This window comes from Bradyrhizobium sp. WBAH42 (genome assembly GCF_024585265.1).
In the GTDB taxonomy this organism is placed as follows: domain Bacteria; phylum Pseudomonadota; class Alphaproteobacteria; order Rhizobiales; family Xanthobacteraceae; genus Bradyrhizobium.
This window is the reverse complement of sequence record NZ_CP036533.1, coordinates 3,390,704-3,619,677: the sequence shown is the minus strand read 5'-3', so window position 1 is coordinate 3,619,677 and position 228,974 is coordinate 3,390,704. Positions and strand designations below refer to the sequence as shown.

Sequence of the window (228,974 nt, the reverse complement as noted above, 5' to 3'; positions counted from 1 at the left end):
TTCGGGCATGTACGGCATGTACGCGCTGCAGGAGAGCGTGCGCCAGATGCGCGGGATCGCGCCGGCGCAGGTGCCGAACGCGAAGATTTCGGTGTGCCACGGCGTCGGCGGCATGTTCGCGGCGAGTGGCACGATCGTGTTCACGAACGAGAGGTAATGGCTGCTCGCCTCTCCCTCTCCCCGTTCTTACGGGGAGAGGGTTGGGGTGAGGGGCTGCATCCACATACACCAGACTCGCGGAGAGTCCCCCTCACCCGAATTCGAGCTTTGCTCGAATTCGACCTCTCCCCGCAAGCGGGGCGAGGTAAGAAAACAGGAGAACCCACATGAGCAAATCACTGCAAGACAAGGTCATCATCGTCACCGGCGCAGGGCGCGGCATCGGGCGCGAGATTGCGCTCTTGTGCGCGGCCGAGGGCGCCAAGGTCGTCGTCAACGATCCCGGCGGAGCTGCCGACGGCGCGGGCGCGAACGCGGCGCCCGCCGAGGAGGTGGTCGAGGAGATCAAGAAGCGCGGCGGCACGGCGGTCGCCAATTTCGAAAGCGTCGCGGAAGCTATTCCCGCCAGCAAGATCGTGAAGACCGCGACCGATCATTTCGGCCGGCTCGACGGCGTCGTCAACAATGCCGGCATCCTGCGCGACATGATCTTCCACAAGATGAGCGTGGAAGCCTTCGAGGCCGTCATCAAGGTGCATCTGATGGGCTCGTTCTACGTCAGCCACGCCGCGGCGCGCATCTTCCGCGAGCAGGAGTCGGGCTCGTTCGTGCACTTCACCTCGACCTCGGGCCTGATCGGCAATTTCGGCCAAGCCAACTACGCGGCGGCCAAGCTCGGCATCGTCGGGCTGTCGAAGTCGATCGCGCTCGACATGGGCCGCTTCAACGTCCGCTCCAATTGCGTCTCGCCGTTCGCCTGGACGCGCATGATCGGCACCATCCCGACCGAGACCGACGCCGAGAAGGCGCGCGTCGAGAAAATCAAGCAGATGGGCCCGGAGAAGATCGCCCCCCTCTGCGGCTATCTGCTCGGCGATTCCGCCAAGGACGTCACCGGCCAGATCTTCGGCGTGCGCATGAACGAGATCTTCCTGTTCAGCCAGAACCGCCCGATCCGCTCGGTGCAGCGGAGCGAAGGCTGGACGCCGCAGTCGATTGCGGAACACGGCATGCCGGCGCTGAAGGGCTCGTTCTACAAGCTCGACCGCTCCGCCGACATCTTCACCTGGGATCCGGTGTAACCGATCCCTGCCTTTGCTGCATTGCGATCTCCGGTTGTCCAGCCGGAGATCGCCCGCTTTACGCCCGATTGCGGGCGGATGGTTTGCTCCCAATAAAAAAAATCGGGAGGCAACCATGACAAAACCACTGACCATTCCCGCAAATAGCAGCGAGCCCTCTCTCGCGCGCCGCACGCTGTTGAAGGGCGCTGCCGCCGCAGTCGCGGCGACGGGCGTCACCATGAACGGAGCCTTGAACGGAGCCTTGGCGGCTTCCGTCGCGCCCCTCGGCCAGACCGGCGCACCGACGAGATCGACGGCGCCGCTGCCGCTCGGACCATTGCCGGGCAGCCGCTACCCCGACTCTCATCTGGAATCGGCCAAGAAGGGACCGCCGACTTTCGGTCCTTCCGGCTTTCCGGCCTTCGCCGGCACCATGGCGGTCGAGCGTGTCGCAACCGGCTTCCGCTGGGCCGAGGGGCCCGTCTATTTCGCAGCCGGGCGATACGTGCTGTTCAGCGACATTCCGAACAACCGCATCATGCGTTTCTGCGAGGACGACGGTCACCTCAGCGTCTATCGCCAGCCGTCGATGAACTCGAACGGCAACACGATCGATCGCGAGGGACGCCTGATCACCTGCGAGCATAGCGGCAGGCGTGTGACGCGGACCGAGCTCGACGGCTCGATCACGATCATTGCCGACAAGTACAACGGCAAGCGGCTGAACTCCCCGAACGATGCGGTCGTAACCGCCGATGGCGCGATCTGGTTCACCGATCCCGCTTACGGCATCGGCGGTTTCTATGAGGGGATCAAGGCCGACCCCGAGCAGGACAAGAAGAACGTCTACCGCGTCGATCCGAAGTCCGGAGAGGTCAAGGTCGTGGTCGACGATTTTGTCGAGCCCAACGGGCTTGCCATCTCACCCGACGAGAAGAAGCTCTACGTCTGCGACACCGGGTTCACCGACGGGCCGGACAATCCTTCGCATATCCGCGTGTTCGACCTCGACGTCGCGGCAGGCAAGGTCTCCAACAGCAAGGTCTTTGCAGACATGCCGAAGCCCGGCATCACCGACGGCGTTCGCTGTGACACCGAGGGGCGGGTCTGGTGCTCGGTCGGTTGGGGCGATCCGAACGAAGACGGCGTGCGCTGCTATACGTCCTCGGGCGAATTGCTCGGCAAGATCCACATTCCCGAGACCGTGGCAAACCTGTGCTTCGGCGGCCAGCAGCGCAACAGACTCTATATTTGCGGCTCGACATCGCTTTATGCCGTCTACACCAGCGTGCAGGGCGCGATGAAGCCGTGAGTTGGTGACGTCGAGGTTCCGGGTTCGCCCTTCGGGCGCCCCGGAACGACGTTGCAGCTACCCCGTATTCCGCAACCCCGCCGAGATCCCGTTGATCGTCAGCTGGATCCCGCGCAGCACCTGCTCGTCCGGGTTCTGCGCGCGATGCTCTTTCAAGAGTTCGACCTGCACGTGGTTGAGCGGATCGAGATAAGGAAAGCGGTGGCGCACGGAGCGCTCCAGCAGCGGGTTGCCCTGCAGCAGCCGGTCCTGGCCCATGATGTCCAAGAGTGTCTCGATGCAGGAATGCCATTCGCGGCGGATGCGGCCGAAGATTTTTTCGCGCAAGGCCTCGTCGGGCACGAGCTCGGCATAGCGCGAGGCGATCGCGATCGAGCTCTTGGCGAGCACCATGTCCATGTTCGACAGCAGCATGCGGAAGAACGGCCATTCCTTGTAGAGTTCTTTCAGGAACGGCATGCCCTTATCGGGATGCTCCGCGATCCACTGCTCGACCGCGCTGCCGAAGCCGTACCAGCCGGGCAGCATCAGGCGGCATTGCGCCCAGGAGAACACCCATGGAATGGCGCGGAGGTCCTCGATCGCGCGGGTCTTCTTGCGCGAGGCCGGACGGCTGCCGATGTTGAGCGTGGCGATCTCGTTGATGACGGTGGACGACCAGAAGTAATCGACGAAGCCTTCGGTTTCGTAGACGAGGCCGCGATAGGCCTTGAAGGCGAGGTTCGACAATTCGTCCATCGCCGTCAGATATTCGCGGCGCGGTGCGCTCTGGCGCGGATGCAGGAGGCTCGCCTCCAGCGTCGCCGCGGCGAGAATCTCTAGATTGTTGCGGCCGACCTCGGCGTTGGAATATTTCGACGAGATGATCTCGCCCTGCTCGGTGATGCGGATCTGGCCATTCACGGCGCCGCCGGGCTGGGCGACGATGGCGTCATAGCTCGGCCCGCCGCCGCGTCCGACAGAGCCGCCGCGGCCGTGGAACAGGCGCAAGCGCACGTGATGGCGCTCGAAGACTTCGACGAGGCCGATCTCGGCCTTGTAGAGCTCCCAGCCCGAGGTGACGAAGCCGCCGTCCTTGTTCGAGTCGGAATAGCCGAGCATGACCTCCTGTACGCTGCCGCGGCTGTCGACGAGGCGACGGTAATCGTGCAGCGACAGCATGCGATCCATGATGCTGCTCGAGGCCTGCAGATCCTCGATGGTCTCGAACAGCGGCACGATGTTGATGGCGCTGCGGCCGGAGGGATGGACGAGGCCGACCTCCTTCAAGAGCACGGCGACCTCGAGCATGTCGGACATGCCCTTGCACATCGAGATGATGCATTGGGGAATGGCGTCCGAGCCGAACTTCGCATGCGCTTCCGCGGCGGCATGGAACACGTTGAGCTCGCCCATGGTCTCGTCGCTGTATTTGACGAAAGGAGAGACCAGCGCGCGCGTCGAGCGCAGCTCGTTGGTCAGCAGCGAGATGCGGGCCTCCTCGCCGAGCGCGAGATAGGACATGCCGGGGTTGGCGGCGTCGATCAGCTCGGCGATGGTGCGCTCGTGCACCGCCGAATTCTGGCGGATGTCGAGCCGGGCGAGGTGAAAGCCGAAGCAGTCCACCGCGCGGCGGAGCAGCCGCAGCCGGCCGCGGGCGATGACGCGGGCATTGTTGGAGATCAGCGAGCGATGCAGCACGTCGAGATCGGCCTGCAGCTCCCTGACGCTCTCGTAAGGCGCCGCCTTGCCGACCGGCCGGCGCGTGATCTCGACTTCGAGCTTTTCAGCCGTCGCGGTGAGCCGGGCATAGATGCCTGAGACCGCGAGGCGATAGGGCTCCCCGCTCCGATGCGGCGAGGTGTCCGGCGAGCGCTCCGCCAAATTGCGCAGCTCCTCCGAGACGTCGGCGAGATGGGCTGCGATCGACAGCTCGGCGCCGAGCACGTGCAGCTCGTTCAGATAGAACTGCATCACCCGGCTCGACTGCAGCCGCAGCGTGCCGCGCATCACGTCGGCGGTGACGAAGGGGTTGCCGTCGCGATCGCCGCCGATCCAGCTGCCCATCCGCAGGAACGAGGCAAGCTCGCTCGCGGCCGCCTCGCCGCCCTCCTCAAGCCGGTCCTCCAGCGCGTTGACGAGCCGCGGCACCTCGCGCAGGAAGGTGTAGTCGTAGAACGACAGGCCGTTGGCGACCTCGTCCAACACGGTGAGCTTGGTCCGGCGCAAGAGATTGGTCTGCCACAGCGTCAGCACCTCGCGGCGCAGCTGCTCGTCGCCGGCATCGGCCTCCTCCGCGGTCATGGCGACACGCTCGCGGCGGTCGAGCAGGGCTGCGATCTCCATCTCGCGGTCCATGGTGCTCTTGCGGCGGACCTCGGTCGGGTGCGCGGTCAGCACCGGGCTGACCAGCGCGGTCTTGAAGAAGCTGCGGAGCTGGTCGGGACCAATGCCCGCCGCCTTGGCGTGCGCCAGTGTCTCCGCCAGCACGCCGGAGCCGCCATTCTTGGCCGCGCTGCGCGCGCGCATCTGGCGGATGTTGTTCTGGTCCTCGGCGATGTTGGCAAGGTGGGAGAAATAGCTGAAGGCGCGGACGATCCGCACCGTCTCGGAGGTCGACATGCTGTCGAGGATCTGCTCGAGCTCGCGGCGGGCGAGCCGGTCCTCGTCGCGGTGGAACCGGATCGAGGTCTGGCGGATGCGCTCGACCAGGTCGAACAATTCGGCGCCCTCCTGATCGCGCACGGTGTCACCGAGAATGCGCCCGAGCAGGCGGATGTCGTCCCGCAGCCGGGCATCGGCCTCCATCGCCTGAACATCCTCAGGGCGGTTGGGGCGAAGCTCAGTGGCGTCGGATGTTACGGTCTGGAGGGACATGGCTCGCTCCCCTGCTCGCGCCCTTGGCGGCCCGGTCCGGCGGAGTGTGCGATATTTTTCTGCCGCAGTGCAAGATGAAGTTGGTGGCGGCGCGGCAGGGCGAAGATTTCTTGTCCCGCTGCAACGCCCCTTAGCGTTGCAGCGCGTCCGGGACCGAGGAGCGACAGAGCACATGTGCCGCGACATGGGCCCCGGCTCTGCAGCGCATCGCTGAACCGGACGATGCTTCGCATCGCCGGGGGAGCGCTGCGCTGCGTCCGGGGCACGAGAATGGCCGGCCTTGTCAACAAACATGCCTTCGCGGTCTCGCAGTGCTCGGGACATCCCGGCGAAGCGAAACCGATCATGTTTCATCATCCGAGAGCAGATGTTGGGTTTCGCTGGCGCTCTACCCATCCTACCGCGTTCGCCCTATGCCGGCACGATCACCTTGCCGATCGGCCAGAGCGCGATGCCGGCGAGCTTGAGATGCGCCCAGGCGAAGGGGATGCCGATGATGGTGACGGCGAGAACGAGCGCGGTCACGAGGTGGCCGAGCGCCAGCCACCAGCCGGCGAGCACGAACCAGACGATGTTGCCGATCACCCCGAGCGGGCCGGTGCCGATGTCCTCGACACCGGTCACGTCGTAGCGGCTGACCGCTTTCGAGCCGAACGGCAGCAGCGTGTAGACGGCGATGTTGAACGCCGCCCGCGCCCAGGGCAGGCCGATGATGGTGATCGCCATGACGATCGCCGCAATCAACCAGCCGAACGCCATCCAGGCGCCGCCGATGAGGATCCAGAGGATGTTGAGGAGAATGGATACGGGCGCCATGGGATGATCCGGAGGTGGATGATCCCAGCTATATAGGCTCGGAATCTGTCCCTGCTAAGACGCTTCAAGGCCCGCAAAGCGTAGCCGGATGAGCGTGGTCCCGTAGGGTGGGCAAAGGCGCCCTTGCGCCGTGCCCACGATCTTGTCTCCGCAAGCGAATTTGGTGGGCACGCTTCCGCTTTGCCCACCCTACGATATCGTCAGATTTTCCGGCCCGCCTGCTCCCAATAGGGATCGCGCAGGCGGCGCTTGAAGATCTTTCCAGAGTCTTCGCGCGGCAGGCCGCTGCGGATCTCGATGTGCTTGGGCACCTTGTAATCGGCCAGATGCGCCTTCAGCGCGGCGCGGACATCGGAGGCAGCGAGCGTGATCCCGGGTTGCGGCTCCACCACCGCCATCAGCGCTTCGCCGAACTCGGCATCGGGGATGCCGAACACGGCGCAATCATGCACGCCTGATACGGCGTGCAGCACGGATTCGATCTCGGCCGGATAGATGTTGACGCCGCCCGAGATCACCATGTCGCGCTTGCGGTCGCAGATGAAGACGTAGCCGTCTTCGTCGATATAGCCGACGTCGCCGGAGGTGATGAAGCCGTCGCGGTCGATCTCGGCGCGCTTCTCCGGCTTGTTGTGATAGGTGAAGTCGGCCATCTCGGCCATGCGGGAATAGATCTCGCCGATTTCGCCGACGCCGAGCACGCGGCCGTCCTCGCCGATGAAGCGCAGCTCGGCGCCGGGCGAGATCTTGCCGACGGTGCCGGGCTTCTTCAGCGCATCCTCGGAGGTCGCGAAGGTCACGGCGCTGGATTCGGTAGAGCCGTAGAATTCGTAGATCACCGGCCCCCACCAATCGATCATGGCGCGCTTGACGTCGGCCGGGCACGGCGCGGCGGCATGGATGACGTGGCGCAGCGAGGAGATGTCGTACCTCCTGCGCACCTCCTCGGGCTGCTTCATCAGGCGGATGAACATGGTCGGCACCATGAAGATGGTGTCGATCTCAAAGCGCTCGATCGCCTGCAGAAATTCCTCCGCCTCGAAGCGTGGCATCAGTACCAGCACCCCGCCGAGCTTGCCGGCGCGGATGCCGAACGAGTTCGGCGCGGAATGATAGAGCGGGCCCGGCAGCAGCGCGCGGGCGCCGGGCTTGAGCCCATAGATCATCTCGCGCATGCGCTCACCCGCGGCCTGCTGCTCCGGCGTCGGCGCGTTGCGGCGGACGCCCTTGGGATGGCCCGTCGTGCCCGAGGTATAGATCATGTTCATGGGCTGCGGCACGATCGGACCGTCATAGGGCTCATGTTGCGTGAGCCAGGCTTCGAAATCGGTCGCAAAACTCGGCGTCGTCAGATGATCCGGATCGATCCTGTAGTTGGAGCGGATTTCGGGCGGCGTCGGCACGCTGAGCACGGTGACGCCACGCGGGATCGCATCGCGCAAACCATGCAGCATGTCGGCATGAGCGATCAGGACGGCTGTGCCGGAATCTTCGAGGATGTAGGTGATCTCCTCCGGCTTGAAGTGCCAGTTGATCGGCACGCCATAGGCGCCCAGCCGCATCGCGGCGTAGGCAGCTTCCAGGAAGGCGATGTCGTTGCGCATCAGCATGCAGACGCAATCGCCCTGGCGGACGCCGATTTTGGCGAGGCCGGCGGCGATGCGGCCCGTGCGGTCAGCGACCTCGGCGTGAGAACGGCGGCGGTCGCCGGAGACGATGCCGAGGAAGTGAGACGTTTCGTTCATTTGTTGAGTTCCGATCTTTCGTCGGGTTGAAGGGCATCGACACAACCACCGTCGTCATTCCGGGGCGCGCCTCTTGGCGCGAGCCCGGAATCCATACTCCCTATCGTGGTTATGGATTCCGGGCTCGATGCTTCGCATCGCCCCGGAATGACAAGAGGCTAATCCACAAAATTCGGCGCGCGCTTCTCCAGGTTGGCGCGGACCGCCTCGGTCTGGTTGGGGCTGCCGATCAGCTTCTGCTGCTCGACGGATTCGGCGAGCAGTGCCGGGCCCGGATCGACCGAGAGATTGTTCAGCATCCGCTTGGCCGCGCGGATCGCATCGGGGCTTTTCCCTGCGATCTCGCGCGCGACGTCCAGCGCCACAGCACGCGGATCGTCGCAGATGCGCGTGGCAAGGCCGTAGGCCAGCGCCTCCTGCGCGGAGAAGATGCGGCCCGTGTAGGTGAGATCGCGCAGGATGTCGTCGCGCACCAGCGAGGCCAGGATCGGCGTGCCCGCCATGTCGGGCACCAGGCCCCATTTGATCTCCATGATCGACATTCGCGCATCCGCGCTGAGAAAGCGCATGTCGGCGCCGAGCGAGAGCTGGAAACCGCCGCCGAAAGCGACGCCGTGCACGGCCGCGATCACGGGCATCGGAAGCTGACGCCAGCCCCACACCGCCTGTTGCGCGAGGTTGGCCTTGCCATAGGTGCGCACCGTGAGATCGCGATTTTCGCCACCCGGAATTCCGTTGCCGCCCTTCTCCTTCATGGCGGCAAAACGCCCCATGTCCAGCCCGGCGCAGAAGGCGCGGCCTTCACCTGAGAGCACGACGGCGCGCACGCCTTTTTCCTTCGAAAGCCGGTCGGTTGCGGCGACGAGGGCCTCGAACATGGGCTGATCCAGCGCGTTCATCTTGTCCGCGCGCACCAGGCGCACATCGGCGACGCCTTCCGAGATCGAGATCGAGACGCGATCTTCCATGGATCAATTCTCCCCTGTTCTTGTTCGGTGCCGCTTTACAGGACGACGGCGGCCGGATTTAGTCAATCGACCAATTAACTGACAATCCCTACGGGGGAAACAGCCATGTTCAAGGAAAATCTTCTGGCCGGCCGGCGCATCCTCGTGACCGGCGGCGGCACCGGCCTCGGCAAATCGATGGCGGAGCGATTCCTCCAGCTCGGCGCCGAGGTGCACATTTGCGGCCGGCGCAAGATCGTCTGCGACGAGACCGCGACCGAGCTGATGGATCGCTACGGCGGCCGCGTCACCAGCCACGGCGTCGACATCCGAAACGCGCTTGCGGTCGAGGAGATGATCGAGACCATCTTCCGCGATGGTCCCCTCACCGATCTCATCAACAATGCGGCCGGCAATTTCATCTCGCGCACCGAGGAGCTCTCGCCGCGCGGCTTCGATGCGGTCGCCAACATCGTCATGCACGGCACGTTCTACGTGACGCATGCGGTCGGCAAGCGCTGGATCGCCTTGAAGCAGCCCGGCAACGTCGTCTCGATCACCACGACCTGGGTGCGCAACGGCTCGCCTTACGTGGTGCCGTCGGCAATGAGCAAGTCGGCGATCCACGCCATGACGATGTCGCTTGCCACCGAATGGGGACGACACGGCATCCGCCTCAACACCATCGCCCCGGGCGAGATCCCGACCGAGGGGATGAGCAAGCGCATCAAGCCGGGCGACGAGGCCGGCGCGCGCACCAAGGCGATGAACCCAATGGGCCGCGTCGGCACCATGGAGGAACTGCAGAACGTTGCCGTGTTCCTGATCTCCGGCGGCTGCGACTGGATCAACGGCGAGACCATCGCCATGGACGGCGCCCAGGCGCTCGCGATGGGCGGCAACTTCTACCAGCTCCGTGACTGGAGCGACGACGACTGGAAAACGGCGCGCGAGAGCATCATGGCGCAGAACGAGAAGGACCGCGCGAAGCGGGGGTGATGTTCTCTCGTGCCCCGGACGCGGCGCAGCGCGCCGCCTTCGGCGTGGTGCGCTGCAGAGCCGGGGCCCATGTCGCAGCATGCTGGGTCCCGGCTCAGCAGCGCATCACTTCGTGCTGCGCAGCGTCCGGGACACGAGACGGCGGCATTCTCCTGCCATCTTGTCTTCATCCGCCGATGACGCCACACTCCCGCGCATAAAAACAAGAGCTACGGGAGAAACATGTCCACACAGCCATTGGCGAACCTCGCCGACATGGTGCGCGAGCGTGCGAAGAGCCGCGGCAGCGCCATCGCCTACGAGTTCGAAGGCCGCACCACCAGCTTTGCCGCGTTCGACATCAAGACCAACAAGGTCGCCAACGCGCTCCTCGCAATGGGCGTGACGAAGGGCGACCGCATCGCCTATCTCGGCAAGAACAGCGACATCTATTTCGAGCTCCTGATGGGTGCGATGAAGGCCGGCGTCGTGATGGCACCGGTGAACTGGCGGCTCGCCGGCCCTGAGGTCGCCTTCATCGTGTCGGATTGCAAGGCGCCGGTTTTGTTCGTCGGGCCCGAATTCATCACACAGGTGCGCCAGATCAGGGACCAGATACCGGGCGTGCGCACCATCATCACCGCCGAGGGCGGCGTGCCGGAATGGCCAGATTTCACGGCGTGGCGCGATGCGCAGCGCGGCGACGATCCCAAGGTGCCGATCGACACCAAGGACATCGCGATCCAGCTCTACACCTCGGGCACCACGGGCAAGCCGAAGGGCGCAATGCTGAGCCACGCGAACTTCCTCAACCTGGTGCAGACCGGCAACGCCGAGGACAAGCCGGAATGGAACCGGTGGTCGACCGACGACGTCTCGCTGGTGGCGATGCCGATCTTCCACATCGGCGGCTCCGGATGGGGCGTGATGGGTCTCTACCACGGCGCCCGCGGCGTGATCGCGCGCGAGTTCGATCCGACCAAGGTTTTGGATTTCTTCGAGCAGTCGGGCATCACAAAGCTGTTCATGGTACCGGCGGCGATGCAGTTCGTGGTGCGGCAGCCGCGCGCCAGGACGGTCGACTTCTCGCGACTGAAATACATGCTGTACGGCGCCTCGCCGATTCCCGCAGCACTGCTGAAGGAATGTATCGAGGTCTTCAAATGCGGCTTCGTGCAGATGTACGGCATGACCGAGACGACGGGCACCATCGTCGCGCTGCCGCCGGAGGACCACGTCGAGGGGCTGGAGCGGATGCGCTCGGCCGGCAAGGCGCTGCCGGGGGTCGAAATCGCAATTCTCGACGCCGACGGCAAGCCGCTGCCGCCGCGCCAGGTCGGCGAGATCGCGACGCGCTCGGGCTCCAACATGGCGGGCTATTGGAATCTGCCGGAAGCCACCGCCGCGACGCTGCGCGGCGACGGCTGGCTGCGCACCGGCGATGCCGGCTACATGGACGAGGACGGCTATCTCTACATCCACGACCGCATCAAGGACATGATCATCTCGGGCGGCGAGAACATCTATCCGGCCGAGGTCGAGAGCGCGCTATGCGACCATCCCGACGTCGCGGAAGCCGCCGTGATCGGCGTGCCCGACGAGAAATGGGGCGAGGCCGTGAAGGCGATCGTGGTGATGAAGCCCGGCAAGCAGGCGACCGCCACCGACATCATCAACTTCACCCGGACGCGCATCGCCGGCTACAAGACGCCGAAGAGCGTCGAGTTCCTGCCGGCGCTGCCGCGGAATCCGAGTGGCAAGATCCTGCGGCGGCAGCTGCGCGAGCCGTATTGGGCGGGGAAGGATCGACGGGTGAACTAATCCGTGATGCCGTAGGGTGGGTTAGCCGCAGGCGTAACCCACCTTTTTGCTGACCACGCGGATGGCGCCGGTGGGTTACGCCCTGCGATCACGCTTCGCGCAATCGCAGCGCTAACCCACCCTACGAGATCCGTGCAAGCCTCAACGCTTCCCCGGCCCCATATAGCCGAACAGGAACCCCGCCACTTTCCGCATCTGGATCTCCTCGCTGCCTTCGGTGATCCGATAACGGCGGTGATGGCGATAGATGTGCTCGAATGGCTTGTGGCGTGAATAGCCCATGCCGCCATGGACCTGCATGGCGCGGTCGGCGGATTCGCAGCAGAGACGGTTTGCCCAATAGTTGCACATCGAGACGCGGTCGGAGAGTGTGCGCTCGATCTGCTCCTCGTTGAGCTGGTCCATTTCCCAGGCGGTCTTGCGGATCAAGAGGCGTAGCATCTCGGCCTGCGTGGCGAGCTCGACCAGCGGGAACTGGATCGCCTGGTTCTCGGCGAGCGCCTTGCCGAAGGGCTTACGCTCACGCGCGTATTTCACGCTCTCGTTGATGCAGTAGACTGCCGCGCCGAGCGAGCTCGCGGCCTGGCGGATGCGGTTCTGGTGCACGAAGCATTGCGCCAGCGACAGGCCGCGGCCGACCTCGCCGAACTGGGCATCCTCCGGCACGAAGACGTCGGTGAAGCTGACGCGGGGATGGTCGGTCGGCATGTTGAAGGTCCACATGTACTCCTCGACCTTGACGCCGGGACTTTTGGCCGGCACCAGAAAGCAAGTGATGCCGCGGGCGTCGCCGTCATTGCCACTGGTGCGCGCGAACAGCGCGCAGTGCGTGGCGACATGCATGCCCGTGGTCCACATCTTCTCGCCGTTGATGATCCAGCCCTTGACGTTGTCGCGCGTCGCGGGCACCGCGCGCGTCTCCATGTGGGTTGCGTCCGAGCCGTGATGCGGCTCGGTCAGGCCGAAGGTGATGCGGTACTTGCCCCTGATCGAGCCGTCGATCATCGCCTTCTGGTCGTCGCGGCCGTAGCGGTCGAGCATGGTGACGACGGGAAAGTTGCCGACGATGGAGTGCTCGTTCTGCAGGTCGTTGTGCAGGCCGAGACCCTTTGCGGCGAAGTGCTCGCGGATCACGGCCATCCACAGGTTGGAGCCGTCCTTGCCGCCATATTGCTTCGGCACCGGAAAGCGCAAATGCCCGGCGGCATCCGCAAGATCCTTGGCCTTGCGCAGCAGCGCCTCCCATTCGTGGCGCGGCAGACCGCCATTCTCGAAATCGGTGCGCGCCCATTCGCGGCGATGGTCGAAGAAGCGGATGTTGTCATCGGCCGCTTCCAGCGGCTTGATTTCGCGTTCGATGAAACGGTCGAGCTCTCCGAGATAGGCGACGAGATCGGCAGGCAGTGAGAAATCCACAGGTTCTCTCCCGGATTGATTTTATCGTTTTGCGTTAAGGCGCTAGGCGCATTCGTGCTTGGCACGATTAAGGTGAGAAGAGCGCGTGCAAGTCAAGCAAGCCGAGACGTGACGGCGACGCAAGGCGCGCCAGCGCAATTCGATGGTGCTCAGGCGCACCCGCACGGTAGTATGGCGCCGATATTCCTTCGAAAGAAAATCCGGGAGCGCGCGATGGAGTTGAAATTCTCAAAGGTGGAACGCAAGGGGCCGATCACGATCGTGACGCTGTCGCGGCCCGAGGTCTACAACGCGCTGCACACTGACGCGCATTTCGAATTGCAGAAAGTGTTCGATGATTTCTCCGGAGATCCCGAGCAGTGGATCGCGGTCGTCACCGGCGCCGGCGACAAGGCATTCTGCGCCGGCAACGATTTGAAGTGGCAGGCGGCGGGAGGAAAGCGCGGCTGGGACAAGGGCGGCTTTGCCGGCCTCACCTCACGCTTCGACTGCGACAAGCCGATCATCGCCGCCGTGAACGGCGTCGCCATGGGCGGCGGCTTCGAGATCGCGCTGGCCTGCGACCTCATCATCGCCGCGGAGAACGCAACCTTCGCCCTGCCCGAGCCGCGCGTTGGACTAGCCGCACTCGCCGGCGGCCTGCACCGCTTGCCGCGCCAGATCGGGCTGAAGCGCGCCATGGGCATGATCCTCACCGCGCGCCATGTCAGCGCCAAGGAAGGTCTCGAGCTCGGCATCGTCAACGAGGTGGTGCCGCAGGGCGAGGCGCTGACGGCTGCGCTGCGCTGGGCGGAGACGATCGCCAAGAATTCGCCGATGTCGATCCGGGCCTCGAAGCAGGCGATCCAGAAGGGGCTCGGCGTGTCGCTGGAGCAGGCCATCGCGGAGCAGCGCGATTACCCGGCGGTGCAGGCGATGGTCGCCTCGCAGGATTACATCGAGGGCCCGAAGGCGTTTTCGGAGAAGCGGCCGCCGAAATGGGTGGGGAAGTAGGGTCCGGGTGTCATTCCGGCGCGCGCCCACATCAACATCATCGCTGTCATGCCCCGCGAAGGCGGGGCATCCAGTACGCCGCAGCCTATCGATTAACCACAACCGTCTCGGAGTACTGGATCGCCCGCCTTCGCGGGCGATGACACCGAATTTGGAGCAAGACCTCCTTACCCGCCCCGTCCCAACTCCCGCTTGTACGAAGCGTAATTCGGCTGATCCACCGCGAGCTTGTCCATCGTGGTCGCCCAGAGATGATTGGCGAGACCCGGCGTTGCCAGATCAACCTCGCCGCTCGCGATGCGCTCGGCGAGCGCGCGGTTGAGCTCCATGACCGAGCCGTCGATGCCGAGCAGTGCGCGCAGGCGCGCAACCTCCTTCGCATCGCTCCCCGCCTCCTGCGTCAGCTGCCGCGTGACGAGATCGAGGATGTTGATGGCGACGCGCAGCTTGAAGGCCTGGTGGCCGGAGATCAGCGGCGTGATGTCGTTGCGGAGGAAATCGGCGACCGACTTGGTCAGCTCGATCGGGGTCGGCTCGTCCTGCATGTGTCAGCTCCCGCGCGGCGCCAGGAGGCGCAACAGATCGATCTCGGTCTCGCTGGCGCGGCGGCCGATCATGGCGCGCTCCATGGAATGGTCGGGCCCCTCGCGAAAACGCTGCATCATGCCGCCGCACATGATGCCCCAGCGCAGCGTGCCCATCACTTCCCAGAATTTGACTCGCTCTGGATCGACTTTTCGGCCTGCCGCCTCGTAGCCGGCGAACAGCTCCTCGCGTGTGCCAAAACCGCCGACGGGCTTGTCGATCTCGCCGAAGCGCCAGGAGTTGACGCAGACCCAGCCGAGATCCTCCATGGGGTCGCCGAGATGGGCGAGCTCCCAGTCGAGCACGGCGCGGACACCATCGGCGCCGATGATGAGATTGCCGTTGCGGAAATCGCCGTGCACCAGCGTGGTCTCGGCCGCGGGACCGGGATCGTGGTCGCGCAGCCAGCGCAGCGCCAGCTCGAACACAGGCTTGGGCCAGTTCAGGCTGCGATAGTCGCGCTCGAACTCGGCGATCTCCTGGGTCGCGCCCCTGCTGCGCAGCTGAGGCAATTTGTCGTGCGGCAGCCGATGGAGACCTGCGAGAATTCCGCCGATCTGCCGCGCCAGAATGGGGCGCGCCGCCGCGTACTCCTCATCGCGAAGAATCTTGCGCGCGATCGTCTCGCCCTCGACCCGCTGCACGATAAAGCCGGTGCCGAGATCGTCTTCCGGCGTGAGCACATGCATCACGCGCGGCGACGGCACGCCGGCTTCATAAGCAAGCTGCATCAGCTGCGCTTCAGCCGCGAGGCCCGCAGCGCGCGTCGGCGCCGCGCCATAGCCTTTTGGCGAGCGGCGCAGGATGGCGCCGATCGGCCCGTTGGGATGCCTGATGTCGAAGCGCCAAGTTTCCTGGCTGGCGCCGCCGGACAGTTTTGCCGCAGAGGTGACGCCGGTCGCCCCTTCGCACCAGCGCTGGACGCTGCGTGAAAGCGCCGCCTCGATCATTTGCCCTTGAACTGCGCGGGCCGCTTCTCGAGGAACGCACCGACGCCCTCGCGGAAATCCTCGGTGTCGCCGGCGCGGAGCTGGCACCGGAATTCCAGATTGAGCTGATCTTCGAAGGAGTTTTCCGGGCTGTCCCAATAGAGCTTGCGGATCAGGGACAGTGCGACGGTCGGGCCGCTGGCGAGATCGCGCGCCAGCTTCATCGCCTCCTCCATCAGCACGCCGTCATCGTAGACGCGGTTGACGAGGCCCCATTCCAGCGCCTTCTCGGCCGGCAGCCGCTCGCCCATCAGCGACAATTCGATCGAGCGCGCGCGCCCGACGAGCCGCGGCAAGAGCCAGGTCGAGCCGCAATCCGGCACGAGCCCGATGCGGCGGAAGGCCTGCAGGAAATAGGACGAGCGCGCGCACAAAATCATGTCGCCGAGCAGCGCGAAGCTCATGCCGGCGCCGGCGGCGGGACCGTTGACTGCGGTGATGATGGGACAATGCAGATTGCGGATGCGGCGCAGGAAGGGATGAAAGCCGGTCTCCAGCGTCAGGCCGGCCTTGGTCTTCTTCGACTGGTTGTTGCGGCCCTGCAGATTGGCGCCGGTGCAGAACGCGCGCCCCGCGCCGGTCAGCACCACGCAGCGCACCTCGCCTTTCTTCTCCTCGATCGTATCGAGCGCTTCGGCAAGGCCCCCCAGCATGTCCACGGAGACCGCGTTCATCACCTCCTGATGGTCGAGCTTGAGGATCGCGACCGAGCCATCGAAGTCGAGCGTGACGTGTTTGAACTGCATGGTTTCCTCGTCAGTTGCGGCCCGCGTCAGTTTCGCAGGCCGGAATTTGGTTTTGCCGGGGCGCATATTTGATTTTTGGCGCGGTCTTGTCCATGGTGATCGGAGCATAGCAAGCAATCTTGTGCGCAGCGGCTGATGGGCCGCAGACAAAAAACAGGAAACGCGCCATGAACCTCTTCGACCTCTCCGGCCGCGTGGCCGTGATCACCGGTGGCAATGGCGGCATCGGCCTCGGCATCGCGCAGGCGCTCGCGGGCCAGGGCTGCAACGTCTCGATCTGGGGCCGCAATGCTGACAAGAACAAGGCCGCTGCCGCGAGCATGGCGGGCCTCTCCGGCAAGGTCGACAGCCGCGTCTGCGACGTCAGCGACCCCGCCTCGGTCGCTTCAGCGATGAAAGCCACGCTCGACACCTTCGGCCGGGTCGATGGCTGCTTCGCCAATGCCGGCATCGGCGGCGGCGGCCGGCGCGCCTTCATCGAGCGCACCGAGGAGGAATGGCGCACGATGTTCGCGACCAATCTCGACGGCGTGTTCCACGCCTTCCAGGCCGCGGCGAAGCACATGACGGATCGCGCCAATGCCGGCGATCCCTTCGGCCGGTTGGTTGCGACCTCGAGCCTCGCCTCGATCTTCGGCACCGCGCGCAACGAGCATTATGCCGCGACCAAGGCCGCCATCAACGCGCTGGTGCGCGCCCTCGGCGTCGAACTGGCGCGTTACGGCGTCACCGCCAATGCGATCCTGCCCGGCTGGATCAAGAGCGACATGACCGCAGGACTCATGGCCAACGACAAGTTCGTCGCCAACGTGATGCCGCGGATTCCGATGCGGCGGTTCGGCGAGGCGTCAGATTTCGGTGGCATCGCGGTGTATCTGATGAGCAAGGCGTCGTCGTATCACACCGCGGATACGTTCGTGATCGACGGCGGCTATACCGCGTTTTGAGATTTCGTAGGGTGGGCAAAGGCGCTCTTGCGCCGCGCCCACCGTAAGCATTTTTCGAATGTCGTGGTGGGCACGCTGCGCTTTGCCCACCCTACGGCTCCTCGTTTTGTCAGCGCAGAAGGGAATGGGCAAATGTTCTCGCACGTGATGATCGGCACCAACGATCTCGACAAAGCCAAGACGTTCTACGACAAGCTGCTCGGCACGCTCGAGGTGCGGCCGGCCAGGGTCGACGGCCATCGCATCTTCTACATCACCAAGACCGGCGTGTTCTCGGTGTCGAAGCCGATCAACGGCGAACCGGCGACATGCGCGAATGGCGGCACGATCGGCTTTGCCGCCAATTCGCCGGAACAGGTCGATGCGTGGCACGCGGCGGGCGTCGCGGCCGGCGGCAAGCCGATCGAGGATCCGCCGGGCATCCGCGAGGGCTCCGGGGTTAAGCTCTATCTCGCTTATCTGCGCGACCTCGACGGCAACAAGATCTGCGCGATGCATCGGGTGCCGAATTGACGTAGACCCGCCCACAGCTGTCATTCCCCGCGAAAGCGGGGAATCCAGTACGCCGCGGCCTCTCGATAAACGACCGACGTCTCGGAATACTGGATCGCCCGATCAAGTCGGGCGATGACAGCGGAGAGTGAGGCGCGAGCCTGCCGCCTTCCACACCCCATTCAAACAACATTTCAAACGTCCTCGCGATATTCCATCGCATGGCATGGCCTCGCGCGTGAAAATGCGCGCTCGCACTTTGCCGGCGCTGCGACTATTCTTGCGCTCAACACAATTCTAGCGATCCCGGGAGGACCAATGACAAAACACACCTACATTCCCCGCACCACCAACTACACGCTCAATCCCGGCGACGAGCTCAACGATCTGCGGATGTCGGACCAGGTCCGGCCGCTCTACGATCACGTCAAGAAGTTCATCCGCGACACCGTCGAGCCGATGTCGATCGAGTTCGCCAAGGCGGGCGAAAGCAAGGAAGATCGCTGGAGTTTTACGCCGAAGCAGCTCGAAGTGCTGGAGAAGGCCAAGAACAAGGCCAAGCAGGAAGGCCTCTGGAACTTCTTCCTGCCCGATGACGAGACCGGCCAGGGCCTGAAGAATCTCGACTACGCCTACATCGCCGCCGAGCTCGGCAAGAGCCCGCTGGCCTCCGAGACCATGAACTGCTCGGCGCCCGACACCGGCAACATGGAGGTGCTGGAGCGCGTCGGCACCAAGGAGCAGAAGGAGACGTGGCTGAAGCCGCTGCTCAACGGCGAGATCCGCTCCGCCTATGTCATGACCGAGCCGAACGTCGCCTCCTCCGACGCCAAGAACATCTCGACCACCGCAAAGCTCGTCGGCGACGAATGGGTGATCAACGGCGAGAAGTATTACATCTCCGGCCTCGGCGATCCCCGCTGCAAGATCCTCATCGTGATGGTGAAGACCAATCCGGACGCGGCGCCGAGCAAGCAGCAGTCGCAGATCCTGGTGCCGCGCGACACGCCCGGCGTCGAGGTCCTCGGTCCCATGTACGTGTTCGGCCAGGATCACGCCCCTCGCGGCCACATGCATATGCGCTTCAACAATGTGCGGGTGCCGAAGGAGAACATCCTGCTCGGCGAAGGCCGCGGCTTCGAGATCTCGCAGCTCCGGCTCGGACCGGGGCGCATCCATCACTGCATGCGCACCATCGGCAAGGCCGAGAAGGCGCTCGACCTGATGGTGCAGCGTGGCCTCACCCGCGAGGCCTTCGGCAAGAAGATCGCCCATCTCGGCGGCAACATGCAGATCATCGCGCAGGCGCGCTGCGAGATCGAGGCGATGCGGCTGATGGTGCTGAAGGCCGCCAAGGCGATGGACGTGCTCGGCAATAAGGAGGCCCGCGTCTGGGTCTCCATGGTCAAGGCCATGGTGCCCGAGCGCGCCTGCAGGATCATCGATCAGGCCATCCAGATGCACGGCGCCACCGGCATCTCGCACTGGACCCCGCTCGCCGAAATGTATCAGGACGTGCGGCACCTGCGCTTCGCCGACGGTCCGGACGAGGTGCACTGGATGGTGGTGGGCCGCCACGAGCTGAGCATGGCGTGACTTCCGGTAGGGTGGGCAAAGGCGCGCTCTTCGCGCGCCGTGCCCACCAATGCGGCCTACGAGAGAGGTGGTGGGCACGCTTACGCTTTGCCCACCCTACGAGACCTCTACAAGACTTCGATCGAATTCGACCTCTCCCCGCAAGCGGGGAGAGGTGAAGCGCCTACGTCGCGGGCACGAGCTTGTCCTGCGTCTTGGTCTCGAAATCGGACGCGTCGTGGCGCTCGTGGAGCTGGCTGGCGGGATCGCCGGAGACGCGGTTGACCATGCGGCCGCGCTTGACGGCCGGACGCTTGGCGATCTGGTCGGTCCAGCGCTGCACGTTCTTGTAGTCCTGCACCGACAAGAATTCGCCGGCGCCATAGACCAGGCCCTTGGCGAGCGCGCCGTACCAGGGCCACACCGCGATGTCGGCGATCGTGTAGTCCTTGCCCGCGAGATATTCGTTGTCGGCGAGACGCCGGTCGAGCACATCGAGCTGGCGCTTGGTCTCCATCGCGAAACGGTCGATGGCGTATTCGATCTTGGTCGGGGCATAGGCGTAGAAATGGCCGAAGCCGCCGCCGAGATAGGGCGCGCTGCCCATTTGCCAGAACAGCCAGGACATCGCCTCGGTGCGGGTCTTGATGTCCTTCGGCAGGAAGGCGCCGAACTTCTCGGCGAGGTAGAACAGGATCGAGCCTGATTCGAACACCCGGATCGGCTCCGGGCCGGAGCGATCCATGAGCGCCGGGATCTTGGAATTCGGATTGATGTCGACGAAGCCGCTGCCGAACTGGTCACCGTTGCCGATCCTGATCAGCCAGGCGTCGTATTCGGCGCCCTTGTGGCCGAGCGCCAGGAGCTCCTCCAGCATCACGGTGACCTTCACCCCGTTCGGCGTCGCCAGCGAGTAGAGCTGAAGCGGATGCTTGCCGACCGGCAGCTCCTTGTCGTGAGTGGGGCCGGCAATGGGTCGGTTGATGTTGGCGAACTGACCGCCGTTCTCCTTGTTCCAGGTCCAGACTTTAGGCGGCACGTAGGGGGCGTCGGTCATGCGGGGGCTCCGGCAAAAAGATGCGCCTGCATTAATTAGCCCGCAAACGGCCGATGACAAGGGCGCCGAAATGCATTGCCGGACGGGACAACTCTGCGTTTTGTCATGGCAGCCCCTCCCCGCCGTCATTCCGGGGCCGGATTCTCGCTTGCCGAGCCCCGGAATGACGACGCCACTCAGGACGCCGCGGCCTGCGGCCCGGGGATAGAGCGCGACGTCTACACACAAGATGCCTCGTCGAATCCGGCATGTCATCGATCGGCTCGCGTCACTTTGCTTTGCCAGCGAAAGCAACGAGAATGCGAAGCCTGCCGCCGGGAGAGAGCCATGAAATCGCCGATCTGCGACATGCTGGGGATCGATTTCCCGCTGCTCGCCTTCAGCCATTGCCGCGACGTCGTTGCCGCCGTCAGCCGCGCCGGCGGGTTTGGTGTGTTGGGCGCGACGGTGCATACGCCGGATACGCTCGAGCGTGAGCTGAAGTGGATCGACGATCACGTCGACGGCAAGCCCTACGGCATCGACGTGCTGATCCCGGAAAACATCTCGACCGCGGGCGAGAAGGACGTCACCTGGAAGAGCCTGGAAGCGCGGGTGCCGCAGGAGCACCGCAACTACACGCGCGATCTGCTGAAGAAGTACGACATCGAGCTGACCAGCAGCGAGGTCGCGGACAACCAGCCGCAGCCGTTCGACGGCAAGACCGCGCTTCAGCTGCTCGAGGTCTCCTTCGATCATCCGATCCGCCTGATCGCCAACGCGCTGGGCGTGCCGCCGAAGGCGATGATCGAGATGGGCAAGAAGCATGGCGTGCCGGTCGCAGCGCTCGTCGGCGCCAAGGAGCACGCGCTGCGCCAGGTCGCGGCCGGGGTCGACATCCTCGTGGTGCAGGGCACCGAGGCTGGCGGCCATTGCGGCGAGGTCTCGACCATGGTGCTGGTGCCGGAGGTGATCAAGGCGATCAAGCCCATTCGCGACGTGCCGGTGCTGGCGGCCGGCGGCATCATGACGGGACGGCAGATGGCGGCCTGCATGGCGATGGGCGCGGCCGGCGCCTGGACCGGCTCGGTGTGGCTTGCGACCGTGGAGGCCGAGACCACGGAGATCTTTCGCGAGAAGATGATCGCGGCCTCCTCGCGCGATGCGGTGCGCTCGAAGGGCCGCACCGGCAAGCCGGCGCGGCAGCTCCGCTCGGTCTGGACCGATGCCTGGGACCGCGCGCCGGACAGCCCGGGCGCGCTGCCGATGCCGCTGCAAAGCATCATCAGCCGCGACGCCTTCCATTCGATCGACCGCGCCGCCGCAAGCGGCAACGCGAGGGCGCGCGATCTCGTCAGCTATTTCGTCGGCCAGGGCGTCGGCCTGATCGACAGCGTGAAATCAGCTGGTGCCGTGGTACAGGAGTTCAAGCAAGATTTCGCCGAAGCCGTCGAGCACATGAATGCGCTGGTGACGGAGTAGTCCACTCGTCATTGCGAGCGCAGCGAAGCAATCCAGACTGCCTCCGCGGACCGATTTCTGGATTGCTTCGTCGCTTCGCTCCTCGCAATGACGAAGCAACTAACGTCGTGAATCGAGATTATGACTGACAAGAACTCTATCCCCGAAGACCGCATCCCCGTCATCGTCGGCATCGGCGAGATCGTCGATCGCCCCAAGGAGATCACGGAAGGCCTCGAGCCGCTCGACCTGCTCGAACAGGCGCTGCGGCGCGCGGAGGCGGACACCGGTGCAAAACTGCTCGGCGAGGTGCAATCGCTCGACGTCGTCAATTTCCTGAGCTGGCGCTATCGCGATCCGGAGCAGCTCTTGGCGCAGCGCCTCGGCATCTCGCCGGCGCATTGCTATTACGGTCCGGTCGGCGGCGAGAGCCCGATCCGCTACATCCACGAGGCGGCCAAGCGCATCGCGCGCGGCGAGTGCAGCGTTGCGGCGGTGTGCGGCGCGGAGGCGCAATCGACCGCGACCAAGGCGGAGCGCGCCGGCATCAAGCTGCCGTGGACGCCGTTCGCCCATGACGTCGAGGAGCCCAAGCGCGGCGCGGCCTTCCAGAAGCCCTTGGCAGTGAAGCTCGGCGTGTTTCGGCCCGTCACGGTGTATCCATTCTACGAAGCGGCCTCCTCGACGCATTGGGGCCAGACGCCGCGCGAGGCGATGGCGGAATCAGGCACGCTGTGGTCGCGCTATTCGGAAGCCGCCGTGCAAAACCCCAATGCCTGGCTGAAGCGGCGTTACGCGCCTGAGGAGATCACGACACCGACCGCGGACAACCGCCTGATCGCCTGGCCCTACAACAAGCTGATGGTGGCCAACCCCAGCGTCAACATGGGCGGCGCGCTGCTGCTCACCAGCCTCGCCAAGGCTCGGGCGGCCGGGGTCGCCGAGGACAAACTGGTCTACCCGCTCGGCGGTGCTTCGGCGGAAGAGCCGCGCGACTATCTGCTGCGCGACCAGTTTTACGAGAGCCACCCGCAGAACGCCGTGCTCACGAGCGTGATGGACCTCGCGGGCGACGGCAACAGGTTCGACGCGATCGAGCTCTACAGCTGCTTCCCCTGCGTGCCCAAGATGGCGCGGCGGACGCTGGGCTTGGGACCCGACGTGCAGCCGACCGTGACCGGCGGCCTCACGTTCTTCGGCGCGCCGCTCAACACCTACATGACGCATGCGGCCTGCGCGATGGTGCGGCGTGTGCGCGACGACGCCAGGCTCGGCCTGCTCTACGGCCAGGGCGGCTTCGTCACCAAGCACCACGCGCTGGTGGTGTCGAAGACGCCGCCGCGCGAGGCGCTGGCGCAGGAGACGAGCGTGCAAGACGAGGCCGACCGCAACAAGCGCGCGGTGCCGGAGTTCGTTAACGAGGCTTCGGGCAAGGGCAAGGTCGAGAGCTTCACCGTGCTCTACGGCCGCGGCGGCGACGTCGAGCACGGCGTGGTGATGCTGCGGACAGAGGACGATCGCCGCACGCTGGCGCGGATTCCGGCCAGCGATGGCGCGACGCTGGCGCATCTGCTCGACATGGACCGCACCCCGGTCGGCTCGCTCGGCGAGATCGCTATGGCAGAAGATGGCGTGCCGGAGTGGCGGGCGGCGTGATCTCGTAGGGTGGGCAAAGCGAAGCGTGCCCACGACCTTCGTGTGACCCGGAAAGAATGGTGGGCACGGCGCAAGAGCGCCTTTGCCCACCCTACGAGATCCGCCTGTTTTTCCGACGCGGTCGAGACTCAGGCAGCGCGGACGCTCGTCAGGAACCTGCCGACCTCGGTCTTCAGCCGGCTCGAATCGTTCGACAGCATCTGCGCCGCGGACAGCACCTGCGATGAGGCCGTGCCGGTCTCGGTCGCGCCGCGCTGCACGTCGGTGATGTTGGACGACACCTGCTGGGTTCCCTGCGCCGCCTGCTGCACGTTGCGCGCAATCTCCTGCGTCGCGGCGCCCTGCTCTTCCACCGCAGCGGCGATGGCGGACGAGATCTCCGATAGGCGCTCGATCGTCGAGGAGATCTCCTTGATCGCACCGACCGAATCATTGGTCGCCGCCTGGATGCCGGAAATCTGCTGGCCGATCTCGCCGGTCGCCTTCGCGGTCTGCTCGGCGAGCGCCTTAACCTCGGAGGCGACGACGGCAAAGCCGCGGCCGGCTTCGCCCGCGCGCGCCGCCTCGATGGTGGCGTTCAGCGCCAGCAGGTTGGTTTGGCCCGCGATGGTATTGATCAGCTCGACGACGTCGCCGATGCGCGCGGCGGCTTTGGACAATTCGCTGACGCGCTCGGTGGTGGCACGGGCCTGACCGACGGCATCGCCCGCCATCCGCGCCGATTCCTGCACCTGGCGGCTGATCTCGCCGACCGACGAGGCCATCTCCTCCGTGGCTGAGGCCACCGATTGCACGTTTGTCGAGGCTTCCTCCGAAGCGCCGGCCACCGTGGTCGCCAGCCGCTGCGAGCGGTCGGCGGTCGCGGTCAGGGTCGAGGCGGAGGCCTCTAACTGGCTCGAGGCCGACGACACGGTCTGCACAATCTCGCCGATCATCGTTTCGAATTCGCGGGTGATGTTGTCGACGCGGCGGCCGCGCTCGATCTTGGCTTCGGCATCGGCTGCGGCGGCCTCGTCGGCCGCCTTCTTGGCGATCAACGCCTCCTTGAAGATCTGGAGCACGTCGGCCATGGCGCCGATTTCGGTCTTCTCGCCGCGATGCGGGACCTCGGCGGAGAGGTCGCCCTTGCCCAGCGCCTGCATCGGCAGGGTGATCGAGCTGATGCCGCTGGAGACGTCGCGGACGAGATAGAAGCCGACGCCGACGCCGGTTACGACGGCAGCGCCGAGAATGATCGAAGCCAGCATGAACGCATGATAGTAGCTCTCGGCGGCGTCGCTGGCGGCCTGATTGCCGCCCTTGGTGTTGAGATCAATGTCCTTCTGCAGGACCTCGTCGGACATCAGGCCGATCTTGTTGACAGTCTTGGTATTGAGCTCATGGGACGCATGCGGAACTTTGCCCGCCTCCATGCGCGACAGTTCCATGACGTCCTCGGCGCCCTTCTGGTACTCAGCCCACAACTTCGACCATTCGCCATAGAGCGCCCGCTCTTCCGGCGAGGTGATCATCGGCTCGTAGTTCTTTCGAGCCTTGGCCAGCATCTCCGTGACGGTCGCCGCAGTCTGCTCTGCCGCCAGCTTGTCATCCAGCGTCTCGGACAGCATGTGCTCGCGGACCACGTTGCGGTAGGTGATGACGGCGGCCCGGATCTCGCCCAGCACCCGCACGCTCGGCATCCAGCTCGTCGTGATGTCGACCGTGTTGGCGTTCATCGACCGCATCTTCATGACGGCGAGCAGGCCCATGCCGGCCATCGCGACCAGCAGGAACGCCACGACACTGATGATCTTGGCGCGGATGGAAATGGTGGCGAGCATAATAGGAGTCTCTTTGTGCTGGCGGCGGTGCCGCGCCCGGAAGTTCTACGAATCAACCAAAGGGAGCAGCACCGACATCCGACAGCAGAGCACCCGTGCAGGTGTCAGCGACGACTCCGTGCGAGTTACGGAGCCCGAAACAAGTGAACAGGCGGCTAAGAACGCCCTGCGCTCAGCGCATGAGCCCAAGCGCATCCGTGAAGAACTCCGCGCCGCCGAAATTTCCGGACTTCAGGGCTAGCAACATGTCGCCAGCTTCCGAGCCGACCGCGCGCAGCACCGGAACTCCCGCAGCGATTTCCACTCCTACGAGAAATCCGGGAATCCTCAACCGATCGACCACGGCGCCGGATGTCTCGCCACCGGCGACGACCAGGCGCCGGACGCCGGCCTGAACCAAGCCCTCGGCGATATCGGCCATGGCCTGCTCGATGGCGTGGCCGGCGGCATCCCGGCCGTGGCGTGCCTGTACGGCGGCAACGGCTTCCGGCGTCGCGCTCGAAGCGATCAGCACCGGACCTTCCGCAAGCCGCGGCCTTGCCCAGTCCAGCGCGCGCTGCGCTTCGCCGGCGCCCGCGACGATCTGCTCGGGATCGAGATGGAGCACCGGCATGATGCGCTCGGCGACGGCAATCTGCTGAAGCGTCGCCTGCGAGCAGCTGCCGGCAAGGCATGCGGCCGGTCCGCCGACCGCAGCGCCGGTTTCGCTGCTCGGCGGCGCCGACTTCACCTTGCCCGTCGACACCAGCGCGCGCGCAAGCCCGAGGCCCATGCCGGACGCGCCGACCGATAGAAGGTGTTCGGCGGCGACGAGACCGATGGTCTCGAGGTCGCGGTCGAACACGGCGTCGATGATCGCGGCACCGATGCCCTTGGCGGCGAGTTCGGCCAAACGTGCCCGCACCGCCTCCGCGCCGCGCGTGACGGTGGCGAGATCGACGAGGCCGATCTGCGTCCTGCTCTGGCGCGCCAGCACGCGCACCAGGTTGGAATCATGCATGGGGTTGAGGGGATGGTCCTTGAGCGGGCTCTCGTTGAGCGGCACGGCGCCGACGAACAAATTGCCCTGATAGACGGTGCGCCCGGTCTCCGGAAAAGCCGGCGTCACCAGCACGGCTCCCTCGCCGCAATCGGCACGCAGCGCGTCCATGACGAGGCCGATATTGCCGGCATCGGTGGAATCGAAGGTCGAGCAGATCTTGAACAGCACGTGGCCCGCGCCGCGGCCGCGCAGCCATTTGTCCGCCGCGCGCGAGCGCGACACGGCAAGGCCGGCCTCGATCGAACGGCTCTTCAAGGACACCACGACGGCATCGACCTCGGGCAGCGCCAGATCGTCGGCAGGTATGCCGATGGTCTGGACGGTGCGCAGGCCCGCGCGCGTCAGCGTGTTGGCGAGGTCGGAGGCGCCGGTGTAATCGTCGGCGATGCAGCCCAATGCAAGTGTCACGGCTTCACTCCCGCATAGGGCTTGAACCAGGCGAGGCCATCGGTGGTCTTACCGCGTGGATTGTATTCGCAGCCGACGAAGCCGGCATAGCCGAGCCGGTCGAGCTCATCGAACAGGAACGGATAGTTCAGCTCCTCGCCGTCCGGCTCGTTGCGCGAGGGAATGCTGGCGATCTGGATGTGGCCGATGATCGGCATCATCTCGCGCAAGCGCATGGTGACGTCGCCATGGATGATCTGGCAGTGATAGATGTCGAACTGGAGTTTCAGGTTCGCAAGCCTCAGCTCCTGGATCAGATCCCGCGCGAAGCCGAAATCGTTGAGGAAGTAGCCGGGCACGTTGCGCGCATTGATCGGTTCGATAACGACGTCGATGCCGTGCGGCGCGAAGAATTCCGCAGCCCAGGCCACCGATTTGTAGAAGGCCTCGATCGCGGCGCGCTCGCTGCGGTTGGCGATGCCGGCCATCAGGTGCAAGCGCTTGACACCGGTCGCCTTGGCATAAGGCAGTGCCGTCTCCAGGCTCGCCTTGAGATCGGAGAAGCGTGATGGCAGCGCGGCAAAGCCCTTCTCGCCGGCGTTCCAGTCGCCCGGCGGCATGTTGAACAGCGCCTGGGTCAGGCCGTTGCGCTTGAGCCGCTCGCCGACGGCCTCGGCGGGATGCTCGTAGGGAAACAGGAACTCGACCGCGGTGAAGCCCGCTTGCGCAGCGGCGTCGAAGCGGTCGAGGAACGGCACCTCGGTGAACATCATCGAGAGATTGGCGGCGAAACGGGGCATTGGAGGTCCTCTTACTTGTCGCCGGGCAGCTTGACGCCGGTGACCTGCGCATACATCCGCGCCACCGATGCGTCATCGTCCCGGCCCATGCCGGCGGCCGACGTCATCAGGAACATCTGGAGCGCGGCGGCGGAGACCGGCACCGGGAATCGGGCGCTGCGCGCCATGTCCTGGATGATGCCGAGATCCTTGACGAAGATCTCCACCGCGCTGCGCGGCGTGTAGTCGCCGTCGAGCACGTGCGGCATGCGGTTCTCGAACATCCAGGAATTGCCGGCCGAGGCCGTGATCACCTCGTAGACCTTGCGGATGTCGAGGCCCTGCTTGGCCGCGAACGCAATCGCTTCGCTGGCGGCGGCGATGTGAACGCCGGCGAGCAGCTGATTGATCATCTTGAACGCAGCGCCCTGCCCGGCGGCATCGCCGAGCTCGTAGAGCTTGGCAGCCATGGCATCGAGCGCCGGCCGCGCTTTGGCAAAGGCGGCCGGGCTGCCGGAGGCAAGAATCGTCAATTCGCCTTGCGCGGCGCGCTGTGCTCCGCCGGAGATCGGCGCATCCAGATAATGCCGGCCGGTCGCCTCCAGCTGCTTAGCCAGGCGCCGCGCCACATCCGGGTCCATGGTCGCCGAGGAGACGAAGACGCTGTCCTTTGGCATGGTCTCGGCGGTGCCATCCTTGCCGAACAGGATCGCCTCGGTCTGCGCGGCATTGACGACGACGCTGACGACGATATCGGCGTCCTTGGCCGCTTCGGCCGGCGTCTTGGCTCCCGCGCCGCCGTCCTTCACGAAGCGCGCGACGGCATCCGCCGAGACGTCGCAGCCGGTCACGGCGTGGCCGGCGCGCTTGAGCGAGGTCGCCATGCCAAATCCCATCGAACCGAGCCCGACGACGGCGATACGCTGACTTTGTGACGTGGAGGCGGACATATGCAACTGACCCTTGCGAACGTTTCCCGGATGGCCGCCCTTTTGCGGCAGCTTGGCAACCGAATAACACGGCTTGGCCGCGCTGCCAAAGCGTGAGACAAGCAGGCATGACGGCCATGAGAACCGAAACGAGCAACGAAACAAGGCTGCGCGAGGAGATTTGCCGCTTCGGACGATCCCTGTTCGAGCGCGGGCTGACGCCAGGCTCCTCCGGCAATATCAGCGTCAAGCTGGACGACGGAGGCTGGCTGGTGACGCCGACCAACGCCTCGCTCGGTTTCCTCGATCCCGCAAAACTGTCACGGCTGGATAGCGGGAGCCGGCTGGTCTCGGGCGATGCGCCGACCAAGGAAGTTCCGCTGCACACGGCCCTCTACGATACGCGCGGAAGCGCGCGGGCCATCGTGCATCTGCACTCCACGCATTCGGTCGCGCTCTCGATGCTCCCCGAGATCGACCCGCGCGCCGCGCTGCCGCCGATGACCGCCTATTACCTGATGAAATGCGGCGCCACCGCACTCGTGCCCTATTACCGCCCCGGCGATCCCGCGGTCGCGGATGCGATCAAGGGGCTGGCGGGGAAATATTCATCCGTGCTGCTCGCCAATCACGGTCCGGTCGTTGCCGGCGACACGCTGGAAGCCGCCGTGTTCGCCACGGAGGAGCTGGAGGAGACGGCGAAGCTGTACCTGCTGCTGCGCGGGATGAACCCGCGGTATCTGTCGCCGGAGCAGGTGAAGGATCTGGTGAAGGTGTTCGGGGTGACGCTGCCGGAGCATGGGCACGACGATTGAGCCTCGCTCCAACCTCGTCACTGCGAGCGCAGCGAAGCAATCCAGAATCCCTCCGCGGAAAGACTCTGGATTGCTTCGCTACGCTCGCAATGACGTAGGATGTGGCGACGGAGAAGCCCGCATGAGCGGAGCGATATGTGGGACCAGCGGCCCCGGATATCGCTTTGCTCATCGGCTACGACACCGTCTGACACTGCCGGAATTGATTTGCATAACCGGGATCGCGAGCACATGATCCCCCTGTAATTGACTGAAGGAGTTGTTTCATCGATCGCCAGGAGAATTGTCATGGATTTCAAAGTATCCTGCACCCTCCTCTCTGCCGCCTGCTTTATTGCCCTGCCACTTTCCGCAAGCGCGCAGACGTCTACGCGCGGCGTCCCCGATCTCAAGGTCGAGGCCAACTGCAAGGCAACTCAGGAGATCGACAAGTCGCTGACCGAACCGCAGTCCTACGAGGCCTGCATGAGCGACGAGCAAACCGCACAGCAACAGCTCGGGCCCATCTGGCCGACAACGCCGGAGACAATTCGCACCCAATGCACCACCGAGGCCTCCGCCGGTGGCATCGAAAGCTATGTCGACCTGCTCTCCTGCATTCAGATGTATGGCTTCGGGCAACCCTCGGCACCCGCGTCAACGCTGCGCGGCGCAAGCAAGAATCGGAACAAGAAGCAATCGGGATAGGGATCGTAGCGCGCGGCTACAATCCGAGATACGCCTTCCTCACGTCGGGATTGCCCTTGATCTCCGCGGACCGGCCCTGCATCAGCACGCGGCCGGTCTGCAGGATGTAGGCGCGGTCGGCGATCTCCAGGCACTCGGCCATGCGCTGCTCGACGATCAGCACCGTCATTCCGGCGTCGCGGATGCGCTTCACCGCCTGGAAGATCTCGTCCACCAGTTTCGGCATGATTCCTTGCGAGGGCTCGTCCAGCATCAACAGCCGCGGTCGCGTCATCAGGGCGCGGCTGATGGCGAGCATCTGCTGCTCGCCGCCAGAGAGCGTCTCGGCGCGCTGCTCCAAACGCTCCTGAAGGCGCGGGAACAGGTTGAAAACGAGATCGAGCGGCGCCTCGCGGTCCGCCTCGCCGCGGTAGAGATAGCTGCCGAGGCGAAGATTGTCGCGGACCGACAGGCGCGGGAACAGGCGGCGGTTTTCCGGCACATAGGCGATGCCGGTGGCCGTGATGTGATGCTGCGCCATGCCGTCGAGGCGTTTGCCGTCGAACGTCACGGTGCCCGAACGCGGGCGTTCGGCACCGGCGATGGATTTGAGCAACGTCGACTTGCCCGCGCCGTTGGCGCCGGCGACGCAGACGATCTCGCCCTTCTCCACCTCGATCGAGACCGCGGAGATCGCGACCAGGCCCTGATAGGCGGTGGTGACTTCACGCACCGACAGCATGACGATCTCCCAGATATGCCTTGATCACCTTGGGATCGCGCACGACGTCGGCGGGCTTGCCCTCGACCAGCACCTTGCCGAGGTCGAGCACAATGGCGCGGTCGACCAGCGGCATCACGATCTCCATGACGTGCTCGACCATCAGCACGGTGATACCGGCATCGCGCACCTTGCGCACCAGGGCAACGCCGGTCTGCGCCTCGGTCGGCGTGAGGCCAGTGAGGCACTCGTCGAGCAGCAGCAGCTTCGGTTCGGTCGCAAGCGCCCGTGCGACTTCGAGGCGGCGCTTTTCGGCCGGCACCAGGTCGCTCGCGAGCACGTCGGCGCGCGCGGCGAGCCCGGTGAATTCCAGCACCTCATGCGCCTTACGGCGCGCCTCGCGCATCACGGTGTTGCGCACGAGAGCGCCGACGATGACGTTGTCGATGACCGTCATCGTCTCGAAGCTTTTGACCACCTGGAAGGTGCGCCCGATCCCGCGCTGGCAGCGCGCGGCCGCCGGCAGAGTCGTGACGTCCTCGCCGTCGAAGATGATCGAGCCCTGGGTTGGCGGCAACACGCCGGCGATCAGATTGAACAGCGTCGACTTGCCGGCGCCGTTCGGGCCGATCAGGCCGACGATCTCGCCGCGGCCGACCGAGATCGAGACGTCGCTGTTGGCGATCAGACCGCCGAAGCGCTGCCAGACGCCGCGGGTTTCGAGTAGCGCGGTCATCGCGTGGCCTCCTTGCGCCGGCGCGAGAACAGGCCGACCAGCCCTTCCGGCCGCGCGAGCGCGATCAGGATGATCAGCGCGCCGTAGACGATGAGGTCGACGCCGCGGCCGGAGCCGCCGATATAGGAGCGCGTCAACTCGGTGATCGGGATCAGGATGACGGCGCCAAGCAGCGGCCCCCACAGCGTGCCGATGCCGCCAAGCACTGCCGGCAGCGCCATCAAGAGCGAGAACTGGAAGCCCATGACGCTTCCGGGATCGATGTAGGAAACGAACTGCGCATAGAAGCTGCCGCCGACCGCGACCAGGAAGGCGGAGACCGCCGCCGCGCCCATCTTCGAATTGAACACGACGACGCCGAGGCTCTCGGCCGCCTGCGGGTTGTCCTTCACTGCGCGCCACCAATAGCCCCATTTGGAATCTTCCAGCCACCAGGTGACGAACCAGGCAACGCAGGCGAGCACCAGCGCGAAGTAGAAGTATGGCAGTTTCGAGCGCGTGAACTGGAATTTCAGCCAGCTGTCGCCGCGCACGGGAATGTCGATGCCGAGGGCCGCACCGGCCCAGTCCCAGTTCTGGATCAGCAGCAATCCGATCTCGGCGATCACGATGGTGGCGATCGCAAAGTAGTGGCCGCCGAGGCGGAAGCAAGGATAGCCCAGCGCCATCGCGATTGCGGCGGAGATCAACCCGCCGGCGATCATGCCGAACCAGGGCAGCACGCCGAACTTGGTGAACAGCAGCGCGGTGGTGTAGGCACCGAGCCCGAAATACAGCGCGTGTCCGAGCGATATCTGCCCGCAATAGCCGGACAGGATGTTCCAGCTCTGCGATAACGCCGCGTACATCAGCGTCAGCACCATGATGTTCTGGACGTAGACGTCCTTGACGAACAGCGGCACGATCGCGGCGACGGCCGCAAGTCCGGCGGCGGTAATGAGGTCGCGGCGGCGCCGCGCGACGAATTGCTTGTCCATCACATCGACCCGAACAGGCCACGCGGCCGAATGAACACGACGAGCAGATAGACCGCGTAAATGCCGACCGACTTCAGCGATGGCGGCAGGATCAACGCGGTGGTGGCTTCGACCAGGCCGACGACGATGCCGCCGGCGAAGGCGCCGAACACGCTGCCAAAGCCGCCGAGCGCGACTGTGACATAGGCGATCAGCGCAAAGGACGCGCCGACGTCGGGATAGATGTAGAAGAAGGTTGCCATGATGGCGCCGGCAAGCCCGACCAGCGCACCGCCGAGGCCCCAGCCGAGCGCGAACACGCGGTTCTTGTCGATACCGACGAGGGCCACCGCGCCGGGATCTTCACGGGTCGCTTCCAGCGCGCGGCCGAAATCGGTGCGGTTGATGAACAGATAGAGCCCGCCGAACGCGGCGATCGCGACCAGCGCGCCGAACAGCTGCGGCTGCGGCAGGTAGATCCCGGCGACCGATACCGTCTTGCCGCCGAGCCATGAGTTGGGAACGCTGCGGTAGTCGGCAGTGAAGAACAGCTGCGCGAGGCCCCGCATCACGATGGCGAGGCCGAAGGTGGCGAAGATCTGCACCATGCCGACATTGGCCTTGGCACGCATCGCAAACCGCACGATCAGGAGATAGACCGCCGCCCCCAGGACAAACAGGGCGGCGGCGGCCAGCGGCGCCGACAGCAGTGGATCGATCGCGAAGAACGTGAACAGGAAGAATGTCACGTACATCGCCAGCATCAGGAATTCGCCATGGGCGAAGTTGACGACGTCCATCAGGCCAAAGATCAACGCCAGGCCGACGGCGATCAGTCCGTAAAGCAGCCCCATCAGCAGGCCGCTCGCAAGACTCTGGATAATCGTTTCTGCTGTCACGTCGCTTCGTCCCCCGCCCGCAACCTGATCGCTTACTTCATCGGCCAGACTGCATCGGCCACCGCCGCCTGCGACGGGAAGATGGTGACGAACTTGCCGCCGACATATTGCAGCAGGACCGGATCGGCATCGTTGTTCTGGCCCGATTCGTCGAACTTGACGCGCTTCCAGGGCATGATGGTCTGCTCGCCCGGCATCTCGGTCGCGGCCAGCGCGTCACGGATCTTCTCGCCCTCGGTGGATTTGGCGCGGTTGATGGCGTCAGCCATGATGATCATGGCCATGAACTGGCGCGACGTATTGTCGTTGAGATCCTTGCCCGACTTCGCCTTGAACAGATCGTTGATCTTGCCGACCATCGGCCGCTTGGCGGCGAGATCGAGCGAGAAGCTGCCGCGGGTGATCGCACCCTCGAGCTTGTCGCCGACTGCGTCGTACAGCGCCTTCTCGGAGAAGCCGGCGGCCTGCGCCACGATGGCGTTCGGCTTGTAGCCGAGTTCGGCCATGGTCTTGACCAAGAGGATGCCGTCGGTGGTGTAGCTGGAAGGCATCAGCACGTCGGCATTGGCGGCCTTGAGCTGCTGCACCTCGGCCGACAGCGACGGCGAGTTGGCGCGGTACTTGATGTCGGCGACGATCTTGTAGCCGCGCTCGGTCGCGAGCTTGGTCTGCGCGTTGGCGGAGTCGGTGCCGAAGATGGTATCTTCGTGGAACAGCGCCAGCGTGTTGGCCTTGGCGCCCTTCTTCTTCATCGCATCGAGGAAGTCGAACATCCCGGCCGAGAACATCTCGTCATGCGGCGAGGCGCGGAAATAATACTTCAGACCGCGGCGATGCAGGCTCGGCGAGGAGTTGTCCGCCGAGATGAACGGGGTCTGGTAGCGTTCGCAGATCTGGCTGATCGTGACCGCGACTGCGCTCTGATAGGAACCGAGGATGGCGCAGACCTTTTCCTGCGTGATCAGCCGCTCGGCTTCGGCGCGCCCCTTCTGCGGATCGCCCTGGGTGTCGGCATAGACAATACGGATCTTGGCACCGCCGAGACCGGGCAAACCTGCGCCCTTTGCCAGCGGAAGATCGAAATCCTGGTCGTTATTGATGATGTCGATCGCGGTCTCGAAAGCACGCTGCGCATCGACACCCACCTGCGCGCCGGAGCCCGACAGGGGATAGGTTGCGCCAATCACCACTTCAGACGTTTGCGGGCGCGCAGCTAATGGCAGCAGCGCAGCGGCGGCGGTGGCTCCGAGCAGTACATCGCGGCGAGTCATCGTCATTGGCTAAAGTCCCCTGTTATCCGAATTTTTGCGCGTATCGAATGAAGCGATTGGCAAAGAGCGTAAAGCCCGAAGAAACAGCAAACGCTGCCTACTAAATCACGGCCATGGTCTTGTTCTTCAGATCCGTCACCAGCATCAGGCCGGGCGAATGCGTGATCGCGAACGGCAGCTTCGCGGCGTTGATAACCGATTGCGGCGTCACGCCGCAGGCCCAGAATACCGGAATCTCGTCTTCGGCAACAGGTACGGGATCGCCGTAGTCGGGCTTGGCAATATCCTTGATGCCGATCAGATGCGGATGGCCGAGATGCACGGGCGCACCGTGCACGGCGGGATAGCGCGAGGTGATCTGCACCGCGCGGATCGCATCGGCCGGCTTGAACGGGCGCATCGACACCACCATGGGGCCGGCGAACGGACCGGCCTCGCCGCAGGCGATGTTGGTGCGGTACATCGGCACGCGCACGTTCTTCTCGATGTGGCGGATCGGCATGCCCTCCTCGAGCAGCGCCTCCTCGAATGAGAACGAGCAGCCGAGCACGAAGGTAACGAGGTCGTCGCGCCAGTAGCTCTTCACGTCGGTCGGCTCGTCCACGACCTCGCCGTCGCGCCAGACACGGTAGCGTGGCACGTCGGTGCGGATGTCGAGGTCGGTGCCGAGCGAGGGGATGTAAGGACTGCCGACGTCGGACATGCCGATGATCGGGCACGGCTTGGGATTGAGCTGGCAGAAGCGGTGAAAGGCGCCGGCATATTCCGCCGGCAGGATCGCCAGATTGCCCTGGACACATCCGGGGGCGACGCCGGCGGTGGAGGCAACCAGCCCCTCGCGGTAGGCGAGCCGGGCCTTGCGGCTCGGGAGGGTGTCGGGTGTTTCAGTTTGCTGCGCTGCCACCAAAACAGTCATGTGATCGACCTGCCTATAAACTCGACAAAGACAAACCAACACCAAGCGTGCTATAAAGTCTAATCGTCGTTTCTAATCAATCTCGATAAATATGATTTATCGATCGGGAAAATCCTTCCAATGCTGGACTTCAGGTCGATCGAGACGTTCCTGTGGGTTGTGAAGCTCGGCAGCTTCCGCGGCGCCGCGCAACGGCTCAACACCACCCAGCCGGCGATCTCCCAGCGCATCGCCCAGCTCGAGCGCGAGATGGGCGTGAAGCTGCTGAACCGCGATCATCGCGTGGCGTCACCGACACCGAGCGGCCGGCAGATGATGGTCTACGCGGAGAAGCTGATCGGCCTGCGCGCTGCGATGATGGCGGAGATCGGCGACCGCTCGGCGATGCGCGGCGTGATGCGGCTCGGCGTCGCCGAAACCATCGTGCACACCTGGCTGCCGCGGCTGGTCAAGAGCGTGAACGAAATCTATCCGAACCTGTCGCTGGAGATCGAGGTCGACATCACGCCGAATCTCACCGCGCGCCTGCTCGCGCAGGAGATCGAGCTCGCTTTCGTCGTCGGACCGCTGTCCGCCTCCGGCGTGCACAACCGCGTGCTCGCCGATTATCCGATCGGCTTTCTCGCAAGTCCTTCGCTCGGGCTCGGCAAGGGCCCGCTGACGCCGGCGGAGCTCGCGCGGTTTCCGATCATCACCTTCCCGCGCAAGACCAAGCCTTACGAGGTCGTGCGGGAGGTGTTCGACCGGCCCGAGCTGCCGCCGATCCGCCTGCACGCGTCCGCCTCGCTGGCGACCGTCATCCACATGGCGGTCGAGGGACTCGGCATCGCCGTGATTCCCGACGCCATCGTCGAGAACGAGCTCGCCGACGGGCGCCTGCAGCTGCTCGACACCGACCTCGCCATCGCACCGCTGACGTTCACCGCGAGCTGGCTCGCCTCTCCCGACGTCGTCGCCGTGGAGCGCGTCGCCGAGCTTGCACGGCAAATTGCGCAGAGCAGCCTCGCGGTTGACGCGCCCGCACAGGCGCGTCATTGAAAAAGGCGCCGGACAAAAAGAGAGAACGACCGCATGAGCCGAGCCGCCACCAACCTGCAAATCGATTCCGCCCGCCTGTGGGGCTCCATCCACGAGACCGCGCAATTCGGCGCGACGGCCAAAGGCGGCGTGCGGCGGCTGACCTTGAGCAGCGAAGACAAGCAGGTGCGCGATTGGTTCCGCAAGGCCTGCGAGGACGCCGGACTGGACGTCCACGTCGATGCGCTCGGATCACAGTTCGGCCTGCGCAAGGGCCGCGACATGTCGAAGCTGCCCGTCGGCATCGGCTCGCACCTCGACACCCAGCCGACCGGCGGCAAGTATGACGGCATCCTGGGAACGCTCGGCGCGCTGGAGGTGATCCGCACGCTGAACGATGCCGGCATCGAGACCGAGGCGCCGATCTGCGTCGTCAACTGGACCAACGAGGAAGGCTCGCGCTTCGCACCTGCGATGATGGCCTCCGCCGCCTATGTCGGCGACTTCACAACCGACGACATTTTGTCGCGCAAGGATATCGATGGCACCACCGTCGGCCAGGCGCTCGACAGCATCGGCTATCGCGGCGACAAGCCGGTCGGCTTTCAGAAGCTCGGCTGCTTCGTCGAGCTGCACATCGAGCAGGGTCCAATTCTGGAGGCGGAAGGCAAGACCATCGGCGTGGTCGATTCCGGCCAGGGCGTGCTCTGGTACGACGGCAAGATCTCCGGCTTCGAGAGCCATGCGGGCTCGACGCCGATGCCGCTGCGGCGCGATGCGCTGGCGACCTTGTCCGAAATCGTGCTGGCGATGGAGTCCATTGCGAAGAAGCACGGACCGAACGCGGTCGGCACCATCGGCGAGGCCGTGATCGCCAATCCCTCGCGCAACGTCATTCCCGGGGAGATCGCCTTCACCATGGATTGCCGCAGTGCCGACGGCGCCATCATGGATGCGCTCGATCGCGATCTGCGTGCGGCAATCGCCGAGATCGGCGCGCGCCGCAAGGTCGAGGTCAAGATCGATCTCGTCTGGCGCAAGCCGCCGACGCATTTCGATCCGAAGCTGATTGCTGCCGTCGAGAATGCCGCGACGACGCTCGGCTATTCCTCGCGCCGCATCACCTCCGGCGCCGGCCACGACGCCTGCAACCTCAACACGGTCATGCCGGCCGCGATGGTGTTCGTGCCCTGCAAGGACGGCATCAGCCACAACGAGCTGGAGGATGCGACGCAAGGCGACTGCGCCGCGGGCACCAACGTCCTCATGCATACCGTGCTGGCGATCGCCGGCGTCGCGTCCTGACCGGAGAGAATTATGCGCGGAGTTTTCGTCGACGCCAATGAATCGCTGGCCGTGATCATGGAACGGCTGGAGAAGCCCGGCGATCCCAAAGTGCGGATCAACAGGAACCCCGACATCACACCCGAGCAATATCCGGAAGTTCTCGACGGCGCCGAGATCGCGATCGTCGACCACACCGCACTGCCGACCGAGGTCGCGAAGAAATGTACCGGGCTGCAGCACGTCGTGTTCCTCGGCACCGGCGCGCGCAGCTACATGAATCCGGAAGAGCTCGCCGAGCTCGGCATCTCCGTGCATCTGATCAAGGGCTACGGCGACACGGCGGTTGCGGAATCCGCGATCGCGCTGATGTGGGCGTCGGCCCGCGTCATCGCGATGATGGACCGCGAGATGCGCGCCGGGAACTGGCTGCGCGAGGACGGCATGCAGCTCACCGGCAAGACGCTCGGCCTGATCGGCTTCGGCGGCATCGCCGCGGAGGTCGCGCGCATTGCGTCCGGTAGCGGCATGAAGGTGATCGCCTGGAACCGCTCGCCGAAGAGCCATCCCGCCGTCGAATTCACCGACCTCGACAGCGTGCTGGCGAGAAGCGACGTGGTGTCGTTGCACCTGCTGCTCAACGACGAGACGCGCGGCATGATCACGCGCGAGAAGATCTCTGCCATGAAACGCGGCGTCATCCTCATCAACACCGCCCGCGCCGCTGTGGTCGACGAGGCCGCCATGATCGACGCGCTGAAGTCGGGCCATATCCGCCACGCCGGCCTCGATGTCTTCAACATCGAGCCCCTGCCCGGCGATCATCCGCTGACGAAGCTGCCGAACGTGACGCTGTCGGCGCATTCGGCCTTCCGCACGCCGGAGGCGAGCGAGAACCTGATTGAGGCGGCGCTGGTTCACTGCCGCCGAATCGTGAAGGGATAAGAGCAACAACAATGGCCGACTATCGCATCATCAAGGCTGAGCCGCTCACCAATGTGGTCCGCGCCATCGTCAAGGCCGGCGGCTCCTCGGAGCGCGAGGCCGAGCTCGTATCGACCAATCTGGTCGAGGCCAATCTGAGGGGACATGACTCCCACGGCGTCGGTATGATCCCGCGCTATGTCCAGAGCGTCACCAATGGCGGCCTTGCCGTGAACCAGCACGTCAAGATCGTGCTCGACACCGGTCCGCTCCTCACGCTCGACGGCCTCACCGGCTATGGCCAGGTGATCGGTCATGAGGCGATGGAGTTGGCGGCTGAGCGCGCCAAGCGCAACGGCGTGTGTCTCGTCGGCCTCTCCAACTCGCACCATATCGGCCGCATCGGCCACTGGGCCGAGCAGTGCATCGACCACGGGCTGGTCTCGATCCACTTCGTCAACGTGATCTCGCGGCCGATCGTGGCGCCCTGGGGCGGCAGCGATGCGCGTCACGGTACCAATCCGTTCTGCGTCGGAATCCCGCGCGCCGGCAAGGATCCCATCGTGCTCGACTTCGCCACCAGCAGGATCGCGCAGGGCAAGACCCGCGTCGCCCACAACAAGGGCGTCGCGCTGGAGCCCGGCACCATCATCGACAATGAAGGCAAGCAGACGACCAACCCGCGCTACACCGTGATTCCGCCGTACGGCGCCATCCTCCCCTTCGGCGAGCACAAGGGTTCGGGACTCGCGCTCGTGTGCGAGATCCTCGGCGGTGCGCTCTCCGGCGGACAGGTTGTCAAGGGCCCGTCCGACGGCAAGTACAACGTCCTCAACGGCATGCTGTCGATCGTCATCGACCCGGACAAGCTCGGCACCGGCGAAAACCTCGCGCGCGAGGTCGAAAGTTTCGTCGCCTGGCACACCGGCTCACCGCCCGCGCCCGGGGTCGACAAGGTGCTGATCGCCGGCGACCCGGAACGCGAGACCAGGAAGAAGCGCCTTGCCGAAGGCATTCCAGTCGATCCAACGACGTGGCAGGAGATTCTGGAGGCCGGGAAGAAGTTCGGGCTGGATCAGGCTGCGATCGAGAAGATCGCAGGCTAGTTGCGACCGCAGCGCATCCTCAGCGTCGTTACGACCTCATGGATGATTGCGCACGGGAGTGTGGACGACGGCGAAGCATCGGCTCGCCCGCGGGGCGAATTTGAACCGGCCCGCGTTGCCTCGCGACAACGCGGATATCCCGGCTCATATCCGCTTTCGAGGTTCACATGCTCTCCCGTCTCGCAAAATTCGTGTCCGGCTCCGCAGAGCCATCACCCGCAGCCGACCTCTACCGGCAACGGCTCGCCATCTATGAGAGCGAGCTTGGCGAGCCCGAGCACACGTTCGCGGACAACGCAGAGCGCCGGATCGACATCCACGCCTTCGGCCGCGATTTCGTCCCGGTCTGCCGGGAGGGCTCCGACGAAGGCTATGTCCTTCTCACCAACGGCATGAGCGAGCAACGGATGCACGGTGTCCCAGGGGACGCGATGCCACGAGCCGAGCTGATGTGGTACGTCCGCGAGCCGACCGAGGAGGTCTGGGCCAATCTGCGCTGGCTGGCCAATCTGCCGTTCATCGACACGACCTGGTTGGGCTTCGGCCATCGCGTCGCGCTTCCGTGGCCGCCGGTTGCGGGAACAGACTTCCAGACGTTCCTGTTTCTCACACCGATCATCGGCCCCGACAAGGAGATCGCCGAGGCGTTGGAGATCGCGGGCGATCCCGTGGAGATCTTGACCGTGAACCTGATCTCGCAGCAGGAGCTCGCGCTGATCAAGTCCAGGGGACTCGACCCGTTTCTCGACCTGCTCGATGACAACGACTACCCGCCGATCTTCGATCCGGCGCGGAAATCGTATGTTTGAGGCCTAAGCCAAAAGCACTGCTGCCCTTCCCTTCTCCCCTTGCGGGAGAAGGTGGCGCGAAGCGCCGGATGAGGGGTTCTCTCGGCGAGCAATTCTGCGAATGATAGATCTGTCTCCGCGGAGACAGACCCCTCACCCGTCTCGCCGCTGCGCGGCGAGCCACCCTCTCCCACAAGGGGAGAGGGAAAGATCGACCGCCTCAGTCCACCATCTCGGCGACCGCCTTGCCGCACGCAGTCGTGTCGGCATTGCCGCCGAGATCCTTGGTGCGCAGCGTGCGTTCAGCCAGCGTGCGCTCGATCGCCTCGACGATCGACTTGCCGGCTTCCTTCTCGCCGAGATGCTCGAACATCATCGCGCCGGACCAGATCGCGCCGATCGGGTTGGCGATGCCCTGACCTGCGATGTCGGGTGCCGAGCCGTGCACCGGCTCGAACACCGAGGGAAAATCGCCTTCGGGATTGATGTTGCCTGACGGCGCGATGCCGATCGTGCCGGTGCAGGCCGGGCCGAGATCGGAGAGGATGTCACCGAACAAATTCGAGCCGACCACGACGTCGAACCAGTCCGGATGCAGCACGAAGTTCGCCGTCAAGATGTCGATGTGGTACTTGTCCCACTTCACGCCCGGAAACTTCTTGGCCATCGCCTCCACGCGCTCGTCCCAATAGGGCATGGTGATGGAGATGCCGTTGGACTTGGTCGCCGAGGTCAGGTGCTTCTTGGGCCGCGACTGCGCGAGCTCGAAGGCGAATTTCAGGATGCGGTCGACGCCGGTGCGGGTCATCACCGTCTGCTGCGTCACGAACTCGCGGTCGGTGTCCGGGAACATGCGGCCGCCGACCGAGGAATATTCGCCTTCGGTGTTCTCGCGCACCACCCAGAAATCGATGTCGCCGGGCTTGCGCCCCGCCAGCGGCGACGGCACGCCGGGCATCAGCCGCACCGGGCGCAGGTTGACGTACTGGTCGAACTCGCGGCGGAACTTGATCAGCGAGCCCCACAGCGAGACGTGGTCCGGGATCTTGGCCGGCCAACCGACCGCGCCGAAATAGATCGCATCGTGCTTGCCGATCTTCTCCTTCCAGTCATCCGGCATCATCTGGCCGTGCTTTTCGTAATAGTCCCAGGACGAGAAGTCGAAATGGTCGAAATGCAGCGAGACGTTGTGCTTCTTCGCCGCCGCCTCCAAAACGCGCAGGCCTTCCGGCATCACCTCCTTGCCGATGCCGTCGCCGGGAATGACCGCGATCCGGTATTGTTTCTTGCTCATCGAGAACGTCCTTGGTTGGTCCGGCAGTCGCCGCCTTCTGACTGCACTGCAATGGACCAAACGCGGCGGCAGTGCAACGCTGCACTGCAATGTTGACCATGGCGCGGGCGAGCGCCTACTGATTTGATCCTGTTCCCACGAACGAGTACCCCCATGGATCTGCATCTGCGCGGCAAGCGCGTCCTGATCACCGGCGCGTCCAAGGGCATTGGCGCAGCCGCTGCCGAGGCCTTCGCCGAGGAAGGCGCGCATCTCCTCCTCGCGGCACGCAGCGGCGATCAGCTCAAGGCGCTGGCCGACCGCTTGCGCGCCGCGCACCAGATCGACGCCGCAACGAGCATCGTCGATCTGCGCAAGGAGGACGACGTGGCCCGGCTGGCGAAAGAAGCCGCCGACATCGACGTGCTCGTCAACAATGCCGGCGACATCCCCGGCGGCTCGATCGACAAGATCGACGAGGCGGCCTGGCGGCACGCCTGGGAATTGAAGGTGTTCGGCTATATCAACCTGACGCGCTACATCTACGCGCAGATGAAAGCCAGGGGCGGCGGCGTCATCGTCAACGACATCGGCGCGGCCGGCGAAAAGTTCGACGCCAACTACATCTGCGGCAGCGCCGGCAATGCGGCGCTGATGGCGTTCACCCGTGCGCTCGGCGGCAAGAGCCTCGCCGACAACATCCGCGTCGTCGGCATCAATCCCGGCCCCGTCGGCACCGACCGCCACGTCACCCTGCTCAAGACGCGGGCCAAGCACCAGTTCGGCGACGAGACCCGCTACAAGGAATTCCAGAAGAGCCTGCCGCTCGGCAGGCCCGCGCATGCGCGCGAGATCGGCGACCTCATGGCGTTCCTCGCCTCGGATCGCGCCGGCTATACCTCGGGCGTGATCTACACGGTCGACGGCGGCATCAGCGCGGGGTGGGGATAACATTATCCTCGTCATTGCGAGCGCAGCGAAGCAATCCAGGAATGCCTCTGTAGCAACCAGTCTGGATTGCTTCGTCGCTTCGCTCCTCGCAATGACGAGCTTCGAATAAGCACAGGAGTAAGCTAATTGTCCCAAGATCTGATCCGCGAAACCGCCTGCACCGTCGTCGACAAGCTGCGCTCCGGCGACGTCTCGCCGCTCGAGCTCTTGGACGTGCTGGAGAAGCGCATCAAGCAGGTCGACGGCAAGGTCAACGCGCTGCCGACGCTGTGCTTCGATCGCGCGCGGGAGAGCGCGAAGACACTTATGCAGAAGCCGGCGGGTGCGCGCGGACTGCTCGCCGGGCTGCCGGTGCCGATCAAGGATTTGACCGATGTCGCGGGCGTGTTGAACACGCAGGGCTCGCCGATCTTCAAGGACAACATCCCCGCGAAGTCTGACCTCATGGTCGAGAACCTCGAGGCCAACGGCGCGGTCGTCTACGCCAAGTCGAACACGCCGGAATTCGGCGCCGGCGCCAACACGTTCAACGAGGTGTTCGGCGCGACGCTCAATCCCTGGGATACGACGAAATCGGCCGCAGGCTCCTCCGGCGGCGCGGCGGTGGCACTGGCGACCGGCATGGCCTGGCTCGCCCAGGGCTCCGACATGGGCGGGTCGTTGCGCAGCCCGGCGGCCTTCTGCGGCGTCGTCGGCATGCGGCCGAGCATTGGCCGCGTCGCACATACTCCGAAGTCCGGCATCGATCGCAATCTCGGCGTGGTCGGCCCGATGGCGCGCAACGTCGAGGATCTCGCGCTGCTGCTGGATGCCATGAGCGGCGACTATGCCGACGATCCGCTGTCACTGCCGGCTCCGGCAACCTCGTTCCTGTCGGCGGCCCAGGCGGGCAAGAGGCCGAAGCGCATCGCCTATTCGCCCGATCTCGGCATCACCCCGGTCGACCCCGAGGTAAAGGCGATCACGCGCAAGGCCGCCGAACGTTTCGCGGAGGCGGGCGCCATCGTCGAGGAGGCGCATCCGGACTGGCGCGAGGCGCATGAATGCTTCCACGTGCTGCGCGCCTTCGATTTTGCAATCACCAAGGCCAATCTGCTGCGCACCAAGCGCGACCTGCTCAAGCCCGAAGTGATCTGGAACATCGAGGAAGGCCTCAAGCTCACGGTCGAGCAGCTCGCGCGTGCCGAGGCGCAGCGCGTCGATATGACGGCGCGGGCGGTCGAGTTCTTCAAGAGCTACGATCTGTTGCTGACGCCGACCACGATCGTTCCGCCCTTCCCGATCGAGCATCGCTATGTCGCCGAATGTGCCGGCAAGAGGTTCGAGAACTACATTGAATGGCTCGGCATCGTCTATGCCATCACGCTGGCCTGCTGCCCGTCCCTCTCGCTGCCCTGCGGCTTCACGGCGTCGGGCCTGCCAGTCGGTGTCCAGGTGGTCGGCGCGCCGCGTGCCGATGCGCAGGTGATTGCCGGCGCGAAGATGCTGGAGGATATTCTGGGCCTGCGCGCGACGACGCCGATCGATCCGAAGGTGAAGAACTAGCCGCGCTCTCGTGCCCCGGACGCAGCGCAGCGCTTCTTCAGCGTTGCGCTGCAGAGCCGGGGCCCATCTCTCCGCGACCTCCCCTGCAGCCCTGGCTCCCGGCTCTGCGGCGCAGCGCTGAAGCGCTGCACCTTGTCCGGGACACGAGGCCTCACCTCCCGCGCGTCGCCTCCAGGCTCCGGCTGTAGCGCGACATCGCAAAGCAGAAGACGAAGTAGATCGCGGCAACGAAGATATAGACTTCGACGGAAAACTGCTGCCAGGCGGGATCGATGATCGCGGTCTTGGCCGTCGTCAGCAGGTCGAATATGCCGATGATCAGCACCAAGCTGGTGTCCTTGAAGAAGGCGATGAAGGTGTTGACCAGCGGCGGGATGACGTGGCGGATCGCCTGCGGCAGGATGATCAAGCGGTGCTTGCGCCAGTAGGACAGGCCGAGCGCGTCGGCGGCTTCATATTGCCCGCGCGGCACCGCCTGAAGCCCGCCGCGGATCACTTCGGCGAGGTAGGCGCCGGCGAACAGGATGATCGCGATCTGCGCGCGCAGCAGCTTGTCGATGTTGAATCCGGCCGGCATGAACAGCGGAAACATCACGCTGGCCATGAACAGCAGGCTCACCAGCGGCACGCCACGGATCAGCTCGACATAAAGCACGCTGAGCGAACGTATCGCCGGCAGCTTCGAACGCCGGCCGAGCGCGACCAGGATGCCGAGCGGAAAGCCGAAGGCGAGGCCGAACGTCGCCAGGATCAGCGTCACCGGCAAGCCGCCCCAGCGGTCCTGCGAGACGAAGGACAGGCCGAACACGCCGCCCCACATCAGCACGCTGATCAGCGCCAGTGCACCGATCCAGAGATAGACCAGCTCGCGCCGCCACAGCGCGCGGCGGGTCGAGAGGGTGTACAGCGCAATGAACAGCACGACCGATAGCGCCGGCCGCCACTGCTCGTCGAACGGATAGGTGCCGAACAGGATGAAGCGGTACTTTTCGGGGATGATGGCCCAGCAGGCGCCGAGGCCGCGCGCGGCGCGACAGGCGCTGGAATCGTTTGTGGGCGTCAGCCAGACCGCGTAGACGATACCCCATTGCACGAAGCTGAAAATGCCCTTGGCGAGCAGCGCCAGCAGCAGGACGGTGAGGATCCCATTCGGAATCGAGGAGAACAGGTTCTTGCGCAGCCAGTGCAGCACCGGATTGCCAAGCTGCGGACGGCGGGCAGCTCGGGGCGTCTCCGGCACGTCCGTGATAGCCGTCATGATCAGCGCTCCACCAGCGCGATACGCGAATTGTACCAGTTCATGAAGAAGCTGATGGACAGGCTGATGGTCAGGAACACCGCCATGATCAGCGCGATTGCTTCGATCGCCTGCCCGGTCTGGTTCAGCGTGGTGTTGGCGATCGAGACGACGTCCTGGTAGCCGATCGCGACCGCGAGCGAGGAGTTCTTGGTCAGGTTGAGATACTGGCTCGTCATCGGCGGCACGATAACGCGCAGCGCCTGCGGCAGGATGATCTGCCGCAGCATGAAGCTGCGGCGCAGGCCAAGCGCGTTGGCGGCATCCCACTGGCCGCGCGGCACGGACTGGATGCCGCTGCGCACGATCTCGGCGATGAAGGCCGAGGTGTAGGTCACCAGTGCGATCAGCAGCGCGAAATATTCCGGCGCGAGCGTCAACCCGCCGACGAAATTGAAGCCGCGCAGCTGCGGCCACTCGATCGTCCAGGACACGCCGAGCACAAGCGAGACCGCGGCCGGCACCACGACGATGAGACCGAGCGCAGACGGCCAGACCGGCCGCGGCTTGCCGTCGCGCATCTGCTGCGCGACCAGCCACCGACGGAAGAGGAAAAACACCGCGCAGCCCAGTAGCGCGGTGCCGAGCACCGTGAGCTGCGGCGGCCCGAACGGCATCGCCGGCAGGATCAGGCCGCGATTGGACAGGAACACGCCCTCGACGGGCCGCCACGCGGCGCGTGCAGCCGGCAGCGCCTGCATCATCACGTACCAGAACAGCAGCTGCAGCAGCAGCGGGATGTCGCGGAGCGTTTCGACATAGACCGCCGCAAGCCGCGACAACAGCCAGTTGGCCGACAGCCGCGAGATCCCGATCAGCGTGCCCAGGATCGTCGCGAGCACGATGCCGATCACGGCGACGCGCAAGGTGTTGGCGACGCCGACGACGAAGGCCCAGAGATAACTATCCCTCGGATTGTAGGCGAGCAGGCTGTCGGCAATCGGCATGCCGGCCTCGCGGCCGAGAAAGGCGAAGCCGGTGGTGATGCGCCGCGCCGAGAGATTGGTAACGGTGTTGGACCAGAGGAAGGCGATCACCCCGACCGCGATGCCGACCACCAAGACCTGCCAGAACAGCCCCTTCAATTCGTTGCGCCCGAGCACGAAGCGACGACGCGGCGGTGCTCTGGGATGATCGGCGGTCACAGCACAAAAATCCTTCTTCAAATGCAGCGATTTCCGGCGACGCACGTCAAGTGTTGCACCGAACTGAAATTCATGCAACAAATGTTTCATGGCCGAGCCCGCGAAATCCTCGCCCCTGAGCGAACTGCGCATCGCATTGCCATCGCTCCCCCTGCGCTTGCAGGAGGTCGGCCGTTTCGTCGCCGCCAATGATTACGACGCCACCACACGTTCGATGCGCGATCTCGCGGCGGAAGCCGGCGCCGATCCCGCCGCGTTCACGCGGCTTGCGAAGGCGATTGGCTATTCCGGATGGGACGAGCTGCGCGCGGCGCTGACCGAGGCGCGCCGGCCATCGCAGACCGCGCCCTTCTCCGGCCGCACAAGAGGCCGCCGTCACGGGCCGAACGCCGATGTTACGCTCGTCATCGACAAGCTCGAGGCCGAGGCCGCGGGCCTTCCACGCATCCCGGCCCAGCCGATCGCGGAAGCGGCGCGCGCGCTGCACGAGGCCAAGCGGATCTGGATCGCGGGCTACCGCAGCTGCCGCAGCGTCGCGGAGCTCCTGAATTACGAGCTGCGCCTGTTCCGGCCCGAACAGGTGCAGCTCGTCGGCACGTCCGGGCCTGATGATCTCGATCTCGGCGCGTTCCGGCCCGACGAAGCCGTCATCGTCATCGGCTTCCTGCCCTACACCCATGCCAGCGTCCGCGTCGCGCAGGCCGCTCATCGCAGCGGCGCAACGCTGGTCGCGATCGCGGACAGCCTCGCGGCACCGATGGCCGAGGGCGCCGATCACGTGCTGCTGTTCGAGGCGGCCTCCTCGCCCGGCTTTTTCCCCAGCCTCACGGGCGCGATCGCGATTGCGCAGTCGCTCGCGGCGGTCACGTTCTCGCTCGGCGGCGCCGCCGCGAAGAAGCGTCTGGAAAATACCGAGGCGCGGCTCAGTGCTGCCTCCACCTACGTCTCGGAGAAAGGTTGACCCATGAGCACCCGCACCAGCCGCGTGCTGCATCGCTCGCTGCGCGAAACGCCGCCCAAGGCGATCGGCGGCGAAGGCGTTTATCTCTTCGCCGAGGACGGGCGTCGCATCATCGATGCCTCCGGCGGCGCGGCGGTCTCCTGCCTCGGCCACCAGCACCCGCGCGTGATCGCGGCGATGGCCAGGCAGGCCTCGACCCTGGCCTATGCCCACACCGCCTTCTTCTCTTCCGAGCCGGCCGAAGCGCTGGCCGAGCGGCTGGTCGGGCATGAGCCCGGCGGTCTCGCCTACGCCTATTTCGTCAGCGGCGGATCGGAGGCGATCGAAGCCAGCATCAAGCTGGCGCGGCAATATTTCATCGAGCGCGGCCAGCCGCAGCGGCAGCATTTCATCGCGCGGCGGCAGAGCTATCACGGCAACACGCTCGGCGCGCTCGCCGCCGGCGGCAATGCCTGGCGTCGCGCGCCCTATGCGCCGCTGCTGTCGAGCGCTTTCAGCCACGTCACGCCGGCGTTCGCCTATCACGAGAAGCGCGAGGGCGAGTCGGATGCGCAGTTCGTCGCGCGCCTCGCCGCCGAGCTCGACGCCGAGTTCCAGCGGCTCGGCTCCGACACCGTGGCGGCCTTCCTCGCCGAGCCCGTCGTCGGCGCCACCGCCGGCGCCGTGACCGCCCCGGACGGCTACTTCAAAGCGGTGCGCGAGATCTGCGACCGGCACGGTGCGCTGCTCATTCTCGACGAGGTCATGTGCGGCATGGGCCGCACCGGCACGACGCATGCCTGGGAGCAGGAAGGTGTCGCACCCGACATCCAGGCGATCGCAAAGGGGCTTGGCGGCGGCTACCAGCCGATCGGGGCCATGCTCGCAAGCGGCAAGATCATCGACACCATCCGTTCGGGCACGGGCGCATTTCAGCACGGCCACACTTATCTGGCACACCCCCTCGCCTGCGCCGCCGCGCTCGCGGTGCAGGATGTGATCCGCGACGACGGTCTGCTCGACCGCGTGAAGGAGCGCGGCAAGCAGCTCGAGCAGCGCCTGACGGAGCGTTTCGGCAATCACCGCCATGTCGGCGACATCAGGGGCCGAGGCCTGTTCTGGGCAATCGAGCTCGTCGCCGATCGCGCTAGCCGCGCCGCGTTCGATCCGGCGCTCAAGCTGCACCAGAAGATCAAGGCCGAAGCCTTCGCGAACGGGCTCGGCTGCTATCCGGGCGGCGGCACCGTCGATGGTGTGCGCGGCGACCACGTGCTGCTCGCACCGCCCTATATCGCCTCGGCGGACGAAATCGACCTGATCGTCGACAAGCTCGGCACGGCCGTCGACAACGTGTTGCGTAGTGTCAATCACTGAGGGGAGAGTAGTATGAGGAAAGTGGTTATTGCAGCGGGCCTGCTGGCGGCATCGACGGTGATGGCGTCGGCGGCGACGCTCGATACGGTGAAGGGTCGCGGCACCCTGGTGTGCGGCGTCAGCGCCGGCTTTGCCGGCTTCTCGGCACCGGACTCGCAGGGCAATTACAAGGGTCTCGACGTCGATTATTGCCGCGCGCTGGCGGCCAGCGTGCTCGGCGATCCCACCAAGGTGCGCTACGTCTCGTTGACGGCACAGAACCGCTTCACCGCCTTGCAATCGGGCGAGATCGACGTGCTCTACCGCAACTCGACGCAGACCTATTTGCGCGGCGTAACGCTCGGCCTGCGGCAGGGCCCGATCAACTTCTACGACGGCCAGGGTTTTGTCGTGAAGAAGGACCTCGGCGTGAAGGAGCTGAAGGACCTCAAGGGTGCCACCGTCTGCGTCGCGCAGGGCACCACGCACGAGGTCACGCTCGGCGATTACGGCCGCGCCAACGGCATCGACTGGAAGCCGCTGGTGTTCGACCGCATCGACACCATGTACCAGACCTTCTTCGGCGGCCGCTGTGATGCCATGACCCAGGACGCTTCCGCCCTCGCCGGCGCGGTGACCACCGCGGCGCCGAACGCGGCCGACTACATCGTGCTGCCGCAGACCATCAGCAAGGAGCCGCTCGGCCCCTTCACCCGCAACGGCGACGAGGTCTGGAGCGACATCATCACCTGGCTGCATTACGGCCTGATCGAGGCCGAGGAGCTCGGCGTCACGCAGGCCAATGTCGATGAGATGACGAAGTCGCAGACGCCCGCGATCCAGCGGCTGCTGGGCGCCAGCGGCGATCTCGGCTCGCGACTCGGGCTCGACAACAAATGGCTGGTCACGGCGATCAAGGCCGGCGGCAATTACGGCGAGATTTTCGAGCGCAATGTCGGCAAGGCGAGCCCGCTCAAGCTCGATCGCGGCCTCAACGGCCTCTGGAGCAAGGGCGGCTTGATGTACGCCATTCCGTTCAAGTAAAGGTGCTCCGTGTCCCGGACACGCTGCAGCGTGCAACGCTGCTGCGCAGAGCCGCGACCAGCAACGACAATGGGCCCCGGCTCTGCAGCGCAATACTGCGCATTGCGCTGCGTCCGGGGCACGAGACCTCCCAGGTAGTCACCTTCCATGCCGACGCCCCCTCGCATCGCCCTGATCCACGCCCTCAAGCATTCCATCGCCCCGATCGAGGCGGCGCTTGCGCAGGCGTGGCCCGAGGCGCGGCTGATGAACCTGCTCGACGACAGCCTGTCTGCAGACCTGGCCCGCGACGGCACGCTCACTGATGCCATGACCGAACGCTTCCTGGCGCTCGGCGATTACGCGGCGGCGACGGGAGCGGATGGCATCCTGTTCACCTGCTCCGCCTTCGGCCCTTGCATCGAGGCCGTCGCGCGCGCGCATGCGCCGATGCCGGTGCTCAAGCCGAACGAGGCCATGATCGAGAGGGCGGTGACCATGGGCCAGCGCATCGGCCTGCTCTCGACCTTTCCGCCGACGCTGGCATCGATGCCGTCCGAATTTCCCGCTTCGGTCGAGGTCGTGCCGAAACTTGCCGAAGGCGCACTGGCAGCGCTCGACCACGGCGACCGCACCACGCATGACCGGCTGATCGCAGACGCCTCAAGGAGCTTGCGCGATTGCGACGTCATCGCGCTGGCGCAATTCAGCATCGCCGCGACCGCGCCGCTCGTCGCGGAGGCCACGGGCCTCCCCGTCGTGACCACGCCGGACAGCGCGGTCGAGAAGCTGATGAGGCTGTTGAAGGTGAAGGCCTAAAGCGCGATGCGATTAGGATGAATCGTCATCGCGCTTCAGGTTATTGTTCGAGCATGATCTTCTCGGAAAACCGCTTCACACTTTTCCGGATCATGCTCTAAGCGCCGGCCTTGGTCCGACGCCGCGCATCCTTGATCGCGACCGCAAGCGCAGCCTTGGTCTCGTTGACGAAATCCTCGACCAGCTCCTCGCGCGTGGCGTGCGCCGCCTCGCCGGTGAACAGGCCCTGCTCGGCCAGCATCACCACCCCGTGCAGCGCCGCCCAGATCTTGAGCGCCTGCCGCTCGCGCAAATAACCCACGGCGGGCGCTTCCAAAGCTTCGATGACGAGCGCAAAGGTCTCCCGCGTCGCTGCGTGCAACTCGCTGCCCTTGGCCGCGCAGGACACCGTGCGTGAGGCGAACATCAAGCGGTAAATGCCATTCCGGCGCAGACCGAAATCGAGCGTCGCCTGTGCGAGCCGCGAGAGCTTCGATTGCTTCGACGAGTTTGCCATCGCTTCGCGCAACAGCGCTGAGAGCTGCCGGAATGCTTCCGCGGTGACGGCGGCGAGCAGCGCCTCGCGGTCGGCAAAATGCCGGTACGGCGCCGGCTGCGAGACGCCGAGCTTCTTGGCAAGCGCCTTGATGCTGATCGCCTCGGCGCCGCCCTGCTCCGCCTCGTGCAGCGCGGCCTCGATCAACGCATCGCGGAGATCGCCATGGTGGTAGGTCTTCTCGGGCTTGCGGGCTGGTCGTGAACGCATGTCGGGGCGAAGCCTATAAGTTTGCGCTTGACAGGGGAAGCCCGCCGCGAATGTAATAGCATATAACTTAAACAAAATCGGGATGAGGAAACGCGCCGCCCTTCGGGCCCTCGCGCGCACACGACCAAGGAAGCCGAAAATGGCAGAGCGACTGAAGGTTCACGTCGATCCGGACAAATGCCAGGGCCATGCCCGCTGCAAGGCGCTCGCGCCGGAGCTTTTCGAGCTCGACGAATACGGCAACGCGCACGAAGCCGGCGACGGCACCGTCCCGCCGGGGCTCGAGGACAAGGCCTGGCTTGCGAAGTCCAACTGTCCGGAAATCGCAATCGATGTGATCGAGGAATAACGCGGCCGCGGCCGCCCCGCGTGCTTTCAGCGAACACGAGCCAAGGGATTCCCTGCCATGTCCGATGTCGACCAGCCCGCCGCCCATCCGCCCGTGACCGACTGGGTCCATGACTTCGACCACACCGATCCGCAATGGACGGAGGACCCCTTCCCGATCTGGGACGAGCTGCGAGCCGCAAGCCCCGTGGTGCACACGAAACGCTTCCTCGGCTGCTACCTTCCGACGACCTATGAGGCCGTGCGCGAGATCGCCAACGACTCCGAGCACTTCTCCTCACGCCGCATCATCGTCCGTGACGTGCGGCCGGAAATCACCAGCCGGAACGCGGCCCCGCCGATCACCTCCGATCCGCCCGAGCACAAGCCGGCCAAGCAATTGTTGCTGCCGCCCTTCACGCCGGACGCGATGAAGAAGCTCGAGCCGCGGGTCCGCGCTATCTGCAACGAGCTGATCGACGACTTCATCGCCGAGCGGCGAGTGGACGCTGCGGCGCGCTACACCAAGCACATTCCGGTTCGGGCGATCGCGCACATGCTCGGCATTCCCGAGAGCGACAGCGACCTTTTCATCAATTGGATCCACATGATCCTCGAGCTCGGCATCAGGGACGAGAGCAAGCTGCTCCAGGCCGTGCAGGAGATGACGGCCTATTTCGGCGGCCACATCGAAGCGCGCAAGAACAAGCCCACCGACGACCTGATCTCCTACCTGATGAACGCAAGGGACAAGAACGGCAATCCGCTCGAGGACAGCCATGTGATGGGCTCGCTGCGCCTGCTGCTGATCGCCGGCATCGACACCACCTGGAGCGCGATCGGCTCCTCGCTCTGGCATCTTGCGAAGACGCCGGCCGACCGCGAGCGGCTGATCGCCGAGCCCGGGCTGATACCGACCGCCGTGGAGGAACTGCTGCGCGCCTATTCGCCGGTGACGATGGCGCGCGAGGTGGTCAAGGAGACCACGGTGTCCGGCTGTCCGGTCAAGCCGGGCAACATGGTGCTGCTGTCGTTTCCGGCAGCCAACCGCGACCCCAAGATGTTTCCGGACGCTGACAAAGTCGTGATCGACCGGCGCGAGAATCGCCACGCCGCCTTCGGTCTCGGCATCCACCGCTGTGTCGGTTCCAACCTCGCGCGCATGGAAATGCAGGTGGCGCTGGAGGAATGGCTGAAGCGGATTCCCGACTTCCGGCTCGATCCGGCAGGCACCGTGACCTGGTCACAGGGAACGGTCCGAGGCCCACGCCAGTTGCCATTTTTGCTCGGAAAGGCGATGTAAGCCTTCCCGAAGCGAAGGAAGCGGACAGGCCTGTCATGGCATGCGCGACACCAAGCACGCCTCCGCCATGCATCGCCACGAGCAGGCCATGACCGACGAGACGCCATCCGACAGCAAGCTGACGCGCACCAAGGAGAAATGGGCGCGCGAGGGCCGCTTTCTCACCGGCAAGATCACACGGCCGGAGGATCAACGGCTTCCACCCGGGCAGCACCTCACCAAGGACTGGCCGGTGCTCGATCTCGGGGTCACCCCGCCGGTCTCGCGCGAGCGCTGGCGGCTCGACGTCTATGGCGCGGTCGAGGTGCCCGTGTTCTGGAGCTTTGCCGAGTTCGCCGCGCAGAAGCAGTCCCGGTTCACCTCGGACATCCATTGCGTCACGACCTGGTCGCGCTATGACAACGAGTGGGAAGGGCTCGCCACGCGTGAGCTGCTGGCGGCCTGCCAGCCGCGCGAGGATGCCCGCTTCGTCGTGCTGCATTCCTACGACGGTTACACCACCAACCTCGCGCTGGAGGATTTTGCCGCCGAGGAGGCGCTGCTCGCCCACAGCTGGTCCGGCCAGCCGCTGACGGAGGAGCATGGTGGCCCGGTGCGGCTGGTGGTGCCGCACCTCTATTTCTGGAAGAGCGCGAAATGGCTCCAGGCCATCGAATTCCTGACCGAGGACGCGCCGGGCTTCTGGGAAGTCCGCGGCTACCATAACCGCGGCGATCCCTGGGCCGAGCAGCGCTATTCGGGCGATTAAATTCGAGCAAGAACGGGGGAAGCCCATGCCGACGGAACGCTTTCAATTCACCGGCGAAGGCGGCCATCAGCTCGCGGCCGCGCTGGAGCTGCCCGACGGCGAGCCCGCGGCTTTCGCGCTGTTCGCGCACTGCTTCACCTGCGGCAAGGACACGCTGGCAGCAAAGCGGATTTCCGTGGCACTGGCGGCCAGGGGCATCGCTGTGCTGCGCTTCGACTTTACCGGGCTCGGCTCGAGCGAAGGCGATTTCGCCAATTCGACGTTCTCCTCCAACGTTGCCGACCTCGTGCGCGCAGCCGATCATCTGCGTGACATCCGCAAGGCACCCTCGATCCTGATCGGCCATAGCCTCGGTGGCGCCGCGATCCTCGCCGCCGCGGGACAGATTCCGGAGGCGAGAGCGGTGGCCACCATCGCGGCGCCCTCGGATCCCGCCCACGTCACCGGCCTGTTCAGGGAGCATCTCGACGACATCCGCGCGCAGGGCGAGGTCGAAGTCTCGCTCGCGGGACGGCCGTTCCGGATCAAGCGCGAATTCCTCGACGACATCGCCGAGCAAGCGCTGATGAAGGACGCCACCGGCCTACACAAGGCGCTGCTGGTGATGCATTCGCCCGTCGACGACACCGTCGGCATCGACAACGCGACGAAGATCTTCGTTGCGGCAAGACACCCCAAGAGCTTCGTCTCGCTCGACCATGCCGATCATCTTCTGACCAAGCCTGCCGACGCGCTCTATGCGGCCGACGTGATCGTGGCCTGGGCGAGCCGTTATGTCGATGCAGCGAAGCCCGCGAAGGCGATGGATCTACCTGAGGAGCCGCGGAAGGTCGTGGTGCAGGAGACCCGCAAGAGCAAATTCAACCAGGCCATCACGGTCGGCCCACATCATCTGGTGGCTGACGAGCCGCTCGCGGCCGGCGGCGCCGATGCCGGACCCGGCCCGTACGATTTCCTGCTCGCCGGCTTGGGTGCCTGCACCTCCATGACCATGCGCCTTTATGCCGACCGCAAGTCGCTGCCGCTCGACCGCGTCACGGTCACGCTGAAGCATTCCAAGATCTACGCCAAGGATTGTGCGGAATGCGAGACCCGCGAGGGCATGCTCGACCAAATCGAGCGCGACATCGCGATCGACGGCGCCCTCGATACCGAGCAGCGCAAGAAGCTGATGGAGATCGCCGACAAGTGCCCGGTGCACCGCACCCTGACATCGGAGATCCGCATCGTGACCAAGGCGGTGGAGTAGCTCAAGCGGCCCGCGAGTCGGCTTCGGCGGCCTGGAGCGGCTGAACCCGCAGCGCACCGCGCAGCCCTGCCGCGGTGCCGAGCAGGATGCCGGCAACCGCGACGAACGAGCCAAGCGCGAGCGTAGACACGCCCGTGAGCCCCTGCCCGATCGAGCAGCCGAATGCCATCACGCCGCCGATCCCCATCAGCGCAGCGCCGGCCCCTGAGCGCAGCATGTGGCGTGGCGACGAATAGCCCTCGAGCTTGAAGCGGCGAGTTGCGACTGCCGTCACCAGACTGCCGGTGAAGACGCCGGCAACAGTCGCGATGCCGAAGTTGAGCGTCAGCCCGGTCGAGAGCATGGCGTATTGCAGGGCATCGGCGATCGGCGCGACGAACGTAAGGGAGGTCACGGGGACCGGATTGAAGTCGTCGGCACCGAGATAGCCGGTAACCAACCAGCCGCCGGCGACGAGGAGGCCCACGATGACGCCCGCTACGATCTGACCGGGCGAGCGGCGGAACGCCGGATGCGCGATAGCAAACAGGATCAGCGCGACGACGATCGTCGCGGCTGCCAGTGCGCGCGCAGCCGCCTCGGTGAGTCCGAGCGTCGCGAGCAAGGACGGCAGCGAATTCGCGTTGACCGTAGTTTGCGTCGCCTGGACCAGCTCGATACGCCCGGGCGCGATCAAGCCCTTGAGCGTCATCTGCGCGGCGATCGCCAGCACGATTACGACCACGAAAGAGCGGAGATTGCCGCGGCCGAGCAGCACCAGCGCCCGCGAGCCGCAGCCGTTCGACAGCACCATGCCGTAACCGAACAGCAGGCCGCCGAGGAACAGCACCGCCGGCGAAAACGACGGCTGCAGATAGATCGACTTGCCGAGATCGACCGTGCCGCTGCCGGCAAGGAGCTGGCTGGCGGCGATCGCAACCGCAATCGCCAGCGCATAGCTCCGCACCAGTCGCCCATCACCCTCCGCCAGCCACCCGCGCATGCTGCTCATCAGGCAGAAGCCGCTGAGCAGGCCGACAGCGCCGTAGACGAGGCCGATGACGAGACCAGCGAGGATGACAAGTTGCGTGGATTCCATCGGTTGTTCTCAGACCTCTCGCCTTTCTCCGTCATTGCGAGCGCAGCGAAGCAATCCAGTCTGTCTTCGCGGATGCATTTTCTGGATTGCTTCGCTGCGCTCGCAATGATGGTGGATTACGGCTTCAGTATCACCCTGTCGCGCGAAGAACCGGCGACGGCGACGTACGCCTCCTTCGCGCGCTCCAGCGGATAGATCGCGTTCGCCTTGATCGGAAACGGTTTCAGATGGCCGCTCGCAAAACCCGGCCCAAGGTCGCGCAGCACCGCGCCCGTTGCGGCCGACGACAGGCCAAGCGTGTCGATGCCGACATAGGTGTGCTGTCCGCGATAGAATTCGAGGATGTTGAACTGCACGATGCAATCGATCGCGGCGATCAGAATCTGGCGGCCGCGCAAGGCCAGCGACTTGTGCGCGGCCTGAAAATAGGGATCGCCGACCGTGTTGAAGACGATGTCGGCGCCCTTGCCGCCGGTCAATTCGCGCACGCGCGCGGCGACGTCGGTGACGGAGGCGTCGATCACCTCGATGGGCGCGTTGGCGTGGCCTTCATAGGCTTCCGCCTTGCGCACCACGCCTATGACGCGCGCGCCCTGCCAAGTCGCGATCTGCACCGCGGCCTGGCCGACCTTGCCGTTGACGCCGAACACCAGGACAGTCTCGCCGCTCTTCGGCACGCCGGCGCGGCGAAAGCCTTCCATCGCGGTGACGAAGGGCACGCCGATGCCGGCGGCCTCCTCCCAGGACACCGTCTTCGGCTTCTCCACGACCGCATCGGCTTCGACCACGAGATGGCTCGCATGGGTGCCGTCACGACGGATGCCGAGATCGCCGGAGGAGCCGAACACTTCGCGCCCGATTGTGCCGGTGGGCCCGTCGATCACCACGCCGGCGTAATCGCGGCCGGGGGTCCGGGGGAACACGGCATAGGGCATCAGCCCGGTCGCAGCCTTGACGTCGGACGGATTGACGGCGGCGGCCTTCACTTCGATCAGCAGATCGTTCGGCCCACGCGCGAGCATCCGGCGCTCAACGATCGGTGCAAGCGCAGCGGCATTTTCAGCTTTGGCGTTGAGGCGCACGCAGCGCGCTTCGACGGTTTTGGCATCGGCTGACATGAAAAGACCCGCGATTTCTCGCGGGCCTTGTCGCCTCTGGAGCCAGTCGAGTCAATCCGTCCCGTCAGTCCTTGGGCCGCTTGTCGTAGAGCCGCTTGGCCTTGCCGAGCGAGCGCTCCAGCGTCGCGGGCGCAACCACCTGCACCCTGGAGCTGACGCCGATCGTGTTCTTGATGTGGGTCGAAATCCGGTCCGCATGATCGACGAGCCCGCGGCCGTCCCAGCTCTCGGGCCGTGCCTCGGCGATGATGGTCAGCTCGTCCATGCGGCCCTCGCGGGTGAGTTCCAGGATGAAGTGGCCGCCGCACCAGTCGGTCGCGAGCAGCACCTCCTCGATCTGGGTCGGGAACAGGTTGACGCCCCGCAGGATGATCATGTCGTCGGAGCGGCCCGTCACCTTCTCCATGCGCCGCATGCCCGGCCGCGCCGTGCCCGGAAGCAGCCGCGTCAGGTCGCGGGTGCGATAGCGGATCACCGGAAAGGCTTCCTTGGTGAGCGAGGTGAAGACCAGCTCGCCCTTCTCGCCGTCCGGCAGCACAGCGCCGGTCTCGGGGTCGATCACTTCCGGGTAGAAATGATCCTCCCAGATGTGCAGGCCATCCTTGGTCTCGATGCACTCCTGCGCGACGCCGGGGCCGATCACCTCGGACAGGCCGTAGATGTCGGTCGCGTCCATGTCGAAGGCGTCCTCGATCTCGGCGCGCATCGCGTTGGTCCAGGGCTCGGCGCCGAAGATGCCGATCTTGAGCGAGCACTGGCGCGGATCGAGCTTCTGGCGCTTGAACTCGTCGAGGATCGCGAGCATGTAGCTCGGCGTTACCGTGATGATGTCGGGCCGGAAATCGTTGATGAGCTGCACCTGCCGCTCGGTCATGCCGCCGGAGATCGGCACCACCGTGCAGCCGAGCTTCTCAGCGCCGTAATGCACGCCGAGACCGCCGGTGAACAGGCCATAGCCGTAGGCATTGTGGATGATCATGCCGGTGCGGCCGCCAGCGGCGCGGATCGAGCGCGCCATCACCTCGGACCAGGTGTCGATGTCGCGTTGCGTGTAGCCAACCACGATCGGCTTTCCGGTCGTGCCGGAAGAGGCATGCACCCGCACCAGTTTTTCGCGCGGCACGGCGAACATGTTGAAGGGATAGTTGTCGCGCAGGTCCGTCTTCACCGTGAACGGAAATTTCGCGAGATCGGAGAGCTCGCGAAAATCGGACGGATGCACGCCCGCCGTGTCGAAGGCCTTGCGGTAATGCGCGACGTTGTCGTAGGCGTGCTTCAGCGACCAGGCCAGCCGCTGCTTCTGCAGCGCCATGATCTCGTCGCGCGAGGCGCGCTCGTGCGCGTCCATCTCGGCGTTATAGGCGCTGCCACCTTCCTTGAGCCTCGTCAGAGCCATCCTCGTTTCCCCACGTTGTCTGTTCTTTTCTTCTTTTTGGTCTTATTGATCTTGCGGCGGCAGCCACGCGCCGGGAATGACGCGCGAATGTCCGCGGAATTCCGCGATGACGACCTCGCCCGCCGTGACACGCACGTCGTAGATGCCGGAACGGCCGCCGCGGGTGATTTCCCGTCCCTTGGCGATGAGACGATCGCCAAGCTTGCCGGGCTTGATGAAGGTGATCTGGCCCTGCGCCGCCACGACGCGCTCATTGTGCGAATTGCACGCGAACGCGAAGGCGGAATCGGCGAGCGTGAAGATGAAGCCGCCATGGGCAATGCGCTGGCCGTTGACCATGTCCGGCCGCACCATCATTGCGAGCGTCGCAAAGCCCGGGCCGATCTCGACGATCTCCATGCCGAGACCCTTGGAGGCATCGTCCTCGGCCCACATCGCATCGGCGCAGGCGCGGGCGATATCCTCAGGCGACAGGGCGGCTTTGACGTTCACGCGCTTCTCCCGGCTGTTTGCACGCAATGTTCTGCTGGTTGGACAACACTGTCAAACATGATCGTAATCGACGACGACCCGCTCCGTAGAAGGCTTGGCCTGGCAGGTGAGAACAAAACCGGCCTTCAGCTCCCACGGTTCCAGCGAATAGTTGATGTCCATCGGCGCCTCACCCTCGACCAGCTTGGCGCGGCAGGTCGAGCACATGCCGCCCTTGCAGGCGAAGGGCAGATCGACGCCGGCGCGCAGGGCGGCATCGAGGATCGCCTCGTCCTCGGCGACGGGCACGTCGCGGCGCTTGCCATCGATGATCAACGAGGCGATCGCCTTCGGCGGCGCGTCGGGCGCAACCGCCCTTCTCGGCCGCGGCTTGCCGCCGAATTCGGACACGAAGCGCTCGACATGGATGCGTTCGTCCGCGATGCCGAGATCGCGGCAGGTCGCCTCGATGTCCTCGCTCATGCCAAGGGGACCGCAGATGAAGACATGATCGACGCTTTCCGCCGGCACCAGCGAGCGGAGCAGCACCCTCACCTTCTCGCCGTCGAGCCGGCCATGCAGGATCGGGATGTCCTGCTCCTCGCCGGAGATGACGTGAAAGATCGAGAGACGATCGATGAACCGGTCCTTGAGTTCCTCGAGCGCTTCGAGGAACATGATGTTGTCGGTGGTGCGGTTGCCGTAGAACAGGAAGAAGCGACTGTCCGGCTCGCGCGCCAGCACGCCCTTCACGATCGACAGGATCGGCGTGATGCCGGAGCCGGCAGCGAAACCGACGTGAATGCACACCCCATCTGCCGGCGGGACCACGCCAAAGCGGCCGGTTGGCGTCATCACGTCGAGCTCGTCGCCGCATTTGAGATCGTCGGCTGCCCAGCTCGAAAACGCGCCGCCATCGACCTTCTTCACGGCGATACGGATCTCGCCGTCATCGGGACCGGAACAGATCGAATAGGAGCGGCGCACCTCTTCGCCGTCGAGCATGGTGCGCAGCGTCAGGTACTGGCCGGGCGTGAAGGCGTAATCGCCGGCGAGTTCGTTGGGGATTGCGAAGGTCATCGACACGGCGTCCGTGGCCTCACGGCGGAGGTCGCTGACGGCGAGGCGATGGAAGCGCGGTGCGGCTGCGGACATCACGGGCACCCTCGTTCGGTCTCTAAGTCGTCATTGCGAGCGAAGCGAAGCAACCCAGAGTCTTTCCGCGGAAGCAGTCTGGATTGCTTCGTCGCAAGAGCTCCTCGCAATGACGGCGGGGCTGGCATCGTGCGCCTCAATGACATTTGAAATAGTCGAAGGGTTCGCGGCAGGCCTTACAGCGCCAGAGCGCCTTGCAGGAGGTCGAGCCGAACTCGGACAGCAGCTCGGTCTTGTCCGAGCCGCATTGCGGGCACGCCACCGTCTGCGCGCCGAACAGCGCGCGGCGCGAGCTCGAGGCTTGCGGCGGCGCGATGCCGTAGGCGCGCAGCTTCTCGCGCCCCTCCTCGCTCATCCAGTCCGTGGTCCAGGCTGGGGACAGCACGGTGCGGATCTTCGGATGACGGAAACCGGCGCGCTCCAGCGCGACCTCGATTTCGAGCGCGATCATGTTCATGGCCGGGCAGCCTGAATATGTCGGCGTGATCGCGACCTCGACATGATCGCCGTCGAGAACGACGTCGCGGAGAACGCCGAGATCGGCGATGGTCAACACCGGGATTTCGGGATCGACCACGCTAGCCGCAGCGTTCCAGGCACGCTGGCGCAGCTCGCCATCACGCTCCAGCACCGTCACCATGTCAGCCCCGGAAAGGTTCGCTGCATCGATTGCAGCTCCGACAGGAGATGGCCGAGATGCTCGCTGTGGCGGCCGGAGCGGCCGCCCTGCTGCATCCAATCGTTCTGCGGCAGCGCGAGCGTTGCCTCGCGGGCGACATCGGTGAGCGTCGTCAACCAGCGCCCGCGCAAGCTCGCGGGATCGACAGCAATGCCGGCATCGATCAGGGCGCGTTCGCCGTCGTCGACGGCAAACATCTCGCCGGTAAAAGCCCAGAGATTTTCGATCGCAGCCTGCGCGCGCCGGTGACTCTCCTCAGTGCCGTCGCCGAGCCGGATGATCCATTCCGAGGCATGGCGCAGATGGTAGGCGCTCTCCTTCTCCGATTTCGCAGCAATCGCCGCCAGCGTCGCATCGCGCGAGCTCATCATCGTGCGCCAATAGAGATCGGCGAAGGCGGAATAGAAGAACTGCCGCACCAGGGTCTGGGCAAAATCGCCGTTGGGCTGCTCGACCAGGAGCAGATTGCGGTACTGCCGTACGTCGCGCAAATAGGCCAGCTTGTCCTCGTCGTTATCCCTGCCTTCGGCCTTGGCGGCAAAGCTGTAGAGCTCCCGCGCCTGACCGATGAGGTCCAGCGCGATGTTGGAGAGCGCCATGTCCTCTTCCAGCATCGGCGCATGCCCGCACCATTCCGACAGCCGATGACCGAGGATCAGCGCATCGTCGGCGCGGCGCAGCGCGTAGAGCACCAGCGGCGTTTCCGAGACCTGGATGTTGGCGACCGCCATCACATGTGCCCCACTTCTTCCGGCACTTCGTAGAACGTCGGGTGCCGGTAGATCTTGGATTCCGCCGGCTCGAACATCATGCCCTTCTCGGCGGGATCGCTCGCGGTGATCGCGCTGGAGGGCACGACCCAGATCGACAGGCCCTCGCCGCGGCGGGTGTAGATATCGCGGGCGGCCTGCAGCGCCATCGTCGCGTCGTTCGCATGCAGCGATCCCACATGCTTGTGCGCGAGCCCATTGCGGCTGCGAATGAAGACTTCCCACAGCGGCGTGTTCGGCGTGGCCATTTCGATCTCCTATTCTGCAGCTTGGGCGGTCTGACGCTGGGCGCGCTTGGCGACATAGACGGCGGCCGCCTCGCGCACCCAGGCGCCCTCCTCATGCGCCTTGCGGCGCGCGGCGATGCGCTCGCGGTTGCAGGGGCCGTTGCCGGCGAGCACCTGCTTGAACTCGCTCCAGTCGATCTCGCTGTAGCGCCAGTGCCCGTCGGCATCCTGAATCATGCCGGGATCGGGAATGGTGAGGCCGAGATATTGCGCCTGGGGCACGGTGGCGTCGACGAACTTCTGGCGCAGTTCGTCATTGGAGAAGCGCTTGATCTTCCATTTCGTCGAGGTGTCGCTGTGCTGGCTCGTCGCATCCGGGGGACCGAACATCATCAGCACCGGCCACCACCAGCGGTTCAGCGCATCCTGCGCCATCGCCTTCTGCTCCTCCGAGCCGCGGCACAGCGTCACCATGATCTCGTAACCCTGGCGCTGGTGGAACGACTCCTCCTTGCAGACGCGGATCATCGCACGCGCATACGGTCCGTAGGAGCAGCGGCACAGCGGGATCTGGTTCATGATCGCGGCGCCGTCGACCAGCCAGCCGATCGTGCCGATGTCCGCCCAGGTCAGCGTCGGATAGTTGAAGATCGAGGAGTATTTTGCCTTCCCCGCGAGCATGGCGTCGACCAGCTCCTCACGCGAGGAGCCGAGCGTCTCGGCGGCGGCGTAGAGATAGAGCCCGTGGCCGCACTCGTCCTGCACCTTGGCAAGCAGCGCGGCCTTGCGGCGCAAGGTCGGCGCGCGCGTGATCCAATTGCCTTCGGGCAGCATGCCGACGATTTCGGAATGGGCGTGCTGGGAGATCTGGCGAGTGAGCGTCTTGCGATAGGCCGCCGGCATCCAGTCGTTCGGCTCGATGCGCTCCTCGGCATCGATGCGGGCCTGGAATTGCGCAGCTTTGCCTGCATCCTCCAGATCGCGGTCAGCGGTCTCGGCCGTGTTCAGCGCCTGGGTGTACATGCGCATCCTCCCGTTTAGAGATAATATATAACAAGATTCACGTCATGCAAGATATTTCTGTAACATAACGGTCAGGCGCCGAACCTCCGCTCCAGCAGCCTTCGTGCCGCCGGCAACGCCCCTTTTTCATTGGTTCCATGGCTGTCGAGCCATTGTTCGGACGGAGCAAGCAGCGCGCGGTAGATCGCGCCGCAGAGTTCGCGTGCAGCCCTGCCCGGCCAATCCGGCGGCAGCAGGCTCTCGGGCAGCAGCGGATCGCGCAGCACGACGCGGCGGTAATAGTGGATCAAGAGGATCCGCGCGGTGAAGGCGTCGGCGTCGGACAAATCGGTGCCGCGCGCAATCGCGGCGCGCAGCGGCTCGAAGGTCTTCATGAATTTCAGGTAGGCATCGGCGGTGCGATCGAGCGGCCAGCTCGCGCTGAGCAGACGGCGGCCGCTGTCATCCTCCGCGGAGACCTCGAGGCGGATCGCGCCCGCTGCCTCCTCCGGCATCGGCACACCTGACGGCGCCACCCACACGCCCGGCAGCGGGCTGCCGAAGCCAGCATTGCGCAACGCTTCGCGCGAGGCGTCGCGATCCTCGCCATTGCCGATCAGCAGCAGCTCGAAGCGCCCGGTCCAGTCGGACGGCGGCGGATCGTAGATGTGGCGCGTCGCGGCCTCGAACGTCTGGCGCCCCTTGTCCGCCAGGCGATAGAAACTGTTGCGGCCGACCTTCTCGCGCGTCAGCCAGCCGTCGGCAGCAAGGCGCGACATCGCGGTGCGCACCACGCCGCTGTCGATATCGAGGCTCTCGAAGAATTCCAAGAGCGTGCCGAGCCACACCGAACCACCGCGCGGCACGATGGCGTCGCCGAACACGGTGATGACGATGGAGCCGGTGCGCGAGGGCTCGCGCTTGAGCTGGTCGATGATGCGTGAGAGCGGATGCGCCATGCACGAGGCATAGCGCGTTTGGTGCGGGCGCGACAATGGAGGGAAGCGACGGCTCTTGCTCTCCCTCTCCCCGTTCTTACGGGGAGAGGGCTGGGGTGAGGGGCTGCATCAGCAAACACATTGGTAGATGGATTCGTGGAGAGCCCCCTCACCCGGATTGCATTCTTCGATGCAATCCGGCCTCTCCCCGCAAGCGGGGAGAGGCGAAGGATCACCTGTGCGGGTCGGGATAGGCCAGGCTGCGCCAGCCGCTGCGATCGAACGGGCGCCATTGGCCTTCCTTCTGCGCGAGGCGATCGGCCACGGCATAGACCGCGGCGGGATGATGGCCCATGCCGCAATGGCTGCTTTCGACCTCGATGCTCTCGGTCTGTGCGCCCGACTTCTCCATGCAGCCCTGCCAGGCGCAGACGCCGTCGGTGCGGCTGAAGATGGCGGTGGTCGGCACCGGCGGCGGCACGGCGAGCTCGCCGCCAAAGCGCGGATCGACCTCGTCGGCCTTGCGCCCGCTCGCCCATTCGTAGACGCGCCAGGCATTGGTCGAGCGCGGATCGCCGGCAAAGGGACTGCCGAGGGTGATCACCTGGCGTACGCGCTCCGGCATCATCTTGGCGAGCTGGCGCGCGTAGAGACCGCCGAGGCTCCAGCCGACCAGGCTGATCTTGCGGCCATGCGTGTCGGTGAGCTCATGGACCAGATCGACCATCGCGTCCTGAACGCCCTCGCGCAGGCCATAGTTGCGCCCCTGGCGCCAGCCGCTGACCGCATAGCCCTTGCTGGTCAGAAACGCGCGCAGCGCGCGTGTGGAGACATCGGACGCCACGAGGCCCGGAAGCACCAGCACCGGATGCCCATCGCCGCGCGGCGCAAGGCTCAACAGCGGCAGCGCGCCGAGGAATGCGCCGAACTCGTGAATCGCCCGCCCCTCCAGAAACATCAAGGTGCGGGACGGCGGGCGCAGCATCTGGGCAGTTGCGGTCATCAATGTTTCCCCTGGGAAGAATCCTGGAAAGGCCGCCGGCAGCGAGACCGGCAAATCGGCGTGAATTCCAATGCACCGGCTTCTTGATCGTTCCGCAGCGCAACAGGAATCAGCTAGGCGGCCGGTTCCCGATATTCAAGCGGGACAGACGCGAGGCGACAATAGGCCCGCGCGTTAATGCTAACGGCCGTGACGCAAAAGTCACAACAATCGGAGCAGGGATTCTACGGTGTAGAGCACGAGCCCGGCGAGCCCACCGATCAACGAGCCGTTGAAGCGGATGTATTGCAGGTCGCGGCCGATGTTGATTTCGATCAGCGAAATCAGCTGCGTCATATTCCACGCCTTGACCTGATCGGAGATGAAGGTCGAGACGCCGCTCTTCTGGTCCGCGACGAAGCTGCGCAGCACGGTCACGAGACCCTTGTTGATCTCGCCGCGGAGCTCGGCATCGCTGGCGAGCGCCTCGCCGGCGGAGACGAACATCCCGGCGAGATGATGTTGCAGCACCTGCGTCTCGCCGCTCGCGCTGCGCTCGATGAAGGAGCGCGTATTGGCCCAGACGGTGCGGGCGAGGTCGGCAAGCTCCGGCCGCGCCAGAAGATCGCGCTTCAAGCCGTCAATGCGGTCGATATAGGCCTGGTCGGTGCCGAGCCGGTCGACGAAGCCCAGCACCATGCGGTCGAACTCGCCGCGGAACGGATGCTTGGGATCGCTGCGCACTTCGTTGAAGAAGGCCGTCGCGGAGGCCACGATCTTGTTCACCAGAAACTTGTCGGCGCGATAGAGCTTGAGCAGGGTCGGCAATTCCGCGCGCACCTTCTCGCGGATCATCGCCATCGTCTCTGTCTGGTTCAAGGTCTCGTGCATCACGCGCAGGAGATCGTCGAACAGGATCTGGTGCCGTCCCTCCGCGACGAAGCCCCGCAGCGTGCCGGCCGCGAGCGGCGCGAGATCGATCGCCTGGAGCTGTGAGGACATGCGGCGGATGATGAAGGTCATCAAGCCGGAGCTTTCGGTTGCCGACACCGCCTCCGGCAACAGACGCAGTGCGAAGCGCGCAAGGTCGTCACTGCGTTTGCGGTTGCGCAGCCAGTCGGCAACGAAGGAGCCGAAGTCGATCTCTTTCAGCTTGGCCTCGACGGGACCCGCCTCCAGGAAATGCACCTGGATGAATTCGCCGAGCTTGTCGGCGATGCGGGCCTGGTTGCTCTGGATGATCGCGGTGTGCGGGATCGGCAGGCCGAGCGGCCGCTTGAACAGCGCCACCACCGCATACCAATCGGCGAGCCCACCGATGGTCGCGGCTTCCGCGAAGGCTGCAATGAAGCCGAACACGGGATGCACGGGCAGCAGCCACTTTGCGAGGACAAACAGCGCCAGCGTCAAGGCCAGCACCAGCGTCGCCAGCGCTTTCACGCGGCGCAGCTCGGCCGCTCGTTCGGCATCGCCCGGAGTGTCGAAGGAGAAGGTGGCAGATGAGTCCATGACTGCATCACAGTACTCGTCATTGCGAGCGAAGCGAAGCAATCCAGTCCGCCTCCGCGGAAAGACTCTGGATTGCTTCGCTTCGCTCGCAATGACGGCGGCGCCAAACAAAAGGCCCGCCGAAGCGGGCCTCAAATTCAGTTTGTGCTCAGGCGCCAGATCAGGCGGTCTTGCTGTAGACCTTGGCGAAATTGTCCTGAGCGGACTTCGCACCGTTGGCGGCGAGCTTGCCGAGATAGTCGGCGGTCGCCTTGGCGCGCGAGACGAACACTTCGCCGCGGGAGCGGAGCAGGCTCGACTGGATCTCGACGGCTTCGCTGACCGACTTGGCGGACGCGAGCTTGTCGATGCCCGAGAAGAACGCCTCGGCGTCCTCATAGATCGCCTGCTGGATGTTGCGGCTGATCTTGCCGGCCTCGGTGACGGACTCGGTCACCGCGTTCTCGACGGCGGCGGTCACGCGCTCGGAGCCAGCGAACACCTCGGCAGCACGGTCCTTGGCGGTGTTGGCGGTCTTCTTGACGAATTCGCGGGCGGCCTCGGGAACTTCCAGGTTCTGGATGTTCTTGAAAGCGTCCTTGAAGCCCTCGAAAGCGGTGTTGGTTTCAGTGGTCATGGGGTTCTCTCCATCCTCAAAGGTCTGAGCTATGGGCTCACCCCGTCCGCATTGGCCCGGGGCACGGCTTATATGGCACGGTTAATGGTGCGATGCAATATTCGTATTGCACTGCGATATCACGAAATCGTGAAGAGCCTTAGCCGGAGGCATCGTGGTGCCTCCCTAGCCATTGGGCTCAGAATCGGCCCGATCCGGCCCTAATGCCGGACGGCGCTGCTAGTGCTGGACGGCGCCTGGCAGCCCATAGGCCTCCATCTGAGCCTGGACCTGCGCAATGTTATGGCCGAGCACGACGATGTCATGGGTCTTGCCGTCGACGTCCCGCACATGGTCCCGCAGCAGGGCCTCGGCCTTGAAGCCGAGGCTCTCGAACAAGGCGATCGCTGCCTGCTGATCCACCGTCATCTGGACCGAGAGCTTTTCCAGGCCTGCCCCGAGCGCGAGGGCAAAGGTCTCCTGCGACAGCGCCTTGCCCACGCCCTTGCCGCGGACCTCGGGCGAAACCACCATGCGAATCTCGCCGACATGAGGCGACCAGGAATGGGGATCACGCACCAGCGTGCCGCAGCCGACGACCTTGTCATCCCTGACCGCGAGCAGGCTCGTGATCGCACCCCGTTCGATCTCCTTGACCCAGGCGGAGAGCACCTTCGGCTCGCTGATGTTGCGGGGGAGGAACAGCAGATCATGGGTCGGCAGGCCCTTGCCGAAGGCCAGCACGGCGGCCTCGTCCGCGGGCGACATCAGGCGGATCTCGATATCGCCGGCGTCGGTCTTGACGTGGCGCGGATAGGAACGCTGCTCGCTCATGTCGATCTCTTTCCCAGCCAGGAATCCAGTTTCGGCCACAGCCGCTTCACCGCATTGGCACCGGCAACGAGCGAGACGTGACCGCCCTTCAGCATCACCTCTTCCTTGTCAGTCGAGCCGATCTTGGCGATCAGGTGCTTGGCGGCGTCATAGGGCACGATGTGGTCGTGCTCGGCGACCGCATGCAGGATCGGCACTGTGATGTTCTCGAGCTTCGCCGCGCGACCTCCGACCGACATGGTGTCGTTGAACAGCTTGTTGTCCCACATCAGGTCCTTGGTGATGGAGCGGAAATATTCGCCGGCCAGCGGCAGCGTGTCGGTCGCCCAGCGGTCGAACATGCGGTACGACTTCACGAACTCGTCGTTCCAGATGTTTTCCCAGAGCTGGATCTGGCTCACCGTGCGCGAGGCCGGACGCAGCATCTCGAACGAGGACAGGATCATCTCCGGCGGCACGTTGCCGACGCTGTCGACGAGGTGGTCGACGTCGAAATAGCGGCGGTCGGAGAAATTCGAGAACAGCTTCATCTCGCGGAAATCGATCGGCGTGGTGAAGCAGATCAGGTTCTTCATCGGCCCGTCCTGGTGGATCGAGCCGTAGAGCAGCGACAGCACGCCGCCAAAGCAATAGCCGATGATGGAGACGTCCTGCTCGCCGGAATCGGCCTGCACGCGGCGGACGCAGTCGGGGATGAAGTTGAGGACATAGTCCTCCATGCGCAGGCTCTTCTCCTCCGGCCGCGGCGCGCTCCAGTCCAGCATGTAGACGTCGTAGCCGCGCCTCAGCAGGAACTCGATGAAGCTCTGGCCGGGCACGAGATCGAGGATGTAGCCGCGGTTGGTCGTGGCCATCACGATCAGCACCGGCACGCGGTAGATCTCATCCGACATCGGCCGATAGTGATAGAGGCTCATCGTGCCGCGCGAATGCAGCACATCCTTTGGCGTCGAGCCGAGCGTGGGGCCCGAGGTTGAGAAATATTCGACGCCCTTGATGCTGCGCTGAATCGCGCGCTGCACCTCGGACTGGATGCGCTCCGGGATCGAGGCAAGATCAAGTCCCGCCGGCGCGTTCATTTTTGGTCTCCGCCTTCGGATGGCGGACGCTTGGTGCGCGGCGGCCGCGGCGCGGCGCCGGGTTGCTGCGCGCCCGAATTGGCCGACATCTGGCTCAGCATCGACTTGATCTCGCCGAGCTGGCCTTCGATCGACTGGAGCCGTTCCGCGATGCCGGTCATCTGCTCGCGGCTCGGAAGGTTCATCGAGAGCAGGTATTTCTCCATGAGATCGCCGAATTGCTTCTGAGCACCTGCAGCAACGCCGCCGGCGCGGTTCATGGCCTGCGAGAATTCGGGCGTCTCCATCGCCTTGGTCGCGAAGGAGTTGAAACCCTTCTCCATTTCGCCAACCATCTTCTGCCACAAGGCGACCGGATCGGTGATCTTGTCGGTCATCAGCGTCCTCCCAATGCGGAGGGCTTTGCACCCTTCTTGTCCCGCCATACCACACCGTTGCGCGGTGCCGGTCAACCGGCAAGCAGCAGGCGCGGCGTCGGACACGCCGCTTCTTCGCGGAACGAAACCGTGCGATACAGCATCGGTCAGCAGGAGGGACCCGTGACCGCCCATCAGCCGCCCCAGACCGTCCGCGCCAACGGCATCGACATCTGCTACGAGATCTTCGGCAACGACAATGCCGAGCCGCTGCTGCTGATCATGGGCCTCGGCGCACAGATGATCCATTGGGACGATGCGTTCTGCGAGCAGCTCGCCGCCCGCGGCTTCCGCGTGATCCGTTTCGACAACCGCGATATCGGCAAGTCGAGCCATCTCAGCGGCGGCAAGCGCCTGACGCCGTTCGAGCTGCTGAAGCTGCGCTTCTTGCGGATCCCCGTGGCCGCCACCTACAAGCTGATCGACATGGCCAAGGACACGGTCGGCCTGATGGATGCGCTCGGCATCAAGTCGGCGCATCTCGTCGGGGCGTCCATGGGTGGCATGATCGCGCAGGAGGTGACGCTGTCGTTTCCGCACCGCGTGCGCTCGCTGACCTCGATCATGTCGACGACGGGCAATCCGCGCGTGCCACCCCCGACCCGCGAGGCCGCCGCGATGCTGATGGCGCCGCCGCCGCGCAGCAAGGAGGAGTTCATCGTCCGCTACGGCCAGACCTGGAACGTGTTGCGCGCCGGGCACTTCCCGGAAGAGGAAGCGCTCGACCCTGGCCGCGCCGAGCGCGTGTTCGCACGCGGGCTCAATCCGGCCGGCGTCGGCCGCCAGCTCCGCGCCGTGCTCGCCTCCGGCAGCCGCAAGGAGCGGCTGCACGGCGTGAGGGCACCGACGCTCGTGATTCACGGCACCGTCGATCCGTTGGTCCGCCCCGAAGGCGGCAAGGACACGGCCGCGTCGATCCCGAACGCAAAGCTGCTGATGATCGAGGGCATGGGCCACGCGCTGCCCATGCGCTTCTGGCCGGAGATCATCGATGCTATCGACAAGCACGCGCACGGCGCGGCGGCGCAGGCGGCCTAGGCCGGCCAGTCTCCTCTCGGTGACCATGTGAGCTGCCGGTGCCTGTCTTAACGTGGGTTCCGATGAAGGCTATACAAGCCGTCTCAGACGCCAAACAGAGGCGCGGCCTCTCGGAGCTCACATGAATTTCATCATCCGATCCGCGGCAATGATGGCCGCTTCCATTCTCATATTGTCTCTTGCCGGCGGCGACGCGATGGCCGCCAGCGCGCAGGAAGAAGCCAACCGCCAAACCGTGCTGGCCTTCTATGAGAAAGGCCTCAATCAGAAGGACGCCGACGCCGCCCTCGCCTATGTCGGCAACCGCTACGTCCAGCACAATCCAACCGCTCCCGACGGGCCCGACGGCTTCCGGAAGTTCATCGGCTTCCTGCGCGAGAAGTTTCCGAACTCGCGCAGCGAGATCAAGCGCAGTTTTGCGGAGGGTGACTTCGTCATCTTGCACGTTCATTCCGTTCGCGAGCCCGGCACCAGGGGCCGCGCAATCGTGGACATCTTCAAGCTGGAGAACGGCAAGATCGTCGAGCACTGGGACGTCGTTCAGGAGATTCCTGAAAACCCCGCGAACGGCAACACGATGTTCTAGCCTTGGGTCGTTGCCTAGCCCTTCCGCGCGATCCAGATCATGTGGCGCGCGCCGCCGCCTCTGCCGGTGGCGCGAACGTTGACTTCGTTGACGTCGAAGCCGGCGCGCTTGAGACGCCCTGTGAACTCCGGATTGGGTCCCGACGACCAGACGGCCAGCACGCCTCCCGGCCGCAGCGCCGTCTTCGCGACCTGCAGCCCGCTCGCATCGTAGAGTGCGTCATTGCCCTTCCGGGTGAGCCCCTCGGGCCCGTTGTCGACGTCGAGCAGGATGGCGTCGAAAGCCGAACGCTTCGCCCGGATGACTTCGCCGACGTCGATCTCGCGAATGCTCACCCTGGCATCATCGAGGCTGTCGCCGAACACCTCCGCCATCGGACCCCGCGCCCAGGCGACGACCGACGGGACCAACTCGGAGACGACGATCTTCGCCTGGGCTCCGAGCACGGCCAGCGCCGCACGTAGCGTGAAACCCATGCCGAGACCGCCGATGAGAACGACGGGTTTTGCGACTTTCTCGATCTGCTTCGCGGCAAGCGTGGCGAGCGCCGCTTCCGACCCCGACAGGCGGCTGTTCATCAGCTCGTTGGTGCCGAGCTTGATGGAGAACTCCTTGCCCCGCCGCATCAGGCGGAGCTCCTCGTCGGAACCGGGGACTTTGGCGGTGTCGAGCTTTTCCCAGGGAATCATGGGAGTGCTTTAGCACGAAAGGGCGAGCAATCACCCGCCCGCCCAGACGTCCAGCACATAGCGGTTGTTCGCGCCCATCTCCTCGATCCACCGGGCACCGGCGGCGGCATCGCTGCCGCTCTTCTCGCGCTGGATCGCGATGAGCGCCGCCTTCACGTCGGGCTCCATTTTTCCACCATCGCCGCAGACATAGATGATCGCGCCCCGCTCGATCAGCGGCCAGACTTTGTCCTTCTGCGCGGCGAGCACGTGCTGCACATAGGTCTTCGGCCCGTCCGCGCGCGAGAATGCGGTGAACAGCTCGGTGATGCCAGCAGCCGCCAGCGCTTTCAGCTCGTCCGCATAGAGAAAATCCTGATCGGGATGGCGACAGCCGAAGAACAGCACGGCCGGGCCGAGCGTGGTCCCTTTCGCCTTGCGCGCGGCGCGCTCCTGGATAAAGCCGCGGAACGGCGCAAGTCCCGTGCCCGGACCGATCATGATGATCGGCACGGATGGATCATCCGGCAGGCGGAAGCCTGCCTTGGTCTCGCGCACGGTGGCATAGATCGTATCGCCCGGCCGCCGGTTGGCGAGATAGTTCGAGCAAATGCCCTTGTAGGTACCGCGGCCGGAGGCCGCCGGCCCCTCGACCACGCCGACCGTGACGCTGCAACGCGCCGGGTCGACCGACGGCGAGGACGAGATCGAGTAATAGCGCGGCGCCAGCAGCGAGAGCATTTCGAGATAGACGTGGAACGGCAATTCGCAGGCCGGATACTCGAGCAGCATGTCGAACACCGATTTGCGCTTGGCGAGGATCTCGGTGCGATAACGCTCGAGCGGCTCCGCCTCCTCGCCGACGAAGGCCACCAGCTTCGGCTTGGTGACGGGGCAGCGGGTGTGCTCGGCCATGATCTGGATCTGCTTGCGGCTCGCCACCTGCTGCAGCTCGACGAACTCGCTGAGCAGGCGGCCGACCGACACGGCCGCGCCGACCGGCAATTGCGCGCGCCGGCCTTCAGCCACCTGGAGCCTGATCTGATCGGCCGGCAGGAAGCCGAAGCGGCGGGCAACTGAATCCACCAGCGTCGGATCGTTGCGCGGGACGACGCTCAAATGGTCGCCGACGCGATAGGCGACGTTGGCCGGCAGCTCCACCTCGATGTGGCGCGTCGAGCGCTCCGATGGATAAGGTCCGGCCTTGTTCTGGAGCTCGTCGTTGACCAGCACCTTCATCGCCACCGCGCCACCCTGGGCGACGATGGTGTTGACCGCGGTCACCGCGACAGGCTCGATCGCGTAAAGCGGATCGTCCTCGGCGGTCCGGGTGAAGTTCCAGTCGATGCCGAATTCCTTGGTCGCGACTTGCGCGGCTGCGGGGAACCATTTCTGGAACTGGCCGTCGAGATCGCTGCGCGCATCGCCCTCGCCGCGCGGATAGACCGCGCGCGCGCCGTGCTTCGACAATTGCTCGTCGATGAAGCGCGGCACCGATTGATAGGTCGCAGCCCAGTCGCTGTTGCCGCAGCCGAACACGGCGTAGCGCACGCCGGCGAAGGCATCCTTCGGCAAATCGCTGCCGAGCCATTTGACGAATTGCGTGGCATTGTCGGGCGGCGCGCCGTTGTAGGAGGCGCAGATGATCAGCACGCCGCCCTCCCGCGGCAGCTTGCCGACATAATCGTCGAGCGCGCCGAGATGCACGGCAAAGCCGTTGATCTCGGCAAGATCGGCCATGCGCGTTGCGAGCTCCTCGGCGGTGCCGAGATTGGAGCCGTAGAGCACCAGCATCGGCGTGTTGTGGCCGGGCCGCGTGGTGGGCTGGCGCTGCGCCTTTGGCGCCGCGGACGCAGCTGCAATGGGCCCGCCATAGGCGCCGCGCTCGCGATCGGCACGCGGCCGCACCTTGATCTTGAAGCCTTCCGGCTTGATCGTCAGCGTCTCCTTCAGATGCATCTGGTAGCGCTGGTGGTCGATCAGCTTGAAGCGCTGCAAGATCATGCCGAGCGCGAGCGCGGCCTCGTGCATGGCGAAGCCGCGGCCGATGCAGGCGCGCTGGCCGTTGCCGAACGGCTTCCAGGCATTGATCGGCCGTTTCGCCTCCGCCTCGCGGCTGAAATTCTCGGGATCGAACGCGTCGGGGTTGGGACCCCACACGCTGGGATCACGATGCAGCGCCGTCACCAGGATGGTGACGAACGTTCCCTTCCTGAGCTTGTACTTGCCGCCGCCGATGGTCTCGTCGTTCAGCGGCGAGATGCCGTAAGCCGGCGCCGGCGGCCACAGCCGCAGCGACTCTTTCAGGATCTGCGTGATGTAGGTGAGCTGCGTCACCTGCTGATAGGTTGGCTTGGCGTTGACGTCGGGACCGAAGACGCGGTCGACCTCGTCATAGGCCTTCTTGAGAATCTCCGGATGCTTGAGCAGCGCATAGAGCGTATAGGACAACAGGCCGCTGGTGGTCTCGTGCCCTGCGATCAGAAACGTGTTGATCTGGTAGCGGATGTTGACGTCGTCGAGCTGCTCGCCGGTGGAACGGTCGACGCCGGTCATCATCGCGGCGAGCATGTCCTTCTTGTCGTCGATGGCCTCCGCGCTCTTGCGCCGCTCGGCGATGATCTCGTCGACCATCTTGTTCATGAAGGCGACGTCTTCGGCCAGCGTCTTGCGGCGCTTCTGCATCCAGAGCTGCTCGAACGGCAGGCCGCGCGTCATCATGATGGTTTCGAGCGAGCGCACCAGCGACTCGACGAAAGGATGGTAGTCGCGCCGATAGAACGAATTGAAGCGGTACTCGAAGCCGCACAGGCCGATCGTATCCAGCGTCAGCGCTGTCATGTCATGGACGACGTCGATCTCGTCGTCGGCGTTGAGTCGCTCCCATTTCTGGACGAGCTGCTCGGCGATGTCGACCATGCTCGGGTGATAGGACTGCATGGCGCGGTTGCCGAAGGGCTGCAGCAGGATGTTGTGCGCCTTGCTCCAGTTCGGCTCGCGGGTGTCGGCGGTGAACAGGCCGTCGCCGCCGACCGCACGCACACGCCGCAGCGCGCCGCGCACCGTCTTGTCGAACCGCTTCTCGTCCGAGAGCTCGTCGACGAGATCGTGGCCGGAGGCGACGACGATCGGCGAGCCCATCATGTCGAGCCAGAAGATCGGACCGAGCTCCTTGGCCAGCCGCGTCAGGTGCTGCACGGGAGCGGCCGCGTCCAGCGACAGCATGTTGCCGACCACCGGTTTGGTCGGCGGCTGCGGAATCGGGTCCAGACGGTTCTTGGATGACATCGAAATGTAGTCCCCCTGCCTCAATGTCGTCATTGCGAGCGAAGCGAAGCAATCCAGAAATATATCCGCGGAGGCAGTCTGGATTGCTTCGTCGCTCCGCTCCTCGCAATGACGCGTTCGCAATGACGGGCGCTAGCCAAACCGCCTTCTACGCCATTCGATCAGCTTGGCGCTGACCTCTTCCGGCTTCTCCTGCTGCGTCCAATGGCCGCTGTCCTTCACCAGATACTTCTCGAGGTCATCGATCAGCTTCTCCATGCCGTCGGCCGCCGATGGCGGCAGCACCGCATCGTTCTCGGCCATGATCATCAGCGACGGCACGTGGACGTGATGGTCCAGCCCGTTCGCGCGCTCCCAGTTACGGGTGAAATTGCGGTACCAGTTGATGCCGCCGGTAAAACCGGTCTTCGTGAACGTATCGACGAACACTTTCTTCTCGTCAGCCGACAGGATCGGCGTGCGCGGATCATGTCTGGCGTCGTAATTCGCGATCATCTGCGGGAACGCCAGGTTGATGCGGGGCGAAGCACCAATGCCGGCAATCGGCTGTTCCTCGGGCGCACCCGGAGGGCGCGCGGCCGGTTTGCGCATGAAGGCGTCAAAAGTCTGCTCGACACGGCTGCTGAAGATCTTGTCCGGTCCGCGCGCGGGGTCCTGGAACTGGACGATGTACATCTGGTCGCCAAAGCGCTGGCGGAACAGCGCGATCGGGTCGATCGGCGCGCGGTCCCAGTGCGGGGTGTTGACCCCAACGACGCCGGCGACGCGCGTGGGATGCCGCAGCGGCATCTGCCAGACGACGAAGCCGCCCCAGTCGTGACCGACAAAGATCGCCTTGTCGATTCCGAGATGATCGAGCAAACCGACGAGATCGCCGGTCAAGTGCTCCATGTCATAGGCTTCGACCGGCTCGGGCCGGTCGGTCGCGCCGTAGCCGCGCTGGTCAGGCGCGATCACGCGGATGCCGGCCTCGCTCAGCGTCTTGATCTGATGGCGCCAGGAGAAGGCGAGCTCGGGCCAGCCGTGGCACAGCACGACCGGCGGCTTGTCGTCGGCGGGGCCTGCCTCGTAATAGCCCATGCGGATTCCGTTCGTCGTCGCGAACTTGAGCGGGGGCATTTCAATCATTGCAAATTCCTTACTCCGCAGCGCCCTTGATATCGGTGGCCGGCGGCGTGTAGGCCGCCTCCAGCGCGGCGAACTCCTCGGGCAGCATGTCACACATCACCTGGACGTGCGGAATGATGTTGGCGCCGACGATGAAGCCGAAATCGAGCTGGTCGCGATAGCTCTGCACGGTGATGTTGAGCGCCTGCCCGTGGGTCGAGATCGACACCGGGAAGATGTGCAAGAGCTCGGCGCCGGCGGCATAGAGCGTCTGGCGCGGCCCGGGCACGTTGGACACGGTGATGTTGGCCGCGGGCGGCAGCACGTCGGAAAGATTCGAGCGGCTGTAGAGCAACGCCAGGATCTGCACCATAATCGGCGCGCCCAGCATCGAGATGTTGGAGACCTGCGGCATCAAGGCGCGCAAGGGATGCGACATCTCCTTGGACTTGGTCGATTGCGCGATGATGGCCTCAAGGCGCGCCTTGGGATCCTCGATGTTGGTGGCGATCGAGCAGATCATGCCGAACACCTGGTTGTTGGCCTCGGTGTTGCCCTCCTCACGCAGCGAGATCGGCACGGCGGCGGTCAGGGATTTCGCCGGCAGCGTGCCATATTGCAGGAGATAGCGGCGAACCACGCCGGAGGCGAGCGCCAGCACGACGTCGTTGAGCTTGCCGCCGGCCTGCTTGGCCAACGCCTTGGCCCGCGACAGCGGGATCGACACGCCGGCAAAGCTCCGCTCCGAGGAGATCGTCTTGTTGAGCATGGTCGGCGGCGACACCATGCTGGCGAGGCTCTCGCGCGACTTCGGATCGGCGATCTTGCCGAGCACGTCGGAGACGCTCTTGAGCACGGTCGGGATGTTGCCGGCGAAGCGCACCGCGCTCTCGATCTGGTACATCGCGTTGTCGAACAGGATCGAGCCGATATCGCTCTTGCCGGTGCGCGGCAGCTGCAGGTTCTTCGCCGCTTGCGAAGCCTCCAGCGGCTGGCTGAACAGCTGCTGATAGGAATCGAGCAGGTTCGCCGCGATGTCGCGCGGCTCCTGTCCGGGCTTGCTGCCCGCGGTCGGCGGATCGACCTTCCGCGGGATCGGCGAGATGTCGTAGATCATGTTGGTCAGCGCCGCACCGGCGCCGCCGTCGATCGCGGCATGGTGCATCTTGGAATAGAGCCCGACCTCATTGTCCTTCATGCCCTCGAATACGTAGAACTCCCAGAGCGGGCGGGCGCGGTTCAACAGCTTGGCATGCATCCAGCCGACGATGCGCTCGAGCGTGGCGCGATCGCGCGGCTGCGGCAGGCTGGCGCGGAAGATGTGGCGGTCGATGTCGAACTGGTCGTCCTCGACCCAGGAGGGATGATCGATGTCGAGCGGCGCCTTCTCCAGCCGCGCCTTGAGAATCGGCGCGATGTGCAAGCGCGAGACGATCATCGCCTTGAAGTCTTCGAAGAAATCGCCCTCGTAGTCGTCAGGCAGGCGGAAGATCGCCATGCTGCCGACATGCATCGGCATCTCCGGTGTTTCCAGATAGAGAAACGACGCGTCAAGCGACGACAGCTTCTTACCGTCAGCCATGGTTCCCTCCCGTATATTCGACGGGCGCCTTGGCGGCGCTTCTCGTCAGGCCGATACTGCCCGCTCCGGCGGGGCATATGCAATGGCAAAGGGTCCCGCCCGGTCAAATGGCCAGAAGTCTCCCTCCGGTTGCGCCAGGCGGTCCGCCACGGCCCACAGCACCGCCGGGTTTACGCCGAGCCCGATATGGCTCGCCAGCAGCACCTCGATGTTCTCGGCACGCTCGGAGGGGCGGAGCAGACAGGTCCGCCAGTTCACAACACCGTCGGCGCGCGAATAGATCGACGTCGCCGGCACCGGCAGATCGCCGGCGATAGCCTCGCGCGCTTCCACAAAATCATCGACCCGCTCGCCGGACAGCGTCTCGTAGAGCCGCGTCGCGTTGGTCGCCCGTACGTCGTTGGCAAAAGGGCTGCCGAGCGTGACGACGTAGCGGACCTTGTCCGGTGCCCAAAGCGCGAGATCGCGGGCATAGACGCCGCCGAGGCTCCACCCGACCAGGCTGACCTTGCGTCCCGTGGCGGCATGGATTTCGGCCAGGCGCATGCGCAGCGAATCCCGCATGCGCCCGAGCCCGCCGAGATTGCGGCCCATCCGCCAGGCATGCGCCTCATAACCGAGCTCGCTGAGATAGCGCCGCAGCGGCACCATCGAGAGGTCGCTGGCGAGAAAGCCCGGCAGCGCCAGCACCGGATGGCCGTCGCCCCGCGGCGCCCGCATCAGGAGCGGCGACAGCAAGAGGCTCGCATTCAACTCGAACAGCCCACGGGCCTCGGCGAGCAGCAGGCCGAGACCCGGCGGACGAAGCCGGCCTTCTTGCAGCGCCCCGTCCGGCCCCGGCGACACTATTTTTTCTTGTCGCCGCTGCGCGGGCCGCCGAGGCCGGCCATCGCGACGAACATGTCCTGAAACCGCTCGGCGATCTTGGGATCGAAGGTGAACCAGCTCTGGATCAGCGATTCCGGCGAGACCTTCTCGATGTTACTGAGCACCTGCTGCTGCAGCTTGTCCATCACCGCCGTCTGCATCGGCCCCACGTCAGGCAGACCGAAGAACTGGCGGGCCTCAAGGGGGGTGCAGTCGATTTCGATGTTAACCTTCATGTCCCCTCCAGATGAGATTCGAGCGGCCTGTCGGAGTATCACCGCGAGAAGGTCTGCAACGCAAGCGACCTGAGGGGAAGCCGTTAGGACCGGCTCCCCCGATCGACGGGTATGGTCAATCAAATTGTCCGGCCCGCGCCCCCGCGCAGAAGCTCGCCGGCCTGCCCGGGATTGCCGGGCAGCATTGCTGCACAGCGGTGCAACTTGGCGCGTTCCTTGCTGGAATGACGCTTGCACGGGTCGAGAACTCTGGGCAACATGGATCAGTAAGCCCCGCCGAACAATCAAAAATCACCGGCGCGGCAGTGTGGAGAGGGTCAAGAATGTCAGTCGGTCAAAGTCTGTTTGCGGCGACGCTCGCCGGTACGCTTGCGTTGGCGATCTCGCCAGCAGCCAGCCAGACGCTACGTTATGCCAATCAGGGTGACCTGAAGTCGCTCGATCCCTATACCCTGAACGAGAGCACCACCCACGCCCATCTCGGCCACGTCTATCAGGGCCTCACCGCGCGCGACAAGGACCTCAAGATCATTCCGGCACTGGCGGAAAGCTGGGAAACTCCGGAGCCGACCCGCTGGCGCTTTCATCTGCGCAAGGGCGTGAAATTCCACAACGGCGATCCCTTCACCGCCGACGACGTGGTGTTCTCGGCCGATCGCGTCCGCAAGAAGGGGTCCAACATGCAGACCCGTCTTGCGCCCGACGTCAAGGTCGTCAAGGTCGACGACTACACCGTCGATTTCGTCCTGCCCTCGCCCAATCCCATCCTGCATAATTCGTGGGATGTCTGGTACATCATGGACAAGAAATGGGCCGAGGAGAACAACGTCGTCGACCCGACGCCGGTAGCGGCGACCACGCCGAGCTACGCCTCGCTCCATGAGAACGGCACCGGCCCCTTTATCATCGAAAGCCACCAGCCCGGCGTGAAGACCGTGTTCAAGGCCAATCCCAATTACTGGGGCAAGGTCGAAGGCAATTTGAAGGAGATCATCTTCACGCCGATCTCCTCCGACGCCACCCGCGTCGCGGCGCTGCTCTCGGGCGAGGTTGACGTCATCGAGCCGGTTCCGATCCAGGACATCTCCCGCGTCGATTCCAGCCCGAATGCCCAGGTGCTGAAGGGGCCGGAGCTGCGCACCATCTTCATCGGCTTCGATCAGATGCGCGATGAGCTGCTCTACTCCAACATCAAGGGCAAGAACCCGTTCAAGGACGCCCGCGTCCGCGAGGCCTTCTACAAGGCGATCGACATCGAGCTGATCAAGACGCGCGTGATGCGTGGCCTGTCGACGCCGTCGGCGCTGATGATCGCGCCGGAGCTGTTCGCACTGTCCAAGAGCTTCACGCGGCCGAAATTCGATCCCGACGGCGCCAAGAAGCTGCTGACCGAAGCCGGCTACCCCGACGGCTTCGAGGTCACCATGGACTGCCCGAACGACCGCTACGTCAACGACGCCGCGATCTGCCAGGCAGTGGTCGGCATGCTTGCCCGCATTGGCGTCAAGATCAATCTCCTGGCCCAGCCGAAGGCGCAGTACTTCGCCAAGGTGCTCAAGCAGGGCGGCTACCAGACCTCGTTCTACCTGCTGGGCTGGACCCCGAGCACGATGGACTCCCACAACGTGCTCTACGACATCATGGGCTGCCGCGACGATGCGAAATCCTCGCGCGGCGAGGCCAATCTCGGCGGCTATTGCAACAAGGAGTTCGACGCCATCACCGACAAGGTGCTGGTCGAAACCGACGCCGAGAAGCGCAACCAGCTGATCAAGGAGGCCTACGAGATCGGCATGAAGGACTGGTCCTACATCCCGCTGCACCAGCAGGCGCTGGCCTGGGGCGTCTCGAAGAAGGTCAACCTGCCGCAGCGCGCCGACAATCTCGTCATGTTCCACTGGGCAACCAAGAAGGAATAGCGTCGCTTGAAACACGAGGTCCCGGCGGCATCTGCCTTCCGGGACCTTTCCTTCCGGCCGACAAGGACGTCGGCCGTACGCTCACCCAAGGAAAGTGGAAGGCATGCTCGCTTTCACGCTTCGCCGCGCCGTTCAGGCCATCGGCGTCATGTTCGCCGTCGGCATCATCGCGTTCTCGATGTTCCGTTTCGCCGGCGACCCCGTCAATCAGATCGTCTCGATCGACACCTCGGCAGCCGAACGCGCGATCGTGCGCAAGTCGCTCGGCCTCGACGACCCCGTGCCGGTGCAGTTCGTGCGCTATTTCGCCGATGCGGCGCAGTTCAAGTTCGGCGTCTCCTACCAGTTCCGTCAGCCGGTCGCGGCCCTGTTGATGGAGCGCATGCCCGCGACGCTGGAACTTGCGATCTGTGCGACCGTGTTTGCAATGGTTTGCGGCATCCTGATGGGCGTCTATTCGGCGCTCAAGCGCGATACCGTGCTGGCCAAATTATTCCAGGCGGTCTCGCTGATCGGCATCTCGCTGCCGACCTTTCTGATCGGCATTCTCCTGATCTATCTGTTCGCGGTGACATTGGGCTGGTTGCCCTCGTTCGGCCGCGGTGAGGTGGTCAAGCTCGGCTGGTGGACGACGGGCCTGCTGACGCTATCGGGACTGAAGGCGCTGATCATGCCTTCGATCACGCTCGGCCTGTTCCAGATGACCCTGATCATGCGCCTGGTGCGCGCGGAGATGCTGGAAGTGCTGCGGACCGACTATATCCGTTTCGCCCGCGCGAGGGGACTGACCACGCGTGCGATCCATTTCGGCCACGCGCTGAAGAACACGCTGATTCCGGTGATCACCGTAGCCGGGCTTCAATTTGGCTCGGTTATTGCATTTTCGATCATCACCGAAACCGTGTTCCAATGGCCCGGCATGGGGCTTCTGTTCGTCCAGGCCGTGCAAAACGTCGATATTCCGATCATGGCCGCCTACCTGCTGATGGTTTCACTGATCTTCGTTACCATCAATCTGGTGGTCGATATTCTCTACACGGTGGTCGATCCGCGCCTGCGCTCGACCGTCGGTCGCGCCGCATAAGGCAGCCTGCATGTCCGACGCAGTCGTCTCCAATTCCGACAAGCAAAGCGCACAGCCGGTGCAGGCCGCGCATGGCTGGTTCAGCCGCACGCTCGACAGCGACCTGTTCTATTCGTTCCGCCGCTCCAAGCTCACCATGGTGGCCGCGGCCATCACGGTCCTGTTCTTTCTGCTTGCGATCTTTGCATCCGTGCTTGCGGTGCAGAACCCGTTCGATCCGGCGCAGCTCCAATTGATCAATTCGCGGATCTCACCGCTCTGGACCGCCGACGGCCAGACCCCGTTCCTGCTCGGCACCGACGAGCAGGGCCGCGACGTGTTCTCCGCGATCCTTTACGGCATGCGCATCTCGCTCGCCGTGGGCGTCGCCGGCGTGATCTTCGCCGGCGCGCTCGGCATCGCGCTCGGCCTGATCGCCGGCTATTTCGGCGGCGCAGTCGACGGCGTCATCATGCGGATCGCCGACGTGCAGCTCACCTTCCCCGCCATCCTGATCGCGCTCCTGGTCAACGGCATCGCGAAGTCGATCCTCGGCAACCGGCTGGACGCCACCAGCATGCTGGCGGTGCTGGTGATCTCGATCGGCCTGAGCTTCTGGGTGGGCTATGCCCGGACCGTGCGCAGCTCCGTGATGGTGGAGAAGAACAAGGACTACGTGGCCGCCGCGCAGCTGATCGGCCTGCCCGCCCCGAAGATCATGCTGCGGCACGTGCTGCCGAACACGATGGGCCCGATCCTGGTCATCGCCACCATCAACCTCGCGCTCGCCATCATCACCGAGGCGACGCTGTCCTTCCTCGGCGTCGGCCTGCCCGACACCATGCCCTCGCTCGGCACGCTGATCCGCATCGGCAACAACTATCTGTTCGCCGGCGAATGGTGGATCGTCGCCTTCCCGGGGCTCGCGCTCGCGGCGCTGATCCTGTCGATCAATCTGCTCGGCGACTGGCTGCGCGATGCGCTCAATCCGAAGCTTCGATGAATACGCCTCGTCCATGACCGAACCCGTCCTTTCCGTACGCGATCTTCACGTGGAGTTCGCCTCCCGCCGCGGCACGCTGCGCGCCATCGACGGCGTCTCCTTCGACATCGCCAAGGGCGAGGTGCTCGGGGTCGTCGGCGAGTCCGGAGCCGGCAAGTCCGTCACCGGCCTCGCGGTAATCGGCCTGATCGATCCGCCCGGCCGCATCGCCGGCGGCGAGATTCATCTCGCGGGCCTGCGCATCGATAATCTGCCGCCGGAGGAGATGCGCCGCGTGCGCGGCAAGCGCATCGGGATGATCTTCCAGGATCCCCTGACATCGCTGAACCCGCTGTACAAGGTCGGCGACCAGATCGTGGAGACGATCCGCACCCATCTCAGTCTGTCGGAGTCGGCCGCCCGCCGCCGCGCCATCGACCTGCTTGCCGAGGTCGGCATTCCCGCACCGGAAAAGCGTATCGACGGCTATCCCCACGAGTTTTCCGGCGGCATGCGCCAGCGCGTCGTGATTGCGCTCGCGATCTGCGCCGAGCCGGAGCTGATCATCGCCGACGAGCCGACCACCGCGCTCGACGTCTCCGTACAGGCGCAGATCATCTCGCTGATCAAGCGCCTCGGCCGCGACCACGGCACCGCCGTGATGCTGGTGACCCACGACATGGGCGTGATCGCGGAGACCTCGGACCGCGTGGCCGTGATGTATGCCGGCCGTGTCGCCGAGATCGGCCCGGTGCAGGACGTCGTGAAGAATCCGCTGCACCCTTACGCCAAGGGCCTGATGGGCGCGATCCCGACGCTTGCCGGCGAGGACAAGCGCCTGGTGCAGATCCCGGGCTCGATGCCGCGCCTGTCGGCAATCCCGCGCGGCTGCTCGTTCAATCCGCGCTGCGCCTTCGCCTTCGATCGCTGCCGGGTCGATCGGCCGGAGCCGCTGCCGCGCGGCGCGCAATCCGTCGCCTGCCACCTCTATGACGATGTGCCGGCGGAGAGCGTGGCATGAGCGCTCCCTTCGTCCAGGCCACAAACCTGCGCCGCGTCTTCGACGTCTCGAAACCCTGGCTCAACCGCGTGCTGGAAGGCGGACACCTCGAATATCTCAAGGCGGTCGATCACGTCACCTTCGACATCAGGAAGGGCGAGACGTTTGCTCTCGTTGGCGAGTCCGGCTCCGGCAAGACCACGGTGGCACGCATGGTCGTCGGCCTGCTGCCGCCAAGCGCCGGCGACGTGCTGATCGACGGCGTCTCCATGACCGACCCGCGGCAGGCCCTCGCACGGCGGAAGCTGCGTCGCCGGATCCAGATGATCTTCCAAGACCCCTATGCGAGCCTGAACCCGCGCTTTCGGGTCGATGCCATCATCTCCGAGCCGATCCGTGCCTTCGACCTGATCCAGGGCGAGCGTGACATCCAGGCCCGCGTCGGCGAGCTGCTCAGCCTCGTCGGCCTGCATCCGGACGACCGCTTGAAATACCCGCACGAATTCTCCGGCGGCCAGCGCCAGCGCATCGCGATCGCGCGGGCGCTCGCCTCCGACGCGGAATTCATCGTCTGCGACGAGCCGACCTCGGCGCTCGACGTCTCCGTGCAGGCGCAGATCCTGAACCTGATGCGCGACCTCCAGGACAAGTTCGGCCTGACCTACATGTTCATCAGCCACAACCTCGCCGTGGTCCGTCACATGGCGAGCCGCGTCGGCGTGATGTATCTCGGCCGCATCGTCGAGATCGCGGACGGACGCGAGCTGTTCGCCAATCCGCGCATGCCCTACACCAAGATGCTGCTGGGTGCCGTGCCTGATCTTGCCATGAGCGGCCGCCAGCGCATTCCGGTCAAGGGCGAGATCCCGAATCCGATCAATCCGCCTCCCGGCTGCGCCTTCAATCCGCGCTGCCCGCTGGCGTTCGATCTCTGCCGCAGGGAGACGCCGGAACTGATTGACGGCGTCGCCTGCCACGCCGTCAACACCGCGCCGGTCCCGGCGTGACGCGCCCGTGCCATGCAGCCTGCGCATTTGGCGGCGGCGTGGCCCTGTGATCAATTGCGCGCGCCGAAAATAAGGTGGTGAAGTCCCATGGGCAATATCAATCCCGATCCGTTCACGACGAGGCCCGAGATCGAGGGCACGTTCGGGGTCGTTGCCACCACGCACTGGATCGCGACGGCCGTGGGCATGGGCATCCTGGAAAAGGGCGGCAATGCCTTCGATGCCGGCGTCGCCACCGCCTTCACGCTCCAGGTGGTCGAGCCGCATCTGAACGGTCCAGGCGGCGATGTCCCTGTGATCGTTCATGACGTCAAGCGCGGCCGCACCGAGGTGATCTGCGGCCAGGGCCCGGCGCCGGCGCGCGCCACCATCGCGCATTACAAGAGCGAAGGCCTCGACATGGTGCCAGGCACCGGCCTGCTTGCCGCCTGCGTCCCCGGCACGTTCGAATCCTGGATGATGCTGCTGCGCGACTACGGCACGATGCGCGTGCGCGACGTGCTGGAGCCGGCGATCTCCTACGCCCGCGACGGTTATCCCCTGGTCGAGCGCGCCTGTGCCACGATCCAGACCGTCGAGCAGCTGTTCCGCAAGCACTGGCCAACCTCGGCCGCCGTCTACCTTCCGAACGGCGAAGTGCCGAAGCCGGGCACGCTGTTCACCAACAAGACGCTGGCCGCGACCTACGCCCGCATTCTCAGCGAGGCCGAGAACGGCGGCGGCCGCGACGCCGAAATCGAGCGCGCGCGCAAAGCCTGGTCGCAAGGCTTCGTCGCGGAGGCCATCGACAAGTTCTGCCGGACCCAGGAGGTGATGGACGTCAGCGGCTCGCCGCATCGCGGCGTGCTCTCCGCCGACGACATGGCGCGCTGGCAGCCGACGGTCGAGGCGCCACTCACCTACGACTACGGCCGCTACACCGTCTGCAAGGCCGGCGTCTGGAGCCAGGGCCCGGTGACGCTGCAGCAGCTCGCGCTGCTGAAGGGCTTTGCGCTCGACGGCCTCGACCCGACCGGGCCGGAGTTCATCCATCTCCAGATCGAATGCGCCAAGCTCGCCTTCGCCGATCGCGAAAAATTCTACGGCGATCCCAAGTTCAGCGAGATCCCGATCGCGACGCTGCTGTCGGATGCCTACAACGACGAGCGCCGCAAGCTGGTCACCGAAAAGGCTTCGCTCGATCTCCGGCCCGGCGCAGTCGAGGGCTTCGGCGGCGTAGTCAAGCTGCGCCGCGCTGAGGGCCAACGCGAGGCTGTTGGCGCGCTCGGCGCCGGCGAGCCGACCGTGGGGCGATTCGGCGAGGTGCGCGGCGACACCGTGCATTTCGACATCATCGATAAGGCTGGCAACATGGTGTCCTCGACGCCTTCAGGGGGCTGGCTGCAATCCTCGCCGGTCATTCCCGAACTGGGCTTCTGCCTCGGCAGCCGCGCACAAATGTTCGATTTGGAGGAGAACCAACCGGGCTCGCTCGCGCCGGGCAAGCGGCCGCGCACGACGCTCTCTCCGACCATGGCGCTGCGCGACGGCGAGCCGTATCTCGCCTGGGGCTCGCCCGGCGGCGACCAGCAGGACCAGTGGATCACGCAATTCTTCCTGCGTCACGTCCATTGCAACCTCAATCTCCAGGAAGCGATCGACGCGCCGGCCTGGCATTCCGAGCATTTCCCGATCTCGTTCTGGCCGCGCACCGCGCGTCCCGGCGTGCTCGTGGTCGAGAACCGCGTGCCGAAGGCGACGATCGAGAACCTGCGCGAGCGCGGGCATATCGTCGAGGTCGGTCCCGACTGGTCGGAAGGCCGCCTCACCGCGGCCTCACGCGTCGGTCGCCGCCGCCGCGCCGCCGCCAATCCGCGCGGCATGCAGGGCTACGCGGCGGGGCGCTGAAGGCAGCACATGACCTGGTCGATCATCGCGCGCGATCCTGCCACCGGCCAGTTCGGCATCGCGGTCGCAACCCGCTTCTTCGCCGTCGGCGCGCGCGTGCCCTATATCGCGGCCGGCCTCGGCGCCATCGCAACGCAGGCCTTCGTCAATCCCTATTACGGCATCGACGGCCTCAAGCTGTTGCGAGAGGGCCTCAACGCGCACGACGTGCTCGCCGCGCTGCTGGCGACCGACGAGGGCCGCGAGAGCCGCCAGATCCACATCATGGATGCGAGCGGCGCAATCGCCGCGCATACCGGGCGCGACTGCGTCGATTGGTGCGGCCACGTCGCTGGCAGCGGGTTCTCGATCGCCGGCAACATGCTCACCGGGGCCGATGTGCTCGACGAGACCGCCAAGACCTACATCGCCAATGACAGCCTGCCGTTCCCGCGCCGCCTGCTCGCGGCAATGCGCGCCGGCGAAGCCGCCGGCGGCGACAAGCGCGGCAAGCAGTCGGCGGCGCTCCTGATCCACGGCGAAGAGGAATGGCCTGCCCTCGACATTCGCGCCGACGACCATCCCGATCCGATCAGTGAGCTCGAGCGCCTGGAGCGCGTCAGCCACGAGCTGTGGGTCCACTTCCGCCCGTCCATGCCGACGCGGCAGAACCCGGCCGGCAACACCGATCGCAGCGTCATCGACGCCAGCATCGCTGCGGCGCGCGCGAGACGATCATGAGTGCCAGCCCCCTCATCGAGATCAAGGATCTGCGTATCCGCTTTCACGGCGACGACGGCCGCATCACCCACGCGGTCGACAGCGTCGATCTCAGCGTCGCCAATGGCGCCACGCTCGGTCTCGTCGGCGAATCCGGCTGCGGCAAGAGCGTGACGTCGCTGGCGATCATGGGCCTGCTGCCGAAGCAAAGCGCGGAAATAAGTGGCGCGATCCGCTTCGACGGTTTCGACCTGCTGGCGACGCCGGACCAGACGTTGCGTGATCTGCGCGGCAACCGGCTGGCGATGATCTTCCAGGAACCGATGACCTCGCTCAATCCGAGCTTTACGATCGGCGACCAGATCATCGAGACGATCCTGCGTCACCGGGGCGGTTCGCGGAGAAGCGCGCGCGAGCGCGCGATCGAGCTGTTGCGCCGCGTCCATATCCCCTCGCCCGAGCGTCGGATCGACGACTACCCGCACAAGCTCTCCGGCGGCATGCGCCAGCGCGTCATGATCGCGATGGCACTCGCCTGCGACCCGCGCCTGCTGATCGCGGACGAGCCGACCACCGCACTCGACGTCACCCTGCAGGCCCAGATCCTGGAGCTGATGCGCGAGCTCAAGGCCGCGAGCGGCGCCGCGATCATCCTGATCACCCACGATCTCGGCGTCGTCGCCGAGGTTTGCGACGAGGTCGCGGTGATGTATGCCGGCGAGATCGTCGAGCGCGCGCCGGTGGATGAATTGTTCTCCGCGCCACAGCATCCCTACACGGTCGGCCTGCTCGGCTCGATCCCGCGGCTCGACCACCGCGCCGAGCAGCTTGCGACGATCGAAGGCATGGTGCCGAATATGGCGCAGCCGCCCGCCGGTTGCCGCTTCGCCGCGCGCTGTCCCTTCGTGCTCGACGCCTGCACCAAGGTGCCGCCGCCGCTGGTCGAAGTCAGCGTAGGCCATGTCTCGCGCTGCATCCGCGCGCCGCTCGAATTGCTGGTGTGGTGATGGCGCTGCTCGAAGTCAACGGCCTGGTCAAGCATTTCGTCGCCCAGCGCTCGCTGCTCGGCCGCGCGCTGGCGCACGTCAAGGCGGTCGATGGCGTGTCCTTCTCGCTGGAGGCCGGCAAGACGCTGGCCCTCGTCGGCGAATCCGGCTGCGGCAAATCCACCGTCAGCCGACTGGTGCTGCGGCTGATCGAGCCGGATGCCGGCACGGTGCGCTTCGACGGCCGCGACCTGCTCGCGCTCGATGCCAGCGGCTTGCGCGCCTTCCGCCGCGAGGCGCAGATCATCTTCCAGGATCCCTACGCCTCGCTCAATCCGCGCATGACAGTCGGCCAGATCCTGACCGAGCCGCTGGCCCTGCACGATCTGGTGCCGCCGGCCCGGCGGGCAGAGCGCGTCGCCGAGCTGCTGCGGCTGGTCGGGCTGGAGCCGCGCCTCGCCCGGCGCTATCCGCACGAATTCTCCGGCGGTCAGCGCCAGCGCATCGCCATTGCCCGCGCGCTCGCGGTCGAACCGAAGCTCATCATCTGCGACGAGCCGGTCTCGGCGCTCGACGTCTCGATCCGCTCGCAGATCCTGAACCTGCTGCGCGAGCTGCAGGACCGGCTCGGCCTCGCCTACATCTTCGTCTCGCACGACCTCGCCGTCGTCAAGCACATCGCCGACCACGTCGCGGTGATGAATCTCGGCCAGATCGTCGAGACGGCGGAAGCCGATGCGCTGTTCGCCGCACCGCGCCATCCCTACAGCCGCGCGCTGCTGTCGGCGATCCCGCTGCCACAGCCGAAGGCGAAACGAACGACGGTGCTGCTGGAGGGCGAGATCCCAAGCGCGCTCAATCCGCCCGCCGGCTGCCGGTTTCACACCCGCTGCCCGTTCGTGATCGAGCGCTGCCGCAACGAGGCGCCTGCGCTTCTGGCCGACGGCACGGGCCACGCCACCGCCTGTCATCGCACCGCGGAGCTGCCGTCCGCGGACGCCATTCTGCCCACCGCCGGCGGGTTTTCGCCGGCGCTTGCAAAATTGGTCGCGGCCTTCAGCCAAAAGACGGAAGGCAGAAGTCCCACCGGGGTTGGTATACAGAAATAGCCGAAGCAATGGGGATTGTCCGATGAAGATGTCTCGCCTGGCCGCAACGGCCGCCGCCGTCCTGATGTCGCTCGGAGCCGTGCAGGCCCAGACCACGCTGCGCATCGGCCTTGCCGAAGATCCCGATATCCTCGATCCCACGATGGCGCGCACCTATGTCGGCCGCATCGTGTTCTCCGCCTTCTGCGACAAGCTGTTCGACATCGACGAGAAGCTCAACATCGTGCCGCAGCTCGCCCTGTCGAGCGAAACCGCCGACGACGGCAAGGCGCTGATCATCAAGCTGCGGCCCGGCGTGAAATTCCACGACGGCGAGCCGCTCGATGCCGAGGCCGCAAAGTTCTCGCTGGAACGGCATCTGACGTTCCCCGGCTCGTTCCGGAAACCGGAGCTCGCCTCGGTCGATCACGTCGAGGTCGTCGATCCCCTCACGATCAAGCTGGTGCTGAAGTCGCCGTTCTCGCCGCTGCTCGCTCAGCTCACCGACCGCGCAGGGATGATGATGTCGCCGAAGGCGGCGAAGGAGGCCGGCGACAAGTTCGGCCTGCGCCCGGTCTGCGCCGGCCCCTACAAGTTCGTCGAGCGCGTGCAGCAGGACCGCATGGTATTCGAGAAGTTCGCCGACTACTGGAACAAGGACAATGTCTTCATCGACAAGATCGTGTTCCAGCCGATCGTCGATGCCACGGTGCGGCTCGCAAACCTGAAATCCGGCGGCCTCGACCTGATCGAGCGCGTGCTCGCCACCGATCTGAAGGAGGTGCGCGCCGACTCGCGGCTGAAGGTCGCGACCGCCATCGAGCTCGGCTATCAGGGCATCACCCTCAACATCGGCAAAGACAAGGCCAAGGGCCCGCTCAGCCAATCCGCCAAGGTGCGGCAGGCGCTCGACCTCGCCATCGACCGCGATGCGATCAATCAGGTCGTGTTCAACGGCGAGTTCCAGGTCGGCAACCAATGGGTCAATCCCGATCATCCCTATTATCAGAAATCGCTTCCGGTCCGTCCCCGCAACGTCGACAAGGCCAAAGCGCTGCTGAAGGAGGCCGGCGTGACGCCGCCGGTCAGCGTCGACTTCCTGGTGCCCAAGGGCGCGGAAACCGAGACGCCCGCGCAGGTGATCCAATCGATGGCGGCGGAAGCCGGGTTCGACATGAAGATCCGAGTCACCGAGTTCGCGACCGGACTCAAGCAAGCGGAGGCCGGTGACTACCAGGCCTACATGCTCGCCTGGAGCGGCCGCGTCGACCCTGACGGCAACACCTTCGTGTTCCTGCACAATGGCGCGCCGCAGAACTATGGCGGGTGGAACAATCCGCAAGCCGACAAGGCGCTGGAGGACGCGCGGCTCGTCACCGATCCCGCCAAGCGCAAGGCGAGCTATGAAATCCTGGCTAAGCTGGTCCAGGACGAAGAGCCGCTGCTGTACCTCTATCACCGCCGCATCATCATCGCGCATACGACCAAGCTGGAAGGCTACAGGCAGATGCCCGACGGCCTCGTCCGGGTCATCGGACTCAAGCTGAAGTGATCGGCCTGACATTTAGTCCGTGTCCCGGATGCGGCGCAGCGCGGAAGCGCTGCTCCGCAGAGCCGGGACCCATGGCAACAACGAACTGTGGCAGCTGGGTCCCGGTTCAGCAGCGCAACATTGCATGTTGCGCTTCGCCCGGGACACGAGTGGGACCATGCTGAACTTCCTCGCCCGTCGACTCGTGCAGATCGTGCCGACGCTGTTCTTCGTCTCGGTGCTGATCTTCTCGCTGCAGCAATTGCTGCCGGGTGACCCCGCACTGGTGATGGCGGGCGAAGAGCGCGACCCGGCCGTGATCGAGCAGATCCGTCGCCAGTACCGGCTCGATCAGCCCGTCCCGGTGCAATACGCCTACTGGATCAAGGGCGTGCTCGCGGGCGATTTCGGCGAGTCGCTGCGCAACAAGATGCCGGTGCGCGAGCTGATCGCGCAGAAGCTGCCGGTGACGCTGCAGCTCGGCTCGATGGCAATCCTGATCGCGTTCCTGATCGGTATTCCCGCCGGCATCGTCGCCGCCGTCAAGAAAGGTTCGGCCTGGGACTACGGCGCCAACCTATTTGCGCTGTGGGGCATCTCGACGCCGAACTTCTGGCTCGGGATCATGCTGATCTTCCTGTTCTCGATCGAGCTCGGTTGGCTGCCGGCTTCCGGCTACGTGCCACTCACCGAGAACTGGCGCGCAAGCCTGGCCGTCACCATCATGCCAGCCTTCGTGCTCGGCAATGCGATCGCCGCGATCCTCATGCGGCATACGCGCAGCGCCATGCTTCAGGTGCTGGAAAGCGACTACGTGCGCACCGCGCGCGCCAAAGGACTGTTGGAGCGCACGGTGATCCTCAAGCACGCCATGCGCAATGCGCTGACCCCCGTCATTACGCTCGGCGCGCTCGAGCTCGGCACGCTGCTCTCCGGCGCGGTCCTGACTGAGCAGATCTTCTCCATTCCCGGGTTCGGCAAGCTGATCGTGGATGCCGTATTCAACCGCGATTATGCGGTGGTGCAAGGCGTCGTCCTGGTGACGGCCACGGTCTACATCACGCTGAATCTCGTGGCCGACATCGCCTATATCCTCGTCAATCCGCGACTTCGGGGCTGATCCATGACCGACGCCGCGCTGCCCCGCCCCCTCACGAAAGCCGACGAGCTGGATAGCCCGGCCCGCCGCGCGCGTCGGCGGCTGTTCAAGCGCAAGGCGGCGGTGTTTGGGCTCGTCGTGCTCACGATGTTCATCATCCTTGCCGTGCTCGCCCCGCTCATCGTGCCCTATGATCCCATCGGGACGAGCTGGAGCCTGGTGCGCAAACCGCCGACCTTGGCACACTGGTTCGGCACCGACGAGCTCGGCCGCGACATCCTGAGCCGCATCGTCTACGGCGCGCGCGCCTCCCTGCTCGCGGGTCTGATCTCGGTCGCGATCGCGCTCGGCATCGGCGTGCCGCTCGGCCTGCTCGCCGGCTATCGCGGCGGCTTCACCGACGCGTTGATCAGCCGCATCACCGATGCGATGCTGGCCTGCCCGTTCCTGATCCTGGCGATTGCGCTCGCCGCGTTCCTCGGCCCGAGCCTCGGCAACGCCATGATCGCGATCGGCATCTCGGCGACGCCAATCTTCATCCGCCTGACCCGCGGCCAGGTGCTCGTCGTCAAGGCCGAAGACTATGTCGAGGCCGCGCGCGCGCTCGGCAATCCGCCGTGGCGGATCGCGTTCTCGCACATCCTGCCGAACATCCTGCCGGCGCTGCTGGTGCAGGCGACGCTCTCGATCGCAGCGGCCATCATCGCCGAGGCCGCCCTCTCCTTCCTCGGTCTTGGCCAGCAGCCGCCGGCGCCGTCCTGGGGCAGCATGCTCAACGCCGCGCAGCGCTTCCTGACCCAGGCGCCCTGGATGGCGATCTGGCCAGGTCTTGCGATCTTCCTCGTCGTGCTGTCGCTGAACCTGCTCGGCGACGGCCTGCGCGACGCGCTGGACCCAAGGCAGCGTTGATTATTTCTCATGGTGACGAGCGCGTTATGACACGCCTCTCGAACCATGAAGGCCCCGCTGCAACCCGCGGCCATCCTTCGAGACGCGGCCTCACGGCCGGTCCTCAGCATGAGGACCTCAGATCACCACCTCCCGCAGCACGCGGCGGCAATCCATCTCGAATTCCAGATCGACCACCGGCGGACGGGCGAAATGCCAGGTCAGCCCGGAGCGGAGCGCGCCGCGGCGGACCAGCTCGTCCACCAGCGCGTGGTGAAAGTCGTGCACCGAATAGGCCTGCACGCCGGTCGTATCCTTCCAGCCGAAGCCGAAGGCCGCCATCCGGTTTTCCATCTGCGATGTGGTGGTGAAGCGCACCTTCTCGCGCAGCCCCTCCGGGCTGAGGTCGCGGTAGCGCACCGTGCGCTCGACATAGGTGCCGCCGCCCTCGCGCGCCTCGGCGCCGCCGGCGATGACGAAGCTCGGCAAATCTGACCGCGTTGGACGCGTGAAGGAGAACGCATAGAACGACGGCTCAGACGGCGGATCGATCTCCGGACAGACATTGCTGCGCGCCACCGGATTGGTGGTGCCGTCGAAGATGCCCCATTCCGACAGCGTCTTCACATAGTGCAGGTTGAACGCGCGAAAACCTTCCTCGCTGAAGGCCGCCGGCGAGCGCAGCTCGCAGGCACAGAAAGCCGTCAGCGGACGCCCCGCCTCCTGGATGAATTTTGCAGCCAGCGCAAATCCTTCCGCGAGCGGCACCAGGCGGTCGAACCGGACCCGCTCGATCTCATAGCCCGCATCCGCGGCGGCACCTGCGGAATATTGGAATACGGATGGAATGAAACGGTAGTTGCCGGCCGAGAATTCGCGCGTCATGACGGACTCCTATTCCAGTTGCATGCGGGTGCCCTTGGCGCCGTTGAGCAGGCGCTTGAGGTGAAACCCGGCCAAGGGATCGTCGGCGTGCATGCCAACCAGCGCGGCAAAGGCCGGCATGGCGGCGGCATCGCCGGCCTCCATCTTGGCAAAGGCTTCGGCATATTGCGCCGTCGCCGGCGCTTCGAATTTCGCCTGCAGCAGCGGTTCGAAGGCGCGCAGCGGCTCGCTGCGTCCGCGCAGCATCAGGTCGCCCACGGGACGGCCACGAAAATTTTCGGCCCCCTTTGCCACGCTGGCACTGACGCAAATGCGCGTTCCCAGATGCTTGTTCGCTGTCTCCAGCCGGGCGGCCGTATTGACGGTGTCGCCATAGGCCGTGTAATCGAAGAAGCGGTTGCCGCCGAAATTGCCGACCAGCGCCGGGCCGGCATGGGCACCGATGCGGGTGGCTCCGAAATTCACACCTCTTGCTTTCCAGCTCGCCGAGAAGTCCTCTGCCCAGGCGTCGAGAGCATGGGCACAGGCGACCGCACGCGTTGCATAGTCCGGCTGGTCGCCGGGGGCGTTGAAGAGCACCTGGATCGCATCGCCGATGATCTTGGCGACCGTCCCCTCATGGGCAAACACGATCTCGGTCATGCCGCCGACATATTCGTTGAGGAGCTCGCCCAGCGTCTGCGGAGGGGCGGTCTCGACCAGCGAGGTGAAGCCGGTGATATCGGTGAAGAGGGTGGCGACATCGCGCCACTGCACCTCCATGCCGTCGCCATCGACGTCGCCGGCCAGCCGCCTTGCGATCTCCGGCGAGAAGAAGCGCGACAGCGAGGCATGGGCGCGCTCGGCTTCCATCTGGCGCCGCCGCACCTCGCGCAGCATCTCCACATGGCGGATGGTCTTCTCGATCGTAGCTTCGAGGTCGGCGAAGTCGATCGGCTTGGTCAGGAAGTCGAACGCACCGCGGTTCATGGCGGTGCGGATGTTGCTCATGTCGCCGTAGGCCGAAACGATGATGGTCGACTTCTTCTCCTCGGCCTCCTGTAGCTTCGCCAGCAGCGACAGACCGTCCATCCGCGGCATGTTGATGTCGGAGACCACCATGTCGACATGCGGATTCTGCTCCAGCGATTCCAGCGCTTCCAGGCCGTCGCGCGCGAAGATGAGCGCGAGCTGCCCATCGCGGATCTGCCTGCGGAATTTCTGCAGGATCAACGCCTCGAGGTCCGGCTCGTCGTCGACGAAGAGGATGGTCGCAGTCATGCGGCTTGCTCGAGCCTCGTATCGATCTCCTGCCGCAGCAGCGCAAAGTCGATCGGCTTGGTGAGGAGCCCGACGGCGCCCCGCTCGATCGCCTTGCGGCGCGTCTCGGCATCGCCATAGGCCGTGATCATGATGACGGGAACGTCCGGATGCGCGGCACGCACTTTCGGCAGCATGTCGAGCCCGCTCATGCCGGGCATGTTGATGTCGGACAGGATCAGGATCAGCGAGGGATCACGAACTTCGGCAGCGCGCTCGAGCGCCTCGGGGGCCGAGAGCGCAAACTCCATCTGGAAGCGGCCAGCGCGCAGGTCGCGCCGGAACTGCTGCCGAAACAATGCCTCGACGTCGGGCTCGTCATCGACGACCAGGATGTAAACGTTCAAGACTTTCCTCCGGAAGTGTCGGCCGCTGCCATCGTCCGCGGCAGCGTGATGATGAATTCGGTGAATACACCTTGCGTGGTGTTCACGTCGATCGTGCCGCCGTGTTGTTTCACCACGATGTCGTGGCTCATTGAAAGGCCTAGGCCCGTGCCTTCGCCGGCCGGCTTGGTGGTGAAGAAAGGATTGAACATCTTCTCCTTCACCTCAGGCGGAATCCCCATGCCGTTGTCGCGGATCCGGATCTCGACCCTGTCGCCGAGATTCTTCGTTGCCGCGCGCAAGGTGGGCTCGAATGCCTCGCCGTCGCTCTCCTTGCGCTTGTTCGCGGCATAGAAGCCGTTCGAGATCAGGTTGAGAAAGACGCGCGTGATCTCCTGGGGATAGATGTCGATCATGCCGGCAGCCGGGTCGAAATCGCGCTGGAGCGTGACGTTGAAGGCAGGCCTTTCGGCGCGCGCGCCGTGATAGGCGAGATTGAGACTCTCCTCCACCACCGCATTGATGTCGACGGCGCGATGTTCGCCGGAACCCTGACGCGAATGCAGCAGCATGTTCCTGACGATGGAATCGGCGCGCTTGCCGTGCTGCACCACCTTCTCGAGGTTTGCCCTGAGCATGCCGGTCAGCTCGTCAACCTCCTGCTTCGTCGTGCCGTCGAGCGCGGCGGATTGCAGGGTCTCGTTGAGCTCGTCGATCAGCTCGGTCGAGACCGCGGAGAAATTATTGACGAAATTAAGCGGGTTCTTGATCTCATGGGCAATGCCGGCGGTGAGCTGGCCGAGCGAGGCGAGCTTCTCGGTCTGAATCAGACGGTCCTGAGCGGCGCGCAGGTCCTCGAGTGAGCGCGACAGCTCATCCGTGCGGTCCCTCAATTCGTTGAGCAGGCGCGCATTTTCCATCGCGATCACAGCCTGCGCCGCAAAATTCGTCACCAACTCGATTTGCTTGCTGGAGAAGGCAAGAGGCCGCTGACGGTAGATCAGAAGCGCGCCGATCAGGTCGCCGTCCTTGAGCATGGGAACACCAACCAGTGTCCGCGCCCCGGCGCGTAGCGCCAGTATTGGTCCGTCATATCCTTGAGGTGTTTCGAAGAAGTCCGGCTCCGTCCTCGTATCGACAACATGCACGGTTTCCCTGGTCCGAACGATGCGGCCGATGACGGTGTTCGGAGCCGGCCGTGTCGGCTTCTGGTAGATTTCGTCCTTCAGCTCGGCCGGAACACCGTGCATCGCGATGGCGCGGAACGTGTCTCCCTCCCGCAGATAAAGAGACCCGAACTCAGCCTGGCAGATGCGAGTGGCGTTCTCCAACATGATGCGAAATACCGGCCCCAATTGTCCGGGGGAAATGGAGATAACCTGGAGCACTTCGGAAGTTGCGGTCTGCTGTTGCAGCGATTCGCTCAATTCCGCCGTGCGCTGCTCGACCTTCCTTTCCAAGTCGGCATAGGATTCCTGCAGGCGCGCGCCCATCTCGTTGAACTGATCGGCGAGGCCTTCGAGCTCGTCGCCGGACTTGATCGAGATGCGTTGGGAGAAGTCGCCGCCGCCGATCCGCTCGGCGCCGCTGCGCAGCGCCTGGATCGGCCCGACCATGCGGCGCGCCAGGAAAACCCCGGCGAGCACCGCGAAAATCGAGGCCGCGAGCAGCACGATGGCGAGCCGCTGCAACGAGGCGTAGAGCGAAGCATAGGCCTCCTCGACCGGAAGCTCCACGAACATGGTCCAGCCCAGCGGCGGGATCGGGGCTGAGGCTGTCAGGACCGTCTGTCCCTGGATGTTGTTCGCCTCTTGCAACGAGTCCGGCATGGTGCCGCCACCAGCTCGGGCACCCCTCACCTGGGCGAGGCCGGACATGTCGGTGTTGCGCAGCACGAGACTGATGTCGGGATGCGCGATCAGGCGGCCCTCCGGGCCGACCACGTAGGCATGGCCGTGCTCGCCGACCTTGATCTGGGACACGACGTCCCAGATTAGCTTGAGGTTGACCTCGGCGATGCTGACGCCGGCGTCCTTGCGCGCGCCCGCCAGCGCCAGTGTCATGTAAGGCTCGGACTCCCGGCGGAAATAGACAGGTCCGTAATAGACCTTGCGCGCGACCGCCTCGGTGAACTTCGGGTCGCTCGACAGGTCGATCCCGCTATCGAGCGCGTCCATCGCCAGCCGCGAGACCCGCAGCCGCTCCTTGCCGGTCGAATCCACCTGGGCCAGTTCGGTGACCGCAGGCACCTGGCGCAACAGGCGCAGCGCGTCGAACCGGCGCTGCTCGATCGAACCGCTCGACCAGGGCAGCTGCGTGGTCCAGCCGAGCTGACTCTCGATCTCCTTGACGAACTGGCCGATCTTGGCCGCGGCCGCCTCCGCCTGCTCGTGCTGGACCCGGATCAGCGAGGCCTTGTGCTCGCGATAATAGAAGTAGACCTCAAACAAGCCATTGGCGAGCAGCGCGATGGCGACGACGGCCACGAACAGCGCGACGTATTTGGCAAAGAGCCGGGTCCGGATTCCGCGGCCCGCCGTCTCGCCGGAGCCGGCCTCGCCGCGGGCCGCGCTCGGCAGTGTCCCGGCTTGGCGGGTGTCGGGGTGAAGGGACAGGCTCATCCCGCGGAACCTAGCAAGAAGCCCGGACCTTGTCTCTCGCAAGCGCGGGAAAAGGGCTCACCCGGGCGCAACGAAAAGGGCGGCAGCGGATGACCGCTGCCGCCCTTCGACTAGCCTTGCCAGCGGCCTCAGGTCGGCCGCAGCACCTTTGCATCGAGGTCGAGCTCGTTGACCTGCTTGTTCCGCTCGGAATCGGCCGCCGCGCGATGGTCGGTCGCCAGCACCACATAGACCGCCGGCAGCACGAACAGCGTGAACAGCGTGCCGATCGACATGCCGGCGACGACCACGAGGCCGATCGAGAAGCGGCTGGCCGCGCCCGCGCCCGTCGCGGTCAGCAGCGGGATCAGGCCGGTCACCATCGCCGCCGTGGTCATCAGGATCGGCCGCAGGCGGATGCGGGCCGACATCTCGATGGCCGAGCGGCGGTCGAGCCGCTCGTTGACCTGGAGCTCGTTGGCGAACTCCACCATCAGGATGCCGTGCTTGGTGATCAGGCCGACCAGGGTGAGCAGACCGACCTGGGTGTAGATGTTCATGGTCGCCGCGCCGAAGAACAGCGGGATCAGAGCACCGACGATCGCCATCGGCACCGAGATCATGATGACCAACGGGTCGCGCAAGCTCTCGAACTGCGCTGCCAGCACCAGGAAGATGATGATCAGCGCGAAGCAGAAAGTGATCGCAAGCTGATTGCCCTCCTGAACATATTGCCTGCTATCGGCAAGATAGTCGTGGCTGAAGCCCTGCGGCAGCTTCTTGGCCTCGCCTTCGAGGAAATCGACCGCAGCGCCGATGGTCACGCCGGGCATCGGCACGGCCGAGAACGTCGCCGAATTGAGCTGATTGTAGTGCGTCAGCGAATTCGGGTCGGTCTTGGTCCTGATCGAGACCACGGTCGACAGCGGAAGCTGCTGGCCGGTGTTCGTGGTCACGTAATAGCCGCCGAGGGCTTCCGGCGAGAGCCGATTGACGCGCGGCACCTGCGGAATGACCTGATATGAGCGACCCTCGAGATTGAAGCGGTTGATGTAGTTGCCGCCCAGCAGGACCGCGAGCGTAGAGCCGAGGTTCTGCATGTTGACGCCGAGGTCCTGCGCCTTGGTGCGGTCGATCGTGACCTCAACGTTCGGCTGGTTATAGGCCAGGTCGCTGTCGGAGACGATGAACATGCCGCTCTTGCGCGCGGCGTCCTTCAGCTTTTCCATCTGCTCATAGACCGCCTGGAATCCAGCGGTGGAGTTGATCACCATCTGCACCGGCAGGCCGCCAGGTCCGCCCGGCAGCGGCGGCAGGTTGAATGCGAATGCCTGCACGCCCTCGATCTTGGAGAGTTCGGCCTGCACCAGCGGCTTCAACTTGATTGACGAGCGTTTTCGCTCGTCCCAGGGTTTGAGCAACATGCCGGCGATGCCGCCTTGCGGGCCGTTGATGCCGTTCAGGACGAAGCGCAGATCGGTCTCCGGAAATTTTTCGAATTCCTTGTCGAGCTTGTCGCCGTAGAAATCGAGATAATCGATGTTGGCGTATTTCGGCGCCTTGGTCACCGCGAAGACGATGCCCTGATCCTCCTCCGGAGCCAGCTCCTTCGAGGTGTGCATGTAGAGGAAGCCGACGAGCCCGAGGATCGTGATCGCGAACAGGCCAGTGATGGCCTTGTAGTCCAGCGAGCGGTCGAGCTTGCGCCCATACCAGCGCGTCATCGCGCCGAACACGTTGTTCACGAGCTTGGCGAAGCGGCCTTCTTCGGTGTTCTTCAGCAGCACCGAGCACATCATCGGCGACAACGTAAGCGCGATCACGCCCGACACGATCACCGAGCCTGCCAGCGTGAAGGCGAATTCGCGGAACAGCGAACCGGTGAGGCCGCCAAGGAAACCGATCGGCGCGTACACGGCCGCGAGCGTGATCGTCATCGAGATGACGGGCCCAACGATCTCGCGCGCGCCTTGCAGCGAGGCCTGGACCGGCGTCTTGCCCTCCTCCAGGTGGCGGTGGATGTTCTCCACTACCACGATGGCGTCGTCGACGACGAGGCCGATCGCCAGCACCATTGCGAGCAGGGTCAGGAGATTGAAGCTGAACCCCAGCGCCAGCATCAAGGTGCAGACGCCGATCATCGACAGAGGGATGGTGACGACGGGAATGATGACCGAACGCAGCGAGGCCAGGAACAGGAAGATCACCACGATCACGATGATCACGGCTTCGCCCAGCGTCTTCTCCACCTCCTCGATCGAGGACTGAATGAACTTGGTCGAGTCGTAGGCGACCTTCATCTTCATCGACGGCGGCAGGTTGCGTTCGAGCTCGGGGAACAGCGCGCGCACGCCCTTCACGAGAGTCAGCGGGTTGCCCTGCGGCGTCGCCTGAACGCCGATGAAGATCGCGTGCTCTCCGTTGAAGGCGACGCTGGCGTTCGTGCTCTGGGCGGCAAGCTCGACGGTGGCGATGTCCTCCATCCGCACGAAGCCGCCGTCCTTCGCCTTGACGATCATTCTCTTGAATTGATCGACGTTGGTCAGGTCCGTGTTCGTCGAGATATTCGAGACGATCAGATAGCCCTTGGTCTGGCCCGCCGCGGATTGGAAGTTGTTGGCGGCGATCGCCGTCGCAACGTCGGAAGCCGACACATTGCGGCCGGCCATCTTCACAGGATCGAGCCAGAGCCGCATGGCGAAGGTCTGGCCGCCGAGAATGTCAGCCGACGCGACGCCGTCGACGGTGGAAAGCACCGGCTGCACCACGCGCGTGAGGTAGTCCGATATCGCCGAACCCGACAGTTCCTCGGACGAGAAGCCGAGATACATCACGGCCGTGGTCTGGCCCGTGGTCTTGGTGACGATCGGGTCGTTGGATTCCTTCGGGATCAGGTACTTCACCGAATTGGTCTTCGCCAGCACCTCGGTGAGCGCCTGGTTCGGATCGAAATTCAGCTTGATGTAGACCTGGATCGTAGAGGTGCCGAGCACCGAGGACGAGGTGATGTAGTCGACGCCCTCGGCGGAGGCGACCGCCTGCTCGATCGGCGTCGTGATGAAGCCCTGGATCAGATCTGCGGACGCGCCGGGATAGACGGTCGTGATGTTGATGACCGTGTTCGACAGCTTCGGATATTGCCGGATCGGCAGCACCATCGCCGCGCGCAGGCCGATCAGCAGGATCAGCAGGCTGACGACAACCGACAGAACCGGTCGTTTGATGAAAATATCGGTAAAGGCCATCGCGGGCGATCTCGATTTCTTTTTTCAAGATGCGTGATCCGGCCGGGCCGGATCACGCGAGGATGTTGTCAGTAGCGCGGCGGCTGCGCCGGGATCGGGGGGGCCGGATCAGTCGAGATCGACACCGGCGCGCCCGATTGCAGCTTGAGCTGGCCGACGGCGACGACCTTGTCGCCTGCCTTCACGCCCTTGACGATTTCGGTCCGACCCTCGACCCGGTTGCCGGTCTGCACGAAGGTGCGCACCGCCGACAGGCTGGTCTTGCCGTCCTCTTCCTTCTTTTCGGTGATCACGAACACCGAGTCGCCGTACAGCGTGTAATCGACCGCCGTTTCAGGCACCGTGATCACGGCCGGCTTTTCCGGCAAAACCACCGTCGTGGTCACGAACATGCCGGGCTTCAGGATCTTCTCCGGATTGGCGATCGTCGCCTGCACCCGGATGTTGCGGGTATCTGTGGCGATCTGCGGCTCGATCGTGGTGATCTTGCCCTGGAAGGTGCGGCCGGGATAGGCGTCGACCTTCAGGCGGACGGTCTGGCCGACCTTGAGGCTGCCGGAATCCTTTTCCGTCACCGTGAAGTTGGCCCACAGCTCCGACAGATCGGTCAGCGACACGATCGCGGTGCCGGCGGTGAGATACTGACCGACCTCGACCTTACGCATACCGAGATCGCCGGCGAACGGCGCGCGCACCAGCTTCTGCGAGATCAACGCTTCGGTCTTGGCGATGCCCGCCTGCGCCTGGTCGTAAGCAGCCTGCGCGGTATCGACGGTCGCCTGCGGACCGAACTGGCGCGAGGCCAGCTGCTTGGCGCGATCAAGCGACAGCTGCGCGACGGTCGCCTGCGCCTTGTAATTGGCGAGATCGCCCTGCTCCGGCGCGTCGAACAGCTGCACCAGCGGCGTGCCGGCCTCGACACGCGTGCCCGGCTCGAACTTGATCTCGGTGACGCGCCCGTTGACGTCGGCGCTGACGTCGACCTGGTGCACGGCGACGAGGCTGCCGACCGCGGTGAGCAGGTTCGGCACCACCTCGGACTTCGCCTCGGCCGCGCTGACCGGGGTCGGCGGCGGCTTGTTGTTGGCGAAGAACTGCTTGATCATCTGGCCGCGGAAGGAATTGAACCAGACGAGCCCACCGACGAGCACGGCCAGAAGCGTGCCGACGATGATGAACCAGCGTACCGGCCGGACCGGACGCTTGGGAGCCTTGTTGTCGATCGGTTGCCCCGAAATCTTGTTTTCGGCCACGATGTTCATGTCATGCACTTTCTGCAATCGCCGCCTGGTTCGCATCCGCGGCCTGATTGCGGCCCAGATGCGAAGCAATTGCGGCGTCGTTAAGTCCGATACCCCTCAGGAGAAACTCACAGAGCTGCCGCTCCAGGTCGGTCGCCCTGCCGTAAGCAAGACAGGGCGTGGCCGGCAGCCTGGTCAGCGCCGCGGTCATCACAGCATGATGCGCAAACCAGAACAGGTTGAGCGGATCGCCAGCGCAGGGCCGCGCGTCACCGCTCGCAACCGCACGCTCGAGCGAGGCGACGAAGACAGCGCCGATCAGCGTCTCGATCTTGGCATAGAGCAAGCGGGCGAATTCGCCATCATCCAAATGGCTCGTGGCCATCAGCCGCAGGCGCTGGGCCTCTTCCTGATCGGGACCGTCGGCGATCTGGAGGAAGTGTTCGACCATCCCGCGGATCACTTCGACCAGCGTGGCGGTTGAGGGCTCCCGTTCGAGCAGCTCCATCAGAGCGGGATCCGCCTCGCATTCGTCGCTGAGGATCTCGGCATAGAGCGCCGCCTTGGACGGGAAATGCTTGAACAGCAGCGCCTCGGAAATGGCAGCCGCGGCCGCCACGCTCTTCGTCGTGGTGCCGGTGTAGCCGTGTCGGGCAAAGCAGCGCTTTGCGGCGCCGAGGATCAATTGACGCCTCAGGTCGCTGGTCATACGCAATGAGCTCATGCTGGGTGAGTAAGCACTCACCCACGCAGGAGTCAAGCACTATGTTGCATCGCAACCTGTGTGCGACGTAGAATCGATGGAAATTGATCAAGCCTGCACGGCCCGCGTGCAGGAGTTCGGCAAGGGATGGGCAGACCGCCTAGATCGGCCGGAAGCCGAGGTCAGCGCGGATCCGGTTGACGATGTAGGTCCCGTCCCGGATCGGCAGAATCCGCTCCAGATTGGCGCTGTCGATCTTCACGTTGGCAAATCGCGGCCCGGCAGAGACGTCGTGGACGGCTTTGGCGAAGGCTTCGACTTCGGCCATGGTCGTGACAGCCCGGCTGTCGTTAATGCCGCAAGCCCTGGCGATGCCGACGAGGTCGGCGGCCGCGGAGGTGTGGCTGGTCTGGCCGCCGGTCTCGCCATAGGCCTCGTTGTCGAGCACTGCGATCGAGAGGTTGGCCGGCTTCTGCAGGCCGATTGTGGCGAGGCTGCCCATTCCCATCAGCATCTCGCCGTCGCCGGTGATGACCAGCACGGGCAGCTTCGGCTGCGCCAGCGCCAGACCCAGCCCGATCATCGCGGCGCCGCCCATGCCGCCCCAGAGGTAAAAGTTGCGGGCATGGTCGCCGGCGGCGCACATGTCGTTGGTTGAGGCCCCGAGACCGCCGATCGCGACGACGTCCTTGCGGTTCGCCAGCAGCGTGGAGACGACCTGGCGACGGTCGAGGAGATTGGCCTTGCTCATTTGGTGAAAACCTTGGCGCCGATCAGGCGCTGCGACAGAAGGACAGCGGTGGGGGTCAGCGCGTTGTAGGCCTGGGCTGCGGCGGCCTCTAACACGGCCGGCACCTCGGCTGCGTGCGAGGCGCGCAGCACCTTGACGCCGGAGAGCTCGAACACGCCTTGCGTGGTCGAGCCCATCGGCACCTGCCATGGATTGAACTCGCCCCACTCGCCGCGCATGGTCACAAGCGTCAGGAACGGAAAGCGCAGGATCGGGATCAGCGACAGCATGTTGATGCAATTGCCGACGCCGCTCGACTGCATCAGCAGCACGCCGCGCTGTCCACCCGCCCAGGCGCCGGCGAGCAGCGCCACGCCCTCCTCCTCCGTCGTCAGCGCAATGCCGCGCATGGTGGAGGAGTCCAGCACGCGCTGGATCAGCCTGGAATGACCGGCGTCAGGCACGTAAGGCACCTGCCGGACGTCGAAGCGCTGCAAGGTCGCGAAAATATCGTCGGGCCAATTCGGGGCCGTGTCGGCAGCGTCAGCGCGTGCGTGCATTTTCCTGTCCGGTCGGCTAGCAAGGTGCAAAGACTGTAGACGCATGCACGCGTCGACCAGAACAACAAAAACGGCATATCGGCTTTAACCGGCGAGTATAACGGGATGAACGCAGATGCGAAGGCGCTGGCGGCAAGCTTCGACCTCGAGAAGCTGACGCCGGAGTTCTACGACAACCCCTATCCGACCTATCGTGCACTGCGGGAGAACGAGCCGGTCAAGCGCCTGCGCAGCGGCACCGTGTTCCTGACCCGCTACGATGATCTCGTCACCACCTACAAGAACACGAAATCGTTCAGCTCGGACAAGAAGCGCGAGTTCGCGCCGAAATACGGCGACACTCCGCTCTACGAGCACCACACCACCAGCCTCGTCTTCAACGACCCGCCCTCCCACACCCGCGTGCGCCGCCTGATCATGGGCGCACTGTCGCCGCGCGCGATCGCGAGCATGGAAGGGGACCTCATCAAGCTCGTCGACGGCCTGCTCGATGCCATTGCCGCCAAGGGCGCTTGCGAACTGATCGAGGACTTTGCCGCGTCCATTCCCATCGAGGTGATCGGCAATCTGCTCGACGTGCCTCACGAGGAGCGCGGCCCGCTGCGCGACTGGTCGCTGGCGATCCTGGGTGCGCTCGAACCGGTGGTATCGACCGAGGCTGCCGCGCGCGGCAACAAGGCGGTGGCGGACTTCCTCGGCTATCTGCAGACGCTGGTCGCGCACCGGCGCGCAAAGCCCGGCAATCCCGAGCGCGACGTGCTGACGCGCCTGATCCAGGGCGAGGAGAACGGCGAGCGGCTGACCGAGAAGGAGCTGCTGCACAATTGCATCTTCCTGCTCAATGCCGGCCACGAGACCACCACCAATCTGATCGGCAACGGCCTTGTGGCGCTCGACCGTGATCCCGACCAGAGGCAGCGCCTGATCGAGAACCCCGACATGATCAAGACCGCGGTCGAGGAAATACTGCGCTACGAGAGCTCCAACCAGCTCGGCAACCGCATGACCACCGAGAGGGTCGAGCTCGGCGGCGTCATGCTCGACGCCGGCACGTCGGTGACGCTGTGCATTGGCGCGGCGAACCGCGACCCTGCGCAGTTTCCGGACCCTGAGCGTTTCGACATCGCGCGCACGCCGAACCGGCACCTCGCCTTCGCCACTGGCGCGCATCAATGCGCCGGCATGGCGCTGGCGCGGCTCGAAGGGGCGATTGCGATCTCGCGCTTCCTGGCGCGCTTCCCGAACTATGCCGTGAGCGGCCAGCCGGTACGCGGCGGACGGGTGCGGTTCCGCGGCTTCCTGAGCGTGCCTTGCGCGCTTCGCTGACGGGCTCGACAACAAAAACTGCGAAAACAACCCCATGCACCGTAGAGCCTGGGTCGCCGAACGGCGCCCTGTGGCCCGGCAGAACCACCTGACATTTCGGGACTATCAGGCCACGCCGCGCCATCGGCGCACCAAGGCTTCCGAGCTGGCAAACCGATACTCACATTCATTTGGGCGCGACCGGCGATGCCGTCGGTTGACGTCCGCGCAGCAATGGAGTGACGGCAGATGAGCGCGTCGGTCATTGATTTCGTTGCGACGGAAGCACGCTTTGGCGCCCACAATTACGAGCCGATCGGGGTCGTCCTTGCGCGCGGCGAAGGTGTCTGGGTCTGGGATACCGAAGGCAACCGGTACCTCGATTGCCTGTCCGCCTATTCGGCGGTCAGCCAGGGCCACTGCCACCCCAAGATCCTGGCCGCGATGGTCGAACAGGCGCACAGGCTGACGCTCACCTCGCGCGCCTTCCACAACGACCAGCTCGCCTTGTTCTATGAGGAGGTCGCGGCGCTCACCGGCTCCCACAAGGTGCTGCCGATGAACAGCGGCGCGGAGGCCGTCGAAAGCGCGATCAAGTCGGTCCGCAAATGGGGCTACGAGGTGAAGGGCGTGCCGGACGGCCAGGCCGAGATCATCGTCTGCGCCAACAATTTCCACGGACGCACGCTGGGCATCGTCGGCTTTTCGACCGATCCCGAGACACGCGCCCATTTCGGGCCGTTCGCGCCGGGCTTCAAGATCATCCCGTTCGGCGACGCCGCAGCGCTGCGGGACGCAATCACGCCGAACACCGTCGCCTTTCTGGTCGAGCCGATCCAGGGCGAAGCCGGTGTCATCATTCCCCCGCCCGGCTATTTCACTGAGGTCCGGGAGCTCTGCACCGCCAACAACGTGATGCTGGTGCTCGACGAGATCCAGACCGGGCTCGGCCGCACCGGCAAGCTGCTCGCCGAACAGCACGAGGGTATAGAAGCAGACGTGACGCTGCTCGGCAAAGCCCTGTCCGGCGGCTTCTATCCGGTCTCGGCCGTGCTCTCGAACAACGAAGTGCTCGGGACATTGAGGCCCGGGCAGCACGGCTCGACCTTCGGAGGCAACCCACTTGCCTGCGCGGTGGCACGCGCGGCGATGCGCGTGCTGGTCGAGGAAGGCATGATCGAGAACGCGGCCCTGCAGGGCGCGCGCTTTCTGGAAGGCCTGAAAGCCATCCGCGCCAATACGATCCGCGAGGTGCGCGGGCGCGGCTTGATGCTGGCGGTCGAGCTGCATCCCGAGGCCGGCCGCGCTCGCCGCTACTGCGAGACGCTCCAGGGCAAGGGCATCCTCGCCAAGGATACCCATGAGCAAACGATCCGCATTGCTCCGCCACTGGTGATCACCAGCGACCAGGTCGACTGGGCGCTTGAGCGGCTCGCGACCACCCTGACGCAGGATTTCTCCTGAATTTCAAGAAGGTGTGGCGGGTCGGCGAGGTATCCACGCTTGCCTCACACGGCATAACGCCGGTAGAGCACGACGATGACAGCGAGCACCGTCCCGGCATAAACGACCTGCGCTGCGCGATCCAAAACAACTGCGACGCGCTTTCGGCCGGCGTCCCGAAGTTTTTCATGCCTGTAGCCCGCAAATACCGTCATGAGACATAGTACAAAGAAGATGTAGAACATCTCTTCGACCACCACCGTGTATCCGACATCGCCGATCTGACTGTTCACCGCTACGAGCAGCACCGCGCTCGCCAGGATCGAGGTTACTGGGATCGTCACGCGTTCACGAAACATGGTTTCGGGAAAGAACAGCGTCGTGAATACGACGAGCACGAGCAGAAACAGCGGCAGCAGGTTCTTCAGCATGTAGATGGCGGAGCTGCGGCGCAGCATGATGACCGCATCGAAGCCCGCAAATTCCGTACTTGCTTCGGCGCCAAACAAGGACGCCTTTCCGAGCGTCGAGCCACTGGACAGGGATTCGACGAAATAGTTCAGTCCGAGAAATCGCCAGAGCTGAAGTCCGGAATAGGCCCCGTCCTCGGCCCGCGAGCTTCCGTCGTCGGCGAGGCGCAAGCCGAACCGATCGATGACATAGGTGATGAGTTCCCGCCGCTGTTCCGTATTCTGGAAATGCAGACGCAACTGCTGCGTGTCGAACGGATAATCATGGAGATCGAAACGGGCCTTGAAATCGCCGCTGACGCGATAGAGCCGATAGCTCAGGCCATCTTCCTTTCCAGCCTGCATCGGCCGAGCCGGATCGAACGCCCCACGATCCAGCAAGGCCGGGAATTCGACGTGCGTCTCCGCCGCATCGTCGCCAGCGAACCGCATCCAGAGATAGAAGTCGACGTTGAACGAATTTTGCTTCACGTCAATCCGGCCGACGCGAATGATGTCGATGCCGGTATAAACAACGCGCTGAATCCAGTAGCGCCGATCCTCGAACGCGATGACATGGCCCGCCTCCTGTTCTGCAGCGAGATCGATTCCACTAGGCTGATCGATCCGCACGAGTTGCAGCGGCGCCGTGACGAACCGACCGTAGCGGAAGAAGCCCATTCGGATCGGGCGCGGAATGTCGCGGTTCGCATTGAAATAGAGTCGCCCGGTCAGCCCGACGACCGCCGATTTCGGACTGTCGATTGCGGCCAGTGCGACGCGCACGCGGTCGCGATCTGCAGCCTTGCTGTCGGATTGTTTCTGAATCCCCTGACTCATAAACCGGCGATGTACGGCAGCTCGTCTCAGCGCATCGATCATCAGACGCGCGGCGTCATACGAGCCGCCGCCAACCCAGCTTGGGGAGGTTCCCGCTTTCGCTTTGTAGTCGGCAGCAAAAACCTGCGCCGCCTCGCCGGCGCTATCGAAAATCAGCGACGATGCGGCATACAGATTCTCACTAAAGAAACCCGGACGCGCTTTTTCCTCGGGCTCGTCGACGAAATTCTTCAAATAGCTTTCGCGACCCGCCCCCTGGGTTGTGATGATCGTGCCCTTGATGCCGCGGCGGCGCAGCCCCTTGACGATGGCTGCGATATAATCGGCTGCCGCGCCAACGACGATGATGCCAGGGCCAGGTTCCTGCGCGGCGGCGTCCAGCGCCTCGTCCATCGATCCAATCCGACTCGGGGCGACGTCCAGTCCGAATGCGCGCAACTGCTCCGACGGATAGGTAGCCGCAAATCCGCGCGCAAAGCTCTTGCCATAGGAATCGAGCGTGTGAACAAGGCGGACTTTTGGCTCCTTCATCACGGCGCGCAGATGTTCCGCGATCGAGCGCGCCTGCGCGGAGACCGGTGACAGCGCACGAAAGTAGTATTCATGACCGGATGTCAGCTCGTCGGCAGCCGCGCCTCCCGTGAGTGCCGGGATCCGCGCGTCCTTATATACCGGCGCCGCCGCGATCGATGCGGAGCTGAGATAGTGCCCGAGCACAGCGACGCATGGGCTGTTGGCGATCGCCTGCGCATTCGCGCGCGCCACGGCTGGATCGCTTGCGTCGTCGAACAGAACGAGTTCAATCGGCCGCCCGTTGACGCCACCCTTGCCGTTCACCTCGTCGATTGCAAGCTGCGTCGCGACCAGGCTTTCCGTCCCGGCCGGAGCGGACGGGCCAGAGAGCGAATTGGCGAATGCGATACGAATAGGCTCCGGACGGGTCCAGAGGATGGCGGCCCAGGCGACGGCGAGCACCAAGGCGACGCTCGCAACAACGGCAAGCCACATTATAAGCCGCTGCTTCATCGTCGATCCTTGCATCGATCGGCATAAGCCGAGATTCTCAAGATCGAGGCCTCAGTCATGTCAAGATTGCCGCCGCTGAGAGCGTTTTTCAAGCCGCCCCATCGCCTCCCAGCCGGCTGAGGATGTTGATGTCGCGCCCGACGGCGGTGAAGTCGAGGCGATTGCCAGAGCCAATATTGCGGTATGCGGCATCGCCATAGTGCAGAGCAGTATCGATGGAAATATGTTGCTGGTCGTCGGGCGGTGAAGCCTGGAGCGCAGCCAGCGTTGACTGCGCTGCAACCAGGGCCGACTCACAGGCCGGCGCCGGATCATCGGGCGCCCGTTCGCGCCGATCATTCGACTATCGCGTACCGGCCTATTTTCATGTGTGCTACTAATTGGGAGGCAAAACGGTAGCAGGAAATGCAGATCATGACTGACGATCAGGTCAATCTCGTGGTTCAGCACCTTTGCGAGCAATTGCACTTGGCGCTCCGATTGAAGGGCAGCGAGGCACATCCGCCAAACGCCAAGGATATTGGATTCGATCCTGCCTCTGTAAGAACTGTGTTGCTGACCGGCTTGCGTTCGGCGGGTTTCACGATCCACCACGAGGCAGCCGGGGCGAGCGAAGAGCCGCCGTGGTCCTAACGCAAAACGTGGGACAGAAGCCCCGGGCCAATGTTTCGGTTGGGTCAACCGCGGCCAGCGAGCCGCGAGTCCGACCAATGCCCCTTCTGCCGCCGAACGCGGACGCAAATTCAGAGCGGCCATACTGACGGCCGCCAAGCTGGTCAAACCTGGACGGCCGCTCGAGATCGACTGGGCGCTGGAGCGGCTCGCCACCACCCTGACGCAGGATCTCTCTTGAGGCTGCCTGCGTCGGAAGATCGCAATGCCGGCAGTGGCCAGCAACGAACGATTCCGCCGGCCGTGCGTTGAAAGTCGTGGGCGATTACGAGCTGGGAGCGAAGATCATGCTTCCGCGTGGCGTTTGCCTGACGGCTGTTTTAGTTGGTGCCTCGATGCTGACGACGAGCGCGTCGGCCCAGGGACCCCTCGGACACGGACGAGGTGGACCACCAGGGGCAGCCGCAGCGCCGCCATCAGCACCACCGGCCATGGCCCGTCCGGCAGCACCACCGGCTATGGCTCGTCCAGCAGCACCGCCAGCAATGGCTCGTCCGGCGGCACCGCCAGCCATGGCGCGTCCGGCGGCACCGCCAGCCATGGCGCGTCCCGCCGCGCCGGCATTCCATCCCCCTTCCGCGCCGCAGCGGCCGGCAATGGCGCCACGTCCGGCGCCGCACATCGCATCACCGCCACCGCGCCCGAGCCCACAATTCAGTGCCCCGCGAGCCGCCCCGCAGGTGGCGGCGCCGCGGCGCGAATTCCACCCCCCGCCGGCAGCGCCACAACGTCCGGCCATGGCGCCGCGGCCGACGCCGCATATCGCCACCCCTTCGCGCCCAAGTGCACCCCCGGCCGTGAGCGAGCGATCGGGACCGCCGCGCCAGATGCTTTCGCGCCAATCCGCGGAACGCCAAGACCGCATCGACCGCTTGCAGCAGCGCGTGCAGCAATTGCAATCGCAGAAGACGGAAGACCCAAGGGCGCGACAACAGCAGCAACGGTTGCTGCAGTCGCAGAGCCGCCTTCTTGAGCGCGAGCAACGTGTCCAACAGCGCTCGCAGCAGGTCGAGCAGCGCCAGCGCGACATGCTGACGCGCCAGACAACGGAGCGCCAGGCCCGCATCGAACGCCTGCAGCAGCGGGTGCAGCAATTGCAGTCGCAAAAGCCCGAAGGCGTGCGAGCGTTGCGCGAGCAGCAACGGACGCTCCAGGCGCAGAACCGTTTGCTCGGCCGAGAGCAGCGCGCGCAGCAAATTGACCTGGCGCGCCAGCAGCGGCTTGGATTGCAGGCCCCGGCGGAGCGCGCTGCGACACTTGCGGCTGCGCAGGCCACCCAGCGCGGCCGGTTTGCCGAGCGCTTCCGCGACCAGGCCACTCCGCAGACCCAGGCGGCGCTCGCCGCCCGCCAAAGCGGCTGGGCTCCCCGACAGGCCTGGCGTCACCGTCATCCCGCGGTGTTCGTGGCTTGGCTTGGGCCCGTGTTCTGGCCTTACGCCTATTCCGACATTTTCAACTACACGTTCTGGTCCTATGCCTACGAGCCCGGATATTGGGCGTACGCCTATGACGACTTCGTCGACACCGTGTTCTGGGGCGGTGACGGCCCTTACTCCGCTTATGCCAGCACCTACCCGTATGACACTCCGCAAGCCGGCGGCAGCTACCGCGCGCGCCAGCGCGCCAGCGTGAGCCCGCAGATGCTTCAGCAATTGTGCGCCACACCGGACAAGGGCGTGACCGCCTGGCCGCTTGCCGATATCGCACAGGCGGTGCGGCCGACGCCGGAGCAACGCGCATTGTTGGACGAGCTCAAGACGGCGGCGGCCAACGCTGCCGGTGTGTTCAAGGACTCGTGCACGGAGACTTATGCACTGACTCCTCCTGGCCGCTTGCGCGCGATGATGAACCGCATCAGCGCGACGCTTGAAGCCGTCAAGATCGTTCGACCGGCGCTGGAGAATTTCTACAACTCGCTCAGTGACGAGCAGCAGGCCCGCTTCAACGCGCTCGGTCCCAATGTCGGCGAGCGCTCTCCGCAGCAGCAGGAGGCGAGTAGCGAGGGCTGCGGCGATCCGAAGTCCAGCCTGACGCAGCTGCCGATCCAGAGGATCGAAGCCGTGCTCCACCCCGCTGGTAAGCAGAAGGAGGCGCTCGATCGGCTCAGCGAAGCGACGGCGAAGGGCGTTGAGGGCCTCCAGGCGGCCTGTCCGAACGATGCGCCGCTGACGCCTATTGGACGGCTCGAGACGATGCAGCACCGGCTCGAGGCCATGTTGACGGCCGCGAAGCTGGTCGAGCCGGCCCTGGACGAATTCTATGCCACGCTGAGCAGCGAGCAGAAGGCGCGCTTCAACAGGCTGCAACAGGTCGCAGGCCCGTGAGGACGTCGCGTTCTCTCGTTGCATTTTGCGCAGCGGTCGAACGACGTCAGGTGACGTAATCGGTCTCCTGCGAAGGCAACCCCGCGATTGAGGGAGGGATCATGACAGCATTAGCTTCCTCCATAAAACACGACATTGCTGCGGCGTACGCCGCGTGGGATTCAGCATTCAACAAAGCAGATGCCAGGGCTATCGCGGCGACTTACGTGTCAGACGCCAAATTGTTGCCGCCGACGCATCAAGTGATATCCGGTCCGACAGCGATCGAGAGCTTCTTTGCTGGGCTGTTTTCAAGCGGATTCACCGATCACAGGTTAGTCGTCATCGACGCCGGTGGAGATGAGAATATCGTCTACGGCACGGCCCATTGGAGTGCCAACGGTAAGACAGCGGATGGCGCCAGCCAACCTGCAGGCGGGATAGCAACCCACGTGTTTGAGCGTCAGGCAGATGGTTCGCTGAAGCTGAAGTTGCATACGTTCAATTGAGCTGACCGTTGCCTGATGCGGCACGAGGAGGCTTATCGTGGATATCGCGCAATGGCTTCGCGGTCTCGGGCTGGAGCGCTACATAAAGACGTTTCGCGACGCTGAAATCACGTCCGAGATTTTGCCAGAACTGACCGAAGCCGACCTGCGGGAGCTTGGCTTGCCACTCGGCCCGCGCAAGGCTTTGCTAAGGGCAATCCATGCACTCGCTCCGCCGATTGCTCGGGTGGCTGTCGAGGCCAATGGACCTGCCGACTACGCGAAGCCATCGATCCCTTCGGACGCGGAGCGTCGGCAGCTCACAGTCATGTTCGTCGACCTGGTCGGCTCGACGGCACTTGCTTCAGGGCGCGATCCCGAGGAGCTGCGTGACCTCTTGCAGGCCTACCATAACACCGTGGTGGGCGAGATCGACCGATTTGAAGGCCACATAGCCAAATTCCTGGGCGATGGCGTTCTCGCTTATTTCGGCTGGCCGCGGGCGCACGAAGATGAGGCGGAGCGCGCCGTTCGCGCTGGGCTTCGAGTGACCAAGGCGGTCGCATCCCTTACCGAACCGGGTGGTGCAGCGCTCGCCGCCCGCGTCGGCATCGCAACCGGTCTGGTCGTGGTCGGCGAGCTGATTGGCGAGGGAGAGGCTCGCGAGCGCGCAGTCATCGGCGAAACACCAAACCTAGCCGCCCGACTGCAAGGTCTGGCCAAGCCGAGTGATGTGGTGATTGCCGAGTCGACCCGCCGCCTACTCGGCGAAGCTTTCACGTACCACGACCTCGGCACGGTGCCTCTCAAGGGTTTCCCGGAACTGGTGCAGGCGTGGCTTGTCATTGGTGAAGGCGCAGCAGAGAGCAGGTTCGAGGCCCAGCATGGCATGGCAACGACCGCTCTGGTCGGACGGAATGAAGAACTTGCATTGCTCCTGGATCGCTGGGAGCGGGCGAAAGAGCGGGAAGGACAGATCGTCCTGCTCGGCGGCGAGGCCGGCATTGGCAAGTCGCGGCTCGTGCGAGCCTTACGCGACCAGGTCGCACGTGTGCCGCACACGCCGCTGAGCCATTTCTGTTCACCATTTCATACCAACACCGCCTTGTATCCCGTCGTTGGCCTCCTTGAACGGGCAGCGGCAATACGGCGGGAGGACGCTTCCGACGAACAGCTCGATAAACTCGAGGCCATGCTTGCTCTTGGTGCGGACGATGTGCATGAGAGCGCGCCGGTTCTCGCGGATCTCCTGGCAATCCCGACCGGAGAGAGATACCCACCCCTTGCACTTAGTCCGCACCAGAAGAAGGAGCGAACCTTCCAGGCCCTTCTGGAACAGATACAAGGCTTAGCGGCAAGACAGCCAGTGCTTGCCGTTTACGAGGACGTCCATTGGGCAGACCCTTCTATGCTCGAACTTCTCGATCGGCTTGTCGACGAGGCGCAGCGACTTCCGATCTTGATGATCGTTACCTTCCGGCCCGAGTTCATTCCGCGCTGGACGGGTCATGGACACGTGACAGCGCTCTTTCTAAGCCGACTGGGACGTAGGCAAGGGGCGGCAGTCGTTGACCGGATCACGGGCGGCAAAATGCTCCCTCAGGAGGTGCTCGAGCAGATTTTGGCCAAGACCGACGGCGTGCCGTTGTTCGTCGAGGAGCTCACCAAGGCCGTCGTCGAATCCGGGCTGCTCAAAGATCAGGGCAGCCGCTATGAGTTGATCGGCCCATTACCGCCGCTGGCGATCCCGACGACGCTGCAGGACTCCTTGATGGCCCGCCTTGATCGATTGGCGCCGGTAAAGGAAGTTGCCCAGATTGCAGCTTGCATCGGACGCGAATTCGGACACGATCTTCTGCGCCTTGTGACGGCGCTCGACGAGCACGCGCTCCAGCATGCTCTCAATGATCTATTGGCCGCGGAACTGATATTCCGTCGTGGCGCACCTCCGAATGTTGGCTACAGCTTCAAACATGCGCTGGTGCAGGACATCGCGCACGAAAGCCTCCTCAAGAGCAAGCGGCAGCAGATCCATGCCCGCATAGCTGCAGCTCTCGAACAACATTACCCTGCCCGTGCGGAGGCGGAGCCGGAGACGATCGCTCTGCATCTCACCGAGGGTGGACTGGCAGGAAAAGCGGTGGACTATTGGCTGCGGGCCGGCCGTATCGCGGCTGCGCGTTCCGCCAATCTCGAAGCGATCACCCATCTCACAAGGGGACTGGAGGCACTCAAGTCCAATCCACAAGGGCCGGAGCGTGATCGCCAGGAACTCGCTCTGCAAACAGCAATCGGAGGTCCACTGATTGCCATTCACGGATACACGGCTCCGCAGCTTGGCACAGCCTTCAGCAGGGCTCATGCGCTCTGCTATGAGCTCGACGACACGGGTGCCTTGTTTTCCACCCTTAGCGGCAAATTCATTTTCCACTTCGTGCGCGGCGACCTTGCTGCCATGCAGAGCCTCGTTGCCGAAGCGCAGCGCGCCGCCGAGCGCACCGGGCACACAGCACTGGAATTGGCTGCGCATCGTCTGGCCGCGCTCACCGCAATGCATTCCGGTGATTTTCTGACCGCACGCTCGGAGCTCGAAACGATCTTGAGTCGCTATCAGCCAGAGGAGCATCGGCCGCCGCCTGTGCACTACGTACATGACCCGAAGGCCTCGGCGCTACCCTACTTGGCGATTGTGCTTTGGGTTCTTGGTTACCCCGAACAGGCTCAGCGGACTAGCCGTGCCGCATCTCAATACGCCATGGAGTTGAATCAGACGAACCTTACCGCGCATGTGCAGGTCTATGGCGAGGCGGCTCTTGCGGAGCTAATGGGAAACGTGGCGGCCGTACATGCGCACGCCGACGCCATCATCCATCTCGCCGATCAGAACAGCTTGAACTATTGGCGCGTGAGCGGCCTCATCCTGCGGGGCTGGGCAATGGCGCAAGAGGGCAACGTGGAGGCCGGCCTGGCGCTCATGCGCCTCAGTCTGAACGAGCGGAACAGGCTCGGAGCCAGTTGGTACCAGGTTCGGTACTTGTGGATGCTCGCGGCCACCTACCTCCACTTGAGCGACTACGACAACGGCGTCGCTACCCTTGCCGAAGCAAAGGCCCTTGCCGCGCACAGCGGCGAGCATATGTGGGAGGCAGAACTTGCATGCATCGACGGTGAACTGCACCACTTTCGTGGTGCTCCAGCTGACGAGGTCGAGGGGTATTTGCAAACTGCACTCAAGGTCGCGCAAAGACAGAGCGCAAAGTCCTTTGAATTACGTGCTGCAATGAGTTTGGCTCGGCTTTGGCGCGACCAGGGCAGGACGGCCGACGCGCGGCGCCTTCTTGGCTCGGTTTACGGCTGGTTTACGGAAGGCTTCGAAACGCCGGACCTTCGTTCCGCCAAGGCGCTCATGGAGGAGCTTACCCGACCATGATCGCGCTTTTCCAAACTTCAGACGTTGCCACAGCAAGCCCACGGGTGACACGGCAACCCTACACTTGCGTTATTGGAACTGAACACGAGTCAACTCCGCTGTGGGGTCACAAGCAGTCATGCTCTGGACGATCAGCACTCAGAGCCGACCTTCCTTTCATGGGTGCACGGCCTTTCTGACCTCACGCGACGGAAATCGTCGTTGACCCAGCATCACTCGCGTTTGTGATCGATTGAGACTGCTCGGCCTCATTCGAGGCAATGGCGTTGCATTGCTGGAAGTGAGACGACACCGCAAGATCGGCCAGATGATCCCAGTACTCTGCTTCTGCGAGCAGCTTCCACTTGTTCATGCTGTTGTAGGCTGCCTGTTGGCGGCACAATGAGCCCATCGCACGCATGCGTCGCACTTGATCCACTGCGAACCTCCCCTCGCGCTTGCTTGCTTACAAGCGCATTTGTGTTGTCACAGCTTCGCAGATCGAATTGACGAGTGATAGCCCGGTGTTTGGCGGTGAATCGATGACAGCGCAATCGTCTGCCTTTTCACCGAACAAAGCGCGCCCCGGCAAAATTTGATCTGAAACCAGTTTGGCCCGGCGCATTAAATTGCAAGATCGTCCTTGGCGGTCTTTCCCCGCAATAAAGTGCGCCGTTCGGCAAAGCTCGCCAGCCTCGTCACGCGATCACAACAATGGCCCCGACGGTTGCACGTCGGGGCCATGCAAGATCAACAGGCATGGGTGCATCCGCCGCGCCTGCTGACCGTTGAGGCCGCTGATTACCACCTCCGATCTGGCACAGACTGTGGCGGGGCAGCGGCATCGGGATGATATTCTGCCTGAAAGCTGATGGCAGTCACTACATCATTGGTGGTACTCCCAGCAGCTCGCGGCTTCGCATTCGCAACTGGGTCGATCGGACAGCAAGTCCAACCAATGTCGTTCGATCGCCGAAAGCGGAGGCACACCACCTTCCCGTACCGTTCGATGCAGGTGCGCAGCACCTCGTTCATCGGCTTGCCCATACGCGTAGTCGATTTGCGATGGCTATCGCGCTGCGCTTGATCTACCTTTTCATAACGGGCGGAGAACGCTCGAGGAGCCCTGCGAGCAACCTCCGACCCAATGACCGATCATGGGTGGAATAGGAGGACATCATGCAGAGCATGGCCACCGAAACCTTCATCGGCAATATGCGCGGCCCGGTTATCAGGCGAATGGATGCCGACTATGACGCCGTGCGGAGCCTCTACAACGGTATGATCGACAAGAGTCCAATGATGATCGCGCGATGCGCCGACGTCGCTGACGTCGTCGCAGCCGTCAATTTTGCAAGGGACAATGATCTCCAGGTCGCGATCCGCGGAGGCGGCCACAATGGGCCGGGCCTCAGCAGTGTCGAAGACGGACTGATGATCGACATGTCGATGATGAAAGGCGTGCGGGTCGATCCCGGCGCTCGTACCGTCCGCGTCGGACCCGGCTGCTCGCAAGGCGATGTCGACCACGCCACGCACATCTACGGGCTTGCCGTGCCGGCCGGCATTGTATCGACCACTGGGATCGCCGGCCTTACGCTCGGCGGCGGCACGGGATACCTGACCCGCAAGCATGGCCTCACCATCGACAATCTCCTCGAGGCGGATGTCGTGCTCGCGGATGGACGCATCGTCACCGCCAACAAGTCGGAGAACGCCGATCTTTACTGGGGACTGCGCGGGGGCGGCGGCAATTTCGGCATCGTCACGAGCTTCCTGTTCCAGGCTCATCCTGTGACGATGGTATATGCCGGTCCGATCTTCTGGGATCTCGAAAATGCCCGGACCGTGATGCAGAAGTACAGGGATTTCCTCCGCAGCGCTCCCGAGGAGCTCGGGGCCTTTGTCGGCTTGAAGACCGTTCCGCCGATGGACCCGTTCCCGCCGGATCATCAGGGCAAGCGCGCCTGCGCCATCATTGCCTGCTACAATGGTCCGACAGAAGACGGCAAGGCGGTCATAGCGGGGTTGCTCGGTGAGCTGCCCCCGCCGCTCTTCAATTGGATGGGCGAAATGCCCTATCCGGCCCTCCAGTCCATGTTCGATCCGTTCTTCCCGAAAGGTCTGCAGTGGTACTGGCGCGGCGATTTCGTGAAGGAACTGACCGACGAAGCAATCGACGCGCATATCGAGCAGGCCCGAAAAGCACCGAGCGCGCTATCGCTCATGCATCTCTATCCGATCGATGGCGCCGTCCATCGCGTCGGCAAGAGCGAGACCGCCTGGAACACGCGCGACGCGACCTGGTCGATGGTCATCGCCGGTATCGATCCCAATCCGCAAAAAGCAGGCGAAATCACGCGCTGGACCAAGGACTATTGGAAGGCCGTGCATCCCTACTCGGCCGACGGCGGCTATGTGAATTTCATGATGGAGGATGGAGACGACAGCAGACTTAAGGCCACTTACGGCGACAACTACGACCGCCTCGCCGCCTTGAAGGCCAAGTACGATCCGATGAACTTCTTCCACATGAACCAGAACATCAGACCGCTGCACTCGTAGACGATCACACCGGCTGCACGGTTCGGGCGCCTCCAAAGTTCTTGTCGGAGCGTTCTCTCGCTTCGAGGAACGAGGGAACGCTGTGGCGCTTGTGTTAACTATACCACCGTCCTGTGCCGCGCGATGCAGGTGCGCAGCACCTCCTCCATCGGCTTGCCCCACCAGTCGTTGGAGAAGATCTCGATCTCGGAATAGCCGGCAAAGCCCTGCGCTTCGACGGCCGCACGTACCGATTTGATGTCGATGACGCCGTCGCCCATCATGCCGCGGTCGTTGAGAATGTCCTTTGTCGGCACCAGCCAGTCGCAGACGTGGAAGGCGAGCAGGCGATCCTTGCCGGCGCGTGCAATCTGGTCCATCAGCTCCGGGTCCCACCAGATGTGATAGACGTCGAGCGCGACGCCGAGCATGCCGGTACGCTTGGGATCGAGCCGGTCGCAGATGTCGAGCGCCTGCTTTGTCGTGTTCACGCAGGCACGGTCAGCGGCATAGGCCGGATGCAACGGCTCGATCGCCAGCGGCAGTTTGGCTTGCCTCGCGTAGTCGAGCATGTCGGCCAGGGCGTCCTCGACCTGCCCGCGCGCCGCCACGAGATCCTTCGACGCCTCGCTGCCCGGCCGCGAATATTGCGGCAGGCCACCGACGACGAGGACGATGCAGGGCGCGCCCAGCGCCTTGGCCTCGTCGACACAGCGGCGGTTGTCGTCGTGCACCTCGCCCCGGCGCGAGGCATCCGAGGTGAACATGCCCCCGCGGCAATAGCCTGAGAGATCGAGGCCGGCCTCGCGCACCGCGCGTGCGGCGCGGTCGAGACCGACGGCGGCCACCTGGTCGCGCCAGGGATCGATGGCACGGATACCTTGTCTTGCACAGGCATCGATGATTTCGATGAGGTCACCCTGCTTGCGGACGGTCGCCGTGTTCAGCGACAGCCAGCGGTGGTCGGACGAAAAATCGCGCATCAGGGTTCGATACCGTGGGTGGCGAGCACGGTCTTCATCCGAAGCGTCGCGAGTTCGGGGTTGGCGAGCAGGCCGGCCTTGTCGGCGAGACGGAACAGCTCGGCGAGATGCAGCGTGGAGCGGGTGCTCTCCTGTCCTCCGACCATGGTGAAATGATCCTGGTGGCCGTTGAGATAGGCCATGAACACGACGCCGGTCTTGTAGAACCGCGTCGGGGCCTTGAAGATGTGACGCGACAGCGGCACCGTTGGCCCCAGCACGTCGTGGAAGCCGGCCTCGTCTCCTGCCGCCAGCCGCGACAGCGCATAGGACGCCGCCGGCGCAATGGCATCGAAGATGCCGAGCAGCGCGTGGGAAAAGCCTTGGCTGTCGCCGGCGATCAGCTCCGCGTAGTTGAAATCGTCGCCGGTGTACATCTTGATGCGCTTGTCGAGACGCCGGCGCATGTCGATCTCGCGCTGCTCGTCGAGCAGCGAGACTTTGACGCCGTCGACCTTGGCGGCGTTGCCGTTGATGATGGCGACCGCAATGTCCATGGCCTTGTCGAGATCCCCGGTGCCCCAATATCCGGTCAGGGCCGGATCGAACATGTCGCCGAGCCAGTGGATGATGACGGGCTCACGGACCTGCGAGAGCACGCGATCGTAGACTTTCGCGTAATCGTCGGCGTTGCGGCCCAGCTTGGCCAGCGCGCGCGAGGCCATCAGGATGATGCGGCCGCCGACCTTCTCGACCGCCGAGACCTGTTCTTCATAGGCACGGATGACGTCGTCGAGGCTTCTGGCGTCCTCCACTGCGAGATGATCGGTGCCGGCGCCTGAGAACACCAGCGCGTTGCGGCGCTTGGCGGCGGCGACCGAGCGCGTGATCAGCTCCAGCGAGGTCGGCCAGTCCAGCCCCATGCCGCGCTGCGCGGTGTCCATGGCTTCGGCAACGCCGAGACCGAGGTCCCAGACGTGCTCGCGAAAGGCGATGGTCTTGTCCCAGTCGACGGCAACCGACAGCCAGGGATCGTTGTCCGCGAAGGGATCGGCCACGGTGTGCACGGCCGAGAAGGCGATGCGGTTCAGCGGCCCTTCGAGCTTTGCGGGAAACGTGCGCGAAGCCGCGAGCCGGTAGGTCTCGATCGAGCGATCGGTCTTCGGCAGCTTGAGCGACAATGACGACATTGGTTGGACTGGCTTGTTCATGATTTCGAACCTCTCCCCGTCATTGCGACCGAAGCGAAGCAATCCAGAATGCCTCCGCGGCGGCAGCCTGGATTGCTTCGTCGTTTCGCTCCTCGCCATGACGGCTTGGTAGACATCGCGGCTTATCCAATCAACCTCAGACCTTGATCGGGGCGACGTCGATCCAGCGCCGCTCCTTCCAGCTCTTCAGCGCGCATTCGGCGAGCTGCACGCCCTTGGCACCTTCGAGCAGCGTGAACTTGTAGGGCGCGTCCTCGTAGACGTGGCGGATGAACATTTCCCACTGCTCCTTGAAGCCGTTGTCGTAGGTGACGTTGTCCGGCAGCTTCTGCCAGTCGCCGTAGAAATCGTGCAGCCGCTTCTCGTCGGGATTCCACACTGGCCGGGGCGTTGCCTGCCGCGCCTGGATCATGCAGTCGGAGAGGCCCGCGACCGCCGAGCCGAGCGTGCCGTCGACCTGGAAGGTGACGAGGTCGTCGCGATAGACGCGCGTCACCCAGGACATGTTGATGTGGGCGATGATGCCGCCGTCGAGCTGGAACGTGGCGTAGGCGGAATCATCAGCCGTCGCCTTGTACTTCTTGCCCTGCTCGTCATAGCGCTCGGGAATATCGGTGTTGCCGATGCAGCTCACGCTCTGGACGTTGCCGAACAGGTTGTCGAGCACGTAGCGCCAGTGGCAGACCATGTCGAGGATGATGCCGCCGCCGTCCTCGTCGCGATAGTTCCAGGACGGCCGCTGCGCCTCCTGCCAGCCGCCCTCGAACACCCAATAGCCGAACTCGCCGCGCACCGAGAGGATGCGGCCGAAGAAACCGGAATCGCGCAGGAAGGCGATCTTCTTCAACCCCGGCAAGAACAGCTTGTCCTGCACGGTGCCGTGCTTGACGCCCTTGGCATTCGCGAGCTTCACGACCTCGACCGCTTCCTCGAAATTGGTCGCGATCGGCTTCTCGCAATAGACATGCTTGCCGGCGTTGATGGCCTGGGTCAGCAGACCGGGGCGCGCCTGCGTGGTCGCGGCATCGAAGAACATGGTGTCGTTCTTGTCGGCAAGCGCGGCGTCGAGATCGGTGGTCCAGCGCGTGATGTTGTAGCGCTTGGCCAGCGCCTCGACTTTCTCGGCGTTGCGGCCGACCAGGATCGGATCCGGCATGACGCGGTCGCCGTTCTTCAGGCGGACGCCGCCCTGGTCGCGGATCGCGACGATCGAGCGGATCAGATGCTGATTGAGCCCCATGCGGCCGGTGACGCCGTTCATGATGAGGCCGAGGCGTTGGGTGGTCATGCCAATTGCTCCTGAAGTGATCCTGGCTGTTCGAGCGGGCGCAGCGCCGACCAGTCCGGATGGACCGACGTCGCAAAGCCTGCTGTGTGAAGCGATCCCGTCAGGAGATCGCCGCTGTGAATCTTGAGGCGGATGCCCTGCCCGGCATCGGCATAGAGATCGGGATGCGCGGCCGCGAAGGCGCGTGCCTCGGCGGCGGGCGTCTCGCCGAAGCCGTCGACGTAGTGATGGCCGTTGCGTTCGGCATGGGTGACGCCGATGAAGGCGCCGAGCGCGAGGTCCTGCTGCACGGCAAGACCGGCTTGGCAGGTCAGGTCCTCACCGGTGATGAAGAAGGTTTCGCCTTCCGCGCTCCATTTCGCGGCGCGCGTCGCATTGATGATCGACTTGTAGAGACCCTTGCAGGACTTCGACGAGATGCCGCGATAGCCCAGCGCCCGTGCCGCCGGGAACGCATCGTAGGAATCGTCGGCCTCGTCGATGATGAAGCCATGCCCGGCCAGTGCGCCGAGCGGCGATTGCCGCGTGGTGTCGCGCGGCATCGGTTGTTCGACATAGAGCAGACGCGTCGCGATCGGTCGCAGAGCGGCATTATGATCCAGCCGGTCCATCAGCGCCTGCAAGGCGGCGAGGTCGGCATATTGCTCGTTGGCGTCGAGCGTCACTTTGACGTCGCGCCCAAGCGTGTCGAGCTCCTTGCCAATCCGTGCGAGCCGCGCCGCATCGGCAGCGGGATCGCCCGACAGCTTGAGCTTGAAGTAACGTGCACCGGCGTTTTCGCGTGGATCGGCAACGCCGCCCTCGCCTTCGACGGTATCATCCAGGCCGACGGTATGCCTGATGGAAACGCGCTCCAGCGGCACCCGGCTGGAGAGAAACGTCCTGATGTCCCTTTCGCTCAGGTCGGGAGAAAGCCGCGCATCGATGCCCGCGATGTTGGCAGCCATCCCGTCAAAGAAATTGGTCTCCACGCCACGCAGTAGCGCATCGAGAATCGCCTTGTCGATCTCCGCCGGGCCATAAGCCGCCGCAAGGGCCGGAATGTTCTTCTTCGCGCAGGTCGCGACCTGGGCACCGATGCACGAGGCGTGCAGATCAAACGCAGTCTGATATCCGGTGCGTGCCAGATAGAGCCCGCGTGCGATCTCAAGTGACCGGCGCAAGCCGTCGACCGTCTGCGCCGGCGACAACTCCGGGCGCTTGTCGAACCATTTCGGCACCAGCAACTCCGCACTGGCGCCGACCGCGCTTCCCCTGCCCTCGACCTCGATCTCGGCCCGCACGAACAGCTGCGGCGTCGCGTTGATCGTGATCGCGCCGAAGCGGAACGGTCGCGCGAATTGCACGGGACGTTCGAAGAAGGCGATGTCTCGCAGCTTCAGGCGCGGGGACATGGTGTTGCAGCTTGACGAAGTTGGTGAGCGAGGTCTGGCCACTGGCGCGGTGCACCTCTCCCGCTTGCGGGAGAGGTCGGCACGAAGTGCCGGGTGAGGGTTCTATCCTCTTGGGGAGTCTTGCCAGCGGAGACACCCTCTCCCCAGCCCTCCCCCGCAGGCGGGGGAGGGAGCGCACCGGCGTCGTGGTGGCTAACGGCAGATCCCATAACCTAATCCAATGCACCCTGCGAGAAGAAATGCTTGCGGATGCGTTGCACGAGCTCCGTAAACACCGGATCGGCCATCACGTCGAGCGAGCGCGGGCGCGGCAGCGGCACGTCGTAGATCGCGGCGATCGCGCCGGGCCGCTCGGTCATGACCAGCACGCGGTCGGCGAGGAACACGGCTTCCGGAATCGAGTGCGTGATCAGAAGCACCGTCTTCCTGGTCTCGCGCTGGATCCGCATCAATTCGACATTCATGCGCTCGCGCGTCAGCGCATCGAGCGCGCCGAACGGCTCGTCCATCAGCATGATCCTGGGATCATGCACCAGCGCACGGCAGATCGAGGCGCGCTGCTGCATGCCGCCGGAGAGCTGCCAGGGCAATTTCTTCTCGAAGCCTTCGAGGCCGACCAGCTTCAACAGCTGCTTGGCACGATCGAGATATTCCTGCCGCGGCAGGCGCTTCATGTCGATCGGCAGCATCACGTTGCCCAGGATGTTGCGCCAGGGCAAGAGCAGCGCGTTCTGGAACACGATGCCGACATTGCCGTGCGGCGTCGTCACCTTCTCGCCCTCGACCAGGATCTCGCCCGTGGTCGGCGCCAGCAGACCCGAGATCAGTTTGAGCAGCGTGGACTTGCCGCAGCCGGATGGGCCGACCACGACGAAGAACTCGCCGTCATTGATGTGGAAGTCGAGCGGCCGCAGCGACGGCACGTCGCCGTCGCGCGTCCGATAGGTCTTCGACACGCCCGACAGCTTGATGCCTGAACCGTCCCCGGCCCGGTCTGACACCAATCGGAGGTGAGCGGCCGGCTGGTCCGCTTGATCGGCCTTTTTTGGTATCATTCAATCATATCCCATCGAACGCCGCTGATCAGCCTCGTCATTGCGAGGAGCGAAGCGACGAAGCAATCCAGAGTCTTTCCGCAGAGACAGTCTGGATTGCTCGCTTCGCTCGCAATGACGAAGGCAGTCACGAGCCGCTCTTCGGCAGGTAATCGTTGGTATAGAAGGCCTTCGGGTTCTCCTTGGCCTTGGCATCGAGCCCGCCATATTCGACCAGCAGATTGACGGTCTCGGCCATGTTCTGGTCGGTGACCTGGAACGGCCGCTTGCCCTTGGTCTCCGCGGTCCGGTACAGCGGAATGGTCAGCTCAAAGCCCTGCGTCAGCGTGTCGATCTTGCCGCCCTTCGGGTTGGCATCGAGGATCGACTGCGCCGCGGCCTTCGGCTCCTTCTCGGCGGCCTCGACCGCTTTCGTCGTTGCCGACATGAAGCGGCGGACGAGATCGGCATTGGCCTTCACATAGTCGGCGTTGGCGATGATGCCCGAGGAGACCATGTTGATGCCGTAGTCGGCGAACTTGATCGGGTAGACGTCCTTGCCCGTCGCGTCCTTGATCTTCATCGACTGGTCCATGACGTAGCCGAGCAACAGATCGGCCTGTCCGTTGATGACGGCGTTGAGCTTGGTCTGTCCGTCGCCGGCGACCGTCTGGAAGTCGCTCTCCTTCAGGCCCGTCTTCTTCAGGAACAACGGCCAGATCTGCGTCATGGAATCCGCTGGCGTGATCGCCACCGTCTTCCCCTTGATGTCTTCGGGCTTCCTGATGTTCTTGTCGGCGAAGCCCATGGCGGACATCGGCGAGGTCTGCAGCAGCACGCCGGTCGCGACCACCGGCGCGCCCTTGATCGCGGCGCGCATCATGGTGGGGACGTCGACATAGCCGAAATCGGCGGTCTTGGCGGCGACGGCCTGCGTGGTCGCAGCCGAGCCGCGGCCTTCCTGGATCTCGAGCTCGATGCCTTCGGCCGCGTAGATGCCCTTGGCCTTACCGTAATAGAACGGCGCGTGCTCGCCATAGACGTACCAGTTCAGCATCAGCACGACCTTGTCGGCGGCCTGCGCCGGCATGGCTGCGAACGCCAGCAGTGCCACGGATGCAGCCCCAATCCACTTCCTCATCGTTTCTCTCCCTTGCCGTTTGTTGCGTCGGCCGTTGGTGGCCGCTCGTTGCTTTAGTCAGGATGCAAAGATCACGTCTTCGCGCTGGCTGACATGCCAGGGAATGACCAGCTTCTCGATCCGGTCGACGATCCAGAACAGGACCACGCCGAGCAGCGCGAGGATCACCAGCGCCGCAAACATCGTCGGCAGGTCGAACGTACCGATCGAGCGCTGCATCACATAGCCGATGCCGGAATTGGAGCCGACGAACTCGCCGACCACCGCGCCGACGACGGCGAGCGTCACCGAGACTTTGAGGCCGGAGAAGATCGCGGGCAGCGCATGCGGCAGGTTCACCGCGCGGAACACCTGCAGGCGGCTGCCCTGCATGGCGCGGGCGAGATCGACCATGTCGGGGTCGACCGACTTGAAACCCTGCACCGCGGAGACCACCACCGGGAAGAAGCCGAGCAGGAAGGCCGAGATCACCTTTGGAATGATACCGAAGCCGAACCAGACCACGAACAGCGGCGCAATCGCGATCTTCGGCACGGATTGCGAGAACACCAGCAGCGGATAGACGTAGCTCTCCACCGTCTTCGACCCCGCGATCAGCATCGCGACGGGAATGCCGAACAGCGCCGACAGCAGGAAGCCGCAGACGGTTGCATAGGTGGTCGGCCAGGACTGGCGCAGCAGCTCCGGCCATTCGGTGCGCAGCACCGCGACGACGTCGAGCGGCGACGGGATCTGGTAGGCGGGAATCTTGAAGATCCGGATCGCGAGATCCCAGGCGACGACGATGAAGACCAGGAACAAGAACGGCCGAACCCAGGCCGCATTCAGCAGCTTGGAAACAGCGTTTTGCGGCTTCGGCTCGGCCAATTTTCACTCCCGGCAGTCTTCTTCGTTATGGCGAGAAATTAACCCGTTGGATAAATACTGTCCAGAGCTTTCCCTGTGACGTTTTGCGCCGGGGTTCCGGCCTCCTCTCGTGTCCCGGACGCGCTGCAACGCGAAGCGTTGCTGCGCTGAGCCGGGACCCGGGAAGCGGCACGTGCTGCGCTGCGTCCGGGGCACGAGAGCGGAGCGAGGTGCGCCCGCCTCCACGTCGTCATTGCGAGCGCAGCGAAGCAATCCAGACTGTCTCCGCGGAAAGATTCTGGATTGCTTCGCTGCGCTCGCAATGACGGAGCAAGTCGCTCATCTGGGCTACAGGCTACACCGCCTGCACCACCGCAGTCCGCGACTTCGGGGCCTTCGCGATCTCGAACAGCTCGGCGGACTTGCCCGTCAATGCCGCCAGCACGAGGCCGGACATGTGCGCCAGCCGCTCGTCCTTGGCCTTCTTGTCCAGGAGATCACGGCCGAAGATCACGCTGAGCGTTGCCGAGTTCGAGAGATAGAAGAAGCTGAGCGCCGCAATGGAGATGTAGAGCTGCACCGGGTCAACCGCGACCTGGAAATCCCCGCCCTCGACGCCGCGGCGCACCACGGTGCGGATCATCTCGACGAAGGGCGAGTGCATCGACTTGACCTTGGTCGATTTCTTCAGGTGCTTGGCGCGCGCCAGATTCTCGGTCTGCAGCAGCGACAGGAATTCGGGGTTGCGCAGGAAGTAGTTCCAGGTGAACTCGATCAGGCGGCGGATGGCCTCGGGCGGATCGAGATGTTCGAGGTCGAGCCCCCGCTCCTCGCTGCGGATCTTGTCATAGGCGCCTTCGAGCACGGCGAGATAGAGCTCGTCCTTGTTGCCGACGTGGTAGTAGAGCATGCGCTTGTTGGCGCCGGCCTTGGCCGCGATGCGGTCGACGCGCGCGCCGGCAAGGCCATGGGCGGAAAACTCCTGCTTGGCGGCTTCGAGAATGCGCAGCCGCATCCCCTCGGGGTCGCGCTGCCATTTCAGAGGTCGCTTTGCCTTCGCCAAACCGGTGCTCGCTGGGTGCTCTCGGTATGCCATGTACCATGCGGGTGGGCAGCCGCATAGTTTCGTCATTGCGAGTGAAGAGCGACGGCGGAAGCCAAGAAAACCAGTTTCGTAGGGTGGGCAAAGGCGCACTTGCGCCGTGCCCACGTCTTCTCATCGAGCAGCCAATACCGGAGTCCCTCAATCCACCGGCTTCGGCGCGCGCTCCAGAAGCACGGTCTGAATTCCGCAGGTGCCATTGCGCACCGTCATGATGCGCGTGCCCGGCTTGCGGCCGGTGCGCACCTCGGAGACGTCGAGTCCGGCAGCGATCAGGCGGGCGCGGGTGGCGTCGATGTCGGCGACGCGCCAGCTCAGGCCCCAGAGCCGGTCATGCGTGGCATCGCCACCCGCGACCGGGCGGCGCACCACCTCGACGATGAGGTCGCCGCAGCGGAAGAACATCAGCTGGCCCCAATCCTGGTGCGAGCGGTCGAGCGCGAGATCAAGGCCAAGCCGGGCGCCGTAGAGCGCGGCGGCGCGCTCGGAATCCTCCGTGGTGACGACGACGTGGTCGAGCCCCTCGATCGGCGCGATGTCGGTCGCGACCGACTTCGGCCGCTCGTCGGCCAGCTCCAGGAAGAACATTCGGACGCCGCGCGTCAGCTCCGTCGCGGCCCGCGTGCGCTTCCAGTGCAGCACGGCGTCCGTAACGGCGTCGCTGCTTTCGACCTCGGCGACCGGGTCCGGCCTCAGGGCCACCCGCTCCAGCCGGCGGTGCATCTTGCCGATGTCTGCGACACGAAAGCACAGGCTGGCGAGCACGCCCTCCTGGTCGCCGAGCAGTGCGCGCATGCGGTCGGCGGTGACGCTGAAGCCGTGAGGGGCCATCAGTTCAATGGTCATGTTTTCGAGGGTGAACAGCACCCGGTCGGCGCCCTCGCCCGAGTTCTGCCAGGCCGGCGCGCGGGCGAGCAGCGTCTGATAGGCCGCGCTGGCCGCACCGATATCGCCCACCAGAACGACGATGTGATCGAGCCCGGTGATCATTCTGCACCCTTTTGATGGACCTGGAACCCCCGGAAGCGAAAGACGGCGTTTGTCCGGGCTTGGCATTGGCCGGTGATGGTCGTATTCCCGGACCATGCTGACCTCAAGCGCTTCGGGCGGCAGTTTTGCGAATAATTTCAGCGTCCCTCCGGAGCGGAACCGGTGCTACAGTCATCCCGCCCGCCGGGACCACAAGCGCATCACGGACAAGCAATGCAGGCTCTCTTCATCGGACAGACCTATATCGACGTCGTCTTCATCACCGACCACATGCCGACCGGCGACGAGAAGCACGTGGCGCGTGACTACGCGGTCTCCTTCGGCGGCAACGCGGTGACCGCGGCGTTCTGCTGTGCCAAGCTCGGCATCGTGCCGGACCTGATCGCGACCGCAGCCAATGACTGGCTCGGGCGCATGTTCCAGGACATGTGCGCGAAGTACGGCATCTCGCTGCATGGGCGCAAGGTCAACCAGTCCTCGCTCTCCTTCATCATGCCCAAGGACGGCAAGCGCGCCATCGTCCGCTGCCGCGACGACGAGCACATCCATCCCTTTCCGATGCTCAATCTCGGCGGCTGTCGCGCGCTGCATGTCGACGGCCACCAACCGGACGCGGCGATCCACTATGCCAAGGTGTGCCGCGAGGCCGGCATCCTGACCTCGCTCGACGGCGGCGGCCTGCGCACCAACACCCATGAGCTGCTGGAATTCATCGACGTCGCCATCGTCGCCGAGCGCCTGTGCGAGCAGATGGATTTGACGCCGGAGAAGATGCTCGACTATCTCAAGAGCCGCGGCTGCAAGATCGGCGGCGTCACCATGGGCGAGAAGGGCCTGTTCTGGTACGACGAAACCGGGACGGTGCAGGTAATGCCGGCGATGCCGATCCCGCGCGAGCGCGTGATCGACACCAACGGCGCCGGCGACGTCTTCCACGGCGCCTATGTCTATTCCTACCTCGCCCATCCCGGCAAAAGCTGGCGCGAGCATTTCGATTTTGCCCGCGCCGCCTCGACCTTCAAGATCCAGCGCCTCGGCAACGAGGCCGGCTTGCCGACTCTGGTGGACATCGCGAAGGTTCGGCACGAGTTCGAGGTCAGGGTCTAGAACAAGATGGGGCGCGTCTTCGTCGCCGGCAGCATCAACATGGATGTGGTGGCGACCGCCGATCGCCATCCACGAATCGGTGAGACCGTCGCCGGCCGCCAGGTCCTGTATTTTCCGGGCGGCAAGGGCGCGAACCAGGCGGTGGCGGCGTCACGTTTAGGGGCGCGGACCACGCTGATCGGCCGGCTGGGTAGGGATTCGTTCGGCGCCGAGCTGAAGGCCTTTCTCGGCGAGCAGGGCATCGATCTCGGCTACGTCGTGGAGACGGCGGAGACGCACACCGGGACGGCCATCATCGCAGTGGCCGAGGCCGACAACACCATCGTCGTCGTTCCCGGGGCGAACGGGCTGGTCGGCGCTGATGACGTCAGCGTCGTGCCGCTGCTGAAGGGCGACGTCGCGGTCAGCCAGTTCGAGATTCCGCTGCCGACCATCGCCGCATTCTTCCACCGCGCCCGCGCGGCGGGGGCAGTCACCGTGCTGAACCCGGCGCCGGCGCAGAAGATGCCGGGCGAGCTGCTGGCGCTGGTCGACATCCTCGTGCTGAACGAGACCGAGCTCGGCTTCCTCGCCGGCAGCGAGCTCTCCGAGAGCGACGCGGCCGCCCGCATCACCGAAGTCGCGCGACAGCTTCAGGCGCGCGAGGACCAGACCATCTGCGTCACGCTCGGCAAGCGCGGCGTGCTGGCGCTCGCCGGGCGCGACGAGATTGCGGTGGCCGGCCGTGTGGTGAAGGCGGTCGACACCACAGGCGCCGGCGACTGCTTTGTCGGCGCGCTGGCAGCGCAGCTGGCTGAGGGTGCGCCCTTGCGCGAGGCGCTGACGTTCGCCAACGCCGCCGCCTCGATCAGCGTGCAGCGGATGGGCGCCGGGCCGTCGATGCCGACGGCCGGGGAAGTGGCGGCGGTTTTATAGGCGCTGCGCTTTCTTCACCTCGCCCCGCTTGCGGGGAGAGGTCGGATTGCATCGCAGATGCAATCCGGGTGAGGGGGTACAGGTCTCGCGATCATCTCATCTGCGGATAGGCCCCTCACCCCGACCCTCTCCCCGTAAGAACGGGGAGAGGGAGAAGAAAGATCACGCCAGCGCGCTCTTGAGGTCGAAGCTTTCGTCGGCGGCCTGCTCCGGCGTGATCGAGCGGTTCATGGCCTGCAATCTCCGGCCAAACATGTGATCGCCGGCGCGGTTGATCGATTCGATGCCGAGCAGCTTGTCGCCATGATAGCAGAAGGCCGAAAAGGCCTTCTTGGCAGGATCGCCACGCAGCACGACGCGGTCGTAGCCGGTGGTCAGCCCCGCGATCTGGAGCTTGTCATCGCCCTGGTCGCTCCAGAACCAGGGATGGCTGTCGTACGGTTTCTTGTCGCCGGTCAGCTTTGCTGCGAGGCAGCGGGCGTGATCGGTGGCGTTCTGCACCGATTCCAGCCGCAGCGAGCCGCCGAAGCGCGGGCTTGCGAACAGCGCGCAATCGCCGATCGCGGAGATGTTGGGATCAGCCGTCGAGAGATATTCGTCGACGACGATGCCGGCCGCGACCGGCAGCCCCGCCTCGGCCGCGAGCTCGATGTTCGGCAGCACGCCGACGCCGACCACGATGAGGTCGGCCGGCAGATGCCGCCCGTCGCTCAAGGAGACGCCGGTGACCTTGCCGCCCTCCGCTTCGATGGAGGTCGCCTGCACGCCGAGATGGATGCGGATGCCGGCCTCGCGGTGGCGGTCCTGAAAATATTCCGAGACCTCCGCCGTCACCGCCCGCGCCATCACGCGCGGGGCGAGCTCGAGCACGTCGACCTCGAGGCCCTTGATGCGGGCGGTCGCGGCAAACTCAAGGCCGATGAAGCCGGCGCCGATGATCACGGCGCGCGTCTTCGACGGCATGATCGCGCGCAGCGCCTCGCTGTCGTCGAGGATGCGTAAGTATTTCACGTCGGGCAGGTTGGCGTTGGGCAGATCGAGCAGCCGATTGCGCGCGCCGGTCGCCAGCACGAGGTGGCCGTAATCCAGCATCCCGCCCGAGGCAAGATGCACCTTGCGCGCGGCACGGTCGATCGAGGTGGCGCGGCCGGCGATCAGCTCGATGGTCTGGTCCTGGTAAAACTTCTCAGGCCGGAACATCAGGCTCTCCGGACCCGCGGAGCCCTTGATGTAGGCCTTGGACAGCGGCGGCCGCTGATAGGGCAGATGCGCCTCGTCGTTGATCAGGCAGATGCGCTCGGAAAAGCCGGCCTGGCGCAGCGATGCCGCGACCTGGTAGCCGCCATGGCCGGCACCGACGATGATCACCGGGCCAGTCATCGGACAGCCCATTTCCGGAAGACACGAGCGTGACCCATGCCGCCTCCTCTCTCGCTGATTTTGGTTGCTGGCCTTGCGAGGAGCCGGCGCTCGTGTCCGTCCCTTGGCGAAAGCAGCCCCATTTGAGCCTATCGTTCCGCCCGGCGCAAGAGCGGCAGCCGGGGATTGTCACCCCTGCCCTTCTGCGATTTAGTTCGAGCCTCGACCTCCTGCCGGAGAATTCCAGATGACCGCTCCCGTCTCAAAGCCCGACGATCCCGCTCTGCTGCGGATCGACGGCCCGATCGCGACCATCACGCTGAACCGCCCTGCCGCATTCAACGCGATCAACCTTGCGATAGCGCAGAAGCTCGAGCAGCTCGCGGCCTATCTCGAGGGCGCCGACGACATCCGCGTCGTCGTGCTCGAAGGCGAAGGCCGCGCGTTCTGCGCCGGCGGCGATCTGCAGACGATCGGGGCCGCCGCCGAAGCCGGCACGGTGACGCCCGTCGTCGGCGAGCTCCTGAAGCACTATCACGCCTTCATCGAGGTCGTCAGGCGGATGCCGAAGATCTCGCTGTCGAGCGTGCACGGCTCGGCCGCCGGCGCCGGCATGGGCCTCGCCTTCGTCACCGATCTCTGCATCGCCGCGGACGATGCCAAATTCACGCCGGCCTATGCCAAGATCGGCGTGTCGCCCGACGGCGGCTCGACGGTCGGCATCGTCGGCACGGTCGGATCGCGCCGCGCGCTGCAGATCTTTCTCGCCGAAGACAATTTTACCGCGCAGCAGGCCTATGAATGGGGCCTGGTCGCCAAGACCGTTCCCGCAACCGAGCTGAAGGCGGCAACGCGACAGCTTGCCGAGCGTCTCGCGCAGAACCCGCCGGCTTCGATCGCCGGCACCAAGCAGCTGGTCTATCAGGCTGCGACCACGCCGGTGAAGCAGCAGCTCGATGCCGAGGAGCACAAGATCATCATGGCGATGAACACGGAAGACTTCCGCACCGCCGTGAAGAAGTTCACGAGCAAGGGCAAGTAGCGCGGCGGCTCAGACCTTCGCGGGACCCGTCCTCTGCATGAAATCGAAATCGCAGCCCTCGTCGGCCTGCAGGATGGTCTCGTTGAACAGCCAGGCGTAGCCGCGCCGTGCTTGCTCCGGCGCTGCGGCCGGCTTCAACGCAGCACGGCGGCGGTCGAGCTCGGCGGCGTCGACCAAGAGCTCGATGCTGCGTTTGGTCACGTCGAGACGGATCATGTCGCCGTTCTCAACCAGCGCCAGCGGCCCGCCGACGGCGGATTCCGGGGTGATGTGCAGCACGATGGTGCCGAACGCGGTGCCGCTCATGCGCGCATCCGAGATACGCACCATGTCCTTGGTGCCGCCGCGTGCGAGCTTCTTCGGGATCGGCAGATAGCCGGCTTCCGGCATGCCGGGTGCGCCCTTCGGGCCGGCATTGCGCAGCACCAGCACGTCATCGGCGGTGACGTCGAGATCGGGATCGTCGACCCGCAAGGTCATGTCCTCGACGGACTCGAACACGACGGCGCGCCCGGTGTGCTGCAGCAGCGTCGGGCTCGCGGCCGATTGCTTGATGACCGCACCGCGCGGGGCGAGATTGCCGTGCAGGATGGCGAGGCCGCCCTCTGTCTTGATCGGATTGTCGCGCGGGCGGATGGCATCCTGGCCGGGCACGTCCTCCGCATTCGCCGCGATCTCGCGCAACGTCTGGCCGCTGATCGTCCTGGCGTCGAGATCGATGAGATCGCCGAGCTGCGCCAGCAGCTTGGGCACGCCGCCGGCGTGGTGGAAGTGCTCCATATAGTGCTCGCCAGATGGCTTGAGGTCGACCAGCACCGGCACCTCACGGCCGATCTGGTCGAACGCCGCGAGATCGAGCCGGTGCGGCGAGCGATGCGCCATCGCGGTCAGATGGATCAGGCCATTGGTCGAGCCGCCGATCGCCTGCAGCACGACCTGCGCGTTCTTGAACGAGGCCGGCGTCAACACTTCGCTCGGCTTTGGTCCCTTGGCCTTGGCCATCTCTGCGGCGACCTTGCCGCTGGCCTCGGCCAGACGGAAGCGCTCGGCATGCGGCGCGGGAATCGTCGCGCTCATCGGCAGCGACAGGCCCATGGCTTCGATCATGCACGCCATGGTCGAGGCCGTCCCCATCACCATGCAGGTGCCGACCGACGGCGCGAGGCGGCCATTCACCGCCTCGATCTCGGCATCGTCCATGTCGCCGGCGCGATACTTGGCCCAGAGCCGGCGGCAGTCGGTGCAGGCCCCCAGCACCTCGCCCTTGTGATGACCGACCACCATCGGGCCGACAGGAATGACCACGGTCGGCAGGTCGGCGCTGATTGCCGCCATCACCTGCGCCGGCAGCGTCTTGTCGCAGCCGCCGATCACGATCACCGCATCCATCGGCTGAGCGCGGATCATCTCCTCGGTGTCCATCGCCATCAGATTGCGCAGGTACATCGAGGTCGGATGGGCAAAGCTCTCCGCGATCGAGATAGTCGGGAACACGAACGGCATTGCACCCGACAGCATCACGCCGCGCTTGGCGGCTTCGATGATCTGCGGGACGTTGCCGTGGCAGGGATTGTAGTCGCTATAGGTATTGGTGATGCCGACGATCGGGCGCTCCAGCGCGTCGTCGGAATAGCCCATGGCCTTGATGAATGCCTTGCGCAGGAACAGCGAGAAGCCGGCATCGCCATAACTCGTCAGACCCTTGCGCAAGCCACTCGTCATCATGCCGCTCCTTTTGGCTTACCATCGTGGTACAGCGCGCTCCTCGATTGTCAATAAGCCCGGGCGATAGCGTCGCACTTTCCGGCTTAGATCACCGCTTGGCACACCAATGGATTGCAGGCGAGGCCGGGCGCCTCGACAAACTTCAGCTTCAGGCATCACGGAACGGCACTGTCCTGGCCGCGTTGGAACGCCAAGCATTTGCTTCGGCCTTGCTTCGCGCGGTGGCAGCCTCTCGGGGCATGTCACGTCCCACGCGAGAGCTGACCGAGCAGGTTGAACAATGAGGGTCTGCGGAGCGATGCGGGCCGGTTTGTTCATCGCATTGATTGCAGCGGCCTACTTTGGCGGGCAGGTCCAGGTTTGTTTCGCGCAACAGCGACTGTCGGCTTCTCCGAGCGAAGCCACGAAAGTGTCTCCAAGAAAGGAAGGCACCCCCAGGAAGGAGACCGGGCGATCTGCGGACCCCTATACGGTGGGCTTCGTGACCGGTACGCCGCAATGCACTGAATTCGCGCTCGCTCAGGACATTGCGACCACGCTCGCCGGCGGCCAAGAGACCGGCCCTCGGGGCCAAGTCGCATTACGGGTCCTGCCGATAGTGGGAAACGGCGGTATCCGTAACGTTCTCGATGTGCTCACCCTCGCAGGTGCCGACGTGGCGATCGCGCCCGTCGTTCTGGTCGACCGCCTCCGGGAGACAAGGACCTTCGGGGACATTTCAGACAGACTGACCTACATTGCACCGCTCCATATCGAAGAGTTCCACCTCCTTGCGCGGCCGGAGATCGGAAGCCTGGCGGAACTTTCGGGAAAGAGGGTCAATCTCGGAGAGGACGGCAGTGCCGGCGCCATCCTCGGCCGCGAAGTGTTGAACCGTCTGGGCATCAAGATCAGCGAGTCGAACTTGGGACCGGAGGCCGCGCTGGATGGTCTGAGGAAGGGAGATCTCTCCGCCGCTCTGCTGGTTTCAGGAAAACCGGTCAGCTTCCTGGCGCAGGTGTCGCAACTCGACAATATTCACCTCCTGCCAATCCCCTACCTCAAGGAGCTGCTGCAACAAGATTATCTGCCATCGACGCTCCGCCATAAGGACTACCCAAATGTGATCGCCGCCGAAGCAAGCGTCGACACGATCGCGATCAAATCCGCTCTCTTCGCCTACAACTGGCCGAGTGGCAGCGAGCGGTTTCGGTTGCTGGAATTCTTCGTCCAGACATTGTTCACGCGCTTTCCTGAATTCCTAGCTGGCGCACATCACCCCAAATGGCGCGAGGTGAACCTGGCCGCGCAGCTCCCCGGATGGCGACGATTTCGGCCGGCAGAGCGCTGGCTCCAGCAGCAATCCGGCGGCGAGGCCGCTCTTCGCAAGGCGTTCGGCAGATTCCTCGAAGGAAAGCCGACCGCCAATCCACCCGACCGGGAAGATTTATTCCGGGAGTTCCTGCGCTGGCGAGAACGCAATCCGGATAAGTGAGCAAGATTTGGCAGTCAAATGTCGGGAGGTGTCGATGCGCAACGCGCTTGTGAGCGCAGCCTTGGTTGCGTTGCTCGCCTTGATCGCCGACGTGCGGCACTCTGCAGCCCAATTCGCGCCCCTCTTTCCACCGACGCCGCAGACACTCGCACCGCCCAACGCGCCGCCGGCCGGCACGACCGAGCGCATCAGGACAGCCCCTGACCGAAGCACCAAGGCGCACAGGAAGCGCGACATCGTTCGTTCGCCGCCCAATCAGCGGAAGGTCGCCGAGAAAAACGGATACAAGCGGGTCAGCGATCTCGTGAATTTCCCGAAGTTCTTTCCGGGCCTCGGCATCATTTTCGTGAAGCCCGACACGTTGCCGCTGGGGCCGTTCCTGTGCTTCGATCGCAGGGATCGTCTGGTGGCGACCGTGTACATGGTCCCGAACAAGGACATCGACGATCACAAATCATGGGAGGGAGCGGGATCCGCAGCACCAGTTGACCACGTCAGTCTCTACTTCAACGCGGGTCACCCCGGCGTGGACGTGCCGCATTACCACGTGGTGCTCTGGCATGTGACCAGGAAACAGGAAGCGCGCGTTGCAAAATGACGTGCAACACCTCTGCGATGACAGGCGAGGTACGGAGCACGGACCGTCCTTAAGCAGCACGTCCTCGCGTTCGCGTATCGACCTCGCGTCGCAAAGCGGCGCATGCAGCCTCGAACTTCCGCGAACCCAGTTCGCCGGCCGCCAGCTGGGCTGCGTGAATTTCCGCTGAAGCGCCTCGAACGTCATCATGCGCCAATTGCAGCTTCGCGATACGGAGTCTCAGCCTGACCGCCTGCACTCGCCCGTCGATGCTCGACCATAGCTGCCGGGCCAGGTGCAGATGCCGCAGCGCAGAGTCGTACTCGTCGCGCACATTGGCGAGAACCGACTGCGCTTCGTTCGTCAATGCCCGGATCGAAGGCATCGGCCATCGGTCCGGGCTTCCGGAAAGCTCTTCGATCAGCTCCAGGGCCTGCTCATGGCGGCCTGTATGCGCGGCGGCGAGCGCCAGATGCGCGAACAGGATTCCTCGGCGCTGCAGGGTCCACCAGGTCTTTCCGATCAAGCTGCGTTCGAGACTGGTGTAGGCGGCTTCAGCCTCGCCACGTTCCAGCAAAAGCATGGCGTGGCCGGGCTCCGGGCACCAGCCGAGGGCATAGGCCTTTTCGTAAGCTTCGAGCGCGGCATCGTCATTGCCGATCGCAGCCTGGACGTCTGCCAGCACGCGATTCGCATCGCCGATCGCCCATGGCGCGTCGCTGGTCAGCCGTGCCAGCGAATCCTGAATGCGCGACAAGGCCTCGCCAAGCGAGCCCCTGACGCCAAGGACTTCTGACCGATGAAGCTGACAGGAGCCGGTCAATTCCATCCCGCTCTCGGTGCAATATTTCTGATAGCCGAGCGTCCACTGGTCGGCCCTCGCCCAATCTCCGAACATCCGCGCCGCCCACAGGATGTTGCAGTAGAGGATGCCTCCGACGATCGGGTCGATATCGCCGCTGGAGAGCGCCATCGTAGCGGCGAGGTCCTGATCCGCCAGTCCTGCGCGCGTATCGCCGAGACACAGCCGGTAGAACCCGCGATAAGCCAGACTCAGCGCCTCGATGCCAACAGCGTCCCTGTGCCGGACCGTGCTGTACGCGGCATCGGCAAGCGAAAGTGCCTGTTCAGGCTCGCCGTCGAACGCGGCGACCTTCGATTTCATCCAGAGAGTCAGCGCAGTCGTGGCGGGATCCTCGATCTCGGAGGCCCAATCCTCCGCCCGCGCCAGCCACCCCTTGGCAATCGCCGCCTGGCCGCGCTCGAAGTGCAAGCAGGAGAGTGTGACTGCATCGATGACGGCCAGCGACACGTTGCCGGCCTTGGTGTGGGCGGAGACCGCGCGAGCCAGGATAGGCAGCGCCGCATCGGCCTTGCCGGTGCACTGCAAGGCCAGCGCCCATTGGTGCAAGTCGGCGCCATCGAGCGGTTGGATCGTATCGGCCGCCTCGAACAGCGCTGCGGCTTCGTCCCAGGCTTGCACGGCAGCGGCGCGCTGCGCTCGCGCCCCCACGTCCGGGACTTGCTTGTCCGTCGTCTCGGGAGCGGCAACCCGTAGCTCCGATCCGCCGTCGATGCAGAAACGATATCCCCTGCCCGGCATGTTCCGGATGGCGCCATCCATGCCACCCTTGCGCAGCACGCCACGCAGCATGCTCACCGCCCGCTGCAAGGAGTTGTCGGTGACGGTTACGTCAGGCCAGAGGGTATCGAGCAGTTCTTCCTTGGTGACGACCCGGTCCCGGTTACGCGTCAGGTAGACCAGCAGATCGAACACGCGCGGCTGCAACGCGACTTCCCGCTGCGCATGAATAAGCGCGCGGCCCGCTTCGTCGAGTTCGAAGGGTCCAAACCTGAGGGTCATATCGTTATGTCCGGGAGAGACGGAAAAGGTTCAGACAAGGATCAGGCAATGATCAGGCCCTGGTCAGGACGATCAGCGCCGGCGACGCCTATAGCTCCTCATGGCCTTCGGTCACGACGACCGACTGGCAGCAGCATCAACCCTGAGGAGACGCCTTATGGAACTCTATGTCATTCGCCGTCCAAGCGCCTGGGCAAACCTGAGCGAACTGGAAGCCGCAGGCGCGAAGTCCGCGCGGATCGGCAACGAGCAGATGTCCGATCGCGTTCGCTGGATCCGCAGCTATGTGGTCCATGAGGCCGACGGCCGCATCGGCACCTTCTGTATCTATGAAGCCCGCGACGGGGAGTCGATCCGCGAGCATGCACGGCGCGTCGGCATGCCGGGCGAGGAATTCTACAAGGTCGCCACGACCGTCGTCGTTCGCGGCGATCCCACCCCGCAGACGGCCGCCGCCGAATAGCAGATCAGCGCGGGCGGCGTCCTCAACTCGTGCTTCCGTGAAGGGATGAGAAATGTCCATTCAGTCTCAGGCGCCGCCCGCGCTGAGCCCCTCGCGGCGATATCTCGCCGGCATCCTGCTGCGCCTTCGCCGGCTCATCAATCGGTCTGTCGCCAGCATGCTGGCGAACCGCGAGAAGGCCGCAATGCAGTTCGCGAAGGGTTGCGGCGACCATGACCAACGGTGACGACACCGTTCGAGACCCGAGTCACCGTCGGAAGATTTGCATTCCCCGCGACAATTTCAACTCGAGGAAATAGTCATGAATTCTTTCTTCCCATCCGACGTTTCCGAAGCCAAGGCCTCCGATTTCAAGACTTTCAGGCTCGGAAATTTCAAGTCCAGAACCGCTGCGCTGGCGATCGGGACGGTCGGTGCCGTCATGACGTCGCTCGTTCTGGCTTCGGCTGCAACGACGCTCGGCGACCATCGACCCGAAGGCGTGAGCGGCGGCGCAACGGTCCAGAAAAGCCCAGGCAAATGCAAGGCCGCAACGGTTCCAACAGCCTTTGCAACGTGACGAAGGCGGCGGTGACCACCGCCCGTTGAAACAGCCGCTTCAGTCCCTCACCCCTGAACTGGAAGATCTATCATGTCCATCACCATGCAAAGCGGAACTACTCAGACGGCAAGCTCGTTCGCGGCACGAAGCTTCGTGCTCGGCTACGGCGTCCTCGCCTATCTGATCTTCTTCGGGACCTTTCTCTACGCCGTCGGCTTCATGACGCAGTTCGTTGTGCCCAAGACGATCGACGGCGGCGCGGCGGGCTCGATCGGACAGGCGCTGATGATCGACCTCGCGCTGATGTCACTTTTTGCCGTCCAGCACAGCGGCATGGCTCGCCAGGGCTTCAAGAAGCTGTTCGCCGCCTTCGCCTCGCCTGCACTCGAGCGCAGCACCTATGTGCTGCTGGCAAGCCTGAGCCTGATCCTGCTGTTCTGGCAATGGCGTCCCATCACCGCCATCGTTTGGGAGATGGAGACACCTATGGCAGCCTACGCCGCGGTCGCCGGCAGCTTCGCCGGCTGGCTCATCGTGCTGTACAGCACGTTCCTGATCAGCCATTTCGAATTGTTCGGACTGACGCAAGTCGTCAGCCACTTTGCAGGTAAGCTCGCCGAGCCGATGAAGTTCAGGACGCCGGGACTCTACCGCCTGGTCCGGCATCCGATCTATCTCGGCTTCATCATCGCGTTCTGGTCGACGCCCACCATGACGCTCGGGCACCTGCTGTTCGCGATGGTGACGACGGCCTACATCTTCGTCGGCATCTGGTTGGAGGAGCGCGACCTGGTCACTCTGTTCGGAGATCAGTACCGGCACTACAGGGAGAAGGTGGCTATGTTGATCCCGGGCCTGTTCTGATCCGGCGCGAACGTACGGTTTGAGCGGCCAAGCAGAGCTTCGGCCGCTCTCGCCATGTCGCACGCTCCCTAGCGCTTATTCCAATCGATGACCCGGCTCCGATCGGCGTCGAACTCCATGCTGCAGAACGTGCCGCCCTGGAAATAATCGCCGACCGGATCCGGCTTCAGCTTGGCCTGCTCGGCCATGGCGTGCTCGCGGAAATCTTCGGCGCGGCCCGTGGGGCGATAGCCGAATTCGTAGGCGCGGTGGTTGTCCCACCAGGCGCGCTCGTTGAAGGAGGCGCCGTAGAAGATCTCGAAATGGATGTCGGGATGCTCGAGCCCGATGCGGCAGAGCTGCACGAGGTCGTCGGGCTTGAGCCAGATCGAGAGCCGGCGCTGGTCGAGCGGCATGTCGCCGAAATTGCCGATGCGCAGGCACGTGACCTTCAATCCGTGCTTGTCGGCATAGAGCGCACCGACGGCCTCGCCGAACACCTTGCTGACGCCGTAGCGGCCGTCGGGACGCGGGGTGACGTCGGTGCCGATCTTGTGGTGGCGCGGATAGAAGCCGACGGCGTGGTTCGACGAGGCGAACACCAAGCGCTTGACGCCCTTGCGGTACGCCGCCTCGAACAGATTGTAGCCGCCGATGATGTTGGCCTGGAGGATCTGATCCCAGGTGCCTTCGACCGAATAGCCGCCGAAATGCAGGATGCCGTCGACGCCCTCGCAGATCGCCTCGCATTGCGCGAGGTCGGCGAGGTCCGCGGCCTTGAACTGCTCGTTGGTGCCGAGATCGGCCGGTGGCTTGATGTCGGAGAGCAGGAGATCCGGATAAATCGGCGGCAGCAGTTTCCGCAGGCTCGTGCCGATTCCGCCCGAAGCTCCCGTCATCAAAATACGCGGCATGTTGTCCCTCACCGTTAGTGACCGAATTTGCGGTCACGTGTCTCTAATGATAGCAGGATTGTCCAGAGGGAACGAAACGAGAGAACCGGCATGAATGAGGCATCGTCCCACACCGAGGAGCGGCCAGGTTGGCGGCCGGCGAGCTATTATCCCGATCCGGCGATCCGTGCACTCGATCCCCGCTTCGAAAAATACTGGCTGAAGCTGTCGGCGGTGGAGCGGCTGGCGACCGGCCTGCGTTGGGCCGAGGGGCCGGTCTGGTTCGGTGACGGGCGCTATCTGCTGTGCAGCGACATCCCGAACCAGCGCATCCTCAAATGGGAGGAAGAGACCGGCGCGGTCAGCGTGTTCCGCAAGCCCTCGAATTTTGCCAACGGCAACACGCGCGACCGGCAGGGCCGGCTCGTCACCTGCGAGCACGGCGGCCGGCGCGTGGTGCGCACCGAATATGACGGCAGCATCACCGTGCTGATGGATCAATTCAACGGCAAGCGGTTGAACTCGCCGAACGATGTCGTTGTTAAATCGGACGGCTCGATCTGGTTCACCGACCCGACCTTCGGCCTGCTCGGCAATTACGAGGGCTACAAGGCCGAGCCCGAGATCGAGCCCAACGTCTACAGGCTCGATCCCGAGACCGGCAAGGCGACCATCGTGGCCGAGGGCGTGCTCGGGCCGAACGGGCTGTGCTTTTCCCCGGACGAGAAGATCCTCTATGTCGTGGAATCGCGCGGTGTGCCGAACCGCAAGATCCTCGCCTATGACGTCTCGCCCGAGGGCACCACGCTCTCGAACAAGCGTATCCATATCGATGCCGGGCCGGGCACGCCCGACGGCATGCGCTGCGACATCGACGGCAATCTCTGGTGCGGCTGGGGTATGGGCGATCCCGAGCTCGACGGCGTGGTGGTGTTCGCCCCCGACGGCGTCATGATCGGCCGCATCGCCCTGCCCGAGCGCTGCGCCAACGTCTGCTTCGGCGGCGTCAAGCGCAACCGCCTGTTCATGGCCGCGAGCCAGTCGATCTATGCGCTGTATGTGAACACGCAGGGGGCGGTCGGGGGATAATGTCGCCGCAAGGAATGGCCTCGTAGTAGGGTGGGCAAAGCGAAAGCGTGCCCACCATTTCTTGCTCGTCGCGCGATCGTGGGCATGTCGCTTACGCTCCTTTGCCCACCCTACGAGATCTCTCCTGCGTCATTGCGAGCGAAGCGAAGCAATCCAGACTGTCTCCGCGGAAGGATTCTGGATTGCTTCGCTTCGCTCGCAATGACCAAACGAAAAAACGCCGGGGCGGTTTCCCGCTCCGGCGTTTGGCTTGATCGCTCTAAAGCTTACGCCGCGTTGAAGCCCGCAACCGCCTTCACTTCGAGGAAGTCCTCGAGGCCGAACTTGCCCCATTCGCGGCCGTTGCCGGACTGCTTGTAGCCGCCGAACGGCGCGGTGCGGTCGTTGGGCACGCCCTGCAGGTTGACGTTGCCGGCGCGGATCTGGCGGCCGACGCGCTTGGCGTCCTCGACCGTCGGGCCCGTAACGTAGCCGGCGAGGCCATACGGCGTATCGTTGGCGATCTTGACCGCGTCGGCTTCGTCCTTGGCGCCGATGATGGTCAGCACCGGCCCGAAGATCTCCTCGCGCGCGATCGTCATGTCAGGGGTGACGTCGGCGAAGATAGTCGGACGAACATAGAAGCCCTTGTTGACGCCTTCGGGCAGGCCCGGGCCGCCAGCGACCAGCGTTGCGCCCTCGTCGATGCCCTTCTTGATCAGGCCCTGGATCTTGTCCCACTGGCCACGATTGACCACCGGGCCGATGGTGGTGCCTTCGCCGCGCGGATCGCCCGCCTTGGTCTTGTCGGCCACGGCCTTCGCGATCGCGGCGACTTCCTTCATCTTGGACAGCGGCACGATCATGCGCGAGGGCGCGTTGCAGGACTGGCCGGAATTGTTGAACATGTGCATCACGCCGCCGGTCACCGCCTTGGTGAGGTCGGCGCCTTCGAGGATGACGTTCGGCGACTTGCCGCCGAGTTCCTGGCTGACGCGCTTCACGGTGGGCGCTGCGCGCTTCGCAACGTCGATGCCGGCACGGGTCGAGCCGGTGAAGGAGATCATGTCGATATCAGGGTGCTCGCTCATGGCGGCGCCGACCTCGGGGCCGAGGCCGTTGACGAGGTTGAACACGCCCTTGGGCACGCCGGCGTCATGGAGGATCTCCGCGAAGATCAGCGCCGAGGTCGGCGTGAACTCGCTGGGCTTCAGGATCATGGTGCAGCCGGCGGCGAGCGCGGGCGCGACCTTGCACGCGATCTGGTTCAGTGGCCAGTTCCAGGGCGTGATCATGCCGACCACGCCGATCGGCTCGCGCAGCACCATGGCGGTGCCGACCGGCTCCTCGAAATGATAGTTCTTGAGCACGTCGAGCGTGGTCATGAGATGGCCGAGGCCGGCGCCGGCCTGCAGCTTCTCCGCCATCGGCAGCGGCGCGCCCATCTCGTCGGAGACGGCAGCGCCGATCTCCTTGAGGCGGCCCTTATAGACCTCGATCACTTTGCTGAGCAGCGCGACGCGCTCCTCGCGGCTGGTCTGGGAGAACGTCGCGAAGGCGCGCTTGGCGGCGGCAACCGCCTTGTCCACGTCGGCCTTGGAGCCCAGCGCAACCTCGTACATCGCCTCTTCCGTCGCCGGATTGATCACGGCGGTGGACTTCTTGACGGCGGGATCGACCCAGGCGCCGTCGATGTAGAATTGCATGCGATTGACCATCGTTAACCTCTTCTTGGGGGCTTGGAGGGGGCGTTTCGGCAGGCATCCTTGCACGAAAGCGCCGGCAATTGAACCCGCCATATGCGGGACCAGCGTTGCGGCGGATGGAGGTTATATGAGCCGATGGCGGGAACGTGGCAAGGCTCCCTCGGATGTCATTCCGGGACGCGCCTTTTGGCGCAGGCTACGGTGCGCAATTGCGCACCTGAGAATCCATACTCCCGATCGTGGTTATGGATTCCGGGCTCGACGCTGCGCGTCGCCCCGGAATGACGAGGCAGTTACCTCCGCTACACCGCCATCTTCCGATGCAGCACCGGCGCGCCGGTGGTGAGGCTTTCGGCCGCATCGATGATGGCGTTGGCGTCGATGCCGTAGTGCCGATAAAGGTCCGCGATGCTGCCGGTCTGGCCGAACTGCTCGACACCGAGCGCCTCGACACGGTGGCCGCGAACGCTGCCGAGCCAGCCGAGCGCGGCGGGATGGCCGTCGATCACGGTCACGATGCCGCAGTCGCGCGGCAGCGGCGCCAGCAGCTTTTCGATGTGGCTGAGATGCTGCACGCCGCGGCGGTCGCGCCGCAATTTTCGCGCCGCGGTCCACCCCGCATGGAGGCGGTCGGCCGAGGTAATCGCGAGCAGGCCGACGTCGCGGCGGCTCTCGCCGATGAAGCCGGTCGCCTCGATCGCTTCGGGCGCGACCGCGCCGGTATAGGCGATCACGACCTCGGCGTTCGGCCCCGGCTTGCGCAGCCAATAGGCGCCATCGGTGATGCCCTGTCGCAGCTCGCCCGTCATGATCCGCTGCGCCTGCTCGATGGCGCGCGTCGAGAGCCGCAAATAGACCGAGCCGCCCTCGCCCGGATCGCGCTGCATGTGCTCGAAACCGTAAGCCATGATCACGGCGAGCTCGTCGACGAAGGCCGGCTCGAACGAGGCGAGCCCATCCTGCGCCATGCCGATCAAGGGCGTTGCGATCGACTGATGCGCCCCGCCCTCGGGCGCGAGCGTGAGGCCGGACGGCGTCGCCGCCACCATGAAGCGCGCGTCCTGGTAGCAGGCATAGTTCAGCGCATCGAGCCCGCGCTCGATGAAGGGATCGTAGAGCGTGCCGACCGGCAAGAGCCGCTCGCCGTTGATCTGGTGCGACAGGCCGAGCGCCGAGAGCATGATGAACAGGTTCATCTCGGCAATGCCGAGCTCGAGGTGCTGACCCTTCGGCGAAGCATCCCAATTGTAGGTCGAGGGAATTTTCTCGCTGCGGAATAAGTCCGCCTTCTCGGCTCGCGCGAACAGGCCGCGGCGGTTGACCCAGGGGCCGAGATTGGTCGAGACGGTGACGTCGGGCGAGGTCGTGACGATGCGTTTTGCGAGTTCGCTGTCGCTGCGCGCGATCTCGTTCAGCACGAGGCCAAAGCCCTGCTGGGTCGACATCTGCGGCGACGGCTTGAACGCGAGCTGTTGCGGCACCTCGACGACGGGCGCCGTGAGCCGGCGACCATCCTGGTTGAACGGCACCCGCGCGAGGAAGGCCTCGAGCTCGGCGGCATCCTGCGACAGGCCTTCGAACTTGTCCCATTCATGGCCGGGACGGATGTTCTGGCTGTCGCGGTATTTCTCCATCTGCGCGACCGTCATCAGGCCGGCGTGGTTGTCCTTGTGACCCTGGAAGGGCAGGCCGACGCCCTTGATGGTGTAGGCGATGAAGCAGACGGGGCGGTCGTGATCGATGGAATCGAACGCCTCCAGCATGCTCGCCATGTCGTGGCCGCCGAGGTTCGACATCAGCGCCAGAAGCTCCTCGTCACTGCGCTTGTCGATCAGTTTCGTGATCGGGCCCTGGTCGCCGATCTCGTCATGCAGATGTTTGCGGAAGGCCGCGCCGCCCTGGAAGCAGAGCGCCGCATAGAGCGCGTTCGGGCAATTGTCGATCCAACGCTTCAAGGCCTCGCCGCCGGGCTCCGCGAACGCCTCGCGCATCAGCCGGCCGTATTTCACGATGACGACGTCCCAGCCGAAATTGCGGAACATGGTCTCGAACTTTTCCCAGAGACCTTCGCGCACGACGGCATCGAGCGACTGCCTGTTGTAGTCGACCACCCACCAGGTGTTGCGCAGGCCGTGCTTCCAGCCCTCCGCGAGCGCCTCGAAGATGTTGCCCTCGTCCATCTCGGCATCGCCGACGAGCGCGATCATCCGTCCCTCGCGGCGATCCTTCATCCAGCCATGCGCCTTGACGTAATCCTGCACCAGCGAAGAGAACAGCGTCTGTGCGACGCCGAGGCCGACCGAGCCGGTGGAGAAATCGACGTCGTCGACATCCTTGGTGCGCGAGGGATAGGACTGCGCGCCCTTGAAGCCGCGAAAGTTCTCCAGCTTCTCGCGGCTCTGCCGGCCGAACAGGTACTGGATGGCGTGGAACACCGGGCTCGCATGCGGCTTCACCGCGACGCGGTCCTCGGGACGCAGCACGTGGAAGTACAGCGCCGACATGATGGTGGCGAGCGAGGCGGACGAGGCCTGGTGGCCGCCGACCTTGAGGCCGTCCGCGTTGGGGCGGATGTGGTTGGCGTGGTGGATGGTCCAGGACGACAGCCACAGCGCCTTGCGGCTGAGAGCAGTCAGGGTGTCGAGACGGGCGGGGTCAACGGGCATGGCGATGCTCCGGGAAATATGCACCGATCATACGCCTGCGGGCCGCGTCAAACTTCTCAATTTTTCGCGCCATACCCGCCGATATTGGGATATTTTACCAACATAGCCGACCAGAAGCAGGTTCCATCCCAATGCCCGAGCTCGACGCCATCGACCGCAAGATCCTCAGCCACCTTCAGAACGACAGCCGCCTGACCATGCAGGAGCTCGCCGACAAGGTCGGACTCTCGGTGTCGCCCTGCCACCGCCGGGTCAAGCTCCTGGAGGAGCGCGGCGTCATCTCGCGCTATGTCGCAACCGTCGACCAGAAGGCGTTGGGACTGCATGTCAGCGTGTTCATCTCGATCAAGCTGGCGCGGCAGAAGGAGGAGGACCTCAACCGCTTCGCGCGCGCGATCTCGAAATGGGACGAGGTGCTGGAATGCTATCTGATGACCGGCAACCGCGATTATCTGCTCCGCGTCGTCGCCGCCGACCTCGCCTCCTACGAGACGTTCCTGAAGACCAAGCTGACCCGCCTCGACGGCATCGCCTCGATCGAGTCGAGCTTCGCGCTCAGCCAGGTGAAGTACTCGATCGCGCTGCCGGTGTAGCCGCAAGCTCCGGCCTGGTAGGGTGGGCAAAGCGTAGCGTGCCCACCATCACCACGCACGCGGATGCATGGTGGGCACGGCGCTCCGCGCCTTTGCCCACCCTACAAAAGCGTCACCGCCACGGCTGCACGATGATCTTGGTGTGGGCTTCGGGATTGGCGAGATCGGCGAAGGCCTTTGCGACGCCGTCGAGGCCGACTTCGGCGGTGACCATCGCAGCCGCATCCACCTGCCCTTCCGCGATCAGGCGCAGCGAGCCTGCAAACTCCTCCGGCGTGTAGCCGAGCACGTATTGGACGTTGAGCTCCTTCATGATGCCGAGCATGGGCTCGCTTCTGTCGCTCTCCATGCAGACACCGACCACGACGATGCGCGCATCGCGCGGAGCACCCTCGAACACCTGCTGCAACAGGCCGGGCACGCCGACGCATTCGAAGATGACCGCGGGCTTCAACGCCGGCAGCATGGCCTGGAACGGCGGCCGCGCCGCCTTCTCGGCCTCCGACATCTGCGCGTGCTCGGCCCAGGTCGCGTAAGGCTGCGACACCCGGGGGTCGACGACGATGTCGGCACCGAGCTTGGCGGCGAGCGCGCGCCGCGCCGGCGAATAGTCGGCCGCGACAATCGGATGCAGCCGCTTGAGCTTCAGCGCGGCGATCACCGCGAGCCCGACGGGACCGCAGCCGATCACCAGCGGCACCTCGCCGCCACGGATATTGGCTTTGGCGACGGCATGAACGCCGACCGCCAGCGGCTCGGTGAGCGCGGCATGCTCCGGCGCGAGACCATTGGGGACTTCGAGCAGCAGCGCTTCGCTCAGCAGCATCGCCTCGGCATAGCCGCCGACATTGTCGTTGGAATAGCCGATCCCTTCGATGCCCTGTGGCGTCACCAGCGCGGGCAGCGAACAAACGTGCGTGCCCGGCTTCAGCTTGCGCGATGTGCCCGGGCCATAATCGACGACCTCGCAGCAGAACTCGTGGCCGAACACGACGTCGCGGCCGAGGTCCATGGACTTTCGCCCGGTCTTCGTCGCCATCTCCACCATGCGGTGGGCGTGCTGGCGCGCATGCAGGTCGGAGCCGCAGATGCCGCAGGCGAGCGTCTTGACCAGAACCTGGCCGGGGCCCGGCGTCGGCTCGGCCATCCGGCCAACGACAATCTCACCGTTCCTGAAAATCGCGGCGCGCATCCGGCTCCTCCCTAATCGTTGGAGCCATTGATAGCACGACGCGGAACCCGCGAACTTGCGTCAGGCGTTCGGAGAGCGCTCTTCCAGCACCAAGAGCTGAGCGCGGCGGACGCGCTCGCGATGGGCGATGTAGAGGCCGCTGGCGACGATGAAGGCCGCACCGACGATGGTCCAGATGCTCGGGACCTCGCCAAAGATGAAGAAGCCGAGAATGCTGACCCACAGCAATTGCGAGTAGGAGAACGGCGCCAGCACGGAGGCATCGCCGTAGCGATAGGCCAGCACGACGATCCACTGGCCCGCGGTCGAAGCGACGCCGATGAAGATGCCGAGCGCGATCGCGGTCCAGGACGGCGTCACCCAGACGAACGGCACGATTGCGGTGAGGATGGCAAGGCCGGTGAGCGAAGAATACGCCATGGTGGTGACGACGGCTTCCCGTCCGCTCATCATGCGCGTCAAGATCAGCGTGCCGGCCCAGCACGCCGCCGAGACCAACGGAAAGACAGCGGCGGGGTGAAACGCGCTGGTGCCCGGGCGCAGGATGATCAGCACGCCGATCAGGCCGAGCGCGGTGGCGAGCCAGCGGCGCATGCCGACCTTCTCGCCGAGGAACACGATCGAGAGCGCCGTGACGAACAGCGGCGCGACGAAGCCGGTGGCGGAGGCCTCCGCGATCGGCAGGAAGCCGAGGCCCGTGATGAAGAACAGCGAGGAGCCAAGCAGTGCCGCCCCGCGCATCACGTGCAGGCCGGGACGCTTGGTGCGCATCGCATAGAACGGCGAGGCGGGCAGCATTACCGGCGTGAACAGCAGCGTGAAGGTGAGGAACCGGATCCAGGTGATCTCGATCGAGGGCAGGCTGGTCGAGAGATATTTCGCAGTGACGTCGGAGCAGCCGAGAAACACCGTCGAGAGCAGGATCAGCGCGATGCCCTTGAAGGGATGATCGACGCGCGCAGGCGCGCGGCGAGCCTGCTGCTTCTTCTCCGGCACAGGCATGGGAATAACGTCGAGCCTTGCGGCTGCGGCGGGCGGCGGTGTCACGGCTGGAACCCGGGCAAAATGCGAATCGAGAACAGCCGTAAAAAACGACAAATGCCCCGCGTTCACAACTTCCGAAAACAGGATGCCGATATGCGCGGGCCGCCGCGCGCGTCAATGCTCCGTTAATATTGCCCGTTGTGCACTACAGCATGGGCAAGCCGCGCGGCTTCGGTCCGCGCGGAAACGCTGCATCGAGCGCGGCAACCTCGTCTTTCGTCAGCTCCAGATCGCCTGCCGCCGCATTTTCGCCGGCATGTTCCGCGGACGAGGCCTTCGGAATCGCGAACACCGTAGTCGCACGGGTCAGGAAGCTCAGCGCGACCTGACGCGGCGTCGCACGATGCGCCTCCGCGATGCGCGCCAGCACGGCGCCGCCCTTGCTGCTGCTCAACGGGAAATCGTCGTGGCCGAACGGCGAGTAGGCGACGACGGCGACATTGTGCCGTTCGCACCACGGGATCACCGCATGCTCGATCGCACGTTCTTTCAGATGATAGAGCACCTGGTTACAGGCGATCCGGCCCTCGCCGGAGACGTCGAGAATCTCGTCGAGATCGTCGGCATCGAAATTGGAGACGCCCCAGGATTTGATCTTGCCTGATTGCACCAGCTCTTCGAACGCAGCGACGGTGTCCTCCAGGGGATAGGAGCCGCGCCAGTGCAAGAGATAACAGTCGAGCCGATCGGTCTTCAGCCGCTTCAGCGAGCGCTCGCAGGCGGTGATGGTGCCGCGGCGCGAGGCATTGCTCGGCAGCACTTTCGAGACGAGGAACACCTCATCGCGCCGGCCTGCGATCGCATCCGCAATGACGAGCTCGGCATCGCCATACATCTCGGCGGTGTCGATGTGGGTCATGCCGAGATCGAGCCCGCGCTGAAGCGCCGCGATCGCGCGCTTGCGGTCGCCGTGGTCCAGATACCAGGTGCCCTGCCCGATCACGGAGACGTTGGCGCCGGTCTTGCCGAAGGGCTTCGTGTTCATGTCTATTCCTTCAGATGCTTTCGAGCCCGCCGATATCGGCCACCAGCACGCTGCCGGTCGAGGACTCCGTGATATAGAGCCGATCTTTGTTTTCGCCACCGATCGCGACATTCGTGCAATTCGGTCCCGCGCACGACTTGATCCGCGCGATCAACTCGCCGTTCGGCGCGAACACGAACACGTGCCCGAGCGAGGCGTGGCCGACGAACAGGCGGCCCTTCGCATCCATGGTCATCCCATCAGGGCCGCTGGTGCCGAACAGCGAGCAGAAGCGCCCGACCTTGGACACGCTGCCGTTCTTCATGAACGGCAGCCGCCACACCGCGTTGTCGCGCGTCATCGCGACGAACAGCACGGTTTCGGTCGGGTCGAGCACCAGCCCGTTCGGACTGATGCCGGTGTCGAGCAGGCAATCGAGGCGGCCGTTCGATGCCAGCCGATAAACCCGCCCGCTTGGATCGTGCAGGCCGGTCTGGCCCTGGTCGGTGAAATAGATGTCGCCGTTGGCGGCGAGATGCAGATCGTTGCAGCCGCGAAACGATTCCGAATTGCGCCCGGTCAGGATGGGCTTGATGCGCCCGGCCGTTGCATCGAGCTCCATGATGCCGTGCCTATAGTCGGCGATCAGGATCCGTCCGTCGGATGCAATCTTCAGCCCGTTCGGCCAGCCCTCATATTCAATCACGAGCGACCAGTCACCGTCGGGCGCAATCCGGAAGATGCGGCCGAACGGAATGTCGACGATGTAGAGATGGCCGTCCTTGTCGAAGGATGGCCCCTCGATGAAACTGTCGGTCGGGATATTCGGCCGGTTGGCATCGGCCCAATCGGTTCGCACGCCCTTGCGGCGAAATTTGTCGGGCATTGCCGAGAACAGCCTGGTCTCGATCAGGCGCGGCGGCGTTTCCAAGTACATCATTGTTGTTATGGGTGCTGGGGAAGAAGCCGCGGCAGCATAGGGCACAATCGAGGGCGCGTCGATTGGCGCGGGCGGCATGGCTGCGTCCACGTCGCTCTCATGTCCCGGACGAGCTGCAGCGTGAAACGCTGCTGCGCAGAGCCGGGACCCAGAAAAGCCAAACACTCCGCTGTTGGATGGACCCCGGCTCTGCAGCGCACCGTCGCACCGGACGATGCTTCGCATCGCCGGGGAGACGCTGCGCTGCGTCCGGGGCACGAGATCGCAGCGTTAGCACACACCTGTGTCCAAGCCGTCATTGCGAGCGCAGCGAAGCAATCCGGACTATCTTCGCGGCAAGACTCTGGATTGCTTCGCTACGCTCGCAATGACGACGGAGAGAGCCAGCCCTATCCCGCCGCGCTTGCGACCTTCGCCTGCTTCGCCGGCACGACCTCCGTCGTCGCGATCAATCGTTTCAGCTCGGGGATGCAGGAGCCGCAATTGGTGCCGGCCTTGAGCTTGGCACCGATTTCGGCGGCGGTGCGCGCGCCGCTCGCGATGCTGTCGCAGATGGTGCCGCGGCCGACGCCGAAGCAGGCGCAGACGATGGGACCGGTCGAGGCCGCGCCTTCGCCGGACTTGCCCGACAGCAGCATGCGGCGCTGCTCGTCAGTGACCTGATCGGCCACGAACAGGCTCTTCACCACCTCCCAGTCGCCGGCATCGTGCGCCGGGCCGACGAACAGGCAGGTCTCGATGCGATCGCCTGCGAACGAAGCCGCGCGAAAAACCCCGCCGCCGAAATCGCGATATTCGGCAACGTCCTCGCCGGCGACGCTCTCGAGCCAGGCCGGCCAGCGGGCAAGATCCGCATTGTCGGCGAAAAGATAGCCGAAGCCGCCGCTGACGGTGACGCGGGTCCACAACAGGTTTTGCGGCAGATCGAGCGGCTTGCGCGACAATGCGAAACCGCGGAAGACGAATTCGTAAGGCGCGATCGCGGCCGGCGTCGCCTTGGCTTCCGGCTGTCCCGAGAACGGATCGGTGAACGGTGCTACCATCGCCCCGACGCGGCCGTGCGAGGCGTTCATCGCGCTCCAATGGATCGGCACGAACAGGGTGCCGCGCTGTTGCCGCTCACTGACGACGACCTTCAGGATGCACTGGCCGTAATCGGTGGTGATGCGGGCATAGCCGTCATGGGCGAGGCCATATTTGCCGGCGTCGTCGGGATGGATCTCGACGAACGGCTCGGGCAGATGCGCGCCCAGCCGCTGGCTCAGGCCGGTGCGCGTCATGGTGTGCCACTGGTCGCGGATGCGCCCGGTGTTGAGCCTTAAGGGACGCGACGGGCCGGTCTCGCCGCGCAGCACCGGCACCTCCGGCGCAATGAAGCGGCCCTTGCCGTCATTGGTGAAGAAGCCGCCTTGCGCGAAGAAGCGCTCGCCGGGCATCCCGCCTTCGCGCACCGGCCACTGCACCGGCTGCAGACCATCGAAGGCTTCGTCCGACAGCGAGGTCAGCGCGCCGATGTCGAAATCGCGGCTGCCATTGTTCTCGAAGGCCGAGAGCGCGGCGTGCTCGCGGAAGATGTCGGCGGCCGATTTGTAATTGAAGCTGTCGCCGAAGCCGAGGCGCTTTGCGGTCTCGCTCAGGATCCACCAATCCGGACGCGCCTCGCCCGGCGCCGGCAGGAACGCACGCTGGCGCGAGATGCGCCGCTCGGAATTGGTCACCGTGCCCGATTTCTCGCCCCAGGCCAGCGCCGGCAGCAGCACGTGCGGGCCGGCCTCGACGGTGTCGTTGGAGAGCACATTCTCGGACACCACGAACAGCTCGAGCTTCTTCAGGGCATCGCACACCATGTCGGCATCGGGCAACGATACCGCGGGGTTGGTGCCCATCACCCAGAGCGCCTTGACCTCGCCGCGGTTGATGGCCTCGAACAGCTGCACCGCCTTCAAGCCTTCATGGGTCGCGATGCGCGGCGCCTTCCAGAACCGTCTGACGCGGTCGATGTCGGGCGGCGTGAAGCCCATATGCGCGGCCAGCATATTGGCGAGGCCGCCGACCTCGCGGCCGCCCATCGCGTTGGGCTGGCCGGTCAGCGAGAACGGCGAAGCACCCGGCTTGCCGATGCGGCCCGTGGCAAGATGGCAGTTCAGGATGGCGTTGACCTTGTCGGTGCCCTGCGCCGACTGGTTGACGCCTTGCGAATAGAGCGTGACGACCTTCTCGATGTCGCGGAACATCTTGAAGAAGGTGGCGACGTCCGGCTCGGAGAGGCCCGTGGCGAGCGCGGTCGCGGTGATGCTGCCGGCGATGCTGCGCGCGCGCGCCAGCGCATCGTCGAAGCCGGACGTGTTCTGCGCGATGTAATCCTGGTCCAGCACGCCGTTGTCGGCGAGATGTACGAACAGGCCGGAGAACAGCGCGGTGTCAGTTCCGGGCCTGAGGCCGAGGAACAGGTCGACGTCGGTGGCGGTGTCGGTGCGGCGCGGATCGATCACGATCATGCGGGCCCCGCGCTCCTGCCTGTTCTTCAGCATGCGCTGGAACAGCACCGGATGGCACCAGGCCGCGTTCGAGCCGACGAAGACGAGCAGATCGGCCTGGTCGAGATCCTCGTAGCAGCCGGGCACGGTGTCGGCGCCAAAGGCGCGGCGATGGCCGGCGACCGAGGATGACATGCAGAGCCGCGAATTGGTATCGACGTTGGCGGTGCCGACAAACCCCTTCATCAGCTTGTTGGCGACGTAATAGTCCTCGGTCAGCAGCTGGCCGGACAGATAGAACGCGACTGCGTCCGCGCCGTCGCGTGCCACGATGTGCTGCATGCGATGTGCGACATGATCGAGCGCATCGCTCCAGGCGACGCGCTCCAGCACGCCCTTGCAGCGGATCATGGGATAGAGCAGCCGCCCTTCCAGCCCGACGGTCTCGCCGAGCGCGGAGCCCTTCGAGCACAGCCGGCCGAAATTGGCGGGGTGGTCAGGATCGCCCGCGATCGCCGCGCCACCGTTCCCGTCGGGCGTCGCCAGCACGCCGCAGCCGACGCCGCAATAAGGACAGGTCGTCTTGGTGGTGCGGAGATTTGGATCGATCGCCGTCATGTCACGCCGCTTTCGAAGGCTGCGCAAGCGCGCGGCCGAACATCATGTCGGTGCGGATCGCCGCGACCTTGTCGCGATTGCGGATCAGCTCGAGGTACCAGAGCGCGTCGATCGTATCGCCGATCAGAACCGCGCCGGTCAGCCGGCCGTCGGCGATGACGAGCTTCTTGTAAGTGCCGCGCCTGCGGTCCGACAGCACGAGGTTCTCGCTGCCGTCCCCGCCCATGAAGTCGCCGGCGGAGAACACGCTGACGCCGGAGACCTTCAGATTGGTCGAGACCACGCTGCCCTGATAGGCGGCTGGCCGGCCGGCCAGATGCCGCGCCAGCACGCGCGCCTGCTCATAGGCCGGCTCGACCAGGCCGTAGCAGGTGCCGCGATGCTCGGCGCATTCGCCGAGCGCAAAGATGTCGGACGAGGAGGTCTGCATCACGTCGTTGACGGCCACGCCGCGGTTGACCGCAATCCCCGCCTCTTTCGCCAGCGCGACGTTCGGCTTGATGCCGGCGGCGAAGATCACCGCATCGGCCTCGATGCGGCTGCCGTCGGCGAGCTCGACCGCCTGGACATGGCCGTCGCCGTGGATGCAGGCCGTCGCGGCATTGAGCATGACGCGAATGCCCTTGCGCTCGACCAGCGTCTTGAGCAGGTCGGCCGCGGGACCATCGAGCTGACGCTCCATCAGCCGGTCCATCAGGTGCAGCAGCGTCACGGGTGCACCGGCCTTGGCAAGACCGTAGGCAGCTTCCAGCCCGAGCAGGCCGCCGCCGACCACGACGACGCGCTTCCTGGCCGCGGCCAGCGTCAGCAGCAGGTCGACGTCGCGGGTGTCGCGAAACGTGTGCACGCCGGCGAGATCGGCGCCCGGCACGTTGAGCCGCAGCGGCGTCGATCCGGTGGCGAGCACGAGCTTGGAATATTCCATGCTCTCCTCGCCCGCGATCTTGAGCTCGCGGCGGCCGACATCGACCTCGGTGACGCGATAGCCGTAGCGCACCGTGACGCCGCGGTCTCGCCACCAATCGGCCGGCCGCAGCTCGATCTCGTGCGAGCCGGTCTCGCCCGCCAGCACGGACGACAGCAGCACGCGATTGTAGGCGAGCCGCGGCTCATCGCCGATGACGGCAACCGCGTAGCGGCCGAGCGCGGTCTTGGCGAGCTCGTCGACCAGACGCGCGGCCGCCATACCGTTACCGACGATGACCAGCGGTTCGCTCACAACGCATCTCCTATTCGGCGGCCTGCGCCTGCGCGCCGTAGGCCTCGGAAATCATGTAGCCGGACAGCACGCCGTAGGCGTCGGTCCAGGCTGCGGCGAGTTCGGGCGTCCAGGCTTCGCCAAGGCCCTTCTCGAGCGTCCACAGCAAGGTCGCGCCGACCACGGGGTAGTGCTCGGCCTTGGCGCCATAGTCGACGTGACGCTTGGCGAGCGCGGAGGCCGCGGGCAGAATCGACTCCAGGTTCGACAGGCCGCCGACCACGGCGGCGAGCATGCCCATCAGCTTCTTGCGCTGCTCGGTCATGTCCTCGGGAAACATCGCGCGTACGGACGGCGCCACCTCGAACAGGCGGTCGTAGAACAGCACCGCGGCGGCTTCCGAGATCGGGGCGACCTTGGCGAAGCTCTGCTGAATGAGGGTAATCTGCTCGGGCGTCATAATGTTCTCCAGTCTGTTTCGGTCTGCCTTCGTCCGCGCCATTGCGGAAAAAGTTCATGGATCAAACGTCATCAGAGAGACTTCTCCCCGCGTACGGGGAGAAGCGACATTCGTGCCAATTTGTCGTGCTCACACCCGTGCCTCGGCGAGGCTTGGCGCGCCTTCACCCTGCGGGCTGCGACGCAGGTAGAACCACCAGGTCAGAGCGAGGCAGGAGCCGTAGAAGCCGAGGTAGATCGCGAGCGCGAGCTGCGGCCCGCCGGTCATGGCGATCGACTTGCCGAAACCGCTCGGGATCAGATAGCCGCCGACGGCACCGACCGCGCCGATGAAGCCGACCGCCGCGCCGCTCTCGATACTCGCGGTCTTCAGGGCGGCGCTACGCGCCGCATCGCCCTTGCCGCGCACCTTGAACAGGTTCTCCTCGCGGAAGATCGAGGGGATCATGCGGTAGGTCGAGCCATTGCCGATGCCCGTCGTCACGAACAGGATCAGGAACATCGACAGGAAGCCGGCGAAGTCCTTGTGCCCGACGAAGTAGAGCGCGCCGACCGTGGCGCCCGCCATCAGGATGAAATTCCAGAACGTGATGATGGAGCCGCCGACCCGGTCTGCGAGCCAGCCGCCGAGCGGACGCGACAGCGAGCCGACCAGCGGGCCGAGGAAGGCGACCGAGATCGTCACGGTGGGGAATTGCGTCTTGAGCAGCAGCGGAAACGCCGCCGAATAACCGATGAAGGACCCGAACGTGCCGATATAGAGATACGCCATGATCCAGGTGTGCTTGCGCTTGACGATCGCGAGCTGGTTCTTCACCGATGATTTCGCCGTGGCGAGGTTGTTCATGAAGAACACTGCGCCGAACACCGCGATGCCGATCGGCAGCACCCACATCAGGCCGGCATTCTGCAGGAAGATGCCGTCAACGGGCGTTGCCTGGAACAGGTTGAAGACGGCGAGCGTCATCAGGATGGGGGTCAGGAGCTGCACGCTGGAGACGCCGATGTTGCCGCCGGCCGCGTTGAGGCCGAGCGCCCATCCCTTCATCCGGTCAGGAAAGAAGAAGGAGATGTTGGTCATGCTGGAGGCGAAATTGCCGCCGCCGAGACCCGCGGTCGATGCGACCAGCAGCATGAGCCAGAACGGCGTATCGGGCTGGCTGACGAAGTAGGCAAGCGACAAGGTCGGGATGAACAGGATCGCCGCGCTGAAGATGGTCCAGTTGCGGCCGCCGAACGTCGTCACCGCGAAAGTGTAGGGAAAGCGCATGAAGGCGCCGATCAGGCCCGGCACGGCGACGAGCTGGAACAGCTGGTCGGTGGTGTAGTGGAAGCCGGCCTGCGGCAGCTTGGTGGTGACGATGCTCCAGATCAGCCAGACCGAGAAGCCGATATGTTCGGCCACGATGGACCAGATCAGGTTTCGCCGCGCGATCGACTTGCCGGTCGCGTTCCAGAACGCCTCGTCCTCGGGGCGCCAATCTGAAATCCAGCTGGAGTTCAGGGTCGGATTCTTCGTCATTGAGTATCCCTTCCAGGCTCACCGCTGCGTCGTTGCAGGCTCTGCCTCCGGTCACGGAGGCGCGCTCCGAGGCTTCACCCCCGGTGGCGAGTTCACGATGCTGATTGATGATGTTGAGGGACGTCGTCGTTGGCGTCGCGCAAAGACGCTTCAATTTCCGTGCCAGTTGCGCGCACGCGGGAAACACAGGGATTTCAGGACGTTATTCGTATTGCCCGAATTGTTTGCAGGGCGTTTCCGCACGCTAAATTTGCGATTCGCTCAATCCCTGTGCGACGCACAGGGATTGAGCTTGATGTCGATTAATTAGGCGCGGGCATATCTCGTGTGAACCCGTGATTTACGCGGCCTCGACGAAGCGATGACGCTCGTAGAGGAATTCGAGCACGCGCTGGCGGCACTTCAGATAGGTGGCGTTGGTCGCGAGGTCGAGCCGCTTGCGCGGCCGCGCCAGCGGCACCTCCAGCACCTCGCCGATGCGCGCGCTCGGTCCGTTGGTCATCATCACGATGCGGTCGGACAGGAGCACGGCTTCGTCAACGTCGTGGGTGATCATCAGGATGGTGTTGCCGAGCTTCTGATGCAGCGCCATCACCGAGTCCTGCAGGTGAGCACGGGTCAGCGCGTCGAGCGCGCCGAACGGCTCGTCCAGCAGCAGCACCTTCGGCTCCATGGCCAGCGCCCGCGCGATGCCGACGCGCTGCTTCATGCCGCCGGAGATTTCCGAAGGACGCTTGTCCCTGGCATGGGCCATCTGCACGAGGTTGAGATTGTGCATCACCCAGGCGTCGCGCTCGGCACGGGACTTGGTCTTGGCGAAGACCTTGTCGACGCCGAGCCTGACGTTCTCGTAAACGGTCAGCCATGGCAGCAGGCTGTGGTTCTGGAACACCACGGCGCGATCGGGCCCCGGCGAGTTCACCTCGCGGTTCTCCAGCAGCACGCCACCCGTGGTGGCGCCGGTCAGCCCCGCGATGATGTTGAGCAGGGTCGACTTGCCGCAGCCGGAATGGCCGATGATCGAGACGTATTCGCCCTTCTCGATCGTCAGGTTGATGTCCTTCAGCACCTCCGTGGTGGCGGCGCCGCGGGTGAAGACCTTGTCGATGTGGTCGAGCTTCAGATAGGCGGTCATGTCCCTCTCCTCAGTTCTGCGCGGTACCGTGGGTGACGAACTTGCCAAGCCCCGCGATCAGGCGGTCCAGCACGAAGCCGATGATGCCGACATAGAACAGCGCCAGGATGATCTCGCTGATATGCGAGGAGTTCCAGGCGTCCCAGATGAAGAAGCCGATGCCGACGCCGCCGATCAGCATTTCGGCGGCGACGATCGCCAGCCACGACAGGCCGATGCCGATGCGCAGGCCCGTGAAGATGTAGGGCGCCGCCGCCGGGATCATGATCTTGGAGAAGAACTCGAGCGGATTGAGCTGCACCACCGCGGCGACGTTACGATAGTCCTGCGGGATGTTGCGGATGCCGACCGCGGTGTTGATGATGATCGGCCAGATCGAGGTGATGAAGATGACGAAGATCGCGCTAGGCTGGCCGTCGCGGAAGGCCGCGAGCGACAGCGGCAGCCAGGCCAGCGGCGGAATGGTGCGCAGCACCTGGAACAACGGATCGAGCCCGCGCATCGCCCAGACCGACTGCCCAACCAGCACGCCGAGCCCAATGCCGGCGATCGCCGACAGCGAGTAGCCGAAGGCGACGCGCTGGAGACTGGCGGACAGATGCCAGAACAGGCCCTTGTCGATGCCGCCATGGTCGAAGAACGGATCGAAGATCAGTTCCCTGGTGTCCGCAAACACTTTTGAGGGCGGCGGCAGCGCCGAGCCGGCCCTCCGGCAGACCAGCTCCCACACCAGCGTCAACAGCGCGATCACGACCAGCGGCGGGATCACGCGCACCGCCGTCTCGCGCGCCATCCGTGCGTAAGCCTCAGTGCGCGGCGGACGCTTCGGCGTCAGCGCGACGACCGGCGCAATTGTTGCGGCAGGCTTCGCGGTCTCAACCTCGATCTTCGTGGCAGTCATGTTCATCGCTATCTCTCTCCGGCGTGGCAAGGACGATGCGGCCGCCTCAAAAGGCGGCCGCAGGGCTCCGTCAGACTTCGACGCGCTTGATCGCGAGCGACTTCAGATAGGCGGCCGGATTTTCCGGATCGAACACCTTGCCGTCGAAGAAGGTCTCCTTGCCGCGCGAGGTAGAGGCCGGAATATCGGCGGCGGCGACGCCGAGCGTCTTGGCCGCGTCCTTCCAGAGATCCTCGCGGTTGACCTTGGCGATCAGTGCCTTGCTGTCGAAGTTCGGCTCGTACTTGCCCCAGCGGATGTCCTCGGTGAGGAACCAGAGATCGTGACTCTGGAACGGATAGGAGGCATGGTCCTTCCAGAAGCGCATCTGCTGCGGCGAGTTGTCGACCACTCGGCCGGTGCCGTAGTCGAACTTGCCCTTCATGCGATCGGTGATGTCTTCGACCGGGCAGTTGATCCACTGACGCTTGGCGCAGATCACCGCGGCTTCCTCACGGTTCTGGGCCTTCTCGGACCATTGCTGGGCTTCCATCACCGCCATCAGCAGCGCCTTCGCTGCCTTCGGGTACTTGTCCACCCATGCCGCGCGCATGCCGAACGACTTCTCCGGATGCTTGTCCCAGAGCTCGCCTGTGGTGATCGCGGTGTAGCCGATGTTCTGATGGATCAGCTGCAGATTCCAGGGCTCGCAAACGCAGAAGCAATCCATGGTGCCGACCTTCATGTTGGCGACCATCTGCGGCGGCGGCACCACGATGGTTTCGATATCCTTGTCCGGATCGATGCCGCCGGCGGCGAGCCAATAGCGGATCCAGAGATCATGCGTGCCGCCCGGGAAGGTCATCGCGGCCTTAACAGCCTTGCCGCCGGCCTTCTTCTTCTCCAGCGCCGCCTTGAAGGGCGCGGTGTCGATCCCGACCTTGAGATCCGCATATTCCTTGGCGACAGAGATGCACTGACCGTTCAGGTTCAACCGTGCCAGGATGTACATGGGCGTCGGCTGATTGTTCTGCGTCACCTTGCCCGCCGAGATCAGATACGGCATCGGGGTGAGGATATGTGCACCATCGATGCCGTTGCCCTCGGAGCCGAGCACGAGATTGTCACGGGTGGTGCCCCAGGACGCCTGCTTTTGCACCTCGACGTCGGGCATGCCGTATTTGGCAAAGATCCCCTTCTCCTTAGCGACGAAAAGAGGGGTCGCGTCGGTGAGCGCAATGAAGCCGAGCTTGGCGCCCTTGACCTCGGGGCCCGCGTCCTGAGCGAAGGCGCCGGCGGGGAAATTCAGTTTGGCGGCGGCAAGAAGGGCGGCGGTCGAGCCGGTGGCCTTCAACAATTGCCGGCGGCTGAGGCCGGTCGTTTCCGAGGGCCGGCGGATGCGCTTGGTCATAGGCAGTGTCGTCCTTTGGCGTCGTTGCGGAATGATTTGCGGCTGTGCGCGCGAGCTGCCCGTCCGTCCGGTTGCGCCGTCCTTGGCGCGTGCGAACGCATGACGGGGGGACCCCCGTCTGGTGGCGTCAGCAAAATCGGATGAGATGTCTCGCGGGACGGCTTCAATGGCGTCGGGCTGGTCGTATTCAAGCTTCATGCCAAGCTTGCCACCGCAAAAAGCGATGATTGTTCAAAGCATTATAACGATCGCGCCAAACTGTCGCAGGCCGGTTCCGCATGCGAAATTTGCGATTTGCACATTCCTTGTGCGACGCACAAAGCTTGTGCATCAGCTCAATCAGGAGGCCGCGAGGGCGGCAGAACGAGATCAGCCCGAGCGGGATTGCATTGAAATTGCTCTCTATTTCTGGCGCGCTGTAGCGGCACGCAACTTGCTTTGCAATTGCCGTCAACGACGACTGCGGCTTGGCCGCATTGATGCAGCCTCTGGCGGCTGCGTCCCGGAAGCTCACCTGCTTCGCGGTCTCCCGGCTTCAGAGTCCTCGTGACGCGATTCCCAAGGCTTCCAGACTTTCCATAGCCCCTCGTGCGCGGCAGGCAGCCCGCACGACCGATGATGTTCAGCCGCGCTCGCCTGGGGGCGTGTCGATCTCACTTACGAAGCAAAAGGAACCATTGATGTCGTATCTCGCGCCTTCGGAATTCGTCACCAAGATGGTGGATGCGGGCGAGTCCAAGATCTTCATGTCCACCCGCGATACCATCATCCGCGCCTACATGGCCGGAGCCATCCTGGCCCTCGCGGCTTGGTTCGCCGTCACGATCAACGTCAACACCGGCCAGCCGCTGGTCGGCGCGCTGTTGTTCCCCGTCGGCTTCGTCATGCTCTATCTCCTCGGCTTCGACCTGCTGACGGGCGTATTCGTGCTCTCGCCGCTCGCGCTGATCGACAAACGCCCGGGCGTCACGCTCAGTGGCGTGCTACGCAATTGGGGCCTCGTCTTCGTCGGCAATTTCGCCGGCGCCTTCACCGTGGCCTTCATGATGGCCTTCGTCACGACGTTCGGCTTCACGCAAGCCCCCGACAAGGTCGGCGCGGCCATCGGCAATATCGGCGAAGGCCGAACGCTGGGTTATGCCGCGCACGGCGCGGCCGGCATGGCGACGCTGTTCCTGCGCGGCATGCTCTGCAACTGGATGGTCTCGACCGGCGTCGTCGGCGCCATGATCTCGACCTCTGTCCCCGGCAAGGTCATCGCGATGTGGATGCCGATCCTGGTGTTCTTCTACATGGTGTTCGAGCATTCCGTCGTGAACATGTTCCTGTTCCCGTCGGGCCTGCTGCTCGGCGCGAAGTTCTCGATCATGGACTATCTGATCTGGAACGAGATCCCGACCGTGCTCGGAAACCTCGTCGGCGGCCTCGCCTTCACCGGCATGACCCTCTATGCCACCCACGTCATGACCCTGCCGAAGCGCCAGGCGGAGAAGGCTGCAAAGCCCCGCGTCGCGGCCTGATCAAACGTCTCGACAGAGGAGCCTCGCCCAATCAGGGTGAGGCTCCTCTTTGCCGGTGATGACGATGTCCCGCGGACTCCAGATCTCGGTCGGCCAGCACTCCGACAAGGGCCGCAAGCCCGTCAACCAGGACTTTCACGGGGTCCTCATTCCGGAGGAGCCGCTGCTCAGCCTGAAGGGCATCGCGGCCGTCCTCGCCGACGGCATCTCCTCGAGCACGGTGAGCCAGATCGCCAGCGAGTCGGCGGTCAAGAGCTTCCTGATGGACTATTACTGCACGTCGGAATCATGGACGGTGAAGACCTCCGCCCGCCGCGTGCTGGAGGCGACCAATTCCTGGCTGCATGCGCAGACGCGCAAGAGCCAATATGCCTATGACCGCGACAAGGGTTATGTCTGCACGCTCAGCGCCATGGTCATCAAGGCGGCGACCGCGCACATCTTCCATGTCGGCGACTGCCGCATCTACCGCCTCGCCGGCAAGGCGCTCGAGCAGCTGACCGACGATCACCGCATCATCGTATCGTCGGAGCAGACCTATCTCGGCCGCGCGCTCGGTATCAACCCGCAGCTCGAGATCGACTACCAGACGGTCGAGATCCAGGCCGGCGACACCTTCCTGCTGACGACGGACGGTGCCTACGAGTTCGTCGATGCGCGTTTCGTCACGAGTGCCATCAACGAGCACGCAGCCGAGCTCGACGGCGCGGCGAAGGCGATCGTGGAGGAAGCCTATCGGCGTGGCAGCGACGACAACATCACGGTCCAGATTCTGCGGATCGACGCGGTGCCGGAAGAAACCGGCGTTTTCGATCGGACCTCGATGCTGCCATTGCCGCCTCTTTTGGAGCCGCGCGCGATGTTCGACGGCTACCGGATCATCCGGGAGATCCATGGCAGCAGCCGCAGCCACATCTATCTCGCCGTCGATGCGGAAACCGAGGAAACGGTCGCGCTCAAGATTCCGTCGATCGACCTGCGCGACAACCAGGCCTATCTGAAGCGTTTCCTGATGGAAGAGTGGATCGCGCGGCGGATCGACAGTCCGTACGTGCTCAAGCCGCGATCGCGATCGACGCGGCGCAATTATCTCTACGTCGCGACCGAGTTCGTCGAGGGGCAGACGTTGCGGCAGTGGATGCTCGACAATCCGCGTCCCGATCTGGAGACGGTGCGCAGGATCATCGAGCAGATCGCCAGTGGGCTTCGCGCCTTCCACCGTATGGAGATGCTGCACCAGGACCTCCGGCCCGACAACGTCCTGATCGACAAGACCGGTACCGCCAAGATCATCGACTTCGGATCAGTGAGGGTCGCGGGCGTCGCCGAAGCCGCGCCGAGAGCGGCCGACGCAGAAATTCTCGGCACGGTTCAATATACGGCGCCGGAATATTTCCTTGGGCAGGGCGGCTCGCCCCGGTCCGACATGTTCTCGCTGGCCGCCATCTGCTACCAGATGCTGACCGGGCATCTGCCCTACGGCGCCCAGCTTGCGAAAATCCGCGGACGATCGGACGCGTGGAAATTGCGATATCGCCCCGCGATCGATGCCGAGCGCGGCATCCCGGGCTGGATCGACGGCGCACTCAGGAAAGCGCTGCATCCCGATCCCTACAAGCGCCACGAGGACATGTCCGAGTTCGTCTTCGAGCTCAGAAATCCCAATCCGGCCTATCTGAACACGCGCATCACGCCCCTCCTCGAGCGCAATCCGCTGATGTTCTGGAAGCTGACCTCGGCCGCGCTCGCCTGCGCTGTCGTCGTGCTGCTGGCGCTGCTGCACGCGCGCTGAGGCGTGGAGAGATCCGCGAACGTGCGAGCTGCGTCGTAATGGAATAGATCATGATGGAATTCCTTGATGTGATCGGGGAATGCCGCCGCCGTCAGGCGGAGGCCGTGATCTCGGAGACAAAGTCCTGGTAGGAGCGCAGTGGGCGACCCAGCATCTCGGTCAGACGCTCGACGTCGCCGGCATCGGGTATCATCCCCTCCGTGAGAAAGCGCTCGCTCATCAGGCGCATGTCGAAGGCCATCCAGCTCGGCATGAACTGCCTCAGATTCTTTTCGAAGCCAGCAGTGTCGTCGCCCGGGTAGACGATCGTGCGGCCCAGCGCCTCGGACCAGATGGCGGCGGCCTTCGCGCCGGTCAGCTGATCGCGACCGACGAGATTGAAGCGTGCGAGCGGAAGCGGCGTTGCAGCCCGCTCGCGCCGAACGAGCTCGATCGCGGCGATCTCGCCGATGTCGCGTGCGTCGATCATCGCGAGGCCCTTGCTGCCGATGGGCATCGGATAGATGCCATAACCGAGCACGACGTCCTTGATCGTGAGATCGTTGTTCATGAAGTAGGCCGGGCGCAGGATGGTGGCGTTGAAGCCCATCTGCTCGATCATGCGCTCGACACCGAACTTGCCGGCAAAGTGCGGCACGTTGACGTAGCGATCGCTGTGGATCACCGACAGGTAGACGACCCGCTCGACGCCGGCCTCCCGCGCGACGTTGAGCGCGACCAGCGCCTGGGTGAATTCATCCGCGACGACTCCGTTGAGCAGAAACAGGGTCGAGACTCCCGTGAAGGCGCCGCGTAGCGCGTCGACGTCGAGGAGGTCACCCTGCACGACGGTGACCTCTGCAGGCAGGTTCGCCTTCGCAGGATCGCGGACGAGCGCGCGCAGGTCGGCGCCGCGCTTGACGAGTTGTTCGACGACGTGGCGGCCAACGGTGCCGGTGGCGCCGGTAACGAGAATGGTCATGGGGGTCACTCCGGGTTGGGTTTGAAGACACCCCGAAACTAGTGATCCACAATCTGACTGATAGACGGTATATTTGGACAGACCGTCTCACTGGTGGAACACATGGATCTCCTAGCCCTCGCCGATTTCAATCTGGTCGCCCGGCATGGCGGGTTCGGACGCGCCGCGCGTGCTGCGGGTCGTCCGAAGGCTACCTTGTCCCGCCGGGTCGCGGAGCTCGAGGCGGCGCTCAACCTGCGCCTGTTCGAACGCGGCGCGCGCACCTTGAAACTCACCCAGGAAGGACGCGCGCTTTACGAGCGGACCGGGACGTTGCTGACCGAGCTCGACGAGACCGCCGCAGCGATCGCTTCGGGAGGCGACAGGCCGCGCGGCAAGTTGCGCATCAGCGCACCCTTGCTGTTCTCTCAGATCGCCATGGGGAAGCTGGCCGCCGCCTTCGCCCTGAAATATCCGGAGGTCCGCCTGGAAATAACGACGGAAGACCGGGCCGTCGACATGGTCGAGGAAGGTTATGACCTCGTCATTCGAGTCGGGCCCGATCCGGATGAGAGCCTCGTCGGTCGCATCTTCCTGCGCGACCGGCTGGTGGTCGTGGCGAACCCCCACCTGAAACGACCAAAGGACAAGCTCGCAGTACCCGCCGTCGTCCGCGGGACGGGTGACCGGAGTGCCGCCTGGAACGTGACGGGGGCGACTGGTCGATTGCGTTTTGCAGTCGATCCAGTGCTCAGCCTGGCATCCCTGATCATGGTCCGTGACGCGGTCAGGGCCGGCGTCGGTGCTGGATGCCTTCCCCTGTCCCTCGTCAGTCCCGATCTATCCGTTGGCACGTTGAGCCATTGGGGTGACATCGACGCTCCCGAGATCCAGCTGTGGGCGCTCTACCCGTCGCGGCGATTGCTGAGCGCACGTGTTTCCGCCTTCCTCGACTTCCTGAAGGAAGCCTTTCCGAAGGGCACGCCCGAGGAGCTTGCCGCCTTTCTCGAAAGATAGTCGCTGCGCGCGCCGATTTCCTGATCCTCACGCCGGCTCCGCCGTCTTCACCCCCAGCGGTTTCGGCGCCACGCCGCCGCCGGGCTTGAGGTGGAATTCGTAAGTCATCAGGTGCCACCGCCCGTTCGCCTTGGTGCCGTCGGGCATTGTGGGATCGTTGCGTGGCTCGACCTTGGCGACGAGATCGTCCTTCACGCCGAACACCACGTCGGAATCGAGATATTTGTCGCCGTCCATGAAGACGTGGGTGATCAGCGGCTCATAGCCCTTGGCATTGACCAGGAAGTGCACGTGCGCCGGGCGCATCGGGTGGCGGCCGGTCTGCACGATCATCTCGCCGACGGGACCATCGGTCGGAATCGGATAGCTGCACGGCAGGATGGTGCGGAAGAAGAAGCGGCCGTCGCTGTCGGTGATGAAACGCGCCCGCGCCGAGGCGCCGACCTCGTCATAGTTCGGCTTCTGGGAGTCGTAGAAGCCGTCGTCATCGGCGTGCCAGACGTCGACGGGAACGTTCGCAAGCGGCTTGCCCTGCAAATCCGTGACGCGGCTCTGCACGAACATCCGCTCGCCCGTCTGATTGTTCGGCGAGATGTCGGTGCCGTGCGCAGTCACCTTGTGCTCGCCGACATAGAACGGACCAAGCACCTTAGTCTGAGTGGCACCGTCGCGATCCCTGTGATTGACGGCGTCGACCAACATGGAGACGCCGAGCACGTCGGACAAGAGGATGAATTCCTGGCGGGTGTCGGTGCATTTCTGCCCGGTCCGGGTCAGGAAATCGATGGCGTATTCCCATTCCTCGAAGGTGAGACCGGTCTTGCTCACGTAATCGTGCAGCGACTTCACCAATTCCTGCAGCAGGAATTTCGCACGCGTATCGGGCGTCTGATCGAAGCTTTTGACGACGGCTTCGGTGAGGTCGGTCTCATTGAATTGCGTCATGGTGCGTTTGCCCTCGCGTTTTTATCGTTGGCCCGGGCGGGCTCCTTGCGTTCCGAGGCCGAGTCTACACCACGCGGCCCGGCCTCGTTAAGCGCAACCGACTTGGAATGCGGCCACCATTTCGGTATCAACTTTCCGACAAAACGCCCCGGAGGAACTGATGCTCGCCCCCACCCCTGCCTCGCCCGAATCCGTCGGCATGTCCAAGGCTGCGCTCGACCGCGTCGATGCGCATCTCAAGCGCCGGTACATCGATGCCGGACGCTTCCCGGGCACGCATCTTCTGGTCTACCGCCGCGGCAAGGTCGCGCACAGCTCGGTGCAGGGCTTTGCCGACGTCGAGCGCAAGGTGGCGGTGAAGGACGATACGATCTACCGCATCTATTCCATGACCAAGCCGCTCACCAGCGTCGCCTTCATGATGCTGGTCGAGGAAGGGCTCGTCGCGATCGACGAGCCCGTCGCCAAATACATTCCGGAGTGGAAGGATCTCGGCGTGTTCGTCGCCGGCACCTATCCGGCGTTCCTGACCCGGCCGCCCTCCCGGCCGATGCTGATCGTCGACCTCTTGCGCCACACGTCTGGACTGACCTACGGCTTCCAGCAGCGCTCCAACGTCGATGCCGCCTATCGCACCGAGAAGATCGGCGAGGTCGAGAAATCCGGCACGCTGCAGAGCATGATCGAGGGCCTGGCAAAGATCCCGCTGGAGTTCTCGCCGGGCGAGTCCTGGAACTATTCCGTCGCAACCGACGTGATCGGCTATCTCATCGGCAAGATCTCGGGCATGCCGTTCGAGCAGTTCCTCAAATCGCGCATCCTCGATCCGCTCGGCATGACCGACACCGACTTCCACGTGCCGGCATCGAAGGCGCATCGCTTCGCGGCCTGCTATTCGGCGGACCCGGGCGGCGGCACGGCCTTCCATGCCGGCCAGCGCCGCGAGGGGCTGACACTTCAGGACGATCCGACAACGAGCTCGTTCCTGTCGCCGCCCTCGTTCATCTCCGGTGGCGGCGGCCTGTGCTCGACGGTCGCCGACTATCTCACCTTCTGCCGCGCGCTGCTCAATGGCGGCGAGCTCGGTGGCGTCAGGCTGATCGGGCCGAAGACGCTGGCGCTGATGACGACCAACCACATTCCGGGTGGCCGAGCGCTGCCGGACGTCTCGCGCTCGCTGTTCTCCGAAGCGACTTACAACGGCATCGGCTTCGGTCTCGGCTTCGCCGTCACCATGCGCCCGGCGGAGACCCTGATCGCCGGCAGCCCCGGCGAATACAATTGGGGCGGCGCCGCCACGACCTCGTTCTGGATCGATCCCGCCGAGGAGCTGATCACGATCTTGATGACCCAGGTGCTGCCGTCGAGTGCTTACCCGCTCCGCCGCGAGCTGCGCAGCATGGTCTACGCCGCAATCACCGAGAGCAACCTGTAACCAATCGCGGCCGATCCCGCGGCTGCCGGCCGCGGGATCGCATGATCAAGCGCTCATTTGAGCATCTCCGGCACGATCAGGCGCGGCAGGAACAGCGATACGCTGGGCCAGACGATGAGCGCCGCCAGCACGAGCAGCATCGGGATCAGCATGATCACCGTGTCCTTCAGGGCATAGCGCAGCCGCACGCCGGCGATCGAGCAGGCGATCATCAGACAGAGGCCATAGGGCGGCGTCACCAGTCCGAAGGCCAGCGACACGATAGAAATGATCGCGAACTGGACCGGATGGAGATCGACGGACTTGGCGAGCGGCTCCAGCACGGTGCCGACGATGATGATCGCCGGGATGGCGTCGAGGAAGCAGCCCACCACCAGAAAGCAGAATGCGATGAAGAAGCCCGCCGTGACCGTGCCCATGCCCCAGGTCGAGACATTCGCCAAGAGTTCCTGCGGGATCTTGTAGTAGGCCAGCAGCCAGCCGAACGCGCTCGCCGTGCCCACGCAGAACAAGGCAACGCCGGCCAGGCGCCCGGTATCGAGCAGCGCCTTGTACAATTCGCGTAGACCTGTCTCGCGATAGAAGAATGCAGAGAGCCCTACGGAATAGAGCACTGCGACGCAGGCGGACTCGGTCGCGGTGAACCAGCCGAGCAGAATGCCGCCGACGATGATGAACGGCGTCATCAACGCCGGTATCGACCGCCAGATCGCACATCGCATCTCGACCCAGGTCGCCTTCGGATAGGTCGGATAGCCGCGGCGCACCGCATAGATGTGCACCGTCGCCATCTGCGCGCCCGCGATCAAAAGGCCCGGCACGATGCCGGCCAGATACATCGCCGCGATCGAGGTCGAGATCAGCCCGCCCCACACGATCATCAGGATCGACGGCGGGATGATGACGGCTAGAACTGCAGACACCGCCGTGATGGCGATGGAGAACGAAAGATCGTAGCCCTCCTTGCTCTGCGCATCGATGAAGATCTTGGACTGGCTGGCGGCATCGGCCGTCGAGGAGCCCGAGATGCCGGCAAAGAACACCGACAGCACGACGTTGATCTGCGCCAACGATCCCGGCCAGTGCCCAACCATCGAGCGCGACAGCGCCACCAGACGGTCGGTGATGCCGCCGATGCTCATCAGGTTCGCCGTCAAGAGGAAGAACGGCACCGCGAGCAGGATGAAGGAATTGTAGGCGTTGAAGGTTTCCTGGGCGAGCATCATCGGCGACAGGCGCGGCTCGATCAGAAGGATCGGTACGCAGGCAAGGCCGAGCGCAAAGGCGACCGGAACGCGCACGATCAGCAGGCCGATGAAGACCCCGAACAGCACCATCGCGGCCTGTCCGGCAGAAAGTACAGTGCCGCTCATCTCTGTGCCCCGACCAGAACGCGCATTTCATCAAGGATCTGTTCGCCCGCAAACACGATCCACGTCACGCCGGCCGCCGGCCAGGCGACGTGGATCAGCCAGAGCGGCAGATCGGCCAGCTCCGACGTCCTGTTCCAGGCAAAGCGCGTGAATTCGATTCCGGCCAACACGAACACGAGGGCCAGTGCCAGCACGCCGAGCCGCGCGATGATCCGCACCGCGGCCTCCGACCGCCGCGACAGATCGGGCCACACGTCGACCTCGAAATGCTGCGCTTCGCGGATGCCCACCATGGCGCCGATCATGATGGTCCAGATGAACAGGAATCGCGCCATCTCCTCCGTCCAGATGTAGGAGGGAATGAACGGCGTGTAGCGTGAGACGATTTGCAACGTGACGGGGATAACCAGGATGCCGACGCAGGCGGCAAGCAGGAATTCCAGCAATTTCGCGTAGGCCGCGGTGACGCGACGCCACAGCGAGGGTGTGGACGGGACGTGCATTTCGGACATTGGAGCTCCGTACGGCGCTCATCCGCCATGTCCGGGCAGGAAGCGGGGCCTGCCCGGGATGCTGTCGGCGGACAAGGCGGCCTCAGACGATGTTGATCTTCTCGAAAATGCCCTCCGCGCCGATCTCCTTGGCGTAGGTGGCCATCACGGGGTCGGCGAGCTTCTTCATGGCATCCCGCTCCTCGAACGGAACGCGCTTGAGCTTGCCGGCCTTCTCCAGCGTGTCGAGCTTGACGACCTCCTCGCTGGACTCGAGCTGGCGGCCGTAATCGCCGGCCTCCTTGCCCGCCTTCATGATCGCGTCCTGCAGATCCTTCGGCAGGGTCTTCAGCGTCTTCACCGAGAAGCAGATCGGCCGGATCGACACGGCGTGCTGGGTCAGGTTGAGATGCGGGGCCACTTCGTAGAACTTCATCGCCTCGACGCCGGCCGCCTCGTTCTCGCCGGCCGATATGACCCCGTTCTGGATCGCGTTGTAGATCTCGTTATAGGCGATCACGGTCGGGCTCATGCCGACGGCCGCGAAGGTCTTCGACCAGATCGGCGCGCCCTGCACGCGGACCTTGAGGCCTTTGAGATCGGCGAGGGTCTTGAGCGGCTTGTTGGCGAAGATGTTGCGGATGCCGCCGCCGGCATAACCGATCAGAACGACCTCGGCCTTGGTCGCGACCTCGTCGGCGATCGGCGCCAGGATATTGGCTTCGACCACCTTGTTCATGTGCTCGATGCCCTTGAACACGAAGGGCGCATCGATGAACGGGGCCGCCTTGGCGAAGGTCGACATGTGGGCCGGCGAGACGATGCCGTAGTCGACTGCCTTGCCCTGCGACATGTATTCGAAATACTGCTTCTCGAGGCCGAGCGAGGAGTTCCTGTGCAAGGTGAAGTTGACGGGCTTGCCGTAGTATTTCTTCACCAACTCCTCGAACCGCAGCAGGGCCCGGTTGAAGGCATGATCGTCATTGAACTGCACGGCACCGTTCAGCGTGATCGGAGCTTGCGCCCTCAGGATCGACGGCATGCCAATGGCAGCTGCCGCAGTGGTTGCGCCGATCCCAGCGAGAAATGACCTTCGCTTCATCGTCTCCCCTCCCTTTGATGCTCCAGCCCTGTCGCCGGGCCGTGAGCGCAGCCGTTATGCGGCTTGTGAGAGGCAAGCGTATGAAAAACCTCGACGGGACGGAAGTGATTTCGCGTGCGTTGCCGGCCCTCATCGTCGCGGCGCTGCTCCGGCACGACCTGCTGCACTGCAACGGGCGCTCCGGCCGGCGCGCTCAGGAGGCAGCCGTGCGGACCTGTGCGCTGCACGCAAGAGGACCGCGCGGCTCCTCGAAGCCCTAATGCAAATGACCGATCAGATAGATGCCGCCGCCGATCACGATGATCGCCGGCACGGCCCACAGAATCAACACTGGCATCACGCTCCTCCTTAGTTGGACGTGCAGACCTTGACCGTCTTCATGCCGCTCTCAGCCTCAGTGCGCGTCTTGTAGATCGTGCCCGAGGGACTGACGACGGTCATGGACGTGTCCGTCGGCTTCTTGTCGACGATGGTGCACTTCTTGGTCTTGACGTCCTGGACGACGTAAAACTCGTCGGCCGCGAACGCCGGCAGGGACAACGCAGCAACCATCAGCGCTGCGGACGCTATTCTCAACTTCATGTTCTCCTCCTCCAGATTGCAGGGCTCGTTGCCTGCTGATCCCAACGGGAAAAACTGGCAATTTGTTCCTAATCGCCGGGAACGCCACCCGCGATGAGATGTTGGTGCGGCGCTATTCACCTCAGAGGAGAACCAGGATGAAGAGGCTGTTCCTGCTGTCCGCCGCGGCAGCGTTGATCTCGACCGGCGCTTTTGCGCAATCCACCGTGGTGACCACGACGGGAACCGGCCATGCGGCCGCGGTTCAGATCGAGCCGCAATACAGGACCAAGATCAAATCCTACGTCACCGAACATCGCATCCGCCCGGTCACGACGAAGGAGAAGATCATCGTCGGCGCGACGGTGCCGAGCGACGTCGAGCTCGAGGCGGTTCCGTCCGATTGGGGCCCGTCGCTGACGAAGTATCGCTACGTCTATTCGGGAGAGCGCGTGATGCTGGTCGATCCCGGCTCACGCACCGTCGTGCAGGAAATCGACTGATCAGGACGGGAGAGCGGCCGTCTCCGCGGCGGCCTCCCTCCCCGAGTTGATCGCATGACGTCGATCTGTCCGGAAAACCGCGTCGCGCGGTTTTCCGGATCATGGTCTAGACCGTCGAGATGCCGTCGATCGGGCTGATGTCCCCGACGAAACGCAGCAGATCGGCCATCGTGAACTCGCCCGGCACCTGCGAGGGCAGCGTCGGCTTCCAGTTCTTGCCCTTGAGCCAGAGATACGACTGGTGGTCGCCATGGACGAGGCCGACGAAGACCTCGGCGAGCAGGGTCGCGCCGACCGGCCCGAGCCTTTCGCCGCCGCCCCGCTGTTCCGCCTCCTTGAGGATGTAGTACCAGAGCGGGGTGTGCTCGTGCAGGCCGTGCTTCTTCGCCACCGCGCCGTCGGTCCCCTTGGAGATTTCGGCCGGCGTCAGCGGGTTCTTGATCTTCATGGCCTTGGCGACGTCCTGCCCGGAGGGCAGGCCCAACAGCACGCCGCGCTTGAGATTGCGGAACGGCAGGCTGCCGCCGTCGCCGGGCAAGGTGTGGAGTTGCGGCACGACGAACGGATCGATCTTGCGCGACGGATTGAGCGTCACGCCGGCAGGATTGTTCGGCAGCACCTGATAGAAGCGCCGCCAGTCGATGATCCAGTTGCTCGAAAGCACCGGAAGCGGGAGCGGCGGCTGAATCGGGTTTGGCGCCAGATCGCCGATGATGCCGCCCGACAGCCCGGTGAACCTGAACAGCAGATCCAGGGTTGCCGGAGTGAGGCCGCCGGGCGTGAAGATCCGGTTGTGGCTATAGACCTGGCGCACCATGCTGTGGCCGAGACGGTAGACGGCGGCTGAAAATTCGACGGGCATGTAGGGTGTCTTCTTGAAGCGGTAGAAACGCCGCCCCTGCTCGAGAATCTTCGCGACGGTCCCCTTCTCGGTGATCCGCTCCACGAAATCGTGCAGGACCATCCATTGGTAGTGCCAGGTCACGATCCGGCGCGCTTCCTCGAAGATCTCGCCCGCCGGCTTGCCGGACGCTGCGAGCTGATCGCAGACCTTGTTGTGAAACTTCAGCATCGCAAGATGGGTTTGCGCGACGAGCAGGTTCTCGTCGTTGCGGTGATCGCCGATCAGGGCAAACCCCTCGGGATTGCGCGGCAGGTCGCTGCGATGATCGCCCGTGATGGCATCGACGTTGACGGTCTTGCCAATCAGCAGCTTGGGCCCCGGCGTCTTGCCGTTGTCGGTCGCCGAATTGCGCGCGTACAGATGACGGCTTCCGTCGGGACCGAGACCATAGATGCTGTCTAGATCGAGCGCGGGCGTGCGAAAATTCGTGACCGCGGTCGGATCGGCTTCCTTCTCGCCGAAGGAGGTCAGATCGAGCGTGATATCATGATCGACGAATTGCCCGAGATAAGTGAAACCCGCTGGGACATTGGGATTGTTTCCGGCGGCGTCGCCGGGGGCGGGATCCTTCATCGCGTCGGCGAGTTCATGCAGCGGACCGTCGTCGACAGCCAGCGGCTCCAGGGTCGGAAACATCCGGCCAAACATGCCCGGATCGTCGTGTCCGGAAAGCGTATCCAGAAATTGTCGCGTCGGTTGACGTCCGGCCTTGCCATGACCGGGATGAACATTCACGTCGGTTCCCATCGCTTGCTCCTGCTCAAAATGCTGTAGGGGAGAGGGGCGCCGAAGATGTCGTGATCTAAAATTCTCGTTTCAGTATACGTTCAGAAGAATTGCCCCTCAGGGTGTAGTACGACGAAACATTACCACAGATTGCATTCTATGGATGTGTCCTACCGCGAGGCTTTTTGCCCCACCGACGACACAGGCTTTTGATCGCCCGCAGCTCGAGCAGGAAAGACTAAGGCGCGATCGACCGCCGGCCCAATCGGGCTTCAGCGTTTGGCAGCGAACCGCGACCAGATCTCAGCGTCGGTGTAGAAGTCGACGCCGCCATCGAGATCTCTCACCAGCCATTCGCCGAGATAGACGATCTGAGTGCCGCTGCGCCGCTCGTGCCGAAGCTCGAATTTTCCGTCGGCATCCTTCTGCAGCGAGCAATTCGACTGAACCCAGCTCGGCCACTCCTGCAACGGCTGCCCCAAAAATTGCCAAGCAACCAAAGCCGCGTTGTCCGGCAAGGGTTCTAAGCGCAATGTCTTGGTCACGTGATCTCCACCATGCGAGTTTGTCCCCGATGCAAACGTCTCGGGACCGGAAAGGTTTGGAATCGTCGTTCCCTGACAGCATGCCTGACGGGTTCCAACGGTTCCTCTACTTTTTCGTCCGTGAAAACCCGGTCCCCTGCGCCCTAACCGATCGTCTGCAGCGCCGGAAACGTCTCCAGCAGCCAGATGCTCACATTCGAGACCGCGCCGGTGAGAAAGCCGATGCCGGTGATCACCATCAAGGCGCCCATGGCGCGCTCGACATTGACGAGGTGGCCCTTCATGCGCGCGAACAGCGCGGAGAACTGCTCGATCATCAGCGCGGCGATCAGGAACGGAATGCCGAGGCCTGCGGAATAGACCGCGAGCAGGCCGGCGCCCCTCGTCACCGTGGCTTCCGCCGCGGCGATCGAGAGGATCGCGGCGAGGATCGGGCCGATGCAGGGCGTCCAGCCGAAGGCGAAGGCAAGACCCATGATATAGGCGCCCCACAGGCCGACCGGTTTGGGGATCGGCAGCCGCCCCTCGCGCATCAGAAGGCCGATGCGCGTCAGGCCGAGGAAGTGCAGGCCCATGACGATGATGACGATACCGGCGAGGATCGACAGCTCCGCCGACCAGGCCCGGATCAGCCCGCCGATCAGCGAAGCGCTGGCGCCGAGCGCCACGAAGATGGTGGAGAAGCCGAGCACGAACAGGAGCGCCGACATCATGATCGCGCGCTTGGAGGCCGCGGCCGGCTCGTCGCTCTCGACATGCTCGATCGTGGCGCCCGTGAGGTAGATCAGATAGGGCGGAACCAGAGGCAGGACGCAAGGCGAGAGGAAGCTGACGAGGCCGGCAATCAGCGCCGCCGGGATCGAAACATTTTGCATGATGCAGTCGGAGCCATCTCAGGCCCCGGTACGGCGCGCAGGGAACGCGCCCGGCCCGGAGCCGAACCGGCTCTGGTGTAGCCGATGCCGGAGAATGCGCAACTGAGGCGCACAAAACCAAGGCTCCTCCCGATGCCCTCCGTGATCACAGATGCGGCATCGGGACGCGCACAAACCTCGCCAAAAAGCGGGATTCGGCGGCGCGGCTACTTCACCACGCGGAGCAGCGGACGCCGGGGCTGGTCCTGCGTCTGCTTGGAAGGGGGCGGCGGCTCGCTCGCAGCGCTCCGCAGCATTTCGTCGCACAGCGCCTTGAGATCGGCACTGTCAATTCCTTTCAGTTTCATCCTGACGTCGAGGATGACGATGGACAGCATCTCGGCCGACTCACGGCTGTTGCACGCATTGAGAACCCTGCGGCACTCCTCGAGCGTTTCCAGCACCGACTGCAACTGTTCGTCTGAATGCGACACCGGCGTTCTTTCCGTTAATTCGGCCTGCGAGACGTATCGCTCACGCCCCTTGGGCCCCCCATGGAAAACAAAAGATAGCACGAGGCGACTGCGCCTTCGAACCGGATTTCAGTGTGTTTCTGCTGTGGAACCGTATTTCCGGCCGCCATCGCCATGCGGCACCATCGGCGATCGCCGAAATGCTTTGGGAGCAAACGCCTGATGCGGTGTGTCGATCCATCAGCGGCGACAGCATGGACTTGCGCGCAAGATCATTCATTGCGGACAGCGCCGGCAATCCCGCAGCCATTTTGCGGCTCGCAACGGAACTCACGCCATACCCCTCAGTCGAGCCAATAGTCTCGCCCGAATTTCCAGCTCATGGCAGCATCCAAATACCGCCCTCAGGTAGTAAGGATGACGTTCAAAACTCGTCGTTCCCCAACCCGTCGTGGTTGTGGTTTGCTCCAGATTCTGCCAGTTTAGCTTTCCAAAGGAAATTGTATGCACTCCTTGGCGGAAAGGGGCGTTCCGCTGGCGGAACGCCCAAAGACAAATGTCAGCGGCCTCTCGGATTGGGACACCGCCCGCATATTTTTGGAAGTCGTGCGAAGCGGAAGCTTTCGCTCGGCGGCCGAGCGCCTGTCGCTGTCGATCAACGCCGTGCGGCGCCGGATCGACGATTTCGAACGCCAGACCGGCACCACGTTATTCACCCGCGACGTCCACGGCACCCATCTGACCGATGAGGGCGCGCTGGTGGTCTCCGCCGTCGAGCGCATGGAAGCGGCCACCTTCGACGTGCTGCGCGCCAGCGATTCGATGGCCAACGCCCTGTCCGGCGAGGTCCGCGTCGCCGTCACCGAGGGGCTCGGCACATTCTGGCTGGCCCCGCGCCTGGTCGAATTCCAGCAGGCCTATCCGAAGATCCTGGTCGACCTGCATTGCGCGATGCGCTCGGCCGACGTCTCGCGCCATGAGGCCGACGTCGCCATCCATCTGTCCCGTCCCTCGGCGCTCGACATCAAGCTGGTGCGGCTCGGCCGCATGCATCTGATGTTCTGGGCCTCCGAGAAATACATCGAGAAGCATGGCGCGCCGCGCTCGGCGGCGGAATTGATCAAGCATCGTCTGGTGCTGCAATTCGCCGACCAGCTCGCCGCCAAGGAATCTTTCGAGAGCTTCTTCCCGGGCGTGTCCGAACGTGACCTTCTGGTCATGAAGACCAACGTCTCGAGCGCCAATTATTGGGCGGTCGCGAATGGCGCCGGCATCGGCGTCTTCCCGAGCTACGCCATCGCGCTTGGCGGGAAGTTGATTCCACTGGAGGTCGAGCTGAACCGGCCGCTGGATATCTGGCTGTCCTACCATCCCGGTAGCGGCCGTATTCCGCGCGTGAGGCACATGATTGACTGGCTGATCGAGGCTTTCAATCCGGCTCGTTTCCCGTGGTTTAAGGAAGAGTTCGTGCACCCGCACGAATTCAAGCACTCGTATATGGGCGAACCCCTGACCCAGCTCTTCGGGGGATTTTCAACCGAAGAACAAAGGTGAAAACAGAGATGAAAGCAGCGGCGAAAAGAATGAAGCAGCGCAGCGCGGGCAAGCCGGACATCGAGCTTGGCAAGCGGATTCGTCTGCGGCGCGTCGAGATGAAGATCTCGCAGGCCGAGCTCGGCGAGAAGCTCGGCGTCAGCTTCCAGCAGGTGCAGAAATACGAGAAGGGCGTCAATCGCGTCGGTGCGGCCCGGCTTCAGCAGATCGCCTCCGCCCTCGATGTGCCCGTGACCTTCTTCTACGACGGTGACAACAAGGCCCGCGAAGTCGAGAGCCTGCTCTTCCTCGACTCGGCCTTCAGCCTCCGCCTGCTGCGCGCCTACAGCAAGATCAAGGATCAGACGGTGCAGCGTCAGCTCGTCTCGCTGATGGAATCGATCGCGGCGAACGAGAGCTGAGGCCGATCGACGGTCCGGCCTTCACGGCCGACGTTCAATCCGCCGCGTCACGGGGACGCGGCCGGATTGCACGAGATCGGCTGGATCCGATCTGAACTTGACTTGGCCCGCGCGCGATTCGCGCGTGGCCTTGATTTTCGGAGCGGCCTGACCGCCCCTTTTTCCTGGCAATCTTCCTTCGGGTCTCGGCCCCGTCGTGCGCCATGCAATCGCAGCACGGCCGGATGCAGGCTCTGCTCTCCAGCGCCGGTTGACCGCGGCGGCGCCTGCGCCGCACATTGCGCCTCGCCACCGAGCAGCGAGCGCGCGATGCCAGACACTTTCAGCATGACCGAAAAACCCTACGCCGACGGCAAGATCCTCACGCACACGGCCGACGGCGTCGGCGTGATCACTTTCAACAATCCCGACAAGCGCAACGCGATGTCGCTGGAGATGTGGGAGGGATTTGGCGAGGCGCTGACCGCCTTGCGCGACGACGACAAGGTGCGCGTCGTGATCCTGCGCGGCGCCGGCGGCAAGGCGTTCGTCTCGGGCGCCGACATCAGCCAGTTCGAGAAGGTCAGGCACAACGCGGCGGCGTCCGAGCAATACGCCAGGCGCAGCGCCGCCCAGCGCGCCCTCCTCGCCGACTATCCCAAGCCGACCATCGCCTGCATCGACGGTTATTGCCTCGGCGGCGGCATGCAGGTCGCGATGCTCGCCGACATCCGCCTCGCCTCGCAGGACAGCCAGTTCGGCATTCCCGCGGCCCGGCTTGGCATCGCCTATGGTTATGACGGCTTGAAGCATCTGGTGTCGCTGGTCGGCCCGTCCTGGGCGCGGCTCCTGATGTACACGGGCATGCGCATCGATGCCGCCGAGGCGCTGCGCATCGGCCTCGTCGAGCGCGTGTTCCCGCAAGGCGAGCTCTGGGGCGAGACCATGACGATTGCCGAGACGATCGCGCAGAATGCTCCGCTCGCGATCAAGGCCGCCAAGATCACCATTGCGCAGGTCTTGAAAGACGAGAGCGCACGCGACATGGACGCGATCAAGGCGATCGGCAATGCCTGCATGGACTCGGATGATTTCCGGGAAGGCCGCCAGGCCTTCATGGCAAAGCGCAAGCCGCAGTTTCAGGGCCGCTGAAGCTGAACCGACATTCAGGAAGATTAAATTCCGCGCGCGGCCCAGTCGCCATAGCAACCAGTTGATCTCCCGCAAGTTCTCCCGCCACCAACGAGGGAGATTGCGATGAAACTCAGAATTGCTGTTCTTGCGCTGGCTGCGGTGGGTGGTGTGTCGCTCGCGTCGGGACCGGCGCTTGCGGCAATGCCGAACGGTATCCCGCAGGCCGACAAGATCGCAAGCGGTCCGGCTGCGAATATCGATCAGGTCCGCATGGTCTGCAACGCTTGGGGCCGCTGCTGGTGGCGACCAAACTATTACGGTGCCTATGGCTATTACGGCCCACGCCGTTTCTACGGGCCACGGCCATATGGCTATTACGGCCACCGCCACTGGCGTCGCTGGTAAATGACGTAGGGCCCCGAGGACCGCTTTCGCGCGCGCTTCAACTACAGCGCCGCAAGCACCGCCTTCGTGATGTCAGCCGTGCCGTTGCTGCCGCCGAATTCCATCGGCTTGATGCCGCCGGCATAGACTTGGTCCACCGCACGCTCGATCGTCTCGCCGGCCTCCGCGGCGCTCTCGACGCCGTGTTTGTCGGCGAGCCAATCCAGCATCATCGCGGCGGACAGGATCATGCCGGTGGGATTGGCCTTGCCCTGCCCCATGATATCGGGCGCCGTGCCGTGGCAGGGCTGGAACACCGCGTACTTGTCGCCGATGTCGGCCGACGGCGCCATGCCGAGGCCGCCGATCAGGCTCGCGGTGATGTCGGAGACGATGTCGCCGAACATGTTCTCCATCACCATCACGTCGAAATCCCAGGGACGCTTGACCAGCATCGCCGAGCAGGCATCGACATAGAGCCGGTCGGTCTTCACGCCTGGATGCTTCTTCTCGATCTCGTCGAAGATGCCGCGGAAGAACGCAAAGGCCTTGAACACGTTCGCCTTGTCGACGCAGGTGAGCGCACCGGGCTTGCCGCGCGCCTTGCGCCGCTCGGCGAGGCGGAACGAGAACTCGAACAGGCGCTCGGAGGTTTTGCGCGTGATCACCATGGTCTCGCGCGCGTCCTCATGGGTGACGACGCCCTTGCCCATCGAGGCGAACAGTCCTTCGGTGGACTCCCGGATCACGACGAGATCGATGCCGCGCTGGTCCGCGCCGACGATCGGGCTCGGCACGCCCGGAATGAGGCGTGCGGGGCGCACGCCGGCATAGAGATCGAAGATGAAACGCAGCTCGATCTGCGGCGCGATCTCGGTATTGTCGGGGTAGCGCACCGATGGCAGGCCGCAGGCGCCCAGCAGGATCGCGTCAGCCTCCTCGCAGAGCTTGATGGTGCTATCCGGCATCGACTTGCCGGTCGCGACATAATGGTTGGCGCCGGCCGGAGCCTCGGTGAAGCGGAAGCCGAGGCCGGATTTTTCGCCGACCTTGCGCAGCACCTCGAGCGCCGGCGCCATGACCTCCGGACCAATGCCGTCACCGGCGAGCACGGCAATGTGGAAGGCGTTGTTTGCGGACATGGAAGCCTCGAGGAAGGAGTTAGCCAAGTCGTCATTGCGAGCGAAGCGAAGCAATCCAGAATCTTTCCGCGGAGGCAGCCTGGATTTCTTCGTCGCTTCGCTCCTCGCAATGACGACGGAGAGAGCGTTCGTTACGGCGTCAGCACCGTACGCCCTACCACCGCGCCCTGCTGCAATTGCAGCAGCGCGTCGTTGGCCTTGGCGAGCGGTTGCTGCGTCACCGGGATCGGCGGCACCTTCTTCGACCGCACGAGGTCGAGCAGCTCCTGCGTTTCGCGCAGGTTTCCGACATAACTGCCCTGGATCGTCACTGCCTTGATCGGAATCAGCGGCAGCGCCCAGGTCGCACCGCCGCCGAACAGGCCGACGATGACGAGCTTGCCGCCTTTGGTCAGGCAATCGAAGCCGAGCTGCGTCGTAGCAGAGTTGCCGACGAGGTCGATCACGGCGCGGATCGGCCCGCCGGCCTTCTTCGCAAGCTGCTCCAGTGCATCCGGCGCCTTGGGATCGACGGTCGCGAGCGCGCCGGCCTTCTCCGCGGCCTCGCGCTTCCTGGCGTCGATATCGACCATGATCGCGCCCTTGCCGCCCATCGCTTTCAGCAGCGACAGCGCCATCAGGCCGAGACCGCCGGCGCCGAACATCACGATCGGCGTGTCGAAATGCTGCTCGACCTTCTTCAGCGCGCTATAGGTGGTGACGCCGGAGCAGGCATAGGGCGCGGTCGTCGCGGGATCGAGGCCCTTCAGATTGAGCAGGTAGCGCGGATGCGGCACCAGCATGTGATCGGAATAGCCGCCGTCGCAATAGACCCCGAGCGAGCGCGGCGTCAGGCACATGTTCTCGTCACCGGCGAGGCACGTGGCACATTTGCCGCAGCCGATCCAGGGATAGACCAGGCCGACATCGCCGACCTTCAGGTCGCCCTGGTCGGTCGGCTTCACGTCCGGGCCGAAGGCGAGGACCTCGCCGACGGTCTCGTGGCCCATGGTCAGCGGCAGGTTGATGCCGCGGTCCTTCAACGAGAGCGGCTTGCGGCCATGGCCGAGATCGTAGCCGCCTTCCCAGATGTGAAGGTCGCTGTGGCAGACACCGGCGGCCTTCACCTTGATCAGCACCTGCGTGCCCGCGGGCTGCGGCGTCGCCTCGTCGAACTCCTGCAGCGGTGCCTTGAAATCGGCAACCTTGAAACTCTTCATCGGCGTCCTCCCGCATGCTTCTTGTTGTCGCACCACCATGCCACGGTCGGCGCGGCGAGACAAACCGGTCTTAGTTCAAGCCAGCGGATGGTGGCAAGCCGCGAACTGGCCGGGAGCGACCTCGCGCAACTCCGGTATCTCCGCGCTGCATCGCTGATCGGCCCGCGGGCAGCGGGTGCGGAAGCGGCAGCCGGATGGTGGCGCAATCGGCGATGGCGGCTCGCCGGCCGCCACACTTTCGGCGGGACGAACGTCTGGATCGGGCACCGGGATCGCCTGCAACAGCAGCGCGGTGTAGGGATGCGCAGGCCGCGCGAACAATTGCTCGGAAGGGCCGACCTCGCAGAGCCGGCCGAGATACATCACCGCGACGCGATCGCTGACCGCTTTGACCACCGCGAGGTCATGGGCGATGAACAGCAGCGTCAGGCCGAAGCGCGCCTTCATCTCCTCCAGCAGGTTGAGGATCTGCGCGCGAATGGAGACGTCGAGCGCCGAGACCGGTTCGTCGCAGACGATGAATTCGGGGTTGAGCACCAGCGACCGCGCGATACAGATGCGCTGGCACTGGCCGCCGGAGAATTCGTGCGGCAGGCGGTTGGCCACGAGATCGGGGTCGAGCCCGACCGCAGAGAGCACCTCGTGAACGCGCCGTTTGCGTTCGGCGGCATCCTTGACGCCAGCGATGATCAGCGGCTCGGCGACGATGTCGCCGATGCGCCGGCGCGGGTTGAGCGAGGCGATCGGGTCCTGAAAGATCAGCTGCACGCGGCGGCGCATCCTGCGCAGCGCCTCGCCCTCCATCGCGGTGAGGTCCGCGCCGTCAAACATCACGCGGCCGGACTTGGCGCGGCGCAGTTGCAGCACGGCGCGGCCGAGCGTCGACTTGCCGCAGCCGGATTCGCCGACCAGTCCGAGCGTCTCGCCGCGCGCAACCTGGAGGCTGACACCGGAGACGGCATGAACAATCTTGTTGCCGAGGCCATATTCGACGACGAGATTGTCGACGTTCAGAAGCGGCGCGGGGCGCACAGCAAGCTGCATCATGCCTCGATCCCCTCCGTCATCCGGATCGGGTGGAAGCAGGCATAGACATGCCCCGGCATCTCGGCACTCGTCAGGACCGGTTTGGCCTCATGACAGCGCGCGGTGGAATAATTGCAGCGCGGCGCGAAGGAGCAGCCCTTCAGCGGCCGCGTCGGATCGGGTGGACGGCCCGAGATCGCCGGCAGCGGCGTATGCGGCGCGGCATCCAGCTTCGGGATCGCCGCCAGCAGCGCCTCGGTGTAGGGCATGTGCATGCGCTTGAACAAGACCTGCGTCGGCGCGCGCTCCACCACCCGGCCCGCATACATCACCGCGACCTCGTCGGCGCGGCCGGCGACGACGCCGAGATCGTGGGTAATAATGATCATCGCCATGTGGCGGCGGCGCTGCTCGCGCGCGAGCAGATCGAGGATCTGCGCCTGGATGGTGACGTCGAGCGCGGTGGTCGGCTCGTCCGCGATCAGGAGCTTCGGCTCGCAGGACAGTGCGATCGCAATCGCGATGCGCTGGCGCATGCCGCCGGAGCATTGATGCGGATATTGCGCGAGCCGCTGCTCCGGCGCGGGAATGCCGACGGCGGCGAGCAGCTCGATGCTGCGCGCCTTCGCGGCGGGGGCGTCGAGCTCGAGGTGCTCCTGGATCGTCTCCATCAGCTGCGTGCCGATGGTGAGCACCGGGTTGAGCGAGGTCATGGGGTCCTGGAACACGACCGCGAGATCGCGTCCGCGCAAGCGCCGCAGGCTTTCAGGCTCGAGCCGCACCAGATCCTGTCCGTCGAACATCACCCGGCCCGTCAGCTTCGCCTTCTTCGGCAGCAGCTGCAGCACGGCGCGCGACAGCATGGTCTTGCCGCAGCCGGATTCACCGACGATCCCGAGCGTGCGTCCGGCCTGCAGCGAAAGGTCGACGTGATCGACGGCGCGCAGGTTTCCGCGCGGGGTCGGCAGCTCGACCGCAACATCCTCGATGGTCAAGAGCGGCGCGCTCACAGTGCCCCCTGACGTGGATCGGTGAGGGCCCGCAAGGTGTCGCCGACGAGGTTGAAGGCCAGCACGGTGAGGAACAGTCCGGCCGCCGGCAGGAACGCCAGCCGCGGCGCGACGTCGAGGCTGTCGCGTCCCTCCCCGATCATGCTGCCCCAGCTCGCCATCGGCGGCGGCACGCCGAGGCCAAGGAAGGACAGCGCGCCCTCGACCACGATGGTGACGGCGACGCCGAGCAGGAAGAAGGCGAGCAGCGGCAGGATGACGTTCGGCAGCAGCTCGCGCAGGAGGATGCGCGCATGGCTGGCGCCGAGCGCCTCGGCCGCGATCACGAACTCGCGCCGCGCCAGCGTCAGCGTCGCCGCGCGCGCCACGCGCACGAAGGCGGGAATGCCGAGCACGCCAAGGACCATTGTGAGGTTAGGGACCGACTGCCCGAGATAGGCGACCACCGCGAGCGCGAAGATCAGCGGCGGAAAGGCGAGCAGGACGTCCATGCTGCCGACCACCAGCGTCTCGAACCGGCCACGGAAATAGCCGGCCAGCAGGCCGAGCGCGCCGCCGATGACGAGGCCGATCATGGGCGCGATCAGCCCGACCGCCAGCGACACCCGCGCGCCAAAGATCAGCCGGGCGAGCTCGTCGCGGCCGAGCCCGTCGGTGCCGAGCCAATGCTCCCAGGAGAAGGCGGCGCGCCGTTCCAGCATGTCCATGTCGACGGGGTTCTGCAGCGGCAGCACCGGCGCCAGGATCGCGAGCGAAAGGATGATCGCAAGCCAGGCGCTTGCGATCCAGAACAACAGGCCGAGCTTGCGCTTGCGGCCGACCGGCGCAACCGCCTCCTCGTCCTGGATCGACAGCTCAAGCGTGGCCATGGCGGATCCTCGGATCGAGCACGGCGTAGAGCATGTCGACGATGAAATTGACGATGACGAAGCCGCAGGCGACCAGCAGCACCACGCCCTGGAGGATGACGAGGTCGCGGGTGTAGATCGCCCCGACCAGCAGCCGGCCGATGCCGGGCAGCGCGAAGATCGATTCCACGATCAGCGTGCCGCCGAGCAGGCGGCCGATATTGATGCCCGTCACCGTCACCAGGGTCAGCGACGAAGGCTTGAGCGCATGCACGAACAGGATGCGCGATGGCTTGAGGCCCTTTGCTTTGGCCAGCGCAATGTAATCCTCCTGCAAGGTCGCGATCATGTCGGAGCGCAGCACGCGCATGATGCCCGGCCATTCCGCCAGCGCCAATGTCAGCGCCGGCAGCACGAAGAAGCGCAAATTGGCCAGCGGTGCCTCGGTGAACGGCACATAGCCGGTCGCCGGCAGCCAGCGCAGCTCGACCGCGAAAAGATAGATCAGCAGGATCGCGGTCAGGAACGACGGCATCGACAGCATCGCGAACGCGCTGCCGGTCATGAAGCGGTCGAACGCGCCGCCGGCGCGCGCGGCACAGGCGATCGCGACGGGAACGCCGATCAGGAGCCCGATGAACTCGGCCATCAGCATCAGCTGCAGCGAGACCGGGATGCGCTCCGCCACCGCCTGCAGCACGGTCTGCCCGGTGCGGAACGAGCGGCCGAGATCGCCCTGCAACACATGGCCGAGCCAGCTCAGGTATCGCCACCACAGCGGCTGGTCGAGCCCCATGTCGCGGCGCAGCGCCGCGACATTCTCCGGCGTTGCCTGGTCGCCGAGAATGACGAGCGCGAGATCGCCCGGCAGCAGCGAGGCGATCAGGAACGTGAGCAGCGAGACCGCGAGCAGCACCGGCAGCATCGCAAGGAGCCGCCGAACGACGAAGTTCAGCATCGCGAGGTCATTCCAGCCAGGTGGTCGAGACGTCGATCACGCCGTTGTAGATCTTGGGAAAGCCCTTCAGCCTGGCGCTCGACAGCGCGTAGTAAGTGTTCTGGAAGGTCCAGAACCAGATCGCCTCCTTGTTGATCAGGCGGCTGATGGCGCAGTAATCTTCGGTGCGCTGGGTGATGTCGGCGGTGACGCGTGCGTGGTCCAGAAGCCTGTCGAGCTCGGGATCGGAGAAGCCGGCGAGCGCCAGCGGGCTGCCGCTGCGGAAGTTCGCGTACATCTGCGGATCGGGATCGGCGAGATCGACGATGCGCCACGGCGTCAGCTGGAACTGACGGGTGAAGGCGCGCGTCGGAATCGTGGCCTGATCGACCTGCTCGATCTCCATGTTGGCGCCGGCGCGCTTCCAGAATTGCTGCAGCACCTGGCCGATCATGCGGCCGCGGGGCGTTGCGGTCACCAGCATCTTGAACTCGACCGGCTTGCCGTACTCCTTGATCAGCGCCTTGGCCTTCTCGACGTCGAACGGCAGCGCACCGTCGTCCTTGCACTTGACCCAGGAGCCGTCGCCGTAGGGATTGCTCGCAGGTCGGCTGAGGCCATTGCTGATCGCCTGCGACATCTTCGGACGGTCGATCGCCATCACCAGCGCCTGCCGCACCCGCACGTCGTCGAAGGGCGGCACCTTGGTGTTGAAGGCGTAGACTTGCGCGCCCGAGCCCTTGTAGGTGTGCACCGTGAGCTTGGAGTCCTTCTGCGCCTTCATGATGTTGTCGGCGTCGTTCTCGTCGTCCCAGATGATGTCGGCCTCGCCCGATTGCAGCGAGGCGAAGCGCGACTGCGCATCCGGCAGCGGCTTCAGGATGATGCGGTCGAGATAGGGACGGCCCTTGTCCCAGTAATTGGGGTTCTTCTCCAGCACCATGCGGTCGCCGGCGGTCCAGGATTTCAGGATGTAGGGACCGGTGCCGACGGGATTGCGGTTGTAATCATCGCCCTTGGTCTTCCAGGCCGTCGGCGAATGAATGACGTTGTTCGAGCTCTGGATGGTGATCACTGCCGGCCAATTCACCGAAGGATCGGTCAGATTGAAGATCACCGTATGTTCGTCCGGCGCCAGCACCTCCTTGACGTTGGTGATGTAGAAGGCGCAGCGGCACTTGTTGGCGGGGTCCTTCTGCCGGTCGAAATTCTCCTTGAAGGCCTGCGCATTGAATGGCGTGCCGTCGTGGAATTTCACGCCTTCGCGGAGCTTGAAGGTCCAGCTCTTGTAATCGTCGGAATGGGTCCAGGACAGCGCGAGCTTCGGCGCCGCCTCGCCCTTGTCATTCAGCGTTGTGAGCGTGTCGAAGATCGCGGCGGCGGCGGTGAAGGTCGAGGTGTCGTAGACGCCGACCTTGAGCGGATCGAAGCCTGCGATCTCCAGCTCCTGACCGACGGTGATGCTGCCGCCCGATTTCTGCGCCTGCACCGGCGTTGCCAGTGCAAATACCGCAACGAGGAAAATAGGCACGCGCTTGCGTGCCACGGCCGCCGCGTTCGTCATGGTTCCTCCCGGGATCCCGCGTCCGATGTTTCGGATCGTTGAATGACTCGGACGCGAGCTTGGCGACAAATGCTCGCCTCGGCAAGAGGAACCAACGAGAGTTCAAACGCCGCATGTGGCGGCGATGCGACTCAGGATGTCGCGGCTATTTTGCCTGGCGGAATTGATAAGCCGCTCGCAAGGCCGATCTCCTCGCGCAACGCGCTTGTGTGCTCGCCGAGCACGGACACGGTCTTGGCCGGCGTCGTGTCAGCCGCGGACATCCGAAACGGCAGGTTGAGCACCTGGAACGAGCCGCCCTCGTCCCGCACCTCCGAGAGCGCCCGGCGATGTGCAAGCTGCGGATCGGCCAAGGCCTCGGACACGCTGCGATAGGCCGAGGCCGGCACGCCGGCAGCACCAAGAACGCGCAGGCATGCATCGGTCGAAAGCTGCCGCGACCAGACTTCGACGCCATCCATCAGCTCGGCCCAGTTCTCGCGGCGCGCGGCATAGGTGGCGAAGCGTGGATCGGAGACCCAGTCGGGGCGGCCGATCACCCCCATCAGGGCCTGGAATGTCTTCTCGCTGGCGATCGTGATCATGACGTAGCCGCTTGCCGTCTCGGTCGGTCCGAACATCGGGCGTGGCGGCGGCGCCACCGTGAATTGCGAGCTCTGCAGCTCGGTCAGCGTCAGCGACAGCATCGTTTCCAGCATGGAGACGTCGATGTGCTGACCAACACCGGTCACGGTGCGCTGATAGAGCGCGGACGCGATCGCGCCGAAACCGTAGGTCCCGGTGACGACGTCGGCGTGGTAGATGCCGCAATAGTCCGGACGGTTGCGGCCCGGCTGGTAGGCGAGATGCGCCATGTCGTAGCCTGAGGCCGCGTGGATCACCGGGGCGTAGGCCGGCAGTTCGGCCGAAGGGCCGGTCTGGCCGTAGCCGGAGATCGAGCAGTAGATCAGCCTCGGGTTGACCTGACGCAGGCTGTCGTAGTGGAGCCGAAGGCGACGCATCACGCCGGGACGGAAGTTCTCGACCAGAATGTCCGATGTCGCGGCCAACCGGCGCACCGCCTCCTTGCCATCCTCGGACTTGAGGTCGAGGACCACGCTCTTCTTGCCGACATTGAGCTGGCCGAACGCGGTGCTGCAGCCGTTGCGCAAGGGAGGCCGGGTCCGCATCGTCTCCCCGCCGTCGGTCTCGATCTTGATGATCTCGGCGCCCATGTCGGCGAGCATCCGCGTGCAATGGGGCCCCGCGATCGTGGTCGAAAAATCCAGCACCCGCAGGCCTGCGAAGGCCTTTGTCGTCGTCCCCTCATGCTTATCTGCTAGCTGCATGCCTGCCTGCGTCCTCGGAACTCTTTGGAACCGTCGAAGTTCTTTGTTGTTGATGCGGCGACCCTAGAGGGCGGCGGCTGAGTAGGAAAGTGTTTACCGAACAGACGTGCCGCGTGGGCGGGCTTTGGAATTCCAGCACAACTGGACCCGTTCTTGCATAGCAGCAAGCGGGGTCTGAAGAGGGCGGCTGTTCTTGAGGGTCTTGTTCGTCACCACAGAGATGGACGACTTCGTCCGCGTTGGCGGACTGGGAGCCGTTTCCGCCGCCCTCCCCCGCGCACTTCGCTCCTTCGCCGATATCCGGATCATGCTGCCCGGCTATCGCGACATCATCGAGCAACTCACGCATATTCAGGTCGTTGGCCGCTGTCCTGCATTCGCGGAGATGCCGGCCTGCTCGCTCGGCCGTGCCGCGACCAAGGACGGCCTGCCGGTCTATGTGCTGTTGTGCTCGCAGCTCTACGACCGGCCCGGCAACCCCTATGGCGATGAATTCGGGCGCGACTGGCCCGACAACGACATCCGCTTCGCGCGCTTCGCCTCGGCGGCGGCTGAGCTCGCCATGGGCAAGCTGGACAAGAATTGGGCAGCAGACCTGATCCATGCCAATGACTGGCAGGCCTCGCTCGTGCCGGCTTACCTTGCCTGGCGCGGCGCCAAGCTGCCGTCGATCCTGACCATTCACAACCTCGCCTATCAGGGCCTCTTCCCGAAGGACTCGCTGCGGCGGATCGGCGCACCGGAGAGCTCCTTCCACATCGACGGCGTCGAGTTCTACGATCAGGTCTCCTTTCTCAAGGCAGGCCTCGTCTATGCTTCGCACCTCACCACGGTCAGCGGCACCTATGCACGGGAGATCACCACGGCCGAGTTCGGCTGTGGCCTGGAGGGCCTGCTCCGCCTGCGCTCGGACGCCGCCGAGCTCACCGGCATCCTCAACGGTATCGACGAGAGCTGGGACCCACGCTCCTGCGCCCAGCTCGCCCAGCAATTTGGCGCGGGCGATTGGATCGGCAAGAAGGCGAACGCGGACTACGTCCGCAAGCAGTTCGGGCTGGCGGTCTCGCGCGGGCCGATGTTCGGCATCGTCGCGCGTCTCGTGCACCAGAAGGGCATCGACCTCGTTCTGTCGGCGGCGGACGAGATCGTCGACGCCGGCGGACAGATCGTTGTCACCGGCTCCGGCGAGCCGGCGCTCGAGCAGGCCCTGATCGACGCGCACCGCCGTCGCCCCGACGCAATCGGGGTCGCGATCGGCTTCAACGACGCCCAGGCGCGACGCATCTTCGCCGGCAGCGACTTCACCTTGATGCCGTCGCGGTTCGAGCCGTGCGGGCTCAGCCAAATGTACGCCCAGCGCTTCGGCTCGCTGCCGATCGGTCACCAGACCGGCGGCCTCGCCGAGACCATCAGCGACGGCGAGACCGGATTCCTGTTCTCGAGGCCGTCGCGCGAGTCGTTCCTCGGCGGCGTGCGGCGCGCCTTCTCGGCCTTCATGGCCCACGACCAGCTCGATACGATGCGCCGTAGCGCCATGGGACGCTCGTTCTCCTGGAGCATCTCGGCCGGCAGCTACAGCGCGCTGTACCGCAAGCTGGCGTCGGTGTGAGGTCGAGGCGTTCCGCAGGCTCCGTCATTGCGAGGAGCGAAGCGACGAAGCAATCCAGAATCCCTCAGCGGTGACAGTCTGGATTGCTTCCGCCTTCGCCAAGGCTTCGGCGGACAAGTCGCTGCGCTCGCAATGACGACGCGGAGAAGGTTGCGTATCCAACGGCCCTCTCGTGCCCCGGACGCAGCGCAGCGCGTCGCCCTTGCGACGTGGTGCGCTGCTGAGCCGGGGCCCATGTCTCGACTGAGCTCGTGGCCCCTGGGTCCCGGCTCTGCGCTGCAACGCTCCACGCGTTGCAGCTTGTCCGGGACACGCCGGGAGCGCTCAGCGACGCACGTCCATCTGCGACCGGCCGATCCATGCGCGGTTGAGACACCGTGTCATCCAGTCGGGCTGCAGCTCGCCCCGCAGCCGCGCCTGCGCTTCCTGGTAGGGGCCGACATAGCGCAGCCGGTCAGGCAATTTCGGATAGGTGCGCCTGATCCACCGCAGTGCGTTGTCGGCGGATCGGATTCCGCGCGCGTCGAGCTCAAAGCCGAAGCCTGCACGCAAGCGCTCCGGCAGCATGCTCGCGGTGAGCGCGCGATACCAGCGCGGCGGCCGCAACCACGGGCGTGCGCCCGTGAAGATCTGCGTCGCGATCTCGCGTGCTGCGCTGCTGACGGTCAGCGTCTCCGACTGCGCCATCGCCGCGGTGTAGGCGACGAAGCCGGACCAATTCGCCGGCAAATCATCCCCCGTCAATCCGAACAGGGCGCCGTACAGCCTGGCCTCGCACCAATAGCGATCGCGCTCCTCCGCCGAGAGTGGCGGCAGCACCAGATCATGTGCCATGAGCGCGGTCTCGACCAGCGTCGCATGGACCCAGCGCAGCGCGGGGATGTCGTTGGCGCAGTAGCGCGAGCCGGCCACGAACGGACCCACGGTCTCGGGCATTTCGCCGACGATCATGCTGTGACGCCGATGCAGCTGCCGGGACGACAGCAGCGCCCGGTCCAGCGAGCCGAACACCATCGTGAAGACGATGTCGAAGGTGCGATGGAAGCGGCCGATCGGATCGGCAAGGGTGCGCGAATGCTCGGCGATCGCCGCCGCCACCCATGGATGGGCCAGTTGCAGCAGCAGCGCACGGCCGGCGCCGAGAAAGATCACGGCCTCCCGGTCGATCTGCCAGGTCAGCGAGGCCGGACCGAACACGCCCGCGACCGGTCCCGCCGCGTTGGCACGCAGCGTATCGAGCGACTCCTCCAGATCTTTCTCAGCGACCAATTGCAGGCCTCGCGACGAAGATACGGCGACCATACTCCGGACCGCGCGCCTGCGAAATCGTCGTCGTGCGAAGCTATGACGGACAGAGCCCTCACTCCGCCGCCATCGGCATCTCGTCCAGATGCTCGTGCAGCACAACGCCGGCGAGCGGGTCGAATTCGCCGATCCAGGGCTTGCGCGCCAGCACCGACTTCGTGTGCGCATAGCCGGCGTGCCAGCGCCGCGTGATCCCGGACGGACTGAAGTCGATATCCTTGGTATGGGTCTCGTGCTCGAGCTGCGGCGCCAGCAGCCGCACCACATGCATGCGGGTAGGGCAGCCGTAGCTCGTCAGCTCCCTCACCGCGGGATCGTTGCGCTCGCTCTCGGGCAGCCGCGCCGCAAGCTGGTTGATGACATGGCGCAGGCGATGGGCCTGCTGCTGGCGCACGATCTGGCTCGCGATGCGGCTGGAATATTGCACGTCCTTGTGCCGGTTCAGCACCTCCGCCATCGTGGTCGGCTCCGGCCCGACCGGATTCCACAGATGCACGGAGAAGATCAGCGAGTCCCTGCGCGGATTGTCGTCGAACACCGCTTCGGTCGGCGTGTTCGACAGGATGCCGCCGTCCCAATAGAGCTCGCCGTCGATGCGCACGGCGGGGAAGGCCGGCGGCAGCGCGCCCGAAGCCATCACATGCTTCACCGTCAGCTCGCCGTCGCGGCTGTCGAAATAGCGCATTTCGCTGGTGCCGACATGAGCCGCACCGACCGTCAGGCGCGGCGTGCAGCGGTTGGCGAGATCGAAATCGACGAGCTCGCCCAGCGTCTTCTCCAGCGGCGCGGTCGAATAATAGCCGGCGTGATCGGCGCCCAGCGGATAGGAATCGCCGGCATGGGCCAGCGGATTGGGCCGGAAGAAACCGGCAATGCCGTGGGTCACGGTCGACCAATAGGCCAGCTTCTCATTGAAGCCGGGAAACGCGGTGCGCCAGTCCCAGACGGGCTGCTGCTCCATCCGCTTCCAGAACTCCCGCAAGCGCGCGAGCCGGTGCTCGGGCGCGTTGCCGGCGATGAGGCTCGCATTGATCGCACCGATCGAGGTGCCGATGATCCAATCCGGCTCGATGCCGGCTTCGTGCAAGGCCTGGTAGACCCCGGCCTGGTACGAGCCGAGCGCGCCGCCGCCCTGAAGCACGAGCACGATCTGACCCGGCAGGTCGAACTTCTTGTGCTGCGAATTGTCCTGCGTGCCCATGTCTCGCTCCTGGTGAGCTTGCACCGTTCGAATATTCGACTTGCTGCGCCGGCTCATGTCAATGCGCGGTCCAACCGCCGTCGACCGGCAGCGCAACGCCGGTGATCGAGGCCGCCGCGTCCGTCGACAGGAAGACCACCAGCGCGCCGAGTTCCTCGACCGTGGCAAAGCGCTTGTTGGGCTGCTGCGCCAGCAGAACGTCGCGGATCACCTGATCGCGCGAGATGCCGTGCGCCTTCGCCTGCCCGTCGATCTGTGCCTCGACAAGTGGGGTATAGACATAGCCGGGGCAGACCGCGTTGCAGGTGATGCCTTCCTCCGCAGTTTCCAGCGCCGTCACCTTGGTCAGGCCGACGATGCCGTGCTTGGCCGCCACATAGGCCGCCTTGAACGGCGAGCCGACCAGGCCGTGCGCGGAAGCAATGTTGATGATCCGGCCAAAGCCGTTCTGCCGCATCGCAGGTAGCGCGAGCCGCGTGGTGTGGAACGCCGAGGACAGATTGATGGCGAGGATCTGGTCCCATTTCTCGACCGGAAACCGGTCGAGCGGCGCGACATGCTGGATGCCGGCGTTGTTGACCAGGATGTCGAGCCGGCCGGATTGAGCCACCGTCGCGGCGATCATCTCGGCAATCGATTTCGGCCTCGTCATGTCCGCCGGCGAATAGCTGGCCTTGACGCCGAACTCGGCGGCGATCTGCTCGCGCGTCCGGCCGATCTCGCTGGCGACACCAAGGCCATTGAGCACGATGTCGGCGCCGGAGGCGGCGAGGGCCCGTGCGATGCCGAGACCGATGCCGCTGGTCGACCCCGTGACCAGCGCCACCTTGCCGGCCAGCACGCGTGATGAAGCTGACGTCTGCGTCTTGATGGGGATGTTCATGATCCGGACCTCTTCTGGGCGCGACCTGCGCCATGGCTGTCGCGAAAGGTGCGGGATCTCCGGGATTTGCGGAAATGCCGGTTGGCTTCCGAGTCCATACGCCCGCGCTATCGCAGGCGGGATGTCATTTCCTGCCCTGATCGGCTAGATTTCCGGTCGATTTCTGCTGGGAGCCGATCCATGGAAATGCACCAGGTCCGCTATTTCCTCGCGGTAGCGCAGCTCTTGAACTTCACGCGCGCGGCCGAAGAGTGCAACGTGACGCAGCCGTCGCTGACGCGCGCGATCAAGCAGCTGGAGGCCGAGCTTGGCGGCGACCTGTTCCGCCGCGAGCGCCCCGCCGCGCAATTGACCGAGCTCGGCCAGCGCATGCATCCGCTTCTGAAGCAGTGCTATGACGCGGCCATCGGCGCGCGCTCGCTCGCCTCCTCGTTCAGGAGCGGAGAGATCGGCGCGCTCCGCATTGCGCTGACGCATTCGATCGACCTCGCTTTGCTGATTCCACATCTCAACGAGATCAAGCGGCAGTTCAACCGGCTCGAATTCCGCTTCCTGCGCGGCTCGGGCCGCGAGGTCGGCGACTTCCTGAAGAAGGGCGAAGCCGAGCTCGGCATCGCGGCCGAGATCGACGAGGCCTGGGACCGGCTGGACGTCTGGCCGCTGTTCACCGAGAGCTTCGAGCTCGTCGTCGGCGACGGGCACCGCCTGGCCGGCCGCAGCTCGGTCGAGCTGGACGATCTGCGATCGGAGCTGCTGCTGAGCCGAACCTTCTGCGAGCACGCGCGCCGCATCTCCGCGAGCCTGCGCGAGCACGGCATCGACATCGAACAGGGTCATGAGGTCTCGAACGAACGCGACTTGATCGAGCTGGTCGAGGCCGACATGGGCATCGCCATGGTGCCGCACACCTCACCCGTGCCGGAGCGGCTGACCCGCGCCGCAGTCACGGGGCTGGACACCCGCCGCACCGTCAACCTCTATGGGGTCGCCGGCCGGCAACGCACCGCCGTGGGCAACGCCGTGATGCGCATGCTGCGCGGCGCCGACTGGCGCGAGATCGCGGGATAGCGCCGACGCTCAATTCTCCCGGCTCGCGCGCTCCAGCGCTTCGATCAGATCGTCGATCTCCATGCGCTTGCGGAAATCCGGATCGACGAAACGAGCCCTCACGATGCCGTCGCGCCCGACCACGAACACGGCCGGGATCGGCAGCATCCACCCGTCATTGCCGTGAAATTTCGCCATGTCCTGATAGGACAGCAATTGCTGGATCTCGGCGCCGAGCCAGATTGCGAGGTTGAGCGACAGCGCATAGCCGTTGTCGAGATCCGTCAGGATCGGAAACGGCGCGCCGGATTCGGCCTTGAGCTGCCCGGTATATTCCTGCGTCTCCGGCATGATCGCGACGACCTGCGCCCCCATCGCCTTGATGCGGTCCACCGACTGGACCACGGCACGGACATTGAGCCGACAATAGGGACACCAATGACCGCGGAAGAACATCACCGCGAGAGGGCCGCGCGCCTGCAGCGCGGGCAGCGACACGAGACGCCCACCCTCGTCCGGCAGCATGAACGGCGGCATCGGATCGCCCGGCCGCGGTGCGGTCTCGCCACCGCCGTTGCCGTTCAAGCGCGCGACCAGGCGATCGACCGCCTCGCCATAGGCCGGAAAGACCTTGCGGCTGGCATCGGCATAGGCGCGGAGCTGTTCGTTCAGCGTGCCGTCCATGTCGCGGCAGCGCTGGAAGGCGAGCCTGAGTTGCTCGGCGTCGGCTGGCGAGAGAGACGTCATCTTCCTGCTCCGGCTTTCTCTGAGGGCGAATATTAGTTTCCCGGCTCGCCCGCCCGCAAGAGGCGACCGCAATCCAATCGGGCGTGCTGGCATCGGACGCTGGATGCCGCAAAAGCGGAAATGCCGATGCCCAATCGGTTCGATAGCTGCCGCCTATCGGCATAGCGCCGGGCTATCGCATCGAGAGCAAGCCGGCATTTCAAGATGGAGAGGGTCTCGGGCGAAGCTCCTGCCATAGCCCGCGGCCATCAGGGTTGCGGCCAACAGAGGAGACTTTCCATGTCTAGCCATCTCACAATGTCGCGCGTGGTTTGGACCGGCGTTGCCGTTCTCGGCGTACTGACATTTGCGACGCCGGTTTTCGCCGGCGAATGTCCGGCCGGCAAGACCAAGCCGAACGCGCAGCAGATGGTCGACTACAAGCCCGTCGGCGTCACCGACGTGACGCTCGGCGCGATCGATCTCGGCAAGCAGCCCGCCCATATCGAGGGCCGCGAGCTGCGCTTCCGCAAGCTGACCATCGAGCCCGGCGGCATCGTGCCCTGGCACAGCCATGACGACCGCCCCGCCCTGATCTTCGTGCAGCAGGGCGAGATCGTCGAATACGCCTCCAACTGCGTCGACCCGATCGTGCACAAGGCCGGCGACATCCGCCCCGAAGTCTACGGCACCTCGCATTGGTGGAAGAATCTCGGCAAGGAGACCGTCATTCTCTACGTCGGCGACGTCCGCAAGGATCCCAACGACCATCACATGTGATGAGCGCCAAGTGTGCCGTCGTTCCGGGGCGCGACGTGAACTCTGGTGCGCCCTTGCGCACCTGAGAACCTTGAGATTCCGGGTCTGGTGCTCCGGGCCGCTTCGCGGTCCCGTCCGCACCAACCCGGAATGACGGATTAACGGAGAGCCCTGTCATGACCGATCTTTCCGCGTCGATGAAGCCGACCGCGATGACGGCGGATGCGCATTCCCCTGGCCTCGCGTTTCGCTCGCTCGTGATCGGCCTCACCGCCTTCCTGACGGTCGTCGATCTCTTCGCGACGCAGGCGATCCTGCCCTCGCTGACGCGGCACTACGACGTCACGCCCGCGGCAATGGGCTTTGCCGTCAACGCCAGCACCTTCGGCATGGCCACAGCAAGTCTCGTGGTGGGCTTCTTCAGCCCGCATATCGACCGGCGAACCGGCATCCTGCTGAGCCTGGCCCTGCTTGCGATCCCCACCAGCCTGCTGGCTGTCGCGCCCAATCTTGCCGTCTTCACCACCTTGCGGGTCGCGCAGGGCCTGTGCATGGCGTCGGCCTTCGCGCTCACCCTCGCCTATCTCGGCGAGCAATGCAGCGCCATGGACGCCGGCGGCGCGTTTGCCGCCTACATCACCGGCAATGTCGCCAGCAATTTCGTCGGCCGGCTGATCTCGGCCGCATTGGCCGATGGCCTCGGCCTCGCCTGGAACTTCTATTTCTTCGCGGCGCTCAATCTTGCCGGCGCGGCGCTGGTCTATCTCACCGTCAACCGCGTTCGGCCGATGCATGCGATGATGCCGGCGGCTTCGCCGCTTGCCGCCACCATCGCGCATTGGCGCAATCCGCAGCTGCGCGCCGCTTTCGGCATCGGCTTCTGCATCCTGTTCGCCTTCATCGGCACCTTCACCTACGTCAATTTCGTGCTGGTGCGGCCGCCGCTGTCGCTCGGCATGATGGATCTCGGCCTCGTCTATTTCGTCTTCCTGCCGTCGGTCGTCACGACGCTTCTGGCCGGCAAGGTAGCCGCGCGGCTGGGAACGCGGCCCACGATCTGGAGTGCGCTCGCCGTCGCTGGGCTCGGCTTGCCCTTGATGCTGGCGCCGCATCTCGGCGAGGTGCTCGCCGGCATGGTCCTGGTCGGCGTCGGCACATTCTTCGCGCAGGCCGCCGCGACGGGTTTCGTCGGACAGGCCGCAGCCGACAACCGCGGCATCGCCAGCGGCGCTTATCTCGCGTGCTATTTCTGCGGCGGGCTGGTCGGTACGGCCGTGCTCGGCCGGCTGTTCGACAGCTTCGGCTGGCAGACGTGCGTCTGGGGCGTCGGGGCCGCCCTCGCGCTGGCGGCCTTGCTCACTTTCGCCCTGAAACGCTAGCGTTTCGCCGGCGCTTCCTGCGGCGGCTCGTCGTCGGCAATCGCACGCCAGGCGGCGCCGTCAAGATCGTCGTACTGGCCGCTCCTGAGCGACCACAGGAAAGCGACGAGGCCGGCACCTCCGAGCATCAAGGCCAGCGGGACCAGGATGACCAGGATCTCCATCACACGAACTCCCGCGAGGCGCTGCGGGCGCGCAGCGAGTTCAGCATCACCAGGATCGACGATCCGCTCATGGCCGCGGCCGCGATCAGGGGCGTCACGACGCCGCTGATCGCAACCGGCACCGCGAGCACATTGTAACCGATCGCAAGCCAGAGGTTCTGCCGCATCAGGTGCAGCGCCTTGCGCGAAGCGTCGATGGCGGCGACGACGGGGGCCAGCGGCCGGCCGAGGAAGACGAGATCGGCGGTGGCCTGGCTGAGATGCGCGGCCGAGATCGGGGACATCGAGACATGGGCCGCCGCGAGCGAGGGCGCATCGTTCATGCCGTCGCCGACCATCAGCACCTTCATGCCCCGCCGCTTCAATTCTTCGATGCGCGCGATCTTGTCGGCCGGCGTGACGCCGGCACGCCACTCGGAAATGCCGAGTGCATGCGCCGCCGCCTTCACCGCGGGCTCGCGGTCGCCGGACAAGATCTCGATGCCGATGTTGCGCTCCTTCAGCGCTGCGATCACGGCCTGCGCATCGGGGCGCAGGCCCTGGCGAACCGAGAGGATGAACTTCTTGCTGCCCTTGCTGAACGCCACGATGGAGGCCTCGGGATCAAGCGCGGCGACGCCGACCAGCGCCTCGGCGCCGCAGAAGGAGGGGCGACCAAGGCGAAGCGCGACGCCGTCGACGGTTGCGCGGACGCCCTGCCCGGCCTCCTCCACAGCGCCGACGATCGGAGACTTCGCACTGGCAGCCTGCGCAACCGCAGCCGCCACCGGATGATGGCTCGAGAGCGCGAGCCGGCCGGCGAGCTCGAAAATATCGGCGGGGATATCGGCCGCGTTCATGACTTCGAGCTCGGGCAGCGTCAGCGTGCCGGTCTTGTCGAAGATCACATGATCGGCTTCGGCCAGTCGCTCGATCGCATCGCCCGCATTGAGCAGCACACCTGCCCTAAACATCGCCCCCGAGGCCACCGTCTGCACGGTCGGGATCGCGAGCCCGAGCGCGCAGGGACATGTGATGATCAGCACGGCAACGCCGGTCACGATCGCATCATGCCAGGAGGCACCCCCGATGACCCAGCCGAGGATGGTCAAAAGCGCGGTCGCATGCACCACGGGCGCGTAGAGCCGCGAGGCTCGATCGGCGAGGCGCATGTAGCGCGAGCGCGCCTGGAGCGCGTTGTCGAGCAGCCGCGTGATCTCGGCGAGCAGCGTCGCCTCGGAGGCGGCCGAGACCCGCACCCGCAAGCTGCCGGAGATGTTCATCGATCCCGCATAGACCGGCGTGCCCTGCTCGGCCGTGACATAGAGTGTCTCGCCGGTGATCAGGCTCTGGTCGATCTCCGAACGCCCTTCGATCACGGTGCCGTCGACCGCGCAGCGCTCGCCGGGCCGGAGCAGCACGATGTCGCCGGGATGGATCGCCGCGACCGGCACCTGCGAGATCTCGCTGGGCCCGACGAACTTCGCCGCCGTCTCCGCCTTCAGCGCCGCGAGATTGCCGGCGACCGCGCGGGTCCGCCGTCGCATGTTCTGGTCGAGGAAGCGGCCGACCAGCAGGAAGGTCAACAGCATGATCGCCGCATCGAAATAGGCATGCTCGGCGTGATGGATCGTCTCGACCACGGACATGCCGAGCGCCAGGATCACGCCGATCGAGATCGGCACGTCCATGTTGGTGGTCCTCGCCGACAGCGCGCGCCAAGCCGAGCGGAAGAACGGCTGGCCGGCATAGGCCGCCGCCGGCAGCGCGATCAGCGCCGACAGCCAGTGGAAGAAGTCGCGCTGCTCCGGCAGCATGTCCGAGACGTTGCCCGACCACACCGGGATCGACAGCATCATCACGTTCATGGTGGCAAAGGCCGCAACCCCGAGGCAGCGCAGCAGGAAGCGGGATTCGGCGACCTCGGTGACCTCGGCGCTCTCGGTCTCGAACGGATAGGCCTTGTAGCCGAGCTCTTCGAGCCGATCGATGAAGCGGTCGGGCTCGAGCGTGCCCGCCTTCCATTCCAGCGCGACGCGGCGGTCGGTGAGGTTGACGCGCGCCAGCGTAACGTCGGGGATGGCCGAGAGCCCGCGTTCGATCTTGGCCATGCAGCCGGCGCAGTGAACGCCCTCGACGGCGAGATCGATGTGCCGGAGGCCCTCGCCCGCGTCGCGGACATAGTGAGAGAAATCGCGCGTGACCTGCATGACCCAATCCTTCAGTTCAGGATCACGCGGTTGCGCGACATGAACACGCGCGTCCCCCGCGCCTCGCCCTCGATCACCAGGTCCCATTGGCCCGGCGCGACCGACGCCGCATTGCCGCGATAGAGACCACTGCCGGCTTCGCTGAGCTCGACCGCAAGGTCGGCGCGCTTGTCGGTCGGCCGCTCCAGCCGGCCGCCGAACTTCAGCCCGGAGATCGGCTGGCCGCCGGCATCGCGGGCTTCGACCTGGACCGAAGCGCCGCCGTCGTTGCGGCGCTCGATATGGGCGTTGACCTTCCATTTGCGCGCGGCCTGGTCCTGCGCCGCCGAGATCTCGTGCTCATAGGTCAGGCCCGCGGCGTAGGGGCTGTCGACGTCGGTGCCGGGCAGCGTCGCGATCGCGAGCTTCATCATCGTCGCGTTGACGCCGATCACGAGGCCGAAGAAAGCGACCAGCATCAGGAAGACTTTGGTTCCGGTCAGCGGCTTGGAAGCCATGGCAGTCTCCTGATTCTCAAGGCGAGACGAAATTGTCGGTGGCGGAAGCGACAACGCCGAGCCCGATGTCCGTGACGTGGAAGTGGACCGGAATCGACTTCTCCGGATTGTTGTCGGCCGGCGCGGTGACGAGGAGCCGCAGCTCGCTCGTGGCATCGCGCGGGATCACGATCATCGGCCGGTCCGGCGTCACCGAATCGACGCCGACGACGTGAACGGTCGAGTTGACCGGCCCATTGGCGTCGATCGCGATGAGGCGGTCATAGCCGCTCTTGTTCAGGAGCCGCACCGTATAGGCGTTGCGGATCGAGCCGTCGCTGAGCTTGACCGCGACCGGGTTGCGGTCGTGCAGCACGTTGACGTCGAGCAGGCTGCGGGTCGCCAGCGTATAGATCATGATGCCGCCGACCGCCGCGATGATCGCGCTGTAGACGACGGTGCGGGCGCGGACGATCCGGTAGATCGGCGCCTTGCCCTCCTGGCGCCGGTGGATGTTGATGTCGTTGTCGTAGCCAATCAGCCGCTTCGGCCGGCCGATCTTGGTCATCACGTTGTCGCAGGCATCGATGCAGAGCCCGCACTGGATGCATTCCATCTGCGGTCCGTTGCGGATGTCGATGCCAGTCGGGCAGACCGCCACGCACTGGTAGCAGTCGACGCAATCGCCGACCTGCTGCCCGAGCGCGCGCAGCTCGGCGGCCTTCTTCACCGAGGTGCGCTTCTCGCCACGGTCATAGCGATAGGTGACGTTGAGCGCCCATTCGTCGGTGAGCGCGGCCTGGATACGCGGCCAGGGGCAAATATAGGTGCAGACCTGCTCGCGCATGTAGCCGGCGAGGATGTAGGTCGTCGCGGTGAGGATGCCGATCCAGATATAGGCGATCATCGGCGCCTGGAAGGTGACGAGCTCCTTCACCAGGGTCGGCGCGTCGTTGAAGTAGAGCACCCAGGCGCCGCCGGTCCACCAGGCGATCAAGAGCCAGATCGAATGCTTGAGCACGATTTCGGAGATGCGCTCGAGCTTCATCGGATCGCTCGAGGCATCCTTCTTCATGCGCTCGCGCCGGTCGCCCTCGATCAGGCGCTCGACCGCATAGAACAGGTCGGTCCACACCGTCTGCGGACAGAGATAGCCGCACCAGATCCGGCCGCCGATGGAGTTCATCAGGAACAGCGCCACCGCGGCGACGATCAACAGGCCGGTGAAGTAATAGACCTCCTGCGGCCACAGCTCGATGAAGAAGAAATAGAAGCGGCTGTTGGGAAGATCGATCAGCACCGCCTGGCTCGGCGCGCCGAGACCGCGATTCCAGCGCACGAAGGGCAGGAAATAGTAGACACCGAGGCAGAACGCCATCAGGCCCCATTTAATCCGGCGGAATGTGCCGGAGACGCTCTGGGGATAGACCTTCTTGCGGGCTGCGTAGAGTGGCCCGTAGTCATCGTCCGTTGTGAGGTCTTTCGGGTTCACGGTCTTGTTCATCGCCAAAACTTTTCAAGAGGTGCGATTAAACCTAGACCCGACACCGCCGCATCAGTTGATCCAGCTCAAACGGGGGCGCTTTTCTTCGCCCCCGCCGGAAGTCGTCGGTCGCGGAACGGCCTATTTACCGCCGCCCAACGAGTGGACGTAGACCGCCATCGCCTTGATGGTGGCGGGATCGAGCCGGCCTTCCCAGGCCGGCATCACGCCGGCGCGGCCCTGGCTGATCGTCTCGATCAGGCTCGCCTCGTCGGAGCCGTAGAGCCAGATCTTGTCGGTCAGATCAGGTGCGCCCATCTCCTGGTTGCCCTTGGCGGCGTCGCCGTGGCAGGCGGCGCAATTCTCCGCGAAGATCTTCTGGCCCTTGGCGGCGTCATAGCCGTTGCGGGTGGACAGGCCCGAGAGCGACCGCACGTAATTGGCGACCGTGACGATCTCGTCGCCCTTCAGCACGCCGTCCTTGCCGAAGGCGAGCATCTGGCCCTCATGGGTCTTGGTGTGGCCGGAACGCGCGCCGAACTGGATGGTCTGCATGATCTGGTCGAGCGTGCCGCCCCACAGCCAGTCGTCGTCGTTGAGGTTCGGGTAACCCTTGGCGCCGGCACCGCCGGAACCGTGGCACGGCGCGCAATTGTCGCCGAACACGGTCTTGCCCTTGGCGCGGGCGAGCGCCAGCAGAGCCGGGTCCTTCTCGATATCGACGAGCGAGGCCGTGCCCAGCGCCGCCATCTTGTCACCCCGGATCTTCTCGAGGTTGGCGAGCTCGACGGCGACGTCGGCGCGCGAGGAGTAGCCGAACAGGCCGGTGGTGTTGCTTTGGATCAGCGGCCAGGCCGGATAGACGATCCAATAGCCGATCGCCCAGACGATGGTGAGGTAGAAGCAGATCACCCACCACCGCGGCAGCGGCGTGTTGAGCTCCTTGATGCCGTCCCACTCGTGCCCGGTCGTGGACTTGCCCGAGACGGAATCGATGTCGCTAGAATGATCGGTCATGATGTCTCACTCCTCCCGCAAGGGCAGGTGCGCTGCCTTGTCGAACGCAGCCTTGTTACGGGGCCAAAAAGCGTAGGCGATGATCGCGAGAAAGATCGCGACGAACGCCGGGGTCCAGATCGTCGTCACGAGATCGGACGCAAGATTATGGACGGTCAGGATGGCTTTCATCGTTCATGCCTTCTCAGCGAAGATTGGCTTTCTCGTTGTAGATCTTGAAGTCGACCAGCGTGCCGAGCATCTGCAGGTACGCGACGAGCGCGTCCATCTCGGTCGGCGTGCCGGTCTTGCCGTCGAAATTGCGTACAACGGCCTTGGCGTAGCGCTTGGTGAAGGCGTCGGTGCCGGCATTGTCCGGATCTGCTTGGGCCTTCAGGTCGGCTGCGGCATTGGCGACCTGTTCGTCACTATAGGGGACCCCGACGGTCTTGAGCGCGCGCATGTCGCCGGCGATCGCATCCGGGTCGACCTCGGCCTTGCTCAGGAACGGATAGCCGGGCATCACCGACTGCGGCACGATCGCGCGCGGGTTGGTCAGATGCGTGACGTGCCACTCGTCGGAATATTTGGCGCCGACGCGGGCGAGATCCGGACCGGTGCGCTTGGAGCCCCACTGGAACGGGTGGTCGTACATGCTCTCCGCGGCGAGCGAGAAGTGACCGTAGCGCTCGACCTCGTCGCGCAAGGGCCGGACCATCTGCGAGTGGCAGAGATAGCAGCCCTCGCGGACGTAGACGTTACGTCCGGCGAGCTCGAGCGGCGTGTAGGGCCTGACCCCGTCGACCTTCTCGATCGTGCTCTTGAGGTAGAACAGCGGGGTGATCTCGACGAGACCACCGACCGCGATCACCAGCAGGATGCCGACGATCAGGATGATCGAGTTCTTTTCGAAGATTTGGTGGCGTGTCCAGAACGACATTGCTTGAGCTCCTCATTCCGCCGGCTGAAGAGCGACGGGCATCTGGACTTCCTGTTCGCCGACGCGAACCGTCATCCAGAGATTGTAGGCCATGATCAGCGAGCCGATCAGGAACAGGCCGCCGCCTGCGGCGCGGATGATGTAGAAGGGATGCATCGCCTCGACGGTCTCGATGAAGGAATATTCGAGGAAGCCGAGCGAGGTGTAGGCGCGCCACATCAGGCCCTGCAGGATGCCGGACACCCACATCGCCGAGATGTAGAGAACGATGCCGAGGGTGGCGATCCAGAAGTGCCAGTTGACGAGCTTGAGGCTGTAGAGACCCTTGCGATTCCAGGCCCACGGCACCAGGCAGTAGAGCGCGCCGAAGGAGACGAAGCCGACCCAGCCGAGCGCGCCGGAATGCACGTGGCCGATGGTCCAGTCGGTGTAGTGGCTGAGCGAGTTGACCACCTTGATCGACATCATCGGGCCTTCGAAGGTCGACATGCCGTAGAAGGCGACGGAGACGACGAGCATGCGCAGCACGGGATCGGTACGCAGCTTGTCCCAGGCGCCCGACAGCGTCATCAGGCCGTTGATCATGCCGCCCCAGGAGGGCATCCACAGCATGATCGAGAAGGTCATGCCGAGCGTCTGCGTCCAGTCAGGCAGCGCCGTGTAGTGCAGATGGTGCGGGCCGGCCCAGATATAGAGGAAGATCAGCGCCCAGAAGTGGATGATCGACAGCCGATAGGAATAGATCGGCCGTTCGGCGCGCTTCGGGATGAAGTAGTACATGATGGCGAGGAAGCCGGCGGTCAGAAAGAAGCCGACCGCGTTGTGGCCGTACCACCACTGGAACATGGCGTCCTGAATGCCGCCCCAGGCGATGTAGGACTTGGAGCCGAACACGGAGACGGGCAGCGCGGGGTTGTTGCCGAGATGCAGCACCGCGATCGTCACGATGAAAGCGAGATAGAACCAGTTCGCGACGAAGATGTGCGGTTCCTTGCGCTTGATGACGGTGACGAGGAAAACCAGCAGATAGACCACCCAGACGATGGTCAGCCAGAGGTCGGCGTACCATTCCGGCTCGGCATATTCCTTCGACTGGGTGACGCCGAGCAGATAGCCGGTGCCAGCGATCAGAATGAAGAAGTTGTAGCCCACCACGACGAACCACGGCGCGAGGTCGCCGGCAAGGCGCGCACGGCAGGACTTCTGCACCACGTAGAAGGAGGTCGCGATCAGCACGTTGCCGCCGAAGGCAAAGATCACGGCGGAGGTGTGCAGCGGCCGCAGGCGGCCGAAGCTGGTCCACGGCAGATCGAAGTTCAGCGCGGGCCAGGCCAGCTGCGAGGCGATGATGAGACCGACGAGAAATCCGGCAATGCCCCAGAACATCGCCATGAAGGCGGAGAACTTGATCGGCCCCATGTTGTAGTTGGGTCGGCCGTTGATTTCCTGCGGCGGCAAAGCCGCCGGCCGTTCGAAGTAGCGGTTGACGATGAAGAACACCGCAGCCACGCTCGCCGCCGCGCTGAGCGCGGCGTGGAATGCGAAGGGCGCATCGAGCGCCTTGGCCGAGGCGATCACGCAGAGGAAAGCGGTGACTGCGAATACGACAGCCAAGCCGCTTTCACCGATGGTCATGGATTTTGAGATGGAGGGCTGGCTCATGCGGATTCTCTCTGAAAGAACACGCTGCCAGAAACCACATCCACCCTCGCGGGGAATTGATTGAAATCAAGATGGATGGATTTCTGTTAATGTGAGCCGATGTGCCGCCAGCTGAGTGCCTTTTCGCCCCGCGCGTAGCGCCATCGCGCGCGAGGGCTTGGTTCTGTAGGCACGCTTGGAGACACCTCCGTGAAATCACGGAGGTTGGAACCGAGGGATCCAGACGTCACTCCCGCGCCGTCGCCTTGAGCGCCGCGATGACGTCCTCGCGCGCGATGATGCCGACCAGCTTCTCTATGCCATCGAGCACGATGATGCTCCTGATGCGGTGCTCGACCATGATCTGGAGCACGCGTGTCAGCCGCGTGTCGGGGCTCACATAGATGAACTCGGGCGTCATGACGTCGCCGATCTTGCGGCTCATCAGGTCGTCGTAGCGCGGCAACATCTGGCTCGGCGTGAAGGCGAAGCACTTCAGGATGTCGAACTTGGTGACGATGCCGACCACCTGCCCGTCGTCTTCGACAGGGTAGGAATTGAAATCGTCGGTCTCGAACATCTCGCTGAGCTGGAACAAGTCGAGGCCGCGCTGCACCGTCTTGACGTTGCGCGTCATGTAGCCGTCGACGGTCTGTTCAAGAAATTGATACACGGCGCGTCCTCCTCGATTCCTCAATTGGCCGGCCGGATGGTCAGTGCGACAGCAGCACGCTGCGGGCGGTTTGCGTCACCAGATATTGGGTGACGCCTCCGAGGATCAGTTCGCGAAATCTCGAATGACCATAGGCGCCCGCGACGATCAGGCCCGCGCCGATGTCACCGGCGACTTTCTCCAACCGCGCAGCAGCGGTTTCGTTTCCTGCGGCCTCCAGGACCCGCGCCGTCGCGGTGACGCCGTGACGGCCGAGCCAGGCGGCAACGTCGCTGATCCCGGCCATCACGGCCGAACGGTCGTCGCCCCGCTCTGGGATTTCGACGATGGTGACGTCCTTCGCCTTGTGCAGCATCGGCAGCGCGCCCGCCACCGCCCGCCGCGCTTCCGGCGTGTCCTTCCACGCCACCAGCACGTTGCGCAGATCGAGCCAGTTGGCCCTGTCGGGAACGACGAGCAGCGGGCGACCGGCCTGCATCACCAGGTCCTTGGGGCTCGCCAGCGAGAAAGCGTCGGAGAAGGCCGGGCTCTGCCCACCGCTGACGACGATGTCGGCGCAACGCGCCTGCGCCGCGACGAAGCGCGCCGGATAGTCCATGGCGCTGCGCCACTCCGCATGCCCGCCGCGATTTTTCACGGCCGCGCGGAATTGCGCTTCGAGGCCGGCGAGCCGCCGCCTGATCGAAGCTTCGCCGTCGTCGATCAGCGCTTGCGCCTCGGCGCCGTCGGTGAAATAGAGCGGCGGGGCGAACTGCGCTGCTGCGACCCCGATGATGGCCGCCTCGAATCGTTCGGCGAGTTCGCCTGCGACCTGAAGACGCGCTTCGTTGGGCTGATCGAGCGCCAGGCTGACCATGACGGTCGCGTATGTCATCGGATATCTCCAGCATTACAGAATTTTTTCGAATCCTAGACCTGCTGCCGCGCAACAGGCTGAGATAGATCAAATCCGACGCTGCTGGTGGCTCGCTCTCCGTGTGATGGGAATCCGCCAGTGAATTCAACGTCCGCGCTTGCCTACGGGCATGGCTTGGGCGACATTCCAGAAGCGGTAAAGGCATCCTGCCGGCCCGCCGAGAATAGGAGCAGAGCTTGGCGCCGACCCGCGTGACCCATCCGGCAGACGATGGTCGGGGCGAGCATTTCCGGGTCCGCATCGAGGGATTCGGCGTCGGCACCTGGGACCTCGACCTGCAGACCCGCGAACTCGAATGGTCGGACATGGCCAGGCGGCTGTTTGGCCTGCAGCCGGACCAGGCCGTCAGCTACGATCTCTTTCTTTCGCTCTTGCAGCCCGCCGATCGGGACCATCTCCTGAAAGCGATCGGGCGCGCCTCGGAAGGCGGCGGGGGTCTCGACCTGTCCTTCAAGATCGGCGGCGCGTCCGGTAACGGCCAATGGATCCGGGCCAGGGCCGGCGTGATCCGGGACGATGCGGGCACGCCGCGTCACCTCAGCGGGATATTCCTCGACATCAACGAGGAGAAGCAGCTCGAGGAGGCGCTGCGCTCCCAGGAGAATCATCTTCGCTCGATTCTCGAAACGGTGCCCGACGCCATGATCGTCATCGATTCACGCGGCATCATGCAGCTCTTCAGCAGCGCCGCGGAGCGGCTGTTCGGCTACAGCAGGCAGGAAGCCATCGGGCGGAACGTAAGCATTCTCATGCCGGAGCCCGATCAGTCGCGTCACGACAGCTATCTCGCGCGCTATCTCAGGACCAATGATCCGCACATCATCGGCATCGGCCGGATCGTGACGGGCAAACGCCGCGACGGCACGACGTTCCCGATGCACCTGTCCGTCGGGAAGACGCAACGCGCGGGCGAGCCCTATTTCACCGGCTTCGTGCGCGACCTCACCGAACACCAGCAGACCCAGGCGCGGCTCCAGGAGCTGCAATCCGAGCTCGTGCACGTGTCGCGGTTGACCGCGATGGGCGAGATGGCTTCCGCGCTCGCCCACGAGCTCAACCAGCCGCTGGCGGCGATCAGCAATTACATGAAGGGATCGCGGCGCCTCCTCGCCGGCAGCACCGATCCCAACATGCCGAAGGTCGAAAGCGCGCTGGACCGCGCCGCGGAGCAGGCCTTGCGCGCCGGCCAGATCATCCGCCGCCTGCGCGACTTCGTCTCCCGCGGAGAATCGGAGAAGCGGGTCGAAAGCCTGTCCAAGCTGATCGAGGAAGCCGGCGCGCTCGGGCTCGCCGGCGCGCGCGAGCAGAACGTGCAGCTCCGCTTCAGCCTCGATCCCGACGCCGACCTCGTTCTCGCCGACCGGGTGCAGATTCAGCAGGTGCTGGTCAACCTGTTCCGCAACGCGCTCGAGGCCATGGCGCAGTCGCAGCGGCGCGAGCTCGTCGTCGCCAACACCCGCGTCGCCGACGGCATGATCGAGGTGGAAGTCTCCGACACCGGCATCGGCTTCCGGGAAGACATCATTCCAAACCTGTTCCAGACCTTCTTCACCACCAAAGACACCGGCATGGGCGTGGGACTCTCGATCAGCCGCTCGATCATCGAGGCCCATGGCGGCCGCATGTGGGCCGAGAGCAACGCAGCGGGCGGAGCGACATTCCGCTTCACCCTGCCGGCAACCGACGAGAGCTGATTCATGACGACCAAGGGACATGTCTATGTCATCGACGACGACGCGGCGATGCGGGACTCGCTGAACTTCCTGCTGGATTCCGCCGGCTTCGCCGTCACCCTGTTCGACGACGCGCTCGCCTTTCTCGAAGCCCTGCCCGGCCTCGATTTCGGCTGCATCGTCTCCGACGTGCGCATGCCCGGCCTCGACGGCATCGAGCTCTTGAAGCGGATGAAGGCGCAGCAAAGCCCGTTCCCGATCGTGATCATGACCGGTCATGGCGACGTGCCGCTGGCGGTCGAGGCGATGAAGCTCGGGGCCGTCGACTTCCTGGAAAAGCCGTTCGATGACGACCGTCTCACCGCCATGATCGAATCGGCGATCCGCCAGGCCGAGCCCGCCGCCAAGAACGAGGCCGTCGCGCAGGACATCGCTGCCCGCGTCGCGTCCTTGAGCCCGCGCGAGCGCCAGGTCATGGAGGGGCTGGTCGCGGGCCTCTCCAACAAGCTGATCGCCCGCGAATACGACATCAGCCCGCGGACGATCGAGGTCTACCGGGCCAACGTCATGACCAAGATGCAGGCGAGCAGCCTTTCGGAACTGGTTCGCCTGGCGATGCGCGCCGGCATGCTCAAGGATTGAGGCAGGTCAAGGCGGCTTCACGGCGCCGTGCTAGCCAGAGAGCATGGTTGAGGTCAGCCCATATCGTGCGCGGCCGTCGTCCTCCCCACAGCCCACCGTCTTTGTGGTCGACGATGATGCCGCAGTCCTGGGATCCCTGCGGTTTCTGCTGGAGACCGACGGCTTCGCCGTGCGAACCTTCAGGAGCGGCACGGCGCTGCTCAATCTCGGCGCCGCGCCAGGGCCGGACTGCTACGTCATCGACTACAAGATGCCCGACATCAACGGCATCGACCTGACCGGCCGGCTGCGCAAATCCGACCGCGATGCGCCGGTGATCCTGATCACCGGCTATCCCGACGAGAACATCTCGGCCCGGGCTGCGACGGCGGGCATCAAGGACGTGGTTTTGAAGCCGCTTCTCGATGAAAACCTCGTCAAATGCATCCGCCACGCGATCAAGGACCGCCCCCACGCCTGACCTACGGGATTCTACGTAAGGCACCCCCCTTAAGATATCTCGCGAAATTTTCGAAGCACCCGATACCGCGTAGGAAAGCGTCATCACAACGGAGATGGCGCAGATGCTGACCCAGACGCTCAACACCCAGGCGATCAACACCCAAGTGGGTGGCAAGATTGCTCCTGCCCACCCCGTTACCGACCAGTTCGGCGCCATCGCCGGCCATGTCGGCCTGGTCGCCACCGAGTTCTCCTACGGCAAGGACGAGGAGATCTATGGCGAGGACGAGGCGGCCGAATATGTCTACCAGGTCGTCACCGGCGCGGTGCGCAGCTACAAGCTTCTCTCCGACGGCCGCCGCCAGATCGGCGCCTTCCATCTTCCCGGCGACGTGTTCGGCCTCGAATCCGGTCCCACCCACCGCCTCGCCGCAGAAGCCATCATCGACACCACCGTGCGCCTCGTGAAGCGCGCGAGCCTCGAAAAGGCCGCCGGCACCGACGTCCAGGTCGCCCGCAAGCTCTGGGCCATGACCGCCGGCGAGCTTCGCCATGCCGAGGACCACATGCTGCTGCTGGGCCGCAAGACCGCCATGGAGCGCGTTGCGACCTTCCTGCTCGAAATGGATCGCCGCCTCGCCGTTGCCGGCATGATGGCGCTGCCGATGTGCCGCCGCGACATCGGCGACTATCTCGGCCTCACCCTGGAGACCGTGTCGCGCGCGCTGTCGCAGCTTCACGCTCAGGGCATCCTCGGTTTCTCCGGCGCCCGCCAGATCGTGCTGCGCAACCGCCAGCGCCTGCACAATCTCGACGCGTGATCCTTGATCTACCTCCCCAACCACTTTGGCCGGCTGAACTCGTTCAGCCGGCCATTTCTTTCGCGGCGACCAGACCCGTGCGCCGCGTCTCCGGCATCGCAAAGAGGATCAGCAGCAGTCCCGCTGCAGCGACGCCGGACAGCCCGATGAACGCGGTGGCATTGCCGAACTTGTCGCTGACGTAGCCGCCAAGCACCGTGCTCAGCGACGCGCCGATGCCCATCGCGGTGCCGACGATCCCCTGCGCCAGATTGAAATGTCCGCTGCCGAACGCGACGTCGGCGACGATCAGCGGGATCATCACCGCGAATACCGCGGCGGTAATGCCGTCGAACACCTGCACCAGCACCAACAGATACGGATCGCGCACGGTCGCAAACAACAGGCCGCGGATCGCCAGTGCGCCGAATCCGATCAGCAGCAGGGGCCGGCGGCCCCACGCTTGCGCCTTGCGCCCGACCGTCGGCGACACCAGCGCCACGATCGCTTGCGGAACGACGATGCAAAAGGCGACGAGAACAGTCGCCCATTGGCTCGACCGCGCCGTCACCGCGCTCGCCATCAGCGGCATCATCGCGGCATTCGCCAGCTGCAGCAGCAGCACGCTGAGCGCGAATACGATCAGCGGGCGCTGCCGGACCAGGTGCCAGATATTGGGGTCGCCGCGATCGGCGGCTTCAGGCGGCATCTCGCCGTGACAGCGCCTGATGTCGACTTCGTTCTCGCGGATGCGCGACAGCGCGATCAGGGTCGGGATCGCGAGCAGGAAGGTGACCAGGAACACCGAGCGGCTCGACAGCAGATAGCCCGCGGTGCCCATCACCGCCGCGGCGACGCCGTTGCCGAGTGAGGCGAAGCGCGCGTTGCGGCCGAGCCGCTCGCCGATCGCGAGCGGGCCGACGAGGCCGAGACTGATCGCCGCGATCGCGGGCCCGAGCACGCAGCTCGCCATCGCATGCAGCGTGGCCGCGGTGACCACGACGGGGAAGATCGGCATCGCCGCATAGGCCAGCGCGCAGGCGCCGATGGCCGCGATCGCGAGGGCGGCGACGAGGCGTTCCGATTTCGCGGCATCGATGATCGCGCCGCCCGGCATCTGCCCGATCAGGGCGACGATGCCGCCGATGGAGAGCACGAGCCCGATCTCGACCTGGGTCCATTTCTGCGTCGTCAGGTAGACCGCGATGAAGGGGCCGAATCCGGTCTGCACGTCGGCGAGGAAGAAGATGAACCAGTCGAGGCCGCGCAGGCTCTGGCGCGACGGCGCCGGAATGCCCGCAGCCGCCTGCACCGCGACGTTGTCCTGCTCGACGCCGCCGCCGCGATCTGCATGGTTCGGCTTCCTCGACAACAGCACGGGCGGTCAGCCCTCCCTGCACCTCACTGAATCGCTTGCAGCGGCTGAAGGCTGCCGGACGCGCCGAGCACGACGATCGGCGTGTCCTCCTTGTATTCCGGTGCGGCCGCGACCTGCGCCTTGGTCAATTCCAGGGTGATGCTGTCCTTCTTGTTGGCGATCTTGCCGAAGCGCAGCGCGTTCCAGTCCACGACGATCTTGCGGCTGCCGACGCCGAGGAAGCCGCCGAAATCGATCGCCGCAGCGCGGACGTGACCGGTGCGGTCGACGATGACGTCGACGATGCGGCCCATGTCCTCGCCGGCGGCGCTGCGAACGTCGCGGCCGAGCACACCGTGGGCCTCGCTCGCGCCGATGATGGTCACCGATGGCGGCGGCGCGGCGTCCTTGGGCGTGACGGGCACGACGGAAGCCGGCGGTTGTACCGTTGCCGGTGCGTTTGCTTCGGTCGGAGGTGAAGATGGCGCTGCGGCCGGCTCTTCCGCCGCGCGCGATACGGCGACCGTCAAGCCCGCGACGATCGCCACGCTTAGAACCAACCATCCGGTCGCGCGCATGACCTCCTCCTTGCGCAGCTAGCGCGCCAGCACGATCGAGACCTGAATCTGACCGCGCGTGCGCAACACTTCCAGCGCCACATCGTCGCCGTGACGACTGACGCGTAAGTCCACGCTGGAGTCGCCGAGGCGCAGATCGTGCAGGATCACCTCGTTGAGGAACGCCGGCAGATGCGGATTGCGCAGACGAATCTCGCCGCGCGCGACGTCGAACTCGAGGCCCAGCGCCGCCTCCAGCAGCGTGAACGGCGTCGCGCTGGCCCAGGCCTGCGGCGCGCAGGCGACCGGATAGAGCGTCGGCCCGCGCCGTTTCTCGCGCCGGAAGCCGCAGAACAATTCGGGCAACCGCCGCAGGTCCATGTAGGTCGCGGCGTCGAACAGACCCTTGAAGACATGCGCCACCGTATGCTTGAGACCGTAGCGCGCCAGCCCCAGCGCGATCAACGCATTGTCGTGCGGCCAGATCGATCCGTCATGATAGGACATCGGATTGTAGCGCACCTCGCCTTGCGCGACGGTGCGGATGCCCCAGCCCGAGAAGAAATGCGGCCGCATCAGATCGGCGGCGACGAGACGCGCGCGGTCCTCGCGAACCATGCCGCTGAACAGGACCTGCCCGGCATTCGAGGTCCTGACCGTGCAGGGCCGCTTCTTGCCGTCGAGCGCGAGCGCATAAGTGCCGAGCTCCTCGCACCAGAACGCCTGCTCGAAGCGCTCGGCGAGCGCCCTGGCTTCGGCCTCGAGCTTGCGCATGCGGTCCGGCTTGCCGAGCCGCAGCGCGCAACGCGCGGCGAGCTGCTTGGCGGCAAAGACGTAGCCCTGCACCTCCGCAAGCGCGATATTGCCCTCGGCAAGCTGGCCGTCGGCATGGAAGATCGCATCGTAGGAATCCTTCCAGCCCTGGTTCGCCAGCCCCTTCTCGGTCGCGCGCTGGTATTCGACGAAGCCGTCCTGGTCGGGATCGCCCGGACCGTCGATCCAGGCCAGCCCCGCCTCGATCGCGGGCCACAGTTCGATCAACGTGGCCTCGTCGCCGGTGCGCTCGAAATAGCTGCCTGCGAGCAGCACGAACAGCGCGGTCGAATCGACGCTGCCGTAATAATGCGCGAACGGCACCTCTCCGAGCGCGGCCATCTCGCCGCCGCGCATCTCGTGCAGGATCTTCCCGGGCGCGGCGTCGGCGAGCGGATCGACGGCCGTGGCCTGGAAATGCGCGAGTCGGCGCAGGACGCCCTTGGCAATGCGCGGATCGACCCAGAGCATCTGCAGCGCGGTGATGAGGCCGTCGCGCCCGAACGTCGTCGAGTACCAGGGAATGCCGGCATAGGGATAACGGCCCTGCGGCGTCTCGGTCATCAGCATGTTGAGGTCGGCCATGGCCTGGCACAGCACCTCGTTGAAGATGTTGTTGGAGGTCTCGATGCTGGCGGCCCCGGCCGTCTGAAGCCGCATCTCGCGGCGGTGCGCCAGCAGACCCGGGAAGAACCGCACCGGCTTTTCCGTCACCGGCCGGTTGCAGGATACGGCGACGAACAGCGATTTGGCTTGGTGCGGCTCCAGGTCGAGCTCCCAGGTTGCGGCATCGACCGAGAGCCGCGTCGGACGCGGATCGAAATGCAGCCCGGTGGTCCGCTCGGTGTCGTCGAGACCGCGATATTCGAACAGCACGTCGGTCGGCCCGAGCAGCCGGCTCGTTCCGATCCCGCGGCGCGGTCGCCGCTCGCCGCGGACTTCGAACAGATCGGCGAAGTCGTTGCCGAACAGCAGCGTCAGGTTGAAGCTGGTGCGCCGGTCGCCGTGGTTCTGCACCCCGATGCGTTGGTAGGCGGTGCCGCGCCACAGGAAGATCGTGCGTACGACGTGCAAGAGGTCCTTTTGCAGAACGAGGTTGCCCTGCCGATAGATGTCCGGATTGGTGAGGTCGACGGTCAACGCCGAATTGTCGTCGCGCAGATTGGAGCCGAGCAGCAATGGCTGGAGATCGTCGAGCACCAGCTCGAGCCGCGCGAGGTAGCGCGTGTCGTGATGGAACAGCCCGTCTGGCCCGCCGGCGGACGCGCCGATGTCGCCGTGGCTGTCGAGCACGATGAACGTGTCGTCGTGCTTGAGCGAACGCCGCGGCCGGGCCGAGGGCCCGGTCATCGGAATGTAGAAGGGCTGTTCCGCGACCTGTTCCGGGGTCCGCGTCACGGAGACGAACTTGGTTACGGCTTCGGCCGACATGAGCTGCTCCCCTGCGCTTGTTTCGAAACGCGACCGACACGAGAACGCGACTGTTGGTTACGCGGCAGCTTGCGCGAGCCGGCTCATTTCCTGCGTGACCAGCTCACGATACGGCCCGTGACCCTGCATCAGACGCTCGGGCGAGCCGTCCTCGATGATCTTACCATTCCTCAGCACCACCACACGGTCGAAATTGCGCAGCGTCGCGAGTCGATGGGCGATCGCGATCACGGTGCGGCCGCGCATCAGGCGCGACAGCGCCTCGCGGATCGCCTCCTCGGATTCGCTGTCGAGCGCGGCGGTCGCCTCGTCCAGCAGCAGGATCGGCGCATCCTTCAGGAAGGCGCGCGCGATGGCGATGCGCTGGCGCTGGCCGCCCGACATCTTGACGCCGCGGTCGCCCACCATGGTGTCGAGACCCTCGGGCAGGCTCTCGACGAAGTCGCAGCGCGCCGCGATCGCCGCGCGCAGCACCTCGTCGTCGGTCGCGTTCGGCCGGCCGTAGCGGATGTTCTCGCGGATCGACCGATGAAACAGGGAAATGTCCTGCGGCACGACGGAAATCGCCTCGCGCAGGCTCAGCTGCGTCACCTTCGCGATGTCCTGGCCGTCGATGGTGATGTTGCCCTCATCGACGTCGTAGAAGCGCTGCAGCAGTGTGAACAGCGTCGACTTGCCGCCACCGGACTGGCCGACCAGTCCGACGCGCTGGCCGGGCTGCAGGCGCAGGCTGAAGCGCTCGAAGATCTTGTCGCCGCCGGGATAGCCGAAGGTGACGTTGTTGTACGCGATGGCCGCGCCGCTCTTCACCAGGGGCTCGGCCTCGGGATGGTCGCGGAGCCCGTGCGGCACCAGCAGCGTGGCGATCGCCTCGGTCAGACGCGCGACGTGCTGGGTGACGTCGACCAGCGCCACCGCGAGATCGCGCGTGGCGCTCAGGATGGAGATGCCAAGGGTACAGACCAGCACGACGTCGCCGGTCGTCGCTTCGCCCTTCTGCCAGAGCGAGATGGCCCAGGCCATCAGCGCAATGGTCAATAGCACGGTGATGGCGGCATGCAGCAGCCGCAGCTTCTCCAGATAGCGCAGGCTGCGGCTTCGCGCGGTCAGCTCCTGGTTCACCGTCGCGTCGAACCGCTCATGCTCGTGGCTGATGCCGCAGAAGGCGCGCACCAGCGGCATGTTGCTGATAACGTCGATCATCTCGCCGTCGACCACCGCGGCCTTGTCGGCGAAATCGTCATGCAGCGGCTTGCCGGCGGCGGCGAGACGAAACATCGCGGCGACCATGCCGCCGGCGATCAGGATCAAGCCGAGCGCCATATAGGGACTGACGGTTCCAATCAGCAAGATTGCCGCAATTGTGGCAATGCACGGCGGCAACACATTCCAGACGAACATGTTCTCGACGGTGAACACCGCGTTCGACGTCGCCGTGATGCGGCTCGTCAGCATGCCGGGCATGCGATCCGAGAAATAGCTCGGCGCGTGCCCGGTCAGATGACGAAAGATGTCGCGCCGTAAATCACCCGTGACCCGGACAAAGGTGAAGCTCGCCGTCCAGCTCGCGATCCGCCACAGGAAGTTGTCGGCGGCGATCAGTGACATGAGCAGAATGAATGCCAGCCATACGCCGCCGCCATGCGAGGGCCCGGCGGACAAGGCATCGACCAAAGCCTTGACGCCATATTGAGTGCCTACGGAGCAGGCAACGGCCCCCACGACCGCGGCCAGGATCACCAAATGCGACGCGAGACGACGCCGGAGATAGCGCAAGACAAAGGCAAATGGCCTGCGCGCGTATCCAGAAAGCTGATCCATATGGCTATCGCCCCGTTATGCTGATTTTCGTTTCGTTACTGGTCGAGTGAACATCGACCGCTTCGCCCCGGTTCCCGGGCAACGCCATCACGACATGCGGATGCGGACGATCTGCGAAGATGTGGTGGCAGCATCGCGACGGTCCCCCGACGTGTCGAATATGTAACGTTTGGGAGAAGGAACTTCGCAGGTGCGGGAACGTTCCCTCGTCTGGCATTGCCGGTGCCGTAAAAGGTGGGGGTTTCAACATTCATGATCGCAGAGGAGATGGTGAGATGCGCATCGCGCAGGTAGCTCCGTTGACGGAGGCTGTTCCACCCAAGCTGTATGGCGGCACCGAGCGGGTGGTGCATTGGTTGACGGAAGAGCTGGTGGCCCTGGGACATGACGTGACGCTTTTCGCCAGTGGCGACTCGCAGACATCTGCCAAGCTCGATGCATTATGGCCGCGGGCGCTACGGCTCGACGGTTCCGTGCGCGATCCCAATGCGCTGCACATGGTGCTGCTGGAGCGGGTGCGGCAGAAATGTGACGACGAGGAATTCGACTTCCTCCACTTTCACCTCGACTATTATCCCTGGTCGTTGTTCCACCGCCAGCCGACCCCGTTCGTGACCACGCTGCACGGCCGGCTCGATCTTCCCGAGCATCAGCCGGTCTTCAACACCTTCTCCAAGATGCCGGTCATATCGATCTCCAACGCGCAGCGGCGGCCGGTGCCGCAGGCGAACTGGGTGACGACGATCCACCATGGCCTGCCGGAGAAGCTGCTGACGCCGAAGCCGGCGAAACAGGAATATCTCGCCGTGCTCGGCCGCATCGCACCCGAGAAGGGCGTCGACCGCGCCATCAAGATCGCGACCCATTGCGGCATTCCGCTCAAGATCGCGGCCAAGGTCGATCGTGCCGACCAGGATTATTACGACGAGCTGATCCGGCCGATGATCGAGAACAATCCGCTGGTGGAGTTCATCGGCGAGATCAGCGATCACGAGAAATCGGATTTCCTGAGCGGCGCGCTCGGCCTCTTGCTGCCAATCGACTGGCCGGAGCCGTTCGGCCTCGTCATGATCGAAGCCATGGCGTGCGGAACACCCGTCGTCGCCTTCAACCGCGGCTCGGTGCCGGAGATCATCGACGAGGGCCTCACCGGCTTCATCGTCGAGGATGTCATCAGCGCCGCAGGCGTGGTGAACCGGCTTTCGCAGCTCGACCGCACCGCGATCCGCAAGCAGTTCGAGACGCGCTTCACCGCGCGGCGCATGGCCCTCGACTATCTCGCCGCCTATCGCAGCCTGACCGAGGCCAAGGCGCCGCGGATCAAGCTGGTGAGCAGCGCGGAGTAGGGGCTGCTCTCACCTCGAGGCACACTGTCATGCCCCGGCTCGACCGGGGCATACAGTACGCCGCGGCATCTCGGCTCCATCACGACCGTCTGTGGGATACTGGATCGCCCGGTCTTCGCCGCCGGGCGATGACAGCGAGTGTGCGGAGAGAGATGACAGAAAGAACGGGGCACGAGCGCCCTATCGCTCGCCTCGCTACATCCCCAATAGCCGCGGCAGCCACAGCGACAGGCCGGGCCAATAGGTCACCACCACGAGGAAGCCCAGCATCGTCAGCAGCCACGGCCACACTGCGACCGTGAGCTCGGTGATCCCCATCTTGGCGATGCCCGAGGCGACGTAGAGATTGAGGCCGACGGGCGGATGGCAGAGACCGACCTCCATGTTGACCGTCATCAGGATGCCGAAGTGAATCGGATCGATGCCGAGCTTGACCGCGACCGGAAACAGGATCGGCGCCATGATCAGGATGATCGAGGACGGCTCCATCACGTTGCCCGCGAGCAGCAGCAGCAGGTTGACGAGCAGCAGGAAGCCGATCCACCCCAGGCCTTGGTCGATCATCCATTGCGCCAGCGCCTGCGGGACGTTCTCGTAGGTCATCAGGAACGAGAACAGCACGGCGTTGGTGATGATGTAGAGCAGCATCGCCGAGAGGTTCGCCGACGACAGCAGCACGCGCGGCACGTCGCGCAGCTTCAGATCCTTGTAGATGAACACCGCGACGATGAAGGCGTAGACCGCGCTGACGGCGGCAGCTTCAGTCGGCGTGAACAGGCCGCTGTAGATGCCGCCGATCACGATCACGATCAGGAGGATGCCCCAGATCGACTTGCGGAACGCATCGAGTCGCTCGACGAAGGTGGCCTTCGGCATCCGCGGATAGTCGTTGCGCCAGGCGCGATAGAACGTCGTCATCCCGAGCAGCGTGGCGAGCGCAAGCCCCGGCACGATGCCGGCGATGAACAGCTTGCCGACCGAGCTGTTGGTGGAGACGGCGTAGAGCACCATCGGGATCGACGGCGGAATCAGAATGCCGAGCGAGCCCGACGTCGTGATCACGCCCGCGCCGAACCGCTTCGGAAAGCCTTGCACGACCATGGCGGGCAGGATCACCGAGCCGATGGCGACGACCGTCGCCGGCGAGGAGCCGGAGATCGCGGCGAACAGCGCGCAGGCGACCACACCCGACAGCGCGAGGCCGCCGTACCAATGGCCGACCAGCGACGTTGCGAAGGTGATCATCCGCCGCGCCACGCCGCCATGGGTCAGGAAGTTGCCGGCGAGGATGAAGAACGGGATCGCCATGATCTCGAAATTCTCGATGCCCGTGAACAGCTTCAGCGCCACCGATTCGGTTCGCACGTCGGTCAGCGTGAACATGAAGCTGAGCACGGTCAGACCGAGCGCGATCGAGATCGGCATGCCCGTGAGCATCAACGAGAGCAGCAGCGCGAACACGATGAGGACGCGCAGGCCCTGCGGCAGGGTGATGACGTGGGCCGCATGCGCGAAGCACAGGGCGACGATCAGCACCGGCAGCAGCATCAGGATCCAGCCGAGCGGGCTGCGCTCGTCCCGCACGACCTGGGTGGGCGTGACCGGCGCCGGATGCACCGGATCCGCCTCGACACCCTCGACGCCCGCCATGTCGTGATGCGGCAACTCGCCGGTGCGGTGGAACGACCAGGCGACCTGCAGGAAGCGGAAGCACATCAGGCCGGAGCCGAGCGGGATGGTGAGATACACCATCCACATCGGCGCTTCCAAATCGTTGGACTGCTGGCCGGTCTGCCACATCTGGCTGACGAACGCGGCGCCGAAATAGGCGACGATGGCGGTGAACAACGCTCCGCACAGGAGGCCGAAGGTGATGACGCGCCGGCGCGAGCCGCCGGGCAGGATGTTGACCAGCACGTCGACCCCGACATGGATGCCGGTCCGGACGCCGTAGGCGGCGCCGAACTTCGCCATCCAGATGAACATGTAGATGCAGAGCTCCTGCGCCCAGGACAGGTCGAGCGAGGCAAGCCAGGTGAACGCGGCGCGCGCGGGCACGGCGAGGAAGGCCAGGTGGCGGGCTTCCGCCCATTTGGCGATGTCGATCGACAGCCCGGCGCCGTAACGGTGCAGCACGGCGACGAAGATGAGCGACGTCGCAGCCGCGATCATCGTCGCGATCAGCCATTCCTCGAGATGGTCGAGAAAACGATTCAGCACACGCAGCAACTTGGTCCCCCTGGATTGGATCGTTCAAGCGCAACGGCCGGGAGCGCGATCACCCCCGACCGTTGGTAGTGTTCTTGTTGGGCCGCAGCCCGTCAGTTCATCTTGACGTCGAGTTCCTTGGCGAGGAGATCGAGCACCTCCTGCCCGACGCGCCCCTTGGCCCATTTATAAGTCGGCTGCATCGCCTCCTGCCAGGCCTTGCGGTCGGCTTCGGTGAGATAATGCAGGTTGGTCTTGCCCGTCTTCTTGATCTCGGCCAGCGCATCCTCGTTCTCCTGGCGCGCGATCGAGTTGGTGTAGTCGGTCGCCTCCGCCATCGCCTTGTCGAGCTGCGCGCGGATATCGGGCGGCAGGCCGGACCAGAATTTCGAGTTGACGATGACGGCATATTGCAGATGCGCGTGATAGGACACGGTGATGTCCTTCTGCACCTCATAGAACTTCTGCGTCAGATAGTTCGACGCCGTGTTCTCGCAGCCGTCGACCACCCCGGTCTGCAGCGCCTGGTAGACTTCCGAGAACGCCATGATCTGCGGGATCGAGCCCATGATACGGAGATATTGGTCTGCGACCTTCGATCCGGAGATGCGGAATTTAAGCCCCTGGAAATCAGTCGGCTTCAGCAAGGGGCGGTTGGCGGAGAGCATGTGGAAGCCGTTGTCCCAATAAGCGAGGCCGATAATGCCCTTGGCCTCGAGCTTCTGGAACAGCCACTTGCCGATCGTGCCCTTCATCGCGTTGGAATAGGTCACGTCGTCCTTGAATAGCCAGGGCAGGTCGAGCGCCTCGAATTCCTTGATGCCGAGCGGCGCGAATTTCGCGGTCGAGGGCGCGAGCATGTGCACCGAGCCGAGTTGGAGCGCCTCGATCTCCTCCTTGTCCTTGTAGAGCGTGGAGTTCGGATAGACTTCGACCTTGACCTTGCCGTCGGTGTATTTTTCGGCGAGCTCCTTGAACTTCAGCGCGCCCTTCCCTTTCGGCGTGTCGTTGGCGACGACGTGGCTGAACTTGATGACGATCGGGCCCTGGGCTTGAGCGATGGCGGGAGCCAAGAGAGGAGCCGAGAGAGCAGCGAAGAGAACAGCCGCGGCGGCGACCGCGGCAAGCAGCTTGCGCATGAACGTACCTCCCAACAACCTCTAACCGGGTTCTTCTTGTTTTTCAGGCGAGTAGTGGCAGCAATCCGCCAGCCGAACAACTAGACCTAAGCCCAATTTGCCGCAGCCAAGCTAACGTGGCGACCGCCAGATGCGCAAGCCGGTGCCCGCGCGAGTCCAAGGGGACGATCGCTTATGCCGCATTGCGGCAGTGCCATCAGCCCTTGAGCTGCGCGACCATGAAGAGGCGGCGGAACGGGAACAGCGTCTGCCCCGCCGCATTCTTCGGATAGGCCTTTGCGACGCGCATCCCGTAGGCGGCTTCGAACGCGGCTTTTTCCTCGCCTTGCAGAACGTCGAGATAGCGCGTCAGCCAAGTGCCCTTGGTCCATTCCTTCACGGGGTTGTCGCCTTCGAGCACCTGCAGATATTCGGTTTCCCAGATGTCGATGTTCGCCGACATCGGCGCGAGCAGATCGTGATAGAAGGCCGGCCCTTCCACCGGGGGCGGGGCGACGAGATGCTCCACCTTGGACCGCCATGGGCCGTCGAGCGCGGTCTCGCCGATCAGCACATGCGAAGGCGCGAGGAAATTGCGCGGCATCTGCACCGCGAGCATGCCTCCTGGCGTCACCTTCTCCATCAGCGACGGAAACAGTGCTGCGTGATTGGGCAGCCAGTGCAGTGCGGCATTGGAATAGATCAAGTCGTACTGTCCGGCGGGACTCCAATGGCCGAGATCTTCATGTGACCATTCCACGTCAGGGGCGGCCCTGCGTCCCGCCGCAACCATCTCGGCCGAGCCCTCGACACCGGTCACGCGCGCCTCAGGCCAGCGCTCCCCGATTAACTTGGTGACGTTGCCGGCGCCGGCGCCGAGATCGGCGATCGCGCGCGGGGCAAAATCCGGTATCCGCAGCAACAGGTCGACGGCGGGCCGGAGCCGATGGCCGGAGAACTTCAGATATTGCTGCGGATCCCAGACCATCCTTCGACGCCCTTGTTTTTCGTATTTCCTTCGCCAAGGCTTTTGTCCTTAAAAAAAGGCTCTTGTCCTTCGGCAAGCCTCTTGGTTACCACTGCTCGTCCCGCTCGGGCAATTCGCAAGCCCGCGGGACAGGGCAGGAAACCAACAACAAAACACAAGCAGGACCAAGAAAGCGTGCGACCATGGACCTCGGGCTCACATCGAAAACCGCTGTCGTCACTGGCGCGAGCATCGGCATCGGCCGCGCCATCGCCAAGGGCCTCGCCGCCGAAGGCGTGCGTGTCATCGGCGTGGCGCGCCGCACCGATCTCCTCGCCGAGCTGGTGAAAGAGGTCGGCGGCGGATTGATCATCCCGTTCGCGCAGGACGTGATGGCCAAGGACGCCGCCGAGACCATCGCGGCCTTTGCCGTGGAGGAGCTCGGCCATGTCGACATCCTCGTCAACAATGCCGGCGGCAGCCGTCCCCTGCCCGTCGATGCGCCCGACAGCAAATGGGACGAGGCGATCGCGCTCAACTTCACCAGCTACCGCCGCATCGCGCATGCACTGCTGCCGCAGATGATCGAGCGCAAATGGGGCCGCATCGTCAACATCACCGGCAAGTCGGAGCCGGAGGGCCTCAATGCCGCTTTCGCCGCCAAAGCCGCCGTGCACGCCTGGGCCAAGGGGCTCTCGCGCGAGATCGGCAAGCACGGCATCACCATCAACTGCATCCCGCCCGGCCGCATCATGAGCGAGCAGATCCGCCGCAACTACCCGCCGGATTACCGCGAGCGCTTTGCCGAGGAGGAGATCCCGGTCGGCTATTGGGGCGAGCCGGACGATCTGGCCGCACTCGCGGTGTTCCTGGCCTCGCCGGTGGCGCGGTACATCACGGGCACGGTGATCCCGGTGGATGGAGGACTGCGGCGGTATCAGTTCTAGAACCGCACGCTCTTCATGCACGTCCCAAGCATTGCTGCGCCGCGGAAGGGTCGAGGCATCGACAACGTTGATTTGCGTCAAGCGGACGGTCGAGCCGTTGCGAGATCCTCGCGCGCTATCGGCGAACCGACACGAGAGTGCGCGCGGTGAACGGTTGGACGCGTTGGGTGCCCGGGATCAACACGCTTCGCCACTACGAAGCTGATTGGCTTCGGCATGATGTATTCGCAGGTCTCGTGCTGGCGACCATGCTGGTCCCGGTCGGGATCGCCTATGCCGTGGCGTCCGGACTGCCGGGCATCCATGGCCTCTACGCGACCATCGTCCCGCTTCTGGCCTACGCGATGTTCGGTCCGAGCCGCATCATCGTGCTCGGACCCGACTCGGCGCTGGCCGCCGTCATCCTCGGTGTCATTGTCCCCTTGTCCGGCGGCGATCCGGTCCGCGCGGCCATGCTTGCCGCGATGATGGCGCTCGTTTCCGGAGCGGTGCTCGTTGTAGCGGGCATCGCACGGTTGGGGTTCGTGACCGAGCTGCTGTCCAAGCCGATCCGATACGGCTACATGAACGGGATCGCGCTGACCGTTTTGATCAGCCAGCTGCCAAAGCTGCTCGGCTTCTCGATCGAAAGCGAAGGACCGCTGAGAGACCTGTGGGCGATCGCCGTTGGGATCGGCGATGGCAAGATCAATTGGGCCGCATTCGCAGTCGGACTTGGCACGTTGATGGTCATCCTGCTGCTCAAGGACAACAAACGACTGCCGGGAATCCTGATCGCCGTCGTCGGAGCGACGCTTGTCGTCTCACTCCTCGACCTGGGAACCGGTTATGGTGTGAAAGTCCTGGGGCCACTCCCCCAGGGGCTGCCGGCCTTCTCCATCCCCAGGATCGGCTATAGCGATCTGATCCCCGTGCTGGCCGGCGGCTGCGCCATCGCTCTGGTCTCGTTCGCCGATACCAGCGTGTTGTCGCGAACCTATGCTGCTCGCTTGGGCGACAAGGTCGATCCGAACCAGGAGATGGTGGGTCTCGGCGCCGCCAACCTGGCAACCGGGTTTTTTCAGGGCTTTCCGATCAGCAGCAGCTCCTCGCGCACGCCCGTTGCCGAAGCGGCCGGCGCCCGCACCCAACTCACCTGCGTCGTCGGCGCGCTTGCGATCGCGTTCCTTCTGTTGGCTGCGCCAAACCTGTTGCAGCACCTGCCGAATGCCGCATTGGCCGCCGTGGTGATCGCAGCCGCGATCGGTCTGATCGAGATCGGTGATCTCAAACGGATCTACCGAATCCAGCGCTGGGAATTCTGGTTGACCGTGCTCTGCTTCGTCGGCGTGGCCGTGCTGGGCGCGATTCCGGGAATCGGCCTCGCCATCGCGGTGGCCATTGCCGAGTTTCTGTGGGACGGCTGGCGTCCACACTCCGCGATTCTGGGGCGGGCGCACGGCGTCAAGGGCTATCACGACATCACGAGATATCCCGATGCCCGCCTGATACCCGGACTGGTGCTGTTCCGCTGGGACGCGCCGCTGTTCTTCGCCAATGCCGAGTTCTTCAAGGAGCGTATTTTGGCCGCGGTCGAAAAATCGCCGACGCCCGTGCGCTGGCTGGTCGTCGCCGCCGAACCGGTCACGAGCGTAGACGTCACCGCCTGCGATACCGTTGCCGAACTGGACAAGGCGCTGCACGCCAGGGGCATCGAACTATGCTTTGCCGAGCTCAAGGATCCCGTGAAGGACAAGCTGAAGCGGTTTGGTTTGTATGCGCAGGTCGGCGAAGCCCAGTTCTTTCCGACCATCGGCTCGGCGGTCTCGAGCTACCTGGACATCAACAATGTCGAATGGGAGGACTGGGAAGATCAGGTCAAGGTCGGTTCGCAGCCCGTCGGATTGTAGAGCGAGAGCGAAACCGATCGTCGGAGCCGAGATGTCCTGCCAAAGCGGAATGGCTTTGCGTCGAAACGGCTGCCGCGGCCTCCCCGCTTGCGGGAGAGGGAGTGCACCTCCGTCGGCGCAGCGATCAAGCCTCACGCCATCATGCTCCAGCCGCGCATCCGATGGCCCCATACCGCCGGACCTCAGGGCTTGACGTAGCTCCAGCCCTGTTCCTGCAGCTCCATGACGCGGACGACACCCGATTTGACCACCGTCGCCTGAGGAATCAGATTGATGTCCTTGCTCTCCGCCTTCCGCATATTGTCCTGGGTATTGCCGCAGGCTTTGAAGGAGATTTCGGGATTGCTCATCGCGAGCACCTCGATGCGTGGCTTTACCGGCGAGGTATCATCGCGCAGCATATGAAGACCCGGACCAAAGGTGACGATCTCGATCGACACTGGTTCACCGAGATCGCGGTAATATTGAGCGACATTGCTCGCATTGTTGAGCGTGAGGTTCATCATCGCGGGGTCGTTGGAATTGACCTGCAATATCAGCTGATGCGGCTTTTTGGCGATCTCGGCCTTTGTCGCCTGAGCCATCGCCGCCCTGGTCGCAGCGGTTTGCTTGCCCGTGCGAGTCTGTCCCGGCTTGCTCGCCTGCGCCTGTCTACTCGGTTGCTTCGGATCGCTTACTTGATTCGTCGCGCTCGAGTGCGGATTCAACTGGTTGTCCTGCTGCGCCTGCACGCTTGGTACGACCAGAAGCACCATCGCCAGGCCGCCGATCGCTGCCATCGCCAATTTCGGATTGATCATCTCGTGTCTCCCGTTTCCTGACCATCACCTTCCTGGTCTGGCGACGCTATGTGGCCATTTGCATGCAGCCGCCATTCTCTTGCGCACGTTCCCAAATCCGCTGAGCAGGAATTGTCCGTCTTGCACCTGACCAGTGCGGGCGAAAAGGCGCACAACGATGTGACCTTCGTCGGGTAGCGCGTTCAGCAACTTTACGACGTCGCCCCCGAAAGCGACGCCGGAGCCGAATGACGGCGACGCTGCCGCGAGTTGCGTTGGCGTGTCCGCATTCAGCCGAAAGGAGATGACGTATTCGTTGGCGCTCCGTGACAGCGCCGGTCCGGCAATCGTGACTTCGGTGCGGCCTTTGCGGCAGTGGATTGCGAGCTGCATGGCGGCTCCATCGGAGCCGCCGACAGAGGATGTGATGGCGGTGACGATCGGCGAATAGTCGACCGGCGAGGTGGTCTCGCTGACCAGCCAGTTATCGTCCGACACCCGCCGGGCAAGCGGTGACAACTTGCGTGATGACTCTTGAAGACATTCCAGCCGGGCCGATCCGTCCATTCCCGAACAAGCCCGAAGTGCTTCCATGGAATCGCTCGCGCTTTGCGCGTAAGCAATTCCGCAGGCAACGTTGAAGACGACGGCGAGCGGGGCAACGGCAGTGTTCATGGCTTCGCCTGGGCGCTGCGCGCCTGGCGATCCAGCCATTCCTGCGCTGCCTGGAAGCGGGTCAGCCCCGGGATGGTTGCGGCAAGATTGATCGACCGCCATTTCGGATCAAAGCCTGGTGCCTGCAGGCGGTCGATCCGCGAGAACAGGTAGTCGACGAGGCGCGCCACCCGTTGATAGCGATTCGAGCCCGGCCGCCAGTTGAACGCAACGAGCGCCGTCGGCACCGCGATGGTCGAGACCCGGTCGCCCTGCTTGATCAGATTGGGATACTCGATCGCGTCCAACGTCGCGGGCAGATAATAATCCTCGAATCTCCTGTCGTAGTGGACCGGGAGAAACTTGAATCCGGCCTCCCAACGACCGCGTACGAAGGCGTCGACGGGCTTCGACGTGATGAACACTGCGGCCGACATCTCACCCTTGCGCATCTGTTCCAGGGCAAGCTGATGCGGAATGAACGTCTTGTCGACGTCGATGCCGAGGCGGCTGAAGATCAGCGGTCCGGAATAGGCGGCTGCGGTGCCCTGGGTATTGAAGTTCACTTTCTTGCCGGCAAGGTCCTGCAGGCTCGTGATCTCCGGCCGTACGAAGATGTGCAGCTCGGACGGGAACAGATTGAGCAGGTAGGTAATGCGGCTTTGGATCTGCGGAACCTGAAGCTTGTACTCGTCGAGCGCATCGGAATTGATGATCGCGGTATCGACACCACGCAGATAGAGCAGCGCATTCAGATTGTCGGTGGCGCCCCGGGTGACGATCGGCAGCAGATGCAGCTCTGCTCCGTCGTCGACGACACGGGCCATTTCTGCGGCGAGACGAATCGGCGCGCCCTCGAGCAGACCGCCGGCGAGCCCGACGGTCCAGGCGTTCATCCGGTCCTTTTCTCTCTCCTGAGGGAGCGGCCCTCGTGCATCCGCCTTGGCAGATCTTGCGGTTTGCGCTTCCAGGCAAGCCGGTTGAAGCAGCACGGCAATCGGCACCAGCGCGACGAGCAGGAGCGACGAGAGCGACCTTGGCACCTTGTTCATGTCGTTCCTTTCCGGATGACCCACTGCAACCACTCGTCCCAGCATGAATGCAAAGCCCACGCTCAGTGATGCAATGCATCCAGTCGTTCCTTGGCTCCGCGGATGCCGCTCCTCTGTGCCTTCGCGTAGAGCTCTCGCGCCTTGGCCGCCTCGCCGCGCGTTCCATAGGCCCCCCAAGCGGACAGAACCGCGGGATCATATGTCTCCGCGAGCATGAAGGTCGCCTGCGCGATGTTCTTCTCGGCAGCGAGCTCGAGGACAATCCGCGCTGCACCGATATTGCCCTGATCGAGCAACGCTCTGGCACGCGGGATCAATCGGGCCTCCACTTCGTCCTGGCCTGGACTCGTCGGCGGCTCCGCTGCGGTCACGTTCTGCGCCGTCGATGGAATCGGACCGTCGTTTCTTTGCGCAACCGGGGCGCGCTCATCGGTGAGGCGCGATACCGAGGCGAGGCTTCTCTCCCTGGCTTCAGTCCTGCTCCGCTCCTGGTGCAGCGACTGCCGCAATTCGGCGATCTCCCGGTTCGCCGCCTGTCTCTGCTGCGAGGCTGCA

210 protein-coding genes and 1 pseudogene (2 of these 211 running past the window's edge) are annotated in these 228,974 nt (G+C 64.7%); 81 read left to right on the top strand and 130 right to left on the bottom strand.

Annotated elements, in window-relative coordinates; translation table 11 throughout:
• From DCG74_RS16910 to DCG74_RS16900, 3 genes are all read left to right on the top strand, one after another.
• Positions 1–157, top strand: the 3' end of a protein-coding gene (locus DCG74_RS16910; protein ID WP_172784089.1) for a thiolase. 983 nt of this gene lie to the left of the window's left edge; the window shows 157 of its 1,140 coding nt (coding positions 984–1,140); its start codon lies off the left edge, out of view; its stop codon occupies positions 155–157.
• 169 nt (positions 158–326) lie between these two features.
• The gene (locus tag DCG74_RS16905) at positions 327–1,241 is read left to right on the top strand and encodes an SDR family NAD(P)-dependent oxidoreductase (protein ID WP_109144458.1); all 915 of its coding nucleotides are present in this window, start codon (positions 327–329) and stop codon (positions 1,239–1,241) included.
• A 115-nt stretch (positions 1,242–1,356) separates the two neighbouring features.
• Entirely contained in the window at positions 1,357–2,535 is a 1,179-nt protein-coding gene (locus tag DCG74_RS16900) for an SMP-30/gluconolactonase/LRE family protein (RefSeq protein ID WP_172784088.1), read from the top strand.
• Positions 2,536–2,592: 57 nt separating this feature from the next.
• On the opposite strand, the gene ppc is transcribed toward DCG74_RS16900, so the two are convergent.
• The 4 genes from ppc to DCG74_RS16880 all read right to left on the bottom strand — a co-directional run bounded on the left by ppc (position 2,593) and on the right by DCG74_RS16880 (position 8,920).
• On the bottom strand, positions 2,593–5,391 hold the full coding sequence (gene ppc / locus DCG74_RS16895; protein WP_172784087.1) for a phosphoenolpyruvate carboxylase: 2,799 nt from the start codon (positions 5,389–5,391) through the stop codon (positions 2,593–2,595).
• Positions 5,392–5,802: 411 nt separating this feature from the next.
• The gene (locus DCG74_RS16890; protein WP_172784086.1) at positions 5,803–6,207 is read right to left on the bottom strand and encodes a YccF domain-containing protein; all 405 of its coding nucleotides are present in this window, start codon (positions 6,205–6,207) and stop codon (positions 5,803–5,805) included.
• 200 nt (positions 6,208–6,407) lie between these two features.
• On the bottom strand, positions 6,408–7,952 hold the full coding sequence (locus tag DCG74_RS16885; protein WP_172784085.1) for an acyl-CoA synthetase: 1,545 nt from the start codon (positions 7,950–7,952) through the stop codon (positions 6,408–6,410).
• A 158-nt stretch (positions 7,953–8,110) separates the two neighbouring features.
• Positions 8,111–8,920 carry a crotonase/enoyl-CoA hydratase family protein gene (locus DCG74_RS16880; RefSeq protein ID WP_172784084.1) on the bottom strand — a complete coding sequence of 270 codons (810 nt, stop codon included), beginning with the start codon at positions 8,918–8,920 and terminating at the stop codon, positions 8,111–8,113.
• 105 nt (positions 8,921–9,025) lie between these two features.
• Between DCG74_RS16880 and DCG74_RS16875 the strand changes: the two genes are divergently transcribed.
• Together DCG74_RS16875 and DCG74_RS16870 are read left to right on the top strand one after the other, a co-directional pair.
• Positions 9,026–9,898: an SDR family oxidoreductase gene (locus tag DCG74_RS16875; protein WP_172784083.1), complete on the top strand. Its 873-nt coding sequence runs from the start codon at positions 9,026–9,028 to the stop codon at positions 9,896–9,898.
• 222 nt (positions 9,899–10,120) lie between these two features.
• The gene (locus DCG74_RS16870) at positions 10,121–11,698 is read left to right on the top strand and encodes a fatty acid--CoA ligase (RefSeq protein WP_172784082.1); all 1,578 of its coding nucleotides are present in this window, start codon (positions 10,121–10,123) and stop codon (positions 11,696–11,698) included.
• Positions 11,699–11,839: 141 nt separating this feature from the next.
• Here the strand turns inward: DCG74_RS16870 and DCG74_RS16865 are convergent, their stop codons facing one another.
• Positions 11,840–13,114, bottom strand: a complete 1,275-nt coding sequence (locus tag DCG74_RS16865) for an acyl-CoA dehydrogenase family protein (RefSeq protein ID WP_172784081.1) — start codon at positions 13,112–13,114, stop codon at positions 11,840–11,842.
• Between the two features lie 213 nt (positions 13,115–13,327).
• Here DCG74_RS16865 and DCG74_RS16860 point away from each other — a divergent pair, with 213 nt between their 5' ends.
• Positions 13,328–14,107, top strand: a complete 780-nt coding sequence (locus DCG74_RS16860; RefSeq protein ID WP_172784080.1) for an enoyl-CoA hydratase-related protein — start codon at positions 13,328–13,330, stop codon at positions 14,105–14,107.
• Between the two features lie 167 nt (positions 14,108–14,274).
• Here DCG74_RS16860 and DCG74_RS16855 read toward each other — a convergent pair whose 3' ends face one another.
• From DCG74_RS16855 to DCG74_RS16840, 4 genes are read right to left on the bottom strand one after another with little or no spacing between them, the layout of a single operon-like run.
• Positions 14,275–14,652 (bottom strand): DUF6285 domain-containing protein, encoded by a 378-nt coding sequence (locus tag DCG74_RS16855; protein WP_172784079.1) that lies wholly within the window; start codon positions 14,650–14,652, stop codon positions 14,275–14,277.
• 3 nt (positions 14,653–14,655) lie between these two features.
• Entirely contained in the window at positions 14,656–15,642 is a 987-nt protein-coding gene (locus DCG74_RS16850) for a phosphotransferase family protein (protein ID WP_172784078.1), read from the bottom strand.
• Complete coding sequence (locus DCG74_RS16845) at positions 15,639–16,427, bottom strand: enoyl-CoA hydratase/isomerase (RefSeq protein ID WP_172784077.1); 789 nt, start codon at positions 16,425–16,427, stop codon at positions 15,639–15,641. The genes DCG74_RS16850 and DCG74_RS16845 overlap by 4 nt, the downstream gene beginning before the upstream one ends.
• Before the next feature lie 10 nt (positions 16,428–16,437).
• Positions 16,438–16,596, bottom strand: a complete 159-nt coding sequence (locus tag DCG74_RS16840; RefSeq protein WP_172784076.1) for a hypothetical protein — start codon at positions 16,594–16,596, stop codon at positions 16,438–16,440.
• On the opposite strand from DCG74_RS16840, the gene DCG74_RS16835 reads away from it, so the two are divergent.
• The 3 genes from DCG74_RS16835 to DCG74_RS16825 all read left to right on the top strand — a co-directional run bounded on the left by DCG74_RS16835 (position 16,595) and on the right by DCG74_RS16825 (position 19,462).
• Positions 16,595–17,374 (top strand): SDR family NAD(P)-dependent oxidoreductase, encoded by a 780-nt coding sequence (locus tag DCG74_RS16835; protein WP_172784075.1) that lies wholly within the window; start codon positions 16,595–16,597, stop codon positions 17,372–17,374. The genes DCG74_RS16840 and DCG74_RS16835 overlap by 2 nt on opposite strands.
• A gap of 132 nt (positions 17,375–17,506) precedes the next feature.
• Positions 17,507–17,887 (top strand): VOC family protein, encoded by a 381-nt coding sequence (locus DCG74_RS16830; protein ID WP_172784074.1) that lies wholly within the window; start codon positions 17,507–17,509, stop codon positions 17,885–17,887.
• A gap of 297 nt (positions 17,888–18,184) precedes the next feature.
• A complete protein-coding gene (locus tag DCG74_RS16825) occupies positions 18,185–19,462 on the top strand; it encodes an acyl-CoA dehydrogenase family protein (protein ID WP_172784073.1) in 1,278 nt (425 codons plus the stop codon).
• A gap of 163 nt (positions 19,463–19,625) precedes the next feature.
• Here DCG74_RS16825 and yghU read toward each other — a convergent pair whose 3' ends face one another.
• Entirely contained in the window at positions 19,626–20,498 is an 873-nt protein-coding gene (gene yghU / locus DCG74_RS16820) for a glutathione-dependent disulfide-bond oxidoreductase (RefSeq protein WP_172784072.1), read from the bottom strand.
• A gap of 327 nt (positions 20,499–20,825) precedes the next feature.
• On the opposite strand from yghU, the gene DCG74_RS16815 reads away from it, so the two are divergent.
• Both DCG74_RS16815 and DCG74_RS16810 read left to right on the top strand, forming a co-directional pair.
• Positions 20,826–21,959: a nitronate monooxygenase gene (locus DCG74_RS16815; RefSeq protein WP_172784071.1), complete on the top strand. Its 1,134-nt coding sequence runs from the start codon at positions 20,826–20,828 to the stop codon at positions 21,957–21,959.
• Between the two features lie 120 nt (positions 21,960–22,079).
• Positions 22,080–23,594, top strand: coding sequence for an acetyl-CoA acetyltransferase (locus DCG74_RS16810; RefSeq protein ID WP_172784070.1), 1,515 nt, complete (start codon positions 22,080–22,082; stop codon positions 23,592–23,594).
• A 128-nt stretch (positions 23,595–23,722) separates the two neighbouring features.
• Here the strand turns inward: DCG74_RS16810 and DCG74_RS16805 are convergent, their stop codons facing one another.
• The 4 genes from DCG74_RS16805 to ltnD form a co-directional block, all read right to left on the bottom strand.
• Positions 23,723–25,414, bottom strand: coding sequence for a methyl-accepting chemotaxis protein (locus tag DCG74_RS16805; protein WP_172784069.1), 1,692 nt, complete (start codon positions 25,412–25,414; stop codon positions 23,723–23,725).
• A 172-nt stretch (positions 25,415–25,586) separates the two neighbouring features.
• Complete coding sequence (gene otnK / locus DCG74_RS16800) at positions 25,587–26,864, bottom strand: 3-oxo-tetronate kinase (RefSeq protein ID WP_172784068.1); 1,278 nt, start codon at positions 26,862–26,864, stop codon at positions 25,587–25,589.
• A complete protein-coding gene (gene otnI / locus DCG74_RS16795; protein ID WP_172784067.1) occupies positions 26,861–27,643 on the bottom strand; it encodes a 2-oxo-tetronate isomerase in 783 nt (260 codons plus the stop codon). The genes otnK and otnI overlap by 4 nt, the downstream gene beginning before the upstream one ends.
• An 11-nt stretch (positions 27,644–27,654) precedes the next feature.
• Positions 27,655–28,572, bottom strand: a complete 918-nt coding sequence (ltnD, locus tag DCG74_RS16790; protein ID WP_172784066.1) for an L-threonate dehydrogenase — start codon at positions 28,570–28,572, stop codon at positions 27,655–27,657.
• 107 nt (positions 28,573–28,679) lie between these two features.
• On the opposite strand from ltnD, the gene DCG74_RS16785 reads away from it, so the two are divergent.
• Both DCG74_RS16785 and DCG74_RS16780 read left to right on the top strand, forming a co-directional pair.
• A complete protein-coding gene (locus DCG74_RS16785) occupies positions 28,680–29,366 on the top strand; it encodes an aldolase (protein ID WP_172784065.1) in 687 nt (228 codons plus the stop codon).
• Positions 29,367–29,654: 288 nt separating this feature from the next.
• Entirely contained in the window at positions 29,655–30,053 is a 399-nt protein-coding gene (locus tag DCG74_RS16780; protein WP_172784064.1) for a hypothetical protein, read from the top strand.
• Between the two features lie 16 nt (positions 30,054–30,069).
• On the opposite strand, the gene DCG74_RS16775 is transcribed toward DCG74_RS16780, so the two are convergent.
• The 6 genes from DCG74_RS16775 to DCG74_RS16750 form a co-directional block, all read right to left on the bottom strand.
• The gene (locus DCG74_RS16775) at positions 30,070–30,774 is read right to left on the bottom strand and encodes an ABC transporter ATP-binding protein (protein ID WP_172784063.1); all 705 of its coding nucleotides are present in this window, start codon (positions 30,772–30,774) and stop codon (positions 30,070–30,072) included.
• Positions 30,758–31,489, bottom strand: coding sequence for an ABC transporter ATP-binding protein (locus DCG74_RS16770; protein ID WP_172784062.1), 732 nt, complete (start codon positions 31,487–31,489; stop codon positions 30,758–30,760). The genes DCG74_RS16775 and DCG74_RS16770 overlap by 17 nt, the downstream gene beginning before the upstream one ends.
• On the bottom strand, positions 31,486–32,466 hold the full coding sequence (locus tag DCG74_RS16765) for a branched-chain amino acid ABC transporter permease (RefSeq protein ID WP_172784061.1): 981 nt from the start codon (positions 32,464–32,466) through the stop codon (positions 31,486–31,488). The genes DCG74_RS16770 and DCG74_RS16765 overlap by 4 nt, the downstream gene beginning before the upstream one ends.
• Positions 32,466–33,344 carry a branched-chain amino acid ABC transporter permease gene (locus DCG74_RS16760; protein WP_027571261.1) on the bottom strand — a complete coding sequence of 293 codons (879 nt, stop codon included), beginning with the start codon at positions 33,342–33,344 and terminating at the stop codon, positions 32,466–32,468. The genes DCG74_RS16765 and DCG74_RS16760 overlap by 1 nt, the downstream gene beginning before the upstream one ends.
• 32 nt (positions 33,345–33,376) lie before the next feature.
• Positions 33,377–34,621 (bottom strand): ABC transporter substrate-binding protein, encoded by a 1,245-nt coding sequence (locus tag DCG74_RS16755; RefSeq protein ID WP_172784060.1) that lies wholly within the window; start codon positions 34,619–34,621, stop codon positions 33,377–33,379.
• A 94-nt stretch (positions 34,622–34,715) separates the two neighbouring features.
• A complete protein-coding gene (locus tag DCG74_RS16750; RefSeq protein WP_172784059.1) occupies positions 34,716–35,531 on the bottom strand; it encodes a putative hydro-lyase in 816 nt (271 codons plus the stop codon).
• Positions 35,532–35,651: 120 nt separating this feature from the next.
• Here DCG74_RS16750 and DCG74_RS16745 point away from each other — a divergent pair, with 120 nt between their 5' ends.
• The 5 genes from DCG74_RS16745 (at position 35,652) to DCG74_RS16725 (ending at position 40,671) form a co-directional block, all read left to right on the top strand.
• The gene (locus DCG74_RS16745) at positions 35,652–36,569 is read left to right on the top strand and encodes a LysR family transcriptional regulator (RefSeq protein WP_172784058.1); all 918 of its coding nucleotides are present in this window, start codon (positions 35,652–35,654) and stop codon (positions 36,567–36,569) included.
• A gap of 33 nt (positions 36,570–36,602) precedes the next feature.
• A complete protein-coding gene (locus DCG74_RS16740; RefSeq protein ID WP_172784057.1) occupies positions 36,603–37,853 on the top strand; it encodes a Zn-dependent hydrolase in 1,251 nt (416 codons plus the stop codon).
• A 12-nt stretch (positions 37,854–37,865) separates the two neighbouring features.
• Positions 37,866–38,777 carry an NAD(P)-dependent oxidoreductase gene (locus DCG74_RS16735; protein WP_172784056.1) on the top strand — a complete coding sequence of 304 codons (912 nt, stop codon included), beginning with the start codon at positions 37,866–37,868 and terminating at the stop codon, positions 38,775–38,777.
• 11 nt (positions 38,778–38,788) lie between these two features.
• Positions 38,789–39,862 (top strand): malate/lactate/ureidoglycolate dehydrogenase, encoded by a 1,074-nt coding sequence (locus DCG74_RS16730; RefSeq protein WP_172784055.1) that lies wholly within the window; start codon positions 38,789–38,791, stop codon positions 39,860–39,862.
• Positions 39,863–40,029: 167 nt separating this feature from the next.
• Positions 40,030–40,671: a suppressor of fused domain protein gene (locus DCG74_RS16725; RefSeq protein WP_172784054.1), complete on the top strand. Its 642-nt coding sequence runs from the start codon at positions 40,030–40,032 to the stop codon at positions 40,669–40,671.
• 199 nt (positions 40,672–40,870) lie between these two features.
• Here DCG74_RS16725 and DCG74_RS16720 read toward each other — a convergent pair whose 3' ends face one another.
• Positions 40,871–41,944 carry a tartrate dehydrogenase gene (locus DCG74_RS16720; RefSeq protein ID WP_172784053.1) on the bottom strand — a complete coding sequence of 358 codons (1,074 nt, stop codon included), beginning with the start codon at positions 41,942–41,944 and terminating at the stop codon, positions 40,871–40,873.
• Between the two features lie 153 nt (positions 41,945–42,097).
• Between DCG74_RS16720 and DCG74_RS16715 the strand changes: the two genes are divergently transcribed.
• Together DCG74_RS16715 and DCG74_RS16710 are read left to right on the top strand one after the other, a co-directional pair.
• Positions 42,098–42,874: an SDR family oxidoreductase gene (locus tag DCG74_RS16715; protein WP_172784052.1), complete on the top strand. Its 777-nt coding sequence runs from the start codon at positions 42,098–42,100 to the stop codon at positions 42,872–42,874.
• A 126-nt stretch (positions 42,875–43,000) separates the two neighbouring features.
• Positions 43,001–44,419, top strand: a complete 1,419-nt coding sequence (locus DCG74_RS16710) for an amidase (protein WP_172784051.1) — start codon at positions 43,001–43,003, stop codon at positions 44,417–44,419.
• Between the two features lie 151 nt (positions 44,420–44,570).
• Here the strand turns inward: DCG74_RS16710 and DCG74_RS16705 are convergent, their stop codons facing one another.
• Together DCG74_RS16705 and DCG74_RS16700 are read right to left on the bottom strand one after the other, a co-directional pair.
• Entirely contained in the window at positions 44,571–45,677 is a 1,107-nt protein-coding gene (locus DCG74_RS16705; protein ID WP_172784050.1) for an amino acid ABC transporter permease, read from the bottom strand.
• Positions 45,678–45,679: 2 nt separating this feature from the next.
• Complete coding sequence (locus tag DCG74_RS16700; RefSeq protein ID WP_172784619.1) at positions 45,680–46,861, bottom strand: amino acid ABC transporter permease; 1,182 nt, start codon at positions 46,859–46,861, stop codon at positions 45,680–45,682.
• 88 nt (positions 46,862–46,949) lie between these two features.
• On the opposite strand from DCG74_RS16700, the gene DCG74_RS16695 reads away from it, so the two are divergent.
• The 4 genes from DCG74_RS16695 (at position 46,950) to DCG74_RS16680 (ending at position 50,996) form a co-directional block, all read left to right on the top strand.
• The gene (locus tag DCG74_RS16695; RefSeq protein WP_172784049.1) at positions 46,950–47,822 is read left to right on the top strand and encodes a MurR/RpiR family transcriptional regulator; all 873 of its coding nucleotides are present in this window, start codon (positions 46,950–46,952) and stop codon (positions 47,820–47,822) included.
• Between the two features lie 3 nt (positions 47,823–47,825).
• Positions 47,826–49,175: an aspartate aminotransferase family protein gene (locus tag DCG74_RS16690; protein WP_172784048.1), complete on the top strand. Its 1,350-nt coding sequence runs from the start codon at positions 47,826–47,828 to the stop codon at positions 49,173–49,175.
• A gap of 12 nt (positions 49,176–49,187) precedes the next feature.
• Complete coding sequence (locus DCG74_RS16685; RefSeq protein WP_172784047.1) at positions 49,188–50,198, top strand: amino acid ABC transporter substrate-binding protein; 1,011 nt, start codon at positions 49,188–49,190, stop codon at positions 50,196–50,198.
• Between the two features lie 147 nt (positions 50,199–50,345).
• Positions 50,346–50,996 carry an aspartate/glutamate racemase family protein gene (locus tag DCG74_RS16680; RefSeq protein WP_172784046.1) on the top strand — a complete coding sequence of 217 codons (651 nt, stop codon included), beginning with the start codon at positions 50,346–50,348 and terminating at the stop codon, positions 50,994–50,996.
• Positions 50,997–51,093: 97 nt separating this feature from the next.
• Here DCG74_RS16680 and DCG74_RS16675 read toward each other — a convergent pair whose 3' ends face one another.
• On the bottom strand, positions 51,094–51,741 hold the full coding sequence (locus tag DCG74_RS16675) for a TetR/AcrR family transcriptional regulator (RefSeq protein ID WP_172784045.1): 648 nt from the start codon (positions 51,739–51,741) through the stop codon (positions 51,094–51,096).
• Between the two features lie 139 nt (positions 51,742–51,880).
• On the opposite strand from DCG74_RS16675, the gene DCG74_RS16670 reads away from it, so the two are divergent.
• The 4 genes from DCG74_RS16670 to DCG74_RS16655 all read left to right on the top strand — a co-directional run bounded on the left by DCG74_RS16670 (position 51,881) and on the right by DCG74_RS16655 (position 55,368).
• The gene (locus DCG74_RS16670) at positions 51,881–52,090 is read left to right on the top strand and encodes a ferredoxin (RefSeq protein ID WP_018648108.1); all 210 of its coding nucleotides are present in this window, start codon (positions 51,881–51,883) and stop codon (positions 52,088–52,090) included.
• Positions 52,091–52,147: 57 nt separating this feature from the next.
• A complete protein-coding gene (locus DCG74_RS16665; RefSeq protein WP_172784044.1) occupies positions 52,148–53,371 on the top strand; it encodes a cytochrome P450 in 1,224 nt (407 codons plus the stop codon).
• Positions 53,372–53,459: 88 nt separating this feature from the next.
• A complete protein-coding gene (locus tag DCG74_RS16660; protein ID WP_172784618.1) occupies positions 53,460–54,119 on the top strand; it encodes a sulfite oxidase-like oxidoreductase in 660 nt (219 codons plus the stop codon).
• A gap of 25 nt (positions 54,120–54,144) precedes the next feature.
• Positions 54,145–55,368: an alpha/beta fold hydrolase gene (locus DCG74_RS16655; RefSeq protein ID WP_172784043.1), complete on the top strand. Its 1,224-nt coding sequence runs from the start codon at positions 54,145–54,147 to the stop codon at positions 55,366–55,368.
• Position 55,369: 1 nt separating this feature from the next.
• On the opposite strand, the gene DCG74_RS16650 is transcribed toward DCG74_RS16655, so the two are convergent.
• The 16 genes from DCG74_RS16650 to DCG74_RS16575 all read right to left on the bottom strand — a co-directional run bounded on the left by DCG74_RS16650 (position 55,370) and on the right by DCG74_RS16575 (position 69,578).
• Positions 55,370–56,446, bottom strand: a complete 1,077-nt coding sequence (locus tag DCG74_RS16650) for a YeeE/YedE family protein (RefSeq protein WP_172784042.1) — start codon at positions 56,444–56,446, stop codon at positions 55,370–55,372.
• Between the two features lie 116 nt (positions 56,447–56,562).
• Positions 56,563–57,564 (bottom strand): zinc-binding alcohol dehydrogenase family protein, encoded by a 1,002-nt coding sequence (locus DCG74_RS16645; protein WP_172784041.1) that lies wholly within the window; start codon positions 57,562–57,564, stop codon positions 56,563–56,565.
• 64 nt (positions 57,565–57,628) lie between these two features.
• Positions 57,629–58,960, bottom strand: a complete 1,332-nt coding sequence (gene paaK / locus DCG74_RS16640; protein WP_172784040.1) for a phenylacetate--CoA ligase PaaK — start codon at positions 58,958–58,960, stop codon at positions 57,629–57,631.
• A 42-nt stretch (positions 58,961–59,002) separates the two neighbouring features.
• Positions 59,003–59,452 (bottom strand): hydroxyphenylacetyl-CoA thioesterase PaaI, encoded by a 450-nt coding sequence (gene paaI / locus DCG74_RS16635; protein WP_172784039.1) that lies wholly within the window; start codon positions 59,450–59,452, stop codon positions 59,003–59,005.
• Between the two features lie 51 nt (positions 59,453–59,503).
• The gene (gene paaE / locus DCG74_RS16630) at positions 59,504–60,586 is read right to left on the bottom strand and encodes a 1,2-phenylacetyl-CoA epoxidase subunit PaaE (protein WP_172784038.1); all 1,083 of its coding nucleotides are present in this window, start codon (positions 60,584–60,586) and stop codon (positions 59,504–59,506) included.
• Positions 60,587–60,722: 136 nt separating this feature from the next.
• Entirely contained in the window at positions 60,723–61,226 is a 504-nt protein-coding gene (paaD, locus tag DCG74_RS16625) for a 1,2-phenylacetyl-CoA epoxidase subunit PaaD (protein ID WP_172784037.1), read from the bottom strand.
• Positions 61,220–61,996: a 1,2-phenylacetyl-CoA epoxidase subunit PaaC gene (gene paaC, locus DCG74_RS16620; RefSeq protein ID WP_172784036.1), complete on the bottom strand. Its 777-nt coding sequence runs from the start codon at positions 61,994–61,996 to the stop codon at positions 61,220–61,222. Before paaC ends, paaD begins: the two co-directional genes overlap by 7 nt.
• Positions 61,996–62,283, bottom strand: a complete 288-nt coding sequence (gene paaB, locus DCG74_RS16615) for a 1,2-phenylacetyl-CoA epoxidase subunit PaaB (RefSeq protein WP_124160667.1) — start codon at positions 62,281–62,283, stop codon at positions 61,996–61,998. The genes paaC and paaB overlap by 1 nt, the downstream gene beginning before the upstream one ends.
• Positions 62,284–62,292: 9 nt before the next feature.
• Entirely contained in the window at positions 62,293–63,285 is a 993-nt protein-coding gene (gene paaA / locus DCG74_RS16610) for a 1,2-phenylacetyl-CoA epoxidase subunit PaaA (protein WP_172784035.1), read from the bottom strand.
• Positions 63,286–63,356: 71 nt separating this feature from the next.
• Positions 63,357–64,223, bottom strand: coding sequence for a phenylacetic acid degradation operon negative regulatory protein PaaX (paaX, locus tag DCG74_RS16605; protein ID WP_172784034.1), 867 nt, complete (start codon positions 64,221–64,223; stop codon positions 63,357–63,359).
• A gap of 211 nt (positions 64,224–64,434) precedes the next feature.
• The gene (locus tag DCG74_RS16600) at positions 64,435–65,205 is read right to left on the bottom strand and encodes a triacylglycerol lipase (RefSeq protein ID WP_172784033.1); all 771 of its coding nucleotides are present in this window, start codon (positions 65,203–65,205) and stop codon (positions 64,435–64,437) included.
• 201 nt (positions 65,206–65,406) lie between these two features.
• A complete protein-coding gene (locus DCG74_RS16595) occupies positions 65,407–66,693 on the bottom strand; it encodes a DUF445 domain-containing protein (protein ID WP_172784032.1) in 1,287 nt (428 codons plus the stop codon).
• Positions 66,694–66,853: 160 nt separating this feature from the next.
• Positions 66,854–67,309, bottom strand: coding sequence for a phasin (locus DCG74_RS16590; protein WP_036043136.1), 456 nt, complete (start codon positions 67,307–67,309; stop codon positions 66,854–66,856).
• A gap of 219 nt (positions 67,310–67,528) precedes the next feature.
• Positions 67,529–68,122 carry a GNAT family N-acetyltransferase gene (locus DCG74_RS16585; protein ID WP_172784031.1) on the bottom strand — a complete coding sequence of 198 codons (594 nt, stop codon included), beginning with the start codon at positions 68,120–68,122 and terminating at the stop codon, positions 67,529–67,531.
• Entirely contained in the window at positions 68,119–69,201 is a 1,083-nt protein-coding gene (locus DCG74_RS16580) for an alpha/beta hydrolase (RefSeq protein ID WP_172784030.1), read from the bottom strand. The genes DCG74_RS16585 and DCG74_RS16580 overlap by 4 nt, the downstream gene beginning before the upstream one ends.
• On the bottom strand, positions 69,198–69,578 hold the full coding sequence (locus tag DCG74_RS16575; RefSeq protein ID WP_172784029.1) for a hypothetical protein: 381 nt from the start codon (positions 69,576–69,578) through the stop codon (positions 69,198–69,200). Before DCG74_RS16575 ends, DCG74_RS16580 begins: the two co-directional genes overlap by 4 nt.
• Before the next feature lie 162 nt (positions 69,579–69,740).
• Here DCG74_RS16575 and DCG74_RS16570 point away from each other — a divergent pair, with 162 nt between their 5' ends.
• Positions 69,741–70,655, top strand: a complete 915-nt coding sequence (locus tag DCG74_RS16570; RefSeq protein ID WP_172784028.1) for an alpha/beta fold hydrolase — start codon at positions 69,741–69,743, stop codon at positions 70,653–70,655.
• Positions 70,656–70,776: 121 nt separating this feature from the next.
• The gene (locus DCG74_RS16565) at positions 70,777–71,241 is read left to right on the top strand and encodes an ester cyclase (RefSeq protein WP_172784027.1); all 465 of its coding nucleotides are present in this window, start codon (positions 70,777–70,779) and stop codon (positions 71,239–71,241) included.
• A gap of 14 nt (positions 71,242–71,255) precedes the next feature.
• On the opposite strand, the gene DCG74_RS16560 is transcribed toward DCG74_RS16565, so the two are convergent.
• From DCG74_RS16560 to DCG74_RS16535, 6 genes are all read right to left on the bottom strand, one after another.
• Positions 71,256–71,930 (bottom strand): spermidine synthase, encoded by a 675-nt coding sequence (locus DCG74_RS16560; RefSeq protein WP_172784026.1) that lies wholly within the window; start codon positions 71,928–71,930, stop codon positions 71,256–71,258.
• Positions 71,931–71,960: 30 nt separating this feature from the next.
• Complete coding sequence (locus DCG74_RS16555) at positions 71,961–75,197, bottom strand: bifunctional cytochrome P450/NADPH--P450 reductase (protein WP_172784025.1); 3,237 nt, start codon at positions 75,195–75,197, stop codon at positions 71,961–71,963.
• A gap of 132 nt (positions 75,198–75,329) precedes the next feature.
• Complete coding sequence (locus DCG74_RS16550) at positions 75,330–76,325, bottom strand: alpha/beta fold hydrolase (RefSeq protein ID WP_172784024.1); 996 nt, start codon at positions 76,323–76,325, stop codon at positions 75,330–75,332.
• A 10-nt stretch (positions 76,326–76,335) separates the two neighbouring features.
• Entirely contained in the window at positions 76,336–77,886 is a 1,551-nt protein-coding gene (locus DCG74_RS16545; protein ID WP_172784023.1) for a wax ester/triacylglycerol synthase family O-acyltransferase, read from the bottom strand.
• A 45-nt stretch (positions 77,887–77,931) separates the two neighbouring features.
• Positions 77,932–78,732 carry a triacylglycerol lipase gene (locus DCG74_RS16540; RefSeq protein WP_172784022.1) on the bottom strand — a complete coding sequence of 267 codons (801 nt, stop codon included), beginning with the start codon at positions 78,730–78,732 and terminating at the stop codon, positions 77,932–77,934.
• Entirely contained in the window at positions 78,732–78,989 is a 258-nt protein-coding gene (locus DCG74_RS16535) for a DUF6489 family protein (RefSeq protein WP_172784021.1), read from the bottom strand. Before DCG74_RS16535 ends, DCG74_RS16540 begins: the two co-directional genes overlap by 1 nt.
• 323 nt (positions 78,990–79,312) lie before the next feature.
• Here DCG74_RS16535 and DCG74_RS16530 point away from each other — a divergent pair, with 323 nt between their 5' ends.
• From DCG74_RS16530 to DCG74_RS16475, 12 genes are all read left to right on the top strand, one after another.
• Positions 79,313–80,908, top strand: coding sequence for an ABC transporter substrate-binding protein (locus DCG74_RS16530; protein WP_172784020.1), 1,596 nt, complete (start codon positions 79,313–79,315; stop codon positions 80,906–80,908).
• Between the two features lie 103 nt (positions 80,909–81,011).
• Positions 81,012–81,992, top strand: a complete 981-nt coding sequence (locus DCG74_RS16525; protein WP_025034883.1) for an ABC transporter permease — start codon at positions 81,012–81,014, stop codon at positions 81,990–81,992.
• 10 nt (positions 81,993–82,002) lie between these two features.
• Complete coding sequence (locus DCG74_RS16520; RefSeq protein WP_172784019.1) at positions 82,003–82,974, top strand: ABC transporter permease; 972 nt, start codon at positions 82,003–82,005, stop codon at positions 82,972–82,974.
• A gap of 13 nt (positions 82,975–82,987) precedes the next feature.
• A complete protein-coding gene (locus tag DCG74_RS16515; RefSeq protein WP_172784018.1) occupies positions 82,988–83,974 on the top strand; it encodes an ABC transporter ATP-binding protein in 987 nt (328 codons plus the stop codon).
• A complete protein-coding gene (locus DCG74_RS16510) occupies positions 83,971–84,960 on the top strand; it encodes an ABC transporter ATP-binding protein (protein ID WP_172784017.1) in 990 nt (329 codons plus the stop codon). Before DCG74_RS16515 ends, DCG74_RS16510 begins: the two co-directional genes overlap by 4 nt.
• An 87-nt stretch (positions 84,961–85,047) precedes the next feature.
• A complete protein-coding gene (locus DCG74_RS16505; RefSeq protein WP_172784016.1) occupies positions 85,048–86,847 on the top strand; it encodes a gamma-glutamyltransferase family protein in 1,800 nt (599 codons plus the stop codon).
• A 9-nt stretch (positions 86,848–86,856) separates the two neighbouring features.
• On the top strand, positions 86,857–87,567 hold the full coding sequence (locus tag DCG74_RS16500; RefSeq protein WP_172784015.1) for a DUF1028 domain-containing protein: 711 nt from the start codon (positions 86,857–86,859) through the stop codon (positions 87,565–87,567).
• On the top strand, positions 87,564–88,553 hold the full coding sequence (locus DCG74_RS16495) for an ABC transporter ATP-binding protein (protein ID WP_172784014.1): 990 nt from the start codon (positions 87,564–87,566) through the stop codon (positions 88,551–88,553). Before DCG74_RS16500 ends, DCG74_RS16495 begins: the two co-directional genes overlap by 4 nt.
• A complete protein-coding gene (locus DCG74_RS16490; protein ID WP_172784013.1) occupies positions 88,553–89,641 on the top strand; it encodes an ABC transporter ATP-binding protein in 1,089 nt (362 codons plus the stop codon). Before DCG74_RS16495 ends, DCG74_RS16490 begins: the two co-directional genes overlap by 1 nt.
• 22 nt (positions 89,642–89,663) lie before the next feature.
• On the top strand, positions 89,664–91,172 hold the full coding sequence (locus DCG74_RS16485; RefSeq protein ID WP_172784012.1) for an ABC transporter substrate-binding protein: 1,509 nt from the start codon (positions 89,664–89,666) through the stop codon (positions 91,170–91,172).
• 157 nt (positions 91,173–91,329) lie between these two features.
• On the top strand, positions 91,330–92,271 hold the full coding sequence (locus tag DCG74_RS16480) for an ABC transporter permease (RefSeq protein WP_172784011.1): 942 nt from the start codon (positions 91,330–91,332) through the stop codon (positions 92,269–92,271).
• 3 nt (positions 92,272–92,274) lie between these two features.
• Complete coding sequence (locus tag DCG74_RS16475) at positions 92,275–93,159, top strand: ABC transporter permease (protein WP_172784010.1); 885 nt, start codon at positions 92,275–92,277, stop codon at positions 93,157–93,159.
• A 117-nt stretch (positions 93,160–93,276) separates the two neighbouring features.
• Here the strand turns inward: DCG74_RS16475 and DCG74_RS16470 are convergent, their stop codons facing one another.
• From DCG74_RS16470 to DCG74_RS16430, 9 genes are all read right to left on the bottom strand, one after another.
• Positions 93,277–94,023 carry a hypothetical protein gene (locus DCG74_RS16470; RefSeq protein ID WP_172784009.1) on the bottom strand — a complete coding sequence of 249 codons (747 nt, stop codon included), beginning with the start codon at positions 94,021–94,023 and terminating at the stop codon, positions 93,277–93,279.
• Positions 94,024–94,032: 9 nt separating this feature from the next.
• Positions 94,033–95,283, bottom strand: a complete 1,251-nt coding sequence (locus tag DCG74_RS16465) for an adenylate/guanylate cyclase domain-containing protein (RefSeq protein WP_172784008.1) — start codon at positions 95,281–95,283, stop codon at positions 94,033–94,035.
• Positions 95,280–95,669: a response regulator gene (locus tag DCG74_RS16460; protein WP_025034870.1), complete on the bottom strand. Its 390-nt coding sequence runs from the start codon at positions 95,667–95,669 to the stop codon at positions 95,280–95,282. Before DCG74_RS16460 ends, DCG74_RS16465 begins: the two co-directional genes overlap by 4 nt.
• Entirely contained in the window at positions 95,666–98,269 is a 2,604-nt protein-coding gene (locus DCG74_RS16455; protein WP_172784007.1) for an ATP-binding protein, read from the bottom strand. The genes DCG74_RS16460 and DCG74_RS16455 overlap by 4 nt, the downstream gene beginning before the upstream one ends.
• 128 nt (positions 98,270–98,397) lie before the next feature.
• Positions 98,398–101,493: a MexW/MexI family multidrug efflux RND transporter permease subunit gene (locus DCG74_RS16450; RefSeq protein WP_172784006.1), complete on the bottom strand. Its 3,096-nt coding sequence runs from the start codon at positions 101,491–101,493 to the stop codon at positions 98,398–98,400.
• Between the two features lie 68 nt (positions 101,494–101,561).
• Positions 101,562–102,755, bottom strand: a complete 1,194-nt coding sequence (locus DCG74_RS16445) for an efflux RND transporter periplasmic adaptor subunit (RefSeq protein WP_172784005.1) — start codon at positions 102,753–102,755, stop codon at positions 101,562–101,564.
• A gap of 1 nt (position 102,756) precedes the next feature.
• Positions 102,757–103,458: a TetR/AcrR family transcriptional regulator gene (locus DCG74_RS16440; protein ID WP_172784004.1), complete on the bottom strand. Its 702-nt coding sequence runs from the start codon at positions 103,456–103,458 to the stop codon at positions 102,757–102,759.
• A 139-nt stretch (positions 103,459–103,597) separates the two neighbouring features.
• Entirely contained in the window at positions 103,598–104,188 is a 591-nt protein-coding gene (locus DCG74_RS16435) for a thiamine pyrophosphate-dependent enzyme (RefSeq protein WP_172784003.1), read from the bottom strand.
• Positions 104,185–104,727: a phosphonopyruvate decarboxylase gene (locus DCG74_RS16430; RefSeq protein ID WP_172784002.1), complete on the bottom strand. Its 543-nt coding sequence runs from the start codon at positions 104,725–104,727 to the stop codon at positions 104,185–104,187. Before DCG74_RS16430 ends, DCG74_RS16435 begins: the two co-directional genes overlap by 4 nt.
• Before the next feature lie 105 nt (positions 104,728–104,832).
• On the opposite strand from DCG74_RS16430, the gene DCG74_RS16425 reads away from it, so the two are divergent.
• Both DCG74_RS16425 and rocD read left to right on the top strand, forming a co-directional pair.
• On the top strand, positions 104,833–106,053 hold the full coding sequence (locus DCG74_RS16425) for a cytochrome P450 (RefSeq protein ID WP_172784001.1): 1,221 nt from the start codon (positions 104,833–104,835) through the stop codon (positions 106,051–106,053).
• A 228-nt stretch (positions 106,054–106,281) separates the two neighbouring features.
• Positions 106,282–107,496, top strand: coding sequence for an ornithine--oxo-acid transaminase (gene rocD / locus DCG74_RS16420; RefSeq protein WP_172784000.1), 1,215 nt, complete (start codon positions 106,282–106,284; stop codon positions 107,494–107,496).
• A gap of 44 nt (positions 107,497–107,540) precedes the next feature.
• Here rocD and DCG74_RS16415 read toward each other — a convergent pair whose 3' ends face one another.
• Positions 107,541–109,790, bottom strand: a complete 2,250-nt coding sequence (locus tag DCG74_RS16415) for an ABC transporter substrate-binding protein (RefSeq protein WP_172783999.1) — start codon at positions 109,788–109,790, stop codon at positions 107,541–107,543.
• A gap of 414 nt (positions 109,791–110,204) precedes the next feature.
• Between DCG74_RS16415 and DCG74_RS16410 the strand changes: the two genes are divergently transcribed.
• Positions 110,205–110,423, top strand: a complete 219-nt coding sequence (locus tag DCG74_RS16410) for a hypothetical protein (RefSeq protein WP_172783998.1) — start codon at positions 110,205–110,207, stop codon at positions 110,421–110,423.
• A gap of 495 nt (positions 110,424–110,918) precedes the next feature.
• On the opposite strand, the gene DCG74_RS16405 is transcribed toward DCG74_RS16410, so the two are convergent.
• Complete coding sequence (locus tag DCG74_RS16405) at positions 110,919–111,092, bottom strand: hypothetical protein (RefSeq protein WP_172783997.1); 174 nt, start codon at positions 111,090–111,092, stop codon at positions 110,919–110,921.
• Positions 111,089–111,853, bottom strand: a complete 765-nt coding sequence (locus DCG74_RS16400) for a hypothetical protein (RefSeq protein WP_246708775.1) — start codon at positions 111,851–111,853, stop codon at positions 111,089–111,091. The genes DCG74_RS16405 and DCG74_RS16400 overlap by 4 nt, the downstream gene beginning before the upstream one ends.
• A gap of 12 nt (positions 111,854–111,865) precedes the next feature.
• Between DCG74_RS16400 and DCG74_RS16395 the strand changes: the two genes are divergently transcribed.
• The 3 genes from DCG74_RS16395 (at position 111,866) to DCG74_RS16385 (ending at position 116,683) form a co-directional block, all read left to right on the top strand.
• A complete protein-coding gene (locus DCG74_RS16395; protein WP_257187586.1) occupies positions 111,866–112,786 on the top strand; it encodes a Spy/CpxP family protein refolding chaperone in 921 nt (306 codons plus the stop codon).
• Between the two features lie 101 nt (positions 112,787–112,887).
• On the top strand, positions 112,888–113,274 hold the full coding sequence (locus DCG74_RS16390; protein WP_172783995.1) for a DUF4440 domain-containing protein: 387 nt from the start codon (positions 112,888–112,890) through the stop codon (positions 113,272–113,274).
• A gap of 37 nt (positions 113,275–113,311) precedes the next feature.
• The gene (locus DCG74_RS16385; RefSeq protein WP_172783994.1) at positions 113,312–116,683 is read left to right on the top strand and encodes an AAA family ATPase; all 3,372 of its coding nucleotides are present in this window, start codon (positions 113,312–113,314) and stop codon (positions 116,681–116,683) included.
• Between the two features lie 181 nt (positions 116,684–116,864).
• Here the strand turns inward: DCG74_RS16385 and DCG74_RS16380 are convergent, their stop codons facing one another.
• Positions 116,865–117,101, bottom strand: a complete 237-nt coding sequence (locus DCG74_RS16380; RefSeq protein WP_172783993.1) for a hypothetical protein — start codon at positions 117,099–117,101, stop codon at positions 116,865–116,867.
• Between the two features lie 740 nt (positions 117,102–117,841).
• Between DCG74_RS16380 and DCG74_RS16375 the strand changes: the two genes are divergently transcribed.
• Positions 117,842–119,227 carry an FAD-binding oxidoreductase gene (locus DCG74_RS16375; RefSeq protein WP_172783992.1) on the top strand — a complete coding sequence of 462 codons (1,386 nt, stop codon included), beginning with the start codon at positions 117,842–117,844 and terminating at the stop codon, positions 119,225–119,227.
• A gap of 98 nt (positions 119,228–119,325) precedes the next feature.
• On the opposite strand, the gene DCG74_RS16370 is transcribed toward DCG74_RS16375, so the two are convergent.
• From DCG74_RS16370 to DCG74_RS16330, 9 genes are all read right to left on the bottom strand, one after another.
• A complete protein-coding gene (locus DCG74_RS16370) occupies positions 119,326–120,189 on the bottom strand; it encodes a sugar phosphate isomerase/epimerase (RefSeq protein WP_172783991.1) in 864 nt (287 codons plus the stop codon).
• On the bottom strand, positions 120,189–121,379 hold the full coding sequence (locus DCG74_RS16365; RefSeq protein ID WP_172783990.1) for a dihydrodipicolinate synthase family protein: 1,191 nt from the start codon (positions 121,377–121,379) through the stop codon (positions 120,189–120,191). Before DCG74_RS16365 ends, DCG74_RS16370 begins: the two co-directional genes overlap by 1 nt.
• A gap of 136 nt (positions 121,380–121,515) precedes the next feature.
• Positions 121,516–122,667: a Gfo/Idh/MocA family protein gene (locus DCG74_RS16360; RefSeq protein ID WP_172783989.1), complete on the bottom strand. Its 1,152-nt coding sequence runs from the start codon at positions 122,665–122,667 to the stop codon at positions 121,516–121,518.
• Positions 122,664–124,061, bottom strand: coding sequence for a hypothetical protein (locus DCG74_RS16355; RefSeq protein WP_172783988.1), 1,398 nt, complete (start codon positions 124,059–124,061; stop codon positions 122,664–122,666). The genes DCG74_RS16360 and DCG74_RS16355 overlap by 4 nt, the downstream gene beginning before the upstream one ends.
• A 212-nt stretch (positions 124,062–124,273) precedes the next feature.
• Positions 124,274–125,116 (bottom strand): ABC transporter ATP-binding protein, encoded by an 843-nt coding sequence (locus DCG74_RS16350; RefSeq protein WP_172783987.1) that lies wholly within the window; start codon positions 125,114–125,116, stop codon positions 124,274–124,276.
• Positions 125,117–125,243: 127 nt separating this feature from the next.
• Positions 125,244–126,236, bottom strand: coding sequence for an ABC transporter substrate-binding protein (locus DCG74_RS16345; protein ID WP_172783986.1), 993 nt, complete (start codon positions 126,234–126,236; stop codon positions 125,244–125,246).
• Positions 126,237–126,293: 57 nt separating this feature from the next.
• The gene (locus tag DCG74_RS16340; protein WP_172783985.1) at positions 126,294–127,103 is read right to left on the bottom strand and encodes an ABC transporter permease; all 810 of its coding nucleotides are present in this window, start codon (positions 127,101–127,103) and stop codon (positions 126,294–126,296) included.
• A 334-nt stretch (positions 127,104–127,437) separates the two neighbouring features.
• Positions 127,438–128,145: a TetR/AcrR family transcriptional regulator gene (locus DCG74_RS16335; protein ID WP_172783984.1), complete on the bottom strand. Its 708-nt coding sequence runs from the start codon at positions 128,143–128,145 to the stop codon at positions 127,438–127,440.
• 180 nt (positions 128,146–128,325) lie between these two features.
• Positions 128,326–129,174, bottom strand: coding sequence for a VOC family protein (locus DCG74_RS16330; RefSeq protein WP_172783983.1), 849 nt, complete (start codon positions 129,172–129,174; stop codon positions 128,326–128,328).
• Positions 129,175–129,387: 213 nt separating this feature from the next.
• On the opposite strand from DCG74_RS16330, the gene DCG74_RS16325 reads away from it, so the two are divergent.
• Positions 129,388–130,281 carry a sugar kinase gene (locus tag DCG74_RS16325; protein WP_157281072.1) on the top strand — a complete coding sequence of 298 codons (894 nt, stop codon included), beginning with the start codon at positions 129,388–129,390 and terminating at the stop codon, positions 130,279–130,281.
• 6 nt (positions 130,282–130,287) lie between these two features.
• A complete protein-coding gene (locus tag DCG74_RS16320; protein ID WP_172783982.1) occupies positions 130,288–131,196 on the top strand; it encodes a ribokinase in 909 nt (302 codons plus the stop codon).
• Between the two features lie 162 nt (positions 131,197–131,358).
• Here DCG74_RS16320 and DCG74_RS16315 read toward each other — a convergent pair whose 3' ends face one another.
• On the bottom strand, positions 131,359–132,576 hold the full coding sequence (locus DCG74_RS16315; RefSeq protein WP_172783981.1) for an NAD(P)/FAD-dependent oxidoreductase: 1,218 nt from the start codon (positions 132,574–132,576) through the stop codon (positions 131,359–131,361).
• A 226-nt stretch (positions 132,577–132,802) separates the two neighbouring features.
• Between DCG74_RS16315 and DCG74_RS16310 the strand changes: the two genes are divergently transcribed.
• A complete protein-coding gene (locus DCG74_RS16310; protein WP_172783980.1) occupies positions 132,803–133,597 on the top strand; it encodes an enoyl-CoA hydratase/isomerase family protein in 795 nt (264 codons plus the stop codon).
• A gap of 9 nt (positions 133,598–133,606) precedes the next feature.
• On the opposite strand, the gene DCG74_RS16305 is transcribed toward DCG74_RS16310, so the two are convergent.
• A complete protein-coding gene (locus DCG74_RS16305) occupies positions 133,607–135,319 on the bottom strand; it encodes an IlvD/Edd family dehydratase (protein ID WP_172783979.1) in 1,713 nt (570 codons plus the stop codon).
• Between the two features lie 301 nt (positions 135,320–135,620).
• Here DCG74_RS16305 and DCG74_RS16300 point away from each other — a divergent pair, with 301 nt between their 5' ends.
• A complete protein-coding gene (locus DCG74_RS16300) occupies positions 135,621–136,796 on the top strand; it encodes a TAXI family TRAP transporter solute-binding subunit (RefSeq protein WP_172783978.1) in 1,176 nt (391 codons plus the stop codon).
• Positions 136,797–136,830: 34 nt separating this feature from the next.
• Complete coding sequence (locus DCG74_RS16295; protein ID WP_172783977.1) at positions 136,831–137,394, top strand: hypothetical protein; 564 nt, start codon at positions 136,831–136,833, stop codon at positions 137,392–137,394.
• A gap of 49 nt (positions 137,395–137,443) precedes the next feature.
• Here the strand turns inward: DCG74_RS16295 and DCG74_RS16290 are convergent, their stop codons facing one another.
• On the bottom strand, positions 137,444–139,237 hold the full coding sequence (locus tag DCG74_RS16290) for a winged helix-turn-helix domain-containing protein (protein ID WP_172783976.1): 1,794 nt from the start codon (positions 139,235–139,237) through the stop codon (positions 137,444–137,446).
• Between the two features lie 157 nt (positions 139,238–139,394).
• Between DCG74_RS16290 and DCG74_RS16285 the strand changes: the two genes are divergently transcribed.
• The 4 genes from DCG74_RS16285 to mddA all read left to right on the top strand — a co-directional run bounded on the left by DCG74_RS16285 (position 139,395) and on the right by mddA (position 141,105).
• Entirely contained in the window at positions 139,395–139,700 is a 306-nt protein-coding gene (locus tag DCG74_RS16285) for a nickel-binding protein (protein ID WP_172783975.1), read from the top strand.
• A gap of 52 nt (positions 139,701–139,752) precedes the next feature.
• Positions 139,753–139,926, top strand: coding sequence for a hypothetical protein (locus tag DCG74_RS16280; RefSeq protein WP_172783974.1), 174 nt, complete (start codon positions 139,753–139,755; stop codon positions 139,924–139,926).
• 75 nt (positions 139,927–140,001) lie between these two features.
• The gene (locus DCG74_RS16275; protein ID WP_172783973.1) at positions 140,002–140,259 is read left to right on the top strand and encodes a hypothetical protein; all 258 of its coding nucleotides are present in this window, start codon (positions 140,002–140,004) and stop codon (positions 140,257–140,259) included.
• A gap of 84 nt (positions 140,260–140,343) precedes the next feature.
• Positions 140,344–141,105 carry a methanethiol S-methyltransferase gene (gene mddA, locus DCG74_RS16270; protein ID WP_246708761.1) on the top strand — a complete coding sequence of 254 codons (762 nt, stop codon included), beginning with the start codon at positions 140,344–140,346 and terminating at the stop codon, positions 141,103–141,105.
• A 68-nt stretch (positions 141,106–141,173) separates the two neighbouring features.
• Here the strand turns inward: mddA and DCG74_RS16265 are convergent, their stop codons facing one another.
• Positions 141,174–141,998, bottom strand: a complete 825-nt coding sequence (locus tag DCG74_RS16265) for an NAD(P)-dependent oxidoreductase (RefSeq protein WP_172783971.1) — start codon at positions 141,996–141,998, stop codon at positions 141,174–141,176.
• Between the two features lie 90 nt (positions 141,999–142,088).
• On the opposite strand from DCG74_RS16265, the gene DCG74_RS16260 reads away from it, so the two are divergent.
• Positions 142,089–143,066: an SMP-30/gluconolactonase/LRE family protein gene (locus DCG74_RS16260; protein ID WP_172783970.1), complete on the top strand. Its 978-nt coding sequence runs from the start codon at positions 142,089–142,091 to the stop codon at positions 143,064–143,066.
• Between the two features lie 266 nt (positions 143,067–143,332).
• Here DCG74_RS16260 and DCG74_RS16255 read toward each other — a convergent pair whose 3' ends face one another.
• Together DCG74_RS16255 and DCG74_RS16250 are read right to left on the bottom strand one after the other, a co-directional pair.
• Positions 143,333–144,763, bottom strand: coding sequence for an aldehyde dehydrogenase family protein (locus tag DCG74_RS16255; protein ID WP_172783969.1), 1,431 nt, complete (start codon positions 144,761–144,763; stop codon positions 143,333–143,335).
• Positions 144,764–145,053: 290 nt separating this feature from the next.
• Positions 145,054–147,417 (bottom strand): transketolase, encoded by a 2,364-nt coding sequence (locus tag DCG74_RS16250; RefSeq protein WP_172783968.1) that lies wholly within the window; start codon positions 147,415–147,417, stop codon positions 145,054–145,056.
• Positions 147,418–147,548: 131 nt separating this feature from the next.
• On the opposite strand from DCG74_RS16250, the gene DCG74_RS16245 reads away from it, so the two are divergent.
• A complete protein-coding gene (locus DCG74_RS16245; protein WP_027571162.1) occupies positions 147,549–148,010 on the top strand; it encodes an Lrp/AsnC family transcriptional regulator in 462 nt (153 codons plus the stop codon).
• A gap of 112 nt (positions 148,011–148,122) precedes the next feature.
• Here DCG74_RS16245 and DCG74_RS16240 read toward each other — a convergent pair whose 3' ends face one another.
• From DCG74_RS16240 to DCG74_RS16185, 12 genes are all read right to left on the bottom strand, one after another.
• Positions 148,123–149,202 (bottom strand): zinc-binding dehydrogenase, encoded by a 1,080-nt coding sequence (locus DCG74_RS16240; protein ID WP_172783967.1) that lies wholly within the window; start codon positions 149,200–149,202, stop codon positions 148,123–148,125.
• Positions 149,203–149,262: 60 nt separating this feature from the next.
• A complete protein-coding gene (locus tag DCG74_RS16235) occupies positions 149,263–150,204 on the bottom strand; it encodes a DMT family transporter (RefSeq protein WP_172784617.1) in 942 nt (313 codons plus the stop codon).
• A 187-nt stretch (positions 150,205–150,391) separates the two neighbouring features.
• Entirely contained in the window at positions 150,392–151,231 is an 840-nt protein-coding gene (locus DCG74_RS16230) for an aldo/keto reductase (RefSeq protein ID WP_172783966.1), read from the bottom strand.
• Between the two features lie 10 nt (positions 151,232–151,241).
• Positions 151,242–152,147 carry an SMP-30/gluconolactonase/LRE family protein gene (locus DCG74_RS16225; RefSeq protein WP_172784616.1) on the bottom strand — a complete coding sequence of 302 codons (906 nt, stop codon included), beginning with the start codon at positions 152,145–152,147 and terminating at the stop codon, positions 151,242–151,244.
• Between the two features lie 392 nt (positions 152,148–152,539).
• A complete protein-coding gene (locus DCG74_RS16220) occupies positions 152,540–155,245 on the bottom strand; it encodes a nitrate reductase (protein WP_172783965.1) in 2,706 nt (901 codons plus the stop codon).
• 1 nt (position 155,246) lies between these two features.
• Positions 155,247–156,464, bottom strand: coding sequence for an NAD(P)/FAD-dependent oxidoreductase (locus tag DCG74_RS16215; protein ID WP_172783964.1), 1,218 nt, complete (start codon positions 156,462–156,464; stop codon positions 155,247–155,249).
• A 10-nt stretch (positions 156,465–156,474) separates the two neighbouring features.
• A complete protein-coding gene (locus tag DCG74_RS16210; protein ID WP_172783963.1) occupies positions 156,475–156,903 on the bottom strand; it encodes a globin family protein in 429 nt (142 codons plus the stop codon).
• Between the two features lie 129 nt (positions 156,904–157,032).
• Positions 157,033–158,424 (bottom strand): MFS transporter, encoded by a 1,392-nt coding sequence (locus DCG74_RS16205; RefSeq protein ID WP_172783962.1) that lies wholly within the window; start codon positions 158,422–158,424, stop codon positions 157,033–157,035.
• Positions 158,425–158,764: 340 nt separating this feature from the next.
• The gene (locus tag DCG74_RS16200) at positions 158,765–159,559 is read right to left on the bottom strand and encodes an ABC transporter ATP-binding protein (protein ID WP_172783961.1); all 795 of its coding nucleotides are present in this window, start codon (positions 159,557–159,559) and stop codon (positions 158,765–158,767) included.
• A gap of 10 nt (positions 159,560–159,569) precedes the next feature.
• Entirely contained in the window at positions 159,570–160,466 is an 897-nt protein-coding gene (gene ntrB / locus DCG74_RS16195; RefSeq protein WP_172783960.1) for a nitrate ABC transporter permease, read from the bottom strand.
• A 64-nt stretch (positions 160,467–160,530) separates the two neighbouring features.
• Entirely contained in the window at positions 160,531–161,850 is a 1,320-nt protein-coding gene (locus DCG74_RS16190; protein WP_172783959.1) for a CmpA/NrtA family ABC transporter substrate-binding protein, read from the bottom strand.
• A gap of 187 nt (positions 161,851–162,037) precedes the next feature.
• Complete coding sequence (locus DCG74_RS16185; RefSeq protein WP_172783958.1) at positions 162,038–162,364, bottom strand: hypothetical protein; 327 nt, start codon at positions 162,362–162,364, stop codon at positions 162,038–162,040.
• 166 nt (positions 162,365–162,530) lie between these two features.
• On the opposite strand from DCG74_RS16185, the gene DCG74_RS16180 reads away from it, so the two are divergent.
• Positions 162,531–163,370 (top strand): formate/nitrite transporter family protein, encoded by an 840-nt coding sequence (locus tag DCG74_RS16180; protein ID WP_172783957.1) that lies wholly within the window; start codon positions 162,531–162,533, stop codon positions 163,368–163,370.
• Positions 163,371–163,428: 58 nt separating this feature from the next.
• Entirely contained in the window at positions 163,429–165,162 is a 1,734-nt protein-coding gene (locus DCG74_RS16175) for a bifunctional protein-serine/threonine kinase/phosphatase (protein WP_172783956.1), read from the top strand.
• A gap of 91 nt (positions 165,163–165,253) precedes the next feature.
• On the opposite strand, the gene DCG74_RS16170 is transcribed toward DCG74_RS16175, so the two are convergent.
• Entirely contained in the window at positions 165,254–166,123 is an 870-nt protein-coding gene (locus DCG74_RS16170) for an SDR family oxidoreductase (RefSeq protein ID WP_172783955.1), read from the bottom strand.
• 102 nt (positions 166,124–166,225) lie between these two features.
• Between DCG74_RS16170 and DCG74_RS16165 the strand changes: the two genes are divergently transcribed.
• A complete protein-coding gene (locus DCG74_RS16165; protein ID WP_172783954.1) occupies positions 166,226–167,119 on the top strand; it encodes a LysR family transcriptional regulator in 894 nt (297 codons plus the stop codon).
• A 27-nt stretch (positions 167,120–167,146) separates the two neighbouring features.
• Here the strand turns inward: DCG74_RS16165 and DCG74_RS16160 are convergent, their stop codons facing one another.
• Positions 167,147–168,064, bottom strand: coding sequence for an intradiol ring-cleavage dioxygenase (locus DCG74_RS16160; RefSeq protein WP_172783953.1), 918 nt, complete (start codon positions 168,062–168,064; stop codon positions 167,147–167,149).
• A gap of 160 nt (positions 168,065–168,224) precedes the next feature.
• On the opposite strand from DCG74_RS16160, the gene DCG74_RS16155 reads away from it, so the two are divergent.
• The gene (locus tag DCG74_RS16155) at positions 168,225–169,499 is read left to right on the top strand and encodes a serine hydrolase (protein ID WP_172783952.1); all 1,275 of its coding nucleotides are present in this window, start codon (positions 168,225–168,227) and stop codon (positions 169,497–169,499) included.
• Between the two features lie 53 nt (positions 169,500–169,552).
• Here the strand turns inward: DCG74_RS16155 and DCG74_RS16150 are convergent, their stop codons facing one another.
• From DCG74_RS16150 to DCG74_RS16140, 3 genes are all read right to left on the bottom strand, one after another.
• The gene (locus tag DCG74_RS16150; protein WP_172783951.1) at positions 169,553–170,872 is read right to left on the bottom strand and encodes a TRAP transporter large permease; all 1,320 of its coding nucleotides are present in this window, start codon (positions 170,870–170,872) and stop codon (positions 169,553–169,555) included.
• Complete coding sequence (locus tag DCG74_RS16145; protein ID WP_172783950.1) at positions 170,869–171,384, bottom strand: TRAP transporter small permease; 516 nt, start codon at positions 171,382–171,384, stop codon at positions 170,869–170,871. Before DCG74_RS16145 ends, DCG74_RS16150 begins: the two co-directional genes overlap by 4 nt.
• Before the next feature lie 82 nt (positions 171,385–171,466).
• Positions 171,467–172,465 carry a TRAP transporter substrate-binding protein gene (locus DCG74_RS16140; protein ID WP_172783949.1) on the bottom strand — a complete coding sequence of 333 codons (999 nt, stop codon included), beginning with the start codon at positions 172,463–172,465 and terminating at the stop codon, positions 171,467–171,469.
• A gap of 80 nt (positions 172,466–172,545) precedes the next feature.
• Between DCG74_RS16140 and DCG74_RS16135 the strand changes: the two genes are divergently transcribed.
• Entirely contained in the window at positions 172,546–172,725 is a 180-nt protein-coding gene (locus tag DCG74_RS16135; RefSeq protein ID WP_172783948.1) for a hypothetical protein, read from the top strand.
• A gap of 88 nt (positions 172,726–172,813) precedes the next feature.
• On the opposite strand, the gene DCG74_RS16130 is transcribed toward DCG74_RS16135, so the two are convergent.
• Positions 172,814–173,047 (bottom strand): hypothetical protein, encoded by a 234-nt coding sequence (locus DCG74_RS16130; protein ID WP_172783947.1) that lies wholly within the window; start codon positions 173,045–173,047, stop codon positions 172,814–172,816.
• A 137-nt stretch (positions 173,048–173,184) separates the two neighbouring features.
• On the opposite strand from DCG74_RS16130, the gene DCG74_RS16125 reads away from it, so the two are divergent.
• Entirely contained in the window at positions 173,185–173,529 is a 345-nt protein-coding gene (locus tag DCG74_RS16125) for a DUF1236 domain-containing protein (RefSeq protein ID WP_172783946.1), read from the top strand.
• 106 nt (positions 173,530–173,635) lie between these two features.
• Here DCG74_RS16125 and DCG74_RS16120 read toward each other — a convergent pair whose 3' ends face one another.
• The 4 genes from DCG74_RS16120 to DCG74_RS16105 form a co-directional block, all read right to left on the bottom strand.
• Complete coding sequence (locus DCG74_RS16120) at positions 173,636–175,180, bottom strand: heme peroxidase family protein (protein WP_172783945.1); 1,545 nt, start codon at positions 175,178–175,180, stop codon at positions 173,636–173,638.
• Between the two features lie 251 nt (positions 175,181–175,431).
• Positions 175,432–175,704, bottom strand: a complete 273-nt coding sequence (locus DCG74_RS16115; protein ID WP_172783944.1) for a hypothetical protein — start codon at positions 175,702–175,704, stop codon at positions 175,432–175,434.
• A gap of 143 nt (positions 175,705–175,847) precedes the next feature.
• Positions 175,848–176,579 (bottom strand): cytochrome c biogenesis CcdA family protein, encoded by a 732-nt coding sequence (locus tag DCG74_RS16110; protein ID WP_172783943.1) that lies wholly within the window; start codon positions 176,577–176,579, stop codon positions 175,848–175,850.
• A 206-nt stretch (positions 176,580–176,785) separates the two neighbouring features.
• Positions 176,786–177,052, bottom strand: a complete 267-nt coding sequence (locus tag DCG74_RS16105; protein ID WP_025034806.1) for a hypothetical protein — start codon at positions 177,050–177,052, stop codon at positions 176,786–176,788.
• A gap of 483 nt (positions 177,053–177,535) precedes the next feature.
• Between DCG74_RS16105 and DCG74_RS16100 the strand changes: the two genes are divergently transcribed.
• The 4 genes from DCG74_RS16100 to DCG74_RS16085 all read left to right on the top strand — a co-directional run bounded on the left by DCG74_RS16100 (position 177,536) and on the right by DCG74_RS16085 (position 180,504).
• On the top strand, positions 177,536–178,585 hold the full coding sequence (locus DCG74_RS16100; RefSeq protein ID WP_172783942.1) for a LysR family transcriptional regulator: 1,050 nt from the start codon (positions 177,536–177,538) through the stop codon (positions 178,583–178,585).
• A 29-nt stretch (positions 178,586–178,614) separates the two neighbouring features.
• Positions 178,615–178,986: a helix-turn-helix domain-containing protein gene (locus DCG74_RS16095; RefSeq protein ID WP_020608151.1), complete on the top strand. Its 372-nt coding sequence runs from the start codon at positions 178,615–178,617 to the stop codon at positions 178,984–178,986.
• A gap of 309 nt (positions 178,987–179,295) precedes the next feature.
• Positions 179,296–180,117 (top strand): enoyl-CoA hydratase, encoded by an 822-nt coding sequence (locus tag DCG74_RS16090; RefSeq protein ID WP_172783941.1) that lies wholly within the window; start codon positions 179,296–179,298, stop codon positions 180,115–180,117.
• A gap of 105 nt (positions 180,118–180,222) precedes the next feature.
• Positions 180,223–180,504, top strand: coding sequence for a hypothetical protein (locus DCG74_RS16085; protein ID WP_172783940.1), 282 nt, complete (start codon positions 180,223–180,225; stop codon positions 180,502–180,504).
• 41 nt (positions 180,505–180,545) lie between these two features.
• On the opposite strand, the gene DCG74_RS16080 is transcribed toward DCG74_RS16085, so the two are convergent.
• The 8 genes from DCG74_RS16080 to DCG74_RS16045 form a co-directional block, all read right to left on the bottom strand.
• Positions 180,546–181,625: an isocitrate/isopropylmalate dehydrogenase family protein gene (locus tag DCG74_RS16080; RefSeq protein WP_172783939.1), complete on the bottom strand. Its 1,080-nt coding sequence runs from the start codon at positions 181,623–181,625 to the stop codon at positions 180,546–180,548.
• Positions 181,626–181,756: 131 nt separating this feature from the next.
• Complete coding sequence (locus DCG74_RS16075; protein WP_172783938.1) at positions 181,757–182,824, bottom strand: alcohol dehydrogenase; 1,068 nt, start codon at positions 182,822–182,824, stop codon at positions 181,757–181,759.
• A gap of 75 nt (positions 182,825–182,899) precedes the next feature.
• Positions 182,900–183,856 carry an ABC transporter ATP-binding protein gene (locus DCG74_RS16070; RefSeq protein WP_373569530.1) on the bottom strand — a complete coding sequence of 319 codons (957 nt, stop codon included), beginning with the start codon at positions 183,854–183,856 and terminating at the stop codon, positions 182,900–182,902.
• A gap of 11 nt (positions 183,857–183,867) precedes the next feature.
• Positions 183,868–184,860: an ABC transporter ATP-binding protein gene (locus tag DCG74_RS16065; protein ID WP_172783936.1), complete on the bottom strand. Its 993-nt coding sequence runs from the start codon at positions 184,858–184,860 to the stop codon at positions 183,868–183,870.
• On the bottom strand, positions 184,857–185,729 hold the full coding sequence (locus tag DCG74_RS16060) for an ABC transporter permease (protein WP_172783935.1): 873 nt from the start codon (positions 185,727–185,729) through the stop codon (positions 184,857–184,859). Before DCG74_RS16060 ends, DCG74_RS16065 begins: the two co-directional genes overlap by 4 nt.
• The gene (locus DCG74_RS16055) at positions 185,716–186,666 is read right to left on the bottom strand and encodes an ABC transporter permease (protein ID WP_172783934.1); all 951 of its coding nucleotides are present in this window, start codon (positions 186,664–186,666) and stop codon (positions 185,716–185,718) included. The genes DCG74_RS16060 and DCG74_RS16055 overlap by 14 nt, the downstream gene beginning before the upstream one ends.
• Before the next feature lie 7 nt (positions 186,667–186,673).
• A complete protein-coding gene (locus tag DCG74_RS16050; protein ID WP_172783933.1) occupies positions 186,674–188,209 on the bottom strand; it encodes an ABC transporter substrate-binding protein in 1,536 nt (511 codons plus the stop codon).
• 131 nt (positions 188,210–188,340) lie between these two features.
• Positions 188,341–189,537, bottom strand: coding sequence for a CaiB/BaiF CoA-transferase family protein (locus DCG74_RS16045; protein WP_172783932.1), 1,197 nt, complete (start codon positions 189,535–189,537; stop codon positions 188,341–188,343).
• 193 nt (positions 189,538–189,730) lie between these two features.
• Between DCG74_RS16045 and glgA the strand changes: the two genes are divergently transcribed.
• Positions 189,731–191,146: a glycogen synthase GlgA gene (gene glgA / locus DCG74_RS16040; RefSeq protein ID WP_172783931.1), complete on the top strand. Its 1,416-nt coding sequence runs from the start codon at positions 189,731–189,733 to the stop codon at positions 191,144–191,146.
• Positions 191,147–191,470: 324 nt separating this feature from the next.
• Here the strand turns inward: glgA and DCG74_RS16035 are convergent, their stop codons facing one another.
• From DCG74_RS16035 to DCG74_RS16025, 3 genes are all read right to left on the bottom strand, one after another.
• Positions 191,471–192,415, bottom strand: a complete 945-nt coding sequence (locus DCG74_RS16035) for an oxygenase MpaB family protein (protein ID WP_172783930.1) — start codon at positions 192,413–192,415, stop codon at positions 191,471–191,473.
• Positions 192,416–192,506: 91 nt separating this feature from the next.
• Positions 192,507–193,652, bottom strand: coding sequence for a patatin-like phospholipase family protein (locus DCG74_RS16030; protein ID WP_172783929.1), 1,146 nt, complete (start codon positions 193,650–193,652; stop codon positions 192,507–192,509).
• Positions 193,653–193,710: 58 nt separating this feature from the next.
• Positions 193,711–194,535, bottom strand: a complete 825-nt coding sequence (locus DCG74_RS16025) for a 3-hydroxybutyrate dehydrogenase (protein ID WP_172783928.1) — start codon at positions 194,533–194,535, stop codon at positions 193,711–193,713.
• 180 nt (positions 194,536–194,715) lie between these two features.
• Here DCG74_RS16025 and DCG74_RS16020 point away from each other — a divergent pair, with 180 nt between their 5' ends.
• Positions 194,716–195,603, top strand: a complete 888-nt coding sequence (locus DCG74_RS16020; protein WP_172783927.1) for a LysR family transcriptional regulator — start codon at positions 194,716–194,718, stop codon at positions 195,601–195,603.
• Between the two features lie 9 nt (positions 195,604–195,612).
• Here the strand turns inward: DCG74_RS16020 and DCG74_RS16015 are convergent, their stop codons facing one another.
• Entirely contained in the window at positions 195,613–196,329 is a 717-nt protein-coding gene (locus DCG74_RS16015) for a peroxiredoxin-like family protein (protein ID WP_172783926.1), read from the bottom strand.
• A gap of 279 nt (positions 196,330–196,608) precedes the next feature.
• On the opposite strand from DCG74_RS16015, the gene DCG74_RS16010 reads away from it, so the two are divergent.
• The gene (locus tag DCG74_RS16010; protein ID WP_172783925.1) at positions 196,609–197,088 is read left to right on the top strand and encodes a cupin domain-containing protein; all 480 of its coding nucleotides are present in this window, start codon (positions 196,609–196,611) and stop codon (positions 197,086–197,088) included.
• A gap of 155 nt (positions 197,089–197,243) precedes the next feature.
• Positions 197,244–198,446, top strand: coding sequence for an MFS transporter (locus tag DCG74_RS16005; protein ID WP_172783924.1), 1,203 nt, complete (start codon positions 197,244–197,246; stop codon positions 198,444–198,446).
• On the opposite strand, the gene ccoS is transcribed toward DCG74_RS16005, so the two are convergent.
• The 10 genes from ccoS to DCG74_RS15955 all read right to left on the bottom strand — a co-directional run bounded on the left by ccoS (position 198,443) and on the right by DCG74_RS15955 (position 207,882).
• Positions 198,443–198,610, bottom strand: a complete 168-nt coding sequence (gene ccoS / locus DCG74_RS16000; protein ID WP_008550618.1) for a cbb3-type cytochrome oxidase assembly protein CcoS — start codon at positions 198,608–198,610, stop codon at positions 198,443–198,445. The genes DCG74_RS16005 and ccoS overlap by 4 nt on opposite strands.
• Positions 198,610–200,799 carry a cation-translocating P-type ATPase gene (locus DCG74_RS15995; RefSeq protein ID WP_172783923.1) on the bottom strand — a complete coding sequence of 730 codons (2,190 nt, stop codon included), beginning with the start codon at positions 200,797–200,799 and terminating at the stop codon, positions 198,610–198,612. The genes ccoS and DCG74_RS15995 overlap by 1 nt, the downstream gene beginning before the upstream one ends.
• An 11-nt stretch (positions 200,800–200,810) precedes the next feature.
• Positions 200,811–201,296, bottom strand: a complete 486-nt coding sequence (locus DCG74_RS15990; RefSeq protein WP_172783922.1) for a FixH family protein — start codon at positions 201,294–201,296, stop codon at positions 200,811–200,813.
• 16 nt (positions 201,297–201,312) lie between these two features.
• Complete coding sequence (gene ccoG, locus DCG74_RS15985; protein ID WP_172783921.1) at positions 201,313–202,779, bottom strand: cytochrome c oxidase accessory protein CcoG; 1,467 nt, start codon at positions 202,777–202,779, stop codon at positions 201,313–201,315.
• Between the two features lie 120 nt (positions 202,780–202,899).
• Positions 202,900–203,775: a cytochrome-c oxidase, cbb3-type subunit III gene (gene ccoP, locus DCG74_RS15980; protein ID WP_172783920.1), complete on the bottom strand. Its 876-nt coding sequence runs from the start codon at positions 203,773–203,775 to the stop codon at positions 202,900–202,902.
• A 6-nt stretch (positions 203,776–203,781) separates the two neighbouring features.
• Positions 203,782–203,946, bottom strand: a complete 165-nt coding sequence (locus tag DCG74_RS15975; RefSeq protein ID WP_172783919.1) for a cbb3-type cytochrome c oxidase subunit 3 — start codon at positions 203,944–203,946, stop codon at positions 203,782–203,784.
• Between the two features lie 13 nt (positions 203,947–203,959).
• Positions 203,960–204,694 (bottom strand): cytochrome-c oxidase, cbb3-type subunit II, encoded by a 735-nt coding sequence (gene ccoO / locus DCG74_RS15970; RefSeq protein WP_172783918.1) that lies wholly within the window; start codon positions 204,692–204,694, stop codon positions 203,960–203,962.
• 12 nt (positions 204,695–204,706) lie between these two features.
• Positions 204,707–206,356 (bottom strand): cytochrome-c oxidase, cbb3-type subunit I, encoded by a 1,650-nt coding sequence (gene ccoN / locus DCG74_RS15965; protein WP_172783917.1) that lies wholly within the window; start codon positions 206,354–206,356, stop codon positions 204,707–204,709.
• 226 nt (positions 206,357–206,582) lie between these two features.
• Complete coding sequence (locus tag DCG74_RS15960; protein WP_172783916.1) at positions 206,583–207,008, bottom strand: HPP family protein; 426 nt, start codon at positions 207,006–207,008, stop codon at positions 206,583–206,585.
• A 40-nt stretch (positions 207,009–207,048) separates the two neighbouring features.
• Positions 207,049–207,882 (bottom strand): universal stress protein, encoded by an 834-nt coding sequence (locus tag DCG74_RS15955; RefSeq protein ID WP_172783915.1) that lies wholly within the window; start codon positions 207,880–207,882, stop codon positions 207,049–207,051.
• A gap of 218 nt (positions 207,883–208,100) precedes the next feature.
• Here DCG74_RS15955 and fixL point away from each other — a divergent pair, with 218 nt between their 5' ends.
• From fixL to DCG74_RS15935, 4 genes are all read left to right on the top strand, one after another.
• Positions 208,101–209,618: a sensor protein FixL gene (gene fixL, locus DCG74_RS15950; RefSeq protein ID WP_172783914.1), complete on the top strand. Its 1,518-nt coding sequence runs from the start codon at positions 208,101–208,103 to the stop codon at positions 209,616–209,618.
• Between the two features lie 3 nt (positions 209,619–209,621).
• Positions 209,622–210,239 (top strand): response regulator FixJ, encoded by a 618-nt coding sequence (gene fixJ, locus DCG74_RS15945; protein WP_172783913.1) that lies wholly within the window; start codon positions 209,622–209,624, stop codon positions 210,237–210,239.
• A gap of 43 nt (positions 210,240–210,282) precedes the next feature.
• The gene (locus DCG74_RS15940) at positions 210,283–210,699 is read left to right on the top strand and encodes a response regulator transcription factor (protein ID WP_172783912.1); all 417 of its coding nucleotides are present in this window, start codon (positions 210,283–210,285) and stop codon (positions 210,697–210,699) included.
• A gap of 103 nt (positions 210,700–210,802) precedes the next feature.
• Positions 210,803–211,501: a helix-turn-helix domain-containing protein gene (locus DCG74_RS15935; protein WP_172783911.1), complete on the top strand. Its 699-nt coding sequence runs from the start codon at positions 210,803–210,805 to the stop codon at positions 211,499–211,501.
• Positions 211,502–211,544: 43 nt separating this feature from the next.
• On the opposite strand, the gene DCG74_RS15930 is transcribed toward DCG74_RS15935, so the two are convergent.
• From DCG74_RS15930 to DCG74_RS15915, 4 genes are read right to left on the bottom strand one after another with little or no spacing between them, the layout of a single operon-like run.
• A complete protein-coding gene (locus tag DCG74_RS15930) occupies positions 211,545–212,858 on the bottom strand; it encodes an MFS transporter (RefSeq protein ID WP_172783910.1) in 1,314 nt (437 codons plus the stop codon).
• A gap of 23 nt (positions 212,859–212,881) precedes the next feature.
• On the bottom strand, positions 212,882–213,415 hold the full coding sequence (locus DCG74_RS15925; protein WP_172783909.1) for a PRC-barrel domain-containing protein: 534 nt from the start codon (positions 213,413–213,415) through the stop codon (positions 212,882–212,884).
• An 18-nt stretch (positions 213,416–213,433) separates the two neighbouring features.
• Entirely contained in the window at positions 213,434–215,638 is a 2,205-nt protein-coding gene (locus DCG74_RS15920; protein ID WP_172783908.1) for an amylo-alpha-1,6-glucosidase, read from the bottom strand.
• A 57-nt stretch (positions 215,639–215,695) separates the two neighbouring features.
• Entirely contained in the window at positions 215,696–217,459 is a 1,764-nt protein-coding gene (locus DCG74_RS15915; RefSeq protein ID WP_172783907.1) for an ABC transporter ATP-binding protein, read from the bottom strand.
• 275 nt (positions 217,460–217,734) lie between these two features.
• Here DCG74_RS15915 and DCG74_RS15910 point away from each other — a divergent pair, with 275 nt between their 5' ends.
• Positions 217,735–218,805: a glycosyltransferase family 4 protein gene (locus tag DCG74_RS15910; protein WP_172783906.1), complete on the top strand. Its 1,071-nt coding sequence runs from the start codon at positions 217,735–217,737 to the stop codon at positions 218,803–218,805.
• Between the two features lie 195 nt (positions 218,806–219,000).
• Here the strand turns inward: DCG74_RS15910 and DCG74_RS15905 are convergent, their stop codons facing one another.
• The 4 genes and pseudogenes from DCG74_RS15905 to DCG74_RS15890 all read right to left on the bottom strand — a co-directional run bounded on the left by DCG74_RS15905 (position 219,001) and on the right by DCG74_RS15890 (position 223,119).
• On the bottom strand, positions 219,001–220,281 hold the full coding sequence (locus tag DCG74_RS15905; protein ID WP_246708759.1) for a TRAP transporter large permease: 1,281 nt from the start codon (positions 220,279–220,281) through the stop codon (positions 219,001–219,003).
• Positions 220,282–220,500: 219 nt separating this feature from the next.
• A pseudogene (locus DCG74_RS15900) lies at positions 220,501–220,977 on the bottom strand (TRAP transporter small permease); the annotation flags it as partial.
• A 149-nt stretch (positions 220,978–221,126) separates the two neighbouring features.
• Complete coding sequence (locus DCG74_RS15895) at positions 221,127–222,152, bottom strand: DctP family TRAP transporter solute-binding subunit (protein WP_172783904.1); 1,026 nt, start codon at positions 222,150–222,152, stop codon at positions 221,127–221,129.
• Between the two features lie 196 nt (positions 222,153–222,348).
• Positions 222,349–223,119 (bottom strand): methyltransferase domain-containing protein, encoded by a 771-nt coding sequence (locus DCG74_RS15890; protein ID WP_172783903.1) that lies wholly within the window; start codon positions 223,117–223,119, stop codon positions 222,349–222,351.
• A gap of 182 nt (positions 223,120–223,301) precedes the next feature.
• On the opposite strand from DCG74_RS15890, the gene DCG74_RS15885 reads away from it, so the two are divergent.
• Together DCG74_RS15885 and DCG74_RS15880 are read left to right on the top strand one after the other, a co-directional pair.
• Positions 223,302–224,045, top strand: a complete 744-nt coding sequence (locus DCG74_RS15885; RefSeq protein ID WP_172783902.1) for an SDR family NAD(P)-dependent oxidoreductase — start codon at positions 223,302–223,304, stop codon at positions 224,043–224,045.
• Between the two features lie 146 nt (positions 224,046–224,191).
• A complete protein-coding gene (locus DCG74_RS15880) occupies positions 224,192–225,934 on the top strand; it encodes a SulP family inorganic anion transporter (protein ID WP_172783901.1) in 1,743 nt (580 codons plus the stop codon).
• A 182-nt stretch (positions 225,935–226,116) separates the two neighbouring features.
• Here the strand turns inward: DCG74_RS15880 and DCG74_RS15875 are convergent, their stop codons facing one another.
• The 4 genes from DCG74_RS15875 to DCG74_RS15860 form a co-directional block, all read right to left on the bottom strand.
• On the bottom strand, positions 226,117–226,734 hold the full coding sequence (locus tag DCG74_RS15875) for a hypothetical protein (RefSeq protein WP_246570620.1): 618 nt from the start codon (positions 226,732–226,734) through the stop codon (positions 226,117–226,119).
• A gap of 24 nt (positions 226,735–226,758) precedes the next feature.
• Positions 226,759–227,388 (bottom strand): hypothetical protein, encoded by a 630-nt coding sequence (locus DCG74_RS15870; protein ID WP_246708740.1) that lies wholly within the window; start codon positions 227,386–227,388, stop codon positions 226,759–226,761.
• Positions 227,385–228,419 (bottom strand): TAXI family TRAP transporter solute-binding subunit, encoded by a 1,035-nt coding sequence (locus tag DCG74_RS15865; RefSeq protein ID WP_172783900.1) that lies wholly within the window; start codon positions 228,417–228,419, stop codon positions 227,385–227,387. The genes DCG74_RS15870 and DCG74_RS15865 overlap by 4 nt, the downstream gene beginning before the upstream one ends.
• A gap of 62 nt (positions 228,420–228,481) precedes the next feature.
• Positions 228,482–228,974, bottom strand: the 3' end of a protein-coding gene (locus tag DCG74_RS15860) for a hypothetical protein (RefSeq protein ID WP_172783899.1). The gene runs 1,136 nt beyond the window's last position; only the last 493 of its 1,629 coding nucleotides appear in the window; the start codon falls outside the window, past its right edge — the gene reads right to left on this strand; it ends in the stop codon at positions 228,482–228,484.

Coding starts and splice junctions, on each gene's coding strand:
- DCG74_RS16905 (WP_109144458.1), top strand. CDS start 327: ATGAGCAAATCACTGCAAGACAAGGTCATCATCGTCACCGGCGCAGGG.
- DCG74_RS16900 (WP_172784088.1), top strand. CDS start 1,357: ATGACAAAACCACTGACCATTCCCGCAAATAGCAGCGAGCCCTCTCTC.
- ppc (WP_172784087.1), bottom strand. CDS start 5,391: ATGTCCCTCCAGACCGTAACATCCGACGCCACTGAGCTTCGCCCCAAC.
- DCG74_RS16890 (WP_172784086.1), bottom strand. CDS start 6,207: ATGGCGCCCGTATCCATTCTCCTCAACATCCTCTGGATCCTCATCGGC.
- DCG74_RS16885 (WP_172784085.1), bottom strand. CDS start 7,952: ATGAACGAAACGTCTCACTTCCTCGGCATCGTCTCCGGCGACCGCCGC.
- DCG74_RS16880 (WP_172784084.1), bottom strand. CDS start 8,920: ATGGAAGATCGCGTCTCGATCTCGATCTCGGAAGGCGTCGCCGATGTG.
- DCG74_RS16875 (WP_172784083.1), top strand. CDS start 9,026: ATGTTCAAGGAAAATCTTCTGGCCGGCCGGCGCATCCTCGTGACCGGC.
- DCG74_RS16870 (WP_172784082.1), top strand. CDS start 10,121: ATGTCCACACAGCCATTGGCGAACCTCGCCGACATGGTGCGCGAGCGT.
- DCG74_RS16860 (WP_172784080.1), top strand. CDS start 13,328: ATGGAGTTGAAATTCTCAAAGGTGGAACGCAAGGGGCCGATCACGATC.
- DCG74_RS16855 (WP_172784079.1), bottom strand. CDS start 14,652: ATGCAGGACGAGCCGACCCCGATCGAGCTGACCAAGTCGGTCGCCGAT.
- DCG74_RS16850 (WP_172784078.1), bottom strand. CDS start 15,642: ATGATCGAGGCGGCGCTTTCACGCAGCGTCCAGCGCTGGTGCGAAGGG.
- DCG74_RS16845 (WP_172784077.1), bottom strand. CDS start 16,427: ATGCAGTTCAAACACGTCACGCTCGACTTCGATGGCTCGGTCGCGATC.
- DCG74_RS16835 (WP_172784075.1), top strand. CDS start 16,595: ATGAACCTCTTCGACCTCTCCGGCCGCGTGGCCGTGATCACCGGTGGC.
- DCG74_RS16840 (WP_172784076.1), bottom strand. CDS start 16,596: ATGGCGCGTTTCCTGTTTTTTGTCTGCGGCCCATCAGCCGCTGCGCAC.
- DCG74_RS16830 (WP_172784074.1), top strand. CDS start 17,507: ATGTTCTCGCACGTGATGATCGGCACCAACGATCTCGACAAAGCCAAG.
- DCG74_RS16825 (WP_172784073.1), top strand. CDS start 18,185: ATGACAAAACACACCTACATTCCCCGCACCACCAACTACACGCTCAAT.
- yghU (WP_172784072.1), bottom strand. CDS start 20,498: ATGACCGACGCCCCCTACGTGCCGCCTAAAGTCTGGACCTGGAACAAG.
- DCG74_RS16815 (WP_172784071.1), top strand. CDS start 20,826: ATGAAATCGCCGATCTGCGACATGCTGGGGATCGATTTCCCGCTGCTC.
- DCG74_RS16810 (WP_172784070.1), top strand. CDS start 22,080: ATGACTGACAAGAACTCTATCCCCGAAGACCGCATCCCCGTCATCGTC.
- DCG74_RS16805 (WP_172784069.1), bottom strand. CDS start 25,414: ATGCTCGCCACCATTTCCATCCGCGCCAAGATCATCAGTGTCGTGGCG.
- otnI (WP_172784067.1), bottom strand. CDS start 27,643: ATGCCCCGTTTCGCCGCCAATCTCTCGATGATGTTCACCGAGGTGCCG.
- ltnD (WP_172784066.1), bottom strand. CDS start 28,572: ATGTCCGCCTCCACGTCACAAAGTCAGCGTATCGCCGTCGTCGGGCTC.
- DCG74_RS16785 (WP_172784065.1), top strand. CDS start 28,680: ATGACGGCCATGAGAACCGAAACGAGCAACGAAACAAGGCTGCGCGAG.
- DCG74_RS16780 (WP_172784064.1), top strand. CDS start 29,655: ATGGATTTCAAAGTATCCTGCACCCTCCTCTCTGCCGCCTGCTTTATT.
- DCG74_RS16775 (WP_172784063.1), bottom strand. CDS start 30,774: ATGCTGTCGGTGCGTGAAGTCACCACCGCCTATCAGGGCCTGGTCGCG.
- DCG74_RS16770 (WP_172784062.1), bottom strand. CDS start 31,489: ATGACCGCGCTACTCGAAACCCGCGGCGTCTGGCAGCGCTTCGGCGGT.
- DCG74_RS16765 (WP_172784061.1), bottom strand. CDS start 32,466: ATGGACAAGCAATTCGTCGCGCGGCGCCGCCGCGACCTCATTACCGCC.
- DCG74_RS16755 (WP_172784060.1), bottom strand. CDS start 34,621: ATGACGATGACTCGCCGCGATGTACTGCTCGGAGCCACCGCCGCCGCT.
- DCG74_RS16750 (WP_172784059.1), bottom strand. CDS start 35,531: ATGACTGTTTTGGTGGCAGCGCAGCAAACTGAAACACCCGACACCCTC.
- DCG74_RS16745 (WP_172784058.1), top strand. CDS start 35,652: ATGCTGGACTTCAGGTCGATCGAGACGTTCCTGTGGGTTGTGAAGCTC.
- DCG74_RS16740 (WP_172784057.1), top strand. CDS start 36,603: ATGAGCCGAGCCGCCACCAACCTGCAAATCGATTCCGCCCGCCTGTGG.
- DCG74_RS16735 (WP_172784056.1), top strand. CDS start 37,866: ATGCGCGGAGTTTTCGTCGACGCCAATGAATCGCTGGCCGTGATCATG.
- DCG74_RS16730 (WP_172784055.1), top strand. CDS start 38,789: ATGGCCGACTATCGCATCATCAAGGCTGAGCCGCTCACCAATGTGGTC.
- DCG74_RS16725 (WP_172784054.1), top strand. CDS start 40,030: ATGCTCTCCCGTCTCGCAAAATTCGTGTCCGGCTCCGCAGAGCCATCA.
- DCG74_RS16720 (WP_172784053.1), bottom strand. CDS start 41,944: ATGAGCAAGAAACAATACCGGATCGCGGTCATTCCCGGCGACGGCATC.
- DCG74_RS16715 (WP_172784052.1), top strand. CDS start 42,098: ATGGATCTGCATCTGCGCGGCAAGCGCGTCCTGATCACCGGCGCGTCC.
- DCG74_RS16705 (WP_172784050.1), bottom strand. CDS start 45,677: ATGACGGCTATCACGGACGTGCCGGAGACGCCCCGAGCTGCCCGCCGT.
- DCG74_RS16695 (WP_172784049.1), top strand. CDS start 46,950: ATGGCCGAGCCCGCGAAATCCTCGCCCCTGAGCGAACTGCGCATCGCA.
- DCG74_RS16690 (WP_172784048.1), top strand. CDS start 47,826: ATGAGCACCCGCACCAGCCGCGTGCTGCATCGCTCGCTGCGCGAAACG.
- DCG74_RS16685 (WP_172784047.1), top strand. CDS start 49,188: ATGAGGAAAGTGGTTATTGCAGCGGGCCTGCTGGCGGCATCGACGGTG.
- DCG74_RS16680 (WP_172784046.1), top strand. CDS start 50,346: ATGCCGACGCCCCCTCGCATCGCCCTGATCCACGCCCTCAAGCATTCC.
- DCG74_RS16675 (WP_172784045.1), bottom strand. CDS start 51,741: ATGCGTTCACGACCAGCCCGCAAGCCCGAGAAGACCTACCACCATGGC.
- DCG74_RS16670 (WP_018648108.1), top strand. CDS start 51,881: ATGGCAGAGCGACTGAAGGTTCACGTCGATCCGGACAAATGCCAGGGC.
- DCG74_RS16665 (WP_172784044.1), top strand. CDS start 52,148: ATGTCCGATGTCGACCAGCCCGCCGCCCATCCGCCCGTGACCGACTGG.
- DCG74_RS16660 (WP_172784618.1), top strand. CDS start 53,460: ATGACCGACGAGACGCCATCCGACAGCAAGCTGACGCGCACCAAGGAG.
- DCG74_RS16655 (WP_172784043.1), top strand. CDS start 54,145: ATGCCGACGGAACGCTTTCAATTCACCGGCGAAGGCGGCCATCAGCTC.
- DCG74_RS16650 (WP_172784042.1), bottom strand. CDS start 56,446: ATGGAATCCACGCAACTTGTCATCCTCGCTGGTCTCGTCATCGGCCTC.
- DCG74_RS16645 (WP_172784041.1), bottom strand. CDS start 57,564: ATGTCAGCCGATGCCAAAACCGTCGAAGCGCGCTGCGTGCGCCTCAAC.
- paaK (WP_172784040.1), bottom strand. CDS start 58,960: ATGGCTCTGACGAGGCTCAAGGAAGGTGGCAGCGCCTATAACGCCGAG.
- paaE (WP_172784038.1), bottom strand. CDS start 60,586: ATGTCCGCAGCCGCACCGCGCTTCCATCGCCTCGCCGTCAGCGACCTC.
- paaD (WP_172784037.1), bottom strand. CDS start 61,226: ATGGTGACGGTGCTGGAGCGTGATGGCGAGCTGCGCCAGCGTGCCTGG.
- paaC (WP_172784036.1), bottom strand. CDS start 61,996: ATGGCGGTCGCCAACATCCAGGTCTCGGAAACGCCGCTGGTGCTCTAC.
- paaB (WP_124160667.1), bottom strand. CDS start 62,283: ATGGCCACGCCGAACACGCCGCTGTGGGAAGTCTTCATTCGCAGCCGC.
- paaA (WP_172784035.1), bottom strand. CDS start 63,285: ATGTACACCCAGGCGCTGAACACGGCCGAGACCGCTGACCGCGATCTG.
- paaX (WP_172784034.1), bottom strand. CDS start 64,223: ATGGCGCATCCGCTCTCACGCATCATCGACCAGCTCAAGCGCGAGCCC.
- DCG74_RS16600 (WP_172784033.1), bottom strand. CDS start 65,205: ATGACCGCAACTGCCCAGATGCTGCGCCCGCCGTCCCGCACCTTGATG.
- DCG74_RS16595 (WP_172784032.1), bottom strand. CDS start 66,693: ATGGACTCATCTGCCACCTTCTCCTTCGACACTCCGGGCGATGCCGAA.
- DCG74_RS16590 (WP_036043136.1), bottom strand. CDS start 67,309: ATGACCACTGAAACCAACACCGCTTTCGAGGGCTTCAAGGACGCTTTC.
- DCG74_RS16585 (WP_172784031.1), bottom strand. CDS start 68,122: ATGAGCGAGCAGCGTTCCTATCCGCGCCACGTCAAGACCGACGCCGGC.
- DCG74_RS16580 (WP_172784030.1), bottom strand. CDS start 69,201: ATGAACGCGCCGGCGGGACTTGATCTTGCCTCGATCCCGGAGCGCATC.
- DCG74_RS16575 (WP_172784029.1), bottom strand. CDS start 69,578: ATGACCGACAAGATCACCGATCCGGTCGCCTTGTGGCAGAAGATGGTT.
- DCG74_RS16565 (WP_172784027.1), top strand. CDS start 70,777: ATGAATTTCATCATCCGATCCGCGGCAATGATGGCCGCTTCCATTCTC.
- DCG74_RS16560 (WP_172784026.1), bottom strand. CDS start 71,930: ATGATTCCCTGGGAAAAGCTCGACACCGCCAAAGTCCCCGGTTCCGAC.
- DCG74_RS16555 (WP_172784025.1), bottom strand. CDS start 75,197: ATGTCATCCAAGAACCGTCTGGACCCGATTCCGCAGCCGCCGACCAAA.
- DCG74_RS16550 (WP_172784024.1), bottom strand. CDS start 76,325: ATGATTGAAATGCCCCCGCTCAAGTTCGCGACGACGAACGGAATCCGC.
- DCG74_RS16545 (WP_172784023.1), bottom strand. CDS start 77,886: ATGGCTGACGGTAAGAAGCTGTCGTCGCTTGACGCGTCGTTTCTCTAT.
- DCG74_RS16535 (WP_172784021.1), bottom strand. CDS start 78,989: ATGAAGGTTAACATCGAAATCGACTGCACCCCCCTTGAGGCCCGCCAG.
- DCG74_RS16530 (WP_172784020.1), top strand. CDS start 79,313: ATGTCAGTCGGTCAAAGTCTGTTTGCGGCGACGCTCGCCGGTACGCTT.
- DCG74_RS16525 (WP_025034883.1), top strand. CDS start 81,012: ATGCTCGCTTTCACGCTTCGCCGCGCCGTTCAGGCCATCGGCGTCATG.
- DCG74_RS16520 (WP_172784019.1), top strand. CDS start 82,003: ATGTCCGACGCAGTCGTCTCCAATTCCGACAAGCAAAGCGCACAGCCG.
- DCG74_RS16515 (WP_172784018.1), top strand. CDS start 82,988: ATGACCGAACCCGTCCTTTCCGTACGCGATCTTCACGTGGAGTTCGCC.
- DCG74_RS16510 (WP_172784017.1), top strand. CDS start 83,971: ATGAGCGCTCCCTTCGTCCAGGCCACAAACCTGCGCCGCGTCTTCGAC.
- DCG74_RS16505 (WP_172784016.1), top strand. CDS start 85,048: ATGGGCAATATCAATCCCGATCCGTTCACGACGAGGCCCGAGATCGAG.
- DCG74_RS16500 (WP_172784015.1), top strand. CDS start 86,857: ATGACCTGGTCGATCATCGCGCGCGATCCTGCCACCGGCCAGTTCGGC.
- DCG74_RS16495 (WP_172784014.1), top strand. CDS start 87,564: ATGAGTGCCAGCCCCCTCATCGAGATCAAGGATCTGCGTATCCGCTTT.
- DCG74_RS16490 (WP_172784013.1), top strand. CDS start 88,553: ATGGCGCTGCTCGAAGTCAACGGCCTGGTCAAGCATTTCGTCGCCCAG.
- DCG74_RS16485 (WP_172784012.1), top strand. CDS start 89,664: ATGAAGATGTCTCGCCTGGCCGCAACGGCCGCCGCCGTCCTGATGTCG.
- DCG74_RS16480 (WP_172784011.1), top strand. CDS start 91,330: ATGCTGAACTTCCTCGCCCGTCGACTCGTGCAGATCGTGCCGACGCTG.
- DCG74_RS16475 (WP_172784010.1), top strand. CDS start 92,275: ATGACCGACGCCGCGCTGCCCCGCCCCCTCACGAAAGCCGACGAGCTG.
- DCG74_RS16470 (WP_172784009.1), bottom strand. CDS start 94,023: ATGACGCGCGAATTCTCGGCCGGCAACTACCGTTTCATTCCATCCGTA.
- DCG74_RS16465 (WP_172784008.1), bottom strand. CDS start 95,283: ATGACTGCGACCATCCTCTTCGTCGACGACGAGCCGGACCTCGAGGCG.
- DCG74_RS16455 (WP_172784007.1), bottom strand. CDS start 98,269: ATGAGCCTGTCCCTTCACCCCGACACCCGCCAAGCCGGGACACTGCCG.
- DCG74_RS16450 (WP_172784006.1), bottom strand. CDS start 101,493: ATGGCCTTTACCGATATTTTCATCAAACGACCGGTTCTGTCGGTTGTC.
- DCG74_RS16445 (WP_172784005.1), bottom strand. CDS start 102,755: ATGAACATCGTGGCCGAAAACAAGATTTCGGGGCAACCGATCGACAAC.
- DCG74_RS16440 (WP_172784004.1), bottom strand. CDS start 103,458: ATGAGCTCATTGCGTATGACCAGCGACCTGAGGCGTCAATTGATCCTC.
- DCG74_RS16435 (WP_172784003.1), bottom strand. CDS start 104,188: ATGAGCAAGGCCAATCTCCTCGACCGTCGCCAGGTCGTCTCCACGCTG.
- DCG74_RS16430 (WP_172784002.1), bottom strand. CDS start 104,727: ATGCACGCACGCGCTGACGCTGCCGACACGGCCCCGAATTGGCCCGAC.
- DCG74_RS16425 (WP_172784001.1), top strand. CDS start 104,833: ATGAACGCAGATGCGAAGGCGCTGGCGGCAAGCTTCGACCTCGAGAAG.
- rocD (WP_172784000.1), top strand. CDS start 106,282: ATGAGCGCGTCGGTCATTGATTTCGTTGCGACGGAAGCACGCTTTGGC.
- DCG74_RS16415 (WP_172783999.1), bottom strand. CDS start 109,790: ATGAAGCAGCGGCTTATAATGTGGCTTGCCGTTGTTGCGAGCGTCGCC.
- DCG74_RS16410 (WP_172783998.1), top strand. CDS start 110,205: ATGACTGACGATCAGGTCAATCTCGTGGTTCAGCACCTTTGCGAGCAA.
- DCG74_RS16400 (WP_246708775.1), bottom strand. CDS start 111,853: ATGACGGTGACGCCAGGCCTGTCGGGGAGCCCAGCCGCTTTGGCGGGC.
- DCG74_RS16390 (WP_172783995.1), top strand. CDS start 112,888: ATGACAGCATTAGCTTCCTCCATAAAACACGACATTGCTGCGGCGTAC.
- DCG74_RS16375 (WP_172783992.1), top strand. CDS start 117,842: ATGCAGAGCATGGCCACCGAAACCTTCATCGGCAATATGCGCGGCCCG.
- DCG74_RS16370 (WP_172783991.1), bottom strand. CDS start 120,189: ATGCGCGATTTTTCGTCCGACCACCGCTGGCTGTCGCTGAACACGGCG.
- DCG74_RS16365 (WP_172783990.1), bottom strand. CDS start 121,379: ATGAACAAGCCAGTCCAACCAATGTCGTCATTGTCGCTCAAGCTGCCG.
- DCG74_RS16360 (WP_172783989.1), bottom strand. CDS start 122,667: ATGACCACCCAACGCCTCGGCCTCATCATGAACGGCGTCACCGGCCGC.
- DCG74_RS16355 (WP_172783988.1), bottom strand. CDS start 124,061: ATGTCCCCGCGCCTGAAGCTGCGAGACATCGCCTTCTTCGAACGTCCC.
- DCG74_RS16350 (WP_172783987.1), bottom strand. CDS start 125,116: ATGATACCAAAAAAGGCCGATCAAGCGGACCAGCCGGCCGCTCACCTC.
- DCG74_RS16345 (WP_172783986.1), bottom strand. CDS start 126,236: ATGAGGAAGTGGATTGGGGCTGCATCCGTGGCACTGCTGGCGTTCGCA.
- DCG74_RS16330 (WP_172783983.1), bottom strand. CDS start 129,174: ATGATCACCGGGCTCGATCACATCGTCGTTCTGGTGGGCGATATCGGT.
- DCG74_RS16325 (WP_157281072.1), top strand. CDS start 129,388: ATGCAGGCTCTCTTCATCGGACAGACCTATATCGACGTCGTCTTCATC.
- DCG74_RS16320 (WP_172783982.1), top strand. CDS start 130,288: ATGGGGCGCGTCTTCGTCGCCGGCAGCATCAACATGGATGTGGTGGCG.
- DCG74_RS16315 (WP_172783981.1), bottom strand. CDS start 132,576: ATGACTGGCCCGGTGATCATCGTCGGTGCCGGCCATGGCGGCTACCAG.
- DCG74_RS16310 (WP_172783980.1), top strand. CDS start 132,803: ATGACCGCTCCCGTCTCAAAGCCCGACGATCCCGCTCTGCTGCGGATC.
- DCG74_RS16305 (WP_172783979.1), bottom strand. CDS start 135,319: ATGACGAGTGGCTTGCGCAAGGGTCTGACGAGTTATGGCGATGCCGGC.
- DCG74_RS16300 (WP_172783978.1), top strand. CDS start 135,621: ATGCGGGCCGGTTTGTTCATCGCATTGATTGCAGCGGCCTACTTTGGC.
- DCG74_RS16295 (WP_172783977.1), top strand. CDS start 136,831: ATGCGCAACGCGCTTGTGAGCGCAGCCTTGGTTGCGTTGCTCGCCTTG.
- DCG74_RS16290 (WP_172783976.1), bottom strand. CDS start 139,237: ATGACCCTCAGGTTTGGACCCTTCGAACTCGACGAAGCGGGCCGCGCG.
- DCG74_RS16285 (WP_172783975.1), top strand. CDS start 139,395: ATGGAACTCTATGTCATTCGCCGTCCAAGCGCCTGGGCAAACCTGAGC.
- DCG74_RS16280 (WP_172783974.1), top strand. CDS start 139,753: ATGTCCATTCAGTCTCAGGCGCCGCCCGCGCTGAGCCCCTCGCGGCGA.
- DCG74_RS16275 (WP_172783973.1), top strand. CDS start 140,002: ATGAATTCTTTCTTCCCATCCGACGTTTCCGAAGCCAAGGCCTCCGAT.
- mddA (WP_246708761.1), top strand. CDS start 140,344: ATGCAAAGCGGAACTACTCAGACGGCAAGCTCGTTCGCGGCACGAAGC.
- DCG74_RS16265 (WP_172783971.1), bottom strand. CDS start 141,998: ATGCCGCGTATTTTGATGACGGGAGCTTCGGGCGGAATCGGCACGAGC.
- DCG74_RS16260 (WP_172783970.1), top strand. CDS start 142,089: ATGAATGAGGCATCGTCCCACACCGAGGAGCGGCCAGGTTGGCGGCCG.
- DCG74_RS16255 (WP_172783969.1), bottom strand. CDS start 144,763: ATGGTCAATCGCATGCAATTCTACATCGACGGCGCCTGGGTCGATCCC.
- DCG74_RS16250 (WP_172783968.1), bottom strand. CDS start 147,417: ATGCCCGTTGACCCCGCCCGTCTCGACACCCTGACTGCTCTCAGCCGC.
- DCG74_RS16245 (WP_027571162.1), top strand. CDS start 147,549: ATGCCCGAGCTCGACGCCATCGACCGCAAGATCCTCAGCCACCTTCAG.
- DCG74_RS16240 (WP_172783967.1), bottom strand. CDS start 149,202: ATGCGCGCCGCGATTTTCAGGAACGGTGAGATTGTCGTTGGCCGGATG.
- DCG74_RS16235 (WP_172784617.1), bottom strand. CDS start 150,204: ATGCCTGTGCCGGAGAAGAAGCAGCAGGCTCGCCGCGCGCCTGCGCGC.
- DCG74_RS16230 (WP_172783966.1), bottom strand. CDS start 151,231: ATGAACACGAAGCCCTTCGGCAAGACCGGCGCCAACGTCTCCGTGATC.
- DCG74_RS16225 (WP_172784616.1), bottom strand. CDS start 152,147: ATGTACTTGGAAACGCCGCCGCGCCTGATCGAGACCAGGCTGTTCTCG.
- DCG74_RS16220 (WP_172783965.1), bottom strand. CDS start 155,245: ATGACGGCGATCGATCCAAATCTCCGCACCACCAAGACGACCTGTCCT.
- DCG74_RS16210 (WP_172783963.1), bottom strand. CDS start 156,903: ATGACGCCCGAGCAGATTACCCTCATTCAGCAGAGCTTCGCCAAGGTC.
- DCG74_RS16205 (WP_172783962.1), bottom strand. CDS start 158,424: ATGACGAAGAATCCGACCCTGAACTCCAGCTGGATTTCAGATTGGCGC.
- DCG74_RS16200 (WP_172783961.1), bottom strand. CDS start 159,559: ATGACCGCCTATCTGAAGCTCGACCACATCGACAAGGTCTTCACCCGC.
- ntrB (WP_172783960.1), bottom strand. CDS start 160,466: ATGAACATGACTGCCACGAAGATCGAGGTTGAGACCGCGAAGCCTGCC.
- DCG74_RS16190 (WP_172783959.1), bottom strand. CDS start 161,850: ATGACCAAGCGCATCCGCCGGCCCTCGGAAACGACCGGCCTCAGCCGC.
- DCG74_RS16180 (WP_172783957.1), top strand. CDS start 162,531: ATGTCGTATCTCGCGCCTTCGGAATTCGTCACCAAGATGGTGGATGCG.
- DCG74_RS16175 (WP_172783956.1), top strand. CDS start 163,429: ATGACGATGTCCCGCGGACTCCAGATCTCGGTCGGCCAGCACTCCGAC.
- DCG74_RS16170 (WP_172783955.1), bottom strand. CDS start 166,123: ATGACCATTCTCGTTACCGGCGCCACCGGCACCGTTGGCCGCCACGTC.
- DCG74_RS16165 (WP_172783954.1), top strand. CDS start 166,226: ATGGATCTCCTAGCCCTCGCCGATTTCAATCTGGTCGCCCGGCATGGC.
- DCG74_RS16160 (WP_172783953.1), bottom strand. CDS start 168,064: ATGACGCAATTCAATGAGACCGACCTCACCGAAGCCGTCGTCAAAAGC.
- DCG74_RS16155 (WP_172783952.1), top strand. CDS start 168,225: ATGCTCGCCCCCACCCCTGCCTCGCCCGAATCCGTCGGCATGTCCAAG.
- DCG74_RS16150 (WP_172783951.1), bottom strand. CDS start 170,872: ATGAGCGGCACTGTACTTTCTGCCGGACAGGCCGCGATGGTGCTGTTC.
- DCG74_RS16145 (WP_172783950.1), bottom strand. CDS start 171,384: ATGTCCGAAATGCACGTCCCGTCCACACCCTCGCTGTGGCGTCGCGTC.
- DCG74_RS16140 (WP_172783949.1), bottom strand. CDS start 172,465: ATGAAGCGAAGGTCATTTCTCGCTGGGATCGGCGCAACCACTGCGGCA.
- DCG74_RS16135 (WP_172783948.1), top strand. CDS start 172,546: ATGAAAAACCTCGACGGGACGGAAGTGATTTCGCGTGCGTTGCCGGCC.
- DCG74_RS16130 (WP_172783947.1), bottom strand. CDS start 173,047: ATGAAGTTGAGAATAGCGTCCGCAGCGCTGATGGTTGCTGCGTTGTCC.
- DCG74_RS16125 (WP_172783946.1), top strand. CDS start 173,185: ATGAAGAGGCTGTTCCTGCTGTCCGCCGCGGCAGCGTTGATCTCGACC.
- DCG74_RS16120 (WP_172783945.1), bottom strand. CDS start 175,180: ATGGGAACCGACGTGAATGTTCATCCCGGTCATGGCAAGGCCGGACGT.
- DCG74_RS16110 (WP_172783943.1), bottom strand. CDS start 176,579: ATGCAAAATGTTTCGATCCCGGCGGCGCTGATTGCCGGCCTCGTCAGC.
- DCG74_RS16100 (WP_172783942.1), top strand. CDS start 177,536: ATGCACTCCTTGGCGGAAAGGGGCGTTCCGCTGGCGGAACGCCCAAAG.
- DCG74_RS16095 (WP_020608151.1), top strand. CDS start 178,615: ATGAAGCAGCGCAGCGCGGGCAAGCCGGACATCGAGCTTGGCAAGCGG.
- DCG74_RS16090 (WP_172783941.1), top strand. CDS start 179,296: ATGCCAGACACTTTCAGCATGACCGAAAAACCCTACGCCGACGGCAAG.
- DCG74_RS16085 (WP_172783940.1), top strand. CDS start 180,223: ATGAAACTCAGAATTGCTGTTCTTGCGCTGGCTGCGGTGGGTGGTGTG.
- DCG74_RS16080 (WP_172783939.1), bottom strand. CDS start 181,625: ATGTCCGCAAACAACGCCTTCCACATTGCCGTGCTCGCCGGTGACGGC.
- DCG74_RS16075 (WP_172783938.1), bottom strand. CDS start 182,824: ATGAAGAGTTTCAAGGTTGCCGATTTCAAGGCACCGCTGCAGGAGTTC.
- DCG74_RS16060 (WP_172783935.1), bottom strand. CDS start 185,729: ATGGCCACGCTTGAGCTGTCGATCCAGGACGAGGAGGCGGTTGCGCCG.
- DCG74_RS16055 (WP_172783934.1), bottom strand. CDS start 186,666: ATGCTGAACTTCGTCGTTCGGCGGCTCCTTGCGATGCTGCCGGTGCTG.
- DCG74_RS16050 (WP_172783933.1), bottom strand. CDS start 188,209: ATGACGAACGCGGCGGCCGTGGCACGCAAGCGCGTGCCTATTTTCCTC.
- DCG74_RS16045 (WP_172783932.1), bottom strand. CDS start 189,537: ATGCAGCTAGCAGATAAGCATGAGGGGACGACGACAAAGGCCTTCGCA.
- DCG74_RS16030 (WP_172783929.1), bottom strand. CDS start 193,652: ATGGGCACGCAGGACAATTCGCAGCACAAGAAGTTCGACCTGCCGGGT.
- DCG74_RS16025 (WP_172783928.1), bottom strand. CDS start 194,535: ATGAACATCCCCATCAAGACGCAGACGTCAGCTTCATCACGCGTGCTG.
- DCG74_RS16020 (WP_172783927.1), top strand. CDS start 194,716: ATGGAAATGCACCAGGTCCGCTATTTCCTCGCGGTAGCGCAGCTCTTG.
- DCG74_RS16015 (WP_172783926.1), bottom strand. CDS start 196,329: ATGACGTCTCTCTCGCCAGCCGACGCCGAGCAACTCAGGCTCGCCTTC.
- DCG74_RS16010 (WP_172783925.1), top strand. CDS start 196,609: ATGTCTAGCCATCTCACAATGTCGCGCGTGGTTTGGACCGGCGTTGCC.
- DCG74_RS16005 (WP_172783924.1), top strand. CDS start 197,244: ATGACCGATCTTTCCGCGTCGATGAAGCCGACCGCGATGACGGCGGAT.
- ccoS (WP_008550618.1), bottom strand. CDS start 198,610: ATGGAGATCCTGGTCATCCTGGTCCCGCTGGCCTTGATGCTCGGAGGT.
- DCG74_RS15995 (WP_172783923.1), bottom strand. CDS start 200,799: ATGCAGGTCACGCGCGATTTCTCTCACTATGTCCGCGACGCGGGCGAG.
- DCG74_RS15990 (WP_172783922.1), bottom strand. CDS start 201,296: ATGGCTTCCAAGCCGCTGACCGGAACCAAAGTCTTCCTGATGCTGGTC.
- ccoG (WP_172783921.1), bottom strand. CDS start 202,779: ATGAACAAGACCGTGAACCCGAAAGACCTCACAACGGACGATGACTAC.
- ccoP (WP_172783920.1), bottom strand. CDS start 203,775: ATGACCGATCATTCTAGCGACATCGATTCCGTCTCGGGCAAGTCCACG.
- DCG74_RS15975 (WP_172783919.1), bottom strand. CDS start 203,946: ATGAAAGCCATCCTGACCGTCCATAATCTTGCGTCCGATCTCGTGACG.
- ccoO (WP_172783918.1), bottom strand. CDS start 204,694: ATGTCGTTCTGGACACGCCACCAAATCTTCGAAAAGAACTCGATCATC.
- ccoN (WP_172783917.1), bottom strand. CDS start 206,356: ATGAGCCAGCCCTCCATCTCAAAATCCATGACCATCGGTGAAAGCGGC.
- DCG74_RS15955 (WP_172783915.1), bottom strand. CDS start 207,882: ATGACATACGCGACCGTCATGGTCAGCCTGGCGCTCGATCAGCCCAAC.
- fixJ (WP_172783913.1), top strand. CDS start 209,622: ATGACGACCAAGGGACATGTCTATGTCATCGACGACGACGCGGCGATG.
- DCG74_RS15940 (WP_172783912.1), top strand. CDS start 210,283: ATGGTTGAGGTCAGCCCATATCGTGCGCGGCCGTCGTCCTCCCCACAG.
- DCG74_RS15935 (WP_172783911.1), top strand. CDS start 210,803: ATGCTGACCCAGACGCTCAACACCCAGGCGATCAACACCCAAGTGGGT.
- DCG74_RS15925 (WP_172783909.1), bottom strand. CDS start 213,415: ATGCGCGCGACCGGATGGTTGGTTCTAAGCGTGGCGATCGTCGCGGGC.
- DCG74_RS15920 (WP_172783908.1), bottom strand. CDS start 215,638: ATGTCGGCCGAAGCCGTAACCAAGTTCGTCTCCGTGACGCGGACCCCG.
- DCG74_RS15915 (WP_172783907.1), bottom strand. CDS start 217,459: ATGGATCAGCTTTCTGGATACGCGCGCAGGCCATTTGCCTTTGTCTTG.
- DCG74_RS15910 (WP_172783906.1), top strand. CDS start 217,735: ATGCGCATCGCGCAGGTAGCTCCGTTGACGGAGGCTGTTCCACCCAAG.
- DCG74_RS15895 (WP_172783904.1), bottom strand. CDS start 222,152: ATGCGCAAGCTGCTTGCCGCGGTCGCCGCCGCGGCTGTTCTCTTCGCT.
- DCG74_RS15890 (WP_172783903.1), bottom strand. CDS start 223,119: ATGGTCTGGGATCCGCAGCAATATCTGAAGTTCTCCGGCCATCGGCTC.
- DCG74_RS15885 (WP_172783902.1), top strand. CDS start 223,302: ATGGACCTCGGGCTCACATCGAAAACCGCTGTCGTCACTGGCGCGAGC.
- DCG74_RS15875 (WP_246570620.1), bottom strand. CDS start 226,734: ATGATCAATCCGAAATTGGCGATGGCAGCGATCGGCGGCCTGGCGATG.
- DCG74_RS15870 (WP_246708740.1), bottom strand. CDS start 227,388: ATGAACACTGCCGTTGCCCCGCTCGCCGTCGTCTTCAACGTTGCCTGC.
- DCG74_RS15865 (WP_172783900.1), bottom strand. CDS start 228,419: ATGAACAAGGTGCCAAGGTCGCTCTCGTCGCTCCTGCTCGTCGCGCTG.